Raw genomic sequence first — 229,504 nt, 5'->3', positions numbered from 1 at the left:
CCGATGGTAGCAAAGCTCTGCACCTGGGCGCCGGAGCGCCTCCAGGCGATCGAGGCGATGGGCGAGGCGCTGGACGGCTTCGTTATCGACGGCATCGAGCACAACATTCCTTTTCTCTCGGCTCTGATGAAACATCCCCGCTGGCGCGAGGGTCGCCTCTCCACAGGCTTCATCGCGGAAGAATATCCCGATGGCTTCGCCCCGGTGCAGCCTGACGCGACGCAGACGGCAGTGCTCGTCGCTGTGGCCGGAAGCTGCGGCCGGATCGACGACATGCGTCGTCAGCGCTACGCCGATCGCCTGCGACCAGCCGTCGACGCTTCGGCAGTCGAAAGGGTCGTGAAACTGAATGCGAGCTATCACCCCGTGCGCTACACAGAGGAAAGCGAGGCGGGGCCCTATAAGGTTGTCCTTGAGATGGACGGTGCGAAAGCGTCCGTCGTCACCAGCTGGAGACCTGGTGACGCGATCTGGCAAGGCAGTGTGGACGGCCGTTCGATCACCTTCCAGACACGGCAGCAATCAAACGGCCTGCGGTTGGACTGGCAGGGCCTCTCGGTTACTGCCCGCCTGTTCACGCCACGCCAGGCGGAGTTGGACCGCCTGATGCCCGTCAAGCTCCCGCCTGATACCTCGCAGGTCCTGCTTTGCCCGATGCCGGGCCTGCTTGTTTCGCTTGCGGTGGCCGAAGGCCAATTGGTCAAGGCCGGCGAGACGCTGGCGGTCGTCGAGGCCATGAAGATGGAGAACGTGCTGCGGGCCGAACGGGACCTCAAGGTTGCCACGATCGAGGCGATGCCGGGCGACAGCCTCGCCGTTGACGCCGTGATCATGACCTTTGCCTGACCTGCAATTCAGGTAAGATTTTAGCGACTATTGGACCGCCTTTCTTAAGCGGCGGCGGCCATAAAGGGAGCGAAATGGGCATAGGCGCCTTGAGGAACATTCGTGTCATCGCCCTACTCCGCGATCCTTTTGCTGACGATTAATCTGGGTTTGCTGTGGTTGCTGATGGCGGCCCCCGTCGGCACGCGCACTCTACGTGTCAGCCGCCGGTTCAGCCACGCCGCCGAACGTCTGTGGAGCGCCGTCGATCCCACGGGCGCCGAGGCCGATTGGCATCATAATATTCTTTCCAGCCGCCAGTTGCCGGAGAGACCGGGTGTGATCGAGCAGATCTACCGCAATCTCGACCGCAAGGGCCGGCCGATCCGTCGCCTGCTTGTCGTCCAGCCTCTGACGCAGCCGGATGGAGGCGTCGCTTACGGCTATGTCGCGACGGTGGTGGATGACAGCGCGCTCGACATCCGTTTCTGGAGGCATTTCAGGGAGCGTCGTGAAATCGTCGCCACCGCCGATGGCGCCGCGCTGACCGTCGAGCAGACCGACACCTATCGCGGGTTTGCCTTCCTGATCTTCCGCTACTTTGTGCTACGCCGCGAAATGCGCGCCTTCGAAGGCTGGCTCAACACGGGCCACTCCACGCCCAACGGCGTCTTCGAGCACCCGCTCATGCAGATCATGCTCGCCGTCCTCTCGACGGTGCTGCTGTGGCCGTTTTTCGGATTAAACCAGGCGGGACTGATGATCTCGATCTTCCTGACCCTTGTCATCGTCCTGCACGAGCTGGGCCATCTGGCTGCCTACCGCACCTTCGGCCATGGGAAGGTGCGGATGATCTTCATCCCGCTGTTGGGCGGCGTTGCCATTGGCGGCCGTCCCTATAACAGCCTGTTCGAGGTGGCGACCTGCGCCTTGATGGGCCCCGGCATGTCGGCCTTCCTGGTGCCCTTGCTGATTGCAGCCATCGACGCTTCGCAGGTGGGCTGGCTGCCGGCTGAGGGGCGCGGCCCGTTTCTGGTCTTCCTCCTCATTCTCGGCGCCTTCAACCTGCTCAACCTGCTGCCGATGTACCGTTTCGACGGCGGACAGGTCCTCCGACAGATTTTCACCCAACGTTCGAGCCTGATCGGCGGCAGTTTCGTCGTCACCATCGCCATTCTCACCGTAGGCTGGTCGATCGGTCTCACCGCCAATGCACTCCTCGCAGCCCTCGCCGTCTTTACGCTGCTCAGCCTGATCGGCTTCGGATCGATCAAGCCGAGGGACGAATTGGAAAAGATGTCGACGCGTGAGCGGATGCTTGTCGCCTTCGGGCTTTATGCCGCCGTCGGCATGCATGCCTATGCGGTCATCTATGCCGGCCAAGCTCTCTTCTGAGACATTGCCCGGCGCAGATGGCGGCTCCGTGCTGCCGCCCGCAGCCCATTTTTCGCTTGAGCCTCAGGCGGGCGCCGTGCAATGTCGCCCCACTCGACAATCCAGTGCAAATCACCAGGAGACAGACGATGGACGTACGCGCCGCCGTTGCCGTTCAGGCAGGAAAACCGCTCGAAATCATGACCGTCCAGCTCGAAGGCCCCCGCGCCGGCGAAGTGCTGATCGAAGTCAAGGCGACCGGCATCTGCCACACCGATGATTTCACCCTGTCTGGCGCCGACCCGGAAGGCCTGTTTCCCGCCATTCTCGGCCATGAGGGCGCCGGCATCGTTGTCGACGTCGGCCCCGGCGTTACCTCGGTCAAGAAGGGCGACCACGTCATTCCGCTCTACACGCCGGAATGCCGCGAATGCTATTCTTGCCTGTCGCGCAAGACCAACCTGTGCACCGCGATCCGCTCGACCCAGGGCCAGGGCCTGATGCCGGATGGCACCTCGCGCTTTTCGATCGGCAAGGACAAGATCCATCACTACATGGGCTGCTCGACCTTCGCGAATTTCACCGTCCTGCCCGAGATCGCCGTCGCCAAGGTCAATCCCGACGCGCCTTTCGACAAGATCTGCTACATCGGCTGCGGCGTGACCACAGGCATCGGTGCCGTGATCAATACCGCCAAGGTTGAGATCGGCTCCACCGCCATCGTCTTCGGCCTCGGCGGCATCGGCCTGAACGTGCTGCAGGGCCTCCGGCTCGCCGGTGCCGACATGATCATCGGCGTCGATCTTAACAACGACCGCAAGGCCTGGGGCGAGAAATTCGGCATGACGCACTTCGTCAATCCGAAGGACGTCGGCGACGATATCGTGCCCTACCTCGTCAACCTGACCAAGCGCAACGGCGACACGATCGGCGGCGCCGATTACACCTTCGACTGCACCGGCAACACCAGGGTGATGCGCCAGGCGCTTGAGTCGTCGCATCGTGGCTGGGGCAAGTCCGTCGTCATCGGCGTTGCCGGCGCCGGCCAGGAAATCTCCACCCGCCCCTTCCAGCTGGTCACCGGCCGCTCCTGGATGGGCACGGCCTTCGGCGGCGCGCGCGGCCGCACCGACGTGCCGAAAATCGTCGACTGGTACATGGACGGCAAGATCCAGATCGATCCGATGATCACCCATACGATGCCGCTCGAAGACATCAACAAGGGCTTCGACATGATGCACAAGGGCGAGAGCATCCGCGGCGTCGTCCTGTACTGAGGTGTTCGAGGATGGCCCTGCCGGCCATCCTCGCTTTTGAATATCGGACTGCAAGATGATTTACGTCGATGCCGACGCCTGCCCGGTCAAGCCGGAGGTCCTCAAGGTCGCCGAGCGGCACAATCTCGAGGTGACCTTCGTCGCCAATTCCGGCCTGCGACCGTCCCGTGATCCGATGATCAAGAACGTGATCGTCTCCAACGGTTTCGACGCCGCCGACGACTGGATCGCCGAGCATTGCGGCCCGGGCGATGTCGTCGTGACCGCGGATGTGCCGCTGGCCGGCCGTTGCGTGGCGACTGGCGCATTGGTTACCGGTCCGACGGGGCGGGTCTTCGACACGGGCAATATCGGCATGGCAACGGCGATGCGAGATCTCGGTGCCCATCTGCGCGAGACCGGCGAGAGCAAGGGCTACAATGCCGCCTTCTCGCCTCGCGACCGCTCCAGCTTTCTTGAAACATTCGACCGGCTGTGCCGGCGGGCCAAGGCCCACGTTCCCCCGATTGGAGATCCCATATGAAGGTTCATTCGCAGGTTACCGTGTTCGGCGGCATGCAGGGCGTCTACTCGCACGATTCGCAAGCGTGCCAGTGCGAGATGACATTCGCCGTCTTCGTGCCGCCGCAGGCCATCGAGCGGCCCTGCCCGGTCGTCTGGTTTCTGTCCGGCCTCACCTGCACCCATGCGAACGTCATGGAAAAAGGTGAATATCGCCGCATGGCGGCCGAACTCGGACTGATCGTCGTCTGCCCGGATACCAGCCCGCGCGGCAACGACGTGCCTGACGAGATCACCAACTGGCAAATGGGCAAGGGCGCGGGGTTCTACCTCGATGCGACCGAGGCGCCATGGGCCGAAAACTTTCAGATGTACACTTATATAACTGAGGAACTGCCGGCGCTGGTCGCCCAGCATTTCCGCGTCGATCTCTCTCGCCAGGGCATCTTCGGTCACTCGATGGGCGGCCATGGTGCCTTGACGATCGCCCTGAAGAACCCGGAGCGTTTCCGTAGTTGCAGCGCTTTTGCCCCGATCGTCGCGCCGATGACGGCTGACTGGTCGGTCGACGCCTATCGCAAATATCTAGGCGAGGACCAGGCCACCTGGCGCCAGTACGACGCCTGCGCCCTGGTTGAGGACGGCGCCCGTTTTCCCGAGATCCTGATCGACCAGGGCAAGGCCGACGGCTATCTCGAAACCGGCTTGCGTCCGTGGCTGTTCGAAAAGGCGGTCGAAACGTCAGGCATGGCACTCACGCTGCGCATGCAGGACCGTTACGACCACTCCTACTATTTCATCTCGACTTTCATGGACGACCATTTGAAATGGCATGCGGCGCGGCTCGCCTAACGGTCGTCTGCAGGCTTGAAATCCATCGCTGCGGGACGCATATCAGTCGTCTCGCGGACGACCGCGGCGCGGCTGGAATCGCCCCGCGACCCCGGCGGGGACGACCTCGCTTTTGTCAAAGGAGAGACAAATGGCCTGGATACTGCTCGTTCTTGCCGGCATTCTTGAAATCGGCTGGGCCATCGGCCTGAAATACACCGACGGACTGACACGCCCCCTTCCAACGTTCCTGACCGCAGTCTCGATGGTGGCGAGCGTCTGCCTGCTCGGGCTCGCGGTCAAAACCCTGCCGCTCGGCACGGCCTATGCGGTCTGGACGGGCATCGGCACGATCGGGACTGTACTGCTGGGGATCTGGCTGCTCGGCGAGCCCGCGACGGCGGCTCGGCTCGGCTGCATCGCTCTCATCGTGGCCGGTATAGCCGGCCTGAAGCTCACGGCCTGAGGAAGGACTGCGGAGCGCTATTGCTCCGCAGTTTTCAACTCACTTCTTGCGGTTATCGAGCGCGAGGAAGCCCGGGCCGGAAAAGACGAAGAACAGGAAGACGAAGCAGAACAGGATCGCGGCATCGCCATCGTTGTTGACCGGGAAGAAGCTCTTCGGTGCGTGCGCCATGAAATAGGCGACAGCCATGTTGCCGCACAGAATGAACGCAACCGGACGCGTGAACAGACCGAACAGGAACAGCAAGCCGCCAAAGGCTTCCAGGATACCCTGCGTCAGCGACAGGGCCGTCAGGGCACCGGCATGCTCGCCGTCCGGAAAGGCGAAAAGCTTCTGCGTGCCGTGCTCGATGAACTGCAGCGCGGTCATGATGCGCAGGACGGCAAGGGCGTAGGGTTGGTATTGGTTCAGGCGGTCGAAAAGTGCCATAAAAATCTCCAGTTTAAAGCTCCCGTCCAACGGTTAGCCGCAACCTTCGATTCCAAGAACACAAAGCTTCTGACGCACCATCAATTTTTCGTGTAGAATCCGCGACTTGTCGTCACAGCGGGATATTGTCGTGCTTCTTCCAGGGATTTGACAGGTCCTTGTTGCGCAGCATCTTTAGAGCCCGCGCCAGGCGGCGCCGGGTCGAATGGGGCATGATCACCTCATCGACATAGCCCCGCTCGGCCGCGACGAAGGGCGACAGGAACCGGTCCTCGTACATCTTGGTGTGGGCTGCGATCTTCTCGGGATCGGCAATGTCCTTGCGGAAGATGATCTCCACCGCGCCCTTGGCACCCATGACAGCGATCTGCGCCGTTGGCCAGGCGTAGTTGATGTCGCCGCGCAGATGCTTGGATGCCATCACGTCATAGGCGCCGCCGAAAGCCTTGCGGGTGATCACCGTCAATTTCGGGACCGTCGCCTCTGCATAGGCGAACAGCAGCTTGGCCCCATGCTTGATCAGGCCGCCATATTCCTGCGCCGTCCCCGGCAGAAAGCCGGGCACGTCGACGAAGGTAACGATCGGAATATTGAAGCAATCGCAGAAGCGCACGAAACGGGCAGCCTTGCGAGAGGCGTCGCTGTCGAGGACGCCGGCCAGCACCATCGGCTGATTGGCGACGAAGCCGACGGTAGAGCCCTCGATCCGGCCGAAGCCGCAGACGATGTTCTTGGCAAAGCTCTCCTGGATTTCGAAAAAGTCGCCCTCGTCGGCAACCTTGAGGATGAGTTCCTTGATGTCATAGGGCTTGTTGGCGTTGTCGGGGATCAAGGTATCCAGCGACATGTCCATGTCGGTCACCGACTGGTGATATTCGATCTGAGGGATTTGCGCCGTGTTCGAGAGAGGCAGCAAGTCGATCAGCCGGCGGACCTGCAGCAGGGTGTCGATGTCGTTATCATAGGCGCCGTCGGCGATAGACGACCGGGTTGTGTGGATCGAGGCACCGCCGAGCTGCTCGGCCGTCACAGTTTCGTTGGTCACCGTCTTGACGACATCCGGACCGGTCACGAACATGTAGGACGTATCACGAACCATGAAAATGAAGTCGGTCATGGCGGGCGAATAGACGTCACCGCCGGCGCAGGGTCCCATGATCACCGAAATCTGCGGGATGACGCCTGATGCCAGCACATTGCGCTGGAAGACTTCGGCGTAGCCGCCAAGTGCCGCTACGCCTTCCTGGATGCGGGCGCCGCCGGCGTCGTAGAGACCGATGATTGGCGCCCGGTTTTTCAGCGCCATATCCTGAAGCTTGATGATTTTTTCCGCGTGGGCCTCGGACAGCGACCCCCCGAAAACGGTGAAATCCTTGGCGAAGACAAACACTGTGCGGCCGTTGACGGTACCCCATCCGGTCACCACGCCGTCGCCAGCGATGCGATTGTCCTGCATCCCGAAGTCGCTGGAGCGATGCTGGACGAACATGCCGAATTCTTCGAATGACCCTTCGTCGAGCAAGACGTCGATCCGCTCGCGGGCCGTCAGCTTTCCGCGTGCGTGCTGCGCATCGATGCGTGCCTGCCCTCCACCCAACCGCGCAGCCTCGCGACGAGCGGCAAGTTCCTCCAGAATGTCTTTCATGTGTGCAGCCTCAAGTCCAAACGCTTCGTGTATCCGCCGTTAATCGCGCGACCGCTTCCGTCAGTTATCGGGCCGTGGCGTCGTCAGCGAATAGACCGCGCGGATGCGGCCGGCGATATCCTCCGCCATCAGATCCTCGACGGCGGCGCTATCGGCGGAAAAGGTCGTGGATTCGAACGAGTTGACGGAGACGACCGATCCCGTGTCGACCGAACTGGCGTCGATGTCGACCTTCGCCGCGTTACGGTCCTTCTGGTAGCCTTGCGAACGCTCGGACTGCGTGATGCGAATCGTCAGCGTAACGGCGCCGTCGGTCGTGTTGTGGCGCGTGGCAGCGATGGCGGCATTGACCCTCGATCCGACCTCGGCGAGCAAGGTCGGAGAAGCGCCCGTGCTGGAAATCACCGTGGCGCTCCTGACATCGTAAATCGGACCAGGAGGCGGGGTGAGCGATGGGACGCGAAAGCAGGAGGACACCAGCATGCACGCTGCTAAGGCTGGTAGGATCAAGATGTTATGCGAAGAACTGATTTTAATGCCGACCATTGCGCCCTGCCCGTTGCCAACCAACTTTCGCTATAACGGGCTGGAAATCAACACTATTCCGCCAAGGCGTGGCGAAAAACATCGGCTGCGGTCATAAATTCGGCAAGGCGCAGTGCACGGCGATGTTCTGCCTCTGCATCGCTGCCCCATTGCTGGCTGGTCCAGTCCTCGTCCAGATGCGCCAGAGACCAGGCATCCTCGGCTGAAAGCCGGCTTTCCGCAAAGGCTAGGCTGAGGATCGCGGAGCCCATCAAGGTCGTCATCGTGTGGAGGCCCGCCAATTGCAGCGGCGTGGCATAGTTCGAAAGCCTTTGCCGGAACGCATCGACTGCTTCCTTCGGCTGCTCGCGATGCATCACCCCTTCAACCAGCAGAAACGTCGCCCCGAGGGCTTCCGCCGCCCAGGCCAGTACAGGATCCCAGCGCTCCGCCTGTCGCCGGACGAGTTCGGTGGGCGTTGCCGCGCGATAGCAGAGCAGATCGATGCCGGCATAGCGGACGATGTCGTCGGAGACGGCCTGCGGGTCGCTGGCTATGCCGTCGATGGCCGTGTTGACCATCCGCGTCAGCGGCATCGTCATGGGGTCGATGACCTCGACCTGGGCTCGCCATTCCTCCGCGATGCCGGCGGCAAGCGTCGCATTCGGAACCGCCAGGGCATTGCGCGCCGGCGTTTTCACCGGTCGTCCGTCCAGCTTGACGGCAAACCCGCCCTCGCCTTCGGACACCGAAACCTCCGCGTAGAACCGCTTCGGCAGCGGCTTCTTCATCGCGATCTGGGCGCGGCGCACCGGATCCGGATCGCTGAGTTGCTGGGTAAAATCGGTCAGATCTTCGCGCATCGGATAGCCTCAGACAATGTGGCTCAGCAGGTCGTTCGGATGGTGGGCAATGGCGTCCGCGCCGCTGGCCAACAAATCCTCGATATTGGCATAGCCCCAGGATACGCCGATTGCGGTGGCGCCGGCGGCTTTCGCCATCTGCATATCGTAAATGGCGTCACCGATAACAATGGTATCGTGCGCGGAAACGCCTGTCTGCTCGCAGCATTCCGTCACCATGGCCGGATGCGGCTTGGACGGGCAATCATCCGCGGTGCGCGACACGACGAAATGCGGCGTGAAGCCGTACATGTCGAGAATCTGCGTGAGGCCGCGACGGGATTTCCCCGTTACGGCGCCGATCAGCAGTTCGTCTTTGCGGGTCACCAGCGTGTCGATCAGTCGCTGTATCCCGTCGAACAACGGTGTCTCCATCCCGGGCTCATCGCGCACGTCGCTGTAGATCGCCTTGTAGTGGGCCATCATAGCAAGCGCTTCGTCGTCGACATGCTGACGGCCAAGCATCCGCGCGATTGCGATGTCGAGCGTCAGGCCGATGATCGATTTGGTCAAAGCAATATTCGGCCGCTTATGCTTGAACTCGACGAAGGTGCGCGCCATCACCTCATGGATCAGCTGCGCGCTGTCGACAAGCGTGCCGTCGCAGTCAAAGAGAACCAGTTTCATTCGTCGTCTGTCTCGTAAGGCGAGAGATCGAAGCCAAGCAGGTTCCAGGTCTGAACCATGTGCGGCGGCAGGGGTGCGGTGACGCGCAGGCGCCCGCCGCTCGGGTGGGGAATGTCGATGTGGCGGGCATGCAGATGCAGCCGCTTCTGGACGCCGCCGGGGAAATCCCAGTTGTGGTCTTCGATGAAATATTTCGGATCGCCGATGATCGGATGGCCCATGCTCAGCGCATGCACGCGCAGCTGGTGGGTGCGGCCGGTATAGGGCTCCATCTCCAGCCAGGCCATCGTCTGGGCCGCCGTCTCCAGCACCCGATAATAGCTGATCGCATGATCCGCGCCGTCTTCGCCGTGCTTGGCAACCCGCATGCGGTCGCCGTCAGGCGTCGCTTCCTTGACCAGCCAGCTGGAGATCTTGTCCTCGTGCTTGCGCGGCACACCCTTGACCAGCGACCAGTAGGTTTTCTTGGTATCCCGCTCGCGAAAGGCAGTGGCCAGCTTCTGGGCAGCACCCCGGGTGCGCGCGACGACGATGACACCTGATGTATCGCGGTCGAGGCGATGTACCAGGCGCGGCTTTTCGCCCTTCTTGCTGGTCCAGGCTTCGAGCATCTTGTCGAGGTGCCGATGCAGGCCGGAGCCGCCCTGCACGGCAAGGCCGGCTGGCTTGTTCAGGACGAAGACCTTTTCGTCCTCGTGCAGCAGCATGCGGGCGAGAAGATCGGCATCGTCGTCGTTCTTGAGATCGCCGCCGCTGATCGGGCCGCCCTTAATGACCTTCTCGTCGATGTCCATCGGCGGGATGCGGACGGTCTGCCCGAATTGCACGCGCGCGTCCGTCTTGACGCGGCCGCCATCGACACGCACCTGCCCCGAGCGCAGCAGCTTCTGCAGCTGCCCGAAGCCCAGACCCGGAAAATGCACCTTGAACCAGCGGTCGAGGCGCATGCCCGACTCTTCCGGCTCGACTATTCTATGCTCAATCCCGGCCATGCTTCTTCTTTCATACGGTGGGGTCGGCCTAAGCCGGCCTTTTGCCGTCGCTTTAGAGCATTTTTCGACAAAGTGGAAATCGGAATTGTGCGCCAGGCGCGTTTGTTGCGGCTGGAACGCCCATTTTTGTGACTAGGTGAGTGCCCGCGCAACCGAAAGACCGGCAAAGACCATGACCAGCGACACTCCGACACTGACCACGACATACAATGCGGCAACGCCGATGCTGCCGCGTTCAATCAGCGCCAGCGTATCCAGGGAGAAGGAGGAGAAGGTGGTGAATCCTCCAAGAATGCCGGTCATCAGCAACAGGCGCAACTCGACCGAGCCGCCGAACTTGCGCACGATCATCTCCGCAAACAGGCCGATCACGAAAGAGCCGACGACGTTCACCGTCAGCGTTCCCCACGGAAAGGTGGGCCCTGCCAGCCGGAGGCTCCAGACGCCGACATAGTATCTCAGGACGGAACCGATTGCGCCGCCGAAGGCGACCAGCAGAACTTGAAACATGGAACGCTGATATCGGAGGAAAGACAGGCTGCCAATAAGAATTCGGAACGCGGCACAAATGTGGACATCGTTAAAATGTCATTGATTGATTTAGCCCCGTGCGAAGCTTGCTGCGGTAGAATACCGTCTTCGCAAGTCTTAATAGCTGGACATCTGGAATGGTCGAGGTCGTCAACGTTTCTGCCTATATGGTCGCCTGGGCCGCCGATGCTGCGAAGCAGCCGACACTCGTCCCCACGACGATCGCCCAGCGCACTGCGCGAAAAGAGGCGCTTCGTCGTGAGCGCGGCGATGTCGACGAAAGTGATGTCGAAAGCATTTCACCGATCATCCAGGCAACGACGATCGGACTGGACCTGATGAACGAAGGCAGCCGCCAGCCCCGTTCCACCTTGCAGAACGCACTCGATTCCTATGCCGAAAACGACTGAAGCGGTTGTTAGTCTGCTAGTTGCCGCTCGCTGAGACCACCGGCAATGTCAGCTTTACAGGCCCAGCCTTTTCAAAGGTCAGGGTTACAGGGACAGAGGCACCCTGCTTGAAGGGGACTTCAATCTTCTTGAACATCATGTGCAGCCCGTTCGGCGCCAGCCGCACCGTGGCGCCGGTCGGGATGGGAATACCGGTCTTCAACTCGCGCATGCGCATGATATTGTCTTTCATTGTCATCTCATGCAGCTCCACCACGCCGGCCGCCGGCGAAGAGACGGAAACCAGCCTGTCACTTGCGCCGCCATTGTGGATGGAAACGTAGCCTCCGCCGACCGGCTGTCCTGGCAGCATTGCCTTCACATAGCCGCCGCTGAGCTCGAGATCGCCCGCCTTCAACGCTGCCGTAGCACCGGCCTCCGTAGCCGGCTCCATTGCCATTCCGGCCATGCCACCCATGCCGTCACTCTGCTGGGCCGAAGCGCTGGCAACCGACATCAGGAGGAGCACTGATAACAGCAGGGCACGGCCCTCGGTGAAACTGAACTGCATTGGCTGCTCCCACTGACGCGACATTATTTGGCATTGCTGCCCAACGATTAGCCGAATTGCCTCGGCTTGCAAGGCCGTCCCGCTGTTATGTTCTGCTCCCGGGCCGCCGCGACAAAAAACTGCCGGATCGCGACATTTCCCCTTGCCAAGCAAGGCGGCCGCCCGATAATGGCAAGTCAACCCGATTGGGAGAATCCGGCGATGCCGGTGCCGAAGGAGCAACCGCCCCGGAAACTCTCAGGCCCAAGGACCAGTCGGGGGCAGACGAAACTCTGGAGAGAAGCACTGCTTAGACAGTGCTCGCCGAAGGGATAACAATCTCAGGCAAAGGGACAGAGGGGGCTCATCACCAAGGCGCAGCCGCGCCGGTATTCATGAGCCCGCATTTCCAAGGAAGTGCAAACGCCGGAGGCGTCGTTTGACCGAGACAGTTGCCCTCAAGAAAACCGCGCTGCACGCGCTGCACCTGGCGCTTGGCGCCCGTATGGTGCCGTTTGCCGGCTACGACATGCCGGTGCAATATCCTGCCGGCGTCCTGAAGGAGCATCTCCAGACCCGCTCCGCCGCCGGTCTGTTCGACGTGTCGCACATGGGCCAGATCATCATCCGCGCCCGCTCCGGCACCTACGAGGATGCAGCGCTGGCGCTGGAGACCCTGGTGCCGGTCGATATCCTCGGCCTGAAGCAGGGCCGTCAACGTTATGGCTTCTTCACTGACGACAATGGTGGAATTCTCGACGACCTGATGATCGCCAATCGCGGCGACCATCTTTTCGTCATCGTCAATGCCGGCTGCAAGGACGCCGATCTCGCCCATCTGCAGAAGCATATCGGCGATCGTTGCGAGATCACGATGCTGGACAGGGCGCTCGTCGCTCTGCAGGGCCCGCGCGCGGAAGCAGCCCTGTCCGAGCTCTGGCCCGGCCTCGCCCAAATGAAGTTCATGGATGTCCGCGATGTCAGCCTGCATGATGTCGCATGCCTGGTGTCGCGCTCCGGCTACAGCGGCGAGGACGGCTACGAGATCTCCATTCCCGCCGACAAGGCAGAGACAGTCGTCAAGTGGTTGCTGGATCATCCCGACGTCCAGCCGATTGGGCTCGGCGCCCGCGACTCACTGCGGCTCGAGGCGGGTCTCTGCCTCTACGGCAACGATATCGACACAACCACGTCTCCGGTCGAGGCAGGCCTTGAATGGGCCATCCAGAAGGTCCGTCGCAACGGCGGTGCCCGTGCTGGCGGCTTTCCCGGCGCGGCCCGTATTCTAGCCGAACTGGACCATGGCGCCCCGCGCCGCCGCGTCGGATTGAAGCCCGAGGGCAAGGCGCCCGTGCGTGGCCACGCCAAGCTCTACGCCGATGCCGAAGGCAAGACCGAGATCGGCGAGGTCACCTCCGGCGGCTTCGGGCCGAGCGCCGATGGCCCGGTGGCGATGGGCTATGTGCCCTCGACCAGCGCCACCCCCGGCACGCAGATTTTCGCCGAGGTGCGCGGCAAGTTCCTGCCCCTCAATGTCACCGCCCTGCCTTTCGTCACCCCCACCTACAAGCGCTGAGCGCCATCTTCCAGAGAGGATATCCCCATGTTGAAATTCACTGAAGAACACGAATGGCTGAGCATCGAAGACGGCGTCGCCACAGTCGGTATCACCACCTATGCCGTTGAACAGCTCGGCGACCTCGTCTTCGTCGAATTGCCCGAGATCGGCAGCGCCCTGACCAAGGCCGGCAACGCCGCCACAGTGGAGAGCGTCAAGGCCGCCTCCGATGTCTACTCTCCACTCGACGGCGAGATCACCGAAGTCAACGAGGCCATCGTTGCCGACCCGTCGCTGGTCAACTCCGACCCGATGGGCAAAGGCTGGTTCTTCAAGCTGAAGCTCGCCAACGCCGCCGACGTCGACACCCTGCTCGACGAAGCGGCTTACAAGGAGCTCATCGCCTGATGAATACGCCGACCGAGTTTACCTTCACCGACTACCAGCCCTACGATTTTGCCAACCGCCGCCACATCGGCCCTTCGCCCGAAGAGATGAAGGCGATGCTGAAGGTGATCGGCTACAATAGCCTTGACGCGCTGATCGATGCCACCGTGCCGCCGGCCATCCGCCAGACGGCGCCGCTGGCCTGGGGTCCGGCCATGACCGAGCGCGAGGCGCTCGACAAGCTGCGCGAGACCGCCAACAAGAACAAGCTCCTCGTCTCGCTGATCGGCCAGGGCTATTACGGCACGATCACCCCGCCGGTGATCCAGCGCACTATCCTGGAAAACCCCGCCTGGTACACGGCCTACACGCCGTATCAGCCGGAAATCAGCCAGGGCCGCCTCGAGGCGCTGTTGAACTACCAGACGATGATTACAGATCTCACCGGCCTCGACGTCGCCAACGCCTCGCTTCTCGACGAAGCGACCGCCGCCGCCGAAGCCATGGCGATGGCGGAACGCGTATCGAAGTCGAAGGCCAAGGCCTTCTTCGTCGATGCCGCCTGCCATCCGCAGACCATCGCGCTGATCGAGACGCGCGCCGAGCCGCTCGGCTGGCAGGTCGTCATCGGCGACCCCTTCACCGATCTCGATCCGGTCGACGTCTTCGGCGCCGTGTTCCAGTATCCGGGCACACACGGCCATATCCATGACTTCACCGGACTGATCTCCAGGCTGCACCAGACCGGCGCCATCGCCGTCGTCGCCGCCGACATCCTGGCACTGACGCTGCTGAAATCCCCCGGTGAAATGGGCGCCGACATCGCCATCGGCTCGTCGCAGCGCTTCGGCGTGCCCGTCGGCTACGGCGGCCCGCACGCGGCCTACATGGCCGTCAAGGACGTCTACAAGCGCTCCATGCCCGGCCGCCTCGTCGGCGTCTCGCTCGATGCGCGCGGCAACCGCGCCTACCGCCTGTCGCTGCAGACGCGCGAGCAGCATATCCGCCGCGAAAAGGCGACGTCGAACATCTGCACTGCGCAGGTGCTGCTCGCCGTCATGGCCTCCATGTACGCCGTCTTCCACGGACCGCAGGGCATCAAGGCCATTGCCCAGCAGGTGCACCAGAAGGCCGTGCTGATGGCCAAGGGCCTGGAAAAGCTCGGCTACACCATCGAGCCCGAGACCTTCTTCGACACGATCACTGTCGATGTCGGCCACATGCAGGCGCTGATCCTGCGCGCAGCCGTCGCCGAAGGCGTCAACCTGCGCAAGGTCGGCGAAAACAGGATCGGCATGAGCCTCGACGAACGGACCCGCCCGGCGACGCTGGAAGCCGTCTGGCGCGCCTTCGGTGGCAATTTCGAGCTGGCCGATTTCGAGCCGGAATATCGCCTGCCGAAGGGGCTGCTGCGTACCAGCCCCTACCTGACGCATCCGATCTTCCACATGAACCGTGCGGAAAGCGAGATGACCCGCTATATCAGGCGGCTGTCGGATCGTGACCTCGCGCTCGACCGGTCGATGATCCCGCTCGGTTCCTGCACGATGAAGCTGAACGCGACGGCGGAAATGCTGCCGATCAGCTGGCCGGAATTTGCCGATATCCACCCCTTCGTACCCGACGACCAGGCACTCGGCTATCGCGCCATGCTCGACGACCTGACGGAAAAGCTCTGCGCCGTGACAGGCTATGAGGCCTTCTCGATGCAGCCGAATTCCGGCGCGCAGGGCGAATATGCCGGCTTGCTCACCATCCGCAACTACCACCGCGCCAATGGCAACGACCACCGCGACGTCTGCCTTATCCCGACCTCGGCGCATGGCACCAACCCTGCCTCGGCGCAGATGGCCGGCATGAAGGTTGTCATCGTCAAGGTCAGCGACGACGGCGACATCGACATGGCCGATTTCAGCGCCAAGGCCGAGCAGCATGCCGCCAATCTCTCCTGCTGCATGATCACCTACCCCTCGACACACGGCGTTTTCGAGGAGACGGTGAAGGAGATCTGCGCCCTGGTCCACCAGCATGGTGGCCAGGTCTATCTCGATGGTGCCAACATGAATGCCATGGTCGGCCTGTCCCGCCCCGGTGACATCGGCTCCGACGTCAGCCATCTCAACCTGCACAAGACCTTCTGCATTCCGCATGGCGGCGGCGGCCCCGGCATGGGCCCGATCGGCGTCAAGTCCCATCTGGCCGCCTATCTGCCGGGCCACCCGCAGACCGACGGACGCCCCGGCGCCGTCTCCGCTGCGGCCTTCGGCTCGGCCTCGATCCTGCCGATCTCCTGGAGCTACTGCCTGATGATGGGTGGCGAAGGCCTGACGCAGGCAACCAAGGTGGCGATCCTCAACGCCAACTACATCGCCGCCCGGCTGAAGGACGCCTATCCGGTCCTCTACACCTCGAAGGCCGGCCGTGTTGCCCATGAATGCATCATCGACACCAGGCCGCTGGTCGACAGCGCCGGCGTGACGGTCGACGACGTCGCCAAGCGTCTGATCGATTGCGGCTTCCATGCGCCGACGATGAGCTGGCCGGTGGCCGGCACCCTGATGATCGAGCCGACCGAGTCGGAAACCAAGGCCGAACTCGATCGCTTCTGCGCAGCCATGCTCGCCATCCGCGAAGAGGCAAAGGCCATCGAGGACGGCTTGATGGACAGGACGAACAATCCGCTGAAGAACGCGCCGCATACGGTCGAGGACCTCGTCGGCGAATGGGATCGTCCCTATTCCCGCGACCAGGCCTGCTACCCGCCCGGCGCCTTCCGGGTCGACAAATACTGGTCGCCGGTCAACCGCGTCGACAATGTCTACGGCGACCGCAACCTGATCTGCACCTGCCCGCCGGTCGAAGACTACGCCGAGGCGGCGGAGTAATGCAAAGACGGTGGCCCCGGATGAAACCGGGGCCATTTCTATCAGGAGAGCAAGCCATAGCTTGCGAAAACCAGCGCCAGCGCGCCGAACCCGATCAGCAGATAGGCCGAGATGCGCCCGACCTTGGCGGCGAATTGATCGGACAGGCGCTCCCGCGCTAACCACACCGCACCACTCAAGAACAGCCACCACGCCACCGAGCCGGTGAACGCGCCGCCGACAATCAGCGCGGCGCTCGCCGTGCTGCTCTCGTGCGCGAGCCCGAAGGCCGCAAAGAGCGCGCCAAACGAGATGATCGTCGCCGGATTGGAGATGGTCAGGAAGAAGGTGGAGAGCGTTGTGCGGAACAGGTCGGCAGCACCGATGTCGGCAGCGGCCACCGGCTCGGCAAAAAGGCTGCGATAGCCGAGCCAGATCAACAGCAGACCGCCGCCGAACGCGAGCGGGATCGCGATCCTGGCAAGAACATCGGCAAAGATCGCCAGGCCTCCCACGGCGACCAGCGCGTAGCTGGCGTCACCGAGCGCCGTTCCGAGGCCGAGGGCTGCGCCGGACCAGAAGCCGCGCTCAAGCGTACGGTTGATGCACAACGTCCCGATCGGCCCGGGCGGCGCGGTGATGATGATCCCCAACAGCGCGCCCTTTAAAAACAGGATCAGCCACATGCGACTGCTCCCGGCGCGGAAAGTGCTACGACCAGGATGGAAAAAACAAAGGCCGCCCGGAATGGCGGCCTTTGTCTAACAACTGCAGGAACGTGATTAGAGGGTGGCAACCGAGGCCTCGCGCTGGGCTGCAAGGGCTGCGAGATCGGCGGGCTTCAATTCGACGGATTCGCCGCAGCCGCAGGCCGATGTCTGGTTCGGATTGGTGAAGGTGAAACCGGATCGCAGCGTCGTCGTCTCGAACCCCATCTCGGTTCCGAGCAGGTAGAGAACAGCCGATGGCTCGATCCAGACCTTGGCGCCGTCCCGTTCGATCAGGTCGTCCTTGGCGATGGCCTCCGTCACCATGTCGATGGTGTATTCCATGCCCGCGCAGCCGCCCTTCTTGATGCCGATGCGCACACCCTTGGCATCCGGACCCGAGTTCTCGACAATCGCCTTGACGCGCGCGGCGGCGGCGTCAGTCATGGTCATTACGGCAAAGCCCATCGGTTCATTCTCCTGTGGCAGCCGGGTTCAAGGCCCGGTGCTTCGTCGCTAGAGATGTAATACCACGCCAGGCATGGATCAATAGCTAAACCAGCTTCGGAACGTCACGAGCGCCGTGCACCACTCGCACGATTTCGACACCCCCTAAATCTTGACGGTAGAGGATAAGGTACCGATCAACTGGAAACAGTCTCAGGCCTTGAGATCATCTCTCGCCACGCCTAACCCGGCATGGCGCCCAATTGCCGGAAGATGCGATAAATCCCGTCGTGCCACTCGAGTGCTGCCGCCGGATTTCGCGCCGCAATGTATGAGGTGATTTCCACTATGTCCGACTCCGCCAGCGGTCTGACGCGGAAACTCACGAACGGCTCGTGGCAAGGCGCGCTACCAATTCGGCTCGGGTTCGGGAAAATGCCTGTTCGCCGTCTCCCGCAGGGCCGCCGGCAATCCCTGCGTCCCACAGTTCGCCAATCTCCCGGTCGATCAGTTCGTGCCCGCTGCGACGTGAATGCCAATCACTTAACGCAGCTTTGAACACGTCAGAAACTGAGCTGTATTCACCGGAGTCGAGGGCAGCCCGCAGAATGTCTTCCATCTCGGACGATACATCGATCGCGACGACCTTGTGATGAGACATATTCGACCTCCAAGTCAAAATTAGCCGACTGGGCATCTCAGGACAAGATCAGTACCAGCCGACCGACACCTGGGCCTCTTCCGACATGCGGTCCGGGGTCCATGGCGGGTCGAAGGTCATGCCGACTTCGACGCCGGAAATGCCTTCGACGGCGCCGACGGCGTTCTCGACCCAGCCCGGCATCTCGCCGGCAACCGGGCAGCCGGGAGCTGTCAGCGTCATCATGATCTTGACCATCCGGTCGTCCTCGATGTCGATCTTGTAGATCAGCCCGAGTTCGAAGATGTCAGCCGGGATTTCCGGATCGTAGACCGTCTTCAGCGCGGCAATCACATCGTCGCTGAGGCGCGCCAGTTCGTCGGCGGGAATGCTGGAATGGACGATGCCATCGCGCACGTCGGTCTTCTGTTCGCTGTCGTCCAGGCTCATATCGAGCACTCCTTAGGCAAAGAATTTTCGCGCATGGTCGAGGGCATCGACCAGGGCGTCGACTTCGGCGCGCGTATTGTACATGGCAAACGATGCCCGGCATGTGGAGGTGACGCCAAACCGTTTCAAGAGCGGCTGGGCGCAATGGGTGCCTGCCCGCACCGCAACGCCCTGCCTGTCGATGACCATCGACACGTCGTGGGCATGGATGCCGGCGAGCTCGAACGAGAAGATGGCCCCCTTGCCCGGCGCGTTGCCAAACATGCGGAGCGAATTGATACCGCTCAGCCGTTCGGTTGCATAGGCCGTCAGATCGGCTTCGTGGCGGGCAATCGCCTCGCGTCCGATGCCTTCCATATAGTCGAGCGCGAAGCCGAGACCGATCGCCTGGACGATCGGCGGTGTGCCGGCTTCGAAACGATGCGGCGGATCGTTGTAGGTCACCGCCTCCTCGCTGACGTCGACGATCATCTCGCCGCCGCCCTGGAACGGCCGCATCTCGCGCAGGCGCGACTGCTTGCCGTAGAGAACCCCGATGCCCGAGGGACCGTAGAGCTTGTGGCCGGTGACGACGTACCAGTCGCAGTCGATATCCTGGACGTCGACCGGAAGATGCACCGCACCCTGGCTGCCATCGACCAGCACAGGGATGCCGCGCGCATGGGCAATCCGGCAGATCTCCTTGACGGGCAGCACCGTCCCGAGCGCATTCGACATGTGCGTGACGGCGACCAGCTTGGTGCGATCCGTCAGGCTCTTCTCGAAATCCTCGATGTGAAAGGCGCCGTCGTCGTCGACCGGGACCCAGACCAGCTTGGCGCCCTGCCGCTCCCGAATGAAATGCCAGGGCACGATGTTGGAGTGGTGCTCCAGGATCGTCAGAACGATCTCGTCGCCCTCGCCGATGTTGGGCATGCCCCATCCATAGGCGACGGTGTTAATCGCCTCGGTCGAGCCCTTCGTGAACACGATGTCGTCGACGCCGGGCGCGTTCAAAAAGCGGCGCACTTTTTCGCGGGATGCCTCGTAGGCGTCAGTTGCGGCATTCGACAGATAATGCAGGCCGCGATGGACATTGGCATATTCATTCGAATAGGCGTGCGAGACAGCGTCGATCACCAACTGCGGCTTCTGCGCCGAGGCACCGTTGTCGAGATAGACAAGCGGCTTTCCATAGACCTTCGTCGACAGGATCGGAAAATCCCGTCTGATGGCCTCAACATCATAGGCACTGGCAGTGGTGATCTTGTCCATCGGTCGGATCCAATCAGGCGTGCTTTTCGAGCCAGGTAGAGACGATGCTTTCCAGCGCCCCGACCAGAGCTTCGTTTTCCAGTTCCTCGACAATCTCGATGACGAAGGCGCTGACCAGCATCGCCCGCGCCCGGTTGGCCGGGATGCCGCGTGCCATCAGATAGTAGAGATGGGTGTCGTTGATATCGATGACGGTGGCGCCGTGTCCGCACTGCACGTCGTCGGCAAAGATCTCCAGCTCCGGCTTTGCCGAAAAGTCGCCGTCGTCAGACAGCAGCAGCGTATTGCAGGACATCTTGGCATCGGTCTTCTGGGCATCCAGCGCCACCCGGATCATGCCCTGGAAAACACCCTTCGCCCTGTCGAACACAACATTGCGAATGATTTCCTTCGACGTCGTATTCGGCACGTTATGGCCGAGCGTCATGGTCACGTCCGTATGTGTCTCGCCGCCGAGGAGGTTGACACCGCGCAGCTGCAGGTCGGCACCCTCGCCTGTGACGGCAATGTGCAGTTCCTGGCGCACCAGCTTGCCACCGGCGTTGACGACGAACAGCGTGAGCTTGGCGTCCTTGCCGAGATCGATGCGGATCTGGCCGAGATGGGTGTCCTCAGTGCCCTGCTCCTGCAGGATCACCCAGGTCACCTCGGCACCCTCGCCGATGCTGACTTCGCTCACAGTGGAGACCAGCGCCGCGTCGCCCATCACCGCACGGTGACGTTCGATCAGCGTGACCTTGGAGCCGGCACCGAAATTCACGGGCAACCGGCTATGAAGCTGACCGCCGGAGTGAACGAACTGCACTTCGAGCGGGGCTTCCAGCGCCACACCCGGAGCGATGTCGATGCTATAGCCGTCGCGCACAAAGCTGCCGTTGATCCGGCCAATCGCATCGTCGCGGTCGAGCGCATCGAGCGTCTGCGTCGCGCTGCCGTCGATCAGGCTTTCGGCATAGGGGCGAACCTCGACGCCTTCTGGCATCGACGTCGTCGTGCTGAGACCTTGCGAAACGGTCGCCACCAGCGAACCCTCGACCAGCGGCGCCAGCTTCGTAGCGCTGCCATTTGCGACGCTATCCGGCACGGAGCGCAACAGGTTCTTGAGGTCTGTGTAGTGCCACGCCTCGACGCGACGCGTCGGCAGGCCTGAGGTCTTCAACTCGTCCAGCAGCCGGTCGCGCAGGGCAAAAACGTCGCCGTTGCCCGGCAGCTCACCGATATGCGTGTTGTACGCCTCGATGAGCGCGGTCTCGGCCGCCGTCAGGCGGGTCGTTGTCTGCATGTTCATGGACATCGTCCTTTCCGCCCGCTCAGGCTGCAGCGCCGATGATATCGGCGTAGCCATTGGCCTCGAGATCGTGCGCCAGCGTCTTGTCGCCGGTCTTGATGATCTGGCCCTTGTAGAGAACATGGACCGTATCCGGCACGATGTAATCCAGCAGGCGCTGGTAATGGGTAATGACGATAGTGGCGCGATCCGGCGAACGCAGGGCGTTGACGCCGTCGGCAACGATCTTCAGCGCGTCGATGTCGAGGCCCGAATCCGTCTCGTCGAGGATGCAGAGTTTTGGCTGCAGCAGCGCCATCTGCAGGATCTCGGCGCGCTTCTTCTCGCCGCCGGAAAAACCGACATTCAGCGGACGCTTCAGCATCGCGGTATCGATCTGCAGCTTGGCCGCCGATTCCTTGACGAGACGCATGAAGTCAGGCGTCTTCAGCTCTTCTTCGCCGCGCGCCTTGCGCTGTTCGTTCATCGCCACCTTGAGGAACTGCATGGTGGCCACGCCCGGAATTTCGACCGGATACTGGAAGGCGAGGAAAATGCCCTTCGACGCGCGTTCGGCAGCGTCGAGCTCCAGAATGCTCTCGCCGTTGTAAAGGATCTCGCCCTCGGTGACTTCATAGTCGCTGCGACCGGAGAGGATATAGGAAAGCGTCGACTTGCCGGAGCCGTTCGGCCCCATGATGGCAGCGACTTCGCCGGCCTTCACCGTCAGGTTGAGACCACGGATGATCTCGGTGCCATCTTCGGCGATGCGGGCGTGGAGGTTTCTGATTTCAAGCATGTCTGTAATCCATCTTCAAAGTTGCGTTGCGCGCTTTGCAGCGCTGCAGTCAGAATTTACGCAGGCTCACGGCGCCAGGACCTTCAACAGCCGAACAATCAACCGAAAGATAAGGCTGGCCAAAAAGAGCCAAATATCCGGGCCCAGCAATACGTCAACGATTTCCGAGAACCGTCCCATCCGATCCGCAAGGTAACGGTGCTTGCGGGGTGGGGCCTTGGCTGCAGAGCGGCGGTCGGTGAACGACTGCCCTGGGTTTCCCGGCCGTGTCGCTTTCATATCACCCCACACTACCTTCCAGCGAAATCGAGATCAGCTTCTGCGCCTCGATGGCGAACTCCATCGGCAGCTCCTGCAGGACTTCCTTGACGAAGCCGTTGACGATGAGGGCAATGGCCTCTTCGGTCGGGATGCCGCGCTGCAGGCAATAGAACAGCTGGTCCTCGGAGATCTTCGACGTCGTCGCCTCGTGCTCGAACTGCGCCGAGGAGTTCTTCGCCTCGATATAGGGCACGGTGTGCGCCCCGCAGCGGTCGCCGATCAGAAGCGAATCGCACTGGGTGAAGTTGCGGGCGTTGGTCGCCTTGCGATGGGCCGAGACCTGGCCGCGATACGTGTTCTGCGAGACGCCGGCGGCAATGCCCTTGGAGACGATGCGGCTCGACGTGTTCTTGCCGAGATGGATCATCTTGGTGCCGCTGTCGATCTGCTGATGACCGTTGGACACGGCGATCGAGTAGAACTCGCCTCGGGAGTCGTCGCCGCGCAGGATGCAGGACGGATACTTCCAGGTGATGGCGGAACCGGTCTCGACCTGCGTCCAGGAGATCTTGGAGCGCGCGCCACGGCAATCGCCGCGCTTGGTGACGAAGTTGTAGATGCCGCCCTTGCCGTCCTTGTCGCCCGGATACCAGTTCTGCACAGTTGAGTACTTGATCTGCGCATCGTCCAGCGCCACCAGCTCGACGACAGCCGCATGGAGCTGGTTTTCGTCGCGCTGCGGTGCGGTGCAGCCCTCGAGGTAGGACACGTAGGCGCCTTCCTCGGCGATGATCAACGTGCGCTCGAACTGACCGGTGCCTTTTTCGTTGATGCGGAAATAGGTGGACAGCTCCATCGGGCAGCGCACGCCCTTCGGAATGAACACGAAGGACCCATCCGTGAACACGGCGGCGTTCAGCGTTGCATAATAGTTGTCGGTGGTCGGCACGACGGTGCCGAGATACTGCTTGATAAGATCGGGATGCTCGCGGATGGCCTCCGAGATCGACATGAAGATCACGCCGGCCTTCTTCAGCTCTTCCTTGAAGGTGGTGACGACCGAGACGCTGTCGAACACGGCATCGACCGCGATCCGCGACGTCTGCACGCCGGCCAGGATCTCCTGCTCGCGAAGCGGGATGCCCAGCTTCTCATAGACCTTCAGCAGTTCCGGATCGACGTCGTCAATCGACTTCGGCCCCGGCGTGCTCTTCGGCGCGGCGTAGTAATAGATGTCGTTGAAATCGATCTTCGGGTAGTCGACGCGGGCCCAGTCGGGCTCCTCCATCGTCAGCCAGCGCTTGTAGGCATCGAGACGCCAGGCGAGCATCCAGTCCGGTTCCTGCTTCTTGGCAGAAATGAAATGGATGATCTCTTCGGACAGGCCCTTGGGAGCCTTGTCCATTTCGATGATCGTCTCGAAACCATACTTATATTGGTCCACATCGATCAGGCGAACCTGATCGATCGTTTCCTGGACGGCAGCCATGTCGTTCTCCAATCTCGCCGGATACAAGGTCCGGCAGCTTGTCAACGGTTTAGCAAATTTGCATTTGCCACTATGTAGGTGGCCAATGGGATTTTTTCACCCCGATTGGCAAGCCTAAACTTGCGTTTCCGCAAAATTCAAAAGGCGGTCATGCCGCCACGCTGGCCAGCTTCCGCCGCCCGGCTATTTTCGTGAACGCCAGAAGCGCCCGGTCGATGTCTTCGTCGGTGGTGGCAAAGCCCAGCGAGATACGCAGCGCACCGAGCTGAGGATCACGTCCCATCGCCACAAGCACATGGCTCTCGCCGAGTTTCCCGGCTGAGCAGGCAGAGCCCGCCGACAGCGCCACGCCTTCGAGGTCGAAGGCGATCTGCCCGGTTTCCGCTTTCAGCCCCGGCAGCGTGAAAAAGGTGCTGTTCGGGACGCGCGGCTGGTCGCTGCCGTGGATGATGACATCGGGCGCCGCCTGCCGCATCCCGGCCTCGAGCCGATCGCGCAGAGCCAGCACCGTCGCGTTCCGCGACTGGAATTCGTCGGAGGCGGCAGCGGCAGCCGCGCCGAAACCGATCACCGCGAGCGAATTTTCTGTCCCCGAGCGATGGCCCTTTTCCTGGCCGCCGCCATGGATCAGCGGCTTCGGCATCAGGATCTCGCCGCGCGACACCAGCGCGCCGGCCCCCTTCGGACCGCCGATCTTGTGGGACGAAACGATCAGGAAGTCTGCGCCAATCTCGTTGATGTCGAGGGGGATGCGCCCGATAGCCTGTACCGCATCGACAACCATGATGCCGCCATGGGCATGGACGATCTGCGCCGCAGCCTGCACCGGCTGCAGGATCCCGGTCTCGTTGTTGGCGAGCATGATCGCCACCATCGGCAGGCCTGTAGCCTTGTCGTGGGCGGCAAGCAGCGCCTCGAGTGCTGCGAGATCGACAACCCCGTCGAAGGTGACGGGGATTTCGCTGACGCGATCACGCTCAAACCGTCCGCCTTCCCGCAGCGCCGGATGCTCGATCGCCGAGACATAGAGATGACTGACGGAAAGCGGCGTACGGCCCATCCGGAACTCCGGCGTCAGCACCATATTGGCAGCCTCCGTGGCGCCGCTGGTAAAAACCACATGCGCGGGCTCGGCACCGGTGAGAACAGCCACCTGACGCCGCGCTGCCTCTATCGCGGCGCGTGTGGCGCGTCCTTCGCCATGCACCGAGTTCGGGTTGCCGAACAGATCGAGCGCCCGCAGCACCGCCTCCCGCGCCGCCGGGTGAAGCGGAGCGGTGGCATTCCAGTCAAGATAGAGGCGTGATGCCGCCATGACCTGCTTTTCCTGCCTCAGCGATGCGGTTTGCCTGCGCCGGTTCATTTTTCTTGTAATTGCCGGCGGGCTTGCCTTATGACACCTCCACACGTGTGGAAGGCCATGCAGAGTTTCGAATTGTTCTAAACTGCGTTTTAGAAAAGATGAGCGCGTTCGTCAAGTCAACTTGCTGGCTAATGCATCTTGTCAACGCCGAAAATCAGGTACGGAGTATCGATGCCCGAAGTCATTTTCAACGGCCCAGCTGGCCGCCTTGAGGGTCGCTATCAGCCCTCCAAGGAAAAAAGCGCACCGATCGCCCTCGTGCTTCATCCGCATCCGCAGTTCGGCGGCACGATGAACAACCAGATCGTCTACCAGCTGTTCTACATGTTCCAGAAGCGCGGCTTCACCACGCTTCGTTTCAATTTCCGCAGCATCGGCCGCAGCCAGGGCGATTTCGACCATGGCGCCGGCGAGCTTTCCGACGCCGCCTCGGCCCTCGACTGGGTCCAGAGCCTGCATCCTGACTCCAAGAGCTGCTGGATCGCCGGCTACTCCTTCGGATCCTGGATCGGCATGCAGCTTCTGATGCGCCGCCCCGAAATCGAAGGCTTCATGTCGATCGCGCCGCAGCCGAACACCTACGACTTCTCTTTCCTCGCTCCCTGCCCGTCCTCCGGCCTGATCATCAACGGCGACGCCGACAAGGTGGCCCCGGAGAAGGACGTCAACGTGCTGGTCGACAAGCTGAAGTCGCAAAAGGGCATCCTGATCACCCACAAGGTCGTTCCGGGCGCCAACCACTTCTTCAGCGGCCAGGTCGACACGCTGATGGGCGAATGCGAGGACTATCTCGACCGCCGGCTCGCCGGCGAGCTGGTGCCGGAACCAGCAGCCAAGCGCATCCGCTAGTTTTGCGAGACCAAATTAAAACGCCGCTGGAGCGATCCGGCGGCTTTTTTTTGTTGCGAAGTGCGTGCATCCGACGACTGCCCCAGCGGCTAGGCCAGAATCGCGAGACACCAGTCCCTGGGCTAGCCGCCAATCTTCGGCCAGGGGAACGCCAGCACGTCGCGCGTATAGCTTTCCACGACAACGCTGAACGGCTGGCCGTCTGCGCGGGTGAGAAATGCCCGATGCTGGATCACGAACTGCGGGATGTCCAGAGTTCCGCTGGTGGATGGCGGAATGTCGCCTCCCATGTCCCAGCCATCTGGAAGCGGTTGCCACAGGAGCTCGGCCGAAATCGTGTGCCTCTGAAAATGCAGATCCTTCACCGCTCTGCCGAACGCCGTGTCCGTCGTTTCCAGAACGTGATTCATCTCGGCCGTCAAACGCGCCGGGACGTACCAGTTGTCGGCTTCCGACAACACACGGTCGCCGCAGCCGAGTTTGACGCGGCGATACTTGACCGGCTCGCTATCGGTCACGCCCAGCAGTTTGCGGACACCAGCATCGGCAGGCTTTTCGATGCCGGGATCGAGATGCGCGACGATCTTCGGCGTGGCGGCAAGCTTGTGGCTGGCGCACCAACGGTCGAGCGTCAGCGTCGCGCTGTCATGGCTGAGCAGCTCGGCATTCAGCGCGCTGACGATAGCCAAGGCTTCGAGACGGCCAACGGCGGTATCGGGCGGACCGAATTGATCCGCCGATGCCGTGCCGGCGATGACAAGACCAAGCGCCATAGCCGATAGAGGGAACCATGTTTTCATATTTGCCTCGCGTAAGTTTCCTGGCGGGGTGGGGCGCCGAAAATCTGTCTAACGTCTTCGTCATGACAGCCCGATGACAAGCAAATCTCTCCAATGGCGTCAACATGTTAGATCCTGAGGAGCAAGGCTGCCACCCTAAGTCGAGACCTTGCGGATGGCAGTCCGACCAGGGGTTATGCGATCACCTGTGACGCGCCAGAACCCCGCCTGTCACCGGAGCATCCACGCCCGTTGTCCCCGGATATGTCAGCGGCAGGCCCTCCAGCGAGCGCACCGCCAGATAGGCCCAGGCTTCCGCCTCCATGCTGCCACCATCGAAGCCGGCAGTCTCGGCGGCGATGACACGCGCGCCCTGTTCGGCGGCCAGGTCCGAGAACTCGGCCATGATCACCGGGTTGAGCCGGCCGCCGCCGCAGACGACATAGGTTTTGGGCGGCTGTGGCAGATAGGCCGCGAGCTTCAGGATGGACGCCGCGGTGACATGCGCCAGCGTCCGTGCGCCGTCTTCGAGCGAGACCTCCCCCTTGACCGGCGGCACGAAATCGCTGCGGTCGAGAGAGCGGCGGATGTTGGCGGAAAAGAACGGGCTTTCGAGATAACGGCGCACGAGCGGCGGCGACACGGTGCCTTTGGCGGCTGTCTCGCCATTGCGGTCGTAGGCCTTGCCTGTATGGGCCTCGATCCACTGGTCGATCAGCATATTGCCCGGGCCACTGTCGAAGGCGGAAAGCTGCCCGTCTTCGGCGATATAGGTGAGGTTGGAAATGCCGCCGATGTTGACGAAGACAACGGGCGTCGAGAATTCGTCCGGCAGGTTCGCCGACAGCGCTGCGTGGTAGATCGGGATCAGCGGCGCACCCTGCCCGCCATGCACCATGTCGTTGGCGCGCATGTCGTAGACCACGTCGATGCCGGTTTCGTCCGCCAGGAGCTGCCCGTCGCCGATCTGGACCGTCAGCCCCTCGTCCGGCCGGTGCAGCACCGTCTGCCCGTGGAAGCCGATGATGTCGACGTCGGCCGTCGAAAGACCGTTGCGCATCAGGAAGGATTTGATCGCCGCCGCATGGCAGAGCGTCAGCGCCTGCTCGGCCTCGCCAAGATCGCCGGGCCGCTCGCGCCTGTCCTTGATGACCTTGGCCGTCTCCAGCGCCTTCTTCCAGCGCCAACGCAATTCGTCGTCATAGGGAATGTAGAGGCTTTCACCGCGCTCCACGACGTCCTGTCCGTCGGTGCGCAGCAGCGCGATGTCGATTCCGTCCATCGACGTGCCGCTCATCAGCCCGATTGCCGTTCTTGTCTTCGCCATGAAGCCCTCGCAAAACATTGCCGCCGCAATAGTGCACTTTTTGAAAAACAGTGCTAAACGCGCCGCGACGGTTCAACAACAGCGATTTTGCCCCTTGTCCGCTGACAACGGCGCAACAAAGAGACCCTATCATGGCCGACTTCAAATCCGATTTCCTCAGCACCCTGCAAGAGCGCGGCTTCATCCATCAGGTTTCCGACGAGACCGGCCTGGATGCACTGTTCGCCAAGGAGACGGTCACGGCCTATATCGGTTTCGATCCGACGGCGCCGAGCCTGCACGCGGGATCGCTGATCCAGATCATGATGCTGCACTGGCTGCAGGCCACAGGACATCGCGCCATCTCGCTGATGGGTGGTGGCACCGGCATGGTCGGCGATCCCTCCTTCAAGGAGGAGTCGCGCCAGCTGATGACGGTCGACACCATCGAGAACAACATTGCCTCGATCAAGCAGGTGTTCTCGAACTACCTCAACTACGGCGAAGGCAAGACCGACGCGCTGATGATCAACAATGCCGAGTGGCTGCGGTCGCTGAACTACCTCGAGTTCCTGCGCGATGTCGGCCGGCATTTCTCCGTCAACCGGATGCTCGCCTTCGACAGCGTCAAGACCCGGCTGGAGCGCGAGCAGTCGCTGTCCTTCCTGGAATTCAACTACATGATCCTCCAGGCCTACGACTTCGTCGAGCTGGCCAAGCGCTACGATTGCCGCCTGCAGATGGGCGGCTCCGATCAATGGGGCAACATCGTCAACGGCATCGACCTCGGTCACCGCATGGGGACACCGCAGCTCTACGCCCTGACCTCGCCGCTGCTGACCACCTCGTCCGGCGCCAAGATGGGCAAGTCGGCAAACGGTGCCGTGTGGTTGAACGCCGACATGCTGTCTGCCTACGATTTCTGGCAGTACTGGCGCAACACCGAGGACGCGGACGTCGCGCGCTTCCTGAAGCTCTACACGACGCTGCCGATGGGCGAGATTGCCCGTCTCGCAGCGCTCGGCGGCGCCGAACTCAACGACGTCAAGAAGATCCTCGCCACCGAGGTGACGGCGATCCTGCACGGCCGTGACGCCGCCGACCAGGCAGCGGAAACCGCCCGAAAGACCTTCGAGGAAGGCGGCATCGCCGAGAACCTGCCATCGGTCGACGTACCGACGTCAGAACTCGATGCCGGCATCGGCCTGTTGTCGCTGATCGTGCGCGCCGGCCTGGCCGCATCGAACGGCGAAGCGCGTCGCCATGTTCAGGGCGGTGCCGTACGGATCAATGACACCCAGGTGACCGACGAGCGTCAGACGATCGGCAGCGCCGAGGTCACGGCCGATGGCGTCATCAAGCTGTCGCTTGGCAAGAAGAAGCACATCCTCATCCGCCCGCAGGGCTGAGACGATTGAGACATCCCGACAAGGCCGGCCATCGCGCCGGCCTTCAGACTGCTGACAAAGGTATTGCCTAACGCCTCCGCAGATCACTCGGGAAATTGAACCGATTTTTAAACTCCCCGCATCCTCGCCTTCGTGGCGGGGATACAGTCAGCTCAAGTCTTTGAGCTGAAACAGTCTTTTGACCCGACAGACGTCGGGTCGCGGGTTCCCCGCCACAAGAGCAAGGGTGAGGGAAGGTAGGGTATCGCTCTCGTCCATCAAGCTTCTTCAGGGTTAGTCCGCAGACTGAAGGCTGGCTATCGCGCCGGCCTTCAGTCTTGCTAGAACTCGAAAATCTGCCGGAAGATGCCGGGTGCGATCACCGATAGCGGATTGATCACCAGATTGGGCGAATCGAAGGCGCCCGTCAGCTTGAAGGTAATGCCGATCAAACCGCGATCGCTGCCGTTGCCGAGAATGAAGCCGACAATCGGAACTTCCGCGAACAGCCTGTTCAATCCGTAGGCGGGCATGAAGGTGCCGGTCATGTCGGTATTGCCGTCGGCATCCTTGATCGTGCCCTGGAACGTCGCCCCGACCTGATCGCCGCGCACCACGCCGTTCTCCACCGAAACAACCCCCTTGCGGATCGACAGATGGGCGAATCCGCGCTGGAAATTCTGGGCGCTGGCATCGATATCGTGCTTCACAGCAGCGCTCAGACTCTCCCCATTGCGACCGGTCGGCGTCGAGACGATGGATTGCAGCTTTTTCTCGTTGACGATCGAAAAGCGGCGGATGTCGATCGAACCTTCCCAGCTGTCGTCTCCATCAGCGCGTAGATTGAGGTTAAGCAAGCCGCCCCTCAGATGGCCGTAGATATCGACGAAGCGCGCGACCGAGCCGGCATCGCTGCTGGTGACGTGAAACGTTCCGCTCTGGCCGCCCTTGGTCATCTCGGTGACGACAGCCTGCCCGGTGCGGGTGACACCGGAGAAATCGGCTTGCGTCGCCTTGCCGTTGCTCAGCGCATAGACGAGGCTGACATTCTTGATCGTCTCGTCGTTGAAGCCGATGATCTTGTCGAGCTTGGCGCGGATCGTTGCGGTCGTCTTGTCGCCGCTGTCTGCGCCAGCCTTGGCGGGCGCCTTCAGTCGGGCAAGGATCGGCCTGATGTCGGCGGCATCGCCATCGACCCGAACATCGAAGGCGCCCTTGGTCCGCTTGATCGACAGGGCAAAATCATCGACCGCCGACAGCCTGATGTTCGAGAAATCGGCCGATGTCAGTCCGCCCTTGGAGACCTGGATCGAGCCAGCCGCGCCAAAACCGTCGCCTTTCAAGGTGAAATTCTTGAGGGACAGTTGATCTTCAGGGCCGGACGCCTCGAATTCTGCGTTTGCACCAATCCCGCTTCCCTTGGACCAACCAATCCAGGGGACTGTCAGCGCTGCCTTGGTCAGGTCGATCTCGACGTTTTGCCTATTGTCGTCGATGCGCGTCAGCTCGACCTTCAACGGTCCGTCGACGAAATCCGACAGGCCCGGAAGGATCGTTTCGCGCTGCTGGTTGCTGAGGGTGACATCGATGACCCGCTCGCGCTTGACCTGCGATCCCTTTTCCGTCGGCTCGACCATGTCGATCTTTGCCGGAACGCCGTCGATCTGCGCCTGCGCATCCAGATGGACCCGTTGCGGATCCGCATCGATCTTGCCGTCGATATTGGATATCTTGCGGCCGTCGAATGCTTTCAAGACATCGACCTTGTGCAACTGCATCTGCGCCTTCCAGACCGGCGGCGGCGGGTTCTGGTCATTGATCAGACCGAGCGTCGCATCGATGCTGGCATCGACCTTGCCATTGAAGTCCGCCGGCTTGAATTCGGTCCGCTGCAGGACGCTGAGCGGCTTGAAGGTCAGCAGTTCCCCGACGGCGTCTCCCGGGCCGGAGAGCCCCAGCTTCATTTGCGCCATCAATGGCTTGTCGTAGACAGCCGGGATCGAGAAGGTGCTCGGCCCGACGGCGACCTGTCGGCCCGAAGGGAAATAGGATGTGCCCTTGGCGATGTCGACCGAGATGGTCGGGCCGAGGAGATCGAAATGTCCGGTCATGTCCCTGATCGGCGGAATATCGCCGGGTACATTGAGGCGGGAACCATCAATATCGAAAGCCAGGTGCAACTCTTTCTCGTCCAGTCGCAGGTTGCCGGTCGCTGCCGCCTGCGCCAACCTGCCCTCGGGAATGAACAGCGAGATCGTCGCGTTGCTCATGCTGCCACCGAACAGATTTGCCTGGACCCAGGTACGCGCCTTTGGCGACATCCAGAATGGCCATAGCTGCTTGACCGCGGATGTCTGAAGCCGCTCCGCCCGCGCACCGAAGCTGATCTCCGGCGATCCGGGCGCAACGCGCAGATGCAGGGAGCCGAACAGCGAGCCCATCGGCGTTATGATGCCGATACTATCGAACTGGAGCTCCTTGCTGGCTGTGATGTAACGACCCTTGGCCTGTCCGTCGAAATTCAGGGGCGGCTCGCCAGCGGCAGCGGTCGCGGCGATCGCGTCCTTGATCTGGAACTCCACGCCGAAGCCTTTTTCGGCAGCCGGATCGAGGCGGTCGAGATCGATTACCGAGCCCGAGAACGGCACCACTGTCGCCTGGAAGGTGGCAACCGACCTGTCGATCTGGAGCGCGTTGCGGTCACTGTTGAAGCTGAGGTTGACGTCGGCGTCGGAAATCTCCTGCTTGTCACGATCCATGTAGAGCGTGCTCGGCTTGACCTTGATGGCCCCCGTTAGCGTAGCAGCGCCATTCTCACCTGCCCTTGTGGATGCGAGCGAGACATCGGCGAAGCCGTTGATGCCCTGGCGCGGCTGGCCGAGCGAATCATATGCAAGCGTCAGCGGCGTCAGATCCAGGTGGGTGATGACCGCCGTCATCGAAGACGGCCGGCCCGCTTGCTGTGTGGCATTGATGTCGAGCGAGGCGATCGATCCATCGATCGACACCTGCCCCTTCAGCCGAAGGGTGTCCGGGGTTGGCCGCGAAAAGCCGAGCTGGTCGACCACCAGCGAAATCGGCGCGCTGCCGTCCTGGCGGGCCAGCTTGACTGCAAGTCCAGATATCTCCACCGCATCCGTGCCGCCGCGCTCGACGAAATGCTGAAGCAGGTCGAGGTTGGCGTAGGCGGACTCCAGCGCCGCCGGAATCGCATCGACGCGCAATTTGGCAATATCGATCGGCTCGCTCTGCGGCAGCAGTGCGGTGTCGAGGGCTATGCCCTTGGCCCGCACCGTGGCAATCGCAATGCGCCCTTGCACCAGCGCGAAGGGGTCGAGAACCATGCGCACGGCCCCCATCGTCGACAGGTGCTTTCCCGTCTGCTGGTCTACGACGTTAACGTCGCTTGCCTCGAGCGCGAGCTGGAAATCCGACGTGAAGCGAAGGACGGTGGAGCCGACCTCGGCCTTGTAGCGAGGCCCGATCGCGTTATCGAGCGCCGCCTGCGCCTTCATGGACAGCGGTTCGTCGAAAATGCCGCTTTCGATACTGGCAACGATGGCGCCGGCAATGAGCGCTAGGAAGATCGCAAAGACGCAGGTGATGCGGGTCGCATGCCACACATGGCCGCCACGTCGCCTGCGCCGCCGGGGGGAGTTCAGGATAAGCGGATCGTCGACCTGCGACGATGGCATTTGATCGAGCGCGACAAGATCCTTCTTGCGGAATTTCACTTTTTCGCCCCGGATCAATCCACCGCGTCCTTCTTCGATTCACTTCATCGTTGACGCCTCGGTTGAGTGACGCCAGACACAAATCACTATATCTGCATACCCGCCATAGTCATTAAAATCCCGGCAAAAGAAAGGTTTTCCCATGGCTGAACTCAGTATCGGCGCGCCTGCGCCAGACTTTGATCTTCCGCGCGATGGCGGCGGTCAGGTCTCGCTGTCCGCGTTCGCGGGCAAGCCTGTCGTGCTGTTCTTCTACCCGAAGGACGACACCTCCGGATGCACGACCGAATCGCTCGCCTTCACCGCTCTCGCGCCGGAATTTCAAGCTGCCGGCGCGGTGGTAATTGGCATGTCGCCCGATTCCGTCAAGAGCCACGACAAGTTCATCAAGAAACATTCCCTGGGCGTCATACTGGCCGCCGACGAGGACAAGTCTGTCCTGGAAGCCTACGGCGTCTGGAAGGAAAAGAGCATGTATGGCAAAAAGTACATGGGCGTCGAACGCACGACGGTCCTGATCGGGGCGGACGGCCACATCGTCAGGATCTGGGAAAAAGTGAAAGTCGCAGGCCATGCGGAAGAAGTTCTACAGGCTGTGAAGGCCCTATGAGACGGGTAGCGTGACATTGGCCGGCAGCGAACCCACGGAGCTTGTCTCATTGCGCGGCGGCGCCATCGCGGCGATCCGGTCGCCCGACGTCGAGCGCAAGGCGGCTCTCGCCCAGGCGACCGCCGGCCGCTGGTTCGCCCGCACGCTGTCACTGCGCTCGCCTTTCGACCCGCCCCTGCCGGACCGTCCCGGCAGGCCGGCGAAGCCGGACCTCATTCCGCCGACCAAGATGGAAAAGCGATCGCTGCACAGCGTCAGGGGCCGGATCGCCCTGCTGCACGCAATCGCCCATATCGAACTCAACGCCGTCGATCTGGCTCTCGATATCGTTGCCCGATTTTCGACCGAGAAAGTCCCGAACTCCTTCTTCGATGGTTGGATGCAGGTGGCCTTCGAGGAGGCCAAGCATTTTCGGCTGGTCCGCCAACGGATGCAGCAACTGGGCGCCGATTACGGCGATCTTCCCGCCCATGACGGTCTGTGGCAGGCCGCGCATGCGACGCGGGGCGACCTGACCGCCCGGCTTGCCGTGGTGCCGCTCATCCTCGAAGCCCGAGGCCTCGATGTCACCCCGGCCCTGCAGGCCAAGATGCGCGAAACCGGCGACCTCGAGAGCGCCGCAGTCCTCGACATCATCTACAATGACGAGAAGGGCCACGTCGCGGTCGGAGCCAAGTGGTTCCGTTTTCTCTGCGCGCGCGAGAAACGCGATCCGGCAGCGACGTTCCAGGATCTGGTTCGGCAAAATTTCCGGGGCCCCTTGAAGGCGCCTTTCAACGATATCGCCCGGGCCGAAGCCGGCCTGACGCCGTCCTTCTACCGTGCGCTGACGGCGACAAGCCGCGGCTGAGAAGACGCCTCTACGATGGCATCGGCCGCCCCTCCGGAAAGTCTTTGTTAACCATATTCATGCCTAATCACCCCACGGCGCGCAGACGCTGTTTTGGGAGGGTAGCCGTGGCGCACGGACAGCAAAACCGGATATTCGGCAAGCGCAAACAGCAGCATGTCATCATCCTGGCAAGCGGCGACACGGTCCGGCACATGACCCTCCGCCCCTGGATGACGGCCGTTGCCATCGGCTGTATTGGCGTCTTTGCGATCGGCTATCTCGTTGCCACTTCCTACCTTGTGCTGCGCGACGACCTGATCGGCGCCACCATGGCGCGCCAGGCGCGCATGCAATATGATTACGAGGACCGGATCGCAGCCCTGCGTGCCCAGGTCGACCGCGTCACCTCGCGGCAGTTGCTCGACCAGCAGGTCGTCGAGCAGAAGGTCGACAAGCTGATGCAACAGCAGATGTCGCTGTCCACCCGCCACGGCAAGCTGGACGCACTTCTCGACCGTGCCGAAAGCTCGGGCCTCACCGGCAAGCCCGCCTCCAGCGCGGATCATGCCGAGGCGGCAGGCAGTCCGAAGGCGATCGAGCTGGCACTGGCCAATACGCGCCCGGCGGAAGTGACCCCTGACAATTCGACACTGGCCTATCTGCCGGCGACGGAAACGGTGGCCGACCACGCCGATCGGGTCTTCTCGAAGGTGACCCTCTCCCTCAAGCGTATCGAGCAGGACCAATTGAAGCGCATCAAGCGCCTGACAGACGGCGCGGATGATACCGCCGACAATATCCAGTCGATCATCAAGACGGTCGGCGTTGCTGTGCCGGTAGACGCTCCGATCGCAGACGACGAAGGCGGCGTCGGCGGACCGTTTCTGCCGCCGCAAAATGTCGATCAGTTCGACCAGTCGCTGGCCGACCTCGACACAGCGCTGACGCGACTTGAAACCGTCCGCGAGACGGTCGAGCAGCTGCCGTTTCGCAACCCGGCGCCGGGCAAGCTGATCACCAGCCCCTTCGGCAACCGCAAGGACCCCTTCTTCGGCAGGCTGGCGCTGCACCCGGGCGTCGACTTCCATTTCAACCCAGGCGAATCGATTCGGGCGACGGCGCCCGGAAAGGTCGTTTCGGCTGGATGGGCCGGCGGCTATGGCAATATGGTCGAGATAGACCATGGCGATGGCATTTCGACGCGATACGGCCATATGGCCGAGATTGCCGTGAAGGCGGGCGACGCCGTGACGTCGGGCGAGCAGATCGGACGTGCCGGCAGTACCGGGCGATCGACAGGCACGCATCTGCATTACGAAGTAAGGGAAAACGGGCGTCCGGTGGATCCCATGTACTTCGTCAATGCAGGCATAAAACTTGCCAGTTATATCAATTAGCCAGCTCTGCGATTAGCGCTTTGCCGGAGCTGATTTTGTCGCTATGAATATGACAGATTGGCAACAGATGCGTCGGTGCAGGTTTTTTCTTGGCTCGGTTCGCGGAGCACGCTGCTCTATTGCCTCATTTCCTTGACTTCGGAGCGTTTTGATACTATGTGCCGCTGCATTGCGGCATATAGCCTGTCGACTCATGTGCGGTCGACCAAACCGGAACGGAAACAGTTTTCCCTTTGACCACATTTGCTGACCTTGGCCTGAGCCAAAAAGTACTATCCGCCGTCACCGACGCCGGCTACACCATACCTACCCCGATCCAGGCCGGCGCCATTCCGTTTGCGCTGCAGCGTCGCGACATTTGCGGCATTGCGCAGACCGGAACCGGCAAGACCGCCTCCTTCGTACTGCCGATGCTGACGCTGCTCGAAAAGGGTCGTGCCCGTGCGCGCATGCCGCGCACGCTGATCCTCGAGCCGACCCGAGAATTGGCGGCCCAGGTCGCTGAAAACTTCGAGAAATACGGCAAGAACCACAAACTCAACGTCGCGCTGCTGATCGGCGGCGTATCGTTCGAGGAGCAGAACAAGAAGCTCGAGCGTGGCGCGGACGTATTGATCTGCACCCCCGGCCGCCTGCTCGACCATTGCGAACGCGGCAAGCTGCTGATGTCGGCGGTCGAGATCCTCGTGATCGACGAAGCCGACCGCATGCTCGACATGGGCTTCATCCCGGACATCGAGCGGATCGTCAAGATGATCCCGTTCACGCGCCAAACGCTGTTCTTCTCGGCCACCATGCCGCCGGAAATCCAGAAGCTGGCCGACCGCTTTCTGCAGAACCCCGAGCGAATCGAAGTGTCGCTGCCGTCCTCGACGGCAAAGACCGTGACCCAGCGTTTCGTCGCCTCGCATGGCAAGGACTATGAGAAGCGCGCCACGCTGCGCGATCTCATCAAGGCCCAGACCGACCTCAAGAACGCGATCATCTTCTGCAACCGCAAGGTCGACGTTGCCGATCTCTTTCGCTCGCTCGAGCGCCACGGCTTCTCGGTCGGCGCGCTGCATGGCGACATGGATCAGCGCTCGCGCACGACGATGCTGCAGAACTTCCGCGACGGGCAGATCCAGTTGCTGGTCGCCTCCGACGTCGCCGCGCGCGGCCTCGACCTTCCTGATGTCGGCCATGTCTTCAATTTCGACGTGCCGATCCATTCGGAAGACTATGTTCACCGCATCGGCCGCACCGGACGAGCGGGTCGCTCCGGCGCCGCCTTCACGCTGGTGACCAAGCGCGACAGCAAGTATGTCGACGCCATCGAGAAGCTGATCGATCAGAAGATCGAGTGGCTGAATGGCGATCTCAATGCGTTGCCGCCGGCTGAGGAAAGCAATGAAGCAGAGCGTCCGCGCCGCGGTTCAGGCCGCGACAAGGATAAGGAACGCGGTCGTGGCAGAGGCCGTTCGGCGTCGAGCCATTCCGCGCCTAAAGCTGATGTCGATGTGGCCGAGACCCATGTCGAACCCGTCGAAACAGTCCCCGTAGCAAAGGCCGAAGTTGTGAAGAACGAGCGCAAGATCGAAACCAGCAAGCCGCAGAACAACAATTCGCGTGGCAATTCGGGCCGTCCTTACCCGGCAAACGACGACAGCCGCGAGCGTCGCGCTCGTTACCATCGCGACCATGATGACGGTCCTACGCCGCTTGGCTTCGGCGACGATATCCCCGCCTTCATGCTCATCGTAACCGCCGCCAAGGCGTGATGACAGCGCCGGGCACTGATTTTCCTGGGCTCGGCACCGGGCTTGCCATCCTTCGCGACGGCAAGCTCCTGCTCTACAAGCGCATTAAGGCGCCGGAAGCCGGCTACTGGAATATCGTCGGCGGCAAGGTCGACCATATGGAGCCGGCAGCATCAGCCGCCAGGCGCGAGGCCGAGGAAGAAACCGGTCTTCTGATCGGCTCCATCGACACCCTCTGCACCACCGAACAGATCATTGCCGCCGATCACCAGCATTGGGTGTCGATTATCTATGCCTGTACGGACTTCAGCGGCGAACCGCGTCTGGTGGAGCCCGACAAGCTCTCCGATTTTGGCTGGTTCGGGCGCAACGACCTTCCGAGCCCGCTGTCAGCCTTTGCCAACGCTGCGATCGCCGAGCTCGGCGCAGATGTCTTCCGGTAGTATCGATTATTTTCCAACTCTCAGCGCCGCCTCGTAGGCGAGCCGCACCCAATGGGCCATGACCTCCGCATCGTCGAAGGCATCCTCCGGGATCGACCAGTACGGCATATTGACTGGCTTGCCGGTCTTGCCCTCGTAAGCCCAGCGTCTCGCACCCGCCGCCTCGAATTCTGGCGCGCTCACCGCGTCGGCCTTGAGCAGCATCTCGTCGCGAAATTCTAAGGCGATAATCCGCCCCTGGTGGTAGATCCCTTTGCCGCCGAACATCCGCCGGATCGACACTGGGCCCAGCGCTGAGAACATCTCCTCTATATCGAGCCTGTCCATGGTCTAATCCCCTAAAATTCCACCGGCTGCGATCACCGCTTCCGGCGTATCGACATCAAGACGGGCCGCGTCGCCGATTTCGACGTCGACGACAGGCAGACCGCAGGTCTTGATGATCTCACGCGCTCCACCATCGCCGGAAAGGCCTAATAACGCTGTCCGCAAGGAGATTGGCAGGACGACCGGATTGCCCCGTTTGCCGTTGGACATGGCCCGCACGATGGCCTGCCCGGACGCAACGCTGAACGCATCAATCAGCGCGCCGAGATCGGTGGGCGTCAAGAGGGGCATATCGGCCAACAGGATCAACACGCCATCGAACCTGTCGGCAGCGGCGGCTTCGAAACCGGTGATGACCGAGCCTGCCAGTCCGCTGGCGTAGTCGGCATTGTGGACGAGAGCGACATCGAGACCTGTCAGCGCGACCTCGATATCGCCATGTCTATGACCGGTGACAACGATGGTCGGCGCGCCTGTCGCAAGCGCCCGCTCCGCCATTCTGCGGACCAGTGGGACGCCGTCGAATGTTGCCAACAGCTTATGTGGTCCGCCCTCGCCCATGCGGCTTGCCTTGCCAGCCGCGAGCAGAACGATGGCCACGGAAGGCAAGGGGCCGGGCGCCACCTCCATCATATGCCCTCCGGAGGATCGAGCGGGCGGCGGCGTAACGATTGAATGATTTCGGCGAGAATGGCGACAGCAATTTCAGCCGGGTTGGAGGCCCCGATGTCGAGGCCGATTGGTGCATGGATGCGCGCCAGCTCTGCCTCGCCAAAACCCTTTGCCCGCAACCGCTCGAGACGCGCCGAGTGGTTGCGACGGCTGCCCAGCGCGCCGACGTAAAAGCTTCCTCCGCGCAGACCCGCCGCAATCGCGGCATCGTCGAGTTCGGGCAGATGGGCCACGGCGACGACGGCCGTGTAGGGATCGACCGCCAGACGATCGGCGGGCGAACCAACTAGCAGCCGACCTTCCTCGAAGCGAGCGGGCTGGGCAAATTCCTCGCGTGGCTCGATGATGCTGAGATCGAAGCCGCACAGGGCTGCTATCGGCGCCAGAGCGTCAGCGATACGCACCGCGCCGATCACCACGATCCGCACCGGCGGCAGGTGGACGTTCAGGAACAAGGACCGGCCTTCCATGTCCAGCTTTGCGGATTTGCCGCTTTGAAAAGCGCTGCTGACCGCAGCGGCAAGACCAGCCTCCACAGGCTCGCCTTCGGCCAGAAGCCGCTGCTCCCCGCTGCCGAGATCGGTCACGAGGACGGTGGCGCGGCGGGCGGCGCGCATAGAATTAAGCCGGCTCAGAATATGGCGGTCCATTAGCCGACTCTCTCGATATAGACCTCTATGTGCCCGCCGCAGGCAAGGCCGGCGTCACGGGCGACATCATCCGTGACGCGGAACTGGAGCAATTCGGCGCGACCCGACGCGATGGTCTCGATCGCAACGGCAATCACCTCGCTTTCGATGCAGCCGCCCGACAGCGAGCCGTGCGCGACACCATCTGCATCGATCACCATCCGGCTGCCGGCCGGCCGAGGCGCGGAGCTCCAGCTGTCGACAACGGTCGCCATGGCGACCCTTTTGCCCGCCTCCAGCCACCTCTCCGCTGTCGTCAGTACATCCTCATTTGCAGAGTTCGACATCGGATCTCCATCGTCGGTATCGGGCTTTTCAAGTGCAACCGCGATCATGCGAACGCCGGTTTGGTTGTCGATCGCCGAAGTTTATGTCCCCAGCGCATGATAGTCACGATGCATGTAGAGCAGTGCGGGACCGGGATCACTGAACCTGACCGCCACCACCTCGCCGAAAATAACATTATGGGTCGTGCCGCGCGTGACTTCGACCACGCGGCAATCGAACGCCGCCAAGGCGTCGACCAGAACCGGCGCGCCTGTGACCAGCGTATCGAAATCGCCTGCCGCAAAACGCTCTTCCACGGTAAGCTGCGCCCTGCCCGAAAACGCATCGGCCAACGCCTGGTGACGGCTGCCAAGGGTGTTCAGCGAAAAGATGCCGCTTTGCAGAAACAGGTCGTTCTTGGCATTGTGCCTGTTGAGGCAGACGAGAACGGTGGCCGGATCGTCGGACACCGAGCAGGCAGCGGTGATCGTCACGCCGCGGCGGATGCCGTCGAAAGTTGTCGTCACCAGTTGCACATGGCCGGCATATCGGCTCATGGCGTTTCTGTAATGGGCCGGATCCAGCGACTGTACCAAAGCGATCACTCCCGCCCTATGCTTCCAATTGCTGCAATATGGCGCGCAGGCTTTAGCTTTTCTACAATGCCGCAGCGAAAGCAGGCATCGATCCGCTTTTTCTTTGACGACAGGTGATGGATGGATAAAAGAACGGGAGAAGCAATCGGGATTGTCCTTCCAATGAACAGGCTGCGTCCAATTCTGCTATCGATGGCGCTGGTCTTTGCGGCGGGAAGCGGCCAAGCCGCCGGCATCAACATCGGCCTCGTCGCGCCGCAGAACGGTACATTCGCGCCGCTCGGCGCCCAGATCTCGGCTGGCGGCACTTTCGGGGCGAATGCCGGCCGGAACACCATCACACCGATCGACGAGCCCTGCAGCGAAAACAGCGGCCAGATGGTTGCCGACGCACTGATCAAGGCAAAGGTGCAGATCGCCATCGGCTTTCTCTGCAGCGAAACCCTGGAAGGCGCGCTGCCGCCCCTGAAGGACGCCGGCATCCCTGTCATCACCGTCTCCGTGCGATCGCATATCCTGATGGAAGATGCGCTGAAAAACGGCTGGCCGTTCTTCCGGCTGGCCCCTGCCGATAGTGCCGAGGCAAAGCGCATCGTCGGCGTCATCCTGCAGAACTGGGCGGCACAACCCCTGGCGCTCGTCGACGACGGGACGATCCATGGGCGCGAGCTGATCGACGCCGTGCGCACCGGCCTCGACGACAATGGCCTCAAACCAGTCTTCAACGACACGCTGCGCCCTGGACAGGACCAGCAGATCGGCCTTGTCCGCCGCCTTAAAAAGGCTGGCGCGACAGCCCTCGTCGTCGGCGGCGACCGCAGCGACGTGGCGATCATCGCGCGCGACGCAGCCAACGAGAAGATCCCGCTGCGGATCATGGGTGGCGATGCCATGCGGGCCGCCGACCAGCCCCTGCCGCTCGCCGATGGCGTGCTTGCGGTGACGATACCGGATTATGCCAGCCTTCCCGCGGCGGCAGAAACCGCGAATGCTTTGCGCAGCGGAGGTGTGGAGCCCGAGGGGTATGTGCTGCCGACGGTTGCCGCGGCCTTGATCGCCGATCAGGCCGTCACGGCGGCGTTGGCGGAAAAGGTCCCTGTTGCCGCCAAGCTGGTCGGCACGACCTGGCAGACACCGATCGGCCCCATTTCCTTCGGCAGCGACCATGAGCTGACGGAAAACCCCTATCGCCTTCTGGAGTGGCACGACCATCGCTTCCAGCCACCGCCCGCCCCCAGCAACTGAAGCCGGAGCGGACGACGATGGCTGCAAATGCCATATCGTTGCCGCCCGCGCCCTCCGATGCTAACAAAGTTCACACGCCCTGACGGAGTCTCCGATACCATGCCATTGCCGATCCGCATCGCCCCCTCCATTCTTGCCGCCGACTTCGCCAAGCTCGGGCAGGAAGTCCGCGACGTGACCGATGCCGGCGCCGACTGGATCCATCTCGACATCATGGATGGTCACTTCGTGCCGAACATCTCCTTCGGCGCCGATGTCATCAAGTCGCTGCGCAACTTCACCGACGCGACCTTCGATTGCCACCTGATGATCTCGCCGGTCGATGCTTATCTCGAAGCCTTCGCCAAGGCCGGCTGCGACCGCATGACGGTTCACGCCGAGGCCGGTCCGCACCTGCACCGCTCGCTGCAGACCATCCGCAATCTCGGCAAGAAGGTCGGCGTCACCCTCAATCCCGCGACACCGCTGTCGGCGATCGAAAACGTCCTCGACGATATCGACATGATCCTCATCATGTCGGTCAATCCGGGCTTCGGCGGCCAGAAGTTCATTCCGACCATGGCCGACAAGATTTTGAAGGCGAAGCAGATGATCGGCGACCGGCCGATCGAGCTCGAGGTCGACGGCGGCGTGACGCTCGACACCGCAGCCATGATCACCGCTGCAGGTGCCAATGTGCTGGTTGCGGGCTCCGCGATCTTCAAGGGAGGTTCTGTCGAAGCCTACCGCAAGACGGTCGGCGATCTGCGCGCTGCCGCCGAGCAGGGTCGCGTTGGCGCGGCTTGATCGGCCGGAAAATCTGGAGGCGGAGGGGACAGTCTCTCCGCCGCTTCGCTTTGCCGGAGCCCTCGCCTGGGGCTTGCTCATGGCGCTATCGGCGGCCTTTGCGCTCTACCGTCGCAACGGACTTCAGACCGACCGCCTCGAGGCCTTGCTCTTCGTCTTCTTCCTCGGCGGGGCGCTTGCCTGGCCGATTGCCTTGACGGCGGCCCGGCTCTGCGGTCGCGGGAGGCCCGTCGAGACACGCTTTGCGGCCTGCCTGCTTTGCTTGTCTATCGCCACCATGGCGATGACGGCCTTCCTCTTTGCCCTCGACTATCGTGTCTTCTATTCCCGCTGGCATGCGCCGCCGGGCTCGCTGATCTGGATGTTCCAGTTCGTCTTCACCGGTGCCAGCGCCGTCTACCAGTTCGGCATCCTCGGCAGCCGTCTGTTTCTGCCGCTCGGATTGCTCTGGTTGCCGGCCGCCAGCCTGTATCTTGCCCGTCGCATGCGATGAAAACAGGCGAAGCGTTGAGATTGTTCGCCGTCTTTGCTATGGGGGCGCCAACCCTTGAAATTCCTGCTGCAGAAGAAAGCTGAGAACTCATGATCCCGCGCTATTCCCGACCGGACATGGTCGCCATCTGGTCGCCCGAAACCAAGTTTCGCATCTGGTTCGAGATCGAAGCCCACGCCTGCGATGCTCTCGCCAACCTTGGCGTCATTCCTAAGTCGGCAGCCGAGACGATCTGGGAAAAGGGTGGCAAGGCAACCTTCGATGTCGATCGCATCGACGAAATCGAAGCCGTCACCAAGCACGACGTCATCGCGTTCCTGACGCATCTCTCAGAGATCGTCGGCCCCGACGCCCGCTTCGTCCATCAGGGCATGACCTCCTCCGACGTGCTCGACACCACCTTCAACATCCAGCTCGTGCGTGCCAGCGATCTGCTGCTGGCCGATCTGGACCGCCTGCTCGCGGCGCTGAAGACGCGTGCCTTCGAGCACAAGGATACGGTCCGTATCGGCCGCAGCCACGGCATCCACGCCGAGCCGACAACGATGGGCCTGACCTTCGCCCGCTTCTACGCCGAAATGGTCCGCAACCGCGCGCGGCTCGTCGCTGCCCGTGCCGAGATCGCCACCGGTGCCATCTCCGGCGCCGTCGGAACCTTCGCCAACATCGACCCGTCGGTCGAGGAATATGTCTGCGAGAAGCTCGGTCTCGAGGCCGAGCCGGTTTCGACCCAGGTGATTCCGCGCGACCGCCATGCGATGTTCTTCGCTACGCTCGGCGTCATCGCTTCGTCGATCGAAAACGTTGCCATCGAAATCCGCCACATGCAGCGCACCGAAGTTCTGGAAGCGGAGGAATTCTTCTCGCCCGGCCAGAAGGGCTCCTCGGCGATGCCCCACAAGCGCAATCCGGTTCTGACCGAAAACTTGACCGGTCTTGCCCGGCTTGTCCGCATGTCCGTCGTTCCGGCGATGGAGAATGTGGCGCTCTGGCATGAGCGGGATATCAGCCATTCGAGCGTCGAGCGGGCGATCGGACCGGACACCACCATCACACTTGATTTCGCACTCAACCGCCTGGCCGGCGTCATCGAAAAGCTGGTCATCTATCCCGAAAACATGCTTCGCAACATGAACAAGTTCAAAGGCCTGGTGATGAGCCAGCGCGTCCTTCTGGCCCTCACCCAGGCCGGTGTGTCGCGCGAGGATTCCTACCGGCTCGTGCAACGAAACGCCATGAAGGTTTGGGAGCAGGGCAAGGATTTCCTGGAGGAACTTCTTGCCGACGCGGAAGTGCGGGCGGCGCTCTCGGAAGAGGAACTGCGCGAAAAGTTCGACCTTGGCTACCACACCAAGCATGTCGACACGATCTTCCGCCGGGTGTTCGGCTGATCCCCGGAATGGCGGCAAAGGATAGCTTGCCGCCATCTCCTCTTCGATTGATTGTCACCGCTCTAGCATCGGCAGCACCATGAAAGTCTCTGAGGCAGATATCCTCATCGTCCCCGGCTACACCAACTCCGGGCCCGACCACTGGCAGACCCGCTGGGAGCAGAAGCTCAGCACGGCGCGGCGTGTCGAACAGGCCGAGTGGTCAAAACCCGTGCGCGAGGACTGGGCGGCGCGCATCGCAGAAGAGGTCAACGCCTCGACCAAGCCCGTGGTGCTGATCGCCCATTCGCTGGGTGTGCCCTCGGTGCTGCATGCCTTGCCGCTTCTCAAGAAGCCCATTGCCGGCGCGTTCTTCGTGGCGCCACCAGATGTCACCAACCCCGACATCCGCCCGAAGCATCTCATGACCTTCGGTCCCTATCCGCGCGATACCCTGCCCTTCCCGTCCATGACCATCGCCAGCCGCAACGATCCCTTCGGCTCCTACGAGCATGCAGAGGACATCACGCGAAGCTGGGGCTCGATGCTGATCGACGCGGGCGAGGCTGGCCATATCAATGGCGAGTCCGGCCATGGTCCATGGCCGGAAGGCACGATGGTCTTTGCACAGTTTCTGAGTAAACTGAAAGCTTGAGGCGGGGGCGGTTTCAGTAAAGCACCGCAGCGGTGCGCCACTTTAAGGTTGTTTAGAGCAAGTTAAGGCAGTTGCTCTATCGTGCGGCCAAACAGTGGGGGCGCATTTGACCTGGTTCTCAAAAGATACGCCGTTGGTCGGTCCGGTACCGTTAGCTTCTTTCGATATCCTCCACGGTATTTCGACAGCAACGATCGCAGTCTGCGCAAACGACCATCGGATTGTCTATGCGAATACCTCGTTCTGCCGGCAGTTCGGCTTTCCCGACAGTAGCGAGTCCCTAGACTGCTTGGTTTCTACCGCCGATCTGCCGCTGCTGAGGCGCCAGATTGCCAAGCTCCTAGCTTCCGGCGCGGCCGATCCGGCTCCGCTTCGTCTTCACCTTGCAACGGGCGTGGAGACGTGGTTTGCGACGTCATTTTCGAGGCTCCCGGCGAGCGCGGACTGCATCCTGATGCAGTTTATCGATAATCAGGCGAGCCAGCTCGCATCAGACGATCTGCGGGAAAGGGAAAGCCGCTGGAACGCCGCTCTGATCGGCTCTGGCCTCGGCGTGTGGGACCACGATTTCGCGACGGGCCGCATGACCTACTCAGATACCTGGCGTAGTATCCGTGGCTACGGTCCCCATGAGAGCCCGGATACTGCGCTCGAGAACTGGATCCTCTCCGTCCATCCCGACGACCGTGAAAACGTTGTCGTCTCGATCGAGCGGCAAAATGCCGGCGATCCGGCCTACAGCACCTTCGTCTACCGCGAGCGCCATCGGGATGGCCACTGGATCTGGATCGAATGCCGTGGCGCCTGTGTCGAGTGGGACGAAAACGGCGCGCCGACAAGGATCATCGGGACCGACACCGACGTTACCGCCCGTAAGGCGGCCGAGGAACTTTTAAACCAAACATCCCGGCGTCTCGACATCGCCCTCAAGATTTCCAGCATAGGCGTTTTCGAAGCCAATCTCGAAACAGCGGAAGTCGAGTGGGACGACCGTCTACTCGCAATCTATGGCCTGGAGAACACCCCGAGACTGAAACCCGCAACGGTTTGGAGGGATGCCGTTCATCCCGATGACCTCACCCGGGTCAATGCCGAAATTGAAAGCCATCTAAGATCCGGCGAAGCGGTCGAGCAGGAGTATCGCATTGTCCGGCCGGATGGCGCGGTAAGGGTCGTGCGCGGCCGGGCTGCCTTATTCAGCGACAGCTCCGGTCGAAACAAGATGATTGGCGCCAACTACGATGTAACCCCGGAAGTTGCCCTACGGGACGAACTGAAACAGGCCTATACGCTCGCGGAAGCACGAAACAGGGAACTCGAAACGGCGAAGGAGCGGATAGAACACATCGCCCTCCACGATCACCTGACCGGGCTGCCCAATCGGCGGTATCTCGACCGCGTCTTGTCCGTGCGCGCGGATGAGTGCCGGCGCGCGGGCTCCGTGCTCGTCATTCTTCACGTTGACCTCGACCGCTTCAAGCAGATCAACGACACGCTCGGGCACCGCGCCGGCGACACGATGCTGAAGCATGCTGCACACGTCCTCAATCAAGCCGTTTCCAGCGGAGATTTCGTCGCACGCATCGGCGGCGACGAATTCGTCATTGTGTGCACCCGCAAGACACTCTCCAAGAAAATCGAGAGCCTCGCAGCCCACGTTATCAGGGAACTCTACAAGCCGGTCCGATACGAGGGCCATGACATCCGTTTCGGCGCCAGCATAGGCATCGCCTTCGACAGCGGTTTCGAGTTGGACGCCAAGCAGGTTTTTCTGAATGCGGACATAGCCCTCTACCGTGCCAAGCGCGGCGGTCGCAATCGGCACGAATTCTTTTCCCTCGACGCACGACAGCACATCGTCACCACCAAACGCGTGTCCGACGAGATCCTGGAAGGCCTTGAGCTTCGGCAATTCCGCCCCTACTACCAACCGCAATTCTGCGCCCATACGCTGGATGTGGTGGGCGTGGAGACCCTCGTGCGCTGGCACCATCCCCAAAAGGGTATCCTGACACCCGACCACTTCTTGCCGGTTGCCGAGGATCTGGATGTCGTCGGCATCCTCGATGGCCAGGTCCTCGAACAGGCCTTGGACGACCGGCGCCTCTGGAACGAAATGGGCGTCGAGTTTCCGAGAATCTCCGTCAATGTCTCGGCAAGGCGCCTTGCCGACCCTAACCTGGCAAAAATCCTTCGGGCTCTGGAGATAAAGCCAGGCACCGTTTCGTTCGAACTTCTGGAATCGATCTCCCTCGACAATTGCGACGAGGAATCGATCGCCAATCTGAAATTGCTGCGACGGATCGGCATCGATATCGAGATCGATGATTTCGGCACTGGTCATGCCTCGATTGTCAGTCTTCTCAGACTCAGCCCGAAGACGCTGAAGATCGATCGGGAACTCATCAAGCCGCTAACGAAATCGGCGGAACAGCGACGGCTGGTCGGTTCGATCATAGAGATCGGCCGCTCACAGAATATCCGGGTGACGGCGGAAGGCGTGGAGACGATGGAACATGCCCGCATTCTGGCCGAGCTTGGCTGCGATAGCCTGCAGGGCTACGCTTTGGCGAAGCCGATGCCGGCCTCCGAGATACCGCAGTTCATCCTCGGCCAAAGCTGGCGGGAAAAGGACCGGCCCATCCAGGCGGCCTAGACAAGGCAGGTTAGCGCCGTTGCGCAATCCCAGTGCCGCATCGATCGCGACGGCAGCCGGATTTGGGGGAAGGCAAGGCAGGCGCATTGTGAATCCCCTTCTTTTCCTTTATGGGGACGCCACGAGATTTATCCACTTGCGCCATCCCAAGGGCGCCAACGACAGAGAATAACAAGATGAACCGTCGCCGCCGTGTGTACGAAGGCAAGGCAAAGATCCTTTACGAAGGACCCGAGCCTGGCACGCTGATCCAGTTCTTCAAGGATGACGCAACCGCCTTCAATAAGAAAAAGCATGAAGTGATCGACGGCAAAGGTGTGCTCAACAATCGCATCTGCGAGTATATCTTCAATCACCTCAACAAGATCGGCATTCCGACCCATTTCATCCGCCGCCTCAACATGCGCGAGCAGTTGATCAAGGAAGTCGAGATGATTCCGCTGGAGATCGTCGTGCGCAACGTCGCCGCCGGCTCGCTCGCAACCCGCCTTGGCATCGAGGAAGGCGTGGTTTTGCCGCGCTCGATCATCGAATTCTACTACAAGTCCGATGCGCTCAACGACCCGATGGTGTCGGAAGAGCACATCACGGCCTTCGGCTGGGCAAACCCGGCCGAGCTTGACGACATCATGGCGCTGGCCATCCGCGTCAACGATTTCATGACCGGCCTCTTCCTCGGCGTCGGCATCCAGCTGGTCGATTTCAAGATCGAATGCGGCCGGCTGTTCGAAGGCGATATGATGCGCATCATCCTTGCCGACGAAATCTCGCCGGACTCCTGCCGTCTCTGGGACGTTGAGACCCACGAGAAGATGGACAAGGATCGCTTTCGCCGCGATTTGGGCGGCTTGCTCGAAGCTTATTCCGAGGTCGCCCGTCGTCTCGGCATCATCAATGAAAATGAGCCCGTGCGCGGCACCGGCCCGGTTCTCGTCAAATAGAAGACAGGAAGACAGCAGTGATCAAGGCACGCGTTACCGTTACGCTGAAAAACGGCGTTCTCGATCCCCAGGGCAAGGCAATTGAGGGCGCGCTCGGTGCACTCGGTTTTTCGGGCGTCGACCAGGTCCGCCAGGGCAAGGTATTCGATGTGATGCTCGACGGCACCGACAAGGTCCGCGCTGAGGCTGATCTCAAGGACATGTGCGAAAAACTGCTCGCAAACACGGTCATCGAGAATTATACTATTGCTCTCGACTGAAGGTTGCGGAGACAGTCCAGTGACTGAGCTGAAGCAGGAATCAATGTACGAGCTGGTGACGCGAATCCAGAAGGACATTTCCTGCCTCAAGCAGGGCCAGCGAGACTTCAGACAAGAGATGTCGAGCGTGCGCGGACAGGTCCACTTGTTGCAGGTGATCTCAATGATCTGCGTAACTCAGTCAACCAAATGAATGTTCGTCTCGAACGCATCGAAACACGCCTAGAACTTCTTGAACTCGCCGAATCCCAAGCAAGGTTTGAACCGCACCCATGAAATCCGCCGTCGTCCAGCTTCCAGGCCTCAACCGCGACCGTGACATGATCGCAGCCCTGACAAAGATCTCCGGCGTTGCGCCGATTACCGTCTGGCAGACGGAAACGGATATTCCGGATGTCGATCTGATCGTCATTCCCGGTGGGTTTTCCTATGGCGATTACCTGCGCTGCGGCGCCATTGCCGCCCGCATGCCGGTAATGCAGGCGATCAAGCAGAAAGCCGAACAGGGCGTCAAGGTCCTGGGCGTCTGCAACGGCTTCCAGATCCTCGTCGAAGCCGGCATGCTGCCGGGCGCATTGATGCGCAACGCCTCGCTGAAGTTCGTCTGCAAGGAAACCAAGCTCGAAGTCGTCAATGCCGATACGGACTTCACCCGGGCCTACGCGCAGGGTCAGATCATCCGTTGCCCGATCGCCCATCATGACGGCAACTATTTCGCCGATCCGGAAACGCTGGCTGCCATCGAAGGCAATGGCCAGGTGGTCTTCCGCTATCTCGGGGACGGCAACCCGAACGGTTCGGTGAACCACATCGCCGGAATCATCAATGCCAAGGGCAACGTCCTCGGCATGATGCCCCATCCGGAAAACCTGATCGAGGCCGCCCATGGCGGCACGGATGGACGCGGCCTGTTCGCTTCCGCCCTCGACGTCATCGCCGCCTGAGACATTCCCGACATTATGCCATCAACGGCGCATTCTCCCTGAATGCGCCGCAAAGGCCGTCTATTCGGCTCGCGACCGGCTGAGCCAGTTCGGCCCGACATATGGAAGACAGATCGATGCGCATTTCAGCCAATGGAATATTCACCGCCAGCGCCCTCACCGCCTTGGCGATCCTCGCCGCATCGTGCCAGTCGAAGCGGGCTCCGGTGGCAACGAATACGCAGCCCCGGACGGCTTTGTCGACCATGGAGCGCGTTGCCATCGCCGCCCATGGCTGCTGGTTCAAGTCATCCGATCCTGCCTTTGCGCGCTACACCATGGCGCCCGAGCTGAACTCCTTCACCGGCCGGCCCCGCTTTCTGGTGGTCGAGCGCAACCAACCGACGGGACGTCCGGTGCTGGTCGTGCAGGCCGAAGGCAACCCCGCCAAGCTTGAGGCCTTCGGGCCGCTGATGAGCGGGCCGGAGCAGGCACGCATCTCTTCCGACATCAACCGCTGGGCCAGCGGAACCAAGAGCTGCCAGGCCTAAAGTCCGGCTACCGCCAGAAAGATGACTTTGCCGCCTCGCGTCTGACATCGTCGGGCGTGAGGCCGACGTCGCGCAGCTGATCCGCGGTAAGGCTGCGGAGAGCTGCCCGGCTGAGCCGTTTTGCGCGCCTGTCGGAAAACTGCTCGAGAATTGCCATAGCCGCAGCTCGCAGTATGCCAAACCAGTCGGGTGATTTCGTGCTAGGCGTTTCCGATTCCGCGCAGATTGTATCAATTGAACCCATGACCGCTCTCCTGCCTGGAATATGCTGAGCGCAAGACGTTACTTCGCTCCCATTGCTCCGTAATCTTGACAGCCGACACGTACAATGTAAGCATTGTCACCATGACAAATTGGCTTCCAGATATTTCAAGCGGCAGCGGACCGGTCTATGTGCGGGTTGCCGACAGCATCGAAAATGCCATCAGCCATGGCGTTTTGCCGCCCGGGGCCAAGCTGCCGCCGCAACGCAACCTCGCCTTCGATATCGGCGTCACCATAGGGACGATCAGCCGCGCCTACGCGTTGGTGCACGAGCGCGGACTGGTGGCAGGCGAAGTGGGGCGCGGCACCTATGTGCTCGACCGCGAGCATAGCCGGCCGATCACGCAGACCGATCCGATTACCCAGGCTTTGGCGGGCACGCGCGGCATCGAGGCGCCGGGCGCCACCATTCGCTTCGATACGACCGCAGCACCGGACATCGGTCAGGGCGAGATTATAGGCCGGCTGTTTGCCGACATCAGCCGGGAAAAGAGCCTGGAGATTTCATCCTATTCGCGCAGCTTCCCGGCCAGCTGGTCCCTGGCCGGACAGGCCTGGCTCACCCGCAACGACTGGCAACCGGCTGTCGAGAATGTGGTGCCGACGCTGGGCGCACATGCAGCCGCGATCGCCGTCATCGCTGCGGTGACATCGCCGGGAGACAAGATTGTCTTCGAGAATCTCACCTACACGCAGGTCAGCCGCGCAACCCGCCTGCTGGGTCGAAGATCCATTCTCGTCGAATCCGATGAGCATGGGATCGTCCCCGACGATTTCGAGCGGTTGTGCCAGCAGCAGCATCCTCGCCTCGCCTTCCTGATGCCCACGGCCCATAATCCGACGCTGACGACCATGCCGGAGGCAAGACGTCGCGCCATAGCCGCGATTGCCCGCCGGCACAGCGTCTGGCTGATCGAAGACGACATCTATGGCGGCATGACGGGCGACCCGACCCCTTTGCTGGCCAGTATCGCTCCGGAGCGGACATTTCTCGTCAGCGGCCTGTCCAAGGCCGTCACTGCCGGTGTGCGGGGTGGCTGGGTTGCCTGTCCGCCGCATTTCGCCCAGCGGGTCAAGGTGACGCACAAGATGACGACAGGCGGTTTGCCGTTCATCCTCGCCGAAACCGGTGCGCGCCTCGTCCATAGCGGCCATGCCCTGGCGCTCCGCGGCCGCACCGTCGCCGAAATCGCCACCCGGGAGGCGATGGCGCGGGAGATCTTTGCCGGGTTCGATTTCCAGTCGCATCCGAACATCCCCTTCCTGTGGTTGAAGCTGCCCGAGCCTTGGCTGTCCGGAACATTCAAGAATGCAGCCCTGGCCGAAGGCGTGCTGATCGATGATGAGGACGAGTTCAAGGCGGCCCGGACGGAGAATGTCTACCACCGGGTCCGCGTCGCCTTTTCCTCGCCGCAGCGGCGCGAGGATGTCGCCGCAGGCTTCATGACGCTCAGACGGCTGCTTGAAAACGGCTCGGCCGGCTATGACAGCGACAGCTAACGCAACTGTGGCATTTTGGTGTCAGAAACGTTAAAATTGCGACGGGCCGCTTTGCTGTTCTTTACCGAAAGCAACTGGATGGTACGAATTGGTTGCGTTGCCGATTCGGGCGGCGTTCATCTAGGGGTATACATGCGCCCGTACGCAAATTCACGCAGCCGCACTTTGGCCGGCCTAGCGATTTTTCTTGTTCTGTCCAGTTCGGCAAGCATGGCGGCGGACATGTCGCAGGCGGCGGCGGAGCCGAAAATATTCGATGAACTGCGCTTCGGTGCCAGCGGTTCCATCGCGACGGGGCATAACCACGAGAACGGCGTCTTCCCGGAAGTCCAGCTTCTCTTCAATCCCTTCGGCTACAATCCGGACGGCGACTGGAAGGATCAGCTCACCCATCCGCGGATCCATCTCGGCACCTCGATCGGAACGGGCGGGTCGGCGGACCAGCTTTACAGCGGCCTGACCTGGACGATGACCTATTCCAGCGGCATCTTCACCGAAGCAGGCTTCGGCGGCGTCGTGCACAACGGCAATCTGACGGCGGAGAACGATGGCCCAAAACTCGGCTGCCACCTGTTGTTTCATGAATATGTCGGCGCCGGCTACAAGTTCGACAATAAATGGAGCGTGATGGCGCAGGTCGCCCATTCCTCGCATGCCGACCTCTGCGATGGTCCGAACGGCGGCATGACCCGCGCCGGGCTGCTGGTCGGCTACAAGTTCTGATCGACAGGCGCGATCTTGCCTTTCCTGTGTGATGGCCGCCGCGAGCGGCCATTTTCCTGTCGCACGATCAGGTCACATGCGCTAAAGAGACCCTAAATCCCCTTCCGGTCAGGACTCTTCAGCGCTCATGGCTCTTTCCAATACCATTCAGATCACCCCCGAACTCATCGCCGCGCACGGCCTCAAGCCGGACGAATATCAGCGCATTCTGGATCTGATCGGTCGGGAACCGAGCTACACCGAGCTCGGCATCTTCTCGGCGATGTGGAACGAGCATTGCTCCTACAAGTCCTCGAAGAAATGGCTTCGCACCCTGCCCACGACAGGTGCCCGCGTCATCCAGGGCCCCGGCGAAAATGCCGGCGTCGTCGACATCGATGACGGCGATTGCGTCGTCTTCAAGATGGAGAGCCACAACCACCCGTCCTACATCGAGCCTTACCAGGGAGCTGCCACCGGTGTCGGCGGCATCCTGCGCGACGTCTTCACCATGGGCGCCCGGCCGATCGCCGCCATGAATGCGCTCCGCTTCGGCGCACCGGATCATGCCAAGACCCGCCATCTCGTGTCAGGCGTCGTTGCCGGCGTCGGCGGCTACGGCAACGCTTTTGGCGTGCCGACGGTCGGCGGCGAGGTCGAGTTCGACGCGCGCTACAACGGCAACATTCTGGTCAACGCCTTTGCGGCCGGCCTTGCCAAGTCGAATGCCATCTTCCTCTCGGAAGCCAAGGGCGTCGGCCTGCCGGTCGTCTATCTCGGCGCCAAGACCGGCCGCGACGGTGTCGGCGGCGCGACGATGGCGTCCGCCGAATTCGACGAGCAGATCGAGGAAAAGCGCCCGACCGTGCAGGTCGGCGACCCCTTCACCGAAAAATGCCTGCTGGAAGCCTGCCTCGAATTGATGCTGACCGGCGCGGTCATCGCCATTCAGGACATGGGCGCTGCCGGCCTCACCTGCTCGGCAGTCGAGATGGGCGCCAAGGGCGATCTCGGTATCGAGCTCAATCTCGACCTGGTGCCGGTGCGCGAAGAGCGCATGACGGCCTATGAGATGATGCTTTCGGAAAGCCAGGAGCGCATGCTCATGGTGCTGCAGCCGGAAAAGGAAGACGAAGCCAAGGCCATCTTCGTCAAGTGGGGTCTCGATTTCGCGATCGTCGGCAAGACCACGGACGACCTGCGCTTCCGTGTCCTCCATCAGGGCGAGGAAGTCGCCAACCTGCCGATCAAGGATCTCGGCGACCAGGCACCGGAATATGACCGCCCCTGGCGCGAATCCGACAAGCGCGCAGCCCTGCCCGCCCATCTGGTCGCAGCGCCCGAGGATTACGGCCAGGCGCTGCTGCAGCTGGTCGGCTCCGCCAACCAGTCCAGCCGCCGCTGGGTCTACGAACAATACGACACGCTGATCCAGGGCAATTCGCTGCAGCTGCCGGGCGGCGACGCCGGTGTCGTGCGCGTCGAGGGCCATCCTGCCAAGGCGCTGGCCTTCTCCTCCGACGTCACCCCGCGCTATGTCGAGGCCGATCCGTTCGAGGGCGGCAAGCAGGCGGTTGCCGAATGCTGGCGCAACATCACGGCGACAGGCGCCGAGCCGCTGGCCTCCACCGACAATCTCAACTTCGGCAATCCGGAAAAGCCCGAGATCATGGGCCAGTTGGTCGGCGCCATCAGGGGCATCGGCGAAGCCTGCCGGGCCCTCGACTTCCCGATCGTGTCAGGCAACGTCTCGCTCTACAACGAGACCAACGGCGTTGCCATCCTGCCGACCCCGACCATCGCCGGCGTTGGCCTCCTGCCCGACTGGAGCAAGATGGCCCGCATCGGCAGCGCCTCGGACGGTGATCATATCGTCATGATCGGCGTCGACGGCAGCCATCTCGGCTCGACGATCTACATGCGCGACATTCTCGGCGACACCAGCGGCCCTGCCCCGGAAGTCGACCTGTTTGCCGAACGCCGCAACGGCGATTTCGTCCGCTCGGCCATCCGCAACGACCAGGTCACCGCCTGCCACGACATTTCCTCAGGTGGACTGGTTCTGGCACTGGCCGAAATGGCGATGGCCTCGGACAAGGGCCTGGAGATCACGCTCGGCGAATGCCGCGGCCAGCCGCACGCGCTTCTGTTCGGTGAGGACCAGGCCCGCTATGTCCTGGCTGTGCCGCCGGCCATCGCCGACTTCGTCTGCATCAACGCCGAAAATGCCGGCGTGCCGTTCCGCCGCCTCGGCAAGGTCGGCGGCGATGCGCTGGTCATCGACACGCTGCTGTCGGTGCCGGTTGCCCGGTTGCGCGACGCCCATGAATCGTGGTTCCCTACCTTCATGGACGGCAGCGCCTTGGCCGCAGCAGAGTAAGGGGAGCAGACGACGATGGCCATGAAACCCGGCGATATCGAAGACATGATCAAGGCCGGCATTCCCGGCGCCACGGTGACGATCCGCGATCTTGCCGGCGACGGCGACCACTATGCGGCGGAAGTCGTCTCCGAGGCATTCCGCGGCAAGACGCGCGTGCAGCAGCACAAGATGGTCTACGACGCATTGCAGGGAAACATGGGCGGCGTCCTGCACGCCCTGGCGCTGCAGACGTCAGTGCCGGAGTGACCTCCGGTGCCGGTTCGTCAGAGAACCGGCAAATTCTTGGTGGTAAACTCAGTGAAGCTGGTGGCCGGCAGTGGGCCGGCCGTCATCAGCGTGAAATCGAAGCTCGATTTCAGATCAGGCCCCAGCACATATTGCCGGTGGACGCGCAAGAAATCGCCCTTGATCTTCTTGTAGTGGATATCGCTGAGCATCGTCTTGAAGCGGATAAGGATGATATCCGCCTGCCGCGCTTGCACGTGGCCACAGAGCGCCACGACCTTCGCCTTATAGAAGTGGATTGCATCCGTCAGGCAGTGCACGTCGATCCAGGCGATGTCGGGACATTTTGCGATGAGGCCGACGCGGGCGCGAAGCACCGTCGCCGATCGAAAGAGCGCGCATTGCAAGATGGCGCTGCCGAGCGTCGCGAAAACGATACGCTTGCCGGCAAACAGTGCCGGTTCCCGTTCGAGCAGGGCGCCGACGACATGGGCGGCAACGCTCGACCCCATGCTATGTGACGATACCAGATATTCGTCGGCCGGCTCCTGGAGCGCCAGCCGGACCTCCGAGGCGCAACGCTCGATCCAGCCATTGGCATCCAGCCCGCGCAAACCCGCCATGGCGACGGCCATCTCCCAGTCCGAAAACAGATGCAGCGTGTGCAGGCGCTCCGTCAGCGGCAGGAAAACATAGAGGAAAAGCAGGATGGCCACCGGCACGCTTAACAGCTGCGACCAATGGCCGAGACCAGCATCATAGGGAATGGTTGCAACAAGCACCGCCAACAGAAGCCCTGCCAGAATCAGCAGGAAGGGAAAGACGAAGAACAGCCCGAATCGCCAGGCGTGACGGAAGTAACCGACCATCCCGCCACCGACGGCCACGCGCAGGGCGGCAAAATAGCCGAGCACCAGGCGCGTCACCAGATTGCGCCGATTCAGCTTTCCCACCAGATCGTTGTGATCGAGGATATGGACCCGGCTGTCCGTCTGCCAGGTCTCGCCCCTGCTGCTGACGTCGAAGTAGGACGAGGTTGAGAGCGCGCGCAACTCGCCGACATCCGTGGCATATCCCCACACGGTGGCGCTCTGCTTTGCAGAGCGCGCGTAACGGGCCCTGTGAGCCGCCGCATCGAGCGGCTCGAAGCCCGGAAAATGCAGGACGACGCGCTTTTTAACCTGTGTCATGGATGTCCGTGGATATTGGTGGAACGTTGCTGATCCGGCAATCCGCATCATGCGGGCTAACCAGACACGGCAACGAGACTTGCTAGACGAAGCTGGGAGATATTCATAGGGAGAAGTCTTTTAGATTTCCTCAGCGACGGAATGGAAAGATGAAAAGTGCTGGTTTCTGCGCTTCACTGGCATGCGAAAAAAGCTCTTGCCCCGCTATTGCGGCTGGAATTTGAGCGACCACATGCTATGTAATACGAACAATTGAAGATGTGGGCCTTCAACCCGCATGTGAAAGGATGATCTCATGACCGGCATCAACGACCTGATCGACAACGAAGTGAAGAGCAGCGACGTCGTTCTCTTCATGAAGGGCACACCGCAATTCCCGCAGTGTGGTTTCTCCGGTAAAGTCGTCCAGATCCTCGATTACATCGGCGTCGACTACAAGGGCGTCAATGTATTGGCCGACCCTGAAATTCGCCAGGGCATCAAGGAATATTCCAACTGGCCGACCATTCCCCAGCTTTACGTCAAGGGTGAGTTCATCGGCGGTTGCGATATCATCACCGAAATGTTCCAGGCTGGCGAATTGCAGCAGCATTTCCAGGAACAGGGCGTCCCCGTACGCGTTGCCTGATCGGTCATCGGGCGCTTGTCCGATCTCCATAGTCCCGCCTTCCAATAGGCGCTGCCGTCAGGCGGCGCCTTGATCTGTTTATGGGAATGAATCCGTGGCGAATGATCCTGAAGCCGTGTCCGTCGGTGGTATCCCCATGGGCAAACGCGAGTTCATCGCACTCGCCGCCCTGTTGATGGCCCTCAATGCGCTGGCGATCGACATCATGCTGCCGGCGCTGCAGCAAATCGGCGCCAGCCTCGGTGTCGAGAACGAAAACCACCGGCAATATATCGTCTCCGCTTACCTGATGGGCTTTGGCGGCGCGCAGCTGATCTATGGGCCGCTCGCGGACCGCTTCGGCCGGCGCGTGCCTTTGATGGTCGGCGTGCTGATCTACATATTCTCGGCTCTGGGCATTGCGTTCATTCCATCGTTTGCAGGTCTCCTGACGCTGCGCTTCGTGCAGGGGATCGGAGCGGCAGCCACCCGCGTCATCACCATCTCCATCGTCCGCGACATCTACGGCGGGCGCCGGATGGCGGAGGTGATGTCGCTGATCATGATGGTGTTCATGGTCGTGCCCGTCATCGCGCCCGGCAGCGGCCAGATCATCATGCTGTTCGCCAGCTGGCACGCCATCTTCCTGTTTATCGCGGCGATCGCCTCCTGCGTCCTCGTCTGGGTCTACTTGCGCCTGCCGAACACGCTGCGGGCGGAGGACGTCCGCCCCTTTACGGTCAAGGTCGTCTCCCGCGGCTTTGCCATCGTGCTCACCAACCGCATCGCGCTCTGCTACACGCTGGCCAGCACCTTCATCTTCGGTGCCTTGTTCGGCTTCATCAATTCGGCGCAGCAGATCTATGTCGGCATCTACAAGCTTGGCGTCTACGCGCCACTGGCCTTTGCCGGGGTGGCGCTGTTCATGGCCTCGGCCTCCTTCGCCAATTCGCAGCTGGTCGGTCGCTTCGGCATGCGGCGCCTCTCGCATGCGTCGCTGGTCGGCTTCTCGGTGATCACCTTCGTTTGGCTGATCGTGCAGCTCTCCTATTCGGAGCCGATGCCCTTCCCGCTGTTCATCGTGTTCTTCGCGCTCGTCATGTTCCAGTTCGGATTGATCGGCTCGAACTTCAACTCGCTGGCGATGGAGCCGCTCGGCCATGTCGCCGGAACCGCATCCTCCGTCCTCGGCTTCATGAGCACCGTCGGAGGTGCTTCGATTGGCGCTGCCATCGGCCAGGCCTTCGACGGCACCGCGACGCCGATGGTGGTCGGCTATTTCACGGTGTCGCTGATCGCCCTTGGCTTTGTGCTTTATGCCGAGCGCGGCAAGCTGTTTCAGCCGCACAATGCGCCTGTTGTCACCGATCCCACCCTCGCCCATTGATAGGCTGACCCATGACCCAGGCAGAAACAACGACAAACGTGGCGCCGACGGGATCGGAGCGCATCGGTCTCGGCCTGGTGGAATTCATCGTCACCGTCGCCCTGATGACCGCCAGCGTTTCGCTTGCGATCGACAGCATGCTGCCGGCGTTGCCGAACATCGGAGAGGCACTCGGTGTGCCCACTGCCAACGACACGCAGCTGGTGATCGGCGTCTTCTTCCTGGGCTTCGGTCTGGCACAACTCGTCTTCGGCAGCCTGTCCGATACCTATGGTCGCCGCAATATCCTGCTCGGGGGCCTGGTGTTCTATGTCATCACCATGTTTGCCGCCGCCTGGACCGGCAGCTTCACCGTTCTGCTGGCCCTGCGCTTCGCGCAAGGCGTCGGCGCTGCCGCCGTCCGTATCACCACCATGGCCATGGTCCGCGACTGCTTTGGCGGCCGCGAGATGGCGCGTGTCATGTCCTTCGTGATGATCGTCTTCATGATCGTGCCGATCGTTGCGCCAGCCCTCGGCCAGCTGATCATCACCTTTGCAAGCTGGCCCTGGATCTTCATTCTTCTCGGCAGCGCCGGCGCAATTCTTTTTCTCTGGGCATTTATGCGCATGAGAGAATCCCTTCCGCTCTCCGAGCGGCTGCCGCTGTCGACCCGTTCGGTGCTGTCAGGTTTCCGCACGGTGCTGACAAACCGCGTCACCTGCGGCTACATGCTGGGTATGACGCTGTTTACCGGCGTCATCTGCGCCTATGTCATGTCCGTCCAGCAGGTCTTCGGTGAAGTGTTCGGCCTCGGCGAATGGCTGCCTCTGGCCTTTGCGGCAAGCGCCGGCGGCATCGCCGTCGCCAATTTCGCCAACGGCTTCTTCGTGCGACGCTTCGGGATGCGGCGCATCTCCCATGCGGCCATGATCCTGTTCACCATCATCGCGCTCGGCGGCCTGGCCGTGTCGCTGGCACGTCCGCCGAGCTTCGTGGTGACTTACCTGCTGATTTCCACGCTGCTGATCATGTTCGCCGTCATCGCCACCAATTTCACGGCGATCTCCCTGGAGCCGATGGGGCATCTCGCCGGGACCGCCACCGCGATTACCGGCTTCGTCTCCACGACGGGCGGCGCCCTGGTCGGCGGCGCCGTCGGACAGATGTTCGACGGCACGACGCGGCCGCTCTTTGCCGGATTTGCGATCTTCGGGGTGCTGACGATTGCAGCCGTCCTATGGGCTGAAAAAGGCATACTGTTTACCCATCCGGGCGACGACCCGCAACTTGATCCCGCCGCTATGCACGGCTGAGCGCGGCCGGGTCAGAGCGTGAAGACTTCCTGCCTGAGCATGTCCCAGGATGCCTTGTCCGGCGTCAGCAACAGGCCGCCGTCGAAATGGTGCGGCAGGTAGCGCGATCCGTCGAAGCGCGCCGCATAGGCGCCGGCCTCCTCGCTGATCAGCACGCCGGCCAGATGGTCCCAGGGCAGGATCTTGTTGTACATGGCGTAATGCACATGGCCGCCGGCGAAGGTGCGGTACTCGTGGGCGGCGCAGCGATAGTTGCTGGCAAATCGCACCTTGGCGAGATTGCCCATGACTTCGGCGCGCTTGCTCTTGTCGATGAATCCTGTCGAGGCAAAGCCTGTCATATGCTCCAACGCCACCGGCGCTGCCACCTTCAGCCGCTCCGCCTCGCCGCTCGGCCGCCGCAGCCAGGCGCCTGATCCCTTTTCCGCCATCACCCAATCGTCGCCCATAGGATCGAAGATGATGCCGGCGACAGTTTCGCCCCGCACCACCACCGAGGCCATGACGCCGAAGGCGGGCACGCCGGCTGCAAAGTTGAAGGTGCCATCGACCGGATCGACGATGATGGCGAGATCGGCGCCCTCGAGTTTGCCGAGGAGATCGGGATCGGCCGCGACCGATTCCTCGCCGATGAACACGGCGTCAGGCCAAAGCCTCTCGACCTCGCGCTTGATCATCCGTTCGGCCTGCTCGTCGGCCTCGGTCACCAGATCGGTGGCTTCAGACTTGATGCGGATATCGCCGGCCCCGAGGCGGCGGAAGCGCGGCAGGATTTCGGCCTGCGCCGCGTCCCGCAGCAGGTTAGCAAGGAGTGTGATGTCGACGGCGGCGGTCATGGCATTGTTCCTTGATTGGATATCAGAGACCGATGATCTCTCGGCGGACTGTCTCCCAGCTCTCCCGATCGGCAGCGGCGATGATGCCGCCGGTCATTTCTCCGGGCCGGTGGGCTGAGCCGTCATAGTGTGCGCTGTAGCCACCGGCTTCCCGGTGGATCAGCAGCCCGGCCAGGTGATCCCAGGGATTGAGCTTCTGGTGGGAGACGAAATCGATCTTGCCGCAGGCCAGCATCCAATACTCATAGGCCGAGCAATTGTAATAGAAACTCATACGGAGCTTGGCCATGTTGCCGGCGATGCGCGAGCGCTCCGGCTCGCCCATATGAGCCCAGGCAACGATGCCAGTCATGGCGGAAATGGGTTTCGGCGCGGCGACCTTCAGGCGTTTCGAGCTGCCGTTTCGCCGCTTCAGGTGGGCGCCGCCACCTGCAACGGCGGTGATGGTGTCGCCAAGTATGGGATCATGGATAATGCCCGCCACGGTCTCGCCATTGGCGACGACGGCCAGGATCGTGCCGAACATCGGCAGGCCAGCGGCGAAATTGAAGGTGCCGTCGACGGGATCGATGACGAAGGCAAGCTCCGCATGGTTCAATGCCGGCACCACCGAGCGATCGGTATCATAGGCCTCTTCGCCGACAACAAGCGCCTGCGGAAACCGCTGCCGCAGGGCTTTCGTGATGCGCTCCTCGGCGAGCAGATCGGCCGGGGTGACGAGATCGATGGCAGATGTCTTCTCGGCGATATCGCCGTCCACCAGATTGCGGAAACGCGGCATGATCTCCGCCTCGCCGGCCTGCCGGACCTGTTCGATCAGAAAGGCGATGTCGTTGTCGTTGATAGCCATGGATACCGGTTTCCTCACACTCTGCTGCGCTGCGGCATAACCGCTATGTCACGACGATTTTGTGACAGCAAGGCTGGAAAAATCGAACAGCGCGGGGTCGAGGAGATGCGACGGGTTCACATGCGCGAGCGCCCGCAACATGGTGTCCTTGCGGCCCGGCATGCGTCGCTCGATATCGGTGAGCATGTCCTTCATCGCATTGCGCTGCAGCCCGTCCTGCGAGCCGCAGAGATCGCAGGGAATGATGGGGAACTGCATCGCAGCGGCGAACTTCGCCAGATCGTCCTCGGCCGCATAGGCAAGCGGCCGCAGCACCATCAGGTCGCCCTCGTCGTTGAGAAGCTTCGCCGGCATCGAGGCAAGCCGCCCGCCGTGGAAGAAGTTCATGAAGAAGGTCTCGAGGATGTCCTCGCGGTGATGGCCGAGCACGAGCGCCTCGCAGCCCTCCTCGCGGGCGATGCGATAGAGGTTGCCGCGGCGCAGCCTGGAACACAGCGAACAGTAGGTACCGCCGGCCGGCACCTTTTCCTTCACGATCGAATAGGTGTCGCGGTACTCGATCCGGTGCGCCACGCCGATCTTCGCCAGATACTCCGGCAGCACGTGCTTCGGAAAATTCGGCTGTCCCTGGTCGAGATTGCAGGCGATCAGCTCCACCGGCAGCAGGCCACGCCATTTCAGATCCATGAGGATCGACAGCAGGCCATAGGAATCCTTGCCGCCGGACAGGCCGACCAGCCAGCGCTTCTGGCCCTTAAGCATATCGAAGTCGTCAAAGGCCTGGCGCACCTGGCGCAACAGACGCTTGCGGAGTTTGTTGAACGACACCGAGCGTGGCGCGTCGGCAAACAGCGGGTGAGCGCCAACCGCATCCTCGATCTCGCCATCGAGTTCATCGACCACAGGCATCGCTATGTTCATCTCAATGTCCCATCCATGCCCGCATGCAAATCGTTGTCAGCCCCATAGCAGACCCGCCCTCAAATGGCACGCCTCTCAATCGCCAAACACCGACCAACCGGTGCGGGCGGCAAGCATTTCGAGCGCCACCGCCCCCAGCAGCGAGTTGCCGACCTTGTTCAGCCCCGGCGACCAGACGGCGATGGAGGCAACCCCCGGCGCAATGGCCAGGATGCCGCCGCCGACGCCGCTCTTGCCGGGCAGACCGACATGATAGGCAAAGTCGCCGGAGCCATCGTAATGGCCGCACATCAGCATCAGCGCATTGATGCGCCGCGCCCGCTTCGGGGAGACGACGGAATGGCCGGTGACCGGGTTGCTGCCGCGTGCGGCGAGATAGAGCCCCGCCTTCGACAACTGGCTGCAGCTCATGGCGAGCGCGCACTGGTGAAAATAGACGCCCAGCACATTTTCGACCGGGCTTTCGATATTGCGGTAGGCCCGCATGAAATTGGCGAGTGCGAAATTGCGAAACCCGGTCTGCACCTCCGAGCGCGCGACCCTATCATCGATAAGGATTGATTCGTCATCCGCGAGATAGCGCATGAAGCGCAGGAATTCGCCGATTGCCTCTTTCGGCTCGTGGCCGGACAGCACCACGTCGGTCACGGCGATGGCGCCGGCATTAATGAAAGGGTTGCGCGGGATGCCGGATTCCTGCTCGAGCTGGACGATCGAATTGAAGGCCGAGCCCGATGGCTCGCGGCCCACCCGCTTCCACAGTTGTTCGCCGATCTTGCCGAGCGCCAGCGTCAGCATGAAGACCTTGGAGATGCTCTGGATCGAAAACGCGACATCGGCATCCCCGGCGCGGTAGACGCGGCCATCGACCGTGGTGATGGCCATGCCGAGCTGCGCGGCATCGACCTTGGCAAGCTCTGGAATGTAATCGGCAACCTTGCCCTCGCCAAGCCTTGGCAAGAGGTCTGCATGAATGCTGTCGAGGATCGTCTGCACGTCGGTCATCGTTGCCTCCGAATAGAAAAAAGCCGCCCCAGAGGAGCGGCTTTCCAATAGCATGAGTCCGCGTCGATTAACGCGAGTAGAATTCGACGACCAGCTGCGGTTCCATGACAACGGCGTAAGGAACGTCGGTCAGGGTCGGAACGCGTGCGAAGGTCGCAACCATCTTGTTGTGGTCGACTTCGATGTAGTCAGGAACATCGCGCTCGGCGAGGCTGACGGCTTCGAGAACCGTTACCAGCTGCTTCGACTTCTGACGCACTTCGATGACATCGCCGGCCTTACAACGGTAGGAACCGATGTTGACGCGGATGCCGTTGACCGTGACGTGACCGTGGTTGACGAACTGACGGGCAGCAAAAACGGTCGGAACGAACTTGGCGCGATAGACGATCGCGTCGAGACGCGATTCCAGCAGGCCGATCAGGTTTTCCGAGGTATCGCCCTTGCGACGGTCGGCTTCAGCGAAGATGGCGCGGAACTGCTTTTCGCGCAGGTCGCCATAGTAGCCCTTGAGCTTCTGCTTGGCACGCAGCTGCACACCGAAATCCGAAAGCTTGCCCTTGCGGCGCTGACCGTGCTGGCCAGGACCGTATTCGCGACGGTTGACCGGCGACTTCGGGCGGCCCCAGATGTTCTCGCCCATACGGCGATCGATTTTATACTTGGATGATGCGCGCTTGCTCATCGTATTTCCTTATCAAGATGTTCGACCGGTTTGTTTCCAAACCAAATCAAGGAAACACGCCCTCCTCTGAACCCGGTTTTAAGGGTTCCGACAGGTTCCTCACATTCGCGAACGGAGGAGCCACGGGACATGTCAATTAAAACACCGGGCATTTCTGCCCGGCGTTGGGCGGTCTTTAGGCAGAAGTCATGGAATTGTCAACAAGGGATGACGCTGCAAGCGGCCTCTCCCTTCAAAAGCGTGGCAAGTCCGGCCTCCGACCTCAAAGGACCGCCGGAATCACTCGGCGGCCGTCTGGGATTCCACGACCTCGTCGGCCGCATTGGCATCGCCCGGCGCCGTCTGGCAATCGATATCGGGAAAGGCGACGACCCGCCTGCCGGAGAAATCGGTGTGGACGACGACGCTGCCCTGCTCCTCGAAATAGCTGAGCAGACGCCGGGCGCGCCGGGCCGAATGGGTGCCATAGGCACGCGCGATCCTGGCATCGGACGGGCAAGGCTCGCCGCAGATGGCGGCCTTCGCGAGCATCAGGAACACGCCCTGGAGGTCGTCGGTCACGCCCTTCGACAAGGTCATCGCCGTCGCCCAGTTTTCGGTCTCGGCCGTCACGGGATCGACCCCGGAGCGCGAGATCGCAACGCGGTGGCGGAAATCCGGCATCGACAGCGGCGGTCCGGGAATGCGGCGCATCCGCACCCGCACGAGGAATTCCTGATAGAGCACAGAATCGGTCCGGAAACCGGAGGCAGGATCGTCGAGGATTTCTGCCAGCACGGCGGCCAGCCGCTCCTGCCGCTCCTCGGGGCTGACCTCGGCCTGCTTTGGCCGGGCATCCTCGATCGGCGACATCGTCGGGGGGACGAAACGCGACAGTTCCGCCAGGATATCCGTGGTCGGACGCGGCGTCGGCGCCACGCGGCGGACGCTAGCGCGCTGGAATTCCTGCGGATCGGGCGTGAAGATCAGATCCTCGACATCCATCGGCGCATCCGGCAGCGGCATCAGCTTCGGGCTCGACGAGCGGGCGGAGGTTTCCACCGTGCCGATGGTGATCGGCAGCGGACGCCGCGACAGCGCCGGACCGAGGGCCACGAAATGGCCGCGCTGCAGGTCGCGGAACATTTCCGCCTGGCGCCGGTCCATGCCGAGAAGGTCGGCGGCACGCGCCATGTCGATATCGAGAAAGGTGCGGCCCATCAGGAAGTTCGAGGCTTCCGCCGCGACGTTCTTGGCAAGCTTCGCCAGCCGCTGCGTGGCGATCACGCCGGCAAGCCCTCGCTTGCGCCCACGGCACATCAGGTTGGTCATCGCGCCGAGCGACATTTTTCGCGCATCGTCCGAGACTTCGCCGGCGACAGCAGGCGCAAACATCTGCGCCTCGTCGACGACAACGAGCACTGGATACCAATATTCGCGGTCGGCATCGAACATGCCGTTGAGGAAGGCGGCGGCGGCCCGCATCTGCTGCTCGACATCGAGCCCCTCTAGCGTCAGCACGCAGGAGACGCGATGCTGCCGGATACGGGTGGCGATACCTGTCAGCTCCGCCTCGCTGCGTTCGCCATCGACAATCACATGGCCGAACTTGTCGGCCAGCGTGACGAAATCACCCTCGGGATCGATGATACACTGCTGCACCCACTGTGCGGACTGCTCCAGCAGGCGGCGCAGCAGATGCGACTTGCCGGAGCCGGAATTGCCCTGCACCAGCAGACGCGTCGCCAACAGCTCCTCGATATCGAGCTGGGCGCTGGTCCCGCCGGACGCCGTCCCCATGTCGATGCCGACCTGCAATGCACTACCTCGTTCAGTCTAGACTCAGGAAATGTGAAGCTGCCATTGTCCCGCAACGGCGCGCCTCCGTCTATCAGAGAATTCCCGGACGTTCGCCGCCGCGTTTAGGAAACCCACAAGGGATTTTATGGATGGATGCGGAGCGCGCCCTACGCAGCTTTATCATTCAAGGGCCTGACATCCGGATGATCACGCTTCAGGGCTTGAGCGAGGTCGTAGTTCGACTGCAGACCCAGCCAGAACCGGGCCGTACTGACGCCTGCCATTTCCAATCTGATCGCCAGATCCGGACTTATGGCTGCCCTACCGTTCAGAACGCGCGACAACGATACGCGTGAAATTTTCAAACGCTCGGCAGCCTCCGTGATCAGAAGCCCCAGCGGCACAACCACATCCTGTCGCAGCAATTCTCCGGGATGAGGAGGAGATTTCATCATCTCAGCCACCTCCAGTCATAGTCGAATTTGAATATCGTTACGCGATAACCTCGCAAACTACGCCCTCAGCCCAAACCCCTGCATCAGCCGCCGTGTCGCAAAATCGGGGTTGCCCGAGGTGAACACCGCGAAATCGTCCGCCTCCGGGTGGACGGCATCGGCGAGGACAGGCACGAGGCTGCGGGCGCGGCGGGCGATCGCCTCGGCGGGGTCGAGCCAGTCGACTGGCCAGGGTGCCAGCCGGCGGAAGAGGTTAGCCATGAACGGATAGTGGGTGCAGGCGAGCACGACGATGTCGGTCTTGCGGCCGTCCTTTTCGACGAAACATTGGCCGATCTCCTGCAGCACGGCTTCGTCGGAGACCGGTTCGCCCCGGATATAGGCTTCCGCCATCCGCGCCAGGTTTTCCGAGCCGACGAGGCGGACATGGCATTGTCCGGCGAAGGACTGGATCAGGTCGCGGGTATAGGCACGCTTGACGGTTCCGGGCGTCGCCAGCACCGAGACGAGTCCGGAGCGGGTCCGCTCGGCTGCCGGCTTGATGGCCGGCACCGTGCCGACGAAGGTCATGTCGGGAAAGGCGGCGCGCAGATCGGCGCCGACGAGCGTGAAGGCGGTGTTGCAGGCAATGATGCAGATTTCGGGATCGTGTTCTGCCAGCAGCCGGGCGAAGAGCGAGATGATGCGGTCTTTCAGCGGCTGCTCTTCCCAGCCGCCATAGGGAAAGCCGGCATCGTCGGCGACATAGACGAAGCCGCGCTCCGGCATCAGCACCCGCGCCTCGCGCAGCACGGTCAGGCCGCCGATGCCGGAATCGAAGACCAGGATCGGCTTGGGCTCAGTCGTCGGCGCTGTCATCGACGGGTTTTTCCTTGACGGCATTGCGCGGTTCGGCGCGGGAGACGTTGCGCGGAAAGCGATCCAGCGACGAGATCACGCCACGCATGACGCTGATCTCCTGCTCGGTGAACCCCTGCCGCGAAAACACAGCCCGGAGATTGTCGACCATCTTCGGCTTTTTTTCGATCGGATGGAAATAATTCCGCGCGCTCAAGGCCTCCTCGACATGGTCGAACAGCCCCTGCAGCTGTGACTTCGTCGACGGCCGCTGCGGATTGGCGGCAAAGGAGGTGACGCTCAGATCCTCCATGCCCGACTTCATCCATTCATAGGACATCAGCAGCACCGCCTGGGCGATGTTGAGCGATGCAAAGGCGGGATTGACCGGGAAGGTGACGATCTCGTCGGCCAGCGCCACCTCCTCGTTGCTGAGGCCCCAGCGCTCGCGCCCGAACAGGATGCCGCAGCGCTCGCCGGCGACGAAGCGTCCACGCAGCGTCTCGGCCGCCACGACAGGCGAGCGGACAGGCTTGTAGCCATAGCGCTCGCGGGCCGTGGTGGCATAGAGGAAGTGGAGGTCGGCGATGGCTTCTTCGAGGGTCGGGAAAACGCGCGTCGCCTCGATGACATGGCTGGCGTTGGAAGCCGCCGCCGTCGCCTTCTCGTTCGGCCAGCCATCGCGCGGATTGACCAGACGCAGTTCGGCAAGACCGAAATTCGCCATGGCGCGCGCCACCATGCCGATATTCTCGCCCATCTGCGGCTCGACCAGAATTATAACCGGCCCTTCGGCCAGAAGCGGCTTCTCGCTGTTTGTTCCAGACATGACTATCCTCGGTTCGCCGCAACGGCGAATTTATCGCCGGAAATACCTGCGCAGGCCCGCAACGGCAAGCCCCAGACTCAGGGATAAAGCCGATCCAGCATCGCTCCGACCATCTCGATGCCCAGCCGCGTCCCGCCCCGCGACAACGGCAGGTGGCGCCCGGCAGACCGCGATGCCTTGCGAGCGACGAAGAAGCAGCCCGAGCCCTTGGCCGCAACCACCTTTAGTCGTTCCAGGTTCTCGGCGACGTTGAGGGCGATCTCGCCATCCGGATCGTCTCGGGAAAAGGCGACATTGCGGGCAAAGATGCGTGCCCAGTAGGTGCAGGCCATGAAGATCGCCAGCGTCTGGCGGATATGGCCCGGCTTGCGCACCAGGTTCCAGGAGGACCCCAGAGGCTTTGCCGCCGTGGTCACATCGCGGTAGGCGGCATCGAGGCTTTGCGAGAGCCGGATCATTTCCAGTCCGGGGCCGCTGCCGGCGGCAGCATCGAGCAAGGCCTGCAGCGCGTCGAACCATTTGCCCAACGCCACGTCGAGGGCGCCCCGCGTTTTGGCCGGAAAGACCAGGAAGGCAACCAGCGCGCCGATGGTCGCCCCGATGATCGTCTCGCCGATCCGAAGCTTGAGCACCTCCAGCGTCAGGGCTCCGGTCATGCCGTAGACCAGACAAAGCACGATCGAGATGAAGAAGGTCATGGTCCCGTAGGACACCTGGATGAAATAGAAGCCGAGGAAGATCGCCACCACCGACAGGCTGATGGCGACAGCCGTATGACCGGCCACAAGCACGGCCAGGGCCATTCCGACCGCGATTCCGAGCACCGTCCCCATCGAGCGCTGCACGGCCTTGACCACGGTATCGCCGCGCGAGTTGGTGTTGGTGAACACCAGAAAGGCGGTCAGTACCGCCCAGAACCAACGCTCCCGCGACAACAGCAGCCCGAAGACCATGGCAATGCCGGTGGCAAGCGTGATCTGCAGCGCCGACCGCATGGCCGGGTCATCCAGCGAAAGCTTCGGCCACTTGATCTTGGTTCGGGCGGCCCCTGCGCCCTCGACATCGCTGAAGCCGGTTGTGCGCCCCTCCGCCAGTGTCGCCCCGAGCGCGTCGCGCGCATCGCGCAGCCAGATCATCGCGCGGATGGTCTCGACGCTGCGGTTGTTCGCCTTGGTCTCGAAGCCCGCCGTTTCCCGTGCGAGCAGCGCATCGTCGTGCGCGATAACGGCGTGCACCAGCGCGAAGCTCGGCGGGGCGTTCTGGCTGAGCACGATCATGCTTTCGGCCGCCAGATGCACTTCGAACAGCCGCATGGCGATTTCGGCTGCCGGCGTGTCGCTGGATTCGGCATCGTCCGAGGGCTTCGGAATGAAGCTCTCGGCCATCAGCACCACTTCTTTCAACCTTTCCTCAGCCTGCAGAAGCGCACGATGCTCGCGCTCGGAAAGCTCTCCATCGCGGACGCAGACCGCGAGCTCGACCAGCATCTGGTTGACGCGCCCCATGACGCTCTCCAGCGCCCGCAGCAGGTCCTTTCGCCAGTTGTCCGGCAGCAGGAAGATGCGGACGCCATGGGCGACCAGCACCGAGACGACGGAGCCCAGCGCCACCAGCGGCATCTCTCCCAGCTGCGGCCGGAAATAGGCGCCCATGAAATAGGACATGAAGGCAAACATCCCGACGGCGTTCCAGCGCACGCCGAGCGCCCTCACCCAGCTCGCCGCAAAGATGATCGCCAGGAAGGCAAAATCGCTGAAGTAGCGCTGATCGGCCAGCACTGCGGCAAGGCTCACCGCCAGAACGCTGGCGAGACAGCCGATCAGCCGGGTCACCAGCTGCTCCGACGGCCGCTTGTCGCGCACCGTGAAGCCACCCTGTATCGACAACAGGATGCCGAGGGCATAGGCGACCTCGGGCAGCGGCACGATCGCTACATGGATCGCGAAAAGGATGATGAAGGACAGCGCAATGGTCAGCGTCACGCGCGAGGCCTGGCGCAGCCGCGAAAAGGCGGGGTCGTTTGCCGCCAACCAATCGCGACACTGATGGGCGAAGTGCATCCAAATCCTTCGGCGTTGGTCGCTGGCATCAGCGACAGGCATGGCTACTGCTGCTTGACGATATCCTGCATGGCGGCCTTCAGCGAGTTGGGCTTGCCGGCGTCATCGGTGGTGAGGATGTCGTCAACCACGGGTTTGCCTGCTTCCGTCACCACTTCAAACCGCACCTCGGTAAAGGCCTGCGACGCCGCGTCTGTTCCCATGCAGCGCGCCTTCTGGAAACGCACCAGCACCTCGGTCCTGCCACCCGCGGCCGGCGCCGGGGCAATGGTCAGGTTTTCGAGCGGACAGGCATCCTGGCCGCCGACGATGACGTCGTAGTCGAACGGCGAAATGCCATCCTCCGTCGCTGGATAGTTCTGGGCCGTCTGATAGCCGCGGATGAACTCGGCACTGAACAGTTTGCGCAGGTGGGCGGCGTCGAAGAGATCCTGCCAATCGCTGTCGCCACCGGCCCAGTTGGCCACTGTCGCGTCCATGATCACCTTGACCGGAGCGACCGCCGGCTCGGCCGCGGAGGCGGGCAGCGCCTGGACGGATAGAAGGGCAAAAAACAGAAGGGTGGGCGTGTTTCGGTTCATGGCAATGTCCGTCAACAATCAAAAAAATACCGCTGAAAACTTGGCCTCATTCGGCTGCTCGCGCCCGTATCCGGCTGGAGCAGCGCGTCCCCGACAGCGCGGAATGGAACTGCAAAAACGCCGATTCCGCCACCTTCTTGTCTTTGCCTCGGCGTCTCTCGGTGCTATAGCGCTCGAGACTTCAGTCCAACACACCGGGCCGCCCGGCCACCAGCAGAACGAGGCAGATATATGGAAAAGATCAAGGTTGCAAACCCCGTCGTCGATCTCGACGGCGACGAGATGACCCGCATCATCTGGCAGTTGATCAAGGACAAACTGATCCTCCCCTACCTCGACCTCGACATCCAGTATTACGATCTCTCGGTCGAAAATCGCGACGCCACCAACGACCAGGTGACAATCGATGCGGCGCACGCCATCAAGAAATACGGCGTCGGCATCAAGTGCGCGACCATCACCCCGGACGAAGATCGCGTCAAGGAATTCAACCTCAAGCAGATGTGGAAGTCGCCGAACGGCACCATCCGCAACATCCTCGGCGGCGTGATCTTCCGCGAGCCGATCATCTGCGAAAACGTGCCGCGCCTCGTCCCCGGCTGGACCAAGCCGATCGTCGTCGGCCGCCACGCCTTCGGTGACCAGTACAAGGCAACGGACTTCAAGTTCCCCGGCAAGGGCAAGCTGTCGATCAAGTTCGTCGGCGAAGACGGCGCCGTCATCGAAAAGGAAGTCTACGACGCCCCCGGCGCCGGCGTGGCTCTGGCCATGTACAACCTCGACGAATCGATCCGCGACTTCGCCCGTGCTTCGCTCAACTACGGCCTGATGCGCAAGTGGCCGGTCTACCTGTCGACCAAGAACACCATCCTGAAGGCCTATGACGGTCGCTTCAAGGACATCTTCCAGGAAATCTTCGACACCGAATTCAAGACGCAGTTCGACGCCCTGAAGATCACCTATGAACACCGCCTGATCGACGACATGGTCGCCTCGGCGCTCAAGTGGTCCGGCGGTTATGTCTGGGCCTGCAAGAACTACGACGGCGACGTCCAGTCCGACATCGTTGCCCAAGGCTTCGGCTCGCTCGGCCTGATGACCTCGGTGCTGCTGTCGCCCGACGGCCAGACCGTCGAAGCGGAAGCCGCCCACGGCACCGTGACGCGCCACTACCGTCAGCACCAGAAGGGCCAGGAAACCTCGACGAACTCGATCGCCTCGATCTTCGCCTGGACCCGTGGTCTTGCGCACCGCGCCAAGCTCGACGACAACGCGGCACTCGCCAAGTTCGCCTCGACGCTGGAAACCGTTTGCGTCGACACCGTCGAAAGCGGCTTCATGACCAAGGACCTGGCGCTGCTCATCGGCCCGGATCAGCCTTGGCTGTCGACCACCGCCTTTCTCGATATGGTCGACGAAAATCTTCAGAAAGCAATGGCATAAGCCATCTTCTTAATGTGATAAAATAACGGCGGGGCATTCCCCGCCGTTTTCATGTCAGCCTCTCGTGCGAGACCTCATCCGATGACAGCCCTTATTCGCCCGCTGATGCCCGACGACCGCTCCGCCTGGGAATGGCTCTGGGCCGGCTACCAGGATTTCTATGGCATCGTCGTTCCAAGAGAGACGACGGAACTCACATGGAACCGGTTTGGCGACGAGCGGGAGCCAATGCATGTGCTGGGTGCCTTCGACCCGGAAAGTCGGCTGGTCGGCATTGTCCACGTCGTCTTCCATCGCTCGACGGCGTTGCCGGACTGGAGCTGCTACCTGCAGGACCTCTTTGTCGATCAGAGCTGCCGCGGCCGCGGCTACGGTGCTGCCCTGATCGAGGCCGTTGCCGATCTCGCGCGCGCCAACAGGGCCGGCCGGCTTTACTGGATGACCGACGAACACAACCTCACGGCCCGCCGCCTCTACGACCAGGTCGCCGCGCGATCGGGCTTCATCCAGTACCGCAAGAGCCTCTGAACGCAAAACGGCGGAAGCCTGCGCTCCCGCCGCTGAAGAACTCGCGTCCAATCTGCTTCGATCAGCCTGCGAGCGCCGCCGCAACGGCCTCGATCGCCTCATCGGCCTTGCCACCGTCGGGACCACCGGCTTGGGCCATGTCCGGCCTGCCGCCGCCGCCCTTGCCGCCGAGCGCCACCGAAGCGACACGGACCATATCAACGGCGCTGAAGCGACCGACGAGATCGGCTGTCACGGCGACCACCGCGCTGGCCTTGCCATCTTCGGACACACCGATCAGCGCCACGACGCCCGACCCGAGGCTCGTCTTGCCCTCATCGGCCATGCTTTTCAGATCCTTCGGATCGATGCCGGTGATTATTCGACCGAGGAACTTGACCCCGCCGATATCGCGCACAGCCTCGCCACCGTCGCCCTGCCCGCCGCCCATGGCGAGTTTGCGCTTGGCGTCGGCGAGCTCGCGCTCCAGCTTGCGGCGCTCGTCGACAAGCGCTTCGACGCGCGAAACGACCTCGGTCGGCTGGACCTTCAGGGCCGTCGCCAGCGCCTTGACGCGGTCATCCTGCTCGGCAAGGTAATCGCGCGCCGATACACCCGTCACGGCCTCGATGCGGCGGACGCCAGCGCCGACGGCACTTTCCGAGAGCACGCGGATCAGGCCGATCTGGCCGGTGGCCGAGACATGGGTGCCGCCGCAAAGTTCGATCGAATAGGGCTTGGCAGCTTTCGCTCCGCGCACGCCCGTCCCCATCGAGACGACGCGCACCTCGTCGCCGTATTTCTCGCCGAACAGCGCCATGGCGCCCTCGGCAATCGCATCGTCGACGCTCATCAGGCGCGTCGAAACCGGTGCATTCTGCAGCACGATCTCGTTCGCCATTTCCTCGACCACCTTCAGCTCCTCGGCCGACATCGGCTTCGGATGCGAGATGTCGAAACGCAGGCGCTCGGGCGCGACCAGCGAGCCCTTCTGGGCGACATGGGTGCCGAGCACTTCGCGCAGCGCTTCGTGCAGGAGATGGGTCGCCGAATGGTTGGCGCGCAGGCGGCCGCGACGGTCGTGATCGACCGTCAGCACGACGGGATCGCCGACCTTGATCGAGCCGCTGACCACGGTCGCAACATGCGCAAAAAGGCCGTCGCCCTTCTTCTGGGTGTCGGAGACGGTAAGCTTGCCCGCGTCGCCGGAGATGACGCCGGTGTCGCCCATCTGCCCGCCCGACTCGGCGTAGAATGGCGTCTGGTTGACGACGATCTGCACGCTGTCGCCTTCCGATGCCTGATCGAGCGAAACGCCATCCCTGACGATCGCCTGGATCACGCCTTCGGCCGTCTCGGTGTCGTAGCCGAGGAATTCGGTGGCGCCGTTCTTGTCCTTGAGCTCGAACCAGACGGTCTCGGTGGCCTTGTCGCCGGAGCCGGCCCAATGGGAGCGCGCCTCGGCCTTCTGCCGCGCCATCGCGTCGGTAAAGCAGCTGATGTCGACGCCGATGCCGCGTTCGCGCAGCGCATCCTGGGTCAGATCCAGCGGGAAGCCATAGGTGTCGTAGAGCTTGAAGGCCGTCTCGCCGTCCAGCATGTCGCCCTTTGCCATGGTCGCCGTTGCGTCCGACAGCAGGGAGAGGCCGCGGTCGAGGGTCTTGTGGAAGCGGTTTTCCTCGAGCTTCAGGGTCTCGGAGATCAGCGATTCCGCCCGCACGAGTTCGGGATAGGCGCGGCCCATTTCCTGGACCAGCGTCGGCAGCAGCTTGTACATCAAGGGATCGCGGGCGCCGAGGAGCTGGGCGTGGCGCATGGCGCGGCGCATGATACGGCGCAGCACATAGCCGCGGCCTTCGTTCGACGGCAGCACACCATCGGCGATCAGGAAGGCGGAGGAGCGCAGGTGGTCGGCAATGACCCGGTGGCTGGCGCGGTGATCGCCTGTTGCCATCACGCCAGTTGCTTCTTCCGAGGCCTCAATCAACGCCCGGAACAGGTCGATGTCGTAATTGTCGTGCTTGCCCTGCAGCAGGGCGGCTACGCGCTCGAGGCCCATGCCGGTGTCGATCGATGGACGCGGCAGATCGACGCGCTCATCCTTCGTCACCTGCTCGAACTGCATGAAGACGAGGTTCCAGATCTCGATGAAACGGTCACCATCCTCGTCGGGCGAACCGGGAGGGCCGCCCCAGATATGATCGCCATGGTCATAGAAGATTTCGGAACAGGGGCCGCACGGGCCGGTATCGCCCATCGCCCAGAAATTGTCGCTGGTCGGGATGCGGATGATGCGGTCGTCGGACAGGCCGGCGATCTTCTTCCAGAGATTAAAGGCATCGTCGTCGGTGTGGTAGACCGTCACCAGCAAACGCTTGGCGTCGATGTCGAATTCCTTGGTGATCAGGTTCCAGGCAAGCGTGATCGCCTGCTCCTTGAAATAGTCGCCGAAGGAGAAATTGCCGAGCATTTCGAAGAAGGTGTGATGGCGCGCCGTATAGCCGACATTGTCCAGATCGTTGTGCTTGCCGCCGGCACGCACGCATTTCTGGGCGGACGCCGCCGTCGAATAGGGTCTGTTCTCAAGGCCGGTGAAGACGTTCTTGAACTGCACCATGCCGGCATTGGTGAACATCAATGTCGGGTCGTTGCGCGGCACAAGCGGGCTCGACGGAACGATCTCATGTCCGTTCGTCTTGAAGTAGTCGAGGAAGGTCGACCGTATTTCATTCACGCCGCTCATGCTATGCCCTTATCGCTGCCCCAGGCAGTCTTCTCACAAAATCCATTGGCTTTTATCGCTCGCTCTTGATCCTGTCCAGCCACAGGAACGAAAGCGGCCGCACATCCCTGAGGAGTGTGCGGCCGCGAATGAAAACTGACGCTCAGACCCTAAGGTCCGGCCCCTTACATGTCGGCGGCGACGTCGCCGTCATTGGCATCGGGACCACCGTTGACAAGCAGCTTGTCGGCGATCAGGCCGGCGCTCTGGCGCAGCATGGTCTCGATTTCGCGGGCGAGTTCCGGATTGTCACGCAGGAAGATCTTGGCGTTTTCACGCCCCTGCCCGAGACGCTGGCTGTTGTAGGAGAACCAGGCACCCGACTTTTCGACGATGCCGGCCTTGACGCCGAGGTCGACAAGTTCGCCGGTCTTCGAAACGCCTTCGCCATACATGATGTCGAATTCGACCTGCTTGAAGGGCGGTGCCATCTTGTTCTTGACGACCTTGACGCGCGTCTGGTTGCCGATGACCTCTTCGCGGTCCTTAACGGCGCCAATGCGGCGGATATCGAGGCGGACCGAGGCATAGAACTTCAGCGCGTTACCGCCGGTCGTCGTCTCAGGCGAGCCGAACATCACGCCGATCTTCATGCGGATCTGGTTGATGAAGATGACCATCGTGTTCGACTTCGAAATCGACGCGGTCAGCTTGCGCAGCGCCTGGCTCATCAGACGGGCCTGGAGACCTGGCAGGCTATCGCCCATTTCGCCTTCGATTTCAGCGCGCGGTGTCAGAGCCGCGACGGAGTCGATGACCAGAACGTCGATGGCGCCGGAGCGCACCAGCGTATCGGTGATTTCGAGTGCCTGCTCGCCAGTATCTGGCTGAGAGATCAGCAGGTTCTGCAGATCGACGCCGAGCTTGCGGGCATAGACCGGATCGAGCGCATGTTCGGCGTCGACGAAGGCGCAGATGCCGCCCTTCTTCTGGGCTTCGGCGATGGTCTGCAGCGCCAGCGTCGTCTTACCGGAGCTTTCCGGTCCATAAATCTCAACGATACGCCCCTTCGGCAATCCGCCGATGCCGAGTGCGATATCAAGGCTCAGCGAGCCTGTGGAAACTGTCTCGATCTCGACGATACTCTCGTTCGAGCCGAGCTTCATGATCGAGCCCTTGCCGAACGACCTCTCGATCTGAGAGAGTGCGGCTTCGAGCGCCTTGCTTTTGTCCACCGATTTGTCCTCTACGAGCCGCAAACTATTCTGTGACATAGGGTCCACCTTTAGGTTATTGAAGCCGTACAGGCAACGAAGCAGTTCATAGAGTTTTTGTACTCTTTTTGTTCTGTTTCTGCAAGTGCCTATCAAATTATTGAAACGAAAAGGTAAAATCGGATTTGTTCTATATTTGCTTTCCCTTTTCGCGGCAATGGCTTAGGGCCCATAAGAAGCTCCTTCCCGACTTCGAAAACGAGCTCCGAATCGACCGCTTGAGCGCCGTTGGAGCCTTCGATGTCTAAGTCGATTCTCGTTCTGGGCGGCGCCCATATCGATCGGCGCGGTCGGATCTTTGGGGAGACGAATGCCGGCGCCAGCAATCCCGGTGCCTGGTTCGAGGAGCCTGGCGGCGGTGGCTTCAATGCGGCCCGCAATCTGGCAAGGCTCGGCCATGCCGTGCGGATGATTTCCCCGCGCGGGGGCGATGTTCTCGGCGAGATGGTCGCTGCATCCGCCCGCAACGCCGGCGTCGACGACCGTCCGTTCGTCTTCCTCGATCGCAAGACGCCGAGCTACACCGCGATCATCGAGAATGACGGCAATCTGGTCATCGCTCTGGCCGATATGGAGCTTTATAAGCTGTTCGGCCCACGCCGGCTGATGATCCGCGCGGTCCGCGATGCCTTTGCCGAATGCGACCTCGTCCTCTGCGACGCCAACCTGCCAACGGAAACGCTGGCGGCGATCGCGGCCAGGTGCGCCGATATGGCCAAGCCGCTGGCCGCCATCGCCATCTCGCCGGCCAAGGTGGTGCGCCTCAGCCCTTGCCTCGGCGGCATCTCCTATCTTTTTCTCAACCAGGCCGAAGCGGAAGCTTTGAGCCGAAGCCGACCAGAAGATCCGCGCGAATGGGTTGCGCAGCTCAGGACGCTTGGCCTCAGGGGTGGCGTGATCACCCGGGGACAGCGGCCGCTGGTTGCCTTTTCAGAAAATCTCACGCTCACGCTACAGCCACCGACCCTCCCCGAGATCGCAGATGTCACGGGCGCCGGCGATTCGCTTGCCGCCGGTGTCTTGGCGGCGTTGCTGGCCGGACACGATCTCGCGCAGGCTATCCGCAACGGCGCAGCGGCCGCGGCGATCACCGTCCAGTCGCCCTACGCGACCTCTGAAAATCTGTCGCCAGAGCTGCTCCAGCAGACGCTAGCCCTTGTCCCGGAGGCCGAAATACTGTCATGAAGCCTCATCCCGCTCGTCAAACACGTCAATTCAGGTGGCCAAGCCCATGACCAGACCGTTTTCCGCCCTGCTGCCGATCTCCTATTCGACGGAGGTCGCCGCTGCCAAGGCGCGCGGCGCAGCGATCGTCGCGCTCGAATCGACGATCATCACCCATGGAATGCCCTATCCCGGCAATATCTCCATGGCCCGCAGCGTCGAGGCCATCATCCGCGAGGAAGGTGCTGTTCCGGCAACCATCGCCGTCATCCACGGGACGTTGCATATCGGCCTGGAGCCCGCCGAGCTCGAGAGCCTCGCCCAGACCACGGATGCCATGAAGGTTTCCCGTGCCGATCTGGCCTTCGCGATTGCCGAGCGTCGCACCGGCGCGACGACGGTCGCCGCGACGATGATTGCCGCCGCCCGGGCGGGCATCAAGGTCTTTGCGACAGGCGGCATCGGTGGTGTCCACCGCGGCGCCGAGACCAGTTTCGACATCTCCGCCGACCTCGAGGAATTAGCCCGCACCGGCGTCATCGTCGTCTGCGCCGGCGCCAAGGCGATCCTCGATATCCCTAAGACGCTCGAAGTCCTCGAAACCCGAGGCGTGCCGGTTGTCACCTTCGGGAGCGCCGAGTTCCCAGCTTTCTGGTCACGGGCATCGGGCCTGCCGAGCCCGCTGACGCTGAACAGCCCGGCCGCCATTGCCAATTTCCAGACCGTGCGCGAGCAGCTGGGCATCGATGGCGGCATGCTGATCGCCAATCCGGTGCCGCAGGAAGACGAGATCGAGCGCGAGGAGATGGAGATCTACATCGAGCGAGCGCTCGACAGTGCCGAGCGCGAGGAAGTGGTCAGCAAGGCCGTCACGCCCTATCTGCTCAGCACCATCTTCGACATTACCGACGGCCGCAGCCTCAAGACCAACATCGCGCTGGTCGAAAACAATGCCCGGCTCGCCGCCGAAATTGCCGTCGCCCTGGCGGACTGAAGCGCACCGCAAGGACTGAACACATGCCGCGCCTGATATCGGCGCGGCTTTCTTTTTTGGTCAGCGCAACAGGACGACGCCCTTGTCAAAGCTCATCCGCTCCGATGCCGCTAAGGCGGTCGACAATGGCATTCCGCTGGCGGCCTTGATCCTCGGGGGCGCGGCCATCGGCGGCTCGCCGATCTTCGTCAGGCTCTCCGAGGTGGGCCCTCTGGCCACCGCCTTCTGGCGGGTCGCGCTGGCGCTGATCCCGCTCCTCATCTTCGCCCTTGCCAGGCGGGAAAAATCGGCCATCCGCCCGGCCAGTCTTGCCGACAGCTTCATGCTGGTGCTGCCGGGCCTGTTCCTTGCGACCGACCTCGTCACATGGCATCTCTCGATCCACATGACGTCGGTTGCCAATGCGACGCTGCTCGCCAATCTGGCGCCGATTTTTGTCGCCGTCATTGGCTGGCTGTTCCTGCGCGCCCAAATTTCGGGGCTGTTCCTGCTGGGGCTGGCGACGGCGATGGTCGGCATCGTGACGCTCAAGGGCGGTCTTGCCGGTCTTGCCCATGGAGATCTGCGCGGCGATGGACTGGCGACCGTCGCGGCCCTCTTCTATGCCGGCTACATCCTCGTCATCGGCCGGCTGCGCAGCCGGTTCGACACGCTGCAGATCATGATCTGGAGCACGGCCGCAGCGGCTGTCTGCCTGTTGCCGATCGCACTGCTGGCGGAAGGGGTGATGCTGCCGCCAAGTCTGTTTGGCTGGTCGATGCTGATCGGCCTGGCCTTCATTAGCCATGCCGGCGGCCAGGTGGCGATCACCTATGCGCTCGCCTACCTGCCGCCCGCCTTCTCGTCCCTGACCTTACTTCTGCAGCCAGTCGTCGCGGCCATCCTCGCCTGGATCCTGCTCGCAGAAGCCATCGGGCCGCTCCAGGCCATCGGTGGCGCGGTCGTCCTGGTCGGCATTCTCGTCGCCCGCCGTGGATAGGATGGCGGGACGGCGTGGAGCCTGGCCTTAGCTGTCGAGCATCTCGCGGACCGCCACTGCCAGCTGCTTCAGCGAGAACGGCTTCGGCAGGAAGCCGAACTTGGAATCGGCCGGCAGATTGCGGGCGAAGGCGTCCTCTGCGTAGCCTGAGACGAAGATGAACTTCATGTCCGGATAGATCTTGCGCAATTCGCGCAGCAGGGTGGGGCCGTCCATCTCCGGCATGACGACATCGGAAACGACGACATCGACCTTGCCTTCCAGTTCCTCAAGAATCTCCAGCGCCTCGACGCCAGACCCCGCTTCGTGAACCGTGTAGCCGCGCGTTTCCAGCATGCGCTTGCCGCCGCGGCGGACCGCTTCCTCGTCCTCGACCAAAAGGACAACCGCCGATTTGCCGGTCAGGTCCGCCTGCTCGACCTCGGGCATGACGGCACCCTGGCCCATCGGCGGTGCGTTCGGTGCCTCCAGTTCGCCTTCGCCAAGCGGCAGCACTTCGATGATGTGGCGCGGCAGGAAGACGCGGAACGTCGTACCTTTGCCGACCTCGGAATCGGGCTGGATATAGCCGCCGGACTGCTTGACGATGCCGTAGACCATGGCAAGGCCGAGGCCGGTGCCCTTGCCGACGTCCTTGGTGGTGAAGAACGGCTCGAAGATCTTGTCCATGATTTCAGGCGCAATACCGGTGCCGTTGTCGCTGACTTCGACCAACACCATGTCTTCCTGCGGCAGGTAGGCCGAGTTGAAAGCGGCCATATCGGCAGCCGAGACATTGCGGGTCCGCAGCACCAGCCTGCCGCCCTCGGGCATGGCATCGCGCGCATTGACGCAAAGGTTGATCAACACCTGTTCGAACTGCGAGAGATCGGTCTTTACCGGCCAGAGATCGCGGCCGTATTCGACCTCGAGCTTGACGCGGGTGCCAGACAGCAACCGCTCCACCAGCATCCTGAGATCGCCGATGACATCGGTAAGGTTGATGACGGTCGGGCGCATGGTCTGCTTGCGGGAGAACGCCAGCAGCTGGCGGACCAGCACGGCTGCGCGGTTGGCGTTGCGCTTGATCTCCATCAGATCGGCAAAGCTCGCATCGGCCGGCCGCGCCTGCAGCAACAGATGGTCGGAGGACAACAGGATGGCGGTGAGCACATTGTTGAAGTCGTGGGCGATGCCGCCGGCAAGCGTTCCCACCGCGTTCATCTTCTGGGTCTGCGCCATCTGTGCCTCGAGCGCCTTCTGCTCGGTCACTTCCACGGCGTAGACGATCGCCGCTTCCTCGGGCGCCTCATCGCTCTGCTCGATGACGGCGTTGATATAGAAGCGGAAATGCCGCGTCTCATCCATCGGATTGCGGGAATCGATCGATGGAATGTCACCCTGGCGATCCTTGGCGGCGGCGAAGGCCTGGGCCAGCCGTGGCCGCTCGCTCTCGCTGAAGATCACCTCAAGCGCAGCACCGCGCTCGATATCGTCACGCGAGACGACGTTGGAAAACAGCTTCAGGAACGGCGCGTTGGTGCGCAAAATCCGCCCGGCTCCGTCAACGGAAGCGATCGCCATCGGCGTGTTGTTGAAGAAACGGGTGAACCGCATCGCTGCAACAGAGGCCGACTGGTCGTCATCGTCGTCCTTCTGGCGACCGAGGACGATGGTCCGGCTCTCGCCCGGCGCGCCATCGCGCATGGAGGTGACGCTATGCACGAGGCGGGCCGGCAGGCTCTGGCCGTTGCCCTTCCTGAGGTCGAGGTCGAGTGTGACGGTCTTCTTGAGACCAGGCTCCGCCTGCACAGACTGGATCAGCGCCAGGCCCTCGCCGGCGACGAGATCGCCAACGGAGATTGAACCCGGGGTGAACTTGGTGAGATCGAGGCCAAGCCACTCGGCAAGCGTCGCGTTCAGATAGAAAATCTCGCCCTTGCGGCCGGCGGAGAAGAACCCGGCCGGCGCATGGTCGAGATAGTCGATGGCGTTCTGCAGTTCCTTGAAGAAGCGCTCCTGATCGTCGCGCTCCGAGGTGATGTCGGTAATCTGCCAGATATGCAGTGCCTTGCCGCGCGACTGTCCGGGCGGCAGCAATCGCGCCTTCAGCCTGTACCAGTGGGCGCCCGAGCCGCTGGTGCCCACGGGACCGAGCGGCTTCATCAGCCGGAACTCCTCGCTTCCCTCCTTGCCTTCGCGCAATGCGTTCGAAAGCCGGTAGAGCGCCTGGTTGGATTCGCGGTTGCGCGATAGCAGCGTGTCGAGCGACTGGACCTCGCTGGTCTTCTTTGCCCCGGTCAGATCGCCATAGGCGAGATTGGCGTAAACGATCCGCCCCTTGTCGTCGGTGATCAGCGTTCCGTCCGGGTGGCTGTTGAGAAAGGACCGGGCAAGGCTGTCCGACTGGGTCTGCGGCATGACCTCGACGAAGCCGATCACGGACGAGACGAGAAAGAAGATCCCGACCATCGCCAGGATCCCGAGTGCCCCGAGCACGATCTCGTTGTCGAGCTCGTTCTTGAACACCACGAACGCCGCAGCGGCGGCAATCAGCACCAGCGCCAGAAGAATGATGCGAAGCACGATTCCGGAACGAACCCCGCGATCGACCAGCGGTACGCTATACTCGTCGGACTGACGCAGCTTGGTCATGAACCCCTCGTTGGTCCGCTCCGCATTCCGTCAAAGGTGTCGACGGACTTTTGGAATCAGGACTTTGATCTTCTTAGCAAGTCGCGGCACCGGCAAAAAGCGGCCTGCAGCCCAGAAAGGCTTGAATTCACAAGGAACTGCGCCAGCTTCCTGCAGAACATGGTTCAGAGCGCCGCGCGCGGCAAGATTTCCGCTGAGCTTGTTGGACAAAGGCCAAAGACATCTTGTTTCTCAGGCGATCCTATACCTATGATCGTCGACCGGTGCGCGATCAAACATCCGGTTCCCAACACTTGTGAACTATCGCGACGCCGAATCAACATAACGGAGGATCGACAATGCTGGACGACATAGCAGGAACCTATGGCAGCCGCCTGTTCGTTGCCGCCGGAGGCGTGGCGGTTGCCCTGCTGGTGCTGTTCGGGGTGCTTTGGCTCGTGCGGAACCGCGCACCGTCTCCTTTCGTGCGCGGCGGCAAGGGCCGCCAGCAGCGCCTGCAGGTGCTGGACGCCGCTGCCATCGACGCGCGGCGCCGCATCGTGCTGATCCGCCGCGACGGCGTCGAGCATCTGGTGATGATCGGCGGTCCGACCGATATCGTCATTGAGAGCGGCATTGGCGATAACTCGCGGCAGCCGGGCGCGCAGCCACTGGTGACAGAACGACCAACACTGGAGACGTTGTCGGCAAGAGAGCCGGCCCAGCCTGTCCAACAGCTCGATGCACCGCGGGAGCACCCCCGCGTTCCCAGCCGGGAGCCCGAGCCGGCACCGCGCATCCAGCCGCCACCGGTACAGGCCAAGATCGAAGCGCCCGTCGCGCCCGCTCCGCAGCGGCGCCCTGCGCCGGAGCCGAAACCTGTGGCGGCAGTAGCTTCCCCGTCGGCAGACACGGTCAAGCCGGATGACCTTGCCCCCGCCGTCGAGCGGCTGGAAGCGACCCGGCAGGTTCCTCAGCCAGCACAGCCCGCCCCAGTTGCTCCCCCGGCCGCGCCGTCACCCCCCGTGCAGGCGTTTCAACCGCCGCCGCCCGTGCAGGTCGCCCCTCCTGAACGGATCGAGCCCGTCGTCTTCGGGCGCAAGGAAGAGGCCGCAGCGGCCGACGTTCTCGATGCCGCCCGCAGCCGCGTGCTGGCACCGCAGCCGGATCGCCGGATAGAGCCCGAGGTCGCAGTGCTGCCATCACCGCCGAGCTCGGCTCAGGCGGCGCCTATCCTGGCACGCGACGCCTACAACGAGGACTTCGACATCCCGACTCCGGACATCGTGCCGGCGCGAAAGCCAAACACCGACTTCGAGAGCATCCTCGATGCGGAGATGGCAAGCTCTTTGACCGCCGAACGCTTCGGATCGACCACGGCGCCAGCGCGCCCCGAAGCGACCGCCCCCCAACAGCCGCGACGCGAGCCCGAGATGGCGCCCATCGTCGGCGGCGATGCGGCCTTGCAGAAGGAAGTGGCGCGGATCTTCGGGGAAATGAGCGTTACCCGCGACAAATAGGCTTGCGGAGAGCCGGCTCGGTCTCAACGGCCGCAGCCGGTCTCGTGAGACAAAAGAAAAGGCACGACAAATTGATGTCGTGCCTCTGGTTTTCGGATGGAATAAAGCAGCTCTTACTCGTCGCGGTAGACTTTTTCGCGACGCTCGTGGCGTTCCTGGGCTTCGATGGACAGGGTGGCGATTGGCCGTGCATCGAGACGCTTGAGGCCGATCGGTTCACCGGTTTCTTCGCAGTAGCCGTAGGTACCGTCGTCGATCCGCGACAGGGCCGCGTCAATCTTGGAAATCAGTTTGCGCTGGCGGTCGCGGGCGCGGAGCTCGATGGCACGGTCGGTTTCGGAGGATGCCCGGTCGGCGAGGTCTGGGTGGTTGGCGCTTTCTTCTGCGAGATGCTCTAGCGTTTCGCGCGCTTCTCTGAGGATATCGGCTTTCCAAATGACGAGCTTGGATCGGAAATAGGCCTTCTGCCGCACATTCATGAACTCCTCATCTTCCGAGGGAACATAGGTGCCAAGATCGATCTTCTCACTCAACGCGATTCTCCTGAAGAACATCTCATATGGCGCGGGGTATACAGCAACCGGTGGTACCGATTCAAGCCAAATAGAGGCCGTCAAGAGATTTTTAAATCTGTCATAAAATTCAGCTAAACGTCTAATCTTTCATCGCTTTATTTCGCCGGCAATGGCGTCCAGGCTATAAGCCTTCTGTGGACCACAGCTTTGTTTTCGTTGTTGCTTCAAGCGCGGCAGTTGACGAAGGGGTCCGGGCAAACGCAAGGTCGGCGACGAACTTCAGGATGGATTTGACCCATGATCAGTACCTTGCCGCAGCTGTCCCGCATCTTTCTATTGCGCCACGCCGAGGCCGCGCAGGCCCAGCCCGGAGAACGCGATTTCGACCGTGCGCTCAACGATAACGGCTTTGCGCAGGCGGAAATCGTTGCCGACAGGGCCGCCGACAAGGGATATCGGCCCGATATCGTCATCTCCTCCACAGCGCTCCGCTGCCGCCAGACGACGGATGCCTTCAAGCGGGCAACGGGTGCTACAACCGAGGTGGAATATGTCGATGGTCTCTACGAGGCTTCGCAAACGACCTATCTCGAGATCCTGTCGGCTCAAACAGCCGACAATTCGATCATGATGGTCGGCCACAATCCCATCATCTCGCAGGTGCTCGAGGCGCTGATCGGGCACGACGCCATGCAGAAGTCCCTGCCCGGCGGCTTCCCGACCGCCGGCTTTGCCGTGCTTGATGCCATCGAGAAGACGGATAGCTCCGGCGTCACCTGGATCCTCAGCGATTTCCTCCGCGAATAGGGCGCGCGCCTAGCGGCGCTGCTTCTATTTGCTGCAGCCCTCCCTATATTGCGGTGGACTTCAATCAAGGGACGCCGCTTTGCCTCCGAGCCTGACCTCCTTTACAGACGACGCGCTGATTGCCTTCGACAACATGGCCGATCGCGCGGCCAATCTGGTCAATCCCACCATCCGGCTCGGTGTTACCGGGCTGTCGCGGGCCGGGAAGACGGTCTTCATCTCGTCGCTCGTTCACAATCTCCTCAACGGCGGCCGCCTGCCGCTGTTTGAAGCCATGCAGTCGGGCCGTGTTTCGGCCGTGCGGCTTGAGCAGCAACCTGACGACGCGGTGCCGCGCTTCCAGTATGAAGACCATATCAGGGCGCTGGTGAAGGACAGGATCTGGCCGGACTCCACCCGGGCAATCTCGGAGCTTCGCATCACGCTCGAATATCAGAGCGCCAGCGGCTGGAGCCGGCTGTTATCGCCGGGACGACTGTCCATCGACATCGTCGACTACCCCGGTGAATGGTTGCTGGATCTGCCGCTGCTCGGCAAGGACTATCAAACCTTTAGCGACGAGACGCTGGAGCTGGCAACAACCGGGGTCCGCGCCGAACTCGCGCGCGACTGGTTGACGCTCTCGGCATCGACCGATGGCGCAGCCCCCGCCGACGAGATGCGGGCGCGCGACCTTGCGGTCGCGTTTACAGCCTATTTGCGGGCCTGCAAATCGGACGAGCGCTCGCTGTCGACGCTGCCGCCGGGCCGGTTTTTGCTTCCCGGAGACCTCGACGGCTCACCGGCGCTGACGTTCGCGCCACTGCCTCGACCTGCCGACGGCAAGGGTCCGAAGGGATCGCTCTGGGCGATGATGGAGCGGCGTTACGAGGCCTATAAGTCCGTCGTCGTCAAACCGTTCTTCCGCGAGCATTTCGCCCGGCTCGACAGACAGATCGTGCTTGTCGATGCGCTGCAGGCGATCAATCGCGGCCCCGAGGCTATACAGGATCTGGAGCGGGCGCTGGCCGACGTGCTCGCCTGTTTCCGCCCCGGCACCAACAGCTTCCTGTCTTCCTTCCTCGGCCGTCGCATCGATCGCGTGCTGGTCGCAGCGACCAAGGCCGATCATCTCCACCATGAAAGCCACGACCGGCTCGAGGCCCTGACGCGCCGTCTGGTCGAGCGCGCCACCCAGCAGATCGGCATGACCGGGGCCGGCATCGACGTCATGGCGCTGGCCTCGATCCGCGCGACGCGCGAGGCGACCGTCAACCGCGAGGGGCATGTCCTGCCCGTCATCGTCGGCACGCCGATGGCGGGCGAAACGATCGGCGGCGAGGTCTTCGACGGTATCCGCAACACGGCCGTGTTTCCGGGCGACCTGCCGCGCGATCCGCAGCAACTCTTCAGCCACGGCAAACCCCAAAGCGATGCTTCAGCCCTGCCTGACGTCAACGTCGTTCGCTTCAGGCCGCCGCTGCTCGACCGCACCGATACGGGCATCGTGCTCTCGGTGCCGCATATCCGGCTCGATCGGGCCATGCAGTTCCTGTTCGGAGACCGCCTCGCATGACGCCATCGATCGACGACAATCCCCCGCGCCAGCCCGCAGCCTTCTCGCTGGAACCCGATCCGCGCCAAGGCGTCGAAAATGCCGCGCCTGCCGTGCAAAACCGCAGGCCACAGAGCTTCGACGCCGACGTGGTGCTGACACCCGACGAGGAAGATCCATTCCTGAGCCCCACGGGCTCGCTGGAGGACAGCGCGTCGCGCCTCAGCTCGCGCCGGCGCTTCTCCTTTGCCAAGGTCGCGCTCAGTGCCTTTGGCATCCTGCTGTCGCTTGCGTTCGGCCTGTGGACGGACACGCTGATCCGCGACCTGTTCAGCCGTGCCGACTGGCTCGGATACACCGCGCTTGGCGTTCTTGCCGTTGGCATCCTTGCGGTGCTCGGCATCGTCGTCCGCGAGACGGCGGGCATGATGCGGCTCGCCGCCGTGCACGAGATCCGGACGGAAGCGGAGGCTGCGTCACTGGAGGCAAGGCCGGCCCGCGCGCGCGCGCTGATCGACAGGCTCTCCGCGCTGTTCGCCGCACGCCCGGCCACCGCAAAGGGCCGCGCAGCACTGAAAGCAACCGAGAACGACATCATCGACACGCCCGGCCTGATCACGCTGGCAGAGCGCGAACTATTGGGACCGCTCGACCGGGAGGCACGGACCTTGATCCTGACCGCCTCCCGGCGCGTCTCGGTGGTGACAGCCGTCAGCCCCCGCGCCATCGTCGACCTCCTCTATGTGCTCTACGAATCGACCCGGCTGGTGCGGGCCATGGCCGATCTCTACGGCGGTCGTCCTGGTACGCTCGGAATGCTGAAGTTGATGCGAGACGTCGTTGCCCATCTGGCCGTCACCGGCTCGATTGCTGTCGGCGACGGGCTCATGCAGCAGATCGTCGGCCACGGCCTTGCTTCCAAGCTCTCGGCAAGGCTCGGCGAAGGCGTGGTCAACGGCTTGATGACGGCGCGCATCGGCATTGCCGCGATGGACTTGTGCCGTCCCCTGCCCTTCAAGGCGCTGAAGCGGCCCGGCATCGGCGACTTCATCGGCGACCTCTCGCCGGGCGCGAATAAAAACCGGTCCTGACAGGGTCTATCGTCAGGCTTTCTCGGTCACTGAAACATCCTGTTAACCATTCTGAGGCAAAACTGCGGCTTAGTTTCCGGTTCCCCTTCGCCAAGGAAAGCCTATGTTTTCGCGTAAATTTCTTCTTGTTTGCGGCTTTGCCGTAGCGGCCCTTCCCGTCGTCGACTGGGCCCAGTCGGCCAGCGCCGCGTCACGCGACAAGGCGTTCTTCCAGTCGGTGTCCGGCACATGGCGCGGCCCGGGTGAAATCGTTGCCGGCAAGTACAAGGGCACGAAGTTTACCTGCAACCTGATCGGCACGCCGAGCCAGGGATCGACGGCTGGCGTCAAGCTCGACGGCACCTGCCGCGTCGGCGTTTTCCAGCAGCCCATGTCGGCAGAAATCACCCAGAACGGCGCCTCCTACAACGGCAAGTTTCTCGATGGCGCGGCCGGCAAGGGCCTCGACGTGACCTCCGGCTCCGTCAACGACAACACCGTGGTCGTCGGCCTCAATCGCCAGAAGCTGAACGGCGCCATGATCGCCCGGCTGCAGGACGACCAGTCGATGAACGTAACGATTTCGGTGAAGGTCGAGGAGACCATGGTTCCGGTCATCGGTCTCAGCCTGAAGCGCGAAGCGGTCGACACCATGACCGTCGGCTCCATCAAGTAAGGCTCTCGCGCCAAGTCTCGAAGGCCGGGCGACTGCTCGGCCTTTTCGTTTCAGTCGCGTCGCCACCAGTCGCGGTCGGCGTCGGCGACCTCGATGCCCCCGACGTCGGCCCGGGACAGCCACTGCGCGACCGTGTCTCCAGCCACGTTAAGGTCGGCCGCAAAATCGGCAAGCGGCATGAGCACGAAACCACGCTCCGTCATGCGGGGATGCGGGATCTGCAGCTTCGGGGTGTCTGAGGTCACCGAGCCGAAGGTGAGGATATCGATATCGATCGTGCGCGGACCCCAGCGCTCTATCCTCTCCCGCTTCATCTCCCGCTCGATATCCAGGCAGACATCCAGCAGCTCTACCGGCGACAGCCGGGTGGCGACCGAAGCGCAAGCATTGAAAAAGAATGCCTGGTCGGTCTTACCCCAAGGCGGCGTGCGATAGAGGCGGGACACCCGCACGACATCGCAGTCGGCACGCAGGTCGAGGCTTCGCAACGCGCTGGCCATGGCGTGCACCGGATCTGCGATATTGCCGCCGAGCCCGAGCGTCGCTTCGACGAAATCGGCTTCAGGCAAAATGCTCAATGCTCACCTGAACGTAGTCGAGAACGCCGGGCACCGGTGCGTTCGGCTTGCGCACGGTTATTTGGGCGCGCTTGATCTGGGCGAACTTCTCGCAGAGGCCCTTGGCAATGTCGAGCGCCAGCGCCTCGATCAGATAGCGCCTTTTACCGGTGACGATCTCTTCGATCACGGTAAAAGCGATCCCGTAATTCACGGTGCCATCGATGGAATCGCTGACCAGCGCCTCGCCGGCGGCGACATCGAGTTCGGCATCGACGAAAAAGCGCTGACCGAGAAACTCCTCCTCGTCATGCACGCCGTGCCGGGCAAAGAACGCGCAGTTCTGCAGGGTAATTGTGTAGATGCCGCTCATGATGGTTTCATTCCTGATTTCGCCTGCATCGCCAGCATAGCATCTGCGACCGCAAGCGTGTCCCTGTTGATTGCGACATTATGCACGCGGAAAATCGTAGCACCCTGCATTCGCAGAATGACCGTCGTCGCCGCCGTCCCCACATCCCGGTCCGCCGCATCCCGGCCAGTCAATTCCCCGACAAAGCGTTTCCGTGAGGTTCCGACAAGGAACGGCAGTTCCAGACATCCAAGCTCGGAAAAACGCGCCATCAGCTCCAGATTTTCGTCGGCGCCCTTGGCGAAACCGAAACCCGGATCGAGGACGATTTGACCGCGCCGGACGCCGGCTGCATCGGCGATCTCCAGCGAACGGCTGAGGAACAGCAGCTGATCCTCGATCACGTCGGCGAGCTTCTGGCGATCGCGCCCGGTGTGCATGATACAGAGCCCGGCTCCCGTCTCGGCCGCCAGTGCCGCGATATCGGGTTCGCGCTGAAGGCCGAACACATCGTTGATAATGTGGGCGCCTGCCGCCACGGCGCGCCGCGCAGTCTCGACGCGGTAGGTATCGACCGAGATCAGGGCGTCGGTCTGTCCGCGCAAGGCTTCGATGACGGGCAGAACCCGCGCCTGCTCTTCGGCCGCACTGACGGGTTCGGCGCCGGGCCTGGTCGATTCGCCGCCTATGTCGATGATCCGCGCGCCGTCTGCGACGCATGCGAGCGCGTGGGAGACGGCGGCTTCGACTGCGTCGAACTGACCGCCGTCCGAAAAGGAATCGGGCGTTACGTTGACGATCGCCATCAGCGCGCTGTTCTCAAGGTCGAGGTGACGACCGTGACCCACATGCCAGAGATTGTCGCGAAACCCCGTCACGAAACGTCCATCCTGCTCAAACTGAAAAAAGTCGCGCCCCGATATTGCGCTCGCAGTGCCTATGCCGCAAGCTTCCTCGAAGTTCAACTGGTCCCGCCGCGAATGCCGCCTGCTTCTCGAATTGCCTCGCTCACCGTTGCCACGCTTCTCGCCTGGGGTCCGTGGCACAGAGCAGAGGCCGAGGTCATCGCGCAAACTTCCGTGTCCTACTTCGACATCAGCGGCAACACCGCCGACCAGCTGGACGCCGCTCTCAATGCCCGCGGGCCGGTCGCCATGGGCGCCAGCAGCCGACATCCCGGTGCGACGCGTATCCGCTTCGGCGGTCAGGCGACCTATGTCGAGAGCGGTGGACGCTGTCATATCGGCGGCGCCAGGGTCACGGTCGATACCCAGATCATCCTCCCACGCTGGCGCGATCGGCGCCATGCCGAGACCGGACTACCGGCCGTCTGGGACCGGCTCGCAACCGACATCAGGCGCCATGAGGAACACCACGCGGAAATTGCCCGCAGCCACGCAAACCGCATGGAAAAAGCCATCATGGCGCTTCGCCCGGAGCGCAGCTGCGATTTACTGCAGGACAAGGTCAGCCGCGAATCAGCACGCGCGATTCGTCTGCATGACAGGGATCAGGAGCACTTCGACCGCGTCGAGGCTGCCAACTTTGCGGATCGCATGGAACGACTGGCACGTCGACCAGAAATCAAGCCTTCGCTATAAATTGATCTATATCAATAAGTTAATCTTTATCGGAGCATGGCTGGGAAGTCGCGCCTGTGCGATATCTGCCACGCTGCGCTCTAAAGATATGGGGAAAAATCGGCCTGGTGCTTTACGCGCGGAATAATTAGTGCCAGCTTATTTAACACATCCCGGGCGATATGGCGTTCGGTTGACTTGGTTCTCCTGGCGTATCCGAAGCCGCAAGCGCTTCCTCCCTCGCCTGTCGGTGATACGCCCGCCTGACCTCGCTCTTCAAAGGGCGAGGTTTTTTTTGGGCTTCGGAATGGCGCGTCGATCAGGCCTGCCGCTCGGGCACGTGGACCACCAGCCCATCCAGCGCCTGCGTCAGCTTGATCTGACAGGACAACCGCGAGCTCGGACGGACGTCGAAGGCGAAGTCGAGCATGTCCTCTTCCATCGCCGCAGGAGGACCGGCCTTTTCGATCCATGCATCGTCGACATAGACATGACAGGTCGCACAGGCACAGGCGCCGCCGCACTCGGCTTCGATGCCGGGGACCGAGTTGCGCACGGCATTTTCCATGACTGTCGAGCCCTCGTCGGCATCGAAATCAAAACGGGTGCCGTCGAAAGCGACGATGGTCAGTTTGGTCATGACGTTATCCGGTATGCGCGAGTAAGATTGGAAGACCGGAATTCCTTCCAACAATTCTAAACAGCAGTCAACATCGCCGTCCGCGAAAGCGAATGGTCGCTATGAAGCGCAGCGGCGGCGCATGCAGGCGTCCGCCGTCCCATTTGGGGACGGCGTGGCGGAGTCCAGATCAGCGGCAGAGCTTCAGGATGAAGTTCTCGGCTTCGACAACGGCGGAACCGACCGCAGCCATCCGCGAGGCATCGTTTGAGTTGGCTTCGAAGCCTTCGGCCGATTCCGCAACCTTGAACGCGCCGACCGCACGGGCGGCCCCTTTCAGGCGATGGGCACCGGCCTTGATCTGCTCGTCGTTGCCGCTGGCGATATCCTGTAGGCAGCTGCGCGCCTGGCGCGCGAACATCTGTAAAACCTCGATTTCGAGCAGTTTGTCGCCCATCGTTTGGCGCGCGAGGTGGACGAGATCGATCGGCTTTTCCCGAGACGGGCCGAGGCCTCGCGAATTGTCTGGAGCTTCGAATGCGATGTTCAGTGCGGCCATGTGCCAATTCTCCCGTTCTAGTCTTGCTGCGTTGCTGCATAGTTGCGGCCGCGGCGTGGCCATCGCGTTAAATTCCGGCGCATTGAGGGCGAAAAACTGCACCTATGGTTAACGTCCGTTAAACACGGTTAAATTCTCATCTTTTGGGCAATGCCTTGATTTAAAAGGTGTTAACAACATCCTAACGCATGAGAGCGTTTGCCATCCGATAATTGTAACACTGCTGCTAATGTGTCACTACGATACTGGTACTTCCTGTCCCGGCGTCGTCTTTGCCCAACGGATAGATAGTGGTAATGTTTTGGTACCGTCTGTGCACGAAAGTGCGGTCCGGACGGATTGTAACGAGGATGCCGATGCCTTGTTAAGGAAATCGGTAGTACGGCTGGCGAGATTGCTGGATTTCGGATCTTGGCGGATTTTCGAAATGCCCGATCAGTCGGAACGAGTGTAACGAGGCGTATCCGTATGGCGAACAACAAATACAGCGAATCGGTGGAAGACAAGGCCTTCAAGGCATTGGACGAGGCGCTGCAGATCGATTTCAGCGATGACGGAATACCAGCTCGCACCGGACCTGCACCGGGTGCCACGGAGGCAAATTTGGCTGAGACTTCGAATGCACGTGCAAAGCGGGCAAAGGAAGAAGCGGCTCGTGCCGCCGCCGCTCGTGGCGGAAGGGCGCAGGATGCTCCCCGCGCCCCGGTGTTCGAACCAGCCAACGATACCAGCAGGGCTAACCCACATGCTATTCTGCGCGCGCTCGACAACGCCTCGATCGGCGGAGCGATCCGCAATGCAACGATCTTTTCCTTCATCTGGCTGATCGCCGGCCTCGGTCTCACCAGCATCATCTATTCGCCACCGATCTGGCAGATCCGATCGATCGGTGACCTCGTTGCACTGCCGGGTGTCATTGCCTGCCTGATCGGCATCCTGGTTCCGATCCTGCTGTTCTACGCCTTCGCCATCATGCTGGCCCGCGCCCAGGACATGCGCAACGCAGCGCGCTCGATGGCGGAAGTGGCGCTGCGCCTTTCCGATCCTGAATCGATCGCATCGGAACGCATCATGACGGTCGGTCAGGCCGTGCGCCGCGAAGTGTCGGCCATGAACGAAGGCATCGAGCGCACCATCGCCCGTGCCACCGAACTCGAGACCCTTGTCCACTCCGAGGTCAACGCGCTTGAGCGCAGCTATGCCGACAACGAACTGCGCGTGCGTGGTCTCGTGCATGAACTCGGCTCCGAACGGGATGCCATCGTCAATCATGCCGAGCGTATCCGGTCATCGATTTCGGGCGTCCACGAGCAGATCAAGGAAGACATGTCGCTGGCGACCGAAGAAATCGCCATCCGGCTGGCGACCTCGGGCGAAGCCTTCGCCACGCTGATGGACACCCGCGCTGCCGCGCTGTCGGAAAAGTCCAATACAGCCCTCCAGTCGCTCGGCTCGTTGCTGGCCGCTAAGACAGACAGCCTGATTGAAAACCTCAGCGCGTCCGGCCTCGCGCTGAACCAGGAGTTCGATACCCGCCTGGAATCCCTCTCCACCACCCTGACCGAGCGCGGGCGCAAGCTGCTCAGCCAGTTCGAAACGCGCGCATCCACGCTCGACGCCAACACCGACAAGCTGAACGCGGCTCTTAACGACCGCGCCCGCCAGCTGAACGAGACGCTGATTGCCCGCACCCGCGAGATCAGCGACAGCCTCAACACCGGCGAACGCGGCATCACCGACACGCTCGACACCGTCCTGTCGAAGCTCAACAGCGCGCTCGACGAAAAGGGCGCGACTTTCCGCCAGAGCCTGCAGTCGAGCGTTGACGATACCGTCATGGATCTCGACCTGCGCTCCGGCTTCTTCGAAGAGCGGCTGCAGTCGACCGTTGCCCAGGTTTCGACGAGCTTTGATGAACGCGTCGCAGAATTCACCGATGCCTTCGACAAGCGCGCGGGCTCGCTCGACAGCAAGCTGATGGAAAGCCTTGCTCGTATCAACGAGACGCTGGCTGGCGGATCCGACGCGATGGACGGCATCCTCAACAGCAGCATCGAGCGGATCGGCTCATCGCTCACCGACCACTCCTTCGCGCTGGCAACAGCGCTTTCGACCGGCCACGAAGTCCTTGAAAGCGCCATTGGCTCCAAGGCCTTGGAAATCACCTCGGCACTCGAGAGCCGCACCAGCGAATTCACGTCAGCGCTTCGCGGCGCCACCGGCGACGTCGCGGCCGTGCTTGGCAGCGGTTCCGAGGAGCTACAGGCAGCCTTGAGCGCCCGTACCCAGGAGCTGACATCCGCACTGCGCGGCGCCACCTCGGAACTCTCCACCTCCCTCACCGCCGGCAGCAGCGATCTGACCACGACGATCACGGCGCGCTCGAACGAGCTGACCTCCGCGCTGCAGACGGTGACGACGGATGTCTCCTCCGCACTCGCCTCCGGCACCGAGACCATTCACGCCGCGTTCAACGGTCGTGTTGAGGCGTTGAACGAGACGCTTGCTGCCCGTTCCGGCGAATTCACCGGCGTCATCGAGACGGCCACGTCCGAGCTGACTTCGGCGCTGGCATCCGGCACCAACGAACTCACCTCGGCCTTCGTCGGCCGCACCCAGGCCCTCAACGACACGCTGTCGGCCCGAACAGGCGAGATTACCCAGACCCTCGGCTCAGCCCATGAGCGGATCGACGCTGTCATGGCCGAGCGCAGCGGCGCCTTGTTCAATGCGCTCTCCGACAGCCAGTCGCGCTTCGAGCAGACCTTGGCCAGCCGCTCCGAGACCATCGTCAGTGCCGTCTCCGAAAGCCACGAGCGCCTGACGGAACAGCTGGACGACCGCACCATGGCGCTGGCCATCGCCCTGTCGGAAAGCCAGGAGCGTCTCGACCAGACCTTGACCAGCCGCTCCGAAGCCTTCGTGAGCGCAGTTGCAGGAAGCCAGGAGCGCCTGACGGAGCAATTGGACGACCGCACCATGGCGCTGGCCATCTCTCTGTCGGAAAGCCAGGAGCGCCTCGAAAACACGCTTGGCAGCCACAGCGATGCCATCGCCGCATCTGTCTCAACCGGCCACGACCGCCTGCGCGATACAATGGACGAGCAGACCCGCACCCTCGCCCAGACGCTTGCCGACAACCAGGCCCGCCTCGACGAGACACTGAGCGTTCGCGTCGATGCCATCAACGCCGCCGTCACCGGCAGCCATACCCGCATCGGCGAGACGCTCGACGAGAAGACGATGGCGCTCGCCATCACTCTCGACGAATCGCAGAGCCGCTTCGACGGCGCGCTGGAAGCGCGCACCAGCGCCATCCTCGACAGCGTCGCAGGTGCAGAAGCCCGCATCGCCGGTACCTTTGGCAACGAAGCCGAGACGATCCGCGCTGCTTATGTCGACAATCAGGAACGCCTGGACCAGACTCTTGCCGCCCACACGGAAAGACTGTCTGGTGTCCTCAACAGCGGCGGCGAGCGCCTCGAAAATGTCGTCGGCCAATCGACCGCACGCGTCGAGAACGCGCTGTTCGACACCACCGGACGCCTGGAGGCAACGATCGGAACCGGCCTGGCGCAGATGGACCAGAGCCTGGCCTCGGCCCACGACCGCATCCGCACCACGCTCGAAGAGCGCAGCGGTGCCCTTCAATCGACCCTTCGCGAAGCCCATGAACAGATCGATGGCACGCTTTCAGACCAGGCGATGACCATCGGCACCTCGATCGCCACCAGCGTCGGCATGATGGAAATGTCGCTCGAGGACCACGAGGCGTCGCTGCGCAACGCCATCGAGCAGAGCGCTCGGTCGCTGGACGAGCGCCTGCAGAACAGTGCTGGCGAGATTGCCGGCAAGTTCCAGGAAGCCGCCGGCGAAATCACCCGCTCGGCCGAAACCTTCTCATCGCATCTCGACGCCTCGGTCGAAGGCATGTCGGCCCGCTTTGCCGAAACCGGTGCGCGCGTCGAAACCGGCCTTGCCGGCGTGGAAGGCCGCATCCGCGATGGCCTGACGGCCGTCGTCGGACAGGTCGATGCCGCAGGCGTCCGGCTGGCCGACAGCCTTGCCGGCGGTGTCAGCGAAATCGATCGCGCCAGCGGCGATGCGGCTGTCCGCCTGGCGGAAACCATCGACGCTCGCACCTCGACGATCGCAGAGGCGATGGATGCCGGCAGCGCCCGCATCGATGAACGCCTGTCGACCATGGACCGCGCGCTCAACGTCGGCCTCGACGCCGTCAACCGCACCATCGAAGGCAAGGCAACGGCCTTGGCAACGACGCTGCGCACGGCCGTTGCCGACGCTGCGCAGGGCATGGACAACGAAGCCACCCGCACCGCCGACCTTCTTGCCCGCACGGGCCAGCAGTTCGCCGATGAACTCGGAAACCGCAGCGACGACTTCACCCGCACGATGGAAGAGCGCTCGCAGGATATCGTCAATCGCGTCTCGGAAACCCAGAGCCGGCTCGCCGGCCAGGCGGCTGCCGTCGCCCAGACATTCTCGGAAGCCGGCAACATCATCGTCAACAAGGTCGGAGAGGCCGAAGGCCTGGTCGGCAAGCAGGTATCGGCGCTGTCAGCGGCACTGACCGAGGTCGAGAGCTCGCTCGAAGCCCACGGCACATCGCTGCGCTCGACCCTGACGGGCACCGGCGAGGAGATTGCCTCGACCATGTCGCGTGTCGAACGCGCGCTCGAAGACCGCAGCAACGCCATCCGCAGCAACCTCGAAGAGCGCGCCCGCGAAATCGATGCCAGCCTCTCCGACGTCGACAAGACGCTGGAGGCGCGCGGCATGTCGCTTCGCTCGTCGCTGTCGGGAACGGGCGAGGAAATCGTCTCCGGTCTCACCCGCGTCGAACGCGCCCTCGAGGATCGTAGCAACGCCATACGTTCCAACCTCGATGAGCGTGCGCGCGATATCGATGCCACGCTTGCCGATGTCGACAAGGCTTTGGAAGCCCGTGGTTCGGCCATTCGCAACAGCCTCGACGAGCGCAGCCGCGACCTCAACTCGATGCTGGCTGGCCGCTCGAACGAGCTCGCCCGGATCATCGACGAAAAGGCGCGCCCTGTCGTCGAAGCCTATGCTGCGACCGGCGCACAGGCCGCCGAACGCATCGCGGCGGCTGCACAGGATGCAGCCGAGCGCCTGCGCACCGAAAACGCTGCTCTCGTCAGCGCCATCGCCTCGCGCACTAATGAAACGCTGGCCGCGATTTCGGCCCGCACGGAGAGCGTTGCCGGCACCGTCAATGCGCTGGAAAACAGTCTGCTCTCCAACGTCAACGGGCTGATGGAACGACTGGCCGACAACAACTCGGCCCTGGTCGCCATGCTCAACCGCGCCTCTACCGATTTTGCCGATGTCGACAATCGCCTTGGCTCGACGAGCCAGCGCTTTGCCGAAAGTGCAGGCAAGGCCTCGGAGCTGGTCTCAGCCTCGACGCGCCTGCTCGAAGGCAAGATCGACAAGCTCAGCGACATTTCCGTCCATACCCTGTCGCAGGTTGGCGGCATCATCGGGCGCTTCGACGAACACTCGAAGGTTCTGACCCAGGCTTCGCAGCTTCTGGGGGCGGCGCAGTCCAACCTGATGTCGACGCTGGAAGAACGCGAAGCCGCCCTCGAAGGCCTGTCCATCGGCCTCGTGCAGCGGTCGGAAGAGATCGAGAAGACGCTTCGGGCGGTCGGTGGGATCGTCGAGACTGCTTTCGAAAGAGCCGAGCAGCGCAGCAACCAGGTGGCGGGCAACCTGCGCCAGGGCGTGCAGGCATCCCTCTCCGATATCGGCCGTGTCCTGTCCGACACGGAAGCACGCGCCCAGCAAACCGCAGACACCATGCGCGATGCCCTCAGCAAGGCCGGCGCAGAGGCGAACCAGGCGATCGAAGGAACCTTCGCCAACGCCGAGCGGCGCTCGAGCGAGCTGACAAATCGCTTGCGCGGCGGACTGACGGCGTCGCTTTCGGACGTCGAGACCATGATGTCGGAAGCCGGCAAGACGACCGACAATGCCGCCTACTCCATGCGTGAAACCTTGCGCGGCGCGGTCGAAGAAGCGATCGATCGCTTCTCCGGCGCGACCGACGAGATCCGCCGTTCGGCTGGCGATATCCGCAAGGAACTCGACCTGACCCGCACGGAACTGAAGCGTGGCGCCTTCGACCTGCCCGAAGAAGCCAAGGAAAGCGCTGCCGCCATGCGCCGCGCCGTCGCCGAGCAGATCAAGGCGCTGCAGGACATCTCGCAGATCGTCGGCAAGTCGTCGCAGCATCTGGAAATCGCTGCTCCGGTCGCCAGGGCCCCGGCTCCGCGTCCAGCACAGCAGCCTGCTGCCATCGCCCCACAGCCTCAGGCCCAGGCGCCCGCACCGCAGCCGCAGCCCGTCGCCCAGCCGCGTCAGCCGGCGGCACCGCAGCCGGTACCGCAATTCCTGCAGCAGCCGGCGCCGGTACAGCAGCCACGTCCGATCGAGCCGATGGGCCTTCGCGGCACCATCTCGGCCGATCGCGCGCCGGTATCGCAGCCCCAGCGTCAGGCCCCGGAAATGCCGGCACCTGCCCGCCAGGAAGCAGCCGGTGGTGGATGGATCAGCGACCTCCTGCGTGGGGCATCCCGCGAGGACGCCGCCGATACGGCGCCAGCCCGCGCCCCGGCGCAGAGAGCACCGGTCGAGACCGCCGCTCCCGCTGCGCGCTCGGGCGACACCCGCAACCCGCGTCATGTGGTCGAATCGCTGAACTCACTGTCGGTCGATATCGCCCGTGCCATCGATCACGATGCCTCGGTCGATCTGTGGCGCCGTTACCAGCGTGGCGAACGCGACGTCTTCACCCGTCGCCTGTACACGCTGAAGGGGCAGCAGACATTCGACGAGATCAAGCGCAAATACGAGCGCGAGCCGGAGTTCCGGACGGCAGTCGATCGCTATATCGGCGACTTCGAAAAACTGCTCGGCGATGTCGCGGCCACGGACCGCGACAAGTCGGTGACCCAGTCTTACCTGACGTCGGATACAGGCAAGGTCTACACCATGCTCGCCCACGCAGCCGGCCGCTTCAGCTAGGGGCAGGCAAACAGCTGAGCACACCCCCGGTTGAGTGCCACATCCTCAACCGAAATGAAAAAGCCTGCGCTTACATCAACCGCTCGCGACACTGACGTCGCGAGCGGTTTTCGTTGTGTGTCGCTAAAGTTCACGGCTCAGCCGGCGGTCGAGGAAATCGGACTTGAGGAGGCGAAAAACGGCATGGCGGCACGAGCGGCATCAGGTCGATCTTATGGATTTTCCGAATGCCAGGCGCTGGTACGAGGCAGTGATGGCGACGCCTGCGATCGGACGCGGCTTAGCTGTACCGCTGTCCTGATCGATCAGCAGGCCTGCGCCGTGCCGCGAGCCTGATTTTCTTCCGCGACAATGTGCTCTTCATATTGCGGCAGATCGTCGGTGATGGTGAACCACGGCGCTTTCGAACCGACGAAGATATGGGCAGTGGGCCGAATGGATGGATCGTCGACGATGGTTCCCATGGCAATATGGGCAAATGTTCCATCGCGGACGACCGAGAACAGGAACGAACCGCAGCGACCGCACCGCTCGTCGTGCCACCCCTCGGCGTCGATGACCTGAATATCATCCTGCCCGCTGGTGACGCACAGCTTTTCACGCTCAATCCCGGCGAGGGGTTTGAAAGCGGCGCCGGTTGCCCGGCGGCAGATTGAACAATGGCAATTGGCGGCGAAAGTGAACTCGTCTGCCACCCGATAGGTGACCGAACCGCATTGGCATGATCCTGCGAGATCGCGGCTTTTTGCCAATCCTAAATGCGTCACGCAGCGAAACCTCTGCACAATGATTGGCAACGACTAGCATATGATGAGCAATTCGCACAGTCGCATGGGGATCGCCAGTCTCGTGTTTGGCATGTCCGCTGTCGGTCATAAGGAAACATTCAGGGGCCGCTCTCCGGAAAACTGAGATCGGGTAAAAAGCGGACAGTCGCCTTGCCATTGGGTTCTCGGAGCACTCGCCACTCGGCGTCGTAGAGGAAACTCTTCGGAGTTGGATTGGAAGCTTTGTGACAAGCGGTGGCCGATACTCTTTCATAGGGAACGATTGCTCCAGAATGTGTCGCCGGATTAGTCGCGGAGCGCAATAAAGTGAGTGTTGACAGTCTCACGCATATTCTGCATTTTGAAAATGGCGCTTCGTAGGGTGCACCGGCCTTTGAGCCGACTGGGCAACGCCCGCCTACAACTTCAAAGGTAGCGCCTATGCCGAATCTCGAAAACCTCAAGAAGCAAGCCAAGCAGTATTTGCGGTGGCATCGCGAGCGGTATTATCCAGTCGCGGCCCATATCCGCGCTGCGTTGCCACGATTTCAACACCTCGACGATAGTCAGATATTGGAATCCAGTTTCAAGCTGAATGACGCGCAAGAACTTGTCGCACGTCAATTGGGGTTCGAGGGGTGGCTGGCGCTCAAGTCAGGGGCCTGTGGCATGACCAATCAAAGCAGACAGACCGCATCCCACCCGGTTCTGAGTTCGGTCTCCGCGCAACTCTTCGTCTCCGACATTAAAGCGTCGTGTGAATTCTTCACCGACAAACTCGGCTTCGCGCTCGACTTTGCTTACGGCGACCCTCCATTTTATGGACAGGTTGTTCGTGACAATGCGCGCCTCGCTCTGAGGCTGGTTTGCGAGCCTGTGTTTGTCGGCGACGTTCGACAACGCGAACATCTGCTCGCCGCCTCGATCACGGTTGACACCGCAAGTGAGATCAAGCGACTCTTTCTGGATTTCCAAGCTACCGGAGTGGATTTTCACCAGGCGCTCAAGAAGGAGCCGTGGGGTGCTCGAAACTTCATTGTTAGAGACCCGGATGAAAACCTCATATTGTTTGCTGGTCCGGCCGACTGAATATATCTCAAATCTCTGAATACCGACCTAGATTGTCGCAGCATTCCCGAAATCTGCGACATGCTTTTCCGGTAGGTCAATGTCAGTCTTCGGCGGCTCGACTGAGCCGACGTCCGCAATAAAGTTTGAAAGACGATAATATCGAGCTGTGCTGTTATGTCCCCTTTTGGCGCGAAGCGGCCGATATCGTCCACGATACAATCGGCATTGGCAGCCTGTCGTCGCAGCAGCGCAGACCGTCTTCCCGGCTGGACTAGCTGTTCACCTTTTGCAGAGCTTGATGAATGGCTCTTGCGAGATGCTCCCGCTCGTAAGGTTTCTGGATGACGATCTGCTGGGTGGCACCTGCCTTGAAGGCAAACTGATCGCCGTAGCCGGTTGCAAAAATAAACGGTATCGCTGCCGCCTCGAGCTTTTTCGCCAGATCGAAGCTTGTGCCCCGGCCCACATTGATGTCCAGCATGGCGAAGTGGAACCGTTCATCCGCAACGTAGCGGGATGCCTCATCGATCGTGGAGGCCACTGAAACATCGGCCGCCCCCAACTCTCGCAACATGTCTTCGGCCTCAAGCGCGATAAGCATATTGTCTTCCAGCAGAAGCACGTTCATGGCGCTCAACGGCTGCTCGGATGGTATTTCGTCTGTTGATGCGGAACGAGGGCGGATGGCCGTTCCGAACGGTGCGCCCTTTCCAGAGACGAAAACGTGGTGATCTGGAATGAAGAAATCAGCTTCCACGCCCGGCATCAAGAACCGGACCTCTGCAGTGCCCTGCAGATCGAAAGGGATCGTTCGTTCGACAATGACCGATCCGAACCCCCGTCGGGTGGGGGCGACCACGGCGGGCCCGCCCGTTTCCCGCCACTCGATATAGACGCCCTCTCCGTCGACGGCCCTCACAGCGACGTCCACACGGCCGCCTGCAGAAAGCGCCCCATGCTTGCAGGAATTGGTGACCAGCTCGTGCACCACAAGCGCCATGGTCGAGATGGCCTGCGGGTGCAACTGAACTTCGGGGCCATGCAAAGTAAGCCGCCTGCTCGTCGCGTCATGGGCAGCGATCTCGTCCTCGAACAGCCCTGCCAGACCCGTGGGGCCCCAGCTCTGTTTCGTCACCCTGTCATGCGCGCGGGCTAACGCTTGAACCCTACCCCCAAGCGACTCGACATAGCTGGAGACGTCGGTGCTCGCCTGGCTGGTCTTGGTGACCAGGCTTCTGATCAAGGCCAGAATGTTGCGAACCCGGTGATTGAGTTCCGCTATCAGCAGTTCTTGCCGTTCCGTGGATCGCCGCCGCTCTTCCGTGGCGTCGTTGGCAAAGCGAAGGATCACTTCGATCAGGGCTTGTCGAATAGCCTCCCCAATTCGCTCCTCGCGCCCGGAAAAGGGCGCGGCGCGCCCGCGCACAAGCTCGGAAAATGCGGCAAAACTCTTCCGCGGTGTCAAACGAAGGCCGTCCTCGCTTTGCTCCATCATCTTGGTGGGATCGCCGCCCCATTTGATCTCCGTAAGCCGCTCGCGGCGAAACAGCATGATGTAGTCGCGAGGAACGCGAGAGATCGGTATCGCCAGCATACCCGCGGCCAGATGGGATGTCTGCGCGCATGGGGCGTGGACGGAAGCCAGATTGTCAGTGGTATAGACGCGGCTCGGAGATGCCGCATTCAGATGATGCGCGAGAGCAATCACCTGTTCCTCGGGCGGAGTTGAACCGTGAAGATGGACATGTTCGGCACGATAGATCCCGACGCCGTCGCAGTCGATCATGTCGCGCGTCATGTCCTGCAGCCACCCGGCATTCTCCAGCAAGGTCTCATCACCGGCAATCATGACGATGAGGCGATCAGCAAGGGAGCGGGCCTTCTGCTCATCTTCGCCGGCACCACGCCGCAGTCGACTTTCGAGCATCATGGAATACATGGAGCCGAACAACTCTGCCGAAGTTCGCATGATGAAGCTTGGCAAGCGCGGGTCGCGGGAATGGCAGGCGATCAGACCCCACAGCTTCTCTTCAACAACGATTGATATGGAGAGAGAGGCGCCCACACCCATGTTCTTGAGGTATTCGATGTGGACGGGCGAAACCGAGCGGCTGATAGCCATGGACAGGTCCAATGACTTGGTGACCGCATCCACGGGCGGCAGCAGTTGAACGGGGGGCGAGCCGACGTCTGCAATAATCCGGAACGGGTTCCTGAGATACAGCGCCCGCGCTTGGCTCGGAATATCAGACGCTGGATAGCGGAGGCCGAGAAAACTCTCCATCCCTCCGCGGATGGCTTCCGCAGTGACCGCGCCATGCCCTTCGCTGTCGAACTCATAGATCATCACGCGATCAAATCCGGTGATCGCCAGAACCTGCCGCGCGGCATCGCTGTGAAACCTGGCGGTCGAGCGCGCCTTGGTGAGCCTTGCTGCCATGGCGCGCACCATGGAGGCGGCCTCCATCTTTTCCGCCTTTTTGGACAGTTCGCCCTCGATGATCAAGAGATCATCCTGGAAATGGATAGCCAGATCGACGCGCGGCATTCCCTGGACAAGCTTGATCCCGAACAGCCGCTCGCCACCCGTCGTTCCGAGGATCGATAGCCTGTTTCTGATATCATGCACGGCAACGGCGCTGATAAACGGATCGAGACGCGCGCCCAGCAAGACCTCGGGCTTTACCTTCAGAAAATCTTCGATATTTTCGGAAACTCTGACCACCGACCAGTCATTCGCCAGGGCGATGAGGAAAGCGAAGTCCTGAATGCGTTCGTGCCGGGTGATAGGTTCCCTGTCGCAGGACGTCAGATCGGGGCCCGGCCCCTTCGTCTCTGGTACACTATTCTCGTAACTCATCGCATCACCCGGTATTTCGACGGCGGCATACCCATGATTTCGCGAAAAGCGCGCGCGAATTGCACAGACCCGTTAAATCCAACCGATGATGCAATGGCATCGATCGGCAATGGACTATTCTTCAACAAACTACTTGCTCGAGCGATCCGACGCCTTTGAACGAAGGCATATGGACTCTCACCCGTCGTCGCTTTGAAAGCGCGCGAGAAGTGGAAGCGGCTTAGCCCTGCAACCGATGCCATGTCGGCCAGGCTGATCTCACCGTGGAGATGGCCCTCCACAAAGTCGGTGACCATAGACACCTGTCGATCAGACAAACGCCCCTGACTGTCCGCTGCGACCCCGAAAACTTCCAGTGACGCAAGTAGCGACACGCTTTCAGCATGAAGTTCGTCGACTTCGGGCGTCTTCAGAAGCGTTTCAAGCTTTCTCAGCGTTGCACGAAGGTGCGGGTCGCGGGAGTAGGCGAAAGGCGCGGGCTCGTTTCGGTTATATTTTGAACCGAGATCCTCACGCATCGCCTCGGGATCGAAGTACATGGCGACAAAGCTGTTCTTTCGGCGCTCTGGATCGGACCAGCCTTCGACAGTGCAACCCTTCGGCACGAATGTGACGGTATCGCGCAGATCACGCGTGGTCAGCGTCGGCAGCCCGCTGATGCTCAGCTCGCCGTCGCGCAGCACAATATCGTGCAGACACATGAAATGGCTGGAGCCTTCGTATTTGAACGCATAGGCCTCCTCGCGCAGCTCAACAATCTCCGCCGAAAATCCATTCCAATCCCGTGGTTTCCTAACCCATGGGACTGAAGCATCACCCACGAACTCCAGACTGACCGTAGCACGTGAGCCCATGCGCAAACATCTCATTTTGCTTATAAAAACATATATTGCTATTTTAAACAGCAAGAATGCTATTGCCAAGCAATATTCGTATTCCTCCAAAACCGTGGACCTGAGATTTCTGCTCGGGGCATGGAACACAGGTTTACAGACTGAGTGGAAGCCGCCAGGAGGGATTGGCCACCCACTTCGTGAGGCCGTGGAATTTACGGAAATGGATGACAATCGCTCGGCTGGCCTGGCGCCCCAGGACAGCCGAAACTATGCTGAGCTGCGCGGCAGGTAGAAACATGATCGGCAAGACTATTGCCTTGCGGAGCCCAAGGGATCGCGGATTTGAAAATAGCTCTTGTTATCATTGATATGCAGATGCTCATGCAGGACCGCCTCGATGGCGGTCGGGATCATGTTCATGGCGATGCCATCGTGAAGATCGCGGCGCTGGCTGCCAAATTTCGTTGGGACGGAGAGACGGTAATCCATGTTCATCATGGTGACCCCGATCCGGCATCGCCGATGCATCCAGGCGCACCAGCACAACGGGTGATGCCGGAAATCGAACCCCTTGCCGACGAACCCGTTTTTGTCAAAAGCACGTCATCGCCCTTTGCATCGACCGGCATCGAAAGCTATCTCCGGGACAATCACATCGAGACTCTCGTCGTTACGGGTGCCGTTGCAGGTTACTGTGTAAACACGACCGTGCGGGTTGGATCTGATCTCGGGTTCACAATGATCGTGGTCCGCGATGCCGTCATGGGCTTCGACCTTCCCGATGAAAATCTGTCTGCCCGGGCGATTTTTGACGTCACCATGGCCCATCTCAAATCCGATTTTGCCAAAGTCGTCGACAGCCACGAAATGATGGCTCCCCCTGGCGAATGATTACTGCGGGCGCAAAACTCCGTCGCGGACTTCCGATTTTCCCGATACATCGTGATCGTCGAATAACGAGACGCATTTCCGCTGAAAAGTCGATTGCACAATGCGGCGTCTGCGACCGATTTCAGCGGTCGCCCGCTGAGTGCGCCTTCGCGTCAAGGCTGAACCCGGGAATTGTGGCTCATGCTACGACGGCCAGACAAGGCTTGGGTCTATCGAGCCGCCACCACATTGAGGATAAGGCCGCTCGTCAGCCCGACCATCAGGAAGCTGCCGCCAATCTTGACCCAGCGATAACCATGCGGCGGCGTTTTCAAGCGGTAGCGGGTATAGTCGAAGGGCTCGGCGCGTCTTCGGTCGGACGCCGACAGTCTATGGCCACGTGTCCAACTGCCCTTGTGCTCAGTGGGACGATGGATGTCCCTCGGGGGCGGCGCGGCGCTGGCCGCCGCATGCGCTGTCGCCAGCGGTGCAAGCAGGCATGCTGCGGCAAGCAGTGCGGCGATCGACTTCGTCATGGTATTTCCTCGTGGCTTTCAGTCTTTTTGCCGCGCAGCCTTATCTCAAAAAAATGACGGTTAGCCGTCAAATATATTAAATTTTGGCAATGGAGCTTTGGGGGCTCGACCGACTGCAGGCAACGCTCTGCCGGAGCGACTTACCTACAGCACATCGTAATTGAACCAGTCGAAATCTGCGGGCTTGCCTCGCCCTGAGATGTCGAAGGCAAACAGGGCCGCGAAGGCGCCGGTGAAGGAGCCATGTTCACCACGCCCGCCCTCGTCCGAGATCACGCCCGCGTCAAGCACAGGGCCGATGGCCTGCCATGCGCCCATCCCCTCGGCCTGCCAGTAGAACTGCAACTCGTTATCGCGCACCTCCATCGACAATTGCAGCCGCCCATCCGGCACCGCGACACCGCCACCGATCGGAAAGCTCAGCCTCCCGTCGGGATAGTCGCCGGCGCAGGAAAGGATGGTCAGGCAACGGCCGAGCGTCTCGTGAAGGGTGACGGCCAGCGCGTGCAGCTTGAAGCGGTTGTAGTAATGGGTGAGACCTGCGACCTGCTGATAGGTGTCGGGCGAAAAGTCGATGGTTGTTTCCGCCCGGAAGCGGTGATGCTCCTGCCGGCGGGCGACGAGGGACTGCTCGAACCAGGAGCCGATGCTCTCGCGCCCAAACAGGCGCAAATGCCCTGGTCGCTCGGTCAGGCTGAAGATCCGCTCCGGCTTCGGCGTGCGCAGCCATTGAAAATCCGCCGGCAGATCGGGACCGTCGAAATTGGTCTCCCGGCGGCGCGGTTTCTCGATCGGTTCGGCGCCATCAAGGCCCGGCACCTCGACATCGGGGACTACGGTACCGTTTTCGAGGTAGAGCCAACCGTCCTCCTTCCACACGCATTTCTGCAAGGCGGTTTCGCGACCGAGCGTGCAGCGGGTATGCGGCGCAAGCGGCCGGCCGCAGAGATGGGTGTGATAGGCCCCTCCATCGGCCGTCTCGACATATTGGCCGTGCCCGGCGCGCTGCAGTGCTGCCTCCGGATGGTCCTTGGCGGTGATGAGATAGGTGTTCGGATGCATCTCGTAGGGGCCGCCGATGTCGCGGGACCGCGCCATGGTGACGGCGTGGTCATAGCCCGTGCCGCCTTCGGCGGTGGTGAGATAATACCAGCCGTCGCGCTGGAACAGATGCGGACCCTCAACGAGGCCAAGCGGGCTGCCGGCGAAGATGTTGCGGATGGGGCCAACAAGCGAGCGGCTTGCCGCATCCCATTCCTGCAGCAGGATGCCGTCAAAAGCCGGCGATTTCGGCGATCCGCCAAAGCTCTCGCTGCGGTGGTTCCACTGCATGTTGACGAACCATTTGCGGCCGTCAGCGTCGTGGAACAGCGACGGATCGAAGCCCGAGGAGTTGACATAGAAGGGATCGGACCATTCGCCTTCGATGGTCGCGGAGGTGACGATGTAGTTGTGGGCATCCTTGAAATTGCCGTCGTAACGCTTGACGTCGGTATAGACCAACCAGAACTGCCCGTCGGCATGGGACAGGCATGGCGCCCAGATGCCGCAGCTGTCGGGGTTGCCGCGCATGTCGAGCTGCGACTGGCGCTCGAGTGGGCGGCGGATAAGCGTCCAGTTCACCAGATCGCGGGAATGGTGGATCTGCACTCCGGGATACCATTCGAAGGTCGAGGTGGCGATATAATAGTCCTCCCCGACCCTGCAGATGGACGGGTCCGGATTGAAACCGGGCAAAATCGGATTGTGTATCATTGTCGACCTCCTCCAAGGCAATTGACGCGCCGCTTTGGAGCGGCGCATCTTTTCAGGCTATGTAGCGCACGCCACCGAGGAGTGACTATTCGCGCTCGGCGGACTTCGCCCAGAGATTGATATCGGCTTCCTTGGCATAGACGTCGATCTCCGCCAGCTCCTCGGCGGTAAACTCGGCATTGTCGAGGGCCGCCACGCAGTCGGCGATCTGCGACGAGCGGCTGGCGCCGATCAATGCCGAGGTCACGCGGCCGCCACGAAGGGTCCAGGCGATCGCCATCTGTGCCAAGGTCTGGCCACGCTTCTCGGCGATGCCGTTCAGCTTGCGGATGTTGTCGAGGATCGACGGACGGATGAAGTCCTTCTTCAGGAAATGGTCCTGCGCGGCGCGGCTGTCGTCCGGGATACCGTTCAGATACTTCGTCGTCAGCATGCCCTGGGCCAGGGGCGAAAAGACGATCGAGCCCATGCCGACCTCATCCAGCGTGTCGAGCAGCTTATCGTCCTCGATCCAGCGGTTGAGCATCGAGTAGCTTGGCTGGTGGATGAGGCAGGGCGTGCCGAGCGACTTCAGGATGTCGGCAGCCTCGCGCGTCCGCTGCGAATTGTAGGACGAGATGCCGACATACTGCGCCCGGCCGGAACGGACGATATAGTCGAGCGCGCCGCAGGTTTCTTCAAGCGGCGTTTCGGGATCGAAGCGGTGTGAGTAGAAGATATCGACATAGTCGAGACCCATGCGCTTCAGGCTCTGGTCGCAGGAGGCAACCAGATATTTGCGGCTGCCCCATTCGCCGTAGGGACCCGGCCACATGTCATAGCCGGCTTTCGAAGAGATGATCAATTCGTCACGAAGTCCGGCGAAATCGGTCCTCAGGATTTCGCCGAAGGCGGTTTCGGCCGAGCCTGGAGGCGGGCCGTAATTGTTGGCGAGGTCGAAATGGGTGATGCCGAGATCGAAGGCGGTCCGGCACATGTCGACCTTGCGGTCGTGCGGCGTGTCGCCACCGAAATTGTGCCAGAGACCCAAGGAAACGGCCGGCAGCTTCAGCCCGGAGCGCCCGGTGCGGTTATACTTCATCTTCGAATAGCGGTCTTCCGCCGGTTGCCAGCTCATCGCAAAATCTCTCCCATACTGAAACGCGGGCCTTCCGGGCCGCGCGAGGACAATAGTGGCTGCCGGCTTTACTTCAAGAGCGCCTGCGCCTCTTCGATGCCGAGCGCCGCCGGCTGGCTGCAGGTCGTCGTCAGGTCGATGAAGCGATTTTCCTCTCCCGATCTCAGGATCGAGGTCATCACGTCGACGCCGTGCAGCGTCCGGTCGAGCGAGCAGCGGGCATCCCGGCCATCGATCAGCGCTGCCGCCATGTCGGCAAGCCCGGCGGTACGGTAATTGGCGCGCGGTCCCTGGGGGCTTTCCTGGTTGGCGATGCCAAAAGGGTGCTCCCAGGCATCGAGCGCGCGGATGTCCTTGTCGCGGCCGCTGGCTTCGACAGTCCCGCCGAAGAAATTCGGGTCGGGCACGTAGAGCGAACCTTCCGTGCCGTAGAGCTCGATGCTGCCATGCCGATGCGACCAGACATCCCAGCTGGCGGTCAGCGTGATGGTGGCACCGCTGACGAATTCCAGCAGCGCCTGGATGGTCGTCGGCGTCTTCACCGGAATGATCTCGCCATGACGCGGCTGGCTGGTGATCGTGCGGGTCTCCGACGCCATCGAGGTCATCGCCCCGACGCGCTTGACCGGCCCGATCAGGTTGATGAGGTCGGCAACGTAGTAGGGCCCGAGGTCGAGGACCGGCCCCGCCCCCGGCAGGAAGAAGAAGTCCGGATTGGGATGCCACATCTCCATGCCGGGGCTCATCACATGGCAGGTGCCGGAGGTGATCCGGCCGATGCCGCCGTCATCGATGAACTTGCGCGCCAGCTGGTGCGCGCCACCCAGAAACGTGTCCGGGGCGCAGCCGACGGCAAGGTTCTTCTCCTTGGCCAGACGCCGCAAGGTTTCGCCCTCCTCCAGCGTCAGCACCAGCGGCTTTTCCGAATAGACGTGCTTGCCGGCCTCCAGGATACGCTTGGAAACGGCAAAATGCGCATCCGGGATGGTCAGGTTGACGATCACGTCGAGATCGTCGTTGGCGAGCAGATCGTCGATCGTCTGCGCCCTGACCCCGTATTCTTCGGCCCTGATCTCGGCGGCATTCATGTTGATGTCGGCGCAGGCAAGCACCTTCAATCCCTTGAACAGCGGCGACAGCGAGAAATAGGTGGTGGAGATATTGCCGCATCCGATGATGCCGACACCGAGTTCCTTGGCCATGGTCAGCCCTCCGCTCAATAGGTCTTGAAGGATGCGATCGAGCGCGTGATCACGCGGTCGAGATCATTCGGATTGTCATGTTCGACGATGAAGTGGCGGGCCTTGGTGGATTTCAGAGCCGCCATCAGCCCCGCCCAGTCGAGCGTGCCGTGTCCGACATCGGCCCAGCCGCCCTCGTCCTTGTTTTCACCCTCCGGCGCGACATCCTTGACGTGCACGGCGGTGATGCGCGGGCCATAGGTCTTGATCCAGTGCAGTGGGTCGGCGCCACCGCGGGCAACCCAGGCAAGATCGGCTTCCCATGAAAGGCTGGGGCCGCCGGTAAAGATATGCTCGATCGGCAGGGAGCCGTCCGGAAGGGCCACGAACTCGAAGTCGTGGTTGTGCCAGCCGAAATCGAGGCCGGCATATTTGAACGGCACCTTGGCCTTTTCCAGCCGAGCGCCGAAAGCATGCCAACCCTCTGCATCCGTTGGCCGCTGGTCGGGCATGATATGTGGGGCGTAGATTGCCTCGATGCCCAGCGTCCCGGCAATGTCTATCGCCCGCTCCGGATCACCTTCGAGCATGTCCAGCCCGAAATGGCCGGTCGGCATGGTCAGGCCATTGCTGTCGAGATCGGCGCGCATGGCCTTGAGGGCGGCGTCATCCAGCGCCGCATACATGGCGCCATAGCCCTCGACCTCCTTGTAGCCGGCCTTGGCGAGCTTCGCGAAAACCTCTGAAAAAGGCTGGAATTCGCGCGCGCTGTAAAGCTGAAAACCAAGTGTCGTCATTGCTTTCTCCTCCAATGGCCTGATGGCCTGTCACCGACCGGCCCGCGCCGGACGGATGCCGCTGTCGTAAGCGGCGTTATAGTTCAGTCCAGCGACTGGCAGGACTGCAGATCGTAGAAACGGAACTCCGGCAGCGCACCGCCGGCAAGCGGCGTCGATGGTGTGAAGACGATGCGGCGTGTCTCACCGGCAGTAAGGTCGAAGGCGTTGTCGGAGTAGCGCCCGTCCGTCGCGCTTTCGATCATGACCAACAGCGCCAGACCGCTGGCGGTGACGGTCAGCTCGACGGTGCCGTCCTCCTCGCGCTCTTCTCGGCGCACGCTGAGACCGGAGGGCTCCAGCTCCAGCGCCTTGTAGGTTCCGATAACGTGGTGTCCCTGCCCGCCCATGCCGTTCGACGCCGTGAACGTCCACCCGAGTAGGCAGCCGGCCGGAATGGCATCGGCGCGGATTTCGGTTGCCACCACCGCTGCGTCGGGCCCGCAGATCGCCTGCACCGTCGTCAGGGGGCGAACCTCGCCCGACATGGTGATAATATGCAACGCCAGATCGACGCTGACCTCGTCAAGCGTGTCGTTGACGACCGACATGCGAATGGACGCGTTGTCCTCGGACGGGATCGCCGCTACGGCCACCGGCTGGAAAAAGCGCCGGACCATATAGTGCATAGCCTTCCAGCGGCCGCCATAGTCGAGGCTCGACCAGGAGGCGACGGGCCAGGTGTCGTTCAGCTGCCAGTAGATCGTTCCCATGCAATGGGGTTTCAGCGAGCGCCAGTAGTCGACCGCCGTCCGGATGGCGAGCGCCTGCTGGATCTGGCTCAGATAGACGAAATTGGCGAAATCCTTCGGAAAGCGGAAATAGCGGAACATCGTCGCCGCAATCCGCTCGTTGCCGCCGGCATTCTTCTGGTGCAATTCCATGACCGGCGATGCGACGTTCATGTCCTTGGGCTCGGCATAGGTCTGAATGACCGGCAGCGAGGTGTAGGACTGGAAACCGAACTCGGAGCAAAATCGCGGGCGGACCGAGCGGTAGTTGTCGAAACTCTTGTTCTCGTGCCAGACCGACCAGTAATGCATGTCGCCGGAGCCGTCGGCATGCCAGGCATCGCCGAAATCGAGATAGCCCGAAGCGGGGCTCGACGGCCACCAGATGGCATCGGGCGCCGCCTGCTTCATGGCCTGCTCGATCGTCCGGTTCAGCCTGTCGTAGGAGACGAGGTATCGGTCGCGATCCTTGCGGGACTCGTCGAACCAGGTCAGCGCGCCGACAATCTCGTTGTCGCCGCACCAGAGCGCGATGGACGGATGGCTCGCCAGGCGCTTCACCTGATAGCTGACCTCCACGGCGACATTGTCGAGGAAGTCGCCGGTCGATGGATAGAGATTGCAGGCAAACATGAAATCCTGCCAGACCATCAGCCCGAGCCGGTCGCAGATGTCGTAGAACCAGTCGGCTTCGTAGAAACCGCCGCCCCAGACCCGGATCATGTTCATGTGCACGTCGGCGGCCGACTGCAGCAGGTCCTCGGTCTTTTCCCGGCTCGAGCGCGAAAACAGCGCGTCGGCGGGGATCCAGTTGGCTCCCCGGCAGAAGATTTCCCGACCATTGACCCTGAAGGCAAAGCGGCTGCCGGCCTCGTCCTTGTCAGTGATCAGCTCGACGGTGCGTAGCCCGATCTGTCGCGTCACGACTTCGATACCGGTTTCGACCGATAGCTCGTAGAGCGCCTGTTCGCCGCTGCCGGCGGGCCACCAGAGCCTCGGCTGCTCGATGTGGAAGACGTGGGTGATGACGGTCTCGCCTGCCGCCACGCCGCAATCGAGCCGCAGGCGTTCCGCATCCAGCGCAAGAAACAACTGCGCCACGCCCTGCCGGCTGGCATAGAGCGTCGTCGTCACCAGCAGGTCGATGGTGCCGTCGTCGTTGTGCACCTGCCGCGTCGTCACGCTCTCGATCCGGGCGGTCTCCAGCCGGTTCAGCGTGATGGTGCCGTAGAGCCCGAGCGGCGCGATGGCAATGTTCCAGTCCCAGCCAAAGTGGCTTTGCGGCTTGCGCAGCATATTGCCGTTGGCAATGGGCGAGTTGCCGGGGTGGTAGGGAATGTAGAAGGGCTGCTTTTCCTGGAGCGCCGCGCCGGTGGCGATGCTCGAATGCAGCAGGATACGGATGCTGTTCTGGCCGGGCCGCAGCGCCTTGGATATATCGGGCCGGTAGCGACGGAAGCAATTGTCTGCCTCGAGCACGACCACGTCATTGACGAAGACGGTCGCCACCGTGTCCAGGTAGTCGAGATCGAGATACCAGTCGCCGTCGATGTCATCGACCACGAAATCCCGCTGCAGAACCCAGTCGCGGTGCGCCACCCATTGCACGACCTCCTCGTTGCGCCCGACATAGGGATCGGCGATGACGCCGGCCGCCTGCAGTGCCGAGTGAACGTCACCGGGAACGGCCATCGCGACGTCGTGGTCACTGCCCGGTGATGTCAGTCGCCATGAGCCGGCGAGATCGAGTGGATTTGTTGCGTCAGTCATGCCGTCAATTCCCAATTATCCGCTGAAGCCGCTTTGCTTCAACCAACGTCCAGTGCCGGTCATGGTTCGCCCGTCTGCGGCGCATCGATCCCGCTGCCCGGACGGACCTTGCACGGCGCAGGCTCGCCATGGCGGGATTCCAGTGGCGGGCACGCGTGAACGCCCACGAGGTGCCCGATGGCCGCAGTAAGCACTCATTGCTAGATCCGCAGTTCCGTCGTCGCATCGAACAGCGAGGCGACCGACATGTCGAAGACCAGCTTGATCGGCGCACCCGGTGCAAAGCGCCGCGCGCCATTGATGCGGACCGACATGGTGTGCCCCGCATGCTTGATCCAAAGGAGATTGTCGGCCCCCATCGGTTCCTCGATGTCGACAACCGCATCATGGACTTCGGCGTTGGCTGCTGCAGGCTCATTGACGCCGATATGCTCGGGGCGGAGGCCGAGGACCACCTTGCGGCCCGCCTCAAGCTTTTCAGCGGCAGCGTAGCCCTCGAGCGAGAAGGTGACGCCATCGGTGGCAAAGACAACCTTGCCGTTCCGCTCCACCAATTCGCCGTGCAGGAAATTCATCGACGGAGAGCCGATGAAGCCGGCGACAAACAGGCTGCGCGGGGCGTTGTAGATCGTCGTCGGATCGTCGAGCTGCTGGATGACGCCGTTCTTCATGATGGCGATGCGATCGGCGAGCGTCAGGGCCTCGATCTGATCGTGGGTGACGTAGATCATCGTGTTCTTCAAGGCATGGTGCAGGCGCTTGATTTCGACCCGCAATTCCGAGCGCAGCTTGGCATCGAGATTGGACAGCGGTTCATCGAACAGGAACACATCGACGTCGCGCACCAGGGCACGGCCGATGGCGACGCGCTGGCGCTGGCCGCCCGAGAGCTCTGCCGGCTTGCGCTTCAGCAGCGGCTGGATCTGCAGGATCTCGGCGGCCCTTGCTATGCGCTTTTCGATCTCTGGCTTGGGCAGCCGCGCCACGCGCAGACCGAAGGACAGGTTCTTCTCGACCGTCATCTGCGGATAGAGCGCATAGGACTGGAACACCATGCCGATGCCACGGTCCTTTGGCTCCTCCCAGGTGACGTTCTTGCCCTTGATGAAGATCTGGCCTTCCGAAATGTCGAGGAGGCCAGCGATGCAGTTCAGAAGTGTCGACTTGCCGCAGCCGGACGATCCGAGCAGCACCAGGAACTCGCCGTCCTCGATCTCGATATTGAGGTTCTGCAGGACATTGACCGCGCCGAAATTGAGCGACAAATCGCGGATGGAAACACTGGAATTCATGATCAACCCTTCACTGCGCCAGCGGCGATACCCCGGACGAAAAGCCGTCCCGAGACGAAATAGACGGTCAACGGAACGAGCGCCGTCAGGATCGTCGCCGCCATGTTGACGTTGTACTCTTTGACCCCCTGGACGGAGTTGACGATGTTGTTGAGCTGCACCGTCATCGGATAGAGGTCGGGCGTCGTGTAGACGACCCCGAACAGGAAGTCGTTCCAGATCCCCGTCACCTGCAGGATCATCGCGACGACGAAGATCGGCAGGGACATCGGCAGCATGATCTTGAAATAGATGCCCCAGAACCCTGCCCCGTCGACGCGCGCCGCCTTGAACAGCTCCTGCGGCAGCGATGTGAAGTAATTGCGGAACAGGAGCGTCAGGATCGGCATGCCGAACACGGAATGCACCAGGATCAATCCCGTCAGCGAGCCGTAAAGCCCGATCGAGCGCAGCATGATGACGATCGGATAGAGCATGACCTGGTAGGGAACGAAGGCCCCGAAGATCAGGATGGTGAAGAAGAGCTGCGCGCCCTTGAAGCTCCAGTTCGCCAGCGCATAGCCGTTGACCGAGGCAATGGCGATCGAGATGATCACCGAGGGCACGGCGATCCGGACCGAGTTCCAGAACCCACGGCTCAAGCCGTCGCAGTTCAGCCCGGTGCAGGCAGACGACCAGGCCTTAACCCAGGGCTCGAAGGTGATTTCCATCGGCGGCGAGAAGATGTTGCCGAGCCGGATCTCCGGCATCCCCTTTAGCGACGTCACGATCATCACGTAGAGCGGCAGCATGTAATAGGCGGCGACCACGAAAAGCGTGCCATAGAGCATGATGTTGCGGGGCGAGACGATCCGCCGGGGCTTTGCACCGCTCGGACCAGACATCGTCCGCGTCGCAGCCGTGCCGGTATCCAGTTGATTGACAGCGAGAACCTCAGGCATGCTTGCGCCCTCCACCGAATTCGAGATAGGCCCAGGGAATGACGACGATGAGCACTGAGAGCAGCATCATCGTCGAGGCCGCGAAACCCTGGCCGAGGTTCTGGGCCAGAAACATAAGGTCGTAGACATATTTGGCCGGCACCTCGGACGCGATGCCGGGCCCGCCGCCGGTCTGCGCCACCACGAGATCGTAGAGCTTGACGATGCCGCTGGTGATGATGACGAGCGTGGTGATGAAGACCGGGCGCATCATCGGGATGATGATGAGCAGATAGGTCTTCCACGTCGGTATGCCGTCCACCCTCGCCGCCTTCCAGATGTCCTCGTCGATACCGCGCAGGCCGGCAAGCATCAGGCACATGATCAACCCCGTGCCCTGCCACAGGCCGGCAATCAGGACGCCGTAGATGACGATGCTCTGGTTGTAGAGCGGATCGAAGGTGAAGGTCGAAAAGCCGAAGCCGCGGACGATGTGCTGGATGCCGAATTCCGGGTTGAGAATCCACTGCCAGACGAGGCCGGTGACGATGAAGGACATGGCGAAGGGATAGAGAAAGATCGTCCGGAAGGTATTCTCAAAGCGGATCTTCTGGTCCATCAGCGCGGCCAGCATGAAGCCGATCAGCAGGCTGAAGATCAGCGACAAAATCCCATAGATCGCCAGGTTCTCGATCGAAATCAGCCAGCGCTGCGTCGTCCAGAGACGGTGGTACTGGTCCAGTCCGACAAAATTCAGCCGGGGCAAAAGCTTCGAGTTGGTGAAGGAGTAGACGACCGTCCAGATCGTTCCACCGACGAAGACGCAGAGCGCCGTCAGGATCATCGGGATGGAGGCAATCTTGGCGTTGAGATTCCTGAAAAGCTGCCGCGGGCGGGCATTTTGGGGCATAGGGGCCTCGCAATCCTGTCTCGGGATAAGCTGCCGGCCCCTCGGGGCCGGCACCAAAGCAGGCTTAGTCAGCGCTGCCAATGATTTCGGCATAGCTCTTCTGCGCACTTTCCGGCGTGATGCTGGCGTCGTTGAAGAACTGCGTCATCAGGTTGTTGAGCTGGGTCGTGGTATCCGGCGTGATCAGCTCGTCCGTGCTCTTGACGACGTTGCCCTTCTTCAGAACGGCAAGACCCTTCTTCATGCAGTCATTGGCAGAGGTCAGATCGACATCGCCACGGACCGGCATGGAGCCCTTCTTCAGGTTGAAGGCAAGCTGCGCGGAAGGCGACATCATGACCGAAGCAAGTACCTCCTGCGCCTTGGATTGGTCGGCGTCGGCCAGCTTCGGGAAATAGATCGAATCGCCGCCCGTGCTGATATAAGGATCAGCGGCACCGAGATCGACGAGGCAGGTGTAATCCTTGCCGGCAACCTGGTTGGCCACCTGGAACTCGCCCTGTGCCCAATCGCCCATCGACTGCGCGCCAGCCTTGCCTGTTATCACCAGATTGGTCGCCTGGTTCCAATCCTGCACGTTCGAGCCCTTGGCGAGCTTGCGGGCATCGTCGGCGGCCTTGAAGATCTTGGCCATTTCAGGTCCCGCCGCAGCCTTGGCGTCCTTGTCCTGATAGACCTTCAGATACAGATCCTTGCCGCCTTGGGCCAGAAGCAGGTTGTTGAACAGACCGGTGACCTGCCACGACTGCTGACCAAGCGCGAGCGGAAGAATGCCGGCTTTCTGCAGCGCGGGACCGGCCGCGACGAACTCGTCCCAGTTCTTCGGAACAGCCACGCCGGCCTTTTCGAAGGCGGCGTTCGACAGCCACAGCCACTGCCAGGCGTGAATATTGACAGGGACGCAGTAGATCTTGCCGTCGACCGTGCAGCCTTCGAGCAGCGACGGCGGATTGATGACCGCTTTCCAGTTTTCCTTGGTGGCGACATCGTCGAGATCGCGCATCAGGCCGGCCTGAACGAGTTCCTCGGCCTGGCGACCGTGGTTGAACTGGGTCGCGGCCATTGGTTTGCCGCCGGTGATGCGGCTGATCATGATTGGCCGGGCCGTGTCGCCGGAACCGGCAATGGCACCGTCCACCCAATGGTTGCCTGTCGCATCGAATGCCTTGGCAAATTCCTTGACCGCCGCAGCCTCCCCGCCGGACGTCCACCAATGGGTGACTTCGAGATCGGTCGCCTGCGCCGAAACGGCAGAAAGCGCCACGGAAGCCAGCATGGCGACCGTCAACAAACGCATATTCATGAGTTCTCCTCCCTCACTGAAACGTTACAGTAAAAACGTAGAGCAATCGATTTGAAGGCGCAACCGCCTTGCCGGAAGTTTTTTGCCAAAAGCGTTAGAACGATGATTTTGAACGGAAAATATGCGACGCTTCCATTTTTGACCATTTTATGAGCAATTGCGCGGATCTATAGTTGCGTGAGCATAATCGTTGTTTTCGTTGCCTTTTCTATCGTCGTCGCCCTTGATTTATAGGGGAAACTAGCCTCTCCGCATATTTTTGCGGCACCGCACAAGATTTTCGAGATTTTACACGCACCCACCAGCGCATCTCAAAAATGTCTCGACAAAAGAACTGTATCGTTACAGTTTCAATGCGGACGATGGGTTTTTCGCGCGACCGCCCATGCTTGCGGTAAGGTGACAGGCGCATTATGGCATACAGCGGAAAACGGCGCTGGGACGGTATGGATAACAACAACACATCAGACGAGGATCGACCGGCTGCAAGCCCACGCGAACGTCCGACGCTGAAGACGATCGCCTACATGACAGGCCTTGGCGTCACCACCGTCTCGCGCGCCTTGAAGGATGCTCCCGATATTGGTGCCGAGACGAAGGCGCGGGTGAGGCTGGTTGCGAGCCAGCTCGGCTACCAGCCAAACCGCGCCGGCGTGCGCCTGCGGACAGGAAAGACCAACGTCATTGCGCTGGTGCTCAGCATCGACGAGGAAATCCTCGGATTCACCAGCCAGATGATGTTCGGCATCACGGAAGTGCTGGCTGGCACCCCGTATCACCTGGTGGTGACACCCTACTCGCACAGCAAGGACCCGATGGTTCCCGTGCGCTATATCTTGGATACCGATTCCGCCGACGGCGTGATCATCTCGCGGACCGAACCGGACGATCCCCGCGTCCGTCTGCTTTCGGAACGCAACCTCCCCTTTGTCGCCCATGGACGCACGGAGATGGGCATCGTCCATCCGTTCCACGATTTCGACAATGAGCGGTTCGCCAAGGAAGCGGTTCGGGCACTGGTGGCCAAGGGACGCCGGCGCATCGCCCTCCTGTCGCCGCCAGGCCGGTTGACTTACTACACCCACACCCGCCTCGGCTTCCAGGCCGGGCTTGCGCAATACGGCGCCGAGGAGGTGCCGCTACGCATCACCATCGACGCGCCGCTTGCCGACATCCGCAACGCCACCGAGCGGCTGATGCGGTCCGCCAATCCCCCGGATGGCATCGTCTCCGCTGCCGGCGGCGGCGCCATTGCGCTCAATGCCGGCATCGAGGCCGCCGGCCTGCGGCTTGGCAAGGACGTCGACATGGTCGCCAAGCAATCGACCCACATTCTCAACTGGATTCGGCCGGAAATCATCACCGTCTACGAGGATGTCCGCCATGCCGGCCGCGAACTTGCCCGTTCTCTGATCCGCAGCATCGATGGTGTCGATCCCGCGCAGTTGCAGAGCATCAGCCCGCCTGTCTGGCCGGACCATTAAGCGCATTACAACTCAGGCTGACACTGCCAATGAAAAAGCCCGCCGCAATCTGCGACGGGCCGTTGAGTGTGACTACGGAGTGGCTGGAAATCAGCCCTGTGCGCCGCTGCCCCAAGGGCCGTGGTGGATGTCCTTGCCATCGACGCGGTCGAAGCCATGGGCGCCGAAGAAATCGCGCTGTGCCTGGATCAGGTTGGCGGTGCCGCGCGCCTGGCGGTAGGCATCGAAATAGCCGAGCGCGGAGGCCAGCGCCGGAACCGGCAGTCCAGCCGTCATAGCTGCCGAGACGATGCGGCGCAGCGACGGCAGCGATTCCTTGACCATGGCCGAGAAGGCCGGGGTAACGACCAGATTGGCTGCGTCCGGAGACTTGGTGAAGGCGCTGGTGATCTCGTCGAGGAACTGCGAACGGATGATGCAGCCGGCGCGCCAGATCTTGGCGATGACAGGCATCGGCAGCGACCATTTGAACTCGCGCGAGGCTTCGGCCATGACGGCAAAGCCCTGCGCATAGGCGCCGATCTTGGCGGCGAACAGGGCCATTTCCAGGTCGTGCAGCAGGTCGGGCCCGAACTCCATCGGGAAGCTGTTCGACGGCGCGCCAAAAATCTTCTCGGCGGCTTCGCGCTGCTCTTTCATCGACGACAGGCTGCGGGCAGCGACGGCGGCCTCGATGGCCGTGGCCGGGATGCCCATGTTCTGCGCTTCGATGACCGACCACTTGCCGGTGCCCTTCTGGCCGGCCTTGTCGAGAATCAGGTCAGGCATCGCCTTGCCGGTCGTCGGGTCCTTGGCGGCCAGAACCTTCTCGGTGATCTCGATCAGGTAGGAGTTGAGGCGGCCCTTGTTCCAGTCGCCGAAGATCGTGCTGATCTCGGCGGCGCTCTTGCCAAGGCCGTCGCGCAGGATGCCGTAGATTTCGGCGATCATCTGCATGTCGGCATATTCGATGCCGTTGTGGATGGTCTTGACGAAGTGCCCTGCCCCATCGGTACCGAGCCAGGCGCAGCAATCCTCGCCATTGTATTTGGCCGAGATCGACGTCAGGACCTTCTCAACGCGCTTGTAGCTTTCCTCCGTTCCGCCGACCATGATCGAGGGACCGTGACGGGCACCTTCTTCACCACCGGACACGCCCATGCCGATGAAGGTCAGGCCGGTGTCCTTTAACCGGTCGAAGCGGGCCATGGTGTCGCGAAAATTGGCATTGCCGGCATCGATCATGATGTCGTTCTTGGACAGATGCGGCTGCAGCGCCGCCATCTGCTGGTCGACCGGCTCGCCGGCCTTGATCATGATGACGATCGGCCGCGGCGGACGGATGGCCTCAACGAACTCCTCGATCGTCCGGCACGGGATGATCTGCTTCTTGAGGTCGCCGGCGCTCTCGTAAAACTCATCCGTCACCGAGGTGGTGCGGTTGAAGACGGCGATGCGGTTGCCTTTCTCGGCAATGTTCAGCGCCAGATTGGACCCCATGACGGCGAGGCCGATGAGCCCGATTTCTGCCTTTTCCACGACAACTCTCCCTTGTTGAAACCTGGACGGACTTTGTTGCACCACCTCCGGCGCTGGGCAAGCCTCGAAAACCTTAAATACGGCCTATTGCGAGGACCATGCAAAATTGCTGGAGGATCGGGCATCTGGTTTGCACAACCCAACCCGTTGGCGCTTCCATCAGTCTGTTGTAAAAAGACGTTGCAGGCAGGAGAAACGATATGTCGACAATGGTAACGAGGGTCGTCCATCTGTCGATCGAGCGCGACTGGCAGTCGGTTTATCGGTTTGCTTCCGATCCGAAAAAAATGCCGCTCTGGGCGTCCGGACTGGCTTCGGGGCTGACGCCGGATGGGGAAGACTGGCTGGCCACTGGCTTGCTTGGCGCCGTGCACATCCGCTTCGCGCCGCCCAATGGCTACGGCGTCATCGACCATACAGTGACGCTGGGTTCCGGTCTGCGTGTCCACAACGCGTTGAGAGTGGTTCCGAACGGCGACGGCTGCGAGGTGATTTTCATGCTGCTGCGGCTCGCCGGCATGACAGACGCCCAATTCGACGCCGATGCAGTGCACGTCGCCAAGGATCTGGCGACGCTCAAGTCAATGATGGAAAACGCAATCGGCTAGATGCCCTTCAGCGTCCAGTCGACGATCTGCGCAGAGACGGAGGCAAATGCCTTGTCGAGCGACTTCACATAGGCATCGTTGGTCGTGCCAGTCGTCGGAACGGCCTGGCGGAAGACTTCCTGCTTCCGGATCGTGCCGGTCTTGTCGTTGAGGATTTTTGCAGAGATCTCGACAACGGCCGCCTGCTTGGTGGTATCGATCTCGAAGGCCCGGATGTCGGTCACGACCTGGTAGTCGATCGCCAGTCCCTGTCCGGGGACGCCCACGCCGCCGACCTTGCCGGAGTTCTCGAATGCCTCAACGAGCTTGGCCTGGACCATGCGGCTGAGCTTGTCGCTCCATTGGGCCTTGGCAAGATACTGCAACTCCGAACCGCCGACGCGCACCACGATCTGGTTGCTGTCGACCGCGCTCAGCGCCGTTGGCGTCGGAACGAGGATCTGCTTGCCGTGCGCCGCAGGTCCCTTGCCGCTGACATTGGCCGCCAGATCGAACGTGTCGTTCTTGGCGCCGCCGCCGCAGGCCGTCAGCAGCATCGCTACCAGCGGCAATGCGACCACGGATTTGCGCGCCGTCAAAGTCTCAACCGAACCAAATCCCACCATACTGCGCCTACCTTCTGAAACCTTGCCGCCGGTCAATGCCGTGTCCGCCCGTTATACTGCTTGACGGTGTCGCCACCGAACAGCAGGCGCTGCGGGTTCTTGTCGAAATTGCTGATCGTGTCGTTCAGGTTCTGAACCGTCCGACGGGTGTCGTTGACCAGCGTCTGCACGTCGTTCAGGCCGCCGGACGAGAAGCGCTGCAGATTGTCGGCGATCGGGCCGATCCGCGAGTTGATGCTGTCGGCGACCTTCTTGAACGATTCCAGCGTGTCACGCGCCTCGGTGAACAGCGACTGGGTGTTGTCGGTGCCCAGCAGCGCGTCGACCTTGATCAGGATGCCATCGACCCGGGTCGAGGCCGAATTCAGCTTGTTGGCCATCTGCGAAACGTCTTCGATGGTCTTGCTGATCTCGGCCTGCTTGCCGGAAACGCTGTTGGCGACATCGCGGATCGACGCCACGGCCACGCGGGCATCCTTGGTTGCCTGCGAGATATCGTCGACAGAGCCCTTGACCTTGGACGGATCGATCGAAGCCATCAGCTGGTCGACCTTGTCGAGCGTCAGCTGCGCCTTCTTGCCGAACTCGTTGTAGGTATCGGACGTCTCCTTGATGCTCGTTATCGTCGCCTTGAGGTTGCTAGACGCATCGGCAACATTGGCCGTCAGCTTGTCGACGTTGGCGACAACGTCGTTGATCTGGTTGGCATCGACAGCGCGCACGAGCTTCTCGACTGCATCGAGGGTCGAATTGACCTTGCCGGACACGCTGCTGAAGGTCTTCGACAGTTCGCCGGCGCTGGCCAGGAACTGGTCGATATTCCCGGCATTGTCAGCCAGCGCCTTGGAGAAGGTATTGGCGTTCTTGACGGTGTCGGTCAAAGGTCCGCGCGAATCCTTGACGAAGCCCTGCAGGTCTCCGATCGTGTCGTTGGCGCGGTCCATGATCTTGTCGGCAGTGGCAAGCAGGTTGGTGACGCTCGATTGGTCGGCGAGCAGCACCGCGCGCTTGCCGGTCTCGAGCGACCGCTTCAGGATGTTTTCGTCGCCAGTCCGGCCGCCGGAAAGTTCGATATAGGCAGCACCCGTCAATCCCTGGATCTCGAGGATGGCCTTTGTCGTCTGGTAGACCGGCGCATCGGCACGGACTTCGCCGAAGGCCAGCGAATAGCGTGGATCGTCCGCGTCGATCGACAGGCTCTTAACGCTGCCGACCTGGATGCCGTTGAAGCGCACCGGCGAACCGACGCTCAAGCCGTTGGCGGAGCCGGGAATGCGGACGACCAACTCGGCCATTGGCCCACCACGACCGTATTCGGCCATCCAGTAGACAAAGCCGAAGGCAGCAGCGATGACCAGCACCGTGAAAATACCGACGATCGTGTAGTTAGCTCTGGTTTCCATGATCAGTTCTTCTCTCGGCTCTGGTGGCCGGGTTCGGCAATGTCATCTTGGCGCACGACAGAGCGCGCCCTTTTCCCGCGGAAATAGGATTTTACCCAAGGATCATCGCAAGCCAGCATGTCGTCGACGGTCCCTTCCACCAACACGCGTTTCTGCCCGAGCACGGCGATACGGTCGCAGACGGAAAACAGGCTGTCGAGGTCGTGGGTAACCATGTAGACGGTCAAGCCCAGCGTATCGCGCAGCTTGGCGATCAGTTCGTCGAATTCGGCGGCGCCGATCGGGTCGAGGCCGGAGGTCGGCTCGTCGAGGAAGACAAGATCGGGGTCGAGCGCCAGCGCCCGGGCCAAGGCCGCGCGCTTGATCATACCGCCCGAAAGCTCCGAGGGATATTTGTTGGCGGCATCCGGAGCAAGGCCGGCGAGCCTGATTTTCATATGCGCCAGCTCGTCCATCATCGACACAGGCAGATCCAGATACTCGCGCATCGGCACCTGGATGTTCTCCTTGACGGTCAGCGACGAGAACAGGGCACCCTGCTGGAACAGCACGCCAAGCCGCATATCGAGCTTGTTGCGCGTCGATTCGTCGAGGCTATCGTAGTCGGCACCGAGGATCTTGATCGTCCCGGCGCTGCGCGGCAGGAGGCGCAGGACAGTGCGCATCAGCACGGATTTACCAGCGCCAGAGGCTCCAACGAAGCCGAGGATTTCACCGCGATAGATGTCGAGGTCGAGCTTGTCGAGGACGACCTTCGGTCCGAACGTCACGGTGACCCCGCGCGCCGACAGCACGACGTCGCGGCCATCGGCGCCGCGGTCGTTCTGTGTCTCGCCGGGTTCAGGTTGAAGCGCGTCCAAATGCAGGTCCTTAAAAATCGATTGCGGCATAGAAGATGGCAAATACGCCATCCATCATAATGACGACGAAAATCGCCTTTACGACCGACGATGTCACATGCTGGCCGAGCGATTCCGCGCTACCGCCGACCTTGAGCCCTTCCACCGCCGCAACGATACCGATGACCAACGCCATGAACGGTGCCTTGATCATGCCGGATATCACGGTCGAGACGCTGATTGCCTCATGTAGGCGCGCGATGAAGGTTGAAAAGGTGATGCCGGAATAAAGATAGGTGACCGTTGCGGCACCGAACAGCGAGGCGAAGTTGGCAAGCACGGTCAACAGCGGCAAGGCGATGGTCAGCGCGACCAGCCGGGGAAAGATCAGCACGCCGATCGGGTTGAGGCCCATGACCTTCAGCGCATCGACTTCCTCGCGCATTTTCATCGATCCGATTTCGGCTGTGATGGCGCTACCGGAGCGGCCGGCGATCATGATCGCGGTGAGCAGCACGCCGATCTCGCGCAGCTGCAGGATACCGACGAGGTCGACGACGAAGACCTCAGCCCCGAAGGCACGAAGCTGAAAGGCGCTCTGCTGGGCGATGATCGCGCCGATCAGGTAGGACATCAACAGGATGATCGGAACGGCCCGCACACCCATATGATCGAGCTGGTTGACGATCGACGCCGGCGACACGCCGCTGCCGCGGCCGAGCTTCAACTGGGCGCCGCGGACGGCCGAGCCCAGGATGTACATCGCTGCCACGAAAAAGCTGCCGAGCTCGGCAACCATCTCACCGATCGGCGAGAAGATGCGGTCGAGCAGCGGCGCCTTCGGCGTCTTGAGACCAGCCTGTTCACTGGCCTCGTCGTCGAAGGCCCGCAACAATTCATCGATATGATCGTTGGAGCCGTCTATGGTAACGGTGGCGTTGTGGACTTCCTGGCTTAGCTTCAGTCGGCGGATCAACAGCACGCCCGTCGTATCGACGTCGGACAGACCGCTGAGGTCTATCACCACCTCGCCGCCGCTGGTGCGTTTAGAGAGATCGTCGATCCGGCGCAGCACGCCGTGGATGCTGGCGCTGCGCCAGTTTCCAGCGAGCCTGTAGCGATGCCCGGAACCGTCGGCTTCATCGTCGATGGTCGGAGCATCCGGGATTTGTTCAGCTACGCTCAACGCATGCGTCTTTCAGATTTGCGGCATCATGCCGACTCAACGAATTACAGTAACCCGCTCAATACGCTACTACACGCAGACGATCTACGGCATCGAGAATAAGAAAGAGCAGATATGTCACGCCTTCTCAACGTTCAAATGAATTCCTGGCCGATCGCCGGCACATTCACCATTTCGCGTGGCAGTAAGACCACAGCCGACGTCGTGACATGCTCGATCACCGAGGGAAATTGGTGCGGCAACGGCGAATGCGTTCCCTATCGCCGCTATGGCGAGAGCGTCGAAGGCGTGTTGGCGGAGATCGAGGCCGTGCGCGGACGGATCGAATCGGGTCTTGACCGGGATGCACTCCTGCGCGAGATGAAGCCCGGCGCGGCGCGCAACGCCATCGATTGTGCGCTGTGGGATCTGGAGGCCAAGCGTTCGGGCGTTCCCGTTTCACGAAGGCTCGGATTGCCGGACCCGATCGCGCTGACGACCGCCTTCACGATCTCGCTCGGCGAACCCGACGTCATGGCCGCCCAGGCGGCAGCAGAATCCCATCGGGCGCTGTTGAAGGTCAAGGTCGGCACGGCGGACGACGAAAGCCGAATCCGCGCCGTTCGCGCGGCGGCGCCGACATCGCGGATCATACTCGACGCCAACGAGGGCTGGACGGAGGACAATCTGGTCCGGCACCTGCAGATCTCGGCAGAGGCCGGCATCTCGCTCGTGGAACAGCCCCTGCCCTCCGGCAAGGACCAACGGCTTGCCATGATCGACCGCCCCATCATCGTCTGCGCCGACGAAAGCGTCCATCAGACGGCCGATCTTGCCGCCCTGCGCGACCGCTACGATGCCATCAACATCAAGCTCGACAAAACCGGCGGCTTGACCGAGGCATTGCGCATGAAGGCAGAGGGCGAACGTCTCGGCTTCCAGATCATGATCGGCTGCATGGTCGGCACGTCGCTGGCGATGGCGCCGGCGGTGCTGCTTGCCCAGACGGCTGCCTTCGTCGACCTCGACGGGCCGCTGCTGCTGGCGCGCGACCGCGAACAGGGCTTGCGCTACGCCGATTCCAATGTTTTCCCGCCGTTGCCCGAACTCTGGGGCTGAAGATAGAAGGCCGTGATGATCATCCCAAGCCCGACGGCGGCCAGCAGCGCCATGGTGTAGAAGCCGGCAACACCGAGCCATGCGTAGATATAGCCGGAGGCAATGGTCGCAAGGCCGAGGCACATGCCGTTATAGAAGAAGTAGACGCCTTGCGCCGAGGCTTCCTGCGTCTCCTGGACGGTGGCGACGATCCGCCGCTGCACGCCGAGATGAACGCAGGCATAAGTGAAGGCGTGAAAGCACTGCAGCACGAAATGGCCGGAAAAGCCTAGATCCATCGGGAAGATGATCCAGCGGCAGACGCACATCGCCGCCCCGAACCGCATCAGCGTCCAGGCGCTGAAGCGCCGGCCAAGGCGCTTCGACAGGAAGAACACCGTGACTTCGGCCGTCACCCCGGCACTCCAGAGCACACCGACCTGGGTGCCGGAAAAACCGATGTGGTGCCAGTAGATCGAGGCGAAGGTGTAGAACAGCGCATGGCTGGCCTGCTGGATCGATACGCCGATCATCGTCAGCAGCAGTTGCGGATTACGCAGCGCATTGCCGATCGGCGGTGCCTTGATATCCAACGGATGGCCGCGGCGGCGGGTCGGGCCGATTCTTGGGCAGTAGAGCGCCATCAGCGTCGTCAGCACGAAGCCGACGACCATCAGCGGCGGCACCATGCTGCCGCCGAAAGCGCCGATCAATTGGCCGCCGATCAGTGTCGAGACGATGAAGGCGATCGAGCCCCAGACGCGCGTCGACCCGTAGTCGATGCCCCATCGCCGGACGCCGGATATCGTGATCGATTCGACCACCGGCAGATAGGGCGCATAGGTCGCGCCCTGCAGCGCGTAGACCAGCAGCACGGTGGTGAAGTCATTGGCCCAGAACAGCGCGATCGCCGTCAGCAGCGACAATCCGCCGGACCAGAGGAGTACATAGGCGCGCTCCTTCATCCGATCGGCAAACAGCGCCACGACCGGAGCCACCAGCACGCGCACGACCATCGGCACGGCAAGGATGATGCCGATCTCGTGGTCGGTGAAATTCAATGTCGCGAGCCAGACCGGGAAGAACGGCAAAGCGATGCCGTTGACGATCAGCGGCGCGCAATAGGACAAGGCGCTGCGCAGCCGGAAATAGGGAGGCGCGCGCCCGGCTGGCGAGGGAATTGATGCGGGAATCATGGCATTGCCTGAAGGGGAACTATGATTCCCTTATCATGCAGAGGCCCAGTCGCCTACGCCAAGGATGGCGTGGCTCCGAAAACGTTTCCAGAAAGACGGTCGGCGTTACTCCGCTGCCGTCATGCCCGAGCCTGCTTTGGCTTCCGCTATCAGCAGCGCAAGGTCCATCGTCGGACGCGATGCAGCGCGCTCCGGCCTAGCGTCGCTAAGGGCCGCCGGCTTCGCATCGAGAATCTCGCGCCAGGTGATCAGCTCGAAGCTGCCATCCTGGTGCTCGGCGACAGCCGTGCAGCTCTCCACCCAGTCGCCGGTGTTGATGTAGCACAGGCCATCGATGTCTTCGATGACAGCGTGGTGGATATGTCCGCAGATAACCCCGTCCGCATGGTTGCGCTTGGCCTCTTCGGCAACGACCCGCTGGAACTCGCCGATGAAGTTCACGGCGTGCTTGACCTGCTGCTTGGCCCATGCCGAGAACGACCAATAGGGCATGCCGAGCTTGCGGCGGATGGCGGCAAGCGCGATGTTAAGGACGATCGCCACGTCATAGGCCCAGTCGCCGAGATAGGCGAGCAGCCGGGCGTTGCGCACCACGACATCGAACTCGTCGCCGTGCAGAACGAGATAGGTGCGGCCATCGGCGGTCGTGTGGATCGCCCGTTCGGCGACCTCGATGCCGCCGAAATGGGTGCCGGGGAAATCACGCAGGAATTCGTCGTGGTTGCCGGGGATGTAGACGATCCGCGTGCCCTTGCGCGCCTTGCGCAGGATCTTCTGGACGACATCGTTGCAATCCTGCGGCCAGTACCAGCTGCGCTTCAAACGCCAGCCGTCGATGATGTCACCGACCAGATAGATCGTGTCAGCCTCATGGTAGCGCAGGAAATCGAGCAGATAGTCCGCCTTGGCCGCCTTCGACCCCAGGTGAACGTCGGAAATGAACAGGGTTCGGAAGTGTCGAGTGTCCATCAATTTCTTCACGAGCATGATGCCCGTGTCCCAAGCTTCGCTAGGGCGGGAATAATCAGACTCGTGTTTCAGGATGATGACATCAAGCCAAATGCCCACTCATCCGCCGGCGCGCAGACTCGGCAGAATCTTCCGCGTCCGCCACAATTCCGTACTGTGCACCTCGGAGGATTGTTGTATGCAGTGACGCAAAATCGTCAGACGAAATTGGAATGGAGCAGCGTGATGGACCCGCAGGACGCATCGAAGGCACAGAAAAACATGACCAGCGGTGACCTCGACGAACAGGCGCTTTTCTTCCACCGCTATCCCCGTCCGGGCAAGCTGGAGATCCAGGCGACCAAGCCGCTCGGCAACCAGCGCGACCTCGCGCTCGCCTATTCGCCGGGCGTTGCCGCCCCCTGTCTCGCCATCCGCGACAATCCTGAAATGGCCGCCGAATACACCTCGCGCGCCAATCTTGTCGCCGTGATATCGAACGGCACAGCCGTTCTCGGCCTCGGCAATATCGGCCCGCTGGCCTCCAAGCCGGTCATGGAAGGCAAGGCCGTCCTGTTCAAGAAGTTCGCCGGCATCGACGTCTTCGACATCGAAATCGAGGCCCCGACCGTCGACGAGATGGTCTCGACGATCTCGGCGCTGGAGCCGACCTTCGGCGGTATCAATCTCGAGGACATCAAGGCACCCGAATGCTTCGACGTCGAGCGCCGCCTGCGCGAGAAGATGAAGATCCCGGTCTTCCACGACGACCAGCACGGCACCGCCATCATCGTCGCTGCCGCCATTCTCAACGGCCTCGAGCTCGCCGGCAAGACCATCGACAACGTCAAGATCGTGGCTTCAGGCGCCGGTGCCGCAGCCCTTGCCTGCCTCAACCTGCTGGTCATCCTCGGTGCCAAGCGCGAAAACATCTGGGTCCACGACATCGAGGGCCTCGTCTACACCGACCGCAACGTGCTGATGGACGAATGGAAATCCGTCTACGCGCAGCCGAGCGACAAGCGGACGCTGGCCGAATCGATCGGCGGCGCCGATGTCTTCCTCGGCCTGTCGGCCGCCGGCGTGCTGAAGCCGGAGCTGCTCGCGCAGATGGCCGACAAGCCGCTGATCATGGCGCTCGCCAACCCCAATCCCGAAATCATGCCGGAACTCGCCCGCGCCGCCCGGCCGGACGCGATGATCTGCACCGGGCGCTCGGATTTCCCCAACCAGGTCAACAACGTCCTCTGCTTCCCCTACATCTTCCGTGGTGCCCTCGATTGCGGCGCGACGACGATCAACGAGGAAATGAAGATGGCCGCGGTGCGCGCCATCGCAGCCCTTGCCCGCGAGGCACCGTCCGACGTCGCCGCCCGCGCCTATACCGGCGAGACGCCGATCTTCGGACCGGAATACCTGATCCCCTCGCCCTTCGACCCGCGCCTGATCCTGCGCATCGCGCCTGCCGTCGCCAAGGCCGCCGAAGAGAGCGGCGTCGCGCTGCGTCCGATCACCGATTTCGATGCCTATCTCGACACGCTGAACCGCTTCGTCTTCCGCTCCGGCTTCGTCATGAAGCCGATCTTCGCCGCCGCCAAGCTGTCCCAGCCGAAGCGCGTAGTATTCTCCGAAGGCGAAGACGAGCGCGTCCTGCGTGCCGCCCAGGTACTGCTGGAGGAAGGCACGGCGGTGCCGATCCTGATCGGCCGCCCCAACGTCATCGAGACGCGCCTCAAGCGCTACGGCCTGAAGATCCGCCCGCACACCGATTTCGAAGTCATCAATCCGGAAGACGATCCGCGCTTCCGCGACTATGCCGATCTCTATTTCTCGCTGGTCGGCCGAAGCGGCGTCATCCCGGAGGCAGCCCGCACGATCGTCAGAACCAACACCAGCGTGATCGGCGCCCTGGCGCTGAAGCGTGGCGATGCCGACGCTCTGATCTGCGGGCTGGAAGGCCGTTACGAACGTCATCTGCGCGTGGTGCGCCAGATCATCGGCAAGCGGCCAAACGTCCGCGACTTCTCGGCCATGAGCCTGCTGATCTCGCAGCGCGGGAACACGTTCTACACGGATACCTACGTCAACTTTAACCCGACTGCCGAGGAAATCGCTGAATCGACGGTGCTGGCGGCCGAGGAAATCCGCCGCTTCGGCATCACGCCACGCGCGGCCCTGGTCTCGCACTCCAACTTCGGGTCGCGCGAATCGGAAAGCGCCACCAAGATGCGCAATGCGCTGCGGCTGATCCGGCTTGCCGCCCCTGAGCTCGAAGTCGATGGCGAAATGCACGGCGACAGTGCGATCTCCGAGCATCTGCGCCGCCGCGTGATGCCTGACACCACGCTGTCGGACGAGGCGAACCTGCTGGTGTTCCCGACGCTGGATGCGGCCAACATCACCCTTGGTGTCGTCAAGGAAATGACCGATGGTCTGCATGTCGGACCAATCCTCCTTGGAACGGCTTTGCCGGCGCATATCCTGTCGCCGTCGGTGACGTCGCGCGGCGTCGTCAACATGGCCGCCATCGCGGTGGTCGAAGCTTCGCAGCCCGGATAGGCAACAACAGGACGCATCCGATCGCCGGCTTGCGCTGGCGATCGGGCAGAAAATCCCCGCAGAACGTGCAGCGGGATACCAAGGAGCGCAATTCGACTGGACAGCGCAACTCTGAGTGGACAAAATCCGTCCTCTATTTCAGGGTTCTCGAGATCAGCGATGCGACACGGTTATTTCGAGCTCTTCGATTGGCTGGAGCAGACGGAAAAGGCTCAGCCACAGCAGTTCTTCGAGCGGATGCGGCACACTTACGGCATCACGCACCTCCTCTACCTCGACGTTATTCCCTATTCCCGCTCCGTCCACCTGCACAGGCTGTTCCACACGCTTTCGGCTCCGCAGTGCGAGGCTCTGCAGGACATGGCTTGCGACCTTTACCTGCCGGCCCTGAAGTTCGTACTGGCTTCGGTCAAGCCGGTCGCGCATGCGACGCTGCGCCAGCAGGTGCCCTCGTCCTCCACCCTGTTTCGACACGCTGCGGATATCGGCATCGCCAGTGAGGGGATTTCGTATCCTTTGCTCTCCCGCGCCAATCGCGGCGCGGTCTTGTCGATCGGACTGCCGCTGCATGCCCCGGAGGTACCGTTGTTCCTGCGCAGCTATGGCCGCGACATCCAGACGCTCGCCGCCCTCTTCCATGCCGCCCTTATCGATGCCGAGCGGCCGCAGGTGAGCCTCCACCGGACATCGGTGATCACGCCTCGCGAACGGGAGGTGCTGCGCTGGTCGGCGGCCGGCAAAAGCTACTGGGAAATTGCCGTCATCCTCGGCATCAGCGAGCGCACGGTGCGCTTCTTCATGAGCAGCGCCCGCCAGAAGCTCGACGTCGTCTCCAACACCCAAGCGGTGGCGGAGGCTCTCTGGCGCGGCCTGATTCCAAACGCATGAAGGCCCATCCGGCCGGTTCGCGTCACCTGTCGCAACCGCCAGTATAGTGCAGCAGCTGCCTTTGCCAGTCTCCACCGGTCATCAACCGAGGGAGACCGAGATGATCAGACTTTACAGCGGCACTACCCGCCACCACCATTTCGGCGCGATGGACGAGATGTTCCGGCTGCGCAAGCGCGTCTTCCACGATCTGCTCAAATGGGAGGTCCTAGTCGACGGCAACTGGGAAATCGACCAGTACGACCTGTCCAACCCGATCTATGTGATGTCTTATTCGGATGAGACGGGAAAACTACGCGGCGCACTGCGGCTGCTGCCGACGCTCGGGCCGAACATGCTGGACGACACCTTTCCGATCCTGCTCGGTCACCGACCGCAAATCCGCAGCGCCACCGTCTGGGAATCCAGCCGCTTCTGTATCGACCCGGAGATCTCGCAGGACCGGGCCTCCAACCAGGTGACGGTGGCGGCCGCCGAATTGATGTGCGGCGTCGGCGAACTCGGCCTGTCGTCCGGACTGACCCATATCGTCACCGTCACCGACGTCTTCCTGGAGCGCATGTTTCGCCGGATGGGTTGCCCCGGGGAACGCATCGGCGAGCCGCAGAAGATCGGTTCGGTTCATGCCGTCGCCGTCTCCTGGGAGGTCAACCAGGGGCTCTTGCAGCGGATGAAGGCCGTGGCCGAGATCGACGGAACCGTGCTGCCGCCGGAGACGACGGTGGCGCTTGCCCGCGCCGCATGACCAATCGCGCCAGTCGCTGGGTCGCAGGGCTGGCGCAAGTCGCGCGGCGTCAAATGGCTGGCTTGTGCTATAGGGTGACTCGCCGCACGCTTCCCGAGCGTCGCGGCGCATTCAAGCAGGGCAGGCCAGAGGCGTCACGGTGGGCTGGAAACATTCATTCTTCGCGATCGGCACGTGGCTTTCGATGACGGCGCCGCTGGCTGCCCAGACGAACGAAATCTGCGACGACCTGCGCGGCCGGATGGCCGATCTCACCGAGACAATCGGCACCGGCACGCAGCTTCGGCAATATCGCAGCGCCGTTGCCGAACAGAGTTCCGAGATCCGCAAGGTCGAAAACGACCTGGAGGACAACGAGTGCTCCTCCGGCAGCATGGTCATCATCAACGGCGACGATGACGGCACCTGCGGGCGGATCGAGGATACGCTGCGGCGGATGCAGCAGAATCTCGACGACCTCATTGCCAAGCGCGACCAGTTGCAAAAGGGCGGAAATTCAAGCGACGGCGAGCGCCAACGGCTCGCCAGCGCCCTCACCGCCAATGGCTGTGACGAACCCGACAGCAGCCAAGGCGACACCATCATCAGCAACCGACCGCCGCCGCTGGATGCAGCGCCCGGCCCAGGTTCATCCGGCGTTACCACACTCGACCGCAGCGGCGGCCCCTCGACCGGCGCCGAGCCGCCGCTATCACCGGGCCAGAGCTACGCCGTCGGTCAATCCTATGCCGGCAGCAATGTGCGTACCGTTTGTGTGCGCACCTGCGACGGTGGTTTCTTTCCGATGACACCCAATGCGACAGCGAGCGACTTCCCGCGGGACGGCGAGACCTGCGCCAAGATGTGCCCGGGCGTCAAGACCGAGCTGTTCTTCCACCAGCTGCCGAACCAGGAGACGTCGGCGATGATCTCGGCCTCCTCCGGAGCGCCCTACAGCGCCATGCCCTATGCCTTCGCCTATCGCAAAAGGCCGCCGAACGAGAAGACCAGCTGCACATGCAATTTGCCGGCTTACTATGAGGAAATGCGGCGCCAGAACGCCATGAGCGGCCGATCAGAGGCCCCTGCCGCCGGCTCGATCACCACCATCGGCCCGAAAGCAACGCCTCCGGCCGCCGCACCCGCCCCTTCCAAAAGCGACGCTCCGCCGGTCGATCGCCCCTATGACCCGGCAACAGACAAGGCGCGACAGGTCGGTCCGGCCTTTCTGTCGTCGGATCAGCACAAGCTCGACCTGGACCGCCCCGCCGGCCCAAGGCTGCAGCCGGAACAGTAGCGACCGTCAGCGCCGCTGCTGACCCCAGCCATCCTGGAAAATCAAATCCTGAAGCGGCAGGCGCTGGCGCCAGCCTCTGACGGCGAGTTCCGGTTCCCCGTAGAGTTGGTCGACGAAGCCCAGACAAAGCCAGGCGATGATCTCGATGCGCTCTGGGATACCAAGCAAGGCGCGGAGGTCGGCATCGTGGAAGATGCTGACCCAGCCGACACCGACGCCCTCAGCCCGCGCCGCTAGCCAGAGATTCTGCACGGCGCAGACGGTCGAATAGGCGTCCATCCTCGGGTTATGCGTCCGACCGAGCACGACCGGTCCGGCCCGATCCGGATCGCAGGTGATGCAGATGCTGAGCGGCGCCTTGCGGATGCCTTCGAGCTTCAGCGCCCTGTAGCTGTCCTGGCGGGCGCCGTCGAACTGCAGTGCCGCCTCTTCATTGGCGCGCTCGAAGGCTTCGAAGGCGCGTTGCCGAAGGGTAGCGTCGCGCACCAGGATGAAATTCCAGGGCTGCATGAAGCCGACCGAAGGCGCATGATGGGCGGCACCGAGGAGACGCGCGATCAGATCGTCAGGCAAGGGGTCCGGCAGGAACTGGTCGCGCACGTCGCGCCGGGTTTCGATGGCGTGGTATATGACGTTGCGCTCGGCAACGGAAAAGGCTTGCTCCCGGACGAGATCGTCCTTCGCTTCGGATTGCATCGTTTTCTCCCCAACAATGCCAACCGCCCGCCGTCCGCGCGGGCAAGTCTATCGCATCAGGCCGGTCTTCTGGCTCGGCGTCGTCTGGTCGATGCTGCCTTCCCGGTCTGGCGACCAGTGACATCGATCTGGGGGCAACCGCCCCCATGCATCGCCATCCGCCATACAGCGTTGGGCACGCGCCGGGTTTTCGCCGGCTTCCCGATTCTCCCGCTCTCGCGGGCACCTGATGGCAGTGATATGCGTGATCTACCGAACGAAGGCAAGCCGATCGGGATGAACTCAGACCTCGGCTTCGTAGCGGACATAGGCAAATTCATCGCCATCAGGCGCCCAGCTGGGCACGTTGATCGTCCCCTGACCGCCGAACAGTTCGAACAGCGTGGTGATGTTGCCGCCATCCATATCCATCAGCCGCAGCCGCACAGGCAGATCGCGGGGGTGATCGAAGACGTCGCCGTCGTAGGACAGCAGGACGACCTTGTCGCCTGATGGCGAAGGATGCGGAAACCAGTTGCCGAATTCGTCATCGGTCAATTGCTGAAGATCGGTGCCGTCAGGCCGGACGCGCCAGATCTGCATACGGCCGCTGCGGCTCGAATTGAAATAGATCCACTGGCCATCGGCGGACCAGTCCGGGCCGTCGTTGCGGCCTTCGCCATGGGTGAGCCGCGTCTCCTCGCCGCCGTCAACCGATATCGTGTAGATATCGAAGAGATCGCCGCGAATGCCGCAATAGCTGAGCCGCCGTCCGTCCGGCGACCAACCATGCCAGTAGGAGGGCAGATTGGCCGTGACCCGACGCGGTGTGCCGCCTTCCGCCGGTACGAGATAGATGCAGGATTTTCCGAACTGGACCTTGTCGCAGAGCGCAATCATCGAACCATCCGGCGATATGCCGTGGTCGTTGTTGCAGCGCGTGGCAAAATCCGTTTCCACCTGTTCGACATCGGCCTTGCCGTCGAGCGACAGGCGGTAAAGCAGCCCCTCGTCATTCACCAGCAGGTAGCGCCCGTCCGGAGAGAAATTGGGCGCCTCGACGAGGCGATCCGTTTGCCAGACCACCCGTGACTGTTTCGTGGCAATGTTGAATATCTCGATCGAACTGCGCATGCCTCACCCGCTTTCCAATTCCTGCCGCCCTCAATTGCCGGCGGCAGGCTTGTTTTAACGGGGCCGCCACCTGACGGCAACCGCAGGCCGGAGCGCGAATGCGTGAGACGCTGCCGGCTGCGCTGTTTTGCCGTTGCAATTGCCTGCTTCAACCGAATAGTGGAGCCAGACAGAACCGGAGCGACGCATGCCCAATTTTCCGCATTTGATCCAGTCCCATTTCGACAAGCCCCCCGAGGATCTTGGTGCCATCGAGAAGCGTGTGCTGAAGCGGGCCCATGAACGAAAGGTCATCTCGACCGACGTCAACGCTGCATTCTCGGCCAATGCCTCGCTCGGCGAGCGCGTCGCCGACAGCATTGCCCGCATCGGCGGCTCGTGGTCTTTCATCATTTCCTTCCTGACCTTCCTGGTGGCCTGGACTGCGCTCAACACCTTCATCCTCGCATCAGGCGCCTTTGATCCCTATCCCTTCATCTTCCTCAACCTGATCCTCTCGATGATCGCTGCCATCCAGGCCCCGATCATCATGATGTCGCAGAACCGCCAGGCCGAGCGCGATCGCTTCGAGGCCGCGAAGGACTACGAGGTCAACCTCAAGGCTGAGCTCGAGGTGCTGTCGCTGCACCAGAAAATCGATATCCAGGTGATAAACGAGCTGTCGTCCTTGCGCGAGGACGTAAGCCGGTTGACGAAGCTGCTGCAAGCCAGGGGTTAAGCTGCCCTCCCGAAAGGGCCAGCGAGCGGAATGCCGACGCCGCCCCGCCGAGCTTAGTCGGACTGCGGAAACTGGCGCAGTCCGTCAGTGAGCTCGTAGAAGTCGCCCTTGTCGGCGCAATAGATGTGATGGCTCATCCTGAGCCCGGTCGGCTTGTCGAACAGGCCGGCCATGATCGAGATCTGGTCGGCATCGTCGGCAACCCAGAACAGCGCCGAGCCGCAGGTCTTGCAGAATGCGCGGCTGGCGGTCGGGCTCGACCGATACCAGCTGATGCTGTCCTTGCCGTCTATGGTGAGATCGGCAGTCGCGGCATTCGTCGCCGCCAGGTAGAGGCCGGTCTGCTTTCGGCACTGGGAGCAATGGCACCCGACCACGTCGCGCAACGGACCGCTTGTACGAAGACGGACCGCGCCGCAGAGGCACGAGCCGGTATTCACGTCTGCCATGTTGCGCTCCCGGATGCTTGATCGACGCGGTCATGGTCGCCTATAGGCGGGAGGCGGTCAAATTCAAAATCATCACAAGAGGATGAGGCGCGCTGATCTGTACTACCGTCTCGCAGGACAGCCTGGCTTCGTGCCGTTTGCAGGCGGCGCAAAGGCTGCCGAGCTCGCGGTCACGGCGCATGAAAAAGGCCGGTCTCGCGACCGGCCTGATCCAAGGGGATGACACTGATCGTCAGCCGTTGACGGCGAGACGCTTCTCGTCGCGGCCGCCCTTCATGCGCTCGGCAAGAAGAAAGGCCAGCTCGAGCGCCTGGTCGGCGTTGAGACGAGGATCGCAATGGGTGTGGTAGCGATCCTGCAGATCGTCGGCGCTGACGGCGCGGGCACCGCCCGTGCATTCGGTCACGTCCTTGCCGGTCATCTCGATATGAATGCCGCCCGGATGGGTGCCCTCGGCGCGATGGATCTGGAAGAAGCTTTCGACTTCCGACAGGATGCGCTCGAACGGCCGCGTCTTGTAGTCGTTGAGGGTGATCGTGTTGCCGTGCATCGGGTCGCAGGACCAAACAACCTTGCGGCCTTCCCGCTCGACGGCGCGCACCAGCTTCGGCAGGCCGTCGGCGACCTTGTCGTAGCCGAAGCGGCAGATCAGCGTCAGCCGTCCGGCCTCATTGGCCGGATTGAGGACATCGATCAGCTCGAGCAGGTTGTCGGCCGTCAGCGACGGACCGCATTTCAGGCCGATCGGGTTCTTGATGCCGCGGAAATATTCGACATGGGCATGGTCGAGCTGGCGCGTGCGATCGCCGATCCAGATCATGTGGCCGGACGTCGCATACCACTCGCCCGAGGTCGAATCGATGCGCGTCATCGCTTCCTCGTAGCCGAGCAGAAGCGCCTCGTGGCTGGTGAAGAAATCCGTCTCGCGCAGGCTCGGATTGTTCTCGGCGGTGATGCCGATCGCCTTCATGAAATCCATGGTTTCGCTGATGCGGTCGGCAAGCTTGCGGTAGCGCTCGCCCTGGGGGCTGTCCTTGACGAAGCCGAGCATCCACTGATGGACGTTTTCCAGATTGGCATAGCCGCCCATGGCGAAAGCGCGCAGCAGGTTCAGCGTTGCGGCGGACTGGCGATAAGCCATGATCTGCCGTTCCGGATCCGGGATTCGGGCCTTCTCGGTGAACTCGATGCCGTTGACGATGTCGCCGCGATAGGCCGGCAGCGTCTGCCCTGCCTTGGTCTCGACATTGGAGGAGCGCGGCTTGGCGAACTGCCCGGCGATGCGGCCGACCTTGACCACCGGCAACTGGGCACCGAAGGTCAGCACGACGGCCATTTCCAGGAAGGCGCGGAAGAAGTCACGGATGTTGTCGGCACCATGCTCGGCAAAGCTCTCGGCGCAATCGCCGCCCTGCAGCAGGAAGGCGTTGCCTTCTGCCACATTGGCAAGATGCTTCTTCAAGCGCCGCGCCTCGCCGGCGAATACCAGCGGCGGATAGGTTGCTAGCTGCGCTTCCATGGCCGCAAGCGCGGCTTTGTCCGGATATTCCGGAACCTGGCTGATCGGCTTCTGCCTCCAGCTGCTGGGTGTCCAATTCTGTGCCATCGTGCTCACCTGTTTCACGCCCGGTCTCCGCCGGTTCTCCCGTCACGTTCGGAATAATCGCGGCTTATAGCCCTTTGCGAAGGACTTGCATAGGCGGGCGTATATTAGCGGCGCAGTCGGGTTTTAACGGACCGAAAACCACTGAGATTGGGGGATTATTGACGAAGTTGACTTACAACAACTGCATCCGTCCGCGAATGGACCAGCGAGAAATGGACTATGGGCGATGCGTGTTCCGAAACTCTGGCAAGATCGTAGCGGCAACTTCGGAATTCTGACGGCACTCATGTTGGTGCCGATCCTGGGAACCGCCGGCATGGCGATCGATTTCGCCAATGCGCTGAACGTACGCAACCAGCTCTTCGCCGCAGCCGACGCTGCCGCCGCCGGATCGATTGCAGAAAAATCGTCCGGCGTTGCCGCCGCCATGCAGATGACCTCGGATGGTACGGTTTCCGTGGCGCAGAGCGATGCAAACACTTTGTTCTTGAGCCAGAACAGCGCTGCGCTTGCCGATGACAACGTTCAGGTTGCGATCACCGTCACCAAGACAGGCAACACGCTGGTTTCGAATGTTAGCTTCACCGCGACCGTGCCGACCACCTTCCTGCATGTGCTCGGCAAGGACAGCATCACCATTGCCGGCAAGGCAACGGCGCAGAACCAGACGCGGACCTACATGGACTTCTACATTCTGATCGACAACACCCCGTCGATGGGCGTCGGTGCGACACCGACGGATGTAGCCAGACTCGAGGCAGCAACAAGCGATAGCTGCGCCTTTGCTTGTCACGAGACCCAGCAGAACGTCGGTCATGACTACTACACAATAGCCAAAAGCCTACCGGGCTTCCAGATGCGTATCGACGTCGTCCGTGAGGCGACCCAGAGTTTGACTGAAACGGCAACCACTAAAAGAGGCACGATAAGCAATCTTTACAGAATGGCCGTCTATACGTTCGGCTCTGCGGCGGAAAAGGCTGGTCTGACAACGATTTCGCCGCTGACGTCCGATCTCGCCGCTGTCCAGACCTACACCAGTAAGGTCGATCTTATGACGATCCCTTACCAGGGTTATAACAACGACACGCAAACGAGCTTCGACAACGCCTTGACGAGCCTCAATAACAGCATTCCGGCTCCCGGTAGCGGCTATACAAGCGCCACCCCGCAGAAGACCCTCTTCTTTGTCACGGATGGTGTCGGCGACAGCATCAAGCCGGTCGGCTGCACAGCGCCGCTGACTGGAGACCGCTGTCAGGAACCGCTCGACGCATCCTTTTGCACGCCTCTCAAAAACCGCGGCGTCCAGATCGCCATCCTCTATACAACCTACCTGCCCTTGCCGAACAACGGCTGGTACATGCAGTGGATTTATCCGTTCAGGAACCAGATCCCGGCAAGGCTTCAGAGCTGCGCATCCCCGGGCCTCTACTTCGAAGTCAGCCCGACCCAGGGCATCAGCGACGCCATGAACGCGCTCTTCATGAAGGTGGTCAACGGCTCGAGGCTGACGAGCTGATCCGAAAGCAGCGGTAGGGCGCCGAGGCGCCCTAGCCTGCCTCTATCAGATGCGCACGCCGTTCTTGATGCGGTAGCTCGGCGTGTACATCGTCACCAGTTCTTCGGCCGCCGTCGGATGCACGGCCATCGTCCGGTCGAAGTCGTCCTTGGTGCAGCCGGCCTTCAGGGTGATGCCCAGCAACTGCGCCATCTCACCCGCGTCGTGGCCGAGAATATGGGCACCGAGCACCTTGCGGTCGGCGGCATTGACGACGAGCTTCATGATCGTCTTCTCGGCGCGTCCGGACAGCGTCGCCTTCATCGGCCGGAACTGGGCGCGGTAGATTTCGACCTCGTCGTAGGTGCTGCTTGCCTCTTCCTCGCTGAGGCCGACAGTGCCGATTTCGGGCTGCGAAAATACGGCCGTGGCGATCAGCTTGTGATCCGGAATGGTCGGGTTGTTTTTGTATTCCGTTTCGATGAAGCACATCGCCTCGTGAATGGCGACAGGCGTCAGCTGTACCCGGTCGGTAACATCGCCGAGCGCGAAGATGCTCCGCACCGATGTCCGCGAGAAATCGTCGACGACAATCGCGCCGCGCCCATTGACCTCGACGCCCACAGCCTCCAGCCCGAGATCCTTGGTGTTGGGATCGCGGCCGAGAGCCAGCATGATGGTATCGACGATCAGCGTATCGCCCTGTTTGGTGCGAGCATGCAGGCCGTCCTCGGAGCGTGTTACCGCCTCGATGACGTCGTGGCAGCGGATATGGATGCCCTTGGCCACCATCGCCTCGTGCAGGCCATGCCGCATGTCATTGTCGAAGCGCGACAGGATTTCGGCACCCCGATAGATCAGGGTCGTCTCGACACCGAGGCCGTGAAAGATATTGGCGAACTCGACGGCAATGTAACCACCGCCGGCGATCAAGATCGACTTCGGCAGGGCCGGCAGATCGAAGGCCTCGTTCGAGGAGATGCAAAGCTCATGGCCCGGCAGCGCTGCATGAATGTTCGGCGTGCCACCAACGGCGATAATGATGCGCTCGGCGGTGAATGTCTGCCCAGTTTTGGTCAGTCGCACCGTATGCGCATCGACCAGCAAGGCACGGCTGTCGAACATCTCAGCCTTGTTGTTTTCGAGCCCCTTTCTGTAGAGGCCTTCCAGGCGCGCGATTTCCTTGTCCTTCGCCTCGACCAACTTCCTCCAGTCGAAGGAACTTTCGCCGACCGTCCAGCCGAAACCGGCGGCATCTTCGAAACCCTCGTGAAACTGCGATGCGTAGACGAACAGCTTCTTCGGCACGCATCCACGGATGACGCAGGTGCCGCCGTAGCGGAACTCCTCGGCGATGCCGACCTTCTTGCCAAGCGATGCGGCGACGCGGGCAGCGCGCACCCCGCCCGACCCTCCGCCGATGACGAAAAGATCAAAATCGAAAGACGACATGGAAGCTCCTGATAGAACGGGGCCGGCAGAGCGGCGGAATTGCTAAGCTGATATGAGATGTCCGGGCAAAAAATAAAAGCCCGGAAGATCCGGGCTTTTGAATAGCACATATGCGAAAGCGTTACTGCTTGGGCGCAGGCGCCGGCTTGGCGGCTGGCGTCTTTGCCGCAGGCGCCGGAGCGGCTTCGGCGACGGGTGGTGCCGGCGGCACCTTGACGATCTTTTCCAGCGCCTTGTTGCTCTGGTTTGCGAGATCGCGGGAGATGCCCTGCCCCCAGATATCGGCGGCCTTGTAGAGTTCGCGGGTGGCGATCGGGCCGTCCTTCAGAAGCTTCTTGCCGGCGTCGGAGTTGTAGAATTCGGCAATCGCATTCAATTCCGCCGTCGAGAAGGCCTTTGCGTAGGTGGCGGCGGCTTCCTTCTCCAGGTCGGAGCGGCGGGCGGCGAGCGCCAGCGCCTGCTGGTCGACGGTCGAGCTGATCGCATCCTGGAAGTTCGGGTTGGCCTGGATCATCGTGCTCTTCAGCTGTTCGGCCAGCGTCGGCAGGATGTTGTCGAACTGGTTGGTGATGCCGAGCGCGTTGATCGCGGCGCGGGCGGCCTTCATCTGCTCTTCGGAGATTTCCTGGGCACTGAGGGAACCGATCGCCATTCCGGACAGAAGAACGGTTGCAGCGGCCAAGCGGCCGAAACCTGCCAATTTGATCATATGTTCAATCTCCTGTTTAATGCGCTTGAAGCGTCTGAACGCCCGCCGGACCGGCAATGATCGCAAGCGTCGCCAAGTTGATGAAGAGCCCGTGTTCGACAACGCCGGGTATGGAATTCAGTGCCATGGCCAGCGCCTCTGCATCAGCAATGCGGCCAAAAGATGCATCGAGGATGAAGTGTCCACCGTCGGTCTTGAAAGTCTGGTCGCCGGCCATGCGCAGGGTCAAATCGCCCGACAGGCCGAGCCGCGCCGCCGCCTTCTCGATCATGATCCGCGTCGACACCAGTCCGAAGGCATTGACCTCGATCGGCAGGGGGAAGACGCCGAGCGTCTCGACCAGCTTGCTCTCGTCGGCAATGACGATCATCCGGGCAGAGGAAGCAGCCACGATCTTCTCGCGCAAAAGCGCGCCGCCGCCGCCCTTGATCAGGCGCAGGCTGTGGTCGAGTTCGTCGGCACCGTCGATGGTGAGATCGAGCTCCGGGCTTTCGTCCAGCGATTTCAGCGGCACGCCAAGCTCCAGGCATAGCCGCGCCGTCCGCTCGGAGGTGGGAACGCCGTTTACCTGAAGCCCGCCGGCGACCTTTTCGGCCAGCAACCTCACGAATTCCTCGGCGGTGGTGCCGGTACCGATCCCCAGCCGCATGCCGTTCTCGACATGGCCGAGAGCCACTTCCGCAGCCTTGATCTTCATTTCGCGGGCGTCCATGCGCCACGTGCTCCCACCGTTTCGTTGGAACGCTGTTTACACGGCTCCCCCGGCAAACGGAAGCCAAAATTCCGCCGCGGGACATAAATGCCGTGACGTTTTCGCGCCGTCCCGAAACCGATGCCGCAAGCGCCGGCGTTGCAATGAACCGGTCGATCTTCTACTGGAAACGCTCGTCTTTTCCCGCGATCCATTCAAGGCAGTTTCCCCCGTGAAAACCACCACCATCGTCTTCGATCTCGACGGAACGCTGATCGACACCGCACCCGACCTCGTCTCCAGCGTCAACCACACGATTGCAGCGCTCGACCTTCCGCCTGTCGGCTATGAGGATCTCACTTTTCTAGTCGGCCACGGCGCCAGGACGATGATCGAGCGCGCCTGCAGGCTCGGCGGATACGAACTCACGGCGGAGGAACTGCCGGTTCTGATGGAGCGCTTCATCGCCTTCTACAGCGCCACGATGCCGGGTGACAGCAAGCCTTATCCGGGCCTTGTCACAGCGCTGGATGGGCTGCAGGCAGCCGGCTTCAGGCTTGCCGTCTGCACCAACAAGATGGAGGCGCTGGCATCGACGCTGCTGAACAAGCTGCAGCTGGATCACTATTTCGCAACGATCGTCGGCGGTGATACCTTTGCCGTGCGCAAGCCGGACGGTCAGCACATCGTCGGCACCGTCGAAAGGGCGGGTGGTGACCGCGCCAGAGCGATCATGGTCGGCGACAGCGTCAACGATATCCTGGCCGCCCGGGATGCCGGCGTGCCTTCGATCGCCGTTCCGTTCGGCTACTCGGACGTCGCCATCGACAGCCTGTCGCCGGACCACATCATCCAGCACTTCGACGAGTTGACACCCGAACTCGTCGAGCGGCTGTTGGCCGGACGCTGACGGAAAGAAACGAGGCGGAAACACAACAGGCGACCCGAGGGTCGCCTGTTGTGTCTGTCAACTTCGATTGCCCGCTCAGATCTGAGCCTGGCGAACCTTCGTGGTCGCATCGAACGCCTTCTGCGTGTAGGTGTCGCGGTCGTAGACGTCGTTGAAATAGCGCACGACGCCGTCCTTGTCGGGCCAGGCCGTGAAGTAGGCGATGTAGACCGGGAAGCGCTGCGGTACCGGCACGGCCTTGTTCTCGCCGGTCGCAATCTGCTTGGCGACATCGGCAACCGTGGTGTTCAGCACCGCCGCTGCCATGGCACGCGGATCGGCCAGACGCACGCAGCCGTGGCTGAGGGCGCGCATGTCCTTCTTGAAGAAGCTCTTCGAAGGCGTGTCATGCATGTAGATCGCGTGGCTGTTCGGGAACAGGATCTTCAGTTCCCCCAGGGCGTTGTCGCTGCTCGGCGGCTGGCGCACGGCGATGTTGGTGGTCGAGCCATACCAGTCGACGCTGGAGGACGCCACCGGACGTCCGTTGACTTCGACCTGGTAGCCGGTCTTGTCGAGATAGTTCGGATCGGCGCGCAGCTTCGGCAGCATCTCGTTGACGATGATCGACTGCGGCACGCCCCAGTAGGGATTGAACTCGACGGTCTGGATCTGGTTCTCGAAGAAGTTCGTCTGGTGGCCCTTGGCGCCAACCACGACGCGCATCGACAGCGCTTCCTTGTTGTCGTTGTAGTAGTAGACCATGAAGGCCGGCTGGTTGATGAACACGTAGCGCGGTCCCAGCTGGTCAGGCAGCCAGCGCAGCTGCTCCATGGCGATGGTCAGCTTGCGCAGCTTGGCGTCGCTGTTCTCGCCGACGATGGCACGCACCGTCGACTGACCGATGACGCCATCGGCCGTCAGGCCCTTCTCCTTCTGGAAGGCTTCGACCAGGGCAACCAACTCCGGCGTATATTGCGGCGTCTGCTGGTAGGACGCGAACAGGTCGGCATGCGACGTCTGCAACGCATCGGAACCCTTCGCCTGGATCCCCTTGATGATGGCGGCGATCTGCGGCGAGCTGTCGCCGGGCTTGATGATGCCGGAGAGCGTAATGGCAACGCGGTTGGCATCGCCCGAGCTTTCGCTCTTCAGCTTCGCATATTCGGCCTTCAGCGAATCGAACTGAGGATTTTCCGGGCTGCGGCTGTTGAGATAGGCGGCAACGTCGGGGCTGAGCGCGATCACGCCGAGAACCGGTGCAAGGTTCACGTCCTTGCGCTTGAAGTCATGGTAGCCGGACAACTTGTTCGGGTCGATGCGGCCGCGCTGGTCATCCTGCACGAAAGCCAGAACCTTGGCCGACAGCGCCAATTCGAACTGCATCAGGGCGCGGTCGCGGTCGGCAGGATTGATGTTGTCGCCAGAAAGGACGGGCACGGAGACTTTGTAGTCGTTCGGGTCGAGGCCGATCATGTCCGCCTGGGCGAGAACGTCCATCGCCGCCTTTGCCCGGTCGCTGACATTGTTGTCGGCAATCCAGACGAGCGGCTTGCGGCCGTCGGAGTAGTAAGCCTCCAGCGCCTTGGCAACGTCGTTGGTCGCCGTAAGCCGCGCTTCCGTCAGATAGCGGCGCTGCGAATTCGACGGATCGACGGCGACGGGCGCGGAGGAAGCATCGGCAACAGCGCCGGTGACGACAGGATCGGCGAACTTGTTGGTGGCCACTGCGCGCATCGGCTCAGGCTTGTAGGTGTAGTAGGTCGGGGAACTGACCTTCGGGGCAGGACCGCTTGCAGAATTTTCCTTCGGCACCGGCGCGATCGGCATGCTCGGCGGCAGGATCTGGCTGCTGTCCACCTGCTGCTGCGAGCGGCCCTTGCCGCCACGGATGAAATCCATCAGCGTCATCGCATGCGCGGACGTGCCTAGCATGGTCAGGCCACAGGATAGGGCCAGAACGGATGCTGCTGCTCTCGTCGGAAATGTCGTTCTCAATTCAGTCCCCTGTCATGGGTGTGTCGGGCTGCCCGAACATGTCAAATAAATCAGCGATACCTTAGAAGATCGGACGGCAAATGGGAAGAAACCAGCCGGTCTTAACGACGCACTCAACCCCACCCTTGGAACGGGATTCGGCGACGTCGAACGGCCCCGAGTTCACACAAAATTATGAAATTATTGGTTAATTTTTCTTACAATTTTAAGTGTCCGCGTCGGCCGAAAAACAGCCGAAAAACATTGAGCAGACCCGTGATATAAATGGCACTCAGTTTCCCGCTTCAGGCGAACACCCGCCGAAAGCCGCACAGGCGCGACCTTTCTTTCCTGTTTTCTTGTGCGCAGATCGGACTTATAACAGCGCGAAATTCGAACGGAGCGATCGCTCCACGGTCCCACGAAAGGCACTAGAATGACTTCCACCCGCACGGAAACCGATACTTTTGGCCCGATCGACGTGGCCAGCGACCGGTACTGGGGCGCCCAGGCGCAGCGCTCGCTCGGCAACTTCAAGATCGGCTGGGAAAAGCAGCCCGTGTCGATCGTCCGGGCGCTGGGGATCGTCAAGCAGGCGGCGGCCCGTGCCAATATGAATCTCGGCGGCCTCGATGCCGATCTCGGTAAAGTGATCGTCGCCGCTGCCCAGGAAGTCATCGACGGCAAGCTCGACGCGCATTTCCCGCTGGTCGTCTGGCAGACCGGCTCCGGCACGCAGTCGAACATGAATGCCAATGAAGTGGTTTCCAACCGCGCCATCGAAATGCTCGGCGGCGTGATGGGCTCCAAGAAGCCCGTTCATCCGAACGACCATGTCAACATGAGCCAGTCGTCGAACGACACCTACCCGACGGCCATGCACGTCGCCTGCGCCGAACAGATCGTCCATCACCTGCTGCCGGGCCTGCGTCACCTGCACGAGGCTCTCGAAGCCAAGGTCAAGGCCTTCGCCCATATCATCAAGATCGGCCGCACGCATACCCAGGATGCCACGCCGCTGACGCTCGGCCAGGAGTTTTCCGGCTACGCGGCCCAGGTCGGCTCCGCCATCAAGCGCATCGAGCTCACCCTGCCCGGCCTTTACGAACTGGCCCAGGGCGGCACGGCCGTCGGCACAGGTCTCAACGCGCCCATCGGTTTTGCCGAAAAGGTTGCCGAGGAGATTTCGGCGATCACCGACCTCCCCTTCGTCACGGCACCCAACAAGTTCGAGGCGCTCGCCGCCCACGACGCGATGGTGTTTTCCCATGGTGCCATCGCCGCAGCTGCTGCCGCCCTGTTCAAGATCGCCAACGACATCCGCTTCCTCGGTTCCGGCCCGCGCGCCGGCCTCGGCGAACTGTCGCTGCCGGAAAACGAGCCGGGTTCGTCGATCATGCCGGGCAAGGTCAACCCGACCCAGTCGGAAGCCTTGACCCAGGTCTGCGCCCACATCTTCGGCAACAACGCCGCCATCACCTTCGCCGGCAGCCAGGGGCATTTCGAACTGAACGTCTACAACCCGATGATGGCCTACAACTTCCTGCAGTCGGTGCAGCTGCTCGGCGACGCTGCGGTCTCGTTCACCGATAACTGCGTCGTCGGCATCGAGGCTCGCGAGGACAATATCCGCAAGGGCGTCGAAAACTCGCTGATGCTGGTGACCGCGCTGAACGGCCGGCTGGGCTACGACGCCTGCGCAAAGATCGCCAAGACGGCCCACAAGAACGGAACGACCCTTCGTCAGGAAGCCGTCGGCGGCGGTTATCTCAGCGACGAAGAGTTCGACCAGTTCGTTCGTCCCGAAAACATGATCGGCCCAAAGTAACCCCGAAATAGAACGCCATTCCGGCCACGCGCCGGAATGGCCTACTCAATCCCTGGTTATGTTTTTTAGTTGAGCGGCCACCGACCGGCCTGTTTCCATTAAGGAAAGTGCTTGAGAAAAGCAGGCTGCGGTCTGAAGTAAACGTCGAAGACACACGCTTTTCTGCAAGACTAGGCAATTTTATTAACAAACACTTGCAATGTTACCCTTAATCTTTTTACAACAATTTTAGAGTACTTAAACGATGCGCGATTAAACCATTAGGAGTTCGCCGATGAGCACGGTGATTACGTCCAAGTCGCAAGTTCCGGACGTGGCAGGACAGATCATCTATGCAATGCGAGCAATGGGCGTCGCTCCCATACCGCGCAACTATGAGCTCTTCTACGAAGCCTATATCGGCTCGAACCCGGCACTGACCAAAGATCTCGCTGCTCTTGGCAGCAATGCCAGCCAGACGGAAATCGATTCCCTATCGGCGCAATACTTCGCCCACTCGACACGTATCTATGACGATGCTCATGCGCGCATCATCACCGAACTCGACGGCGTACTGCGCACCCTCAGACAGGAACAGACCTCGCTCGAAAGCTACAACAAGCTGCTCAGCGAGACCTTCAGCCGCATCTCCGCCAAGACCGCCAACAGTGCCGATCTGCTTCGAAATGCGATCACCATCCTGACCGAAGCCACCGGCGACACGATGGCGCGCGGCGAAAAAACGGTCGAAGACGTGGCGCAGCGCTCACATGAGATGGACCAGGTTCGCAAGGAACTGGATGAGTACAAGCGCATCGCCAACACTGATTCCCTGACCCGGCTATCGAACCGCCGCGCTTTCGACGATCGCCTCGCCAGCATATTCAACAATCCGATGAACAAGGCCGTCACCGCCCTGGTGCTGGCCGACATCGACAATTTCAAAAAGGTCAATGACAGCTTCGGCCACCCCGTCGGCGACAAGATCCTGGCGACGGTCGCCTCGGTGATCCGCGCCAATGTCCGCCGCGATGTGTTCGTTGCCCGCACCGGCGGCGAGGAATTCGCCCTGATCGTCGATGGCAACACTGTGGATGAAGTGATGTCGATTTGCGAGCGCATCCGTCGGACGCTGGAATCGACCCCGTTCCGCAATTCGCGCACCCGGGTCGATTACGGCCCGATCACCATGTCGCTCGGCATGTGCATGGCGGCCGATGCCAAGGACCCCGGCGAACTTTACAGCAAGACCGACATTGCCCTCTACCAGGCGAAAAACTCAGGCCGAAACTGCTCGTACCAGTATCAGAACGGCATGCAGAAGGACTTTGGCAAGAGTTGGCTGATCTACAAGTCGTAGGCCGTCAGCGACGCGGTCCGGGGCGATCGCGGCTCAAGCCTTTTTCAGCCAGTTCCGCCTCGTAGGCGGCCATCAGGGACGGCGTGTTTTCGCCGAGCTCGCGCAAGTAGGTCCAGGTGAAGATCCCGGTGTCGTGCAGATCGTCGAAACCGACACGCACCGCGTAATTGCCGGTCGGCGTCATCGTCATGATACCGACGTCGCGCTTGCCCGGAACCGTGACCTTCTGGCCAGGCCCGTGGCCCTGGACCTCTGCCGACGGCGAGAGCACGCGCATCAATTCCGCCGATAGCTCGAAGCTGGCGCCGTCGTTGAAGGTGACGAGCAGCCGATGTCGATCCTTCGACACCCGCAATTCGGTTGGCCAGATATCGCTCATTCTTCGTCCCGCCCGCGTCTGATGGCCAACGACTAGGCCGCGCCGTGCCTGCGCGCAAGTTTCTTTTCAAAGAGTTTTCCTTGACGCCACGGACAGCGAACCCACATAACGCTGACTACGGAGGTTTCTGTGAACAGCATCGTCAGCGCGATTTCGGGCGCGTCCCCCATACCCACGGACCCGTCCTCCATGATCGATCCTTTCGGTCGGATGGTCAGCTATCTCCGCGTTTCCGTCACGGACCGTTGCGACTTCCGCTGCACCTACTGCATGGCCGAAGACATGACTTTCCTGCCGAAGCGGGACCTGCTGACGCTGGAAGAGCTCGACCGCCTCTGCTCGGCCTTTATCGCCAAGGGCGTCAGGAAGATCCGGCTGACGGGCGGCGAGCCGCTGGTTCGCAAGAACATCATGCAACTGATCCGCAGCCTCGGCGACAAGGTGAAATCCGGCGCGCTGGAAGAGCTGACGCTGACCACCAACGGTTCGCAGCTGTCGCGTTTCGCAAGCGAACTCTACGCGTGCGGGGTTCGCCGCATCAACGTATCGATCGACACGCTGGACGCGGCCAAATTCAAGGAGATCACCCGCTGGGGTGATCTGGCACGGGTCATGGAGGGCATCGACGCGGCGCTTGCTGCTGGCCTGAAGATCAAGCTCAATGCCGTCGCTCTGAAGGGCTTCAACGACGCGGAAATCCCGGATCTCCTGCGCTTTGCCCATGCGCGCGGCATGGACCTCACCGTCATCGAAACCATGCCGATGGGCGAGATCGACGAGGACCGCACCGACATGTATATGCCGCTCTCTCAGGTCAAGGCGGATCTCGAGCGGCAGTTCACACTGACGGAGATCGGCTACAAGACCGGCGGCCCTGCCCGCTATGTCAAGGTCGAGGAAACAGGCGGCCGGCTCGGCTTCATCACGCCGCTGACCCACAATTTCTGCGAAAGCTGCAACCGCGTGCGCCTGACCTGTACCGGCACGCTCTACATGTGCCTCGGCCAGAATGACGCCGCCGATCTGCGCGCCGCTCTCCGGGCGACGCCGGACGATGATCTACTGAACATGGCCATCGATGAGGCCATCCGCCGCAAGCCCAAGGGCCACGACTTCATCATCGACCGCGATCACAACAGGCCGGCAGTCGCCCGCCACATGAGCGTCACCGGCGGGTGACGCTCCTTCATTGATGCGCTTCAGGCCGCCCGGCTCTGCCGCGCCCGTGCCTGTGCCCGGGTGCCTGTGCGGAAACGTTCGATCTTGTCCGACAGGAGTTCGACGCGCTGCCGCAGGCCATGGATCTCGGCATTGTTCTCCTCGACCATTGCCGCATTCTTCTGGGTGATCAGTTCGACATCGTTGACAGCGGTTGTGACCTCGGCGATGCCGGTCGACTGTTCCGCCGTTGCCGCCGAGATTTCCGAGACCAGGCTCTGGATGCCGGTGATGTGTTGGATGATCTCGGTCAGCGTCGTCCCGGTCTGCTCGACCAGCTGGACACCGTTCTGGACCTGGACCGAGCTTGCCGAAATCAATCCCTTGATCTCCCTTGCCGCACTGGCGCACCGCTGTGCCAGCTCGCGGACCTCCTGCGCGACGACGGCAAAGCCGCGGCCCGCCTCGCCCGCCCTTGCAGCCTCAACGCCGGCATTGAGCGCCAGAAGGTTGGTCTGGAAGGCGATTTCGTCGATGACGCCGATGATCCTGGCGATATTGTCGGAGGAGCGATTGATCTCGCCCATGGCTTCTACCGCCTTGGCGACGATCAGGCCGGACTGTGTCGCATAGGCCTGGGTTTCGTTGACGCTGGCTGCCGTCTGCTTGGCGCGTGCGGCCGTCGAGCGAACGACGTCGCTGAGGTGACGGAGTGCGCGCGAGCTCTGCTCCAGGGCGGCGGCCTGCTGCTCGGTGCGACGTGCGAGATCGTCTGCGGAGCTGGCGAGGTTGCCCGTTCCCCCACGGATCTCCTCGGCCGTGCTGCGCACGTCGGCGAGCGTCTGGCGCAGCGCCTCGATCGCATTGTTGTAGGTGAAAGCCATGTCGACAAAATCGGAAGCAAGGTCCTCGCGCATGGCTTCTTCGAGATTGCCGTCCGCCAGTTTACCGAGCACATCCGACAGCGCGTCGAGGGCTTCAGCCTGCTCGGCCCCAACGCGGGCCCGCTCGGCGTTGCGGCGAGCCTCCTCTTCCGCCGACAGCGTGCGCGCAGCTTCGGCTTCGCGCCCGAGCCGGACATTCTCCAGCGCCGCATCGCGGAAGACGGTGACGGAGCGCACCATGTCGCCGATCTCGTCGCCTCGGGCGCGGCCGTCGATGGCAACATCGAGATCGCCGCCGGCAAGTCGCGTCATGATCTCGTTCACCCGCCTCAGGGGTCCACGCAGGGTTTCCACCAGCATCAGTCCGCCGACGATCGCCAGCAGCGTGCCGAGGATCATCGCAAAGACCGAAACCTTGGCGGAGCGTTCGCTGTCCTCCTTGCCTATCTCCTGCGCCTGGGCAACGAAGCTGCGCAGCGATGCCATGGCATCGGAGAGAATGGAAGCAGACGCCAGGCGCGTCTGCTTCCAGTCGACGTTGGTCTGCAACAGGTCGGCGGAAGCGGCCTGTAGCGCGGTCGCCAAGGGTCCGATGCGCGCCGAAAAATCACGCATCGTGCTGTTGGTCTGGCCAAGGTCGGAGATCTTGGCCGCCGTCGCGGTCAGGTCCTTCAGATCGGCGAGGACGACACTGCGCGAGGCATCGTCGCGCACTGCAACCATCCGGCTTTCGTGCAGTTGCAGACGATCGATTGTCCGCAATGCCTCGTCGACATAGGACAGCAATTCCTTCTGGCCATCGACGATCTTGTCGAGGCTGACGAACCGCTCACCGGCGGTGTCGGCGTTCTTGACGGCCTGCAGCGTCATCTCGCCTTCAAGCTTGACGAAGGTCTGCAGGACCGGGCCGATCTTCTCGACCTTCTGGTCGGGGGTGTCGTCGCCTTTCAGGATCGCGTCGAAAGTACCGGCTGCCGTCGCGACGTCGCCGACCATCTTGGCGGCGCGCTTCGATACCAGGGCCTGCGAAACGGACAACTGCTTGAGCACGGCGTCGAGATAGAGCCGGGCGTCGGAGACTTCCTCGGCCGAGTCGGCTGCCATCTGCGCCTGGACGCGCAGCTTGCCCATCCGGTCCGTCAGCGCCTTGTAGGCGGTCGCGTCGTAGAGGAGTTCCTTGGCGAAGGTCTCCTTGTCGCTGAAATCCTTGCGGATGATGTCGATCTGCTTGGCAGCCGCGTCGCCGCTGGCTTTGATGCCCGATACGGCGGCTGTTGCAGCATCGGTGCTCGCATCCTGCTTCTGCTTCAATGCCCACAAGGCCGTTGCCTGGCCGCGCATCTTTTCGGAGAGGTCGCTGACGGCACCGACCTTGGCGCGCTGTTCGTCGCTTCCAAGCAGCGCGTCGAGCCGCTCGGCGCCATTTTGCTGCGCGTCGATTGCATCCGACAGCAGCGCGCGGCTTTTGTCATCAGGCGCGGTGGTGAATTCCTGGAGGGCTGCCTGCAGGGCTTCGAAATCACTGATATTGGTGATGGTCGCGCGCGTGACCGTCATGTGCCCGTTGAGGATATTGGCGGTGTGGTAGCCGAGCAGACCGACCCCGGCGATCAGGACGACCAGCGGGATGATGAAAATCAGAACCTTGGTGACGATGCGGCGGGACTGCAAAAGACGATCGATGAAAAACATGCCGAGCCTCAAATGAACAAATAAACACAATTGGCAGGCATCATCCCTGCTGCATTGCACCAAATGTCCGCCTCATGCGCGACCCGCGAAGCCTCCGAAAATAAGATTGAATAACAATTAAGCTTCGTTGCCGGGTGTGAACATTAGTAGAATTTGCGGAAATACCTGTGGTCTGTTGCGTCACGTCGGCGCTGGCCGTCGTTCACAAAAGCGGAATGCTGCGACGCACAAACGAATTCCGGAGGAACCGCCGCGTAGGCGATTCCCAAAGCGGCGTTTCCCGGATAAGCACACCGGCGAAACCGGCGGAAGCAAATGATGACCCTATCGAAGAACATGGAAGGGGCGCTGTACATGGCGCTCGCCATGGCGGCCTTTTCCTTGAGCGACGCCTTGTCGAAGACGGTCATCACGGTGATGAATGCCGGCCAGATCATGCTGCTGCGCGGCGTGCTGACAACCCTTCTGGTGTTTCTGATCGCAAAACGCATGGGTGCGCTGCGCTCCTTCAAGGTCATCGCCCAGCCGATGATCCTGTTGCGCGTCGCCTGCGAGGCCGGCGCCGCCGTCACCTATATTTCCGCTCTCGGCATGATGCCGATCGCCAATGCCTCGGCGATCATCCAGGCATTGCCGCTGGCGGTGACGCTTGGGGCGGCGCTGTTTCTGAAGGAGCCCGTCGGCTGGCGGCGCTGGTCGGCGATCGTGGTCGGTTTTCTCGGCGTCCTCGTCATCGTCCGGCCGGGACCGGAGGGTTTCACCCCGGCAGCGCTGATCGTCATCGCCAGCGTCTTCATTACCGCGGCCCGCGATCTAGCGACACGCTGCGTCAACAAGGAGGTGCCGTCGCTGATGGTGACGGTCTGTACGGCCATCGGCGTTTCGCTGATCGGTGGACTGCTGATCGTTCCGCTCGGCGGCTGGCACGCGCCCAGCCAGAGCGCGCTTCTGCATCTCGCTATGGCTGCCGTCATGGTGCTGGCCGGCTACCAGGCGGCAATCCTTGCCATGCGGACCGGCGACATCGCCTTCGTCGCGCCGATGCGCTACCTCAGCCTGATCTTTGCTGCCTTGCTGGGCATGGTGTTTTTCGGCGAAATTCCGGATCTGTGGACAGGCGTCGGCGCGGCCATTGTCATTGCTTCCGGCCTCTATACTTTCTACCGCGAGAGCCGGCGCCGGAATGCGCAACTGGCGCAACGGTCGGAACCACGCGTTCCGGTCTGACATGGGAAAAGACGATCATGACGCCTGACACACCCGCGCTGCCTTGCGTCATCCTTGCCGGTGGCCGTTCCAGCCGCATGGGCAGCAACAAGGCCCTTGTGCTTCTCGGCGGGCTGCCGATGCTGTCGCATGTCGTTGCGCGGCTGACGCCGCAGACGAGCGCGATTGCCCTCAACGCCAATGCGGACTGGGCCGACGACAGCGGCCTGCGCCGTATCGCCGACACGCTGCCGGATCAACTCGGACCGCTGGCCGGCGTGCTTGCCGCCATGCGCGACACGGCAGCCAACCATCCGGATGCGAAGCTCGTCCTCACAGTGCCGATCGATTGTCCCTTCCTGCCGACAGACCTCGTGCAACGGCTCTCTGCTGCGCGAAGTGGCGAGCGGACCATTGCCATCGCCTCTTCGTCCGGCGAGCAGCATCCGATCGTGGCACTCTGGCCGGTGTCGCTGGCCGACGAGCTGGAGGAGTGGATCATCAAGGACGACAAGCGCCGCGTGCGCGACTTCCAGCGCCGCTACCCGCTGGCCGAGGCGATCTTCCCGCTTGCCGAGACCGGTAGTGGCGCGCTCGACCCGTTTTTCAACATCAACACCCCGGAGCAGCTGGCGATCGCCGAGCGCTGGGCGGAAGCGAGAACCCTGTGACCCGACCCAGAATCTTCGGCATCTCGGGCTGGAAAAACTCGGGCAAGACGGGGCTTGCGGTGCGTCTGGTGACGGAATTTACCAGGCGCGGATACCGCATCTCGACGATGAAGCATGCCCACCACGATTTTGACATCGACAAGGTCGGTGCCGACAGCTTCCGCCATCGCGAGGCCGGGGCCCATGAGGTGGCACTGGTGTCGGGGACGCGCTACGCGATCATGCACGAGATGCGCGGTGCACCGGAGCCGGCCTTCGAGGAAATCCTGGCACGTCTCGCGCCCTGCGACCTCGTGCTGATCGAGGGCTACAAGCGTGAGCCGATCCCGAAGATCGAGGCCCGCCGCCTCGCCTCGGCCAATCGCGAACCCTTGGCACCCCAAGATCCGCACATCGTCGCGATTGCCGCCGATCACGCTGTCGCCGACGGCGGCCTCCCTGTCTTCGACCTCGACGACACACTCGGCATCGCCGACTTCATCGCCAAGACCGTCAATCTTTCATAATCGCAAACGAAGGGGCCGCCGGATTGCTCCGGCGGCCCCTGCCTGTTGTCTCGGGATCGAGCCCTACTTGGCTGCGACCGGGCGAACCAGCGCCGTCACGCGGCGGATGGTGACGCGGCGGTTTTCCTGCTCCGGACCATCCGTGTTGATCTTCAGATACTGCTCGCCATAGCCCTGCGTCGCGAGGTTTTCCGGCGGGATGCCGTAGACATCGGTCAGCACGTTGGCAACGGATTCGGCGCGCTGGTCCGAGAGGATCAGGTTGCTCTGAGCCGAGCCGACAGCATCCGTATGGCCTTCGATGAGGAAGGTCTCGGTCGGATCCTTCTTGACGATCTTGCCGATCGCATCGGCAATGCTGCGCAGCGTTTTTGCCTGCTCCATCGGGATTTCGGCACTGCCGGTCGCAAAGGTGATGGTATCGAGGTCGATGCGACGCACCTTGTCACGCAGACGGGCCGAATAGCGGACTTCGTTGAGCGAATACACCCGCTCGACGCGTTCGACCGGCGGCTTGCGCAGGAAGTCGTAGTAATCCTGGTCCTGATCCGCGCTGGTGTCGATAATATACTGGTTCAGCGGGATGCTCAGGCGCATCGGCGGCAGTTCGTCACCGGGATCGCGGTAGTAGTCGTCCTGATCCGGCGTATTCTCCAGTTCAGGCGAGTAGAACAGCACGTATTCGCGGCCGCGAGCATCGATGCGCGAGCGCTGGATGATGTCGCCGTAGCGATTGCGGACGGTGATGATTCGGTCGCCGTCCGGACGGTCGATCGTCTCGCGATACCGGTCGCGTGGCAGCTGCTCGTAGACCGGGCGTTCGCCGTCGCGCACGAAGCGCTGGGTGTCGTCATGGCGAACGTAGACGTTGTCGCCGAAGTTGACGATCACGCGGTTGTCCTGGCGATCGTCGATCCGCACGCCTTCAGGGGAGACGAAGTCCGGGCGCCTGTCCATACGGCGACCCTGCTCGCTGGTCACCGCTTCGATCTTGACCGGCGGTGCCTGGTTGCCACCGACGACGCGCTGCGAATCGGCGTCGGATGTAGGTGGGGGCACGTTGGCAGGGGCTGGCGGACGCGGTCCACCGGCTGCCTGGCCTGCGGGTGCCGGCTGGCCGGCTACAGGAGGCTGACCGGGGGCTGGCGGCTGGCCGTTACCTGGCTGTCCACGGTGTCCGCGGCGCGCTGCATCCTTGTCGCTGTCGAGCACGGCAGTGCCGTTCTGGACCGGCAGGATGACCGGGCCGGCACCGGCGCCGGCTGCGGTCGGATTTTCAGCGATCTTCTTGCGGCGCTCCAGTTCGGCTGGCGATACCTGCTCGCCTGCTGTCGTCGGCGCGGCCTGGGCGGGCTCGGCCGGAGCAATGGTAGCAGGCGCAGCAGCACCAGCCGGCGCGGGCTTGCCGTTGGCGGCAGGCGCAGGCGGTTCGGTGCCTGGGGCGACCGGCTTCTGGCCTTCCGCTGCGGGTGCCGGCGGAGCTGCGGGCCTCGCGGGCTTCTCACCTTCGGCTGCGGGCGCTGCCGGCTTTTCAGCCGTCGGTGCGACCTTCTCGGCAGGCATCTCCGGCTTGGCAGGCTTTTCGCCTGGTGCGACGGGTGCGACAGGCGCGGCTTCGCCATTGGCGTCGGCAGGCTTCTGATGCTTGCGCGTCGGCTGCGGCGCTTCCGGCTGGGCCGCGGGTGCGGTCGGTTCGGCGGCTGGCGCCTCGGCCTTCGGCTTCACGGCCGGTGCTTCAGCGGCGGGATCCTGCAGCTTGCGCTGCTCCGGCTTGACCTCCGGCTCGGCGGCGGGCTTCTCAGCCTTTGGAGGCTTGGGGGCTTCCGGTTCTGCAGCCGGCTTCTCAGCTTTCGGCGGCTTCGGGGCTTCCGGCTCGGCGATAGGCTTCTCGGCCTTGGGCGCTTCGGGTTCTACCGGCTTATCGGCCTTGGGAGGGCGAGGTGCCTCGGGCTCAGGTGCCTTTTCAGCCTTGGGAGGGCGAGGCGCTTCCGGCTCAGCCGGCTTTTCGGCCTTGGGCGGGCGTGGAGCCTCGGGCTCGGGCGGCTTTTCAGCCTTGGGCGGCCGTGGAGCTTCCGGCTCCGCGCGCTTCTCACCCTTTGGCGGCTCCTTGCCCGGCTCCTCGGGAGGCTTCTTTCTTTTTTTCGGGTCCTGATCGTCTTCGGCAGGCTCAGCGGCGGCCTGGGCTACATCGTAGGATGCAGTATCGTTCTGGTGACCGGCAGCGACGCTGGTTGCGCCAACAAGCATTGCGGCGTGCACCGGTTGCAACATCAGCGATAGCGACAGCAGCGGGAACGCTGCACTGGCGAACAATCTTGATCTGGTACCCACGATATTTCCTCTTCGGTTCTTTTCTTCTGGTGGCCTGCGAACGAATTCGAAGGCACCGGCGTGTTGTTCTGCCACAATCGGGCCGATTTACGGTCCGGCGCAGCCAAATGCACCGGAGTCCGATTTGTTCCGCTTTTTAAGGAGTGGGCCGTGTATCGCCGATGAATGCCCCGTGCAGGTAAGGTTCATCTCGGCCCAACGGGACGAAACTGTGCACTGCATCATTCTTGTGCGATTCCAGTTGCAATTCGCTCGAAAGAGGAAAATTATCTAAGCAAGGCGGCCTTTGGAAATTCCGCCCCCATCCAGACCGCGCGCGGAAAACAAAAATACCGCGCGGTTCCCAACAGAGAGGATCCACATGCGCAACACCACCCGTCTCTTCGCCGCAGCGTCGCTCGCCGCGATGTCCCTGTTTTCCGGCGTGGCCATGGCCGACGGCGACACCTTGACCATCGGCACGGATGCGACCTATCCGCCCTTCGAATCGCTCGATGCCGGCGGCAAGTTCCAGGGCTTCGACATCGATATCGCCAACGCGCTGTGCGATCAGATGAAGGTCAAGTGCACCATCGTCAACCAGGACTTCGACGGCATCATCCCTGCCCTGCAGGCGAAGAAGTTCGACATGATCGTTTCCTCGATGTCGATCACGCCTGAGCGCCTCAAGTCGATCGACTTCACCAACAAGATCTACAACACCCCGCCGGCCATCGCCGTGCCGAAGGATTCGACCGTTACCGAAGCCACCGATGCCGGCCTCAAGGGCAAGACCATCGGCGCCCAGTCCTCGACCACCCACGCCAACTATGCGACCGAGCATCTGAAGGACGTGGAGCTGAAGCTCTACCCGACGGCTGACGAATACAAGCTCGACATCGCCAACGGCCGCATCGATGCCGTCATCGACGACGTCGTCGTTCTGTCGGAATGGGTTAAGTCTGATGCCGGCAACTGCTGCAAGATGCTCGGCACCCTGCCGGTCGATCCGGTCATCAACGGCGCAGGCGCCGGCATCGGCCTCCGCAAGGGCGACGACGCGCTGAAGACCAAGCTGAACGCTGCCATTGCCGCGATCCGCGCCGACGGCACCTACAAGAAGATCCAGGACAAGTACTTCGACTTCAACGTCTACGGCGAATAGTCATAGAATTTAAACCGACACGAAATACAGGCGGCGGAAGGCTTGCTCTTCCGCCGCTTTTATTTGAGAACTGTAGGCAATAGAAAGCGACGATACAGTCGCAAGGGGAAAATATGGCATGAGCGGATTGTTTTCCGCGCTCGGTTCCCTATGGGATTCCGTCAGCACGATCTTCGACCCTTTGTGCGGTCCTGTCGGACTTTTCAGCCTGTTCGGTCCCGGGACAGTGATCGCCTGTGGAGATACGGGCTGGGGCGACGAAATCGCGCTTGGTCTGAAAGTCACGATCATCGTTGCGCTCGCGACCCTGCCGATCGGCCTGATGATCGGCTTTCTTGTCGCCCTGGGCCAGCAGTCAGAAGAAAAGTCCGTTCGCCTGGCCGCCAGCATCTACACGACGATCTTTCGCGGGCTGCCGGAACTGCTGACGCTGTTCATCGTCTACTACGGCATCCAGATCGCCATCCAGGCAGCCCTGTCGTCGCTCGGCTACCAGGGACGCGTCGAGATCAACGCCTTCGTTGCCGGCATGTTGGCGCTGTCGGTGGTGTTTTCCGCCTATTGCGCCGAAGTGCTGTTGTCGGCCTTCCGCGCCATTCCGAAAGGCCAGTATGAGGCGGGCTCCGCCCTCGGTCTCAGCCGGAGCCGGACCATGCGCCTCATCGTGCTGCCGCAGCTGATCCGCATCGCCCTGCCTGGCCTCGGTAACCTTTGGATGAACCTGCTCAAGGACACGTCCTATGTGTCGATCATCGGCCTGACCGACATTCTTCGACAGACCGGGATTGCTGTGCGCGCCACCAAGGAGGCGTTCTTCTTCTACCTCGTTGCCTGTGCCCTCTATCTGATCCTGGCAATCGTCTCGTCGGCCGGCCTCGGCTTTATCGACCGCTGGACCAAACGCTCGGAGGCGTCGCGATGAGCTATTCGAAGGCCCTCATTCCGCCCCGCGCGCCACCACCGGAAGCCGCGACGCGCATGCGCCCCGCACGCATGACGGGCTATGTCGTCGTCACGCTCTGGGCGCTGCTCGGCCTGGCGCTGCTGGCGATGATGATCTCGAACTGGGACAACGAGAAATTCTTCAAATACGGGCCGCGCTTCCTGCACGGATTGCTGACCACGGTGGAGCTTGTCGCCGTCTCGATCGTCTTTGGCGCCCTGCTCTCAGTGCCGCTGGCCTTCGCCCGCATGTCGAAAAACCGCCTGTTCAGCGGCCTCGCCTATGTCTACGTCTACGTCTTCCGCGGCACGCCGATCCTGGCGCAGCTGTTCCTGATCTATTACGGCCTCGGGGGTTTCAGGACCGAATGGCAATCGGTCGGCCTCTGGTGGTTTTTCCGTGAGGCCTGGTATTGCGGACTGCTGTCGCTGACGCTCAACACCGCCGCCTACCAGACCGAAATCCTGCGCGGCGCGATCATCAGCGTTCCGCGCGGACAGCACGAGGCAGCCTCGTCGCTCGGCATCGGCAAGCTGGTCGCTTTCTTCAAGATCGTCCTGCCGCAAGCCCTCATCGTCGCCTTGCGTCCCTATGGCAATGAAATCATCCTGATGGTCAAAGGCTCGGCTGTCGTGGCGATCATCACCGTCTTCGACCTGATGGGCGAGACGCGCTACGCCTTCTCGCAGACCTACGACTACCAGGCCTATCTCTGGGCAGCGATCTTCTATCTCACCATCGTCGAGATCCTCCGCCACGGGCTGGAATGGACCGAACGACGGCTGACCCGACATCTGACCCGCTAGGTCGGCTTGGCTGCGGTCCTTCAATCGATTGGCAGCACTCACCCCTGAGAGCTGCTAACCGATTGATTGTTGTCACAAAAATGTCTTTTTCCAGCCTGTCGTAAAGCTTCGGTTAAGCACGTCGTGTTCCCATGACCCTGTGGTGGAGAGCACCACGGAGAGTTGGAACCAAGTGAGGGACCGATGCACAAGGAAATGGAACTGCAGCTGAAAGGCTATGGACTGACCACAGCAGAAATTCTCTACCGCATGCCGGATCACCCGGCGATCCTGCAGAGCTACCTCTGGCAGGACTATGATCTCGCCCCGAATTTCCCGGAAATGCGCGGCTTCCTGAAGTTCTGGCAGGAAAAGCTCGACGGGCCGCTGCATTCGGTGCGCTATGTCCACCGCAAGCTGATCTCGGCCACCGACTGGCGGGCGCTGCAGGGCGAATTCATCCTCAATTGAAATAGCGGTTGCAGCCGCTTTTCGCCCGGCATAAAAAGCCGGCATGAAAAACAAGATCGACGAAGACGCGCTGGCCGACGCCTATAACCGTGCCCTAGAGCTGGAGAAGTCCGGCGACATCGACGCGGCCGTCGCCGCCTACAATGAAGTGCTGGCGATCGACCCCGACGACCATGGCGGCGCCTCGGTGCGCATAGCCTCGATGGGCCGCGGCGAAACCCCGCCCAAGGCGCCCGATGCCTATGTCGAGACGCTGTTCGACCAGCATGCCGAGGTGTTCGAGGATGTGCTCGTCGAGCAGCTCGGCTACCACGTGCCGATGCTGGTCCGCCAGCGCCTGCAGGCGCTCGGTCTCGGGCCTTTCAAGCGGTTGCTGGACCTCGGCTGCGGCACGGGACTGACCGGCGGCGTGCTCAGCGACATCGTCGACGACATGACCGGCATCGATCTGTCGGAAAACATGGTCGAGATCGCCGACGAGAAGGAGATCTACGCTTCGCTGTTCGTCGCCGAAGTCGAGGACTTTCTCGAGGACAACGATGAAGAGCCCTTCGACATCATCACCGCGACCGACGTGCTGCCCTATCTCGGCGCCCTAGAGCCGCTGTTCTTCGGCACCGCCGAGAACCTGACCCCCGGCGGCCTGTTCATCTTCTCGTCGGAAACCCTGCCCGAAGCCACCCTCGCCGGCCGCCCCTACATGGTCGGCCCCCACCAGCGCTTCGCCCATGCCGAGGCCTATGTCCGCGAACGGCTGACAGCCACCGGCTTTGAGCTCCTCGAGATCACGGATATTAATGTGCGGATGGAAGATGGGATGCCGACACCTGGGCATCTGGTGATAGCGAGGTTGCGGCAAGAATAGCTAGCTGAGGTTTCCGTCCGCTTGAATTGCATTTTAGTATTGATTCTCCCGTTAGAAGAGCGTTAATCTTTTACTACGCCTTTTCGACGGGGGGTTGGAATATGCTTCATATTTTCAACGCATGGCAGACTGGTGGTTTACTTGGCTTCGCGGACGCCATTATTGCATCCTTGCCAGCAATGTCGAGGACTGACTGGTTTTCGCTATTCGCCGCACTCGGCATTCCGGTTCTTCTTATTTATGCCCGAAACGAGATACGGTCTCGTCGCATCATCTCATCTTTTGTTTCGTCGTATCCGGCAACGAGCGATGCAGGCCAGACAGCATCTAGAGGAGGTTCGGAAAAACCTGGCATTAATCCCTCGCTCGAGTTTGTCACCACAAAATACCTAGCCGACCTCAGGGAGTTCGACCAAAAGTCCGATCTTCCCTACCCTTCGACAAAAGATGCTTTGGATCTGCTGAAAGAAATCGAGACACGAATACGAAAGTCCAGGCTGTTCGGAAATCTGGGCGATTACCGACTGCTTTTTGCTTCCGCCGGCTTTGTTGTCCTTTGCTTCCTCGGCTTTTCAAATCTATCGTTGGCGGTGATGGGCGGCTTCGAAATTTGCGGCAAATTGGCGTTTCAGCCCTGTTCGCCTCCGGTTCCCGGTTTGGCGACCTGTTTGCCGCTGGTGGCTGAAAACCAAGTGCGTTTAGTGGGTTCCTTGGCTTTTGCAGGGGCGTTTATTGCTGCCGCCCGCCAGTTTGTCCGCAGCCTCGCCGTCTTCGATCTTTCAGCCTATACGTTCCTTTGGCAAACAGTCGAGATTTTTGCCTCCGTCGTCATCGTCATATTTCTCTTCAAGGCGTTCAACGATCCAAGCCAGCAAATTGCTACGCTGTTGACTGGAGCTGTAGCTATAAACGGCTGCGGCAACATTCCCCGCGCCTGGATGGCGCTTGCTCCGGTTTTGGGGTTGTTGCCTCAGAGCTCTTCCAAGTTCCTGCTTTTAAAAACACAATCGCTTATATCGTGGATAAAGATTGACGATGACCGCTTCAATACCGTGACGCGCCTGATGCCTTTGGACATCATTGATGGCATCGATTACTCGACGCGGTTCCGGCTCGAAGAATGTGGCATTTACGATGTTCAAAACCTTGCGGTCTATAATCCCATTCTCCTGCATATCGAGTCTCCGCATGGAATCTACCAGACCGTAGACTGGGTGGCACAAGCGCAGCTCTGCAACATTGTCGGCCTCGACAAGTTTCTGCTGCTCCGCCATATGAACATCCGGACAATTTTTGACCTCGAGCGTGCCTTGGACTTTGAAAGCTACGATGGGCCGACACCAACGGAAAGCCCGGATGAGTTCGATAAGATATATGCGGGCATCCTCTTCGCGCCGAGCAAGGTCATGCGGCAGATCGGCGAGATCAGCGGCATCAGGCCCTTCACTATCCGCGAGACAGGGCCGCAACCATCCCCAACAGCACCGGAGCCTCTGCAGAAGGACGCCGCTGTCGATGCTCAACAAGACAATAAACTTGATCCAAAAGAAGCAGTGGCGAAGAAAGTCGGCGTCACGCAGAACGCACTTGCGGCTGATATCGACGCCTATTGCCAATGGGCTTGCGCTACGGTGACTGCTAACCCGGAGACCACAAAAAGGTGTTTAGAACACATGATGGCTTGGATTGCCGATGACCTGCACGTACGGCGTCTGAGAAGGATCTGGCAGGAGATGTCGGACAATCTCGGAGAGCGCTCAACCCGAATAGATATTCGCGGCGCCCCTCCCGCCAAACAGGCCGGCGATTAAGGTACCATCGCAACAAGCAGCCCTAGGTCTGCCCTATCTTATGGGCGCCCTCACGATCGACAGGCGGACGCCCAGCGGCGTCTGCGCCCCTCAATGCCCCAATATCGCCGCCAGCAGCTTGCCCTCAAGCTCCGCCAGCGCCGGATTGCCGTGTCGGCGCGGGTGCGGATGGGGAACGGCGAGGTCCATGGCGATGCGGCCCTCCTCAAGCACGATCACGCGGTCGGCCAGGTGCACCGCCTCGCTGACATCGTGGGTCACCAGCACGGCGGTGAAGCCGAGTTCGCGCCAGACGCGGTTCAGAAGTTCCTGCATACTGATGCGGGTCAGGGCGTCGAGCGCGCCGAGCGGCTCGTCGAGGGCGAGGATGCCGGGTTTGCTGACCAGCGCGCGGGCCAGTGCCACGCGCTGCCGCTGGCCGCCGGAGAGCTGCGCCGGCCATTCGCCGGCCTTTTTCGCGAGCTGTACTTCGGAGAGAACCTGTGCTGCAGCTGTGCGGCCCCTGGCTTTGGGAACGCCCTCGCCGAGACCGATGGCGACATTGTCGGCGACGGTGAGCCATGGCAGCAGGCGCGGCTCCTGGAAGACGATGCGAGCGTTCGGTGCCGCTTCGCCGCTCGCCGTGCCGAAGGCGACGCTGCCGGCGGAAGGCGCGTCCAGTCCCATCAGGATGCGCAGCAATGTGCTCTTGCCGCAACCGCTCTTGCCGATCACGGCAACGAACTGGCCGGCCGGGATATCGAGGTCGAGGCCGCGCAGCACCTGATTGTCGCCAAAGCGCTTCTCGAGGCCGCGAACGCGGATAGCGCCGGCACCGGGGGCCGCCGCCACCGCTGGCTCCTGGCCGGCGGTGGAGTGCTTGTCATTGCCTTTGTCTATCGGCTTGAAACGGGGGTGGGCGATGACGTTCATCTCTCTCTCCTCAGCGCTGCTGATAGGTGGGGTTCCAGCGCAGTGCCCTGCGCTCCATCGCCCGGGCGGCGACGTCGGCCACCTTGCCGAGCAAGGCGTAGATCACCAGCGACAGCACGACGACGTCGGTCATCATGAATTCGCGGGCGTTATTGGCCATGTGGCCGATGCCGGAGGATGCGGCGATCGATTCCGAGACGATCAGCGTCAGCCACATGATGCCGAGCGCATAGCGCAGGCCGACGAAGATCGATGGCAGAGCGCCAGGGAAGATCACCTTGCGAAACAACGTCCAGTTGCCCATGCCGTAGACGCGGCCCATCTCGATCAGGTCGCGGTCGACGTTGCGCACGCCATGATAGGTGTTGAGATAGACCGGGAAGAGCACGCCGAGCGAGGTCAGGAACAGCTTCGATTCCTCGCCGATCCCGAACCACAGGATCACCAGCGGAATGAGCGCCAGGTGCGGCACGGTGCGCATCATCTGCAGCGTCGTGTCGGTCAGCTTCTCCGACAGCCGCGACACGCCATTGGCGATGCCGAGCAGGAAGCCGATGGAGCCGCCGACAAACAGGCCGGCAAAGGCGCGCCCGGCGCTGACGGCGATGTCCTTGGGAAGCTGCCCCGATGTCGTCGTCTGCCAGAAGGCAAGGACGACATCGACCGGCGACGGCATGACGCGCGACGAGATCCAGCCGGCAGAAGAGCCGAGCTGCCAGAGGGCGATGATGGCCACCGGCACCAGATAGGGCAGCCACCCTTCCAGCACCTGACGCGACCGACCGGCCCGCTCGCCCTCGTCGGCCCGCGCCGCCCTCACCTCGACAAAATGGGTATCGACTGCCGCCATGATCTCGTCCTTTCCGCCGGATCAGGATCCGGACACGACCTTCAGGTTGCCACCATGGCTGCCGCCGCCGAACACCTGGCGCTTGCCGAATTCGACATCGAAGCTGCCGCGCTGCAGTTCGCGGCCAAGCCCGAGTTCGGGGAAGAGCAATTCGGAAACGCGATAGGCCTCTTCGAGGTGCGGATAGCCGGAGCCGATCACCGTCTCGATGCCGATCTCCTGATATTCGCGCAGGCGGGCTGCAATCGTCTTCGGAGAGCCGACCAGCGCGGTGCCCGCGCCGGCGCGCACCAGGCCGACGCCGGCCCAGAGGTTCGGCGAGACTTCGAGATTGTCGCGGCGACCGCCATGCAGGGCGGCCATGCGCTTCTGTCCGACCGAATCCGATTCCTTGACGAAGCGCTCCTGGGCCTCGCGGATCGTGTCGTCGTCGAGCTGCGAAATCAGCCGGTCGGCAGCTGCCCAGGCCTCGTCGTCGGTCTCGCGGACGATGAAGTGGAGGCGAATGCCGAAGCTGACGTCGCGACCGGTGCGCTTGGCAGCCGCGCGGACCTTCTCGACCTTTTCAGCGACCTGCGCCGGGGGCTCGCCCCAGGTCAGGTATTTGTCCACCCGGCCGACGGCAAAATCGATGCCGGCATCCGAGGAGCCGCCGAAATAGAGCGGCGGACGCGGCGATTGCACCGGCGGCAGCGCCAGCCGGGCGCCCGTCGCCTTGATGAACTTGCCGTCGAGCGTCGACGTGCCCTTGGCCATCAGTTCCTCGAACACGTCGAAGAACTCATTGGCATGATCGTAGCGCTCGTCGTGCTTCAGGAAGATGCCGTCGCCGGCCAGTTCCGAAGGGCTGCCGCCGACCACGATGTTGAGCAGCAGGCGGCCGTGCGAGATGCGGTCGAGCGTCGAGGCGAGACGGGCATAATAAGCGGGCGACGCGGTGCCCGGACGAACGGCGACCAGGAACTTCAGCTTCTGCGTCTGGGTTGCAAGCGCGGCTGCCGTAACGAAGGATTCCTCGCAGGACACGCCTGTCGGCAGCAGCACGCCGGAAAAGCCGAGCCGGTCGACGGCCTGGGCGATCTGCGTGAGATAGCCGATATCCGTGTCACGGTTGAGGTCGGCCGAGCCGAGATAGCTGCCATCGCCGGAGGTCGGAATGAACCAGAGGAAGTCGATGGGCTTGGAAGTGTCGGTCATGTCATTTTCCCTTGTTCGTGGTCGCGGGGATCGATCAGCTGGCTTTCGGATGCCAGACGATGTCGCTGACCTTGAGCTTCTTCGGCACGATGCCGAGGCTGTAGAAATCGTCCGCCAGGGCCTGCTGGTAGGCGAGCGCCGCATCAGGCACGAGCGACACCTTGCCGAGGTCGGCCTTGCTGCGGGTCAGCGTGACGCGGGTAATCGGCTCCGGTACGCCGGTGATCTCGGCCAGCGCCGTCACCGTCGCGTCGAGATTGGCCTGCGCCGCTGCACCGACCTTGGCGAGCTCGTCGATGACATCGGCGATCACTTGCGGGTTCTTCGCGGTGAAGGCGCCGTTGCCGAGGAAATAGCCCCAGTTGTCGATGATCCCGTCCGAGGTTGTCAGCACCCGTGTCTGCGGGTCTGTCTCGGTCACGGCAAAATAGGGATCCCAGATTGCCCAGGCGTCGATGCTGCCGTTCTTGAAGGCAGCGGCGGCATCCGGTGGGGCGAGATCCACTTCGGTGATGTCGGCAACCGTCAGCCCGCCCTTGCGGAGAACCTGGATGGCGAAGTTATGGCCGCTGGAGCCGCGCTTGTAGGCGAGCTTCTTGCCCTTGAGGTCCTCGATCTTCTGGATCGGCGAATCCTTGTGCACGAGCAGGCCGTGGAAAGCGGCCGGCCCCTGATAGGCGCCAACATAGAGCAGGTCACGCCCGGCGGCCTGGGCAAACAGCGGCGGCACGTCGCCGGTGATGCCGAAATCGATGGCGCCGGCGCCGATCGCCTCCAGCAACGGCGGGCCCGAGGTGAACTCGTTCCACTCGACGGTCACACCCTTGTCCGCCAGGCGCTTTTCCAGCGCTCCGCTCTTCTTGGCGAGCGGCACCACGCCGAATTTCTGCCAGCCGATCCGGAGTGTTACGCCGGTGGCGGCCCTGGCATCCCGGACTTGCGGCAATATCGCCACGGAGGCGGCTGCACCGAAAAGCCCAAGCGTCTGTCTGCGGGTGATCATTGAAATGCCTCGTAAAAATCACAACCGGATCTCTGTCCGTTGCGTCAATAGTGTCATGGGGATCGGTAGAGATCGAAGCTGCGGATTTTGAACCGCAGCAGCTTGCTAGAATAATTTTGCTCGAATTGTCGGTTGAACAACGATCCGGCCTGCTTTCCGGTGACGCGAGGCTCAGCTCGCCTTCGGCCTCCAGACGATGTCGCCGACGTCGAGCTTCTTCGGCAAGATGCCCAGCGTGTAGAATTCGTCGGCCAAAGACTGCTGATAGGCGACCGCTGCATCTGTCATCGTCGAGACGCTGCCGAGATCGGAGCCCGGCCGGGTCAATGCTACCCGCGTGATATCGGCGGGCACGCCGGTGATTGCCGCCAGCGCTGCAATGGTATCGTCGAGCTTTCCCTGGGCTGCCGCGCCGACCTTGCCGAGTTCGTCGATCACAGTGGAGATGACGTCGGGGTTTTCCTTGGTGAAATCGTTGTTGGCGAGGAAAAAGGAGTAGCTGTCGACAATGCCCCGTGCGGTCGCCAGCACGCGGGTCTGCGGATCGGCTTCGGCAATCGCCAGATAGGGGTCCCAGATCGACCAGGCATCGATGCTGCCGGTCTTGAAGGCGGCGGCGGCATCCGGCGGCGAGAGATCGATCGGCTCGACATCGGCAGGCGTCAGCCCACCCGCCCGCAATGCCTTGACCGCGACGTTGTGGGCACTCGAACCACGCTTGAAAGCGAGCTTCTTGCCCTTCAGGTCAGCCAGCGACTTGATTGGAGAATCCGCCCGCACCAGGATTGCCGAGGCCTCCGGGCTCCCCCTGTAGAGACCGACATAGAGGAGATTGCCGTTCGCCGCCTGGGCGAAGAGCGGCGGCACGTCGCCCGTTGCACCGAAATCCAGCGCACCGGCACCGAGTGCTTCGAGCAATGGCGGACCGGACGTGAACTCCGACCACTCGACCGCAATGCCCTGCCCGGCCAGACGCTTCTCCAGCGCGCCGTTGCGCTTGGCAAGCGCCAGCACCCCGTTCTTCTGCCAGCCGATACGCAGATGCGTGGCGGTCGCGGCATTCGCCTGTCGGGCAAGCGGCAGGATTGCCGAAGCGGCGGCGGCTCCCAAGAGCCCCAATGTCTGTCTGCGCGAAATCATGCTGCGTCTCCCAGAGTTTTGGCTCGATTGCGATGCGTTAACACTGAAGAAGTCTAGGGATTAGATCGACAAAGGATTTTGTGAAATTCGGGCGCTTGCCGGAATGCGCTGCTGCGGAAACGACCATTCGCGAAATCGACAACCTCGACCCTTGCCAGGGCTTACGGCCTTTCCAGCTTTTCTGCTTTGGGCTAATGCTCTGGCGAAATCTGCAAAGGAATGCGCGAATGGCGAATGTCACCTTCATCGGCCTCGGGGTCATGGGATATCCGATGGCCGGCCATCTGATGGTCCAGGGCGGTCATGCCGTCACCGTCTACAATCGGACCGCTGCCAAGGCCGAGGCCTGGGTCAAGCAATATGGCGGCACGTCCGCTGCCACCCCGGCAGAGGCGTCAAGCACTGCCGACTTCGTCTTCACCTGCGTCGGCAACGACGACGACCTCCGTTCCGTCACGATCGGAAAGGACGGCGTGTTCTCCGGAATGAAGCCGGGCGCGATCCTGATCGACAACACCACCGCAAGCGCGGAAGTCGCCCGCGAACTCGATGCGGCAGCCAGAGCCAAGGGCTTCTATTTCATCGACGCGCCGGTCTCCGGCGGCCAGGCGGGTGCCGAAAACGGCGTGCTCACCGTGATGTGCGGCGGCGACGCTGCTGTCTTCGAGAAGGCAAAGCCAGTGATCGACGCCTATGCCCGCATGGTCGGACTGATGGGCGATGTCGGCGCCGGCCAGCTGACCAAGATGATCAACCAGATCTGCATCGCCGGCCTTGTCCAGGGTCTGGCGGAAGGCATCCATTTCGGCCAGAAGGCCGGCCTCGACATCGAGAAGGTCGTGGACGTCATTTCCAAGGGTGCCGCCGGCTCCTGGCAGATGGAAAACCGCCACAAGACGATGATGGCCGGGAAATACGATTTCGGCTTCGCCGTCGACTGGATGCGCAAGGATCTCGACATCGTGCTCAGCGAAGCGCGCCGCAACGGCGCTGCCCTGCCCGTCACAGCGCTGGTGGATCAGTTCTACGGAGAGGTGCAGGCGATGGGCGGGAAACGCTGGGACACGTCGTCCCTGCTGGCGCGTCTGGGCAAGAAGTAGCGTCGATCTCCGGGGAGGTCGGCGCTACCGTCCGCCTATCCTCAGGCGGCCGGGTGCCGCCTGTCAATGATAAAGCAAGCGGCCCGATGACAGGCCGCCCGCCAGTTACTCTTCGTTCGACTTGCCTGCGTCGAGAAGCATGTAGTCGAGCGGCAATTGCGTCGAGTACTTGATCTGCTCCATCGCGAAGACCGAAGATACGTCGCGGATTTCGATCTTGGCGATCATCCGCTTGTAGAAGGCGTCATAGGCCGCGATGTCGGGCACGACCACCCGCAAGAGGTAATCGACATCGCCGCTCATGCGGTAGAATTCCACAACTTCGGGAAACTCGCCGATCACTTCCGAGAAGCGCTTCAGCCATTCGATCGAATGGCTGGCGGTGCGGATCGACACGAAGACCGTGACCTTGGTGTTGACCTTGACCGGGTCGAGAAGCGCCACGCGGCGGCGGATGACGCCATCCTCTTCCATCTTCTGGATGCGGCGCCAGCAAGGAGTGGTCGAAAGGCCGACCTTCTTGGCAAGATCAGCGACTGCAAGCGTGGAATCTTCCTGCAGAAGGCGCAGGATCTTTCTATCGAGACGGTCCATCCCCAATGTCCTTGTTCGAAATATATTCTCTCTATAGCGCGATTCCGAGGGAAGAAAAGAAACTCGTTTCAGATTCCGAGGTTTTTCACCCGATTTCGCAGGACGGGCAGAAGTTCGGCCTCAAACCACGGATGGCGTTTCAGCCAGCCGCTGTTGCGCCAGCTCGGATGCGGCAGGGGCAGAACGGGCACCCCGTCATTGATCAAAAGATATTGCTTCCAGGCAGATACGGTCTCGGTCATGGACTTCCTGCGGGCTGGCCCCAGATGCCAGGCCTGGGCATATTGACCGATCGTCAGCACCAGTTCGATCTGCGGCATGGCGGCAAGCACCGTCGCCCGCCAGGTCGGCGCGCATTCGCGCCGGGGCGGAAGATCGCTGCCGGTGGCATCGTAGCCGGGAAAGCAAAAGCCCATGGGCAGGATGGCGAAGCGATCGCGGTCGTAGAAGGCGGCCCGATCGACGTCGAGCCATTGCCTCAGCCGGTCTCCCGAAGCATCGTCGAACGGCAGGCCGCTCTGGTGGACCCGCAGACCCGGCGCCTGCCCTGCGATCAGGATCCGCGCCTTGGATGAGATGATCGTCACCGGCCGCGGCTCATGGGGCAACCGGTCCTCCATACCCCGCGCCGGTGCGTCGCGGCAGATGCGACAGGCAGCGACACTCCGGCGCAGCGCCTGCAGCCCATCTTCCTCGGCAATCTCGGTCATGGCCAGCCGATCCACCCGCGGATGGTGTCGCCAACGGCCGCCAAGGGGTCATCTCCGCGCCGGGCTGTCACTCCGCCGTCCCGCCTGTAGTCGCGCGGCCGCTCGAAGCTGCCGGCCCAGAGCCCGACCTTTGCCGCCTTCGCCACCGCCTCGTCCGCCTGGTATTCGCCATAGGAAACGGCCATGCCGCGCCGGACCATTTCCCTGTTGACCTCCAACCCGCCGGCCACGCATGTCACCAGCAACCGGTCGTAGCGATCCCTTTGTCCGCCCCGACATTCGGCGCGCCCGCCGGGCAGCAACTGGCCCAGCGCCGCGCGCGCCGCGACGCCGCAATCCCAGGACAGTCCTTCACGCCGGCACTGCTGCCGCAGCTCGGGCGCGTCGATGCCCCGCAGCCGAAACCGCTGCTCGCCGCTGGCAAGGCTGTATCCGTCGATGACAGAAAATCTTTCGAATGAAAGGGTTTCCACCGGCTTGTTCAACTTCCATGCGAGCAATCCCAGAAGCGCCAGAAAAGCAAACGTCATGAAGCTATCGCGCGCCAGTCCGCCCGACCGCGCCACCTTTCCGCCTTTTTCCAAAACAACTCCTTCCCGAAGATGGCAAACAAATCCTTGCCTGGCAGCATCTTTTTAAGGATTGCCGCATACTCTCTCGGCATCTGCAGAACAAGTATCGCGCACATGAGTACCGGCGTCAGCATATCATCAGACAAGATCATTGTGGATCGGTCCCGCCAGCATCGCAACAAGGCGGTGTCGAAGGCCGTGCGGCAGACCCGCGAGCGTTTGCAATCCGGTCATGTCGGTAGTTTCGACCGCGAATTGCTGACGATGTATATAATGAACATGCTGCAGGGTGCCAGCCTGGTACCGCTCTTCGTCGTGGTCGTCGCGGCCCTCGGCGTCTGCGTTACCCAGGACATCGCCATCGTCGCCTGGGCGCTGCTGACGCTCAGCATCCATGCCGTCAACCTGATCCTCGGCAAGCGTGCCAGCCGGCAGCAGATCACCGTCGAAAGCGCTCAGACCTGGCGCCGCATCCTGCTCTGCGGCCAGGTCTTCCTCGGCTGCTGCTGGGCTCTTTTCGCGCTGAACGGTTGCGCCACCTGCACCGGCGAAAGCTTCCTGCTCTACAAGGGCGCGACCCTGCTCGTTGCGCTCTGCGTGATGGCCATGTCGAACTTCCTGTTGCCCCGAAGCGTGCTTTACGCCTTCGCGCCGGCTGTCGCGGCTCTCTGCCTCCGGGCCTTCGTGACGCGGGACATTCTCGATGTCAGCCTGGCCTCCACCTTTGCCGCCGCCGTGCTGTTCTTCGTCTTCATTGGCGACCGGATCTTTCAATTCAACGTCAAGATCCTGTCTTTCCAGTCCGAGAAGGACGACCTGATCGCCGAGCTCGAGGTCGCGAAGGCGATGTCGGACGAAGCCCGCCGGCGCGCCGAGGAGGCCAATCTGGCAAAGTCGCGCTTCCTCGCCTCGATGTCCCACGAGCTGCGCACCCCGCTTAACGCCATCCTCGGCTTTTCCGAGGTGATGTCGGCCGAGGTGATGGGGCCGCTCAACAACCCGACCTACAAGGAATACACCGACGACATTCACAGCTCCGGCCAGCACCTGCTCAACCTGATCAACGAAATCCTCGACCTCTCGCGCATCGAGGCGGGCAAATACGACCTCAGCGAGGAAGCCATCTCGGTGCTCGATGTCGCCGAGGACTGCATCGGCATGGTGCAGCTAAGGGCGCGCGGCAAGAACATTTCGATCCTGCAGCAATTCGAGGGATCGCTGCCATCGGTCTGGGCCGACGAGAAGTCGCTCCGCCAGGTCATCCTCAACCTCCTGTCGAATGCCGTTAAATTCACCCCACAGGGCGGCGAAGTCATGGTCAAGGTTGGCTGGACCTCGAGCGGCGGCCAATACGTATCGATCAAGGATAACGGCCCGGGCATTCCGGAAGAGGAAATCCCGATCGTGCTCTCGGCCTTCGGACAGGGATCGATCGCGATCAAGAGCGCCGAACAGGGGACCGGCCTCGGACTGCCGATCGTCCAGGCGATCCTTGCCAAGCATGACGGTCAGTTCGTCCTCAAGTCGAAGCTGCGCGAAGGCACCGAAGCCATCGCCATCCTCCCCGCCAAACGCGTTCTCCAGACGCTGCCAGCGGAGAAGACGATGCCCGTCGACAGGAAGCGCAAGAGCTTCGCCTGATCAGGGGTTGAGGGACAGTATCCGACGCATATCGTCGTCATCCGCAAAGTCTTGAAGATCGTTATCCCTACCATTCGGATCTAGCAGCATTGTCAGGCGCTTCTTGTATTTTGGGTCGAGGCGAACAGCCTGTCGTGCGGCGTCCAAAACTGCGTTTCGGATTGTCCTGAGATCGTCAGCAGAAGAACCCTTGAGCTTAAGTTGATGATGCTTCTGCCCGAGAGCAGCGCACATCAGGAACCAATACTTTGGTAGCTTTGCCGCACTTGTACCTGCAATTGTATTCCCAATGGCGATTGCCTTCTCATAGCCATCCTTTTCGTAAAGCAGATTGAAGATGACATCCAAACTTTCATTGACGGAAAGACTCGCCGCACCAGCAGCATACGTCATTGAGGGACTTTCTGAAGCCTGGGCGAGCTGCGCTGCGGCTTCCTGAACCTCCGGCTGCCCGACCTTCAGCAGTTCCTGTCCAGGCTCCCCCCTCTCTCCAAAAACCTCCTCAACATGTTGAAAAAGTGGAGAAAGGTAGATGCGCGTATAAAGATATAAGAAAACGAAGCCGCTGACGATGCCAAAGATGAGAAGGAACGGCCCCACGACGGGCAAAGCGCCAGCATGAGACGTCGACCCAGTACCGAACACCTTGGCATGGCTTGCGAGAAAGTCGGCGAACATTTGAAATTTGGCGCCCAAAAGCGTCAACTGAGACAGTCCCACCCCGACCAACATTGTCGTCAGCCACTCTGAGATGCGCTCAAGATTGGTATTGGAAGCCAAAAGGCGGGCCCGCCGAGGGTCCTCTGATTTCACCGGTTTCGCTTGTCGCCCTTCGTCGCCCACTGCCTCCTTTGTCAGGATCCGAGGCACTGAGAACAAGAAACCGAGGAAGCCTCCAACCGCAACACCCGCTCCGAGAATAGATCCACCTATCCCTATAGCTGCCGCCCACCCACTGAATTGCGAAAGAATGAGTGAAATCAAAACAGCAAACATTGCCGTCAAACCGACACGCGCTAAGAACCCTGCGTGTTTATCTCTTTGAAGGGCGCTTCGATCTTCTTGGCTATTGACGAACATCACTTCTGTTTCCCCACCAAGTTCTGAACTTACGGAGAATTACGAAGAAATCAACACCCTAGATTGTAGGTAGTAGGTGCGTTGCTACATACCAAAAGTATGCATTATTCCGAGCTATCAAACCAGATAGAAATGCGCAAAGACCGTAAACGCCAGATGCAGGCCGCAGGCAAGGAGCATGCAGAATACCGCGAAGGAACCGAGGTCCTTGGCGTGCTTGCCGACGATCGACATCTCAGGTGAGATCCGGTCGATCACCTCTTCCACCGCCGTGTTCAAGGCCTCGGCCGCAAACAGGCCCAGAAACAGCAGGATCGAGACGAGGATATCACCGAGCCCGACACCGGTGGCGACGAGGATGATCTGCGCGACGGCGAAGAACAGCAGCTCCTGGCGAAACGCCGCCTCCCGCACGAGGCGGCGGAAACCGCCCCACGAATAGCCGGCGGCAGCGAAGAAGTGTCGGACGCCGGTTTCCTTGGTGACTGCTGATTTCGACAATGTCTGGTCCCCGCGCCTCTGGCGTTTGAGGCCTTGCGCATACAGAACCCAGGAACACAATTCAAGTGAGGGCGAGCCGGCCCTGGGCCGACCCGCCGTTGCCCAAGCGCAGATTTAGTGCGTGTGGCCGTGTCCGTCGTTGACGCCAGCGGCGGCAAAGGTTGCCATGCCGGAATGGCAGGCGGCGGCGGCCTTGACGATGCCGGCCGCAAGGGCTGCGCCCGTACCCTCGCCAAGCCGCATGCCCAGCGCCAGCAGCGGCGTCTTGCCGAGCTTCTCGATGGCTTTGAGATGGCCGGGCTCGCCGGAGACATGGCCGATCAGGCAGTGGTCGAGGGCTGCGGGATTGGCAGCCTTGAGAACGGCGGCGGCTGCTGTCGCGACATAGCCGTCAATGATGACCGGTATCCGCTCGACACGGGCAGCCAAAATGGCGCCGGCTATTGCGGCGATTTCGCGACCACCGAGGCGCCGAAGGATCTCGAGCGGGTCGGACAGATGGTCGCGGTGCAGCGCCACCGCCTTTTCGACCACCGCGATCTTCCGCTGCAGCATCTCGCCCTGGGAGCCCGTGCCCGGTCCGACCCATTCCTCGGCCGAGCCGCCATAGAGCGCATAGTTGATAGCAGCAGCGATGGTGGTGTTGCCGATGCCCATCTCGCCGATGCAGAGGAGATCCGTGCCGCCGGCAATGGCCTCCATGCCGAAGGCCATGGTTGCCGCACAGTCGCGTTCCGACAAGGCCGCCTCCTCGGTGATATCGCCGGTCGGATAATCCAGCGCCAGGTCGAAGACCTTCAGCCCGAGATCGTAGGCAACGCAGATCTGGTTGATCGCCGCCCCGCCGGCCGAGAAATTCTCGACCATCTGCTGGGTCACCTCAGGCGGAAAGGGCGTGATGCCCTGGCGCGCCACACCGTGGTTGCCGGCGAAGATCGCCACCAGCGGCCGGGTGATCGACGGCTTGCGGCCGCTCCAGGCAGCCAGCCAGAAGGCGATCTCCTCGAGCCGCCCGAGGGAGCCCGGGGGCTTGGTCAGATGCTTGTCGCGCTCGCGGGCATCGACAAGCGCGCGCTGGTCCGGGCCCGGCAGATCGCGCAACAGCGCCCGGAAATCGTCGAAGGGAAGGCCGCTGACGCTCATTCTGGTGGTTCCTTGTCTTTTAGTCGCAAATCGGCTTTTTTGCTGGACGACTCTCATACTGACGGAAGCCCAGGCGAACAACCGCAAAAGCGTCGTCCGGGAGCCGCAGCACAAAGGATAGGCCGCCATCACCCGCTTTGCCGGCATCACCGCCTACGCACTCGATACTGCCCGTGCCATCGGCTTCCTCAGTCGCATCCGCATGCCCTCGGCGGTCTTTGCCGGCGATGACGGCAATCTTGCCCGCGTGGCCCGCGCCTTCCCGCTCGCCGGGGCGCTGATCGCTTTGCCCGCCGCGCTCCTGTTCGGACTGCTGGCGGCTGCGGGCGTCGATCCGCTGCTGGTTGCGCTGCTGACGCTCACGGTACAGACGATGATCTCCGGCGCCCTGCACGAGGACGGTCTCAGCGACACCGCCGATGGGCTTGGCGGCGGCAGAGATGCCGCCAAGGCGCTCGCCATCATGAAGGACAGCCGGATCGGCACCTATGGCGCCATCGCGCTCATCCTCTCCTTTGCCCTTCGTGCCGCGGCGCTTGCCGCTATCGCCCGCGGCCTCCCGCCGGTGCCAGCAGCGCTGACCTTGCCGGCAGCCTATGCGCTCAGCCGCGCAGCCCTCGTCTGGCACTGGCATGTTCTGCCGCTCGCCCGGCCCGATGGTGTCGCTGCCGCAGCCGGGCGGCCGCATACCTGGCCGGCCCTCGTCGCCCTCGTCGGCGGCATCGCCATATCGGCCTTGCTCCTCTGGCCGAACCTGTCGACGATCGCTTATCTGGACGTGCTGGCGCTGTCGGCGGTCGCAACCCTCGCCTTCACCGCCTATGTCAAAAAGCGTCTGTCCGGCCATACCGGAGACACCATCGGCGCCACCCAGCAGATTTCCGAAATCGCCATATTCTGCGCTCTTGCCATGGCCGTCTGAACACCCGATATGGAGCGCATGCAAAGTCCCTGTGTCCTCATCTGCCGTATCGACGCCGACAGCGATCTGTGCCTCGGCTGCGGCCGCACGCTCACCGAAATCGCCGGCTGGTCGCAATATGACGACGGGGAGCGCAGCGAGATCATGACGCGGCTACCGGCAAGGCTGGCCGAACTCCGACCCACCCTGGACGCCGGCGAATGAGCCGCCTCACCGTCTTTCTCGGCATCCTCGCCATCGGCCTGGCGCTGCTGGTGTTCAATCACGATAGCGGCACCACCTTCGGCATCGACAATGACGATTTCGGTCGCATGGTCTATCTGCTGCCGATCTCGCTGATGCTGGCGGCCGGCATCTGGGCGAGCCGCCGCAATGTCAGCGAGACGCTGCGAAACCTGTTCATCTGGCTGGTCATCCTGCTGGGGCTGGCGACCGCCTTTGTCTACCGCGGGGATGCCGCTGATGTCGGCAACCGCCTGATGGCCGGCCTGCTCCCGGGCCACGCCTTCGTCGTCACGACAAGCGAGGGCGGCCAGGAGGTGATCCTCCACAAGCGGCTGAATGGCCATTTCGAGGCCGACGTGACGATCAACGGCCACCGCATCAACATGCTGGTCGACACCGGCGCGAGCCTGCTGGCCCTCACCCAGGCCGACGCCAGGCGCATCGGCCTCGACCCGGACAGCATGACCTACGGGATGACGATCATGACCGCCAACGGCCGTGGCCGGGCGGCGCCGGTGATGCTGAAGACGGTCGGCATAGGCCCGATCGACCGCCAGAATGTCAGCGCCGCCGTCGCCGAGGCCGGCAAGCTCGACCAGAGCCTGCTCGGCATGACCTTCCTCGAAACCCTCGGCTCGATGCAGATGCAGACAGACGAACTCAGGCTTCGGGACTGATCGGAGCGCCGCAGATTGGAAGATCCGGCTCGTTACGCGATATCGAACACCAGCATCGTCTCCACCCCTTCTGCAGCCTGGGCCACGACGGTCCCGGCTGGATCAACAACGGCGGTGCAGCCGAAGCTCGTCCAGCCGTCGGCGCCGTCGCCTGTCACGTCCGCAGACACGACCCACGCATGGTTATCGCGGGCGCAATTGCGCAAGGCTTCCAGCGCCGGTTCGCGCCACAAAGGCGCCTTCTCGCGTCGCAGCATCATGTTCAGCGGGCAGCAGATCAACCCGGCCCCTTGCTCGACCAGCGCGGCAGACGCATCGGGGCGGCGCAGGTCGCTGCAGATATTGATGCCGAAGGTGAAACCCGCGCGATGCCAGACGGGAAATCCCGACCCAGGCGTGCAGCCGTCCTCGAAGGGATTGATCTTCGCATAGACACCCGTCACCTGCCCCGCTTCCACCAGCATGGCGCTATTGTGGATGCTCTCGCCGCGCCGCTCGAAGAGGCCGATTACGGCTGATGCTCGCACAGACGACAGGCCCTTCAGCATCTCCAGCAGAGCGGGATCGTCGATGGCCATCGCCAGCCTCTCGACCAGATCACGGTCGTAGCTGTGGCCCTGCAGAAAACATTCGGGAAAGACGGCGAGATCGGCGCCTTTTTCGTCGGCTGCCAGGAGGTCGCTGTGGATCACCTCGATCGCCGAGCGGACATCGTCGAAGACCGCGAAACGCTGGAAGGCGGCAATTCTCATCTCTGCTCCCTCCGGCGCAGTCGGGCTTTCGGTTCGCTTTAGGTCCCGGCCCGACGCCTGAAGGCCGCGGCTGCGGTTTTCGACTCATGCGGTCAACAGTCGAGGATCGTCCAGCATGATGGCATCAAGGGCAAGCTCGCGGATCTTCGCAAGCCCATCGGCATCCACCTGCCCAACGGGGAAGGCTGGATATTCCGGCAGCGGCTCGTTGCGCGGCTGTCCGACCATCACCACGACCTTCATTCCGGCCTGGCGCGCCAGGGCGACGCGGTCGGCCGTCAATTCACCCTGCCAGAAACGGAACCCGTCGGCACCGGCTGCAGCCGCTTCGATCTCGGCATCGGCGTCCGGCAGAAGCGCGAGTATGCCGATCCGAGGGCCCAAGGAACGGGCAACCGTGATGTGGGTCAGATGGCGCAGGCCGAGCATCGTCCGCTCCAAGGCCCCGCCGGCCTCGACGGCTTCAATGATTTCGGCGAGACAGCTTTCATCGGGCAGTTTGACGTCGAGCAGCAGCCCAAGCGGTGCGGACGCGGCAATTGCCGCCTCCAGCGTCAGCAGGCCGGGAACAAGCGCCTGAAGCGCCGCAAGGTCGAGCTCGGCCACCTCCCGTGGATCGCCGCAAAGCCGTTGGAGATCGGCATCGTGCAGGCAGACGAGCGCGCCATCGGCGCTGCGGCGAACGTCGGTCTCGACCGCGTCCGCGCGCGCGTCCAGGGCCGCGCGGAAGGCCTGAGCAGTGTTTTCCGGCCCCAGCGCCGCGCCGCCGCGATGGGCGATGACGAACGTCTTTGCCGGTGACGCTTCCGTCCAGCAGGTCGATATCATCCGCGTCTCCAATCGCAGGCCAGGAACAGCTGTTCTCTAGCCCGCATTTGTATCGAAGATGCGACGGGGAGCGCTTTGGGAAATCAGTTTCTGAGCCGATAGCCGGTGCGGAAGATCCAGTAGACGGTGGTCAGGCAGATCGCCAGGAAGAACAGCACCATGCCGAGGCTGATCAATGGGTTGACGTCGGCGATGCCGTAAAAGCTCCAGCGGAAGCCGCTGACGAGGTAGAGCACTGGATTGAAGTGGCTGACCGCCTGCCAGACCGGCGGCAGCATGCTGATCGAATAGAAGCTGCCACCGAGGAAGGTCAAAGGCGGGACGACCAGCATCGGGATGAGGTTGAGCTGCTCGAAGTTCTTTGCCCAGATGCCGATGATGAAGCCGAAGAGGCTGAAGGTGATTGCCGTCAGCACGAAGAACAGCACCATCATGAAGGGATGCATGATCGTCACATGGACGAAGAAATTGGCGGTCAGCAGGATGATCGCGCCGATCAGCAAGCCCTTGGTCGCGGCCGCCCCGACATAGCCGAGCACAATTTCGGTCATGGCGACAGGTGCCGACAGCACCTCGTAGATGGTGCCGACGAACTTCGGGAAATAGATGCCGAAGGAGCCGTTGGTGATGCACTGGCTGAGCAGCGTCAGCATGATCAGGCCGGGGGTGATGAAGGCGCCATAGGAAATGCCATCGACCTCCTGGATGCGCGAGCCGACGGCTGCGCCAAAGACGATGAAATAGAGCGACGTCGAGATGACCGGCGAGACCACGCTCTGCAGCAGCGTGCGGCGCGTGCGGGCCATTTCGAACATGTAGATGGCTTTGACGGCCTCGAAATTCATTGATCGTCTCCGACGAGCTGGACGAAAATATCCTCGAGCGAGCTTTGCCGCGTCGAAAGGTCCTTGAAGGTGATGCCGGCTGCGTTGAGGTCGGTCAGCAGCGCGGCGATGTCGCCCTGGCCCCCACCGGCATCGAATTCGCGGATCAGGGACGCGCCGCCGGCACCGATGGTGAGCCCCCGTCCTTCAAGCGCCGGTGGGAGTCCTGTGATCGGCGTGGTCAGGTCGAGGATGAGCTGCTTTCGGCCGAGCTTGGCCATCAACGCGGTCTTCTCCTCCAGCAGCAGCAGCCGACCACCGTTGATGACGCCGACGCGATCGGCGATCTCCTCGGCTTCCTCGATATAGTGGGTGGTCAGGATGATGGTGACGCCCTTCTGGCGCAGCTTTTCGACCACCTGCCACATGTCCTTGCGCAAGGTCACGTCGACGCCGGCGGTCGGCTCGTCGAGAAACAGGATCTGCGGCTCGTGGCTAAGCGCCTTGGCGATGAGAACCCGCCGCTTCATGCCGCCCGAGAGTTCGCGCAGCGTGTTGTCGCGCTTGTCCCACAGCGACAGGTCGCGCAGAACCCGCTCGATATGGGCCGGGTCGGCCTTCTTGCCGTAGAGGCCACGCGAAAAGCTTACCGTGTTGAAGACCGTCTCGAACTGGTCGGTGGTCAGTTCCTGCGGCACGAGCCCGATCAGCGACCGGGTGGCGCGGAAGTCCTTGACGACGTCGTGGCCATCGACAAGCACTGTACCGCCGCTTGGATTGGCGATGCCGCAGACGATGGAGATCATCGTCGTCTTGCCGGCACCGTTCGGTCCGAGCAGCGCCAGGATTTCGCCCTTCTGGATGTCGAGGTCGATACCCTTCAGCGCTTGAAACCCATTGCCATAGGTTTTGGTGAGATTACGGATGGATACGATCGGGGGCATGGGCGCGGACGGGCTCTTGGATTATTTTTTCAGCAACAGCCCGCTATATAACCTCACCTTTGTCGTTTGCCAGAGTGTCAAGCACGAACAATCTATTCGCGATATGCGACCGCTCCAATCGCCCGCGCATTCAAAAGTCAGATTACCGATGGATCGTGATCGCGCTGCCGGGACCGTCATGGCTCAGTTGCAATAGCGTCGGCCGCCCTTGCGCTCGCGCAGGTCGAAGTGGAAGTGGTTCCAGTGCTCCTTGTTGCTGCCGGGCCCCATTACCGTGTCGAAATAGTTGCAACTGTCACTGCGCACCGCCTTCAGCAGCGCACCCTCGCGGAAGGAAAATAGTCCCTTCTTGCGGATGTCGATCGCATGGCCGTTCTTCAAGACAAACTTGCCGACGTCGATGGCATTGCCATGGGCGTGTTCGGACATCGGGTTGTAGCGCTGAGCGCTGTTGTTCATCCGCCGGCAGGAGTAGCCGCCGAGCGGGATGATCGTCGAGATACCCGAGAGGTAGCGAAGCCGGGCGGAAGGCGCGAGCTCGTTCTTGACCCATTTGGCAAAGGCGAGCGTCACCTGGCAATTCAGCGTGACGGCAGGCCGCACCGCGATGTTTCCCGACAGCCCGCGCAACGATACCGGATATGGGACTTGGCAGGCTGCGCCCTGGGAAATCGCCGGCTTGTCCTGGAAGACGACGCCGAGCTGCCGCAGTTGCTGGCGACACTGCAGCTCCGAGTTCGGCATGGCGGCGGATAGCGGCGGCGGTGCCGGCGGCGCGTCATATTGCGGTTCGCTCGACGCCATCGGGTTTTGCGCACGCGGCAGCATCGCCACCTGCTGCCCCTGAACCCGAGGCAACCGCGATTGCGGCGCGCGCGTCTCGGCGCTGGTGAGCATCATCGATCGGTTCGACTGGACCGGATTGTCGGTACCGATGCCGTCCACCACAGGCTCTTCCGACTGACCCTCGGCGATATTCTGTTCTTCCTCCTGGGCAAGCCCGACAATCGGCTGCGACGCGCCGCCGACGCCGAGTTCGGCATCCATGTTGACGCCTTCCGAAGCGGACGGCGCGCTTGCCGTCGCCGCGACGTCTTCTCCGCCCGATGCGGCGGGTACGCGCCCGCTGCTGACCCGACCGGTATCGGCAAGGTTCGGCGTGTCGAGATAATCGACGGAGGCCGTACTCACCGGTTTGGTGGTGGTCTGGTAGGAATACTGCGCCTGAGGCGCGACCGCGCGGCGCGGCTGGATCGAACTGACGCGCGTGGTCCTGTCGACGCTTGCCGGCGGTACCAGGCTTTCCGCCGAGCAGGCAACCAGGGCCGAAGACAGCAGGACGGGGAAAAAAGCCCGCCGGAGAAAGGGATAATACGCCATACAGTCACCACTTCCGCCGCCGCGAGCGATCGGCAATTCCGTTCAAATTTAAGCAATATTGGTGAATGAAAGCTTAGCGCCGGCAATCGCCCCGGATCCGCACAGGAAATACGACGGCCCCCTTTTGCAATCGCGATGATTTGCCCTAGGGTGACGACCACAACAAGGCCAGGAGCGACCAAGATGAACGACACCGCCAAGCCGTTAGGCGAACTGACGCTGCGCACGCTGGCGATGCCCGCCGATGCCAATCCCGCCGGCGATATCTTCGGCGGCTGGGTCATGGCGCAGATGGACTTGGCAAGCGGCATTCGCGCCGCCGAACGGGCCCGGGGCCGCGTCGTCACCGCCGCCGTCAAGGAGATGGCCTTCCAGCTGCCGGTCAAGATTGGCGACACGCTCAGCATCTACACCCATATCACCCGAGTCGGCACGACCTCGATCACGCTGCTGATCGAAGCCTGGGCGCAGCGCTCCCGCTACGAGAAGATGGAGAAGGTCACCGAGGGCACCTTCATCATGGTGGCGCTGGCCGAGGACGGCAAGCCGAAGCCGGTCCCAGCCCTGGACTGAAGCCCCCCTGGGTCAGCCGGGCGGCGAAGAGCTGCCGGCAACCATGGGGATCGTAACCGACGGTCTGCGAGAGGTCAGCAGCCGCAAGGTCCGGCGCTGGATTTCATAGGTCGCGGCGCAACCGACGGCCGTGACGCCGATAATGAGCGCAAACGACCCCGCGCCCAGACCATAGGTCTGCTGCAGCCAGTAGGCGAAGAGCAGCAGGATCGTCTGGTGCATGACGTAGTAGCTGAGCATCGCCCCGTTGAGGTAGCTGATCACGCGGTGCGGCCGCTTGATCGCCATGCGGCAGACACCGAGGATCGCGACGATCGTCGACCATTGATAGGCCGAGCGCACGATCCTGCCGACGATGAGGATGCCGGTGCCGCCGCTGCGATTGGGGAAGACCAGGAACAGGCCGATCATCACCGTCAGCGACAGGCCGGCAATCAGCGCCGCCTGACCGCGGCGCGCGACCATGGCGTCCCAGAATTGCCTGTTGTCGGCGATCAGGTAGCCGAACAGAAAGAAGCTGAAATAGACGAGATGGGTATACCAGTCCTGACTGACGGAGAGCGATTCGCCGAAGATCGGATAGAGGCAGAGCCGCAGCGCCGCCAGGTATAGGACCGGCCAGATCAGCACGCCGGAGCCGCGCAACACTAGTGCGCTCGCTGCCTCGATCCTCGCCAGTTGGCCGCCGCCGAGGGCAACCGCCAGCGTCAGCAGGAAGGTATAGACCCAGAGATAGGCAATGAACCAAAGATGCTCCAGGCTGAGCGGCGAGATGGGCGCTCCGTCGCGCCCGGCGATCGAGCCGAAGCGCAGACATGTCAGCCAGAAGTCGAGATAGGACATGTTCAGGCCGAACATCGCCGTGGCAGCGACGTAGATCTGCGGTGGTACGATGACGAAGATCCCGAACAGCAGAGGCGGAATGAGCTGGCGCGAGCGCATGCCGCGAATAGCCGCTGGCGACAGGCGCTTGGCCAGCATGGCCGTGGTGATGCCCGAGATCATGAACAGCAGGCTGATGCGCCAGGGGTGCAGGACAAGCGAGATGACATCGAAGGCTCGGCTGGGGCTATCCGTATGCACCAGCCAGGCCCTTGTCCCGAAGACGAGACCGGCGTGATAGACGATCAGCAGGCCGAAGAGCCCGACCCTGATGAAATCCAGGTCATGACGACGCGTATCTTCGCCCTTCTCTGCCATGCCCTCACACCCCGATGGCAGCAAGATAAATACAACCATCCTCTAATATAAGAACGATTTCCTGCAATCAGAGGTTATGGAAAAGGCGTTAACGAGGGGTAAATGGAGGTGTATCCCCACCAGAGCATTGGCTCTGGTGGTTCGACTGCATTGATCTAGAAGACTGCCGCCGGCTCGGTGCCACTGCGCTCGCGCGCAACACCTAGACCTTCAGGAACTGCGATCCCTTGCTAAAATCCAGTCCCGGGAAGATCTTCGCTGTAAGGTCGCCCGGGGGGACGTCGAATTGCTTGTAGAGCATGGCGGCGGCCACTTCCCGCACGTCGGCAGTGGGCATCAGGTCGCGGTCGTCGAGCAACTGGTGATCGCCGATGCCGGGCCATCTGCCAAGCACCCTGCCGCCCGCAATCGCGCCACCGGCAAGCAGGCAACAACCGCCCGTGCCGTGGTCGGTGCCGCCCGAGCCATTCTGGCGGACGGTGCGGCCGAATTCGGTCATGGCCAACACGACAGTCGTCTTCCAGACCTCGGGCCCGAGCGTGTTCTTGAGCGTGAGGATGGCCTCGGTCAGATCGCCGGCGGCCTTCTTGAACTGGTTGACCTGCTGGACATGGGTATCCCAGCCATTGATGGAGAAGCTGGCGATGCGGTAATCGCGCAGCAGCATCTTGCCGGCCAGCGAGGCGATGTCGGCGATCTGCTCGCCGCGCTTGGTGCCCGGTGCCATCCCCATCTCTGCCGCCTGGTCGGCGCGGGTCGCCTCGTCCATCGCCTTGGCGAAGACGGGATCGTTGGCATAGAGACGCTTCAGGAACTGCGCCTCGTCGGCACCCGTGCCGAGCGTCGAGTCCGAGGCCCAGACATCGGCGATGTTCGGGCCAGAGAGGATCAGCTCCGTCGAGGTGTTGATGTCGATCGCCTTGCGCGCCGTCGAGCGCGGAATGACGGCCAGCGCCCGGTTCAGCCATCCGGTCTTTTCCTCGGCGACATGATCGCCACCGGATTCCAGCATGTCCTGTCCGTCGAAATGGCTGCGGGCGTCCCGATAGGGCGTCGAGACGGCATGCACGAAGGCGAGCTCTTTCAGCTGCCACAGGGGCATCAGCCCGGCGGCGGCGGGATGCAGGCCGAAGAATCCGTCGAGGTCGAGCAAACCCTGATCCGGCCGCATGGCGATGTCGGGCCTGAGGGCGGCGAACGCCGCCTCGCCGTGGGGCTGCACCAGATCCAGCCCGTCCATTGCGCCGCGCAGAACGATGGTGACGAACCTGTTGTCGCCGGGCATCGCCGCGAAGCTGAGCGGGGTGAAGACCGGGGCTGCCGCCAGGCAGCAGGCGGAGGCGAGAAAGCTTCGGCGAGAAATGGACATGGTCCTGCTCCTAGCGTCTGTTGAAGTCTGGCGAGGCAAGCACCAGCATCAGCCCCGTCACCCGGCTCGGTGCCTGCGACACGACGCGGATGGTGTCTTCGCGCGCCGCATCGCCGAGCGTATCCCTCAGAAACTGTCGGGGGTCGGTCTGCTTGCCATAGCGTCCGATCGCGCGCCGCGACCACGCCAGCCGCTCCGACAGGGTGCTGGCATTGATCCAGGCGTCGAAATTTTCGGGAAAGCCGGCAGGGCTCGAAGGCTGCCAGACCGGCTGCCCCATGCGCCGGAGCGCATAGACCCCAAGGCCTGATGGCACATAGAAAATGGCCTCCAGCGCCGCCTGCTCCTGCTTGCGCCTTAGCACTTCCGCAGCAGGGTCACCGACCGGTGATAACGCTGTTCCAGCCGTCATCGTTGCACCTATGGGCGCCCTCGCATCGTGTTTTGCCGCGTCCATAGCGGCAGGCGCTGGCATTGCTGCCGCAGCATTGCCGTCGTGGCCCGCATTGCCAGCCGGCACCGGCACGGCGCGGCTATCGGCAGCCATGGGCGCGGCGCTTCCTGCCGGCGGTGCGGAGGATGGGGGCGGAGCAGTCGGTGCCGGCGAGGCCGCCGGACCTTCCATCCCCGGCCCGACATCAGCGACCGTCAGGCTTTGCGTGGCGGCGCTGTCGGCCAGCGGATTTTTCGGCAGGTTCAGGGCGCGCAGCCCCGCCACGACGAAATCGAACGGGGAACGAGCCTTGGCGCCCTCGCCGCTCCAGGCGTCGGGATGATCGAGCATCGTCGCATAGACCGCGGAAAGGTCGCCCTTGGTGTTGTTCCAGCAATCGGCCATGACGTCGATCATGGGCTGCGGCGGCTGGTCGGCGATGAAGTGCGCGACCAGCTTGCGACAGATATGCTGGGCGGTCTTCGGATGGAGGGCGAGATTGTCGAGCATGGCGAGATAATCGGCCTCGCTGCGCGGCTTTGCGCCATAGCTGACACCGAGCACGGCGTGGCTTCCCGGCTCCGACATTCCCGGCTTGAACTCCGCCGTCAGCCCCTGTCGATCGAGCGCGATACCGGTCAACACCATGGCGGCCGATCGCACGTCGGTCTGGCTATAGCCGCTGCCGGCGCCGAGCGTATGCAGCTCGATCAGCTCGCGTGCCAGGTTTTCGTTCAGCCCCTTTTTCTGCTTGAGGCCTGCAGGCGAATCCGGGCCGATCGACTGCGCCTGGTCGAGATAGATCAGCATCGCCGGATGCCGGGTCACGGCTTTCAGCAGCTCCGGAAAAGGCTTGCCGATATTCGGCCGGATCGCCTCTGCCTCGAACAGCGGCACGATCAGCCGCATCTGCTGGGTCTTCTGCAGGCTGACGGAGAAATGGTTGACCCAGAAACTGGCCAGCCGCTCGTAGAAGCCGTTCGGCGAGAACACCGCCTGGGCGATGCGGGCATCGATGTCGCGCTGGGACATCTCCCCCAGGCGCCGATACATGGCATTTTCCGCAGCCCGCTTGTCGGGATCGGCCGCATTGCCCTTGCGGATGGCCTGCAAGGCGTCCGCAGCGTCGGCGATGGCCTTGCGGCGGGCCTCGATGCCGCCGATCGGAAACAGCGGCGCACTGGCCGCACCGCCCCGGACCTGTTCGAGCAAGGCGCGCTTGTCGGAAGGAACTGGCTCGCCGGGCTTGAAACCGTAGCCGAACCGGATTGCCGCCATCGTTTGGAAGGAAACGCTCATCGCCGCTGCCCTATCTCTTCGAGACTACGAACAGGGCCATGCTGACAGCCGATTGCGTCGGCAATGTTCAGAAATTGCGGCTTTTTCCGGACATGGACAACTTGTAACGGAGCACGGGGCCGCGCCTTCGGCGCGTCAGCCGAGGGCGATCAGCGCCAGCAGCGACAGCACCAGCGACGGCACCATCACCACGACGCCGAGCTTCAGAAAGGCCAAGGCGCTCACCTCTATGCCTTCGCGCCGGAGCGCCGAGAGCCAGAGGATGGTCGCCAGCGATCCGGTGACCGAGAGGTTCGGGCCGAGATCGACGCCGATCAGGATCGCTCCGGAGATGGTGTCGGAGGCATGCGCTGCCTGAACCGCGCCGGCTGCCACCAGTCCGGCCGGCAGGTTGTTGACGAGGTTGGCGAGGAAGGCGACGGCAACGCCGGCGACCGCCGCAGTCTGGGCGGGCGCATCGGCGGCGCCAGAAGAGAGCCAGTCGGCGAGCATCTTGGTGAGGCCGGTTTTCTCCAGCGCCTGGACGACGACGAAAAGTCCGGCTACCAGCGGCAGCACGCTCCATGACATCGAGCGCAATGTCTCCATCGGGCTTTCGCGACCGACCACGACGATCAATGCCGCCGTCACCAGGCCGCACACGAAGGTCGGCAGCCCGAGATCGAGCCCGAGCGCCGAAGCGCCGATCAGAATCACCGCTGTCACGACGAGGCCGGCACCGGCGAGCTTTGCCGTGCCGGACAGATGCGGCGACGCTACGTCGGAGGCGACGCTGTCTGCCGCCAGCACCCGGCGCTGGGTGAGGTAAAGGAGCACGTAGGTCGAGATGACGGCGACGACCGACGGCACCGCAAACGTCGCCATCCAGCGCCCGAGCGGTGGCATATGACCGCCGCCGAAGATCACCAGGTTGGCCGGATTGGAGATCGGCAGCACGAAGCTCGCGGCATTGGCGATGAAGGCGCAGATCAGCAGATAGGGGAGCGGCTCCTTGACCTTGGCGGCCTTGGCAGCGGCGTAGACGGCCGGTGTCAGCACCACCGCCGTCGCATCGTTGGAAAGAAAGACGGTGACCACGGTGCCGACGACATAGATCAGCGTGAATAGCCGGATCGGCGATCCCTTGGCGCGGCTGGTGGCGATCGCTGCCAGCCAGTCGAACAGGCCTTCACTGCGGGCAAGCTCGGAGAGCAGCATCATGCCGATCAGGAACAGATAGACGTCGAGCCCCTTGCCTACGCCGATCCAGGCCTCCGGCAGCGACAGCAGCCCCAAGCCAACCAGCAGCACCGCGCCGGCCACTGCCCAGATAGCTTCCGGCCAGCGGAACGGACGCGTGATGACACCAAGCGCCGTCAGCGCGGCGATGCCCCAGGTAAGCGATACGGCAGACATCATCGCAGGCTGCGCTGCATCTTTGGCGTTGCCCGCATGTCTGTATCTCCTGTCCGTCGATCCAATATCTGTGCCCGCCGGCTGTGTCGAAACCCAACCGCGCGGCCGGCCCTTTACGCAGCGCCGACGCGGTGGATCACATGGCTGTACATCGCCCTTCCTGAGGCGGTGGCGGATGGGCGCCGTTGCGCAAGATTACTCGGCCACCTTCTTGCGGGTCGCCTTTTTCTTCGGCGGAGCCTCGGCGGCGGCCTTGGCATCTGCCTCTTCCTTGGCAAGGCGCAAGGCGCGCAGCCGCGTGGTCTTGGCTTCCCGGGCGCTATCGCGCGCATCGATCAGCTGGTAGGCAGCCTCGTTGGTCGCATCGATCTTGGTGATGGCGGTCGGTCGTTTCGTCGGTGCGTCGCTCATAAGCCAATCTCCGCCTGATGATCATAGCCAAAGTCGCAGGCCGAAAAACACCGCCCAGACCGCTATCTATTTGACTCGTCGTCCGTTCCGTGCGGTAACGAACTGACGTGAGTATGTTCGCGCAATCAACACCAAGCGGCCCTTGAGGTCAATCGACGCTTCTGCGGATAATCATTGATGTGTAAGAACTGCCTGGCAACTCCGTTGCCGACACGCCTCTCCCGCGCCTCGCGGTTCGACCGTCTAAGACAATGGGACCTTGTCCAGGCATGATGTCCGATGACTTGATCCCAACGCCTTTCGATTCGGCCGACCTGGACCACCTGCGTCGCCTCGAAGCGCTGGAAGCCTATGATATCCTCGATACCGCGCCGGAACCCGAATTCGACGACATCGTGCTGATCGCATCTACGGTGTGCTGCACGCCGGTATCCCTGGTGAGCCTTGTCGAGACGGAGAGGCAATGGTTCAAGGCGCGTATCGGCTTCGAGGCTTGCGAGACACCGATCGCCCAGTCGGTCTGCTCGCACGCGCTCGCAATGAACGAACTCCTGATCATCCCCGACCTCACCGCCGATGTCCGCACGCGCAACAACACGTTGGTGACCGAAGCGCCGCATATCCGCTTCTATGCCGGCGCCCCGCTCGTCGTCCCCGACGGCACCGTCATCGGCACGCTCTGCGTCATCGATACTGTCCCGCGGCCGCAAGGCCTTGACGACAACCAGCGCAAAGTGCTGCAGGCCCTGTCGCGTCAGGTCGTGGCGCTGATGGAGACGCGCCGCGTATCCCAGCGCAAGGACGAATTGTTCCAGCGCCAGAAGCGCCTCGCGGCCAGCATTCGGTTCAACGCCAACAAGACCGTGGCGGCGCAGAAGGCAGGCCGGATCGGCACCTTTGAAATCGACATCGCCACCAACATGATCCGCGGCTCCGACGAGTTCTGCCGCATCTTCGACATCGCGCCGGCCGACCTCATTCCGACCTCGCAGCTGGAAGCGCTGATCGTGCCGGAGGATCGCCATATCCACTCCAACAACGCCACGCGCCGCGACGCCCGGGCCGCGACCGAAGTCGAATACCGTATCCAGACCGCAAATCGCGGCATCCGCTGGATCGCCCGGCATGCGAGCTACGAGCACGATGCCTCCGGCAGGCCGATTACCATGTTCGGCACGGTCCAGGACATCACGACATCGAAGCGCGAGGCTGCCCGCGTCCAGGCCCTGCTCGACCTCGGCGATCGCCTCAGGGATCTCGACGACGTCGAATCCATGGCTCTCGCCGCCTCCGACCTGATGGCCAAGGCGCTCGATGCCAGCCGTGCCGGCTTCGGCATCGTCGACCCGATTGCCGAAACCGTGATGATGCAGCCGGAATGGCGGGCACCCGGTGTCTCCAGCCTCGTCGGCCTCCATCATTTCCGTGACTACGGCAGCTATATCGACGAGCTGAAGGCGGGCCAGACGGTTATCGTCACCGACGTCGTCAACGACCCGCGCACGGCGGACAAGGCGCAGGCGCTTGTTGACATCGGCATCCGCGTGCTGGTCAACCTGCCGATCTTCGATCATGGCCAGTTCAATCTCGTCGTCTTCGTCCATCATGATCGACCCCATGACTGGACCAGCCAGGAGATCGCGCTCGTCCGCAGCTTCGGCGACCGGATGCACCTTGCCATCGCCAGACTGCAGGCCGAGGCCGACCAGGACATGCTGAACCGCGAGATCGGCCACCGCCTGAAGAACACCTTCGCCATGGTGCAGGCAATCGCTTCGCAGACCTTGCGGCCGATCGTCGAGCAGGAGCATGTCCGCAACTTCGAGCGTCGCCTGCATGCCTTGAGTTCGGCCCATGATTCGCTGCTATCCCAGGACGGCGACGGCGCCGACATCGGGACCGTCCTCCGCCGCACCGCCGACACGTTGGGGGTCCTGGAACGCATCGACGCTATCGGTCCGGCCATAAGCTTCGGGCCGCGCAGTACCCTGTCGGTCTCGCTGTTGTTCCACGAGCTGATGACCAACGCCATCAAGTACGGTGCCCTTTCCGAGCCGGGCGGGCGCGTCGTGGTGGAATGGCAGGCGGCCGCCAAGGGCGACGACAGTGTGCTGACGCTGCGCTGGACGGAGCGCGGCGGACCTCCGGTCGTCGAGCCGGAACGCAGCGGCTTCGGTTCGAAGCTGATCAAGCGCGGTTTTATGGGAACAGGCGGCGTCACGCAGAGTTACTCTAGCCTGGGCTACTCGGTCGAAATGACTGCAGCGCTGTCCCAGCTTCAAAGGGCGAGCTGACGCATGACACAAAGCCCGCCCGCTGCCAAAGAGATCGTCCTCGTCGTCGAGGATGAACCGTTGCTCCGAATGATGGCCGCCGATATCGTCGAGCGCGCCGGCTTCGAAGTCGTCGAGGCGACCGATGCGGCGGAAGCCGTGTATATCCTCGAAACGCGCACGGACATCCGGATCGTCTTTACCGATATCGACATGCCCGGAAGCATGAACGGCATGCGTCTGGCTGCCGCCATCCGCGACCGCTGGCCGCCGATCGACATCATCATTACATCAGGTCATTTCAGGGCCGGCGAACTTCACCTGCCGGGGCGCAGCGTGTTCTTCGCCAAGCCATATGATTCCGTTGCACTGACCGCGACCTTGCAACAGATGGCGGCGCAGCGGCACTAAGTCTCGTCATCAAAGACCGCAAGCCATTGCTCCGCCGCATTAATCGTTGCAATTTGCGCAAGCCCGCTCTTGCGCCGCGCGCCTCGCGTTCATACCTATTCAGGATGAGATTGGGGCGGCTAGCGCTCTGCTATCAGCCCTCCGCCGAACTGACGCCGCGAGGAAGACCCATGCCAATCGAAAAAATCCTGCCATCGATCGTCGCACTCCGCTCGAGCATTCCCGAGGACGCTTTCACCGCCTCGACGCTTGGCACCATTCGCGAAGGCAGCGGCGTGGTCATCCGCGACAACGGTCTCGTGCTGACCGTCGGCTACCTGATCACCGAGGCAGAAGAAGTCTGGCTGACGCGCCGCGACGGCAAGGTGGTACCGGCCCACGCGCTGGCCTTCGACCAGGAAACCGGCTTCGGTCTGGTCCAGGCGCTCGGGCCCCTCGATGCCCCGGCCATTCCCTTTGGCGACGCGACCGCTACCGAGCTCGGCGACGCCGTGGTGCTCGTCGACGGCCTCGGCAATGCCGTCTCCTCCAAGATCGTCGCCAAGCAGGAATTTGCCGGATACTGGGAATACCTGCTCGACGAAGCGCTGTTCATCTCGCCGGCGCATCCTTCCTGGGGCGGTGCCGCCCTGATCGACGAGAACGGCAAGCTCCTGGGCGTCGGCTCGTTGCGGCTGCAGATGAGCCAGGGCGGCCGGGTGGCCGATATCAACATGGTGGTGCCGATCAACCTTCTCGCGCCCATCCTCGATGACCTGCTCAATCGCGGCCAGATCGACAAGCCGCCACGCCCATGGCTGGGTGCCTTTTCGGCGGAGAACAATGGTGAAGTGGTGGTGATGAACGTCACGGCTGGCGGTCCAGCGGCGGAAGCAGGCCTGAGGCCGGGCGACGTCATCTCTGAAATCCGCGATGCTGAGGTCGACGGGTTGGCCGACTTCTATCGCCAGGTCTGGAACAGCGGGCCAGCTGGCTCCGAGATCCCGATGCGTGTGCTGCGAGACGGACGCGAGGCATGGCTGCGCGTCAAGTCCGCCGACCGCGGCAGCTTCCTGAAGAAGCCGCAGATGCAATAGGCTGAAATCTACCGCCCGGCGCGCCCAAGCGCCGGGCAGTCGTGATCAGTTGAAATCCTTCGATTTGGTTTTTTTCGCGAGCTTGAGCACGTGATCGTCGGCTATGTCGGCAAGAACGATCGCGATCTCCATCTCGCGCCATCCGGCAGCAAGAGCGTCGGAGAGCAACTGAGCGAAGGCGACCTCCATCGCGCGCTGACAATCCAGCGCGCGGTCCTGGTCTTTTCCTGTGTTCGGTGGCGAAATATGGCTACCCATGGTTTTACCTAAAAAATAATGAAGCTGTTAACTCTTCCTCTCCCCATAGCGCATAGGGTCGGATGCAAGCGGCCCATTTTTGGGCCCAACCCGATATTGCGTCCCTACCCCATCATCGCGTCACCTCCTCCCGGCACTACGCATTGGCAAGCTCGCCATTACAATGACTCAAATCAACTTGAGATGGCAGAAAAGTCGATTTTGGCATAGTCCACAAGCTGGTTGTCATCGGACTGATGCGCATGGGCCTGGGGGGACCCGGAACCATTTTTGTATTGAAGCGTTGCGCAGTCCGAAGTAGCAAGTGCGAATATGGACTCGTTTTCAATCTGATAGATGTTCAGTTGCGCATTGGCTGAAGCGGCCGCGCGGACTTTCCGGAGGTATGCTTGCAGCGCTCTTCGATTTCCGGCCTGTCCGGCCGCACGCTTGTTGCCCTTGCTTTCGTCAATTTCTTTCTGGCCGATGCCCGCGACGGACTGGGTCCCTTCCTGGACGGTTTTCTCGCCACGCACGGCTGGACGCCGATGACCCTCGGCTTCATCGCCACGATCGGCGGCGTCCTTGGCATGATCACGACGCCGCTGTTCGGCGCCTGGGTCGATGCCTCGACCCACAAGCGGATGCTGATCATCCTGCCGGTCATCCTTGTCACGGCTGCTGCCGTCTGGACGCTGGTGAGCCCGGACGATTTTTCGGTGTTCGGCGGGCAGTCGGCAACGGCGGTTGTCGGCGCCGTGGTCGGACCGGCACTGATGGGCCTGACACTCGGGCTCGTCGGCCAGAGGGCCTTCTCCCGCCAGGTCTCGCGCAATGAATTCTGGAACCACGCCGGCAACGTCGTGTCGCTGGCGGGCGTCTATGCCGCCTCGACCTACTTCGGCCTTACCGGCATCATCGCGCTGATGATCGTCACGGCGGTTGCCACCATCGTCGCCGTTCTCGCCATCGATCCCAGCAAGATCGACGACAAGGTGGCGCGCGGCCTCGGGCAGGACGACGGCGCGACCGCCCCCTCCGGCTTCAAGGTGCTGGCCGGCAGCAAGGGCCTGATCCTCCTGGCCGTCACCTTGCTTGTCTTCCATTTCGGCAACGCGCCGATCAGCCGGCTGATCGCTCAGGACTTCTCGCTGCAGCTCGGCACGCCGTTTCGCACCACGGCGATCACCACCGGCGTGTCACAGCTGTCGATGATCCTGATGGCCCTCAGCGCTCCCTGGCTGATCCGTCGGTTCGGCCTCGGCGCGGTGTTCGTGATCGCGCTCTGCGCGCTTCCCATCCGCGGCGCCATCGCCGGCAGCTTTCATAATTTCGATGCGATCTTTCCCATCCAGATCCTCGACGGTATTGGCGCCGGCCTGATCGGCATCGCCACGCCGATCGCCGCCGAACGCATCCTTGCCGGCAGCGGCCGCTTCAACGTCGGCCTTGCCGCCGTGATGACCGTCCAGGGGATCGGCGCGTCGCTCAGCAACGTCGTTGCCGGATGGCTCACCAAGGAGGGAGGCTATGCGCTCGCCTACTGGGTCCACGGCGGCGTCGCGCTCATCGCGCTCGTCATTTTCCTCTATGCCCGCCACAGCATCGCCCCCGACCGCAAGGAGCATCCGGAAACCAAAGCTGCGGAGGCATAGCCGAGGCTGTGCTACGGGGCGAAGGCCCGGTGTCGGACGACGCGTGTGCTAGGACCTCCGGGCTCACCACGCGATCATCCGTGCTCTCTCGCCCGAGGCCAAGACCGAAGCAAACCGCGGCTTGACTTCTGGGCCGAACAAGAACATTTTGAGAACAAATAAAGGGCATGCAGTATGGCGGCGGAAAAATTTATCATCATTCCTTACAAGAAGGTCCGCAATGGCCTGGCGCCGGGCGAGATGCGCCAGGCATCCAATGCCGCCAGTGCCGAGAAGATTGCCGCAGCCATGTCGGAACGATTCGTCGGCGTTGCCGCCTATGCCGTCATTGTCGACGAGGAAACCGGCGACATGACCTCGCCGCGCCTGCTGGCGCGCCATGGCGAGATCGCCGATCTCAATCCCTGACGCCTGTCGCAATCTGCCCGGTTCGGCCTGTTCAATCGCCTGACGCGTGATTCCCCTTTACAAAGGGAGATGCCTTGGAGAGTTTTTTGCGCCTGCTCCAGGGCACACGGGCCGGCGTTGGCAGCGTTCCTGTCCCCAATTCGCCCTCAGCGCTGCCCGATCGTCGGGCTCGTGGCCTTGTCGCCGACGGCAAGACCGAGCTTGCGAACGATGCCGGCGTTGACTTCGATGACATATTTCACCGGGCCACCGGAATCGATGATCGTGCGGGAATAGGGCACGGCATTCTGGACGACATGGGTCACCTTGCCCGAGGCATCGAGAAACAGCATGTCGAGCGGCAGGACGGTGTTTTCCATCCACATCTGCACCCTTTGGGCTTTGTCGAATTCGAACAGCATGCCGTGATCGGCTGACATCTGGGTGCGGAACATCAGTCCGTATTCGCGCTGGGCGCCGTCGAGCGCGAGCTCGACGGTGAACGGATGGCTGGCGCCGCTCTTCGTGGCGATGGTCAGCGTTTCACTGGAAAACTGCGGCGCGGTCTTCGCAGCATCTGCTGCCGAGGCCGTAGCAATCAGGCTGGCAGCAAAAAAAAGCGCCAGGACGGCGCTTTTGACGATTTTGACAATGCCTGATGTCATCAGTGCGACCTGCCGACCGGGCTTGGCGTATCGGGGTGGATTTCCGCTGCCATCATGCCCTTGTCTCCAGGTCCGAAGCGCACCAGCACCACCTGACCGGGACGCAGCTCGGTGAGGCCGAAGCGGCGCAGCGTTTCCATGTGCACGAAGATGTCCTCTGTGCCCTCGCCCCGCGTCAGGAAACCGAAACCCTTGGTCCGGTTGAACCATTTCACGATGGCGCGCTCGAGGCCGCTGGTTGGTGTCACCTGCACATGGGTGCGGGCGGCCGGCATCTGCGAGGGATGGAGGGCGGTCGACTGATCCATCGACAGGATCTTGAAGGCCTGGTAGCCGCGCTCGCGGCGCTGGATGAGAGCGACGATGCGCGTGCCTTCGAGGATGGTCTGGTAGCCGTCACGACGCAGGCAGGTGACATGCAGCAGCACGTCCTGCATGCCGTTGTCGGGAATGATGAAACCGAAGCCCTTGGCGACGTCGAACCACTTTACGAGGCCAGTGATCTCGATGAGATCGACGGCTTCGCCCGCCAGCTCCTCAAAGTCGGCAATCTCAGTCGATGAAGTCCTGTCACCCATCTTCGCCAGCCCCTTGGATACACGTTACGCTGTTACGGTTAACTGATTCTCGAAATCAAGATTAACATCTTGCTAACGGGAATGCACAAGTCCTGTTTTGTTTATTCCCGCCGCCGTTTTCGCCAGCTACACTTGCCTGAGGCTGGTGTTCGCACAGATAAGCATGAGCCCAATCACATCACGAAGGATAAAGTATGCGTTATCTCCACACCATGGTCCGCGTCAAAGATCTCGACGCCTCGCTGCATTTCTACACGACGCTGTTCGGGCTGACCGAGATTCGCCGCTACGAGAACGAGAAGGGCCGCTTCACGCTGGTCTTCCTCGCCGCCCGCGACGACATCGACCATGCACGAACCCACATGGCGCCGGCCCTCGAACTCACTTACAACTGGGACACCGAAGACTACGACGGCGGCCGCAACTTCGGCCATCTCGCCTATGAGGTCGACGATATCTATGAAACGTGCCAGACACTGATGGATGCCGGCATCGCCATCAACCGCCCGCCCCGCGACGGCCACATGGCCTTCGTCCGTTCGCCGGATGGCATTTCCATCGAAATCCTGCAGAAGGGCGACAACCTGCCGAGCACTGAGCCCTGGGCTTCGATGGCCAATACCGGCGCCTGGTAGGCCGAGGCTTTCCCGAGGCTTGCAGGAAAGACGAATGCCTGCCTGCAAGCCGCTTTCGCCCTTGCCGATCCGCCGGAGCGCGGTTCATGGTCTGGCTACTCGAAGCATCACGCATCGAATCGTCGCGGCCATGTCTTTCTTCCGCCGGCGGATCACGGCGTCGTCCCTCCGGACAGCGGTGCTTTTTGAGAGCTATCGCGGGGGCCGATTCTTTGGGCAGATTTCAGACGACTTCAGACAGACATTTCATGGCGAGGACCGTGACAGCGACCGCCTGTCTCATGATGCTGTCCGGCTGCATGACCTCAGCCAAGGACAAGGCACAGCAGACGGCATCGACTGCGGAGCCGGCACCCGAAGTGGTGATGCGCTCGCCCGCCGAACAACTGGCGGCAGAGATGAACGCCAAGGCGCAGGCGCAGGCGCAGAAGCCCGGCGGCTATCGCGATCCACAGGTCCGCACGGCATCGGGCCAGCAGCTTGTCGCCCAGCAGCAGGCATCGACCGGCCTCTACCCCAATGCGCCGCAAACGCCCCCACCAGGCGCCCCGGCGCCCGCCAATATCGGCGGCCTCATCACCCAGCCGACCGGCGTCAATGCCAACCGCTCCAGCATCTATGCCGCCCCGGCGCCGATTGCCGTCAATCCCGATGGGACGCTGGCGCCGGTCTCGGCCTACGCAGCACCGGCGTTGCGCAATGTCTACAGCCTGCCTCCCGGCGCGATGGCCGACCAGGCCCAGCCGATGCCGGTCTCCAACCAGGCCGCGCAGGGCATGCCCCCGGCAAGCCCACCCCCTCCGGCCCCGACGGTGGCCTATGGCAGCGGCGGCAGACCGACGGCCGACGCAACGCCGTCCCACATCCTGCCGGCACCCGGCAAGGGACACCACCTCACCAGCCAGGAATCGCTGATGATGGCGCGCAACCTTGCCTCCGGCGGACAGAGCACACCGCAGAACGCGATGATGCCGCAGGCCTCCTCCGGGCTGACGCTACCGCCCGGCGTGACCTTGCCACCGGGCGTCACCCTGACCCCGGGAATGGCGGCCTCGCTGAAGTAGCATTCGCCCGGAAAACAGTGCCCGGGCCCATGCGAACACATCCGAAAGCGGCCGCAAGCTGCTGTTTACGCCCGTAAATCACCCCATGACAAAAATGCGATATGACTTGTGATTTTTTTCGCGAAAAAGCCAAATGACCGCTTGCGGGATCTGAAACACGCCCCTATAAGGGCGCCACAAGTTATGCGCCCTTCGTCTATCGGTTAGGACGACAGATTTTCATTCTGTAAAGAGGGGTTCGACTCCCCTAGGGCGTACCACTTGTTCTTCCCCTTCATCGCTGAAATTCTACCGCGTTTGTTGCCAGGCGGCGGCTACGGGATGACCATTTTGCTTTCCAGCCTGCGCCCTCCGTTCATCGATGAGAACCGTAAATTCCCGTTCGACCAAGAGCGGTTAGGCTCTCCGAGAGCACACCGGCATCGTTGATCGGGGCCGCGTTCTGCGCCTGTGGAAAAACCGCTTTTCATTGTGAATTTGTGACGATTTTCCGCTTGCGGGATCGGAACGGCCTGACTATAAGGGCGCCACGGTATGCGCCCTTCGTCTATCGGTTAGGACGACAGATTTTCATTCTGTAAAGAGGGGTTCGACTCCCCTAGGGCGTACCACCGTCTTCCCCTTGAATTTGATGATTTTTCTCTGCCCGCACAAGCGGTGGACGTACGCGCGTCCATCCCACGCGACGCATGAAACGCGTTGCCCGTTACAATGCCTTGGCGGCGTCGGTGACGCGGAGCTGGACGCGGCGCGAGCCCTGCCAGTGGTCGGCACCCAATGTTCCCGCCACATGCAGCTGCGCCCCGCGCGAGCCCAGCAGCAGGTCGCCCAGCGGCGTCTCGGCGGCGCGGAAGGCGATGCCTTCGAGCCGGCCGCCATCCATCGCCTCCAGCGTCACCTTGATGTGGTTCTGGCCGACCAGGCGCGAATCGCGGAGCCGATGGCTGGGGATGGCGAAGATCGGCTGCGGATGGCCCGAACCATAGGGCCCCGCCGTCTCCAGCTGGTCGACCAGCTCGACGGTGGCACCGCTGGCACCGAGCGCGCCATCGATCTTCAGCGTTGAATCGGCGACGAGGCCGAACACCTGCTTTTCGGCCCGCTCGGCAAAGAAGGTTCTGAGCTTGCCGAGATTGGCGCGCTCCACCGTCAGACCCGCCGCCATGGCATGGCCGCCGCCCTTGACCAGCAGCCCGGCGTCGACCGCCGCGCGCACCATCTTGCCCATGTCGAAACCGCTGATCGAGCGGCCGGAGCCGGTGCCCTTGCCCTGCGAATCGAAGGCGATGGCGAAGGCCGGCCGGCGGAAGGCGTCCTTCAGCCGCGACGAAATCAACCCGACGATGCCGGGATGCCAGCCCTCATGAGCCGTGACGATGACGGCGGCGCCCTCGCCATTGCCGTATTCGGCCAGCGCCTCGGCCTCCGCCTCCTTCAGCATGACGGCTTCCATCGCCTGGCGCTCGCGGTTCAGCTCGTCGAGCTTCTCGGCAATGACGTCGGCTTCGGATGTGTCGGTCAATGTCAGTAGCCGGCTACCGAGTCCTGCATCGCCGATCCGGCCGCCGGCATTGATGCGCGGGCCGATCATGAAGCCGAAGTGATAGGGCGTGACGGGGCCGGCAAGGCCCGCCTTGCGGAATAGCGCCGCCAGGCCCGGATTGCCTTGGTGGCGCGCGGCGAGCAGGCCCTTGACGACATAGGCGCGGTTCAGCCCCTTCAGCGGCACCACGTCGCAGACGGTGGCGAGCGCCACGATGTCGAGCCAGGCGAGCAGGTCGATGTTGCCGGCGCGCAGGTCCCCCGCCTGGCGCAGCAGCCTGAGCGCCGCCACCAGCACGAGGAAGACGACGCCGGCCGCGCAGAGATGGCCCTGCCCCGACAGGTCGTCCTCGCGATTGGGATTGACCAGCGCATGGCAGTGCGGCAGCGCGTTTCCGACCTGATGGTGGTCGATGACGACGACGTCGATGCCGCGCGCCTTGGCGGCATCCAGCGATTCGAAGCTGGTCGAGCCGCAGTCGACGGTGACGATCAGCTTGGCGCCGTTGTCGATCAGCTGGTTGATGGCGGTCGGATTGGGGCCGTAGCCCTCGAAGATGCGATCCGGGATATAGATCGTCGCCGGCACGTCGAAGTGACTGAGGAACTTGTACATCAGCGCCGAGGACGCCGCGCCATCGACGTCGTAATCGCCGAAGATCGCAACGCTTTCGCCGTTGCGCACCGCCTGCAGCAGCCGCTCGGCCGCCTTCTCGCAGTCGGTAAGCTTGTGCGGGTCGGGCATCAGGCCGCGAATGGTCGGATCGAGAAAGGCCATGGCCTCGTCGAGACCGACGCCGCGACCGGCCAGCACGCGAGCGATGAGATCGGCCATGCCGTGGGTCTGGGCCATGGCCAGCGCGCGGTTCTGCCCGGCCTGGTCGAGCCGCGACACCCAGCGATTGCCGGCAGCCGAGCGCTCGACGCCAAGGAAAGCCCGCTGTACGGGGTCTGCCGGTTCGATCGGTCCCATCAGTTTGGTCGGATCCGTTCTGTCTGTGGTGGCAGGCCGGGCCTCATGCGTCGGCCTCGCCTGGTTTCTGAGCAGATCGTCGCAAACGCCGGATGCGTCTCCACGATCCGGCGACAGCGTCCTATTGCTCGTGCTTCGGCCGCTCTATGCGGATGACCTGCGGCTCGCCGACCAGAAAGCCGTCGGACTTGATCGCTTCCACCGCCTTGCGCACCGAATCCTCCGTTGTCGCATGGGTGACGAGGATGATCGTCTGCTGGTCGGAGGGCGACAGGTGCTGCTTCGAGCGCTGCACGATCGATTCCAGCGAAATGTGGTTTTCCGCCATGCGACCGGCGATGCTGGCGAACACGCCGGTGCGGTCCTGTACGCTAAGGCGGATGAAGTAGCCGCCCTCGTGGCTCTGCATCTGTGCCTTGCGATAGGGCTCGAGCGATTTTGCCGGATGGCCGAGCACGGGGACCCGCTGGGCGCCCGGCTGGCTCTTGGCGATATCGGCGATATCGCCGAGCACGGCCGATGCCGTGGCATTGCCGCCGGCCCCGGGGCCAACCATCAGCAGTTCGCCGAGAATGTCGGATTCGATCGCCACCGCATTGGTGACGCCGTCGACCTGGGCGATGACCGAATCGAGCGGCACCATCGTCGGATGGACGCGCTGCTCGATGCCGGTCTCGGTGCGCTGGGCAACGCCGAGCAGCTTGATGCGATAGCCGAGATCGGCGGCAGCCCTGATATCCTCGATCGAGATGTTGGAGATGCCCTCGAGATAGATATCGTCGGCGGCAAGCCGGTTGCCGAAGGCGAGCGTCGTCAGGATCGCCAGCTTGTGGGCGGTGTCGTTGCCGTCGATATCGAAGGCCGGGTCGGCCTCGGCGTAACCGAGCCTCTGGGCTTCCTTCAGGCAGTCGGCAAAGGACAGGCCCTCCTTCTCCATCCGGGTCAGGATGTAGTTGCAGGTGCCGTTCATGATGCCGTAGATGCGCGAAATCGTGTTGCCGGTGAGCGACTCGCGCAGCGCCTTGATAACCGGAATACCGCCGGCGACAGCCGCCTCGAAGTTGAGCAGCGTGCCCTTCTCCTCGGCGATCTCGGCGAATTCGACGCCGTGATAGGCGAGCAGCGCCTTGTTGGCGGTGACGACGTGAAGGCCGCGGGCAAGGGCTGCCCGCACCGACGCGTTTGCCGCGCCCTCGGAGCCGCCGATCAATTCGACGAAGACATCAATATCGGCCTTGTGGGCGAGATCGACCGGTCCGTCGAACCATTCGACGCCGGCAAGATCGATGCCGCGATCCTTGCTGCGGTCGCGGGCCGATACGGCGACGATCGTGATCGGCCGGCCGCAGGTGGAAGCCAGTTCCGCGCCGCGCTGCTGAATGATACGGACAAGCGAGGCACCGACGGTGCCCAAGCCCGCAATGCCGATTTTGAGGGCATCTGCCATGATCGATCCTGATATTTTCGCAAAGAAGCAGCCGCTTGTGACGGCCGCCCTTTAAGTTGGCAAGTGGGCAGCCGCTTGGCGGCTGCCCTTGAAATTAGCGGTGGGCGTTGAGCGAGATGACGTTGTGCATCGTCTCGTCGGCCGTCGACAGGAAGCGCTTCAGATTGCGCGCCGCCTGGCGGATGCGGTGCTCGTTCTCGACAAGCGCGATGCGAACGTAATCGTCGCCCATCTCGCCGAAGCCGATGCCGGGGGCAACCGCGATGTCGGCCTTCTCGACCAGCAGCTTGGAGAATTCCAGCGATCCGAGATGGCGGAATTTCTCCGGAATCTTCGCCCAGGCGAACATCGTCGCTGCCGGCGGCGGGATTTCGAAGCCGGCCTTGCCGAAACTCTCGACCAGCACGTCGCGGCGGCGCTTGTAGATCGAGCGCACCTCGGCAATGTCGGAGCCATCGCCGTTCAGCGCGTGGGTGGCGGCGACCTGGATCGGCGTAAACGCGCCGTAGTCGAGATAGGATTTCACCCGCGTCAGCGCTGCCACCAGCCGTTCGTTGCCGACGGCAAAGCCCATGCGCCAGCCGGGCATGGAGAAGGTCTTCGACATCGAGGTGAACTCGACCGCGACATCCATCGCGCCGGGCACTTCGAGAACCGAAGGCGGCGGGGCGTTGTCGTCGAAGTAGATTTCCGAATAGGCGAGATCCGACAGCACGATGATGTCGTGTTTCTTGGCGAAGGCGATGACGTCCTTGTAGAAATCCAGCGTCGCGACATAGGCGGTCGGGTTGGACGGATAGTTGAGAATCAGCGCGATCGGCTTCGGGATCGAGTGCTTGACGGCCCGCTCCAGCGGCGGAAAGAAGCTGTCGTCCGGCTCGACCGACATCGAGCGGATGACGCCGCCGGCCATCAGGAAGCCGAAGGCATGGATCGGATAGGTCGGGTTCGGGCAGAGGATGACGTCGCCCGGCGCAGTGATCGCCTGGGCCATGTTGGCAAAGCCCTCTTTCGAGCCGAGCGTGGCGACGACCTGCGTGTCGGGATTGAGCTTGACGCCGAAGCGCCGGGCATAATAGCCGGCCTGGGCGCGACGAAGGCCCGGAATGCCCTTCGACGAGGAATAGCGATGGGTGCGCGGGTCCTGCACGGCTTCGCACAGCTTGTCGACGATCGACTGCGGGGTCGGAAGGTCGGGGTTGCCCATGCCGAGATCGATAATGTCGGCGCCGCCCGCTCGCGCGCTGGCCTTCAAACGGTTGACCTGTTCGAAGACGTATGGCGGCAGGCGCCGGACTTTATGAAACTCTTCCATTTCTTTCCCCATGGGACGGCGGTGATCGAGGCATTGGCGAAGTTCGTGGGCTTGCCGGACCACCGCGATACGAACTTCGGAATCGCGGTGCCGTATTCTCGTTTGACGCGAGGGATGCGGTGAATGTTGGGCGAGAACCGGCGATTTGCCGTCTCAAACCAGCAGGATACATCGAAACGCGGCTGAATTGAACCCTTTGCGTGCAGAGCGGCGGGTATGCCAGGCTAGTTCTGCAAATCGGAAAGGGTCTGCTGCTGCTCGGCCGCCAGTTTGCGCATCTCCGCGACTTTGGCGTCGTACTGCGCCTGGGTCAGGGCGCCTGAATCGCGTGCGGCACCCGCCGCGGTCAGCTGGTTGCGTATGTCGAGCGCCTGCGCGTCGCTGATCTGGACGTTCGCGGCCGTAATCGGGGTATTGAAGTCAGGAAAGCCGTTCTTGTTGAGCTGGCCGGTTTCGCCGACGGGCTTACCGTTCGCCGACTTCATCACCACGGCAGTGGGGGCCGCACGCTTGCGCGCGTCTTCCGCCTGCTTTTCGGCGATCGTCTTGCAGCCTGTCAATGTCAGCGCGATGAGACCGCAGACCACGGAATACCGGTAGAAACTTGCCACTATGCCGCCGCCTATCATCGTTTAACCGCCTGGTCTTCATTGTCCGATGCGACTGTTAGATTCGTCGCGGCGGCAAAGCAAGAGCAGGCCTGCTCGTCATTGGAACTTGTATTCCATTTCCCCGCCGATGTACAAACGGAAATGAGATCAAGCACCGCCGCCGGAGAATGACGCGTGAGCGACAGCAAACGGGACGATAGCGCGGGCAAGCCGCCGCCCTCAGATAAGGACGCAGCGTCGGCAGATCCCTACAAGGTAAGGGATGCCGAGGCGATGGCGATGAATTTCGCCCGGGCGCTGGAAAATCTCGGCAAGGCCGCCTCCGCCTGGCTGGCGCCGCGCGAGCGGGGCGACAGGGTCGAAGCGGATGATTCGATGAGCGACATGGTGAAGACCCTGTCGGGCGTCTCGGACTATTGGCTGTCGGACCCGCAGCGCGCCTTCGATGCGCAGACGAGATTGCTGTCCGGCTATTTCGGCCTCTGGACGCAGTCGATGCAGCGGCTGTCAAATCCCAACGAGACGCCGCCACCGCAAGCGCCTATCAAGGACAAGCGGCTTTCAGGCGATGATTGGCAGAGCAATCCCTTCTTCGATTTCCTGCGCCAGACCTACCTGCTGACTTCTGACTGGGCGGAGACGCTGGTGAGCGAGGCGGATGGGCTGGATGCGCATACGCGGCACAAGGCCTCGTTCTACGTCAGGCAGATCATGGCGGCGATCTCGCCGGCCAACTTCATCGTCACCAACCCGCAGCTCTATCGCGAGACGGTGGAGACCAACGCCGAAAACCTGGTACGCGGCATGAAGATGCTGGCCGAGGACATCGGCGCCGGCGGCGGCGAGCTGAAGCTGCGGCAGACGGACATGAGCCAGTTCGCGCTCGGCCGAAATCTGGCGATGACACCGGGAAAGGTGGTGGCTAAGAGCGACATATGCCAGATCATCCAATACGATGCCGCCACCGACAGCGTCCTCAAGCGACCGCTTTTGATCTGCCCGCCCTGGATCAACAAGTTCTACATCCTCGACCTCAATCCGGAAAAATCCTTCATCAAATGGTGCGTCGACCAGGGACACAGCGTGTTCGTCATCTCCTGGGTCAATCCGGATGCACGGCATGCGGAGAAGGACTGGAACGCCTATATCCATGACGGCATCGACCTGGCGCTCGACACCATCGAGACGGCGACAGGCGAGCGCGACGTCAACGCCATCGGCTATTGCGTCGGCGGGACGCTGATGTCGGCGGCGCTGGCTTTGCATGCGGCCAAGGGCATTGCCCGCGTCAAATCGCTGACGCTGCTGACGTCGCAGGTCGACTTCACCCATGCCGGCGATCTCAAGGTGTTCATCGACGAGGCCCAGTTGCAGGCGCTGGAAAGGCAGATGGGCAGCAAGGGTTATCTCGATGGCTCGAAGATGGCGACCGCCTTCAACATGCTGCGCGCCTCGGAACTGATCTGGCCCTATTTCGTCAACAACTACCTGAAGGGCCAGGAACCCCTGCCCTTCGACCTGCTCTACTGGAATGCCGATTCGACCCGCATGTCGGCGGCCAACCACCTTTTCTACCTTCGCAGCTGCTACCTCGAGAATGCGCTCAGCGAGGGTAGCATGGTGCTCGACGGCGAGACCTTGTCGCTGAAGGACATAACCGTCCCTGTCTACGACCTTGCCACCCGCGACGACCACATCGCGCCGGCCCGCTCGGTGTTCGAGGGGGCAAGATTGTTCGGCGGCGAAGTCAACTTCGTGGTCGCGGGCTCGGGCCATATTTCAGGCATCGTCAACCCGCCTTCGAGGCGCAAGTACCAGTTCTGGTCGAACGGACCCGACACCGAGGATTACGATGCCTGGCTTGCCGCTGCCACCGAAACCCCCGGCTCCTGGTGGCCGCACTGGCAGGCCTGGATCGAGGCGCGCGATGCCACGCGGGTTGCGCCTCGCAAGCCCGGCGGAGATGCGTTGAGCCCGATCGAGGACGCCCCCGGTTCCTTCGTGATGCAGGCCTGACAGAGCCTTTTCATTGCAGCGAGCACCCATGCAGTTCGAACGTCCCTTGGTGCCCGCCCGCCTGGTCGCCCGCTACAAGCGCTTCCTGTTCGATGCCGAACTGGAGAGCGGCGGCCTTTGTCACCGGCTTCTGCCCGAACACCGGCTCAATGCGCGGGCTGACGACGCCGGGGGCGCGCATCTGGCTGTCGGAGCACGATAGCCCGACGCGCAAGTACCGCCACGTCTTCGAATTGATCGAAGCGGACGGGACGCTGGTCGGCGTCAACACCGCCATGCCCAACCGGCTTGCCGAGGAGGCCATCCTGGCTGGCCGGGTCAAGGACCTCGCGGGTTATGCCGGGCTCAAGCGCGAGCAGAAATACGGTCGAAATTCGCGCATCGACCTGCTCTTGACCGACCCTTCCAAACCCACCACCTATGTCGAGGTCAAGAACGTGCATTTCACCCGGACGCCGGGGCTTGCCGAATTTCCCGATACGGTGACCTTGCGCGGCGCCAAACATCTGGAAGAACTCGGCGACATGGCGGAACGAGGTCACCGCGCGGTGATGCTCTACATCGTCCAGCGCGACGATTGCAGCAGCCTGCGCATCTGCGGCGATCTCGATCCGGGCTATGCACTTGCCTTTGCCCGGGCACAGCGGCGCGGCGTAGAGGCTTTTGCCTTGAAATGCCTGATATCACCGCTTGAAATAACGGCGGCAGGATTGATCCCGATAGACGAACCCGGCATAGCTGCATTACAAACGCGAACGACAATCTTGGACTGAAGGCAGATCATGGTGAACTACATCGAAGCAGCGACGGCGTCGCCCAAGAACACGGGGGCAATCCGCCTTTACGGGGACGACGCTTTCGCCGGCATGCGCAAGGCCTGCCAGCTCACGGCGCGCTGCCTGGACGAAGTCGCGGCCCTCGTCGTGCCCGGTGTCGCCACCGACGTGCTCGACCGCTTCATCTTCGAATTCGGCATGGATCACGGGGCCTATCCGGCAACGCTGAACTATCGCGGCTACACGAAATCGAGCTGCACCTCCATCAACCATGTTGTCTGCCACGGCATTCCCAACGACAAGGGACTGCGCGAGGGCGATATCGTCAATATCGACGTCACCTATGTGCTGGATGGCTGGCATGGGGATTCCAGCCGTATGTATCCCGTCGGCCCCCTGAAGCGGGCGGCCGAGCGGCTGCTTGAAGTCACCTACCAATCGCTGATGCTCGGCATCGCCGCCGTCAAGCCGGGTGCGCGCATCGGTGCCATCGGCGAGGCAATCCAGACCTATGCCGAGGCGGAACGCTGCTCGGTGGTGCGGGATTTCTGTGGCCACGGCGTCGGCAGCCTGTTTCACGATTCGCCCAACATCCTGCACTACGGCCGCGCCAGCGATGGCCCGGAAATCCGCGAGGGCATGATCTTTACCATCGAGCCGATGATCAATCTCGGCAAGCCGCACGTCAAGGTGCTGGCCGATGGCTGGACGGCGGTGACCCGCGACCGGTCGCTGTCGGCGCAGTACGAACACACCGTCGGCGTCACCACGACCGGCTGCGAGATCTTTACGCTGTCGCCCGCCGGGCTCGATCGGCCGGGCCTTCCTCCTTATCAAGGGTGAACCATGGCCAAGCGCCCCGGTCTGGACAATGGACTTGGCGAGACAAATCCGGGTGCCGATGCATTGCCGGGCGAACTCGAGCCGGGGCTTTATGACGAGCGGATGTTCTTTGCCGAACAACCGGCCAAGGGCGGCGACATGCCCAAGCGGATCGATCTCAAGAAGATCGATCCGATGGCCCATGTCCATGGCCACCGCGAGCGGCTGAGGACGCGCTTTCGGGAAAACGGCGACGCGGCCCTTGCCGACTACGAGATCCTCGAGCTGCTGCTGTTCCGCCTGATCCCGCGCCGCGACACCAAGCCGATCGCCAAGGCGCTGATCGACCGTTTCCAGACCCTCGGCGGCGTCATGGGCGCTCCGACGGCGCTCTTGCAGGAGGTCAAGGGCGTCGGCGAGGCCGTGGCCCTCGACCTGAAGCTGATGGCCTCGGTCGCCCAGCGGATGCTGAAGAGCGATATTCGCGGCAAGCAGGTGCTGGCTTCCTGGTCCGCTGTCATCGACTATTGCCATAGCGCCATGGCCTATGAACAGCGCGAGCAGTTCCGCATCCTGTTCCTCGACAAGCGGAACACCCTGATCGCCGACGAGGTGCAGGGACGCGGCACGGTCGACCACACGCCGGTCTATCCGCGCGAGGTGGTGAAACGGGCGCTGGAGCTCTCGGCCACCGCGATCATCCTCGTCCATAACCACCCCTCCGGCGACCCCACCCCGTCGCGCGCCGACATCGACATGACCAAGACCATCGTCGATACGGCAAGGCCGCTCGGTATCGTCGTCCACGATCACATCATCATCGGCAAAGACGGCCATGCAAGCTTTAAGGGCTTGCGGCTGATCTGACACCGTGACATCCGCCCTGAGCTGATCCTTCGGGGCCGCCGCCCCTCTTAGGGCTTTCTGCGGCACGCCGATCAGGCGCATCTCCGTCAAGAATTCTTCACAATCTCTTCAGCTGGCTGTCAGCCTGAAATGGCAGAACGACGTCGGTCGTGACGATGGCATTTCGGTGCCGCACGGCTCGCCGAAATCGATCGTTCCAAGCGCGCCTGCCACTTCGGCTGGCCCCGGAGATACCATGCAGACAGCAGCCCGCTTGCGCCGCTTTCCATCCCTGCGCCGTGTAGCCCGGGGATTTTTCATTTTTGGTATCTTGCCCGCCTTGGCGGTGGTTGGTGGCTTCTACGTCCACATGGTCCTCACCACCAATTTCTATCCGGTCATAGCGGGCGAGCTCTATCGCTCGTCGCAGCCATCTGCAGCGACCATCGCCACGCTTCAAAAGCAGTATGGCATCCGGACGATCATCAACCTGCGCGGCGAGAACAGCGGCCATGGCTGGTACGACGCGGAGGTCGCCGAAGCGAAGGAACTCGGCATCAACCACATTGATTTCCGCATGTCGTCACGGCACGAACTGACGCAGGAGCGGGCCGCCGACCTGGTGCAGCTTATGCGCGACGCACCAAAACCGCTGCTGATCCACTGCCAGGCGGGCGCCGACCGTACGGGCCTCGCGACCGCTCTTTATCTGGCCGCCATCGACAAGCGCAGCGAGAGGACTGCGGAAGCCCAGATGTCCATCTTCTACGGCCATATCTCGCTGCCGATCAGCGCCGCCTATCCGATGGACGAGACCTTCGAAAAGCTCGAGCCATGGCTGGGTCTGACGAATTCCTGATTGTCCGCCGTTAGACAATCTGTAACATTGCTCCGCTACCGATGAATTGCGCCTATTGTTGCGGCGCAGCAGTGATTCTCGTCTATCCAGCGGAGCCTCAGATGTACCAGTACGATCTCATCGTTGTCGGCAGCGGGCCGGCAGGCCGCAGGGGCGCCATTCAGGCCGCCAAGCTCGGTAAGACGGTCCTGGTCATCGAGCGGGGCAAGCGCGTCGGCGGCGTCTCCGTCCACACCGGCACTATCCCCTCCAAGACGTTGCGCGAAACCGCGCTCAACCTCTCCGGCTGGCGCGAACGCGGCTTCTACGGCCGCGCCTACCGTGTCAAGCAGCAGATCAGCGCCGAGGACCTGCGCCGTCGCCTGCTGATCACCCTCGACCACGAGGTCGAGGTGCTCGAGCACCAGTTCTCCCGCAACCATGTCAGCCACATGCGCGGCACCGCGAGCTTCATCGATCCGCGCACGCTGGAGGTTACCAAGGAAGACGGCGAGATCGTCCGCGTCACCGGCAATGCCTTCCTGCTGGCCGTTGGCACGAAACCCTTCCGCCCGAGCTACATGCCGTTCGACCACGCGACCGTGCTCGACAGCGACGAAATCATCGAGATGGACACCCTGCCGCGCTCCATGGTCGTGATCGGTGCCGGCGTCATCGGCATCGAATATGCGACGATCTTCTCCTCGCTCGACACCCAGGTGACGCTGCTCGATCCGAAATCGACCATGCTTGACTTCATCGACCGGGAAATCGTCGAGGATTTCACCTATCAGCTGCGCGACCGCAACATGAAGCTGCTGCTCGGCCAGAAGGCCGACAAGGTGACGCGGCTGGAGAACGGCAAGGTCGAAGTCACGCTCGACAGCGGCCGCCGCATCGTCACCGACATGGTGCTGTTCGCCGCCGGCCGCATGGGCGCCACCGACGACCTCAACCTTCCAGCCGCCGGCCTCGAGGCTGACAGCCGTGGCCGCCTCACCGTCAACCCGGAAACCTTCGCCACCAGCGTGCCGCATATCTTCGCCGCCGGCGACGTCATAGGCTTCCCGAGCCTTGCCTCGACCTCGATGGAGCAGGGCCGCATCGCCGCCCGCGTCGCCGTCGGCGCCATCGCCAAGGAACCGCAGAAATATTTCCCCTACGGCATCTATGCCGTGCCCGAGATCTCCACCTGCGGTCTGACCGAGGAAGAGGTCAAGGAACGCGGCATCCCTTACGAATGCGGCATCGCCCGTTTCCGCGAGACCTCGCGCGGCCACATCATGGGGCTCGACACCGGCCTGTTGAAGATGATCTTCTCGCTGAAGACCCGCCGCCTGCTCGGCGTCCACATCGTCGGCGAAGGTGCCACCGAGCTGGTCCATATCGGCCAGGCCGTCCTCAACCTGAAGGGGACAGTCGAATATTTCGTCGAGAACACCTTCAACTACCCGACGCTCGCCGAAGCCTACAAGATCGCCGGGCTCGATGCCGGCAACCGCATGGGCGATATCAAGTCCGAGCTGTAGAGGGCGTCGCGCAGGCGTCAGCCCGTCGCAGCGCGACGTCGGCGGAGAAGCGCATGGTGATCCGCGTGCTGTCTTTGAACGCCTGGGGCGGTCGCCTGCATCCGGAGCTCATCGCCTATCTCAGCGGCGCCGATCCCGACGTGCTCTGTCTGCAAGAGGTCGTGCGGGCACCGGAGGGCTCACCGGGTTGGCTGGTCTATCGCGACCGGGACGTCGAATTGCCGCAACGCGCTCATCTCTACGACGAGGTCCGCACCGCCCTTCCCGGCCACGATGCGGTCTTCCATCCGACCGCACAGGGCACCCTGTTCGACGGTGATCTGCGCGTCTCCGCCGAATTCGGGCTCGCTACTTTCGTGCGGCGATCCATGGCAGTCATCGGCCAGGCCACCGGCTTCGTCCACGGCAGCTTCTCGCCGAACGGCTGGGGTTCGCATCCGCGCTCCCGTAACGCTCACTGCCTGCGCCTTTTCAGCTATGCCGACGCTTTCACGGTGACCATCGCCCAGATGCACGGCCTTCGGGATCCCGCGGGAAAAGTCGACACGCCGGCCCGCGACGCTCAGGCTGCAGCCTTTGCCAGCCTGATCGAGCAGGTCTGGTACCCCGGCGAGCGGGTGGTCGCCTGCGGCGATTTCAACATTTTGCCGGACAGCCGCACCCTCGAGACACTGGGCCGCCTCGGCCTCACCGACCTCGTGACCACGCGTGGCCACAGCGACACCCGAACCTCCTACTATCCAAAGAGTGGCCGCTTCGCAGACTACCTGCTGGTGTCCCCGGAGGTCGATGTTCGCCGCTTCGAGGTGGTCGAACAGCCCGAGGTCTCCGACCACCGGGCGTTGCTGCTGGACATGGCGTAGCCTCGGGAGGTCGTGAGTGCCACCGGCAGTGCGCTGGATGATGGGAAAACGGCAAAACAGTTACGCGATGAAACCATCGGTGGGATCGCGCAGGAAACCGGAACGGACGCTGAAAGCTGTCTCGCATAGGGTTTGATAGTCTATAGGTGACACCTCTCAGCGCCTGCTACCCGGTTAGTATCCGGTAGAGCAGTCCTTCCGCCCCCGTCAGCGATCCCATTCGACCGCTGACGGGGGCGTGCATGCACAAGGGGTTCATCACGGCCCATTCGCCGCTGTCCCCCCCGGAGGAGACGGTATCTGCGGTCGGAAACGAGGCCTGCGTCTTGCCCCACCCCCAAACCGGCCCCACCGAAACTGCCACGCCTGACAGCCGCTGTGGGACCTATGGAATATATTCCTATTCCTGGCTGATGGAAAGAAGAATTTTCAGCCGTCGGGAAAATGACGTCGATGGTCAAGGAAATATCGGTCCACCAGAGGCCTTTGGCGTGTCTAAGGCTCCGGCCTCAGAAGGCCCTTTTTGGTGCCTTGCCACTGAATATCAAGGCATTGGCAGGATGCGCCAAAGCGCTGAACGCGGTGGGACATTCGAAAAAAATGCCGGGCTTTTGGCCCGGCATTTCGTCGTTTACTTCTTGCGCGGCACCTTTGGCACCGAGTTCTTTCGGGCCGGTTTTGCCTCTTCGTCGCCGCCCACCGTGGCCTTGACCTTCTTGGGCGTTGGCTTCGGGCCGCTGGTGATGTCCGAGTTCTCGACGTTCTCGGCAATCACCACGTCGCCGTCGTCCACCTCGATCGTCGGATCGACAACTTCGGCTTCCGGCTTCGGCTTGATGCGCGCCGTCTCGGCGATGCATTCGAGCAGGATGCCCGGCTTGCCGTCTTCCTTCGGACCGACCGTGACGTTGACGATACCGCCCTTCTTCAGCTTGCCGAAGAGGATCTCGTTGGCCAGCGGCTTCTTGATGTTTTCCTGGATGACGCGTCCGAGCGGACGGGCACCCATCTTTTCATCGTAGCCGTTTTCAGCCAGCCAGTTGGTCGCATCGTCATGCAGGTCGAAGGTGATGTTGCGCTCAGACAGCTGAGCTTCCAGCTGCATGATGAACTTCTGCACCACCTTGTAGATGACCTTGTTCGGCAGCGCCGCGAAGGGAATGATCGCGTCGAGGCGGTTGCGAAACTCCGGCGTGAAAAGCCTGTTGAGGGCTTCCTCGTCTTCGCCCGTCCGCTTGGCCGAGCCGAAGCCGATCGCGGCCTTGGCCATTTCCGATGCGCCCGCATTGGTCGTCATGATCAGGATGACGTTGCGGAAGTCGATCTTCTTGCCATTGTGGTCCGTCAGCGAGCCGTGGTCCATCACCTGCAACAGAATGTTGAAGATGTCCGGATGGGCTTTTTCGATTTCATCGAGCAGCACGACGCAATGCGGATGCTGGTCGACACCATCGGTGAGCAGGCCGCCCTGGTCGAAGCCGACATAGCCGGGAGGTGCGCCGAGCAGTCGCGAGACCGTGTGGCGTTCCATGTATTCCGACATGTCGAAGCGCAGCAGTTCGACGCCGAGCGACGAGGCAAGCTGCTTGGCGACTTCCGTCTTGCCGACGCCCGTCGGGCCCGAGAAGACGTAGGAGCCGATTGGCTTGTCCGGTTCGCGCAGGCCCGCACGGGCGAGCTTGATCGCTGTCGACAGGGCTTCGATGGCAGGATCCTGGCCGTAGACAACCGAGCGGAGGTCCTTTTCCAGGTTGGCGAGCACGAGCTCGTCGTCCTTCGAGACCGACTTCGGCGGGATACGGGCCATCGTTGCGATCGTCGCTTCGATTTCCTTCTCGGTGATCAACTTGCGACGCTTAGACGGCGGCAGCAGCATCTGGGCAGCCCCGGTCTCGTCAATCACGTCGATCGCCTTGTCCGGCAGCTTGCGGTCAGAGAGGTAGCGGGCCGAGAGTTCGACAGCGGACTTGATCGCCTCGTTGGAATAACGAAGGTGGTGATACTCTTCGAAATAGGGCTTCAGGCCCTTCATGATCTCGATGGCATCCTCGATCGACGGTTCGACCACGTCGATCTTCTGGAAGCGGCGTACGAGTGCCCGGTCCTTCTCGAAGAACTGACGGTATTCCTTGTAGGTCGTCGAGCCGATGCAGCGGATCGCACCGGAAGACAGAGCCGGCTTCAGGAGGTTCGATGCATCCATCGCGCCGCCCGACGTCGCACCGGCACCGATGACGGTGTGGATTTCGTCGATGAACAGAACGGAGCCCGGATATTCCTCGAGTTCCTTGACGACCTGCTTCAGGCGTTCCTCGAAGTCACCACGATAACGGGTGCCGGCCAGCAGCGTGCCCATGTCGAGCGAGAAGATCGTCGCGTCCTGCAGCGCTTCCGGCACCTTGCCTTCGACGATGCGCTTGGCGAGGCCTTCGGCGATCGCCGTCTTGCCGACGCCTGGGTCACCGACATAGAGCGGGTTGTTCTTCGAGCGGCGGCACAGGACCTGGATGGTCCGGTTGACCTCGGAGTGACGGCCGATCAGCGGATCGATCTTGCCGGTCTTGGCCTTCTCGTTGAGGTTGACGCAATAGGCCTTCAGCGCATCCTGCGCCTTCTTGGACCCACCTTCCTCCTGCTCGCCGCGGGAGGTCGGCTTGCTTTCGGGTTCGCCATCCTCGACGCCGCGTGGCGACCGGACCTGCGAGGAGCCGGGGCGCTTGCCGATGCCGTGCGAGATGTAGTTGACCGCGTCGTAGCGGGTCATTTCCTGCTCCTGCAGGAAATAGGCGGCATGGCTCTCGCGCTCGGCAAAGATGGCGACGAGCACGTTGGCGCCCGTCACTTCCTCGCGGCCGGACGATTGCACATGGATGACCGCCCGCTGGATGACGCGCTGGAAGCCGGATGTCGGCTTGCTATCCTCGTCATACCCGGTGATCAGGTTCGAAAGTTCATTGTCGACATATTCGATCAGCGTCTTGCGAAGCGAATCGAGATCGACATTGCAGGCGCCCATGACAGCCGCTGCATCTGCGTCGTCAACCAACGCCAACAGCAGATGTTCGAGTGTGGCATATTCGTGATGCCGCTCGTTCGCGTATGTCAGTGCCTGATGCAGTGCCTTCTCCAGACTAGGCGAAAATGTTGGCACGTCAGATCCTCACTTCTTTTCCATAACACATTGCAGCGGATGCTGGTGTTGCCTTGCGAAGTCCATCACTTGGCTCACCTTGGTCTCGGCTACTTCATATGTAAATATTCCACATTCGCCCACGCCGTGATTATGAACGAGCAACATAATACGGGTGGCTCCCTCGCGGTCCTTCTGGAAGAAACGCTCCAGGATGTGGATCACGAATTCCATTGGTGTGTAGTCATCGTTCAAAATCAAAACGCGGTAGAGGTTAGGCTTCTTCGTCTTGGCTTTCGTGCGCGTAATGACCGAGGTTTCGCGATTACCGTTGCCCCCGCTCCCTTCGCCTTCCTTTTGCATCCGGATCGGCTTGGCGATCATCGTCATTCATTCCTCAAAGCATTCGGTCCATCGGTTCGTTTCCAAAGCAGCGGCCGAATATCCGAAACCCTAACTTAGTTCATATCGCCGGGATTTTAAGCCCCCCGCTCAACACTGCAATCACAATTCGTGTCTGAAGCTTGCCTCGTCGAAAAAAGTCGAGAGAAAGCCCGGAGAACGGCGACAGAAACGCATGAGACCGGCGTGCGAGGCGCAGCCGGTCTCATGCAAAGCTCTATGTGGTCCTCGTCACCTCGAAGATCAAGCGGCCTCGGACACGGAATCCCTGACGCCGCCGTCTGCCCTCGGCTTGTCCGGCTTGTAGAGCGACAGGGCGAACTCGGTGTACATTTCCCCTATCTTCGTGGCTTCCGCGACAAAGTTCTCGTAGTAGGATTTGGCGAAGTTGCTCTGTAGCTCGAGAGCGGCCTCGAAGCTTTTGGCGCCGGACAGGGTGCCGACATGGGAGACCGCGTCGTCGATCGACTTCTTCGAGTAGCCAGCCGCCTCGGTGGCAATCGCCTGCACACCCTTGGCCGCTTCAAGATAGTTCTTCAACGCGATATCGATGACGTCTGCGCCATGATTATCGTGGTCTTTTGAATTCAGCATCGGATCCTCCATCCCTGAGTTTCAAGGGGAAAATCTAGGTGCCGCGCAAAAATAGTCAAGGAAATTGTGCGCTGCACAATCACCTTCAGTTGTATATTTCATGCGGCCCATGCGACAAAAATGCACGTATCGACATCAGTGCGGTCCTGCTCACATATATTGAAGGGCGCAGCTGGGCCCTGCGGATCTCCGGCGTTCGTGGCCAGCGACCGGCGGCAACCAGCCGCCGATGCGGCCGGCTGCAGGAAGAGCTAGAGATCGACTTCGAGAATGGCCATCGAGAAATTGTAGGAGCGGTCGCCGTCCTCGTCATCGACATAGACGAGGCCGAGAAATTCTTCGCCGAGGTAGACTTCGGCCGAGTCGTCCTTGCGCGGACGGGCCTTGACGGTCATCTGCGGGTTCAGGCTGCGTTTGAAATAGGCGTCGAGCTTCTTGATTTCGTCAGGCTTCACGATTGATCTCCGTAAGCGTTATTCGGGGGCGGGTTGTTGCATGGGAAAAGCGGCGATGTAAAGACGAAGGCGGCCATGCAGCCGCCTTCCCGCCGAGGCAATGGATGCCCGGATGGGTTAAATTCCAGCGCCGACGATCTGATCCATGATGCGCGACGGCTCGGAGCAGCCGGCAGTTCCGACAACCTTGGCAGGCACGCCGGCAACTGTGGTGTTGGGCGGCACTTCCTTGAGCACGACGGAGCCTGCGGCAATGCGCGAGCACTGGCCGATATGGATGTTTCCAAGGATCTTGGCGCCGGCCCCGATCAGGACGCCATTGCCGATCTTCGGATGGCGGTCGCTGCCTTCCTTGCCGGTGCCGCCGAGGGTGACGCCATGCAGGATCGAGACGTTGTCGCCGATCACAGCGGTTTCGCCGACGACAAGGCCGGTGGCATGATCGAGGAAGATGCCCTTGCCCACCCGCGCGGCCGGATTGATGTCTGTCTGGAACACGCTGGAGGCGCGGCTCTGCAGATAGAGCGCGAAGTCGCGGCGACCGCGGTTGAGGGCCCAGTGAGCCACCCTATGCGTCTGGATCGCCTGGAACCCCTTGAAGTAGAGCACCGGCTCCATAAAGCGCAGGCAGGCCGGGTCGCGATCGTAGAAGGCCTGGATGTCGACCCTGAGGGTCGCACCCCATTCGGGCCAGTCGTTCAGCATCTCGTCGAAGGTCTGGCGCAGCAGGATCGCCTGAATGTCGGGATGATCGAGACGCTCGCAGATCCGGTAGATCACGCACTCTTCGAGCGAGCGATGGTTGATGATCGTCGAGTAGAGGAAAGCAGCCAGGACCGGGTCACGGTCGGCAGCGGCGCGCGCTTCTTCGCGCATGCTGTCCCAGATCGGATCGACAGTCTTGACGCTGTCGATATGGCGGATGTCCGATGTCGCGACCATGGTCAGCGTCCTCTTTTCCATTGGAAGAAGATTATATAGAGCAAACCACGCGCAATATAAATGGGTGGGATGGTCTCAATCTTTGGGATGGTTTTGCTGGCGCTGCCGACAGCGCTAGGAAAGACCCTTTGGAACAGGCCCGCCGTCGGTCAGCGAAACGCGCCTGTAAAAATCGAGGACCGCCGCCTTGAAGACCCGGTCGCCGACTGCAAGCATGTGATCGCGGCCCGGAATATCCAGGGCTTCGGCGTTCGGCATCAAGGCCGCCAGTTCCTGCGGCGAGCCGGCGATGTCGTCCTTGGTACCGACACCGACCAGGGTCGGTACCGCGATCGTCGCCATGTCGCTGCGGCTGATCAGATCGCGAGAGCCGCTGATGCAGGCAGCGAGCGCGACCCGGTCGCTCTTCGTCTGATCGGCGAAGCTGCGGAACATCCGGCCCCTGGCATGCTCGACCGTCTCCAGAGACGGAGCCAGCAGCGCATCGGCAATCGGATCCCAGTCGCCGACGCCGTCGGTCATGCCGATGCCGAGACCGCCGAGAACCAACGAGCGCACCCTTTGCGGATGGGCAAGCGCCAGGAAGCTTGATATCCGTGCGCCCATCGAATAGCCCATGACATGTGCCAGATCGATGCCGAGATGATCGAGCAGCGCCACGGCATCCTCGGCCATCACCCATGGCCGATAGGCCTGCGCATCGTGCGGCTTGTCGCTCGCCCCATGCCCCCGGTTGTCGATGGCAATGACACGGTATCCGGCTTCGCCCAGGGTTTTCAACCAGCCCGGATAGACCCAGTTGACGCTAGCGGTCGAGGCAAATCCGTGGATCAGCAGCACCGGCGGCGCGTCGCGGTCGCCCTCGTCAAAATAGGCCAGTTGCAGCCCGTCATGGGTGAATGTCGAAAAGGCAGGCGCATTGAGGTTCATGGTGTCGTTCCCGTGTCGAGGCCCTTCCTAAATTATCGATGCCGCGCGGTGAACCCTGTGACCGAGAAAAACTGTAACGGCGTCGCCCATTTCGCACTACACAATCCGGGTGAAGGATTATAAGGTCACCCAACTTTCAGAAGCATTCGGAGATCCGCATGGCCGGCCACAACATTCCGCATTTCCAGAACGACGGCGGGCATCGCGCGATCGAGATCGGCGTCAAGGAATTCATGTGCACCGGCGCCTCCTCCCCCTTCGATCATCCGCATATCTTCATCGACATGGGCGACGACAACGAGAAAGTCTGCTCCTACTGCTCGACGCTCTACCGCTACAACCCTTCGCTGAAGGCCGAGCAGACCAACCCGACCGGATGCCTCTTCCAGTTCAAGGCCGCGTGATCTGCCGTCCCCGGGCGCGTCGATGCCCGTAAAACAGGTCGCGATCATCGGTGCCGGCATCGCCGGGCTGACGGCAGCCCTGTCCTTTGCAAGACGCGGCATTGCTTCTGACATTTTCGAGCAGGCAAAGACGCTGACGGAAGTCGGCGCCGGCCTGCAGGTATCGCCGAACGCCTCCCGCATCCTGCAAGGCCTCGGCCTCCTCGACGCACTTGAAGCAACCTGGCTGGAGCCGAAGGTCATTCGGCTTGCCTCCGGCCTGTCGCTGCGCGAGATCGCATCGGTTCCGAGCGGTGCCTTTGCCCGCTCGCGCTGGGGAGCGCCCTATGGCACTCTGCACCGCGCCACCCTGCAGGGCGTCCTGCTGCGGGCGGTCGAAGCCGAACCGCTCTGCCGGCTGCACTTTGGCGCACGGTTCGACGGGGTGGGGCCTCAGGCCATCGCCATGGCTGCTGGACGGGAGCCGGATCTCGTCGTCGGCGCCGACGGGGTCTGGTCGAAGGTGCGCAATGCCGTGCCGGGCAGCGGTGCGCCCCGGTTTTCCGGCAACATTGCCTTTCGTTTCGTCGTTCCGGAAGCGGATGCGCCTGCGGTCCTCGATCGCAGCAGCGTCACCGCCTTTCTCGGTCCCTCGGCGCATCTCGTCTGTTACCCTCTGAAGGAGGCGGCGGCCTTCAACATCGTGGCGATCTGCGCCGGCGGCGGGGTCGGGCACGACTGGAGCCAGGCCGCCAGCAGCGAGCAGCGCAGCCTGCTGAAGCGGCATTTCGCCCGATGGCACGGCGTGCTGACCTCGATGCTGGAGAGGGAGGCAAACCCGACGGTCTGGCCGCTGCATGAGGTTGGCAACGGTCGATGGCACAATGGCCGCGACACGGTGCTGATCGGTGATGCTGCGCATGCGATGATGCCGTTTGCCGCGCAAGGCGCCGCCATGGCGATCGAGGATGCCTTCGAACTTGCCGGCGCGGTCGCTACGCGCGCGCGCGCCGAAGCGCTCGAGGCATTCGAAACGCGCCGGGCGCCGCGTATCGCTCATCTGCGGCAGCGCGCCGCCTTCAACCGATTCGCCTATCATGCGAGGGGGCCGGTCAGATTGGCCCGCGATATCGTCTTATCCCTGCGTCCGCCGCAAAGCCTGGCGGCGGACCTCGATTGGATATACGGCTACCGCGCCATCGGCTGACGCGCAGCGGCCGATCAGACGGCGCTGGCGGCCGCGAAACCTCTTTCGATGTCCGCCTTGATATCGGCGACATCCTCCAGGCCGATCTGAAGGCGCAGCACGGGGCCCTCCGTCGGTGCCTTGCAGATGCGGCGGTCGCTGAGATTGACGTGGACCGCCAGGCTTTCGAAGCCACCCCAGGAATAGCCGAGCCCGAAGATCGACAAGGCGTCGAGGAAGGCATGAGCCTTGGCGCGGAACCTGTCTGGTGATTCTGCGGCAAGGACGATCGAGAAAATGCCGCTCGAACCAGTGAAATCGCGCTTCCAGAGATCGTGCCCCGGGAAGCTCGGCAAGGCCGGGTGCAGCACGCGCGCCACCTCCTCGCGGCCCTCCAGCCACTCGGCCAGCGCAAGGGCGCTCTGCTGATGGCGCTCGAGGCGGATGCCCATGGTCCGCAGACCGCGTAGCACCTGGTAGGAATCGTCGGCCTGGCCGCAGATCCCCATCTGGATCCTGGTATCATGCAGTTGCTGCCAATGGGCGGCATTGGCCGAGACCGTTCCCATCAGGATATCCGAGTGGCCGGCCGGATATTTCGTGGCGGCATGGATGGAGATGTCGACGCCATGGTCGAGCGGCTTGAAGAACAGCGGCGTCGCCCAGGTGTTGTCCATGGTCACGACGCAGCCATGGCGGTGCGCGACCGTCGAAATGGCGCCGATATCCTGCATCTCGAATGTGTTGGACCCCGGCGCTTCGGTGTGGACCAGCTTCGTATTGGGCTTGATCAGCTGCTCGATGCCGCTGCCGATCATCGGATCGTAATAGTCGATGGAGATGCCCATCCGCTTCAGCATTGTCTCGCAGAAGAGGCGCGTCGGCGTGTAGACGGAATCGACGATCAGCGCGTGATCGCCGGATGACAGGAAGGCCAGGAACGGAACGGAGATGGCGGCAAGGCCCGAAGGCACCAGGATCGTGCCGGCAGAGCCTTCGAGCTCGTCGATCGCCTCGCAGAGCGCATCCGTGGTCGGCGTGCCGCGCGTGCCATAAGTGTATTTCTGTTCGCGCGTTTCCATGGCGCGGGCATTCGGAAACAGCACCGTGGAGGCATGGACAACAGGCGGATTGACGAATCCATGATAATCCGCCGGCTTCGGGCCGGCATGCGACAGGCGGGTGTTAATGCCGGCATCCTGCAAGAACGTCTTTTTCTCGGTCATATCGAAAGCTGCCTCAGGCAAGTTGCAAAACCAGACTTGTGGCTGCCGGAAGCCTTTCGGTCAAGCCTGGGCGGCGGGCTGCTCGCGCTCGCGCAGCACAACCTTCCATTGCGACCCCTGCGCGGCACAGGCCATAAAAAAGGCATCAATCAGCCCATTTCCCGGGCAAACGCACGCCGCATGGGCAGAAATTGGAAAACTCTTGGCTAAGCCGATGTTTATCCAGCCTTAGGCTTGACCATGACCGCATTTGTGATTGTGATAGCAATTCTCACGTCGGCGACAAATCAACCTCGTCCACAGGCAGGCCCGTTGAACGTGCAGCTGTTCAAAAGATAACAAGAGAACAAAGGTAGGGAAAAATGAACAACAGGATTCTGACAGGTGTAGTTGGCGCGGCGATCTTCGTCCTTGGCGCCTCCTACTCGCACGCCGGCACGCTCGACGATGTCAAGGCCAAGGGTTTCGTTCAGTGCGGCGTCAACGGCTCGAATCTAGCTGGCTTCGGTGCGCAGGACTCCTCCGGCAAATGGGCGGGTCTTGACGTCGATCTCTGCAGGGCAGTTGCAGCCGCCGTGTTCGGCGACAGCACGAAGGTGAAGTACACGCCGCTGTCGGCCAAGGACCGTTTCCCGGCTCTGCAGTCGGGTGAAATCGATGTTCTCGCCCGTAACACCACCTGGAGCGCCAGCCGCGACAGCCAGCTCGGTTTCGACTTCCGCGCCATCAACTACTATGACGGCCAGGGCTTCATGGTCCACAAGAGCATCGGCGTAAAGTCGGCGCTGGAATTGTCGGGCGCTGCCGTCTGCGTGCAGTCCGGGACGACGACCGAACTCAACCTTGCCGACTACTTCAAGGCCAACAAGCTGGAATACAAGCCAGTCGTGTTCGAAAAGCAGGAAGAAGTCGACGCCGCCTATTCTTCGGGTCGTTGCGACGTCTACACCACCGACCAGTCGGGCCTCTATTCGATCCGCCTGTCGCTTGCCAATCCGGACGACAACGTCGTCCTGCCGGAGATCATCTCCAAGGAGCCGCTTGGCCCTGCCGTTCGCCAGAACGACAGCAAGTGGTTCGACGTCGTCTCCTTCGCCCATTACGCCATGGTCAATGCCGAAGATTTCGGCATCACTTCGGCGAATGTCGACGAGATGGTGAAGTCTGAAAATCCAGACATCAAGCGCTTCCTCGGCGAAGAAAAGGACGAGACGATCGGCAAGGATCTCGGCCTCAACGAGAAGTGGGCCTACAACATCATCAAGCAGGTCGGCAATTACGGCGAAGCGTTCGATCGCAACGTCGGCGAAGGCAGCCCGCTGAAGATCAAGCGCGGCCTGAACGCTCTGTGGAACAAGGGCGGCCTGCAGTACGCACCGCCGATCCGCTAATCCGCGGTCGGTAAAATTGCGGGGAGACGACGTGCGTCTTCCCGCAGTCAAATAATAAAGCCCGAAAAGGGCGAGCGTGAACAGGGGAAAATATATGGCCGTTGCAGCCGCAAAGGGGACCGGCGATCGTTCGTGGCGTTCTTTGCTTTACAATCCACAGCTTCGCCAGTTCATCTACCAGGCGCTGGCTGCGATCTTCATCGTCTGGCTCGTCTGGTACGCCAGCACCAATGCCGCACAGAACCTCGCCAAGGCCAACATGACCGCGAGTTTCACGTTCCTGAACGGACGTGCCGGCTTCGATATCGCCCAGACCCCCATTCAATATTCCAGCGATTCCACCTATCTGCGCGCCCTCACCCTTGGCCTGATCAACACCCTGATCGTCGCCGTCTTCGGCATCATCACTGCCACGATCATCGGCTTGCTGGTCGGCATGGGCCGGCTGTCGCACAACTGGCTGATCGCCAAGATCTCAACGGTCTATGTCGAGATCTTTCGCAACATTCCGCCGCTGCTGGTGATTTTCTTCTGGTACAAGGGCGTCCTGTCGCTGCTGCCTGACGTCAAGAAAGCGCTGTCCCTGCCGCTTTCAATTTATGTAAGCAACCGCGGCGTCTACATGCCGTCGCCGATCTTCGGGGCGGCATTCTGGATCGTGCCCGTTGCCTTCGCGTTGGGTGTGGTCGGCGCGTTGCTGTACACCCGCTGGGCCAACAAGAAGCAGCTGGCGACAGGCAAGCGTCCGCCTGTTCTCCTCATCAACCTCGCGCTGGTGATCGGTCTTCCGCTGGTTGCGCTGGCAATCGCCGGCTTCCCGGTTACCTTCGACATCCCGGTACTGGGCAAATTCAACATGAACGGCGGAACGGTCGTTGGCCCGGAATTCCTGTCGCTCTATCTGGCCCTTTCCTTCTATACGGCAGCCTTCATCGCCGAAATCGTCCGCTCCGGTATCCGCGGCGTGGCGAGGGGGCAATCGGAAGCCGCCCACGCGCTCGGGATCCGCCCCGGCCTGACCACGCGCCTCGTCGTGCTGCCACAGGCGCTTCGCATCATCATTCCACCGCTGACGTCGCAATATCTGAACCTGACCAAGAACTCCTCGCTCGCAGTCGCCATCGGCTATGCGGACCTGGTGGCGGTTGGCGGGACGATCCTCAATCAGTCGGGCCACTCGATCGAGATCATCGGAATCTGGATGGCGATCTATGTGTCGATCAGCCTTGCCACGTCGTTTTTCATGAACTGGTTCAATGCCCGCATGGCATTGGTGGAGCGTTAAGATGGCAGGTCAAATCGCTTTCGTCCGCAAGGACCTCATCGCCGCCGAAGAAGCCCCGCTCAGCGACAAGACCGTGCGCGGCTGGGCGAAACATAACCTCTTCGCCACCCCGAAGGACGCCATCCTCACCGTCGTCGTGGCGGTGGTCGTCGTCTGGTTCCTGGTCTCCGTCATCGATTTCCTGTTTATCCAGGCGGTCTGGGTCGGTCAGGACCGCACCGCCTGCGCAACGATCAGCCAGGGCGGCAGACAGCCGGATGGCTGGAGCGGCGCCTGCTGGGCCTATGTCGGAGACTGGTTCACGGCATTCATGGTCGGCTCCTACCCGCGCGACCAGCTGTGGCGGCCGATCCTGATCGCCGTCCTGTTCGTGGCGCTGCTCATTCCCTTCCTGATACCGTCGGCGCCGCGCAAGGGCCTGAACGCGCTGCTGCTTCTCGTTGCCCTGCCGATCCTCGCCTTCGTGCTGCTGCTCGGCGGCTGGTTCGGCCTCAGCCACGTGGAGACATCGAGCTGGGGCGGGCTGATGGTGACATTGATCCTGTCCTTCGTCGGCATTGTCGTGTCGTTGCCGTTCGGGATCGTGCTTGCGCTCGGACGGCGGTCGAACATGCCGATCCTCAGGGCCGCCTGCATCGGCTTCATCGAGCTGGTGCGCGGCGTGCCGCTGATCACCGTGCTGTTCATGGCGAGCGTGCTCTTGCCGCTGTTCCTGTCGCCCGGCACCAACATCGACAAGTTCCTGCGGGCGCTGGTCGGCGTGTCGATCTTCGCCTCTGCCTATATGGCGGAAGTCATTCGCGGTGGCCTGCAGGCCATACCGAAGGGACAGTATGAGGGCGCCGATTCCCTCGGGCTGAACTACTTCCAGAAGATGAACTTCGTCGTCATGCCGCAGGCGATCAAACTGGTCATCCCGGGCATCGTCAACACCTTCATCGGCATGTTCAAGGATACCTCGCTGGTGTCGATCATCAACATGTACGACCTTCTCGGCATCGTCAAAGCCAGCTTCGGGGATTCCCGCTGGCTGACGCCGGTGACGCCGCTGACCGGGCTGATCTTCGCCGGCTTCGTTTTCTGGCTGTTCTGCTTCGGCATGTCGCGTTATTCGTACTTCATGGAACGCCACCTAGACACTGGCCACAAAAGATAAGAACGAGGGAATAGATCATGGCTGACGCCCTATCGAAGAAACTGGAAGTCTCGACCACCGACGTCGCGGTCGAGATCATCAACATGAACAAGTGGTACGGCGATTTCCACGTGCTGCGCGACATCAACCTGAAGGTCATGCGCGGCGAACGCATCGTCATCGCCGGCCCGTCGGGCTCCGGCAAGTCGACGATGATCCGCTGCATCAACCGGCTGGAAGAACACCAGAAGGGCAACATCCTCGTCGATGGCGTCGAGCTCACCAACGACCTGAAGAAGATCGACGAAGTGCGCCGCGAAGTGGGCATGGTGTTCCAGCACTTCAACCTGTTCCCGCACCTGACGATCCTCGAAAACTGCACGCTGGCGCCCATCTGGGTGCGCAAGATGCCGAAGAAGCAGGCCGAGGAAGTCGCCATGCACTTCCTCACCCGCGTCAAGATCCCGGATCAGGCCCACAAGTATCCGGGCCAGCTGTCGGGCGGCCAGCAGCAGCGCGTGGCGATTGCCCGCTCGCTGTGCATGAACCCGAAGATCATGCTGTTCGACGAGCCGACCTCGGCACTCGATCCGGAAATGATCAAGGAAGTGCTCGACACCATGGTCGGTCTTGCCGAGGAAGGCATGACGATGCTCTGCGTCACCCACGAAATGGGTTTCGCCCGCCAGGTCGCCAACCGCGTGATCTTCATGGACCAGGGCCAGATCGTCGAGCAGAACTCGCCAGCCGAATTCTTCGACAACCCGCAGCATGAGCGCACCAAGCTGTTCCTCAGCCAGATCCTGCACTGAGCGATCTACCAGCTGCATGATGGAGAACCGGCCTCCTCCAGGCCGGTTTTTTGTTGGGCGCCATCCAGAGCGCGTGGCAGGGCAAGCGTCTGCCGCGCGGCTATGAAGCCTCGCCGGCCAGCCTCTTCTCGGCAATGGCATTGTTGGCCACCAGCGCCGCGATCGTCTGCACGGGCCGCTCGTCCTTGGCGACCTGAACGGTCGGCGATGCGAATTCGATACCGTTGGCGGCGAAGGCTTCACGGATCATCACCAATGCGCGGCGGCGCACCATCGATTGCTGTCCTGGCTTGGTGGTCATCGCGAAGCTCAGGTTGATGCCGTAGTCGCCGAACTGCTCGACACCCTTCATCTTCACCGTCTCGATGATCGTCGGCCCCAGTTCCGGATCTTCGAGCAGTTGCGCGCCGATCCCCTTCACCAGCTTCTTCACCAGGGCCACGTCCGTCTGGTAGCTCACCGAGATCAGGAACTTGTCGATGACCCAGTCTCGCGACATGTTCTCGACCGCCCCGAGCGTTCCGAAAGGCACGGTGAAGATCGGTCCGCGATGGTGGCGCAGCCGAACGGAGCGAAGGCTGAAGGATTCCACCGTTCCCTTGTAGCTGCCGCTCTGGATATATTCGCCGACGCGGAAGGCATCGTCGGTCATGTAGAAGATGCCGCTGATGATATCCTTGACCAGCGCCTGGGCACCGAAACCGATGGCGACGCCGAAAATGCCGGCGCCGGCGATCAACGGTCCAACCTCGACGCCAAAGGCCGACAGCACCATCATCACAGCGATGGCGCCGATGAGAACGGCGAGGAAGTTGCGGAAGATCGGCAGCAGCGTCAGCAAGCGGCCACTGCGCGCGACATCGGCGGCGTTGCCCTCTGCCGCCCGTGCCACGGCCAGCCGGTGGCTGATCAATGCCTTGGCGATCTGCCAGACGATATCGGCTGCCAGCAAGATGACGATACCGGTGAGAACGCCACGGACGATGGCGGCGAGTTGGGCATTCTCGCTCATCGAGGTCGCCTGCAGCCCGACGATCAACGCCAGCCACAGCACGGCAATGGCGATGATCCCTGCCCTGACTCCACGCTCGACCAAGACCTGATAAACGGGACTCTCAGTGGGAACGGCCGTATCGCTCGGAAGGAAGGCGGTGCGGATCACCGTCGTGGCGGTGCTGAGGGCTGCCGGCAACAGGATCACATAGGCGCCAAGCAGCATCAGCAGATCGAGCCCGGCCACCCACAGGACCCAGAGCACGCAGAGCCAAAAAGTCGTCAACCAGTCGAAGATACCATGGCGAGCGTGATGCTCGGCCGGCCGCGGCAGGTGCCAGACAATCTCGATGGCGGCAGCCAGGAGCCCTATGCCGATGGCATAACCAACTACGAATTTGACCGGCGATACGAAATTCAAGGCGCTCATGATGCCTTCGGCCGCCCAGCCGAGGAAGAATACCGTCGTCACGACGACGATGCGCGAATACCAGAACCGCGCGGCCGCGTCGTCCATGGGGATAAGGCGGACAGCGGCTGGTCCGGCGCCTCTGGTGTTTGGCACCAACAGCACCTCGCCCAGACGAATGACGACACGCCCGGCGATCAGGCCAAGCAGCGTCGGAACGATCAACTCGTCGAGCAGCGGCGGCCAGCTCAACAGGAGGAACAACCCAACGCTTGCGATCCCGAACGTCACCAATGGCGCCAGACGCGCAAACAAGAGCCGTCCGGCAGCATGGAAACCGCTGCTCGGCAGGCCGACATCGTGCATGGACGCCAGGCGGCGCGCATGAATGTGGCGGACGATATGGCTGAAACCGAATTCAGCGCAGAGACCGATGGCAACGAGCAGCAGGAAAAGCATCAGGATGTGCAGAGGACTGCGGTTGTCGATGTTCGTCATGATGGTAGTGGTTGCGCGAGAAAACTCTCCCGGTAGAAGCGGAACCGCTTCAGCGACCGCCCGCAAATGCCCCTGGACACTGTTCAACACGGTCGTCAGGCCCGAGGCGGACATGTTTGGCATCATGGCGGTCGGTGCGGCAGACCGGCTGCCGAGCAGGCTTCGAACCTCGGGGTCGTTCAAAAGCTTGATCAGCTGGTCGACCTTCTGCTGCGCGCCGGTCTCGCTTGCTGGCTGCTGCGCCTGCGCCAGTCCGCCTGACAGCAGCACCAGAAGGCTGAAGAGGCCGATTTTCAGCCCGATGGACACGATCGTACGAAACTGCATAGCCGGCACTCCCCCGAGAGACATGCGCCCCGCGCAATGTCTGGCATTGCAAACATGTCACCGATCCGGCGGCAAAAGAAGTCTCATTTTGCGAGCAGATGAAGCCTTTGGCAGTCTATCGCCAGGCTCAGATGATGACCTGCTCGCCGATCTCGACCACCCGATTGTTGGGCAGGTGAAAATGATCCGATGGATCGATCGCCAGTCCCGCCATGCGGATGAAGAGACGGTCCTGCCACAACGGCATGCCCGAAGTCGGGCTGCCGACCAGCTTGCGACGGCCGATGTAGAAGGAGGTGGTCATGATGTCGAACTTGAACCCGTCTTTGCGGCAGAGGCTGAGCGCCTTCGAGACATTCTGCGTCTCCATGAAGCCGAAGCGCAGTTCCATCTTCATGAAGCGCTTGGACAGCGATTCGATAATGTAGCGCTCGCCTTCCGGCACCATCGGCCGCGGCACCGTCTT

213 protein-coding genes, 2 tRNA genes, 1 pseudogene and 2 riboswitches (2 of these 218 running past the window's edge) are annotated in these 229,504 nt (G+C 62.1%); of the genes and pseudogenes, 100 read left to right on the top strand and 116 right to left on the bottom strand.

The window, feature by feature from the left end:
- From VH564_RS15760 to sugE, 6 genes are all read left to right on the top strand, one after another.
- Positions 1–846, top strand: the 3' portion of a protein-coding gene (locus tag VH564_RS15760) for an acetyl-CoA carboxylase biotin carboxylase subunit (RefSeq protein WP_423340789.1). The gene continues 1,164 nt to the left of window position 1, outside the view; 846 of the gene's 2,010 nt are visible here — the last part of the coding sequence; its start codon lies off the left edge, out of view; it ends in the stop codon at positions 844–846.
- 102 nt (positions 847–948) lie between these two features.
- Entirely contained in the window at positions 949–2,220 is a 1,272-nt protein-coding gene (locus VH564_RS15755) for a hypothetical protein (RefSeq protein WP_423340788.1), read from the top strand.
- Between the two features lie 128 nt (positions 2,221–2,348).
- Positions 2,349–3,476, top strand: coding sequence for an S-(hydroxymethyl)glutathione dehydrogenase/class III alcohol dehydrogenase (locus VH564_RS15750; RefSeq protein WP_423340787.1), 1,128 nt, complete (start codon positions 2,349–2,351; stop codon positions 3,474–3,476).
- A gap of 55 nt (positions 3,477–3,531) precedes the next feature.
- The gene (locus VH564_RS15745) at positions 3,532–3,999 is read left to right on the top strand and encodes a YaiI/YqxD family protein (protein ID WP_423340786.1); all 468 of its coding nucleotides are present in this window, start codon (positions 3,532–3,534) and stop codon (positions 3,997–3,999) included.
- Positions 3,996–4,829 carry an S-formylglutathione hydrolase gene (fghA, locus tag VH564_RS15740; protein ID WP_423340785.1) on the top strand — a complete coding sequence of 278 codons (834 nt, stop codon included), beginning with the start codon at positions 3,996–3,998 and terminating at the stop codon, positions 4,827–4,829. The genes VH564_RS15745 and fghA overlap by 4 nt, the downstream gene beginning before the upstream one ends.
- A 130-nt stretch (positions 4,830–4,959) precedes the next feature.
- Positions 4,960–5,274: a quaternary ammonium compound efflux SMR transporter SugE gene (gene sugE, locus VH564_RS15735; protein ID WP_423340784.1), complete on the top strand. Its 315-nt coding sequence runs from the start codon at positions 4,960–4,962 to the stop codon at positions 5,272–5,274.
- A 39-nt stretch (positions 5,275–5,313) separates the two neighbouring features.
- Here sugE and VH564_RS15730 read toward each other — a convergent pair whose 3' ends face one another.
- The 7 genes from VH564_RS15730 to crcB all read right to left on the bottom strand — a co-directional run bounded on the left by VH564_RS15730 (position 5,314) and on the right by crcB (position 10,904).
- Positions 5,314–5,703, bottom strand: a complete 390-nt coding sequence (locus tag VH564_RS15730; RefSeq protein WP_423340783.1) for a DoxX family protein — start codon at positions 5,701–5,703, stop codon at positions 5,314–5,316.
- A gap of 112 nt (positions 5,704–5,815) precedes the next feature.
- A complete protein-coding gene (locus VH564_RS15725; RefSeq protein WP_423340782.1) occupies positions 5,816–7,348 on the bottom strand; it encodes an acyl-CoA carboxylase subunit beta in 1,533 nt (510 codons plus the stop codon).
- A gap of 60 nt (positions 7,349–7,408) precedes the next feature.
- Positions 7,409–7,753 (bottom strand): hypothetical protein, encoded by a 345-nt coding sequence (locus VH564_RS15720; protein ID WP_423340781.1) that lies wholly within the window; start codon positions 7,751–7,753, stop codon positions 7,409–7,411.
- A 194-nt stretch (positions 7,754–7,947) separates the two neighbouring features.
- Entirely contained in the window at positions 7,948–8,736 is a 789-nt protein-coding gene (locus VH564_RS15715; RefSeq protein ID WP_423340780.1) for an ATP12 family chaperone protein, read from the bottom strand.
- A 9-nt stretch (positions 8,737–8,745) separates the two neighbouring features.
- Positions 8,746–9,402 carry an HAD-IA family hydrolase gene (locus VH564_RS15710; RefSeq protein ID WP_423340779.1) on the bottom strand — a complete coding sequence of 219 codons (657 nt, stop codon included), beginning with the start codon at positions 9,400–9,402 and terminating at the stop codon, positions 8,746–8,748.
- Complete coding sequence (locus VH564_RS15705) at positions 9,399–10,394, bottom strand: RluA family pseudouridine synthase (protein WP_423340778.1); 996 nt, start codon at positions 10,392–10,394, stop codon at positions 9,399–9,401. The genes VH564_RS15710 and VH564_RS15705 overlap by 4 nt, the downstream gene beginning before the upstream one ends.
- A 132-nt stretch (positions 10,395–10,526) precedes the next feature.
- Positions 10,527–10,904 (bottom strand): fluoride efflux transporter CrcB, encoded by a 378-nt coding sequence (gene crcB / locus VH564_RS15700; protein WP_423340777.1) that lies wholly within the window; start codon positions 10,902–10,904, stop codon positions 10,527–10,529.
- Positions 10,905–11,062: 158 nt separating this feature from the next.
- Here crcB and VH564_RS15695 point away from each other — a divergent pair, with 158 nt between their 5' ends.
- Complete coding sequence (locus VH564_RS15695) at positions 11,063–11,335, top strand: hypothetical protein (protein WP_423340776.1); 273 nt, start codon at positions 11,063–11,065, stop codon at positions 11,333–11,335.
- Between the two features lie 16 nt (positions 11,336–11,351).
- On the opposite strand, the gene VH564_RS15690 is transcribed toward VH564_RS15695, so the two are convergent.
- Positions 11,352–11,885 (bottom strand): copper chaperone PCu(A)C, encoded by a 534-nt coding sequence (locus tag VH564_RS15690; protein WP_423340775.1) that lies wholly within the window; start codon positions 11,883–11,885, stop codon positions 11,352–11,354.
- Positions 11,886–12,061: 176 nt separating this feature from the next.
- Positions 12,062–12,148: riboswitch (glycine riboswitch) on the top strand.
- Positions 12,149–12,303: 155 nt separating this feature from the next.
- Here VH564_RS15690 and gcvT point away from each other — a divergent pair.
- The 3 genes from gcvT to gcvP are packed head-to-tail and all read left to right on the top strand — an operon-like array spanning position 12,304 to position 16,694.
- Entirely contained in the window at positions 12,304–13,440 is a 1,137-nt protein-coding gene (gene gcvT, locus VH564_RS15685; RefSeq protein WP_423340774.1) for a glycine cleavage system aminomethyltransferase GcvT, read from the top strand.
- A gap of 27 nt (positions 13,441–13,467) precedes the next feature.
- On the top strand, positions 13,468–13,830 hold the full coding sequence (gene gcvH, locus VH564_RS15680) for a glycine cleavage system protein GcvH (RefSeq protein ID WP_423340773.1): 363 nt from the start codon (positions 13,468–13,470) through the stop codon (positions 13,828–13,830).
- The gene (gcvP, locus tag VH564_RS15675; protein WP_423340772.1) at positions 13,830–16,694 is read left to right on the top strand and encodes an aminomethyl-transferring glycine dehydrogenase; all 2,865 of its coding nucleotides are present in this window, start codon (positions 13,830–13,832) and stop codon (positions 16,692–16,694) included. Before gcvH ends, gcvP begins: the two co-directional genes overlap by 1 nt.
- Before the next feature lie 41 nt (positions 16,695–16,735).
- Here gcvP and VH564_RS15670 read toward each other — a convergent pair whose 3' ends face one another.
- From VH564_RS15670 to VH564_RS15625, 10 genes are all read right to left on the bottom strand, one after another.
- Positions 16,736–17,359, bottom strand: coding sequence for a LysE family translocator (locus VH564_RS15670; protein ID WP_423340771.1), 624 nt, complete (start codon positions 17,357–17,359; stop codon positions 16,736–16,738).
- A gap of 96 nt (positions 17,360–17,455) precedes the next feature.
- Complete coding sequence (gene sufA, locus VH564_RS15665; protein WP_423340770.1) at positions 17,456–17,848, bottom strand: Fe-S cluster assembly scaffold SufA; 393 nt, start codon at positions 17,846–17,848, stop codon at positions 17,456–17,458.
- A gap of 85 nt (positions 17,849–17,933) precedes the next feature.
- Positions 17,934–18,014, bottom strand: coding sequence for a hypothetical protein (locus VH564_RS15660; protein WP_423340839.1), 81 nt, complete (start codon positions 18,012–18,014; stop codon positions 17,934–17,936).
- Positions 18,015–18,209: 195 nt separating this feature from the next.
- Positions 18,210–18,488 carry a ribbon-helix-helix domain-containing protein gene (locus tag VH564_RS15655; RefSeq protein ID WP_423340769.1) on the bottom strand — a complete coding sequence of 93 codons (279 nt, stop codon included), beginning with the start codon at positions 18,486–18,488 and terminating at the stop codon, positions 18,210–18,212.
- Between the two features lie 48 nt (positions 18,489–18,536).
- Entirely contained in the window at positions 18,537–18,917 is a 381-nt protein-coding gene (locus tag VH564_RS15650) for an SUF system Fe-S cluster assembly protein (protein WP_423340768.1), read from the bottom strand.
- 12 nt (positions 18,918–18,929) lie between these two features.
- A complete protein-coding gene (locus VH564_RS15645) occupies positions 18,930–20,171 on the bottom strand; it encodes a cysteine desulfurase (protein ID WP_423340767.1) in 1,242 nt (413 codons plus the stop codon).
- A gap of 13 nt (positions 20,172–20,184) precedes the next feature.
- Entirely contained in the window at positions 20,185–21,459 is a 1,275-nt protein-coding gene (sufD, locus tag VH564_RS15640) for a Fe-S cluster assembly protein SufD (RefSeq protein ID WP_423340766.1), read from the bottom strand.
- A 22-nt stretch (positions 21,460–21,481) separates the two neighbouring features.
- Positions 21,482–22,237 carry a Fe-S cluster assembly ATPase SufC gene (gene sufC, locus VH564_RS15635; RefSeq protein WP_142822795.1) on the bottom strand — a complete coding sequence of 252 codons (756 nt, stop codon included), beginning with the start codon at positions 22,235–22,237 and terminating at the stop codon, positions 21,482–21,484.
- A gap of 280 nt (positions 22,238–22,517) precedes the next feature.
- Positions 22,518–23,987, bottom strand: a complete 1,470-nt coding sequence (gene sufB, locus VH564_RS15630) for a Fe-S cluster assembly protein SufB (RefSeq protein ID WP_423340765.1) — start codon at positions 23,985–23,987, stop codon at positions 22,518–22,520.
- Positions 23,988–24,135: 148 nt separating this feature from the next.
- Entirely contained in the window at positions 24,136–25,302 is a 1,167-nt protein-coding gene (locus VH564_RS15625) for a cysteine desulfurase family protein (protein WP_423340764.1), read from the bottom strand.
- 219 nt (positions 25,303–25,521) lie between these two features.
- On the opposite strand from VH564_RS15625, the gene VH564_RS15620 reads away from it, so the two are divergent.
- Complete coding sequence (locus VH564_RS15620; protein ID WP_423340763.1) at positions 25,522–26,199, top strand: alpha/beta hydrolase; 678 nt, start codon at positions 25,522–25,524, stop codon at positions 26,197–26,199.
- Between the two features lie 122 nt (positions 26,200–26,321).
- Here VH564_RS15620 and VH564_RS15615 read toward each other — a convergent pair whose 3' ends face one another.
- Positions 26,322–26,999: a hypothetical protein gene (locus VH564_RS15615; RefSeq protein ID WP_423340762.1), complete on the bottom strand. Its 678-nt coding sequence runs from the start codon at positions 26,997–26,999 to the stop codon at positions 26,322–26,324.
- Between the two features lie 181 nt (positions 27,000–27,180).
- Entirely contained in the window at positions 27,181–28,305 is a 1,125-nt protein-coding gene (locus tag VH564_RS15610) for an anhydro-N-acetylmuramic acid kinase (protein WP_423340761.1), read from the bottom strand.
- Positions 28,306–28,436: 131 nt separating this feature from the next.
- On the opposite strand from VH564_RS15610, the gene tyrS reads away from it, so the two are divergent.
- A complete protein-coding gene (gene tyrS, locus VH564_RS15605; protein WP_423340760.1) occupies positions 28,437–29,693 on the top strand; it encodes a tyrosine--tRNA ligase in 1,257 nt (418 codons plus the stop codon).
- 320 nt (positions 29,694–30,013) lie between these two features.
- Here tyrS and VH564_RS15600 read toward each other — a convergent pair whose 3' ends face one another.
- Entirely contained in the window at positions 30,014–33,367 is a 3,354-nt protein-coding gene (locus VH564_RS15600) for an AsmA-like C-terminal domain-containing protein (protein WP_423340838.1), read from the bottom strand.
- A gap of 181 nt (positions 33,368–33,548) precedes the next feature.
- Here VH564_RS15600 and VH564_RS15595 point away from each other — a divergent pair, with 181 nt between their 5' ends.
- The 5 genes from VH564_RS15595 to VH564_RS15575 all read left to right on the top strand — a co-directional run bounded on the left by VH564_RS15595 (position 33,549) and on the right by VH564_RS15575 (position 38,427).
- The gene (locus VH564_RS15595; RefSeq protein ID WP_423340759.1) at positions 33,549–34,016 is read left to right on the top strand and encodes a peroxiredoxin; all 468 of its coding nucleotides are present in this window, start codon (positions 33,549–33,551) and stop codon (positions 34,014–34,016) included.
- 16 nt (positions 34,017–34,032) lie between these two features.
- Complete coding sequence (locus tag VH564_RS15590) at positions 34,033–34,866, top strand: ferritin-like domain-containing protein (RefSeq protein WP_423340837.1); 834 nt, start codon at positions 34,033–34,035, stop codon at positions 34,864–34,866.
- A 59-nt stretch (positions 34,867–34,925) separates the two neighbouring features.
- On the top strand, positions 34,926–36,245 hold the full coding sequence (locus VH564_RS15585) for a peptidoglycan DD-metalloendopeptidase family protein (RefSeq protein WP_423340758.1): 1,320 nt from the start codon (positions 34,926–34,928) through the stop codon (positions 36,243–36,245).
- A 233-nt stretch (positions 36,246–36,478) separates the two neighbouring features.
- A complete protein-coding gene (locus tag VH564_RS15580; RefSeq protein ID WP_423340757.1) occupies positions 36,479–38,005 on the top strand; it encodes a DEAD/DEAH box helicase in 1,527 nt (508 codons plus the stop codon).
- Positions 38,005–38,427 carry an NUDIX domain-containing protein gene (locus VH564_RS15575; RefSeq protein ID WP_423340756.1) on the top strand — a complete coding sequence of 141 codons (423 nt, stop codon included), beginning with the start codon at positions 38,005–38,007 and terminating at the stop codon, positions 38,425–38,427. Before VH564_RS15580 ends, VH564_RS15575 begins: the two co-directional genes overlap by 1 nt.
- 6 nt (positions 38,428–38,433) lie before the next feature.
- Here VH564_RS15575 and VH564_RS15570 read toward each other — a convergent pair whose 3' ends face one another.
- Genes VH564_RS15570 through VH564_RS15550 form a run of 5 tightly spaced genes read right to left on the bottom strand, consistent with a single transcriptional unit; the run spans position 38,434 to position 40,939 of the window.
- Positions 38,434–38,754, bottom strand: coding sequence for a TfoX/Sxy family protein (locus VH564_RS15570; protein ID WP_423340755.1), 321 nt, complete (start codon positions 38,752–38,754; stop codon positions 38,434–38,436).
- Between the two features lie 3 nt (positions 38,755–38,757).
- Complete coding sequence (locus VH564_RS15565) at positions 38,758–39,387, bottom strand: nucleotidyltransferase family protein (protein WP_423340754.1); 630 nt, start codon at positions 39,385–39,387, stop codon at positions 38,758–38,760.
- Complete coding sequence (locus VH564_RS15560; protein ID WP_423340753.1) at positions 39,384–40,043, bottom strand: XdhC family protein; 660 nt, start codon at positions 40,041–40,043, stop codon at positions 39,384–39,386. The genes VH564_RS15565 and VH564_RS15560 overlap by 4 nt, the downstream gene beginning before the upstream one ends.
- 32 nt (positions 40,044–40,075) lie before the next feature.
- Positions 40,076–40,450 carry an XdhC family protein gene (locus VH564_RS15555; protein WP_423340752.1) on the bottom strand — a complete coding sequence of 125 codons (375 nt, stop codon included), beginning with the start codon at positions 40,448–40,450 and terminating at the stop codon, positions 40,076–40,078.
- A gap of 33 nt (positions 40,451–40,483) precedes the next feature.
- A complete protein-coding gene (locus tag VH564_RS15550; protein WP_423340751.1) occupies positions 40,484–40,939 on the bottom strand; it encodes a flavin reductase family protein in 456 nt (151 codons plus the stop codon).
- Between the two features lie 201 nt (positions 40,940–41,140).
- Between VH564_RS15550 and VH564_RS15545 the strand changes: the two genes are divergently transcribed.
- The 11 genes from VH564_RS15545 to VH564_RS15495 all read left to right on the top strand — a co-directional run bounded on the left by VH564_RS15545 (position 41,141) and on the right by VH564_RS15495 (position 50,858).
- Entirely contained in the window at positions 41,141–42,223 is a 1,083-nt protein-coding gene (locus tag VH564_RS15545) for a branched-chain amino acid ABC transporter substrate-binding protein (RefSeq protein WP_423340750.1), read from the top strand.
- Positions 42,224–42,322: 99 nt separating this feature from the next.
- Positions 42,323–43,009 (top strand): ribulose-phosphate 3-epimerase, encoded by a 687-nt coding sequence (gene rpe / locus VH564_RS15540; RefSeq protein ID WP_423340749.1) that lies wholly within the window; start codon positions 42,323–42,325, stop codon positions 43,007–43,009.
- A 79-nt stretch (positions 43,010–43,088) separates the two neighbouring features.
- The gene (locus VH564_RS15535; RefSeq protein ID WP_423340836.1) at positions 43,089–43,502 is read left to right on the top strand and encodes a hypothetical protein; all 414 of its coding nucleotides are present in this window, start codon (positions 43,089–43,091) and stop codon (positions 43,500–43,502) included.
- 89 nt (positions 43,503–43,591) lie between these two features.
- Positions 43,592–44,893: an adenylosuccinate lyase gene (gene purB, locus VH564_RS15530; protein WP_423340748.1), complete on the top strand. Its 1,302-nt coding sequence runs from the start codon at positions 43,592–43,594 to the stop codon at positions 44,891–44,893.
- 79 nt (positions 44,894–44,972) lie between these two features.
- Positions 44,973–45,527: an RBBP9/YdeN family alpha/beta hydrolase gene (locus VH564_RS15525; RefSeq protein WP_423340747.1), complete on the top strand. Its 555-nt coding sequence runs from the start codon at positions 44,973–44,975 to the stop codon at positions 45,525–45,527.
- 454 nt (positions 45,528–45,981) lie between these two features.
- On the top strand, positions 45,982–48,183 hold the full coding sequence (locus VH564_RS15520; protein ID WP_423340746.1) for a putative bifunctional diguanylate cyclase/phosphodiesterase: 2,202 nt from the start codon (positions 45,982–45,984) through the stop codon (positions 48,181–48,183).
- A 176-nt stretch (positions 48,184–48,359) separates the two neighbouring features.
- Complete coding sequence (gene purC / locus VH564_RS15515) at positions 48,360–49,124, top strand: phosphoribosylaminoimidazolesuccinocarboxamide synthase (protein WP_423340745.1); 765 nt, start codon at positions 48,360–48,362, stop codon at positions 49,122–49,124.
- Positions 49,125–49,141: 17 nt separating this feature from the next.
- A complete protein-coding gene (purS, locus tag VH564_RS15510; RefSeq protein WP_423340744.1) occupies positions 49,142–49,384 on the top strand; it encodes a phosphoribosylformylglycinamidine synthase subunit PurS in 243 nt (80 codons plus the stop codon).
- 19 nt (positions 49,385–49,403) lie between these two features.
- Positions 49,404–49,577: a hypothetical protein gene (locus tag VH564_RS15505; RefSeq protein WP_423340743.1), complete on the top strand. Its 174-nt coding sequence runs from the start codon at positions 49,404–49,406 to the stop codon at positions 49,575–49,577.
- Between the two features lie 79 nt (positions 49,578–49,656).
- Entirely contained in the window at positions 49,657–50,328 is a 672-nt protein-coding gene (gene purQ, locus VH564_RS15500) for a phosphoribosylformylglycinamidine synthase subunit PurQ (protein ID WP_423340742.1), read from the top strand.
- Positions 50,329–50,444: 116 nt separating this feature from the next.
- Positions 50,445–50,858: a hypothetical protein gene (locus VH564_RS15495; RefSeq protein WP_423340741.1), complete on the top strand. Its 414-nt coding sequence runs from the start codon at positions 50,445–50,447 to the stop codon at positions 50,856–50,858.
- Positions 50,859–50,865: 7 nt separating this feature from the next.
- Here VH564_RS15495 and VH564_RS15490 read toward each other — a convergent pair whose 3' ends face one another.
- A complete protein-coding gene (locus tag VH564_RS15490) occupies positions 50,866–51,015 on the bottom strand; it encodes a DUF1127 domain-containing protein (protein ID WP_423340835.1) in 150 nt (49 codons plus the stop codon).
- 188 nt (positions 51,016–51,203) lie between these two features.
- On the opposite strand from VH564_RS15490, the gene VH564_RS15485 reads away from it, so the two are divergent.
- The 4 genes from VH564_RS15485 (at position 51,204) to VH564_RS15470 (ending at position 55,953) form a co-directional block, all read left to right on the top strand.
- Positions 51,204–52,622: a PLP-dependent aminotransferase family protein gene (locus VH564_RS15485; protein WP_423340740.1), complete on the top strand. Its 1,419-nt coding sequence runs from the start codon at positions 51,204–51,206 to the stop codon at positions 52,620–52,622.
- A 222-nt stretch (positions 52,623–52,844) separates the two neighbouring features.
- On the top strand, positions 52,845–53,345 hold the full coding sequence (locus tag VH564_RS15480) for an acyloxyacyl hydrolase (RefSeq protein ID WP_423340739.1): 501 nt from the start codon (positions 52,845–52,847) through the stop codon (positions 53,343–53,345).
- 127 nt (positions 53,346–53,472) lie between these two features.
- A complete protein-coding gene (purL, locus tag VH564_RS15475) occupies positions 53,473–55,704 on the top strand; it encodes a phosphoribosylformylglycinamidine synthase subunit PurL (RefSeq protein ID WP_423340738.1) in 2,232 nt (743 codons plus the stop codon).
- Between the two features lie 15 nt (positions 55,705–55,719).
- Entirely contained in the window at positions 55,720–55,953 is a 234-nt protein-coding gene (locus tag VH564_RS15470; protein WP_423340737.1) for a BolA/IbaG family iron-sulfur metabolism protein, read from the top strand.
- Between the two features lie 17 nt (positions 55,954–55,970).
- On the opposite strand, the gene VH564_RS15465 is transcribed toward VH564_RS15470, so the two are convergent.
- Complete coding sequence (locus VH564_RS15465) at positions 55,971–57,122, bottom strand: hypothetical protein (protein ID WP_423340736.1); 1,152 nt, start codon at positions 57,120–57,122, stop codon at positions 55,971–55,973.
- 295 nt (positions 57,123–57,417) lie between these two features.
- On the opposite strand from VH564_RS15465, the gene grxD reads away from it, so the two are divergent.
- The 3 genes from grxD (at position 57,418) to VH564_RS15450 (ending at position 60,411) form a co-directional block, all read left to right on the top strand.
- Positions 57,418–57,750: a Grx4 family monothiol glutaredoxin gene (grxD, locus tag VH564_RS15460; protein ID WP_423340735.1), complete on the top strand. Its 333-nt coding sequence runs from the start codon at positions 57,418–57,420 to the stop codon at positions 57,748–57,750.
- A gap of 136 nt (positions 57,751–57,886) precedes the next feature.
- Positions 57,887–59,116, top strand: coding sequence for a multidrug effflux MFS transporter (locus VH564_RS15455; protein WP_423340834.1), 1,230 nt, complete (start codon positions 57,887–57,889; stop codon positions 59,114–59,116).
- A gap of 11 nt (positions 59,117–59,127) precedes the next feature.
- Positions 59,128–60,411, top strand: coding sequence for a multidrug effflux MFS transporter (locus tag VH564_RS15450; protein ID WP_423340734.1), 1,284 nt, complete (start codon positions 59,128–59,130; stop codon positions 60,409–60,411).
- 11 nt (positions 60,412–60,422) lie between these two features.
- Here the strand turns inward: VH564_RS15450 and VH564_RS15445 are convergent, their stop codons facing one another.
- The 11 genes from VH564_RS15445 to VH564_RS15395 all read right to left on the bottom strand — a co-directional run bounded on the left by VH564_RS15445 (position 60,423) and on the right by VH564_RS15395 (position 71,249).
- Positions 60,423–61,247, bottom strand: a complete 825-nt coding sequence (locus VH564_RS15445) for an inositol monophosphatase family protein (protein WP_423340733.1) — start codon at positions 61,245–61,247, stop codon at positions 60,423–60,425.
- A gap of 22 nt (positions 61,248–61,269) precedes the next feature.
- Positions 61,270–62,097 carry an inositol monophosphatase family protein gene (locus VH564_RS15440; RefSeq protein ID WP_423340732.1) on the bottom strand — a complete coding sequence of 276 codons (828 nt, stop codon included), beginning with the start codon at positions 62,095–62,097 and terminating at the stop codon, positions 61,270–61,272.
- Positions 62,098–62,145: 48 nt separating this feature from the next.
- Entirely contained in the window at positions 62,146–63,018 is an 873-nt protein-coding gene (ttcA, locus tag VH564_RS15435; protein ID WP_423340731.1) for a tRNA 2-thiocytidine(32) synthetase TtcA, read from the bottom strand.
- A 75-nt stretch (positions 63,019–63,093) separates the two neighbouring features.
- Positions 63,094–64,023: a glutaminase gene (locus VH564_RS15430; RefSeq protein WP_423340730.1), complete on the bottom strand. Its 930-nt coding sequence runs from the start codon at positions 64,021–64,023 to the stop codon at positions 63,094–63,096.
- Positions 64,024–64,090: 67 nt separating this feature from the next.
- A complete protein-coding gene (gene rpsD, locus VH564_RS15425; protein WP_423340729.1) occupies positions 64,091–64,708 on the bottom strand; it encodes a 30S ribosomal protein S4 in 618 nt (205 codons plus the stop codon).
- A 279-nt stretch (positions 64,709–64,987) separates the two neighbouring features.
- The gene (locus tag VH564_RS15420) at positions 64,988–66,505 is read right to left on the bottom strand and encodes a helicase HerA domain-containing protein (RefSeq protein ID WP_423340728.1); all 1,518 of its coding nucleotides are present in this window, start codon (positions 66,503–66,505) and stop codon (positions 64,988–64,990) included.
- A gap of 149 nt (positions 66,506–66,654) precedes the next feature.
- Positions 66,655–66,942 (bottom strand): HigA family addiction module antitoxin, encoded by a 288-nt coding sequence (locus tag VH564_RS15415; RefSeq protein ID WP_423340727.1) that lies wholly within the window; start codon positions 66,940–66,942, stop codon positions 66,655–66,657.
- A 57-nt stretch (positions 66,943–66,999) separates the two neighbouring features.
- Complete coding sequence (gene murI, locus VH564_RS15410; protein ID WP_423340726.1) at positions 67,000–67,800, bottom strand: glutamate racemase; 801 nt, start codon at positions 67,798–67,800, stop codon at positions 67,000–67,002.
- On the bottom strand, positions 67,781–68,608 hold the full coding sequence (locus VH564_RS15405) for an RNA methyltransferase (RefSeq protein ID WP_423340725.1): 828 nt from the start codon (positions 68,606–68,608) through the stop codon (positions 67,781–67,783). The genes murI and VH564_RS15405 overlap by 20 nt, the downstream gene beginning before the upstream one ends.
- Before the next feature lie 77 nt (positions 68,609–68,685).
- Positions 68,686–70,668 carry an FUSC family protein gene (locus tag VH564_RS15400; RefSeq protein WP_423340724.1) on the bottom strand — a complete coding sequence of 661 codons (1,983 nt, stop codon included), beginning with the start codon at positions 70,666–70,668 and terminating at the stop codon, positions 68,686–68,688.
- 44 nt (positions 70,669–70,712) lie between these two features.
- The gene (locus VH564_RS15395; protein ID WP_423340723.1) at positions 70,713–71,249 is read right to left on the bottom strand and encodes a hypothetical protein; all 537 of its coding nucleotides are present in this window, start codon (positions 71,247–71,249) and stop codon (positions 70,713–70,715) included.
- Between the two features lie 231 nt (positions 71,250–71,480).
- Between VH564_RS15395 and VH564_RS15390 the strand changes: the two genes are divergently transcribed.
- Positions 71,481–72,692 (top strand): NADP-dependent isocitrate dehydrogenase, encoded by a 1,212-nt coding sequence (locus tag VH564_RS15390; protein ID WP_423340722.1) that lies wholly within the window; start codon positions 71,481–71,483, stop codon positions 72,690–72,692.
- Between the two features lie 81 nt (positions 72,693–72,773).
- On the top strand, positions 72,774–73,220 hold the full coding sequence (locus tag VH564_RS15385) for a GNAT family N-acetyltransferase (protein WP_423340721.1): 447 nt from the start codon (positions 72,774–72,776) through the stop codon (positions 73,218–73,220).
- Between the two features lie 61 nt (positions 73,221–73,281).
- Here the strand turns inward: VH564_RS15385 and alaS are convergent, their stop codons facing one another.
- A complete protein-coding gene (gene alaS / locus VH564_RS15380; protein WP_423340720.1) occupies positions 73,282–75,942 on the bottom strand; it encodes an alanine--tRNA ligase in 2,661 nt (886 codons plus the stop codon).
- Positions 75,943–76,106: 164 nt separating this feature from the next.
- The gene (gene recA / locus VH564_RS15375) at positions 76,107–77,195 is read right to left on the bottom strand and encodes a recombinase RecA (RefSeq protein WP_423340719.1); all 1,089 of its coding nucleotides are present in this window, start codon (positions 77,193–77,195) and stop codon (positions 76,107–76,109) included.
- 240 nt (positions 77,196–77,435) lie between these two features.
- Here recA and VH564_RS15370 point away from each other — a divergent pair, with 240 nt between their 5' ends.
- From VH564_RS15370 to VH564_RS15360, 3 genes are all read left to right on the top strand, one after another.
- A complete protein-coding gene (locus tag VH564_RS15370) occupies positions 77,436–78,380 on the top strand; it encodes a carbohydrate kinase family protein (RefSeq protein WP_423340718.1) in 945 nt (314 codons plus the stop codon).
- Positions 78,381–78,426: 46 nt separating this feature from the next.
- Positions 78,427–79,353 carry a pseudouridine-5'-phosphate glycosidase gene (locus VH564_RS15365; protein ID WP_423340717.1) on the top strand — a complete coding sequence of 309 codons (927 nt, stop codon included), beginning with the start codon at positions 78,427–78,429 and terminating at the stop codon, positions 79,351–79,353.
- Between the two features lie 82 nt (positions 79,354–79,435).
- Positions 79,436–80,332, top strand: a complete 897-nt coding sequence (locus VH564_RS15360; protein ID WP_423340716.1) for a DMT family transporter — start codon at positions 79,436–79,438, stop codon at positions 80,330–80,332.
- Between the two features lie 27 nt (positions 80,333–80,359).
- Here the strand turns inward: VH564_RS15360 and cckA are convergent, their stop codons facing one another.
- Entirely contained in the window at positions 80,360–82,966 is a 2,607-nt protein-coding gene (cckA, locus tag VH564_RS15355; protein WP_423340715.1) for a cell cycle histidine kinase CckA, read from the bottom strand.
- Positions 82,967–83,304: 338 nt separating this feature from the next.
- Here cckA and VH564_RS15350 point away from each other — a divergent pair, with 338 nt between their 5' ends.
- Positions 83,305–84,465, top strand: coding sequence for a flagellar biosynthetic protein FliO (locus tag VH564_RS15350; RefSeq protein ID WP_423340714.1), 1,161 nt, complete (start codon positions 83,305–83,307; stop codon positions 84,463–84,465).
- A 113-nt stretch (positions 84,466–84,578) separates the two neighbouring features.
- Here the strand turns inward: VH564_RS15350 and dksA are convergent, their stop codons facing one another.
- Positions 84,579–84,998, bottom strand: a complete 420-nt coding sequence (gene dksA / locus VH564_RS15345) for an RNA polymerase-binding protein DksA (protein ID WP_423340713.1) — start codon at positions 84,996–84,998, stop codon at positions 84,579–84,581.
- A gap of 279 nt (positions 84,999–85,277) precedes the next feature.
- Between dksA and VH564_RS15340 the strand changes: the two genes are divergently transcribed.
- The 4 genes from VH564_RS15340 to VH564_RS15325 all read left to right on the top strand — a co-directional run bounded on the left by VH564_RS15340 (position 85,278) and on the right by VH564_RS15325 (position 89,067).
- Positions 85,278–85,787, top strand: coding sequence for a SixA phosphatase family protein (locus VH564_RS15340; RefSeq protein WP_423340712.1), 510 nt, complete (start codon positions 85,278–85,280; stop codon positions 85,785–85,787).
- A 79-nt stretch (positions 85,788–85,866) separates the two neighbouring features.
- Positions 85,867–87,342 carry a YcjX family protein gene (locus VH564_RS15335; protein ID WP_423340711.1) on the top strand — a complete coding sequence of 492 codons (1,476 nt, stop codon included), beginning with the start codon at positions 85,867–85,869 and terminating at the stop codon, positions 87,340–87,342.
- Positions 87,339–88,412, top strand: coding sequence for a YcjF family protein (locus tag VH564_RS15330; RefSeq protein ID WP_423340710.1), 1,074 nt, complete (start codon positions 87,339–87,341; stop codon positions 88,410–88,412). The genes VH564_RS15335 and VH564_RS15330 overlap by 4 nt, the downstream gene beginning before the upstream one ends.
- Positions 88,413–88,515: 103 nt before the next feature.
- Entirely contained in the window at positions 88,516–89,067 is a 552-nt protein-coding gene (locus tag VH564_RS15325) for a hypothetical protein (RefSeq protein WP_423340709.1), read from the top strand.
- A 50-nt stretch (positions 89,068–89,117) separates the two neighbouring features.
- On the opposite strand, the gene folK is transcribed toward VH564_RS15325, so the two are convergent.
- The 3 genes from folK to folP are packed head-to-tail and all read right to left on the bottom strand — an operon-like array spanning position 89,118 to position 90,782.
- Positions 89,118–89,636, bottom strand: a complete 519-nt coding sequence (folK, locus tag VH564_RS15320; RefSeq protein ID WP_423340833.1) for a 2-amino-4-hydroxy-6-hydroxymethyldihydropteridine diphosphokinase — start codon at positions 89,634–89,636, stop codon at positions 89,118–89,120.
- Positions 89,629–89,997 carry a dihydroneopterin aldolase gene (folB, locus tag VH564_RS15315; RefSeq protein ID WP_423340708.1) on the bottom strand — a complete coding sequence of 123 codons (369 nt, stop codon included), beginning with the start codon at positions 89,995–89,997 and terminating at the stop codon, positions 89,629–89,631. Before folB ends, folK begins: the two co-directional genes overlap by 8 nt.
- On the bottom strand, positions 89,994–90,782 hold the full coding sequence (gene folP / locus VH564_RS15310; protein ID WP_423340832.1) for a dihydropteroate synthase: 789 nt from the start codon (positions 90,780–90,782) through the stop codon (positions 89,994–89,996). Before folP ends, folB begins: the two co-directional genes overlap by 4 nt.
- A 174-nt stretch (positions 90,783–90,956) precedes the next feature.
- On the opposite strand from folP, the gene VH564_RS15305 reads away from it, so the two are divergent.
- On the top strand, positions 90,957–91,577 hold the full coding sequence (locus VH564_RS15305; RefSeq protein ID WP_423340707.1) for a DUF922 domain-containing Zn-dependent protease: 621 nt from the start codon (positions 90,957–90,959) through the stop codon (positions 91,575–91,577).
- A gap of 298 nt (positions 91,578–91,875) precedes the next feature.
- Here VH564_RS15305 and VH564_RS15300 read toward each other — a convergent pair whose 3' ends face one another.
- Positions 91,876–92,196 carry a 2Fe-2S iron-sulfur cluster-binding protein gene (locus VH564_RS15300; protein ID WP_423340706.1) on the bottom strand — a complete coding sequence of 107 codons (321 nt, stop codon included), beginning with the start codon at positions 92,194–92,196 and terminating at the stop codon, positions 91,876–91,878.
- A 169-nt stretch (positions 92,197–92,365) separates the two neighbouring features.
- Complete coding sequence (locus tag VH564_RS15295) at positions 92,366–92,734, bottom strand: Hpt domain-containing protein (RefSeq protein WP_423340705.1); 369 nt, start codon at positions 92,732–92,734, stop codon at positions 92,366–92,368.
- A 468-nt stretch (positions 92,735–93,202) separates the two neighbouring features.
- Between VH564_RS15295 and VH564_RS15290 the strand changes: the two genes are divergently transcribed.
- Positions 93,203–99,805 (top strand): hypothetical protein, encoded by a 6,603-nt coding sequence (locus VH564_RS15290; RefSeq protein ID WP_423340704.1) that lies wholly within the window; start codon positions 93,203–93,205, stop codon positions 99,803–99,805.
- 305 nt (positions 99,806–100,110) lie between these two features.
- On the opposite strand, the gene VH564_RS15285 is transcribed toward VH564_RS15290, so the two are convergent.
- Positions 100,111–100,572 carry a GFA family protein gene (locus tag VH564_RS15285; RefSeq protein WP_423340703.1) on the bottom strand — a complete coding sequence of 154 codons (462 nt, stop codon included), beginning with the start codon at positions 100,570–100,572 and terminating at the stop codon, positions 100,111–100,113.
- Positions 100,573–101,013: 441 nt separating this feature from the next.
- Between VH564_RS15285 and VH564_RS15280 the strand changes: the two genes are divergently transcribed.
- Positions 101,014–101,661 carry a VOC family protein gene (locus tag VH564_RS15280; RefSeq protein ID WP_423340702.1) on the top strand — a complete coding sequence of 216 codons (648 nt, stop codon included), beginning with the start codon at positions 101,014–101,016 and terminating at the stop codon, positions 101,659–101,661.
- Positions 101,662–101,914: 253 nt separating this feature from the next.
- Here the strand turns inward: VH564_RS15280 and VH564_RS15275 are convergent, their stop codons facing one another.
- Positions 101,915–104,503 carry an HWE histidine kinase domain-containing protein gene (locus tag VH564_RS15275; protein ID WP_423340701.1) on the bottom strand — a complete coding sequence of 863 codons (2,589 nt, stop codon included), beginning with the start codon at positions 104,501–104,503 and terminating at the stop codon, positions 101,915–101,917.
- Positions 104,500–105,357: a helix-turn-helix domain-containing protein gene (locus VH564_RS15270; protein WP_423340700.1), complete on the bottom strand. Its 858-nt coding sequence runs from the start codon at positions 105,355–105,357 to the stop codon at positions 104,500–104,502. Before VH564_RS15270 ends, VH564_RS15275 begins: the two co-directional genes overlap by 4 nt.
- Here VH564_RS15270 and VH564_RS15265 point away from each other — a divergent pair.
- Positions 105,356–105,631, top strand: a complete 276-nt coding sequence (locus VH564_RS15265) for a hypothetical protein (protein WP_423340699.1) — start codon at positions 105,356–105,358, stop codon at positions 105,629–105,631. The two genes, VH564_RS15270 and VH564_RS15265, sit on opposite strands and share 2 nt — an antisense overlap.
- Positions 105,632–105,681: 50 nt before the next feature.
- On the top strand, positions 105,682–106,230 hold the full coding sequence (locus VH564_RS15260; protein WP_423340698.1) for an isochorismatase family protein: 549 nt from the start codon (positions 105,682–105,684) through the stop codon (positions 106,228–106,230).
- 209 nt (positions 106,231–106,439) lie between these two features.
- Here VH564_RS15260 and VH564_RS15255 read toward each other — a convergent pair whose 3' ends face one another.
- The 10 genes from VH564_RS15255 to VH564_RS15210 form a co-directional block, all read right to left on the bottom strand.
- Entirely contained in the window at positions 106,440–106,745 is a 306-nt protein-coding gene (locus VH564_RS15255; protein ID WP_423340697.1) for an RcnB family protein, read from the bottom strand.
- Positions 106,746–106,889: 144 nt separating this feature from the next.
- Positions 106,890–108,500, bottom strand: a complete 1,611-nt coding sequence (locus VH564_RS15250) for a glycoside hydrolase family 43 protein (RefSeq protein WP_423340696.1) — start codon at positions 108,498–108,500, stop codon at positions 106,890–106,892.
- 85 nt (positions 108,501–108,585) lie between these two features.
- The gene (mgrA, locus tag VH564_RS15245; protein WP_423340695.1) at positions 108,586–109,617 is read right to left on the bottom strand and encodes an L-glyceraldehyde 3-phosphate reductase; all 1,032 of its coding nucleotides are present in this window, start codon (positions 109,615–109,617) and stop codon (positions 108,586–108,588) included.
- Positions 109,618–109,685: 68 nt separating this feature from the next.
- A complete protein-coding gene (locus VH564_RS15240; protein ID WP_423340694.1) occupies positions 109,686–110,819 on the bottom strand; it encodes a Gfo/Idh/MocA family protein in 1,134 nt (377 codons plus the stop codon).
- Positions 110,820–110,833: 14 nt separating this feature from the next.
- Positions 110,834–111,595 (bottom strand): sugar phosphate isomerase/epimerase family protein, encoded by a 762-nt coding sequence (locus tag VH564_RS15235; RefSeq protein WP_423340693.1) that lies wholly within the window; start codon positions 111,593–111,595, stop codon positions 110,834–110,836.
- Positions 111,596–111,678: 83 nt separating this feature from the next.
- The gene (locus VH564_RS15230) at positions 111,679–114,135 is read right to left on the bottom strand and encodes a beta-mannosidase (protein ID WP_423340692.1); all 2,457 of its coding nucleotides are present in this window, start codon (positions 114,133–114,135) and stop codon (positions 111,679–111,681) included.
- Between the two features lie 200 nt (positions 114,136–114,335).
- Complete coding sequence (locus VH564_RS15225) at positions 114,336–115,427, bottom strand: ABC transporter ATP-binding protein (RefSeq protein WP_423340691.1); 1,092 nt, start codon at positions 115,425–115,427, stop codon at positions 114,336–114,338.
- Between the two features lie 2 nt (positions 115,428–115,429).
- Positions 115,430–116,368, bottom strand: coding sequence for a carbohydrate ABC transporter permease (locus VH564_RS15220; RefSeq protein ID WP_423340690.1), 939 nt, complete (start codon positions 116,366–116,368; stop codon positions 115,430–115,432).
- Entirely contained in the window at positions 116,361–117,257 is an 897-nt protein-coding gene (locus VH564_RS15215; protein WP_423340689.1) for a carbohydrate ABC transporter permease, read from the bottom strand. The genes VH564_RS15220 and VH564_RS15215 overlap by 8 nt, the downstream gene beginning before the upstream one ends.
- A gap of 64 nt (positions 117,258–117,321) precedes the next feature.
- On the bottom strand, positions 117,322–118,560 hold the full coding sequence (locus VH564_RS15210; RefSeq protein ID WP_423340688.1) for an ABC transporter substrate-binding protein: 1,239 nt from the start codon (positions 118,558–118,560) through the stop codon (positions 117,322–117,324).
- Between the two features lie 446 nt (positions 118,561–119,006).
- On the opposite strand from VH564_RS15210, the gene VH564_RS15205 reads away from it, so the two are divergent.
- Positions 119,007–120,044 carry a LacI family transcriptional regulator gene (locus VH564_RS15205; RefSeq protein ID WP_423340687.1) on the top strand — a complete coding sequence of 346 codons (1,038 nt, stop codon included), beginning with the start codon at positions 119,007–119,009 and terminating at the stop codon, positions 120,042–120,044.
- A gap of 90 nt (positions 120,045–120,134) precedes the next feature.
- Here VH564_RS15205 and gndA read toward each other — a convergent pair whose 3' ends face one another.
- On the bottom strand, positions 120,135–121,562 hold the full coding sequence (gene gndA / locus VH564_RS15200; RefSeq protein ID WP_423340686.1) for an NADP-dependent phosphogluconate dehydrogenase: 1,428 nt from the start codon (positions 121,560–121,562) through the stop codon (positions 120,135–120,137).
- A 200-nt stretch (positions 121,563–121,762) separates the two neighbouring features.
- On the opposite strand from gndA, the gene VH564_RS15195 reads away from it, so the two are divergent.
- Complete coding sequence (locus VH564_RS15195) at positions 121,763–122,170, top strand: SRPBCC family protein (protein WP_423340685.1); 408 nt, start codon at positions 121,763–121,765, stop codon at positions 122,168–122,170.
- Here the strand turns inward: VH564_RS15195 and VH564_RS15190 are convergent.
- Genes VH564_RS15190 through VH564_RS15175 form a run of 4 tightly spaced genes read right to left on the bottom strand, consistent with a single transcriptional unit; the run spans position 122,167 to position 126,203 of the window.
- Positions 122,167–122,775, bottom strand: a complete 609-nt coding sequence (locus tag VH564_RS15190; protein ID WP_423340684.1) for an ABC-type transport auxiliary lipoprotein family protein — start codon at positions 122,773–122,775, stop codon at positions 122,167–122,169. The two genes, VH564_RS15195 and VH564_RS15190, sit on opposite strands and share 4 nt — an antisense overlap.
- Positions 122,776–122,807: 32 nt before the next feature.
- On the bottom strand, positions 122,808–124,178 hold the full coding sequence (locus VH564_RS15185; RefSeq protein WP_423340683.1) for an MlaD family protein: 1,371 nt from the start codon (positions 124,176–124,178) through the stop codon (positions 122,808–122,810).
- Positions 124,179–124,180: 2 nt separating this feature from the next.
- Complete coding sequence (locus VH564_RS15180; protein WP_423340682.1) at positions 124,181–125,038, bottom strand: ABC transporter ATP-binding protein; 858 nt, start codon at positions 125,036–125,038, stop codon at positions 124,181–124,183.
- A 10-nt stretch (positions 125,039–125,048) separates the two neighbouring features.
- Positions 125,049–126,203 carry an ABC transporter permease gene (locus tag VH564_RS15175; RefSeq protein ID WP_423340681.1) on the bottom strand — a complete coding sequence of 385 codons (1,155 nt, stop codon included), beginning with the start codon at positions 126,201–126,203 and terminating at the stop codon, positions 125,049–125,051.
- A gap of 114 nt (positions 126,204–126,317) precedes the next feature.
- Between VH564_RS15175 and dgcA the strand changes: the two genes are divergently transcribed.
- Positions 126,318–127,301 carry an N-acetyl-D-Glu racemase DgcA gene (gene dgcA / locus VH564_RS15170; RefSeq protein ID WP_423340680.1) on the top strand — a complete coding sequence of 328 codons (984 nt, stop codon included), beginning with the start codon at positions 126,318–126,320 and terminating at the stop codon, positions 127,299–127,301.
- Here the strand turns inward: dgcA and VH564_RS15165 are convergent.
- Both VH564_RS15165 and VH564_RS15160 read right to left on the bottom strand, forming a co-directional pair.
- Positions 127,253–128,476, bottom strand: coding sequence for an MFS transporter (locus VH564_RS15165; protein ID WP_423340679.1), 1,224 nt, complete (start codon positions 128,474–128,476; stop codon positions 127,253–127,255). The genes dgcA and VH564_RS15165 overlap by 49 nt on opposite strands.
- Positions 128,477–128,581: 105 nt before the next feature.
- On the bottom strand, positions 128,582–129,463 hold the full coding sequence (locus tag VH564_RS15160; RefSeq protein WP_423340678.1) for a UDP-2,3-diacylglucosamine diphosphatase: 882 nt from the start codon (positions 129,461–129,463) through the stop codon (positions 128,582–128,584).
- A gap of 207 nt (positions 129,464–129,670) precedes the next feature.
- Between VH564_RS15160 and VH564_RS15155 the strand changes: the two genes are divergently transcribed.
- The 4 genes from VH564_RS15155 (at position 129,671) to VH564_RS15140 (ending at position 134,892) form a co-directional block, all read left to right on the top strand.
- Entirely contained in the window at positions 129,671–131,983 is a 2,313-nt protein-coding gene (locus VH564_RS15155; protein ID WP_423340677.1) for an NADP-dependent malic enzyme, read from the top strand.
- Between the two features lie 159 nt (positions 131,984–132,142).
- Positions 132,143–132,871: a helix-turn-helix transcriptional regulator gene (locus VH564_RS15150; RefSeq protein ID WP_423340676.1), complete on the top strand. Its 729-nt coding sequence runs from the start codon at positions 132,143–132,145 to the stop codon at positions 132,869–132,871.
- Between the two features lie 100 nt (positions 132,872–132,971).
- Positions 132,972–133,616 carry an acyl-homoserine-lactone synthase gene (locus VH564_RS15145; RefSeq protein WP_423340675.1) on the top strand — a complete coding sequence of 215 codons (645 nt, stop codon included), beginning with the start codon at positions 132,972–132,974 and terminating at the stop codon, positions 133,614–133,616.
- A gap of 139 nt (positions 133,617–133,755) precedes the next feature.
- The gene (locus VH564_RS15140; protein WP_423340674.1) at positions 133,756–134,892 is read left to right on the top strand and encodes a DUF2865 domain-containing protein; all 1,137 of its coding nucleotides are present in this window, start codon (positions 133,756–133,758) and stop codon (positions 134,890–134,892) included.
- Positions 134,893–134,898: 6 nt separating this feature from the next.
- Here the strand turns inward: VH564_RS15140 and bluB are convergent, their stop codons facing one another.
- Together bluB and VH564_RS15130 are read right to left on the bottom strand one after the other, a co-directional pair.
- Positions 134,899–135,588, bottom strand: a complete 690-nt coding sequence (gene bluB / locus VH564_RS15135; RefSeq protein WP_423340673.1) for a 5,6-dimethylbenzimidazole synthase — start codon at positions 135,586–135,588, stop codon at positions 134,899–134,901.
- Between the two features lie 42 nt (positions 135,589–135,630).
- A riboswitch (cobalamin riboswitch) is annotated at positions 135,631–135,833 on the bottom strand.
- 37 nt (positions 135,834–135,870) lie between these two features.
- Positions 135,871–136,701 (bottom strand): TolB family protein, encoded by an 831-nt coding sequence (locus VH564_RS15130; protein WP_423340672.1) that lies wholly within the window; start codon positions 136,699–136,701, stop codon positions 135,871–135,873.
- Positions 136,702–136,888: 187 nt separating this feature from the next.
- Here VH564_RS15130 and VH564_RS15125 point away from each other — a divergent pair, with 187 nt between their 5' ends.
- Positions 136,889–137,419 (top strand): DUF1003 domain-containing protein, encoded by a 531-nt coding sequence (locus VH564_RS15125; RefSeq protein WP_423340671.1) that lies wholly within the window; start codon positions 136,889–136,891, stop codon positions 137,417–137,419.
- A 53-nt stretch (positions 137,420–137,472) separates the two neighbouring features.
- Here VH564_RS15125 and VH564_RS15120 read toward each other — a convergent pair whose 3' ends face one another.
- Both VH564_RS15120 and VH564_RS15115 read right to left on the bottom strand, forming a co-directional pair.
- Positions 137,473–137,868 carry a GFA family protein gene (locus VH564_RS15120; RefSeq protein ID WP_423340670.1) on the bottom strand — a complete coding sequence of 132 codons (396 nt, stop codon included), beginning with the start codon at positions 137,866–137,868 and terminating at the stop codon, positions 137,473–137,475.
- Between the two features lie 232 nt (positions 137,869–138,100).
- A complete protein-coding gene (locus VH564_RS15115) occupies positions 138,101–139,474 on the bottom strand; it encodes a class II 3-deoxy-7-phosphoheptulonate synthase (protein ID WP_423340669.1) in 1,374 nt (457 codons plus the stop codon).
- A 226-nt stretch (positions 139,475–139,700) separates the two neighbouring features.
- Between VH564_RS15115 and VH564_RS15110 the strand changes: the two genes are divergently transcribed.
- Positions 139,701–140,996 carry a TadE/TadG family type IV pilus assembly protein gene (locus tag VH564_RS15110; RefSeq protein ID WP_423340668.1) on the top strand — a complete coding sequence of 432 codons (1,296 nt, stop codon included), beginning with the start codon at positions 139,701–139,703 and terminating at the stop codon, positions 140,994–140,996.
- Positions 140,997–141,041: 45 nt separating this feature from the next.
- Here the strand turns inward: VH564_RS15110 and gor are convergent, their stop codons facing one another.
- From gor to rpiA, 3 genes are all read right to left on the bottom strand, one after another.
- Complete coding sequence (gene gor, locus VH564_RS15105; protein ID WP_423340667.1) at positions 141,042–142,427, bottom strand: glutathione-disulfide reductase; 1,386 nt, start codon at positions 142,425–142,427, stop codon at positions 141,042–141,044.
- Between the two features lie 121 nt (positions 142,428–142,548).
- Positions 142,549–143,136 carry a DUF2059 domain-containing protein gene (locus tag VH564_RS15100; RefSeq protein WP_423340666.1) on the bottom strand — a complete coding sequence of 196 codons (588 nt, stop codon included), beginning with the start codon at positions 143,134–143,136 and terminating at the stop codon, positions 142,549–142,551.
- A gap of 16 nt (positions 143,137–143,152) precedes the next feature.
- Positions 143,153–143,848, bottom strand: a complete 696-nt coding sequence (gene rpiA, locus VH564_RS15095) for a ribose-5-phosphate isomerase RpiA (RefSeq protein WP_423340665.1) — start codon at positions 143,846–143,848, stop codon at positions 143,153–143,155.
- A 211-nt stretch (positions 143,849–144,059) separates the two neighbouring features.
- On the opposite strand from rpiA, the gene gph reads away from it, so the two are divergent.
- Positions 144,060–144,737 (top strand): phosphoglycolate phosphatase, encoded by a 678-nt coding sequence (gph, locus tag VH564_RS15090; RefSeq protein WP_423340664.1) that lies wholly within the window; start codon positions 144,060–144,062, stop codon positions 144,735–144,737.
- Between the two features lie 75 nt (positions 144,738–144,812).
- Here gph and VH564_RS15085 read toward each other — a convergent pair whose 3' ends face one another.
- The gene (locus VH564_RS15085) at positions 144,813–146,651 is read right to left on the bottom strand and encodes a L,D-transpeptidase family protein (protein WP_423340831.1); all 1,839 of its coding nucleotides are present in this window, start codon (positions 146,649–146,651) and stop codon (positions 144,813–144,815) included.
- Positions 146,652–147,129: 478 nt separating this feature from the next.
- Between VH564_RS15085 and fumC the strand changes: the two genes are divergently transcribed.
- Together fumC and VH564_RS15075 are read left to right on the top strand one after the other, a co-directional pair.
- Positions 147,130–148,521, top strand: coding sequence for a class II fumarate hydratase (gene fumC, locus VH564_RS15080; RefSeq protein WP_423340663.1), 1,392 nt, complete (start codon positions 147,130–147,132; stop codon positions 148,519–148,521).
- A 274-nt stretch (positions 148,522–148,795) separates the two neighbouring features.
- Positions 148,796–149,860 (top strand): GGDEF domain-containing protein, encoded by a 1,065-nt coding sequence (locus VH564_RS15075; protein ID WP_423340662.1) that lies wholly within the window; start codon positions 148,796–148,798, stop codon positions 149,858–149,860.
- 4 nt (positions 149,861–149,864) lie between these two features.
- Here the strand turns inward: VH564_RS15075 and VH564_RS15070 are convergent, their stop codons facing one another.
- Positions 149,865–150,239 carry a gamma-butyrobetaine hydroxylase-like domain-containing protein gene (locus VH564_RS15070; RefSeq protein ID WP_423340661.1) on the bottom strand — a complete coding sequence of 125 codons (375 nt, stop codon included), beginning with the start codon at positions 150,237–150,239 and terminating at the stop codon, positions 149,865–149,867.
- A gap of 189 nt (positions 150,240–150,428) precedes the next feature.
- Here VH564_RS15070 and moaA point away from each other — a divergent pair, with 189 nt between their 5' ends.
- Positions 150,429–151,418, top strand: a complete 990-nt coding sequence (gene moaA, locus VH564_RS15065; RefSeq protein WP_423340830.1) for a GTP 3',8-cyclase MoaA — start codon at positions 150,429–150,431, stop codon at positions 151,416–151,418.
- 20 nt (positions 151,419–151,438) lie between these two features.
- Here the strand turns inward: moaA and VH564_RS15060 are convergent, their stop codons facing one another.
- Positions 151,439–153,973, bottom strand: a complete 2,535-nt coding sequence (locus VH564_RS15060; RefSeq protein ID WP_423340660.1) for a methyl-accepting chemotaxis protein — start codon at positions 153,971–153,973, stop codon at positions 151,439–151,441.
- A gap of 318 nt (positions 153,974–154,291) precedes the next feature.
- Between VH564_RS15060 and VH564_RS15055 the strand changes: the two genes are divergently transcribed.
- Genes VH564_RS15055 through mobB form a run of 3 tightly spaced genes read left to right on the top strand, consistent with a single transcriptional unit; the run spans position 154,292 to position 156,356 of the window.
- On the top strand, positions 154,292–155,200 hold the full coding sequence (locus VH564_RS15055; RefSeq protein WP_423340659.1) for a DMT family transporter: 909 nt from the start codon (positions 154,292–154,294) through the stop codon (positions 155,198–155,200).
- Between the two features lie 17 nt (positions 155,201–155,217).
- On the top strand, positions 155,218–155,850 hold the full coding sequence (gene mobA / locus VH564_RS15050) for a molybdenum cofactor guanylyltransferase MobA (RefSeq protein WP_423340658.1): 633 nt from the start codon (positions 155,218–155,220) through the stop codon (positions 155,848–155,850).
- A complete protein-coding gene (mobB, locus tag VH564_RS15045) occupies positions 155,847–156,356 on the top strand; it encodes a molybdopterin-guanine dinucleotide biosynthesis protein B (RefSeq protein WP_423340657.1) in 510 nt (169 codons plus the stop codon). The genes mobA and mobB overlap by 4 nt, the downstream gene beginning before the upstream one ends.
- A 63-nt stretch (positions 156,357–156,419) precedes the next feature.
- Here mobB and VH564_RS15040 read toward each other — a convergent pair whose 3' ends face one another.
- The gene (locus VH564_RS15040) at positions 156,420–158,687 is read right to left on the bottom strand and encodes an OmpA family protein (protein ID WP_423340656.1); all 2,268 of its coding nucleotides are present in this window, start codon (positions 158,685–158,687) and stop codon (positions 156,420–156,422) included.
- A 361-nt stretch (positions 158,688–159,048) separates the two neighbouring features.
- On the opposite strand from VH564_RS15040, the gene VH564_RS15035 reads away from it, so the two are divergent.
- From VH564_RS15035 to VH564_RS15010, 6 genes are all read left to right on the top strand, one after another.
- Positions 159,049–159,831, top strand: coding sequence for an ABC transporter substrate-binding protein (locus VH564_RS15035; protein ID WP_423340655.1), 783 nt, complete (start codon positions 159,049–159,051; stop codon positions 159,829–159,831).
- A 118-nt stretch (positions 159,832–159,949) separates the two neighbouring features.
- Positions 159,950–160,753, top strand: coding sequence for an ABC transporter permease (locus VH564_RS15030; protein ID WP_423340654.1), 804 nt, complete (start codon positions 159,950–159,952; stop codon positions 160,751–160,753).
- On the top strand, positions 160,750–161,580 hold the full coding sequence (locus tag VH564_RS15025) for an ABC transporter permease (protein WP_423340653.1): 831 nt from the start codon (positions 160,750–160,752) through the stop codon (positions 161,578–161,580). Before VH564_RS15030 ends, VH564_RS15025 begins: the two co-directional genes overlap by 4 nt.
- 183 nt (positions 161,581–161,763) lie before the next feature.
- Positions 161,764–162,030, top strand: coding sequence for an usg protein (locus VH564_RS15020; protein ID WP_423340652.1), 267 nt, complete (start codon positions 161,764–161,766; stop codon positions 162,028–162,030).
- Positions 162,031–162,073: 43 nt separating this feature from the next.
- The gene (locus VH564_RS15015; RefSeq protein ID WP_423340651.1) at positions 162,074–162,895 is read left to right on the top strand and encodes a methyltransferase domain-containing protein; all 822 of its coding nucleotides are present in this window, start codon (positions 162,074–162,076) and stop codon (positions 162,893–162,895) included.
- Positions 162,896–162,996: 101 nt separating this feature from the next.
- A complete protein-coding gene (locus VH564_RS15010; protein ID WP_423340650.1) occupies positions 162,997–164,706 on the top strand; it encodes a hypothetical protein in 1,710 nt (569 codons plus the stop codon).
- Positions 164,707–164,796: 90 nt separating this feature from the next.
- Here VH564_RS15010 and VH564_RS15005 read toward each other — a convergent pair whose 3' ends face one another.
- From VH564_RS15005 to VH564_RS14985, 5 genes are all read right to left on the bottom strand, one after another.
- The gene (locus VH564_RS15005; RefSeq protein ID WP_423340649.1) at positions 164,797–165,618 is read right to left on the bottom strand and encodes an ABC transporter ATP-binding protein; all 822 of its coding nucleotides are present in this window, start codon (positions 165,616–165,618) and stop codon (positions 164,797–164,799) included.
- A 10-nt stretch (positions 165,619–165,628) separates the two neighbouring features.
- Positions 165,629–166,468 (bottom strand): aliphatic sulfonate ABC transporter permease SsuC, encoded by an 840-nt coding sequence (ssuC, locus tag VH564_RS15000; protein WP_423340648.1) that lies wholly within the window; start codon positions 166,466–166,468, stop codon positions 165,629–165,631.
- 21 nt (positions 166,469–166,489) lie between these two features.
- Entirely contained in the window at positions 166,490–167,665 is a 1,176-nt protein-coding gene (gene ssuD, locus VH564_RS14995; RefSeq protein ID WP_423340647.1) for an FMNH2-dependent alkanesulfonate monooxygenase, read from the bottom strand.
- A gap of 34 nt (positions 167,666–167,699) precedes the next feature.
- On the bottom strand, positions 167,700–168,668 hold the full coding sequence (locus tag VH564_RS14990; protein ID WP_423340646.1) for an aliphatic sulfonate ABC transporter substrate-binding protein: 969 nt from the start codon (positions 168,666–168,668) through the stop codon (positions 167,700–167,702).
- Positions 168,669–168,839: 171 nt separating this feature from the next.
- Complete coding sequence (locus tag VH564_RS14985) at positions 168,840–169,808, bottom strand: aliphatic sulfonate ABC transporter substrate-binding protein (protein WP_423340645.1); 969 nt, start codon at positions 169,806–169,808, stop codon at positions 168,840–168,842.
- A 227-nt stretch (positions 169,809–170,035) separates the two neighbouring features.
- Here VH564_RS14985 and VH564_RS14980 point away from each other — a divergent pair, with 227 nt between their 5' ends.
- Positions 170,036–170,908, top strand: coding sequence for an NAD(P)-dependent oxidoreductase (locus VH564_RS14980; RefSeq protein ID WP_423340644.1), 873 nt, complete (start codon positions 170,036–170,038; stop codon positions 170,906–170,908).
- A gap of 105 nt (positions 170,909–171,013) precedes the next feature.
- Here the strand turns inward: VH564_RS14980 and VH564_RS14975 are convergent, their stop codons facing one another.
- The 3 genes from VH564_RS14975 to VH564_RS14965 all read right to left on the bottom strand — a co-directional run bounded on the left by VH564_RS14975 (position 171,014) and on the right by VH564_RS14965 (position 172,778).
- Positions 171,014–171,502 carry an Lrp/AsnC family transcriptional regulator gene (locus VH564_RS14975; RefSeq protein WP_423340643.1) on the bottom strand — a complete coding sequence of 163 codons (489 nt, stop codon included), beginning with the start codon at positions 171,500–171,502 and terminating at the stop codon, positions 171,014–171,016.
- 68 nt (positions 171,503–171,570) lie between these two features.
- Complete coding sequence (locus tag VH564_RS14970) at positions 171,571–172,212, bottom strand: uracil-DNA glycosylase family protein (RefSeq protein ID WP_423340642.1); 642 nt, start codon at positions 172,210–172,212, stop codon at positions 171,571–171,573.
- A complete protein-coding gene (locus VH564_RS14965) occupies positions 172,209–172,778 on the bottom strand; it encodes a thermonuclease family protein (RefSeq protein WP_423340829.1) in 570 nt (189 codons plus the stop codon). The genes VH564_RS14970 and VH564_RS14965 overlap by 4 nt, the downstream gene beginning before the upstream one ends.
- A 120-nt stretch (positions 172,779–172,898) precedes the next feature.
- Between VH564_RS14965 and VH564_RS14960 the strand changes: the two genes are divergently transcribed.
- Positions 172,899–174,425, top strand: coding sequence for a sensor histidine kinase (locus VH564_RS14960; RefSeq protein WP_423340641.1), 1,527 nt, complete (start codon positions 172,899–172,901; stop codon positions 174,423–174,425).
- On the opposite strand, the gene VH564_RS14955 is transcribed toward VH564_RS14960, so the two are convergent.
- The 3 genes from VH564_RS14955 to cobT all read right to left on the bottom strand — a co-directional run bounded on the left by VH564_RS14955 (position 174,426) and on the right by cobT (position 177,149).
- On the bottom strand, positions 174,426–175,508 hold the full coding sequence (locus tag VH564_RS14955) for a hypothetical protein (protein ID WP_423340640.1): 1,083 nt from the start codon (positions 175,506–175,508) through the stop codon (positions 174,426–174,428).
- A 114-nt stretch (positions 175,509–175,622) separates the two neighbouring features.
- Positions 175,623–176,006, bottom strand: coding sequence for a diacylglycerol kinase (locus VH564_RS14950; RefSeq protein ID WP_423340639.1), 384 nt, complete (start codon positions 176,004–176,006; stop codon positions 175,623–175,625).
- Positions 176,007–176,120: 114 nt separating this feature from the next.
- Positions 176,121–177,149 carry a nicotinate-nucleotide--dimethylbenzimidazole phosphoribosyltransferase gene (gene cobT / locus VH564_RS14945; RefSeq protein WP_423340638.1) on the bottom strand — a complete coding sequence of 343 codons (1,029 nt, stop codon included), beginning with the start codon at positions 177,147–177,149 and terminating at the stop codon, positions 176,121–176,123.
- A gap of 145 nt (positions 177,150–177,294) precedes the next feature.
- On the opposite strand from cobT, the gene VH564_RS14940 reads away from it, so the two are divergent.
- From VH564_RS14940 to VH564_RS14930, 3 genes are read left to right on the top strand one after another with little or no spacing between them, the layout of a single operon-like run.
- Positions 177,295–178,071, top strand: a complete 777-nt coding sequence (locus tag VH564_RS14940) for an adenosylcobinamide-GDP ribazoletransferase (protein WP_423340828.1) — start codon at positions 177,295–177,297, stop codon at positions 178,069–178,071.
- Between the two features lie 18 nt (positions 178,072–178,089).
- On the top strand, positions 178,090–178,275 hold the full coding sequence (locus tag VH564_RS14935; RefSeq protein ID WP_423340637.1) for a DUF1289 domain-containing protein: 186 nt from the start codon (positions 178,090–178,092) through the stop codon (positions 178,273–178,275).
- On the top strand, positions 178,272–178,973 hold the full coding sequence (locus VH564_RS14930) for a retropepsin-like aspartic protease family protein (RefSeq protein ID WP_423340636.1): 702 nt from the start codon (positions 178,272–178,274) through the stop codon (positions 178,971–178,973). The genes VH564_RS14935 and VH564_RS14930 overlap by 4 nt, the downstream gene beginning before the upstream one ends.
- 32 nt (positions 178,974–179,005) lie before the next feature.
- Here VH564_RS14930 and VH564_RS14925 read toward each other — a convergent pair whose 3' ends face one another.
- From VH564_RS14925 to VH564_RS14905, 5 genes are all read right to left on the bottom strand, one after another.
- Positions 179,006–179,725, bottom strand: a complete 720-nt coding sequence (locus VH564_RS14925; protein ID WP_423340635.1) for a carbon-nitrogen hydrolase family protein — start codon at positions 179,723–179,725, stop codon at positions 179,006–179,008.
- Positions 179,726–179,809: 84 nt separating this feature from the next.
- Positions 179,810–180,553: a glycerophosphodiester phosphodiesterase gene (locus VH564_RS14920; RefSeq protein WP_423340634.1), complete on the bottom strand. Its 744-nt coding sequence runs from the start codon at positions 180,551–180,553 to the stop codon at positions 179,810–179,812.
- A gap of 83 nt (positions 180,554–180,636) precedes the next feature.
- Positions 180,637–181,398, bottom strand: a complete 762-nt coding sequence (locus VH564_RS14915; RefSeq protein ID WP_423340633.1) for an ABC transporter permease — start codon at positions 181,396–181,398, stop codon at positions 180,637–180,639.
- Positions 181,395–182,321 carry an ABC transporter ATP-binding protein gene (locus VH564_RS14910; RefSeq protein WP_423340632.1) on the bottom strand — a complete coding sequence of 309 codons (927 nt, stop codon included), beginning with the start codon at positions 182,319–182,321 and terminating at the stop codon, positions 181,395–181,397. Before VH564_RS14910 ends, VH564_RS14915 begins: the two co-directional genes overlap by 4 nt.
- 183 nt (positions 182,322–182,504) lie before the next feature.
- Positions 182,505–183,701, bottom strand: a complete 1,197-nt coding sequence (locus VH564_RS14905) for an extensin family protein (RefSeq protein WP_423340631.1) — start codon at positions 183,699–183,701, stop codon at positions 182,505–182,507.
- Positions 183,702–183,884: 183 nt separating this feature from the next.
- On the opposite strand from VH564_RS14905, the gene VH564_RS14900 reads away from it, so the two are divergent.
- Positions 183,885–184,274, top strand: coding sequence for an acyl-CoA thioesterase (locus VH564_RS14900; protein WP_423340630.1), 390 nt, complete (start codon positions 183,885–183,887; stop codon positions 184,272–184,274).
- 12 nt (positions 184,275–184,286) lie between these two features.
- Here the strand turns inward: VH564_RS14900 and VH564_RS14895 are convergent, their stop codons facing one another.
- The 5 genes from VH564_RS14895 to VH564_RS14875 form a co-directional block, all read right to left on the bottom strand.
- Entirely contained in the window at positions 184,287–185,474 is a 1,188-nt protein-coding gene (locus VH564_RS14895) for an acyltransferase family protein (RefSeq protein ID WP_423340629.1), read from the bottom strand.
- Positions 185,475–185,676: 202 nt separating this feature from the next.
- The gene (locus tag VH564_RS14890) at positions 185,677–186,843 is read right to left on the bottom strand and encodes a DUF1501 domain-containing protein (protein ID WP_423340628.1); all 1,167 of its coding nucleotides are present in this window, start codon (positions 186,841–186,843) and stop codon (positions 185,677–185,679) included.
- Between the two features lie 10 nt (positions 186,844–186,853).
- Positions 186,854–188,575, bottom strand: coding sequence for a DUF1800 domain-containing protein (locus VH564_RS14885; protein WP_423340627.1), 1,722 nt, complete (start codon positions 188,573–188,575; stop codon positions 186,854–186,856).
- Between the two features lie 135 nt (positions 188,576–188,710).
- Positions 188,711–189,970 carry an arsenic transporter gene (locus tag VH564_RS14880; RefSeq protein WP_423340827.1) on the bottom strand — a complete coding sequence of 420 codons (1,260 nt, stop codon included), beginning with the start codon at positions 189,968–189,970 and terminating at the stop codon, positions 188,711–188,713.
- A gap of 195 nt (positions 189,971–190,165) precedes the next feature.
- Positions 190,166–190,381: a hypothetical protein gene (locus VH564_RS14875; protein WP_423340626.1), complete on the bottom strand. Its 216-nt coding sequence runs from the start codon at positions 190,379–190,381 to the stop codon at positions 190,166–190,168.
- Positions 190,382–190,650: 269 nt separating this feature from the next.
- On the opposite strand from VH564_RS14875, the gene VH564_RS14870 reads away from it, so the two are divergent.
- The 3 genes from VH564_RS14870 to VH564_RS14860 all read left to right on the top strand — a co-directional run bounded on the left by VH564_RS14870 (position 190,651) and on the right by VH564_RS14860 (position 194,141).
- Complete coding sequence (locus VH564_RS14870) at positions 190,651–192,675, top strand: GAF domain-containing protein (RefSeq protein WP_423340625.1); 2,025 nt, start codon at positions 190,651–190,653, stop codon at positions 192,673–192,675.
- A gap of 3 nt (positions 192,676–192,678) precedes the next feature.
- The gene (locus VH564_RS14865; protein WP_423340624.1) at positions 192,679–193,065 is read left to right on the top strand and encodes a response regulator; all 387 of its coding nucleotides are present in this window, start codon (positions 192,679–192,681) and stop codon (positions 193,063–193,065) included.
- A gap of 170 nt (positions 193,066–193,235) precedes the next feature.
- Positions 193,236–194,141 carry a S1C family serine protease gene (locus VH564_RS14860; protein ID WP_423340623.1) on the top strand — a complete coding sequence of 302 codons (906 nt, stop codon included), beginning with the start codon at positions 193,236–193,238 and terminating at the stop codon, positions 194,139–194,141.
- Positions 194,142–194,186: 45 nt separating this feature from the next.
- Here VH564_RS14860 and VH564_RS14855 read toward each other — a convergent pair whose 3' ends face one another.
- Entirely contained in the window at positions 194,187–194,399 is a 213-nt protein-coding gene (locus tag VH564_RS14855; RefSeq protein ID WP_423340622.1) for a hypothetical protein, read from the bottom strand.
- 389 nt (positions 194,400–194,788) lie between these two features.
- Between VH564_RS14855 and VH564_RS14850 the strand changes: the two genes are divergently transcribed.
- Together VH564_RS14850 and VH564_RS14845 are read left to right on the top strand one after the other, a co-directional pair.
- Entirely contained in the window at positions 194,789–196,033 is a 1,245-nt protein-coding gene (locus VH564_RS14850) for an MFS transporter (protein WP_423340621.1), read from the top strand.
- A gap of 174 nt (positions 196,034–196,207) precedes the next feature.
- Complete coding sequence (locus tag VH564_RS14845) at positions 196,208–196,441, top strand: hypothetical protein (protein ID WP_423340620.1); 234 nt, start codon at positions 196,208–196,210, stop codon at positions 196,439–196,441.
- A gap of 146 nt (positions 196,442–196,587) precedes the next feature.
- Here VH564_RS14845 and VH564_RS14840 read toward each other — a convergent pair whose 3' ends face one another.
- On the bottom strand, positions 196,588–197,085 hold the full coding sequence (locus VH564_RS14840) for a DUF192 domain-containing protein (protein WP_423340619.1): 498 nt from the start codon (positions 197,083–197,085) through the stop codon (positions 196,588–196,590).
- Complete coding sequence (locus VH564_RS14835; RefSeq protein WP_423340618.1) at positions 197,085–197,663, bottom strand: cold-shock protein; 579 nt, start codon at positions 197,661–197,663, stop codon at positions 197,085–197,087. Before VH564_RS14835 ends, VH564_RS14840 begins: the two co-directional genes overlap by 1 nt.
- 194 nt (positions 197,664–197,857) lie before the next feature.
- On the opposite strand from VH564_RS14835, the gene gloA reads away from it, so the two are divergent.
- The 4 genes from gloA to VH564_RS14815 all read left to right on the top strand — a co-directional run bounded on the left by gloA (position 197,858) and on the right by VH564_RS14815 (position 199,973).
- Entirely contained in the window at positions 197,858–198,298 is a 441-nt protein-coding gene (gene gloA, locus VH564_RS14830; RefSeq protein ID WP_423340617.1) for a lactoylglutathione lyase, read from the top strand.
- A 260-nt stretch (positions 198,299–198,558) separates the two neighbouring features.
- On the top strand, positions 198,559–199,362 hold the full coding sequence (locus VH564_RS14825) for a hypothetical protein (RefSeq protein ID WP_423340616.1): 804 nt from the start codon (positions 198,559–198,561) through the stop codon (positions 199,360–199,362).
- Positions 199,363–199,547: 185 nt separating this feature from the next.
- Positions 199,548–199,622: transfer RNA gene (locus VH564_RS14820), tRNA-Glu, on the top strand.
- 276 nt (positions 199,623–199,898) lie between these two features.
- A tRNA-Glu gene (locus tag VH564_RS14815) sits at positions 199,899–199,973 on the top strand.
- A 95-nt stretch (positions 199,974–200,068) separates the two neighbouring features.
- Here the strand turns inward: VH564_RS14815 and recJ are convergent.
- The 4 genes from recJ to VH564_RS14795 form a co-directional block, all read right to left on the bottom strand.
- A complete protein-coding gene (gene recJ / locus VH564_RS14810; RefSeq protein ID WP_423340615.1) occupies positions 200,069–201,877 on the bottom strand; it encodes a single-stranded-DNA-specific exonuclease RecJ in 1,809 nt (602 codons plus the stop codon).
- A gap of 121 nt (positions 201,878–201,998) precedes the next feature.
- On the bottom strand, positions 201,999–203,324 hold the full coding sequence (locus VH564_RS14805; RefSeq protein WP_423340614.1) for a homoserine dehydrogenase: 1,326 nt from the start codon (positions 203,322–203,324) through the stop codon (positions 201,999–202,001).
- A 94-nt stretch (positions 203,325–203,418) separates the two neighbouring features.
- Positions 203,419–204,639: an LL-diaminopimelate aminotransferase gene (locus tag VH564_RS14800; RefSeq protein ID WP_423340613.1), complete on the bottom strand. Its 1,221-nt coding sequence runs from the start codon at positions 204,637–204,639 to the stop codon at positions 203,419–203,421.
- 224 nt (positions 204,640–204,863) lie between these two features.
- Complete coding sequence (locus VH564_RS14795; RefSeq protein ID WP_423340612.1) at positions 204,864–205,250, bottom strand: hypothetical protein; 387 nt, start codon at positions 205,248–205,250, stop codon at positions 204,864–204,866.
- A 174-nt stretch (positions 205,251–205,424) separates the two neighbouring features.
- Here VH564_RS14795 and phaC point away from each other — a divergent pair, with 174 nt between their 5' ends.
- The 7 genes and pseudogenes from phaC (at position 205,425) to VH564_RS14760 (ending at position 212,940) form a co-directional block, all read left to right on the top strand.
- Positions 205,425–207,266, top strand: a complete 1,842-nt coding sequence (gene phaC, locus VH564_RS14790) for a class I poly(R)-hydroxyalkanoic acid synthase (RefSeq protein ID WP_423340611.1) — start codon at positions 205,425–205,427, stop codon at positions 207,264–207,266.
- Between the two features lie 28 nt (positions 207,267–207,294).
- Positions 207,295–208,039: pseudogene (gene sfsA / locus VH564_RS14785) on the top strand (DNA/RNA nuclease SfsA).
- A 9-nt stretch (positions 208,040–208,048) separates the two neighbouring features.
- Entirely contained in the window at positions 208,049–208,885 is an 837-nt protein-coding gene (gene map / locus VH564_RS14780) for a type I methionyl aminopeptidase (RefSeq protein WP_423340610.1), read from the top strand.
- A gap of 3 nt (positions 208,886–208,888) precedes the next feature.
- Positions 208,889–209,731: a RadC family protein gene (gene radC / locus VH564_RS14775; protein WP_423340609.1), complete on the top strand. Its 843-nt coding sequence runs from the start codon at positions 208,889–208,891 to the stop codon at positions 209,729–209,731.
- A 235-nt stretch (positions 209,732–209,966) separates the two neighbouring features.
- Entirely contained in the window at positions 209,967–210,569 is a 603-nt protein-coding gene (locus tag VH564_RS14770) for a dual specificity protein phosphatase family protein (RefSeq protein ID WP_423340608.1), read from the top strand.
- A 101-nt stretch (positions 210,570–210,670) separates the two neighbouring features.
- Positions 210,671–212,077, top strand: a complete 1,407-nt coding sequence (sthA, locus tag VH564_RS14765) for a Si-specific NAD(P)(+) transhydrogenase (protein WP_423340607.1) — start codon at positions 210,671–210,673, stop codon at positions 212,075–212,077.
- Between the two features lie 53 nt (positions 212,078–212,130).
- Positions 212,131–212,940, top strand: a complete 810-nt coding sequence (locus tag VH564_RS14760) for an endonuclease/exonuclease/phosphatase family protein (RefSeq protein ID WP_423340606.1) — start codon at positions 212,131–212,133, stop codon at positions 212,938–212,940.
- Between the two features lie 631 nt (positions 212,941–213,571).
- On the opposite strand, the gene clpA is transcribed toward VH564_RS14760, so the two are convergent.
- The 6 genes from clpA to VH564_RS14730 all read right to left on the bottom strand — a co-directional run bounded on the left by clpA (position 213,572) and on the right by VH564_RS14730 (position 219,393).
- Positions 213,572–216,091 (bottom strand): ATP-dependent Clp protease ATP-binding subunit ClpA, encoded by a 2,520-nt coding sequence (clpA, locus tag VH564_RS14755; RefSeq protein ID WP_423340605.1) that lies wholly within the window; start codon positions 216,089–216,091, stop codon positions 213,572–213,574.
- A gap of 9 nt (positions 216,092–216,100) precedes the next feature.
- Complete coding sequence (gene clpS / locus VH564_RS14750; RefSeq protein WP_423340826.1) at positions 216,101–216,454, bottom strand: ATP-dependent Clp protease adapter ClpS; 354 nt, start codon at positions 216,452–216,454, stop codon at positions 216,101–216,103.
- A 261-nt stretch (positions 216,455–216,715) separates the two neighbouring features.
- Positions 216,716–217,066 carry a phasin family protein gene (locus VH564_RS14745; protein ID WP_423340604.1) on the bottom strand — a complete coding sequence of 117 codons (351 nt, stop codon included), beginning with the start codon at positions 217,064–217,066 and terminating at the stop codon, positions 216,716–216,718.
- 251 nt (positions 217,067–217,317) lie between these two features.
- Positions 217,318–217,521, bottom strand: coding sequence for a DUF3126 family protein (locus VH564_RS14740; RefSeq protein WP_423340603.1), 204 nt, complete (start codon positions 217,519–217,521; stop codon positions 217,318–217,320).
- Positions 217,522–217,638: 117 nt separating this feature from the next.
- Positions 217,639–218,463 carry a serine O-acetyltransferase gene (gene cysE, locus VH564_RS14735; protein ID WP_423340602.1) on the bottom strand — a complete coding sequence of 275 codons (825 nt, stop codon included), beginning with the start codon at positions 218,461–218,463 and terminating at the stop codon, positions 217,639–217,641.
- A 114-nt stretch (positions 218,464–218,577) separates the two neighbouring features.
- Complete coding sequence (locus tag VH564_RS14730; protein WP_423340601.1) at positions 218,578–219,393, bottom strand: alpha/beta fold hydrolase; 816 nt, start codon at positions 219,391–219,393, stop codon at positions 218,578–218,580.
- Between the two features lie 158 nt (positions 219,394–219,551).
- On the opposite strand from VH564_RS14730, the gene VH564_RS14725 reads away from it, so the two are divergent.
- Positions 219,552–219,797 (top strand): zinc-finger domain-containing protein, encoded by a 246-nt coding sequence (locus VH564_RS14725; protein ID WP_423340600.1) that lies wholly within the window; start codon positions 219,552–219,554, stop codon positions 219,795–219,797.
- Positions 219,798–219,819: 22 nt separating this feature from the next.
- Positions 219,820–220,983, top strand: coding sequence for an FAD-dependent monooxygenase (locus VH564_RS14720; RefSeq protein ID WP_423340599.1), 1,164 nt, complete (start codon positions 219,820–219,822; stop codon positions 220,981–220,983).
- Positions 220,984–220,997: 14 nt separating this feature from the next.
- On the opposite strand, the gene VH564_RS14715 is transcribed toward VH564_RS14720, so the two are convergent.
- Positions 220,998–222,188, bottom strand: coding sequence for a cystathionine beta-lyase (locus VH564_RS14715; protein WP_423340598.1), 1,191 nt, complete (start codon positions 222,186–222,188; stop codon positions 220,998–221,000).
- A gap of 362 nt (positions 222,189–222,550) precedes the next feature.
- Here VH564_RS14715 and VH564_RS14710 point away from each other — a divergent pair, with 362 nt between their 5' ends.
- From VH564_RS14710 to VH564_RS14695, 4 genes are all read left to right on the top strand, one after another.
- The gene (locus tag VH564_RS14710) at positions 222,551–223,579 is read left to right on the top strand and encodes an amino acid ABC transporter substrate-binding protein (RefSeq protein ID WP_423340597.1); all 1,029 of its coding nucleotides are present in this window, start codon (positions 222,551–222,553) and stop codon (positions 223,577–223,579) included.
- A gap of 94 nt (positions 223,580–223,673) precedes the next feature.
- Positions 223,674–224,864: an amino acid ABC transporter permease gene (locus VH564_RS14705; protein ID WP_423340596.1), complete on the top strand. Its 1,191-nt coding sequence runs from the start codon at positions 223,674–223,676 to the stop codon at positions 224,862–224,864.
- A 1-nt stretch (position 224,865) separates the two neighbouring features.
- A complete protein-coding gene (locus VH564_RS14700; RefSeq protein WP_423340595.1) occupies positions 224,866–226,020 on the top strand; it encodes an amino acid ABC transporter permease in 1,155 nt (384 codons plus the stop codon).
- Positions 226,021–226,037: 17 nt separating this feature from the next.
- Complete coding sequence (locus tag VH564_RS14695; RefSeq protein WP_423340594.1) at positions 226,038–226,811, top strand: amino acid ABC transporter ATP-binding protein; 774 nt, start codon at positions 226,038–226,040, stop codon at positions 226,809–226,811.
- A gap of 100 nt (positions 226,812–226,911) precedes the next feature.
- On the opposite strand, the gene VH564_RS14690 is transcribed toward VH564_RS14695, so the two are convergent.
- Together VH564_RS14690 and VH564_RS14685 are read right to left on the bottom strand one after the other, a co-directional pair.
- On the bottom strand, positions 226,912–229,038 hold the full coding sequence (locus tag VH564_RS14690) for a mechanosensitive ion channel family protein (RefSeq protein WP_423340593.1): 2,127 nt from the start codon (positions 229,036–229,038) through the stop codon (positions 226,912–226,914).
- 127 nt (positions 229,039–229,165) lie between these two features.
- Positions 229,166–229,504 carry the final stretch of a potassium transporter Kup gene (locus tag VH564_RS14685; protein ID WP_423340592.1) on the bottom strand. It continues 1,563 nt past the right edge of the window, so 339 of the gene's 1,902 nt are visible here — the last part of the coding sequence; the start codon falls outside the window, past its right edge; the stop codon is at positions 229,166–229,168.

Source organism: Rhizobium sp. HT1-10 (assembly GCF_049472505.1).
GTDB lineage: Bacteria > Pseudomonadota > Alphaproteobacteria > Rhizobiales > Rhizobiaceae > Rhizobium.
This window is presented reverse-complemented; position numbering and strand designations above follow the sequence as displayed.

Excerpts from the sequence above, each read along its gene's own strand:
- VH564_RS15400 (WP_423340724.1), bottom strand. The coding sequence starts at position 70,668 with ATGCACTTCGCCCATCAGTGTCGCGATTGGTTGGCGGCAAACGACCCC.
- cysE (WP_423340602.1), bottom strand. The coding sequence starts at position 218,463 with ATGGTCGCGACATCGGACATCCGCCATATCGACAGCGTCAAGACTGTC.
- VH564_RS15415 (WP_423340727.1), bottom strand. The coding sequence starts at position 66,942 with ATGATGAAATCTCCTCCTCATCCCGGAGAATTGCTGCGACAGGATGTG.
- VH564_RS15030 (WP_423340654.1), top strand. The coding sequence starts at position 159,950 with ATGAGCGGATTGTTTTCCGCGCTCGGTTCCCTATGGGATTCCGTCAGC.
- VH564_RS14870 (WP_423340625.1), top strand. The coding sequence starts at position 190,651 with ATGATGTCCGATGACTTGATCCCAACGCCTTTCGATTCGGCCGACCTG.
- VH564_RS14880 (WP_423340827.1), bottom strand. The coding sequence starts at position 189,970 with ATGTCTGCCGTATCGCTTACCTGGGGCATCGCCGCGCTGACGGCGCTT.
- VH564_RS14710 (WP_423340597.1), top strand. The coding sequence starts at position 222,551 with ATGAACAACAGGATTCTGACAGGTGTAGTTGGCGCGGCGATCTTCGTC.
- VH564_RS15240 (WP_423340694.1), bottom strand. The coding sequence starts at position 110,819 with ATGGCCAAGGAACTCGGTGTCGGCATCATCGGATGCGGCAATATCTCC.
- VH564_RS15370 (WP_423340718.1), top strand. The coding sequence starts at position 77,436 with ATGTCTAAGTCGATTCTCGTTCTGGGCGGCGCCCATATCGATCGGCGC.
- VH564_RS15395 (WP_423340723.1), bottom strand. The coding sequence starts at position 71,249 with ATGAACCGAAACACGCCCACCCTTCTGTTTTTTGCCCTTCTATCCGTC.
- cckA (WP_423340715.1), bottom strand. The coding sequence starts at position 82,966 with ATGACCAAGCTGCGTCAGTCCGACGAGTATAGCGTACCGCTGGTCGAT.
- VH564_RS15085 (WP_423340831.1), bottom strand. The coding sequence starts at position 146,651 with ATGCTAGGCACGTCCGCGCATGCGATGACGCTGATGGATTTCATCCGT.
- VH564_RS14700 (WP_423340595.1), top strand. The coding sequence starts at position 224,866 with ATGGCAGGTCAAATCGCTTTCGTCCGCAAGGACCTCATCGCCGCCGAA.
- VH564_RS15150 (WP_423340676.1), top strand. The coding sequence starts at position 132,143 with ATGCGACACGGTTATTTCGAGCTCTTCGATTGGCTGGAGCAGACGGAA.
- alaS (WP_423340720.1), bottom strand. The coding sequence starts at position 75,942 with ATGAGCGGCGTGAATGAAATACGGTCGACCTTCCTCGACTACTTCAAG.
- VH564_RS15225 (WP_423340691.1), bottom strand. The coding sequence starts at position 115,427 with ATGAATTCCAGTGTTTCCATCCGCGATTTGTCGCTCAATTTCGGCGCG.
- VH564_RS15645 (WP_423340767.1), bottom strand. The coding sequence starts at position 20,171 with ATGGACAAGATCACCACTGCCAGTGCCTATGATGTTGAGGCCATCAGA.
- VH564_RS14725 (WP_423340600.1), top strand. The coding sequence starts at position 219,552 with ATGGCCGGCCACAACATTCCGCATTTCCAGAACGACGGCGGGCATCGC.
- clpS (WP_423340826.1), bottom strand. The coding sequence starts at position 216,454 with ATGATCGCCAAGCCGATCCGGATGCAAAAGGAAGGCGAAGGGAGCGGG.
- VH564_RS14960 (WP_423340641.1), top strand. The coding sequence starts at position 172,899 with ATGAGTACCGGCGTCAGCATATCATCAGACAAGATCATTGTGGATCGG.
- VH564_RS15205 (WP_423340687.1), top strand. The coding sequence starts at position 119,007 with ATGGATAACAACAACACATCAGACGAGGATCGACCGGCTGCAAGCCCA.
- rpe (WP_423340749.1), top strand. The coding sequence starts at position 42,323 with ATGCCATTGCCGATCCGCATCGCCCCCTCCATTCTTGCCGCCGACTTC.
- VH564_RS14695 (WP_423340594.1), top strand. The coding sequence starts at position 226,038 with ATGGCTGACGCCCTATCGAAGAAACTGGAAGTCTCGACCACCGACGTC.
- VH564_RS15115 (WP_423340669.1), bottom strand. The coding sequence starts at position 139,474 with ATGGCACAGAATTGGACACCCAGCAGCTGGAGGCAGAAGCCGATCAGC.
- rpiA (WP_423340665.1), bottom strand. The coding sequence starts at position 143,848 with ATGGACGCCCGCGAAATGAAGATCAAGGCTGCGGAAGTGGCTCTCGGC.
- VH564_RS14855 (WP_423340622.1), bottom strand. The coding sequence starts at position 194,399 with ATGGGTAGCCATATTTCGCCACCGAACACAGGAAAAGACCAGGACCGC.
- VH564_RS14920 (WP_423340634.1), bottom strand. The coding sequence starts at position 180,553 with ATGATATCGACCTGCTGGACGGAAGCGTCACCGGCAAAGACGTTCGTC.
- VH564_RS15670 (WP_423340771.1), bottom strand. The coding sequence starts at position 17,359 with ATGTGGCTGATCCTGTTTTTAAAGGGCGCGCTGTTGGGGATCATCATC.
- VH564_RS15110 (WP_423340668.1), top strand. The coding sequence starts at position 139,701 with ATGCGTGTTCCGAAACTCTGGCAAGATCGTAGCGGCAACTTCGGAATT.
- mobA (WP_423340658.1), top strand. The coding sequence starts at position 155,218 with ATGACGCCTGACACACCCGCGCTGCCTTGCGTCATCCTTGCCGGTGGC.
- ttcA (WP_423340731.1), bottom strand. The coding sequence starts at position 63,018 with ATGAACATAGCGATGCCTGTGGTCGATGAACTCGATGGCGAGATCGAG.
- VH564_RS15745 (WP_423340786.1), top strand. The coding sequence starts at position 3,532 with ATGATTTACGTCGATGCCGACGCCTGCCCGGTCAAGCCGGAGGTCCTC.
- VH564_RS15235 (WP_423340693.1), bottom strand. The coding sequence starts at position 111,595 with ATGACGACACTTGGTTTTCAGCTTTACAGCGCGCGCGAATTCCAGCCT.
- VH564_RS15305 (WP_423340707.1), top strand. The coding sequence starts at position 90,957 with ATGCCGCCTGCTTCTCGAATTGCCTCGCTCACCGTTGCCACGCTTCTC.
- folP (WP_423340832.1), bottom strand. The coding sequence starts at position 90,782 with ATGGCGATCGTCAACGTAACGCCCGATTCCTTTTCGGACGGCGGTCAG.
- sufB (WP_423340765.1), bottom strand. The coding sequence starts at position 23,987 with ATGGCTGCCGTCCAGGAAACGATCGATCAGGTTCGCCTGATCGATGTG.
- VH564_RS15470 (WP_423340737.1), top strand. The coding sequence starts at position 55,720 with ATGGCCATGAAACCCGGCGATATCGAAGACATGATCAAGGCCGGCATT.
- VH564_RS15440 (WP_423340732.1), bottom strand. The coding sequence starts at position 62,097 with ATGGCTATCAACGACAACGACATCGCCTTTCTGATCGAACAGGTCCGG.
- VH564_RS14770 (WP_423340608.1), top strand. The coding sequence starts at position 209,967 with ATGCAGACAGCAGCCCGCTTGCGCCGCTTTCCATCCCTGCGCCGTGTA.
- VH564_RS15535 (WP_423340836.1), top strand. The coding sequence starts at position 43,089 with ATGGCGCTATCGGCGGCCTTTGCGCTCTACCGTCGCAACGGACTTCAG.
- VH564_RS14690 (WP_423340593.1), bottom strand. The coding sequence starts at position 229,038 with ATGCAGTTTCGTACGATCGTGTCCATCGGGCTGAAAATCGGCCTCTTC.
- VH564_RS15055 (WP_423340659.1), top strand. The coding sequence starts at position 154,292 with ATGACCCTATCGAAGAACATGGAAGGGGCGCTGTACATGGCGCTCGCC.
- VH564_RS15145 (WP_423340675.1), top strand. The coding sequence starts at position 132,972 with ATGATCAGACTTTACAGCGGCACTACCCGCCACCACCATTTCGGCGCG.
- VH564_RS15120 (WP_423340670.1), bottom strand. The coding sequence starts at position 137,868 with ATGGCAGACGTGAATACCGGCTCGTGCCTCTGCGGCGCGGTCCGTCTT.
- VH564_RS15625 (WP_423340764.1), bottom strand. The coding sequence starts at position 25,302 with ATGGCGGCATCACGCCTCTATCTTGACTGGAATGCCACCGCTCCGCTT.
- VH564_RS15545 (WP_423340750.1), top strand. The coding sequence starts at position 41,141 with ATGAACAGGCTGCGTCCAATTCTGCTATCGATGGCGCTGGTCTTTGCG.
- VH564_RS15155 (WP_423340677.1), top strand. The coding sequence starts at position 129,671 with ATGGACCCGCAGGACGCATCGAAGGCACAGAAAAACATGACCAGCGGT.
- VH564_RS15270 (WP_423340700.1), bottom strand. The coding sequence starts at position 105,357 with ATGGGCTCACGTGCTACGGTCAGTCTGGAGTTCGTGGGTGATGCTTCA.
- VH564_RS14890 (WP_423340628.1), bottom strand. The coding sequence starts at position 186,843 with ATGTCCATTTCTCGCCGAAGCTTTCTCGCCTCCGCCTGCTGCCTGGCG.
- VH564_RS15585 (WP_423340758.1), top strand. The coding sequence starts at position 34,926 with ATGCCTAATCACCCCACGGCGCGCAGACGCTGTTTTGGGAGGGTAGCC.
- VH564_RS15100 (WP_423340666.1), bottom strand. The coding sequence starts at position 143,136 with ATGATCAAATTGGCAGGTTTCGGCCGCTTGGCCGCTGCAACCGTTCTT.
- VH564_RS15255 (WP_423340697.1), bottom strand. The coding sequence starts at position 106,745 with ATGACGAAGTCGATCGCCGCACTGCTTGCCGCAGCATGCCTGCTTGCA.
- VH564_RS15015 (WP_423340651.1), top strand. The coding sequence starts at position 162,074 with ATGAAAAACAAGATCGACGAAGACGCGCTGGCCGACGCCTATAACCGT.
- VH564_RS15550 (WP_423340751.1), bottom strand. The coding sequence starts at position 40,939 with ATGAGCCGATATGCCGGCCATGTGCAACTGGTGACGACAACTTTCGAC.
- VH564_RS15075 (WP_423340662.1), top strand. The coding sequence starts at position 148,796 with ATGAGCACGGTGATTACGTCCAAGTCGCAAGTTCCGGACGTGGCAGGA.
- recA (WP_423340719.1), bottom strand. The coding sequence starts at position 77,195 with ATGTCACAGAATAGTTTGCGGCTCGTAGAGGACAAATCGGTGGACAAA.
- VH564_RS14705 (WP_423340596.1), top strand. The coding sequence starts at position 223,674 with ATGGCCGTTGCAGCCGCAAAGGGGACCGGCGATCGTTCGTGGCGTTCT.
- VH564_RS15330 (WP_423340710.1), top strand. The coding sequence starts at position 87,339 with ATGACGCCATCGATCGACGACAATCCCCCGCGCCAGCCCGCAGCCTTC.
- VH564_RS15600 (WP_423340838.1), bottom strand. The coding sequence starts at position 33,367 with ATGCCATCGTCGCAGGTCGACGATCCGCTTATCCTGAACTCCCCCCGG.
- ssuC (WP_423340648.1), bottom strand. The coding sequence starts at position 166,468 with ATGGCGGCAGTCGATACCCATTTTGTCGAGGTGAGGGCGGCGCGGGCC.
- sthA (WP_423340607.1), top strand. The coding sequence starts at position 210,671 with ATGTACCAGTACGATCTCATCGTTGTCGGCAGCGGGCCGGCAGGCCGC.
- VH564_RS15495 (WP_423340741.1), top strand. The coding sequence starts at position 50,445 with ATGCGCATTTCAGCCAATGGAATATTCACCGCCAGCGCCCTCACCGCC.
- VH564_RS15620 (WP_423340763.1), top strand. The coding sequence starts at position 25,522 with ATGCCCGAAGTCATTTTCAACGGCCCAGCTGGCCGCCTTGAGGGTCGC.
- VH564_RS15125 (WP_423340671.1), top strand. The coding sequence starts at position 136,889 with ATGCCCAATTTTCCGCATTTGATCCAGTCCCATTTCGACAAGCCCCCC.
- VH564_RS15445 (WP_423340733.1), bottom strand. The coding sequence starts at position 61,247 with ATGACCGCCGCCGTCGACATCACACTCCTTGCTAACCTGCTGCGGGAC.
- VH564_RS14745 (WP_423340604.1), bottom strand. The coding sequence starts at position 217,066 with ATGCTGAATTCAAAAGACCACGATAATCATGGCGCAGACGTCATCGAT.
- VH564_RS15465 (WP_423340736.1), bottom strand. The coding sequence starts at position 57,122 with ATGACACAGGTTAAAAAGCGCGTCGTCCTGCATTTTCCGGGCTTCGAG.
- VH564_RS15005 (WP_423340649.1), bottom strand. The coding sequence starts at position 165,618 with ATGAACGTCATCGCCCACCCCCGTTTCAAGCCGATAGACAAAGGCAAT.
- VH564_RS15575 (WP_423340756.1), top strand. The coding sequence starts at position 38,005 with ATGACAGCGCCGGGCACTGATTTTCCTGGGCTCGGCACCGGGCTTGCC.
- VH564_RS15160 (WP_423340678.1), bottom strand. The coding sequence starts at position 129,463 with ATGCTCGTGAAGAAATTGATGGACACTCGACACTTCCGAACCCTGTTC.
- VH564_RS15650 (WP_423340768.1), bottom strand. The coding sequence starts at position 18,917 with ATGAGCCTGGACGACAGCGAACAGAAGACCGACGTGCGCGATGGCATC.
- purB (WP_423340748.1), top strand. The coding sequence starts at position 43,592 with ATGATCCCGCGCTATTCCCGACCGGACATGGTCGCCATCTGGTCGCCC.
- sufA (WP_423340770.1), bottom strand. The coding sequence starts at position 17,848 with ATGGGCTTTGCCGTAATGACCATGACTGACGCCGCCGCCGCGCGCGTC.
- VH564_RS14900 (WP_423340630.1), top strand. The coding sequence starts at position 183,885 with ATGAACGACACCGCCAAGCCGTTAGGCGAACTGACGCTGCGCACGCTG.
- fumC (WP_423340663.1), top strand. The coding sequence starts at position 147,130 with ATGACTTCCACCCGCACGGAAACCGATACTTTTGGCCCGATCGACGTG.
- sufC (WP_142822795.1), bottom strand. The coding sequence starts at position 22,237 with ATGCTTGAAATCAGAAACCTCCACGCCCGCATCGCCGAAGATGGCACC.
- VH564_RS15730 (WP_423340783.1), bottom strand. The coding sequence starts at position 5,703 with ATGGCACTTTTCGACCGCCTGAACCAATACCAACCCTACGCCCTTGCC.
- VH564_RS15595 (WP_423340759.1), top strand. The coding sequence starts at position 33,549 with ATGGCTGAACTCAGTATCGGCGCGCCTGCGCCAGACTTTGATCTTCCG.
- VH564_RS15215 (WP_423340689.1), bottom strand. The coding sequence starts at position 117,257 with ATGCCCCAAAATGCCCGCCCGCGGCAGCTTTTCAGGAATCTCAACGCC.
- VH564_RS15610 (WP_423340761.1), bottom strand. The coding sequence starts at position 28,305 with ATGGCGAAGACAAGAACGGCAATCGGGCTGATGAGCGGCACGTCGATG.
- VH564_RS15405 (WP_423340725.1), bottom strand. The coding sequence starts at position 68,608 with ATGTCTGGAACAAACAGCGAGAAGCCGCTTCTGGCCGAAGGGCCGGTT.
- VH564_RS15450 (WP_423340734.1), top strand. The coding sequence starts at position 59,128 with ATGACCCAGGCAGAAACAACGACAAACGTGGCGCCGACGGGATCGGAG.
- VH564_RS14720 (WP_423340599.1), top strand. The coding sequence starts at position 219,820 with ATGCCCGTAAAACAGGTCGCGATCATCGGTGCCGGCATCGCCGGGCTG.
- VH564_RS14910 (WP_423340632.1), bottom strand. The coding sequence starts at position 182,321 with ATGCCCCCGATCGTATCCATCCGTAATCTCACCAAAACCTATGGCAAT.
- VH564_RS15555 (WP_423340752.1), bottom strand. The coding sequence starts at position 40,450 with ATGATCGCGGTTGCACTTGAAAAGCCCGATACCGACGATGGAGATCCG.
- VH564_RS15020 (WP_423340652.1), top strand. The coding sequence starts at position 161,764 with ATGCACAAGGAAATGGAACTGCAGCTGAAAGGCTATGGACTGACCACA.
- VH564_RS15615 (WP_423340762.1), bottom strand. The coding sequence starts at position 26,999 with ATGAAAACATGGTTCCCTCTATCGGCTATGGCGCTTGGTCTTGTCATC.
- VH564_RS14980 (WP_423340644.1), top strand. The coding sequence starts at position 170,036 with ATGGCGAATGTCACCTTCATCGGCCTCGGGGTCATGGGATATCCGATG.
- VH564_RS14935 (WP_423340637.1), top strand. The coding sequence starts at position 178,090 with ATGCAAAGTCCCTGTGTCCTCATCTGCCGTATCGACGCCGACAGCGAT.
- VH564_RS14895 (WP_423340629.1), bottom strand. The coding sequence starts at position 185,474 with ATGGCAGAGAAGGGCGAAGATACGCGTCGTCATGACCTGGATTTCATC.
- gcvP (WP_423340772.1), top strand. The coding sequence starts at position 13,830 with ATGAATACGCCGACCGAGTTTACCTTCACCGACTACCAGCCCTACGAT.
- VH564_RS15325 (WP_423340709.1), top strand. The coding sequence starts at position 88,516 with ATGTTTTCGCGTAAATTTCTTCTTGTTTGCGGCTTTGCCGTAGCGGCC.
- tyrS (WP_423340760.1), top strand. The coding sequence starts at position 28,437 with ATGGCCGACTTCAAATCCGATTTCCTCAGCACCCTGCAAGAGCGCGGC.
- VH564_RS14840 (WP_423340619.1), bottom strand. The coding sequence starts at position 197,085 with ATGACATCAGGCATTGTCAAAATCGTCAAAAGCGCCGTCCTGGCGCTT.
- fghA (WP_423340785.1), top strand. The coding sequence starts at position 3,996 with ATGAAGGTTCATTCGCAGGTTACCGTGTTCGGCGGCATGCAGGGCGTC.
- sugE (WP_423340784.1), top strand. The coding sequence starts at position 4,960 with ATGGCCTGGATACTGCTCGTTCTTGCCGGCATTCTTGAAATCGGCTGG.
- gloA (WP_423340617.1), top strand. The coding sequence starts at position 197,858 with ATGCGTTATCTCCACACCATGGTCCGCGTCAAAGATCTCGACGCCTCG.
- VH564_RS15690 (WP_423340775.1), bottom strand. The coding sequence starts at position 11,885 with ATGCAGTTCAGTTTCACCGAGGGCCGTGCCCTGCTGTTATCAGTGCTC.
- VH564_RS15195 (WP_423340685.1), top strand. The coding sequence starts at position 121,763 with ATGTCGACAATGGTAACGAGGGTCGTCCATCTGTCGATCGAGCGCGAC.
- VH564_RS15060 (WP_423340660.1), bottom strand. The coding sequence starts at position 153,973 with ATGTTTTTCATCGATCGTCTTTTGCAGTCCCGCCGCATCGTCACCAAG.
- VH564_RS15340 (WP_423340712.1), top strand. The coding sequence starts at position 85,278 with ATGATCAGTACCTTGCCGCAGCTGTCCCGCATCTTTCTATTGCGCCAC.
- VH564_RS15350 (WP_423340714.1), top strand. The coding sequence starts at position 83,305 with ATGCTGGACGACATAGCAGGAACCTATGGCAGCCGCCTGTTCGTTGCC.
- crcB (WP_423340777.1), bottom strand. The coding sequence starts at position 10,904 with ATGTTTCAAGTTCTGCTGGTCGCCTTCGGCGGCGCAATCGGTTCCGTC.
- murI (WP_423340726.1), bottom strand. The coding sequence starts at position 67,800 with ATGACAGCGCCGACGACTGAGCCCAAGCCGATCCTGGTCTTCGATTCC.
- VH564_RS14915 (WP_423340633.1), bottom strand. The coding sequence starts at position 181,398 with ATGAATTTCGAGGCCGTCAAAGCCATCTACATGTTCGAAATGGCCCGC.
- VH564_RS15655 (WP_423340769.1), bottom strand. The coding sequence starts at position 18,488 with ATGTCTCATCACAAGGTCGTCGCGATCGATGTATCGTCCGAGATGGAA.
- VH564_RS15520 (WP_423340746.1), top strand. The coding sequence starts at position 45,982 with ATGCAGTTTATCGATAATCAGGCGAGCCAGCTCGCATCAGACGATCTG.
- VH564_RS15250 (WP_423340696.1), bottom strand. The coding sequence starts at position 108,500 with ATGATACACAATCCGATTTTGCCCGGTTTCAATCCGGACCCGTCCATC.
- gcvH (WP_423340773.1), top strand. The coding sequence starts at position 13,468 with ATGTTGAAATTCACTGAAGAACACGAATGGCTGAGCATCGAAGACGGC.
- VH564_RS14985 (WP_423340645.1), bottom strand. The coding sequence starts at position 169,808 with ATGATTTCGCGCAGACAGACATTGGGGCTCTTGGGAGCCGCCGCCGCT.
- moaA (WP_423340830.1), top strand. The coding sequence starts at position 150,429 with ATGATCGATCCTTTCGGTCGGATGGTCAGCTATCTCCGCGTTTCCGTC.
- VH564_RS14730 (WP_423340601.1), bottom strand. The coding sequence starts at position 219,393 with ATGAACCTCAATGCGCCTGCCTTTTCGACATTCACCCATGACGGGCTG.
- VH564_RS15455 (WP_423340834.1), top strand. The coding sequence starts at position 57,887 with ATGGGCAAACGCGAGTTCATCGCACTCGCCGCCCTGTTGATGGCCCTC.
- VH564_RS14800 (WP_423340613.1), bottom strand. The coding sequence starts at position 204,639 with ATGGAAGAGTTTCATAAAGTCCGGCGCCTGCCGCCATACGTCTTCGAA.
- folB (WP_423340708.1), bottom strand. The coding sequence starts at position 89,997 with ATGAGCGGCATCTACACAATTACCCTGCAGAACTGCGCGTTCTTTGCC.
- VH564_RS15275 (WP_423340701.1), bottom strand. The coding sequence starts at position 104,503 with ATGAGTTACGAGAATAGTGTACCAGAGACGAAGGGGCCGGGCCCCGAT.
- VH564_RS14925 (WP_423340635.1), bottom strand. The coding sequence starts at position 179,725 with ATGAGAATTGCCGCCTTCCAGCGTTTCGCGGTCTTCGACGATGTCCGC.
- VH564_RS14835 (WP_423340618.1), bottom strand. The coding sequence starts at position 197,663 with ATGGGTGACAGGACTTCATCGACTGAGATTGCCGACTTTGAGGAGCTG.
- gor (WP_423340667.1), bottom strand. The coding sequence starts at position 142,427 with ATGTCGTCTTTCGATTTTGATCTTTTCGTCATCGGCGGAGGGTCGGGC.
- purQ (WP_423340742.1), top strand. The coding sequence starts at position 49,657 with ATGAAATCCGCCGTCGTCCAGCTTCCAGGCCTCAACCGCGACCGTGAC.
- purL (WP_423340738.1), top strand. The coding sequence starts at position 53,473 with ATGGCTCTTTCCAATACCATTCAGATCACCCCCGAACTCATCGCCGCG.
- VH564_RS14865 (WP_423340624.1), top strand. The coding sequence starts at position 192,679 with ATGACACAAAGCCCGCCCGCTGCCAAAGAGATCGTCCTCGTCGTCGAG.
- cobT (WP_423340638.1), bottom strand. The coding sequence starts at position 177,149 with ATGAGCGTCAGCGGCCTTCCCTTCGACGATTTCCGGGCGCTGTTGCGC.
- VH564_RS15280 (WP_423340702.1), top strand. The coding sequence starts at position 101,014 with ATGCCGAATCTCGAAAACCTCAAGAAGCAAGCCAAGCAGTATTTGCGG.
- purC (WP_423340745.1), top strand. The coding sequence starts at position 48,360 with ATGAACCGTCGCCGCCGTGTGTACGAAGGCAAGGCAAAGATCCTTTAC.
- VH564_RS15565 (WP_423340754.1), bottom strand. The coding sequence starts at position 39,387 with ATGATGGAGGTGGCGCCCGGCCCCTTGCCTTCCGTGGCCATCGTTCTG.
- VH564_RS15715 (WP_423340780.1), bottom strand. The coding sequence starts at position 8,736 with ATGCGCGAAGATCTGACCGATTTTACCCAGCAACTCAGCGATCCGGAT.
- VH564_RS15750 (WP_423340787.1), top strand. The coding sequence starts at position 2,349 with ATGGACGTACGCGCCGCCGTTGCCGTTCAGGCAGGAAAACCGCTCGAA.
- VH564_RS15560 (WP_423340753.1), bottom strand. The coding sequence starts at position 40,043 with ATGCGCGCCGCCCGCCGCGCCACCGTCCTCGTGACCGATCTCGGCAGC.
- dgcA (WP_423340680.1), top strand. The coding sequence starts at position 126,318 with ATGTCACGCCTTCTCAACGTTCAAATGAATTCCTGGCCGATCGCCGGC.
- VH564_RS15230 (WP_423340692.1), bottom strand. The coding sequence starts at position 114,135 with ATGACTGACGCAACAAATCCACTCGATCTCGCCGGCTCATGGCGACTG.
- VH564_RS15525 (WP_423340747.1), top strand. The coding sequence starts at position 44,973 with ATGAAAGTCTCTGAGGCAGATATCCTCATCGTCCCCGGCTACACCAAC.
- VH564_RS14970 (WP_423340642.1), bottom strand. The coding sequence starts at position 172,212 with ATGACCGAGATTGCCGAGGAAGATGGGCTGCAGGCGCTGCGCCGGAGT.
- radC (WP_423340609.1), top strand. The coding sequence starts at position 208,889 with ATGGCCAAGCGCCCCGGTCTGGACAATGGACTTGGCGAGACAAATCCG.
- VH564_RS15220 (WP_423340690.1), bottom strand. The coding sequence starts at position 116,368 with ATGCCTGAGGTTCTCGCTGTCAATCAACTGGATACCGGCACGGCTGCG.
- VH564_RS15695 (WP_423340776.1), top strand. The coding sequence starts at position 11,063 with ATGGTCGAGGTCGTCAACGTTTCTGCCTATATGGTCGCCTGGGCCGCC.
- VH564_RS15390 (WP_423340722.1), top strand. The coding sequence starts at position 71,481 with ATGGAAAAGATCAAGGTTGCAAACCCCGTCGTCGATCTCGACGGCGAC.
- VH564_RS15490 (WP_423340835.1), bottom strand. The coding sequence starts at position 51,015 with ATGGCAATTCTCGAGCAGTTTTCCGACAGGCGCGCAAAACGGCTCAGC.
- VH564_RS15290 (WP_423340704.1), top strand. The coding sequence starts at position 93,203 with ATGGCGAACAACAAATACAGCGAATCGGTGGAAGACAAGGCCTTCAAG.
- map (WP_423340610.1), top strand. The coding sequence starts at position 208,049 with ATGGTGAACTACATCGAAGCAGCGACGGCGTCGCCCAAGAACACGGGG.
- VH564_RS15485 (WP_423340740.1), top strand. The coding sequence starts at position 51,204 with ATGACAAATTGGCTTCCAGATATTTCAAGCGGCAGCGGACCGGTCTAT.
- VH564_RS14715 (WP_423340598.1), bottom strand. The coding sequence starts at position 222,188 with ATGACCGAGAAAAAGACGTTCTTGCAGGATGCCGGCATTAACACCCGC.
- rpsD (WP_423340729.1), bottom strand. The coding sequence starts at position 64,708 with ATGAGCAAGCGCGCATCATCCAAGTATAAAATCGATCGCCGTATGGGC.
- VH564_RS15480 (WP_423340739.1), top strand. The coding sequence starts at position 52,845 with ATGTCGCAGGCGGCGGCGGAGCCGAAAATATTCGATGAACTGCGCTTC.
- VH564_RS15130 (WP_423340672.1), bottom strand. The coding sequence starts at position 136,701 with ATGCGCAGTTCGATCGAGATATTCAACATTGCCACGAAACAGTCACGG.
- VH564_RS14805 (WP_423340614.1), bottom strand. The coding sequence starts at position 203,324 with ATGGCAGATGCCCTCAAAATCGGCATTGCGGGCTTGGGCACCGTCGGT.
- VH564_RS15025 (WP_423340653.1), top strand. The coding sequence starts at position 160,750 with ATGAGCTATTCGAAGGCCCTCATTCCGCCCCGCGCGCCACCACCGGAA.
- VH564_RS15295 (WP_423340705.1), bottom strand. The coding sequence starts at position 92,734 with ATGGCCGCACTGAACATCGCATTCGAAGCTCCAGACAATTCGCGAGGC.
- VH564_RS14885 (WP_423340627.1), bottom strand. The coding sequence starts at position 188,575 with ATGAGCGTTTCCTTCCAAACGATGGCGGCAATCCGGTTCGGCTACGGT.
- VH564_RS14990 (WP_423340646.1), bottom strand. The coding sequence starts at position 168,668 with ATGATCACCCGCAGACAGACGCTTGGGCTTTTCGGTGCAGCCGCCTCC.
- VH564_RS14875 (WP_423340626.1), bottom strand. The coding sequence starts at position 190,381 with ATGAGCGACGCACCGACGAAACGACCGACCGCCATCACCAAGATCGAT.
- VH564_RS15190 (WP_423340684.1), bottom strand. The coding sequence starts at position 122,775 with ATGGTGGGATTTGGTTCGGTTGAGACTTTGACGGCGCGCAAATCCGTG.
- VH564_RS15070 (WP_423340661.1), bottom strand. The coding sequence starts at position 150,239 with ATGAGCGATATCTGGCCAACCGAATTGCGGGTGTCGAAGGATCGACAT.
- VH564_RS15385 (WP_423340721.1), top strand. The coding sequence starts at position 72,774 with ATGACAGCCCTTATTCGCCCGCTGATGCCCGACGACCGCTCCGCCTGG.
- VH564_RS15725 (WP_423340782.1), bottom strand. The coding sequence starts at position 7,348 with ATGAAAGACATTCTGGAGGAACTTGCCGCTCGTCGCGAGGCTGCGCGG.
- bluB (WP_423340673.1), bottom strand. The coding sequence starts at position 135,588 with ATGCAATCCGAAGCGAAGGACGATCTCGTCCGGGAGCAAGCCTTTTCC.
- ssuD (WP_423340647.1), bottom strand. The coding sequence starts at position 167,665 with ATGACCGACACTTCCAAGCCCATCGACTTCCTCTGGTTCATTCCGACC.
- VH564_RS15710 (WP_423340779.1), bottom strand. The coding sequence starts at position 9,402 with ATGAAACTGGTTCTCTTTGACTGCGACGGCACGCTTGTCGACAGCGCG.
- VH564_RS15300 (WP_423340706.1), bottom strand. The coding sequence starts at position 92,196 with ATGACCAAACTGACCATCGTCGCTTTCGACGGCACCCGTTTTGATTTC.
- VH564_RS15035 (WP_423340655.1), top strand. The coding sequence starts at position 159,049 with ATGCGCAACACCACCCGTCTCTTCGCCGCAGCGTCGCTCGCCGCGATG.
- VH564_RS14930 (WP_423340636.1), top strand. The coding sequence starts at position 178,272 with ATGAGCCGCCTCACCGTCTTTCTCGGCATCCTCGCCATCGGCCTGGCG.
- VH564_RS14760 (WP_423340606.1), top strand. The coding sequence starts at position 212,131 with ATGGTGATCCGCGTGCTGTCTTTGAACGCCTGGGGCGGTCGCCTGCAT.
- VH564_RS15705 (WP_423340778.1), bottom strand. The coding sequence starts at position 10,394 with ATGGCCGGGATTGAGCATAGAATAGTCGAGCCGGAAGAGTCGGGCATG.
- grxD (WP_423340735.1), top strand. The coding sequence starts at position 57,418 with ATGACCGGCATCAACGACCTGATCGACAACGAAGTGAAGAGCAGCGAC.
- VH564_RS14845 (WP_423340620.1), top strand. The coding sequence starts at position 196,208 with ATGGCGGCGGAAAAATTTATCATCATTCCTTACAAGAAGGTCCGCAAT.
- VH564_RS14905 (WP_423340631.1), bottom strand. The coding sequence starts at position 183,701 with ATGGCGTATTATCCCTTTCTCCGGCGGGCTTTTTTCCCCGTCCTGCTG.
- VH564_RS15165 (WP_423340679.1), bottom strand. The coding sequence starts at position 128,476 with ATGATTCCCGCATCAATTCCCTCGCCAGCCGGGCGCGCGCCTCCCTAT.
- VH564_RS15010 (WP_423340650.1), top strand. The coding sequence starts at position 162,997 with ATGCTTCATATTTTCAACGCATGGCAGACTGGTGGTTTACTTGGCTTC.
- VH564_RS15570 (WP_423340755.1), bottom strand. The coding sequence starts at position 38,754 with ATGGACAGGCTCGATATAGAGGAGATGTTCTCAGCGCTGGGCCCAGTG.
- VH564_RS14975 (WP_423340643.1), bottom strand. The coding sequence starts at position 171,502 with ATGGACCGTCTCGATAGAAAGATCCTGCGCCTTCTGCAGGAAGATTCC.
- recJ (WP_423340615.1), bottom strand. The coding sequence starts at position 201,877 with ATGGGACCGATCGAACCGGCAGACCCCGTACAGCGGGCTTTCCTTGGC.
- VH564_RS15185 (WP_423340683.1), bottom strand. The coding sequence starts at position 124,178 with ATGGAAACCAGAGCTAACTACACGATCGTCGGTATTTTCACGGTGCTG.
- VH564_RS15210 (WP_423340688.1), bottom strand. The coding sequence starts at position 118,560 with ATGAATATGCGTTTGTTGACGGTCGCCATGCTGGCTTCCGTGGCGCTT.
- VH564_RS15265 (WP_423340699.1), top strand. The coding sequence starts at position 105,356 with ATGCGCAAACATCTCATTTTGCTTATAAAAACATATATTGCTATTTTA.
- mgrA (WP_423340695.1), bottom strand. The coding sequence starts at position 109,617 with ATGAGCTGGCAACCGGCGGAAGACCGCTATTCGAAGATGAAGTATAAC.
- VH564_RS15365 (WP_423340717.1), top strand. The coding sequence starts at position 78,427 with ATGACCAGACCGTTTTCCGCCCTGCTGCCGATCTCCTATTCGACGGAG.
- VH564_RS14860 (WP_423340623.1), top strand. The coding sequence starts at position 193,236 with ATGCCAATCGAAAAAATCCTGCCATCGATCGTCGCACTCCGCTCGAGC.
- sufD (WP_423340766.1), bottom strand. The coding sequence starts at position 21,459 with ATGAACATGCAGACAACGACCCGCCTGACGGCGGCCGAGACCGCGCTC.
- VH564_RS15430 (WP_423340730.1), bottom strand. The coding sequence starts at position 64,023 with ATGACCGACGTGCAGACGATCCTCGACAGCATTCATGCAGACCTCTTG.